The organism is Paracoccus albicereus, from assembly GCF_024359525.1.
In the GTDB taxonomy this organism is placed as follows: Bacteria; Pseudomonadota; Alphaproteobacteria; order Rhodobacterales; family Rhodobacteraceae; genus Paracoccus; species Paracoccus albicereus.
The window spans coordinates 170,548-395,737 of sequence record NZ_JAKZEU010000004.1 but is presented as its reverse complement, the minus strand read 5'-3'; the positions used below and the strand labels follow the sequence as shown (position 1 = coordinate 395,737).

The 225,190-nt window shown below is 65.1% G+C and carries 218 protein-coding genes, 3 tRNA genes, 1 other RNA gene and 1 pseudogene (2 of these 223 running past the window's edge); 109 read left to right on the top strand and 114 right to left on the bottom strand.

What is annotated here, in order from left to right:
* A protein-coding gene (locus MLD63_RS13010) for a hemolysin family protein (protein ID WP_255330332.1) crosses the window boundary here: on the top strand, positions 1–308 show its end. It extends 991 nt beyond the left edge of the window; 308 of the gene's 1,299 nt are visible here — the last part of the coding sequence; its start codon lies off the left edge, out of view; the stop codon is at positions 306–308.
* 75 nt (positions 309–383) lie between these two features.
* Here MLD63_RS13010 and MLD63_RS13005 read toward each other — a convergent pair whose 3' ends face one another.
* From MLD63_RS13005 to MLD63_RS12985, 5 genes are all read right to left on the bottom strand, one after another.
* On the bottom strand, positions 384–1,745 hold the full coding sequence (locus MLD63_RS13005) for a PepSY-associated TM helix domain-containing protein (RefSeq protein ID WP_255330331.1): 1,362 nt from the start codon (positions 1,743–1,745) through the stop codon (positions 384–386).
* Positions 1,746–1,805: 60 nt separating this feature from the next.
* Positions 1,806–2,408 (bottom strand): SCO family protein, encoded by a 603-nt coding sequence (locus MLD63_RS13000; RefSeq protein WP_255330330.1) that lies wholly within the window; start codon positions 2,406–2,408, stop codon positions 1,806–1,808.
* 1 nt (position 2,409) lies between these two features.
* The gene (locus MLD63_RS12995; protein ID WP_255330329.1) at positions 2,410–3,003 is read right to left on the bottom strand and encodes a copper chaperone PCu(A)C; all 594 of its coding nucleotides are present in this window, start codon (positions 3,001–3,003) and stop codon (positions 2,410–2,412) included.
* A gap of 92 nt (positions 3,004–3,095) precedes the next feature.
* Positions 3,096–3,521, bottom strand: a complete 426-nt coding sequence (locus tag MLD63_RS12990) for a DUF2946 family protein (RefSeq protein WP_255330328.1) — start codon at positions 3,519–3,521, stop codon at positions 3,096–3,098.
* A 70-nt stretch (positions 3,522–3,591) separates the two neighbouring features.
* A tRNA-Arg gene (locus MLD63_RS12985) sits at positions 3,592–3,668 on the bottom strand.
* A gap of 92 nt (positions 3,669–3,760) precedes the next feature.
* Here MLD63_RS12985 and MLD63_RS12980 point away from each other — a divergent pair.
* The 13 genes from MLD63_RS12980 (at position 3,761) to MLD63_RS12920 (ending at position 14,494) form a co-directional block, all read left to right on the top strand.
* The gene (locus MLD63_RS12980; protein ID WP_255330327.1) at positions 3,761–4,783 is read left to right on the top strand and encodes a LacI family DNA-binding transcriptional regulator; all 1,023 of its coding nucleotides are present in this window, start codon (positions 3,761–3,763) and stop codon (positions 4,781–4,783) included.
* A 53-nt stretch (positions 4,784–4,836) separates the two neighbouring features.
* On the top strand, positions 4,837–5,643 hold the full coding sequence (locus MLD63_RS12975) for a S49 family peptidase (protein ID WP_255330326.1): 807 nt from the start codon (positions 4,837–4,839) through the stop codon (positions 5,641–5,643).
* A gap of 102 nt (positions 5,644–5,745) precedes the next feature.
* The gene (locus MLD63_RS12970) at positions 5,746–6,672 is read left to right on the top strand and encodes a calcium/sodium antiporter (RefSeq protein ID WP_255330325.1); all 927 of its coding nucleotides are present in this window, start codon (positions 5,746–5,748) and stop codon (positions 6,670–6,672) included.
* Positions 6,669–7,442, top strand: coding sequence for an SDR family oxidoreductase (locus tag MLD63_RS12965; RefSeq protein ID WP_255330324.1), 774 nt, complete (start codon positions 6,669–6,671; stop codon positions 7,440–7,442). Before MLD63_RS12970 ends, MLD63_RS12965 begins: the two co-directional genes overlap by 4 nt.
* 299 nt (positions 7,443–7,741) lie before the next feature.
* Complete coding sequence (uvrC, locus tag MLD63_RS12960) at positions 7,742–9,613, top strand: excinuclease ABC subunit UvrC (RefSeq protein WP_255330323.1); 1,872 nt, start codon at positions 7,742–7,744, stop codon at positions 9,611–9,613.
* A 4-nt stretch (positions 9,614–9,617) separates the two neighbouring features.
* Positions 9,618–10,373: a DUF429 domain-containing protein gene (locus MLD63_RS12955; protein WP_255330322.1), complete on the top strand. Its 756-nt coding sequence runs from the start codon at positions 9,618–9,620 to the stop codon at positions 10,371–10,373.
* A 95-nt stretch (positions 10,374–10,468) separates the two neighbouring features.
* Positions 10,469–10,849, top strand: coding sequence for a hypothetical protein (locus tag MLD63_RS12950; protein ID WP_255330321.1), 381 nt, complete (start codon positions 10,469–10,471; stop codon positions 10,847–10,849).
* 65 nt (positions 10,850–10,914) lie between these two features.
* On the top strand, positions 10,915–11,547 hold the full coding sequence (gene pgsA, locus MLD63_RS12945; protein ID WP_255330320.1) for a CDP-diacylglycerol--glycerol-3-phosphate 3-phosphatidyltransferase: 633 nt from the start codon (positions 10,915–10,917) through the stop codon (positions 11,545–11,547).
* Entirely contained in the window at positions 11,537–11,788 is a 252-nt protein-coding gene (moaD, locus tag MLD63_RS12940; RefSeq protein ID WP_255330319.1) for a molybdopterin converting factor subunit 1, read from the top strand. The genes pgsA and moaD overlap by 11 nt, the downstream gene beginning before the upstream one ends.
* A 1-nt stretch (position 11,789) precedes the next feature.
* Entirely contained in the window at positions 11,790–12,224 is a 435-nt protein-coding gene (locus MLD63_RS12935; RefSeq protein ID WP_255330318.1) for a molybdenum cofactor biosynthesis protein MoaE, read from the top strand.
* 7 nt (positions 12,225–12,231) lie between these two features.
* On the top strand, positions 12,232–12,753 hold the full coding sequence (locus tag MLD63_RS12930; protein ID WP_255330317.1) for a hypothetical protein: 522 nt from the start codon (positions 12,232–12,234) through the stop codon (positions 12,751–12,753).
* Positions 12,754–12,806: 53 nt separating this feature from the next.
* The gene (locus MLD63_RS12925; protein WP_255330316.1) at positions 12,807–14,177 is read left to right on the top strand and encodes a glutamate--cysteine ligase; all 1,371 of its coding nucleotides are present in this window, start codon (positions 12,807–12,809) and stop codon (positions 14,175–14,177) included.
* A 62-nt stretch (positions 14,178–14,239) separates the two neighbouring features.
* Complete coding sequence (locus tag MLD63_RS12920; RefSeq protein WP_255330315.1) at positions 14,240–14,494, top strand: hypothetical protein; 255 nt, start codon at positions 14,240–14,242, stop codon at positions 14,492–14,494.
* A gap of 48 nt (positions 14,495–14,542) precedes the next feature.
* Here the strand turns inward: MLD63_RS12920 and MLD63_RS12915 are convergent, their stop codons facing one another.
* The 5 genes from MLD63_RS12915 to MLD63_RS12895 form a co-directional block, all read right to left on the bottom strand.
* Positions 14,543–15,601, bottom strand: a complete 1,059-nt coding sequence (locus MLD63_RS12915; RefSeq protein ID WP_255330314.1) for a glycerophosphodiester phosphodiesterase family protein — start codon at positions 15,599–15,601, stop codon at positions 14,543–14,545.
* Between the two features lie 111 nt (positions 15,602–15,712).
* Entirely contained in the window at positions 15,713–16,297 is a 585-nt protein-coding gene (plsY, locus tag MLD63_RS12910) for a glycerol-3-phosphate 1-O-acyltransferase PlsY (RefSeq protein ID WP_255330313.1), read from the bottom strand.
* Complete coding sequence (pyrC, locus tag MLD63_RS12905) at positions 16,294–17,556, bottom strand: dihydroorotase (protein WP_255330312.1); 1,263 nt, start codon at positions 17,554–17,556, stop codon at positions 16,294–16,296. Before pyrC ends, plsY begins: the two co-directional genes overlap by 4 nt.
* Positions 17,553–17,990: a hypothetical protein gene (locus MLD63_RS12900; RefSeq protein WP_255330311.1), complete on the bottom strand. Its 438-nt coding sequence runs from the start codon at positions 17,988–17,990 to the stop codon at positions 17,553–17,555. The genes pyrC and MLD63_RS12900 overlap by 4 nt, the downstream gene beginning before the upstream one ends.
* The gene (locus tag MLD63_RS12895) at positions 17,983–18,954 is read right to left on the bottom strand and encodes an aspartate carbamoyltransferase catalytic subunit (protein WP_255330310.1); all 972 of its coding nucleotides are present in this window, start codon (positions 18,952–18,954) and stop codon (positions 17,983–17,985) included. The genes MLD63_RS12900 and MLD63_RS12895 overlap by 8 nt, the downstream gene beginning before the upstream one ends.
* Before the next feature lie 145 nt (positions 18,955–19,099).
* On the opposite strand from MLD63_RS12895, the gene MLD63_RS12890 reads away from it, so the two are divergent.
* The 3 genes from MLD63_RS12890 to MLD63_RS12880 are packed head-to-tail and all read left to right on the top strand — an operon-like array spanning position 19,100 to position 21,473.
* Complete coding sequence (locus MLD63_RS12890) at positions 19,100–20,476, top strand: MATE family efflux transporter (RefSeq protein WP_255330309.1); 1,377 nt, start codon at positions 19,100–19,102, stop codon at positions 20,474–20,476.
* A gap of 30 nt (positions 20,477–20,506) precedes the next feature.
* The gene (locus MLD63_RS12885; RefSeq protein ID WP_255330308.1) at positions 20,507–20,743 is read left to right on the top strand and encodes an Lrp/AsnC ligand binding domain-containing protein; all 237 of its coding nucleotides are present in this window, start codon (positions 20,507–20,509) and stop codon (positions 20,741–20,743) included.
* 16 nt (positions 20,744–20,759) lie between these two features.
* Entirely contained in the window at positions 20,760–21,473 is a 714-nt protein-coding gene (locus MLD63_RS12880; protein ID WP_255330307.1) for an SDR family oxidoreductase, read from the top strand.
* Positions 21,474–21,515: 42 nt separating this feature from the next.
* Here MLD63_RS12880 and MLD63_RS12875 read toward each other — a convergent pair whose 3' ends face one another.
* Together MLD63_RS12875 and MLD63_RS12870 are read right to left on the bottom strand one after the other, a co-directional pair.
* Positions 21,516–21,959 carry an META domain-containing protein gene (locus MLD63_RS12875; protein ID WP_255330306.1) on the bottom strand — a complete coding sequence of 148 codons (444 nt, stop codon included), beginning with the start codon at positions 21,957–21,959 and terminating at the stop codon, positions 21,516–21,518.
* 70 nt (positions 21,960–22,029) lie between these two features.
* Positions 22,030–23,637: an acyl-CoA dehydrogenase family protein gene (locus MLD63_RS12870; protein ID WP_439957664.1), complete on the bottom strand. Its 1,608-nt coding sequence runs from the start codon at positions 23,635–23,637 to the stop codon at positions 22,030–22,032.
* 315 nt (positions 23,638–23,952) lie between these two features.
* Between MLD63_RS12870 and MLD63_RS12865 the strand changes: the two genes are divergently transcribed.
* From MLD63_RS12865 to MLD63_RS12820, 10 genes are all read left to right on the top strand, one after another.
* Positions 23,953–24,900, top strand: a complete 948-nt coding sequence (locus tag MLD63_RS12865; RefSeq protein WP_255330305.1) for an alpha/beta hydrolase — start codon at positions 23,953–23,955, stop codon at positions 24,898–24,900.
* 30 nt (positions 24,901–24,930) lie between these two features.
* Positions 24,931–25,695, top strand: a complete 765-nt coding sequence (locus tag MLD63_RS12860) for a sulfite exporter TauE/SafE family protein (protein ID WP_255330304.1) — start codon at positions 24,931–24,933, stop codon at positions 25,693–25,695.
* Position 25,696: 1 nt separating this feature from the next.
* Complete coding sequence (dapE, locus tag MLD63_RS12855) at positions 25,697–26,839, top strand: succinyl-diaminopimelate desuccinylase (protein WP_255330303.1); 1,143 nt, start codon at positions 25,697–25,699, stop codon at positions 26,837–26,839.
* Entirely contained in the window at positions 26,836–27,252 is a 417-nt protein-coding gene (locus MLD63_RS12850; RefSeq protein ID WP_255330302.1) for a GNAT family N-acetyltransferase, read from the top strand. Before dapE ends, MLD63_RS12850 begins: the two co-directional genes overlap by 4 nt.
* Before the next feature lie 615 nt (positions 27,253–27,867).
* Positions 27,868–30,111, top strand: coding sequence for a ribonuclease R (rnr, locus tag MLD63_RS12845; RefSeq protein WP_255330301.1), 2,244 nt, complete (start codon positions 27,868–27,870; stop codon positions 30,109–30,111).
* 174 nt (positions 30,112–30,285) lie between these two features.
* Positions 30,286–30,477, top strand: coding sequence for a hypothetical protein (locus MLD63_RS12840; protein WP_255330300.1), 192 nt, complete (start codon positions 30,286–30,288; stop codon positions 30,475–30,477).
* Between the two features lie 39 nt (positions 30,478–30,516).
* A complete protein-coding gene (locus MLD63_RS12835; RefSeq protein ID WP_255330299.1) occupies positions 30,517–31,749 on the top strand; it encodes a mandelate racemase/muconate lactonizing enzyme family protein in 1,233 nt (410 codons plus the stop codon).
* Entirely contained in the window at positions 31,749–32,054 is a 306-nt protein-coding gene (locus tag MLD63_RS12830; protein WP_255330298.1) for a putative quinol monooxygenase, read from the top strand. The genes MLD63_RS12835 and MLD63_RS12830 overlap by 1 nt, the downstream gene beginning before the upstream one ends.
* Complete coding sequence (locus MLD63_RS12825; RefSeq protein ID WP_255330297.1) at positions 32,051–32,449, top strand: cupin domain-containing protein; 399 nt, start codon at positions 32,051–32,053, stop codon at positions 32,447–32,449. The genes MLD63_RS12830 and MLD63_RS12825 overlap by 4 nt, the downstream gene beginning before the upstream one ends.
* Positions 32,449–33,498: an Ldh family oxidoreductase gene (locus tag MLD63_RS12820; RefSeq protein WP_255330296.1), complete on the top strand. Its 1,050-nt coding sequence runs from the start codon at positions 32,449–32,451 to the stop codon at positions 33,496–33,498. The genes MLD63_RS12825 and MLD63_RS12820 overlap by 1 nt, the downstream gene beginning before the upstream one ends.
* A 9-nt stretch (positions 33,499–33,507) precedes the next feature.
* Here the strand turns inward: MLD63_RS12820 and MLD63_RS12815 are convergent, their stop codons facing one another.
* Entirely contained in the window at positions 33,508–33,822 is a 315-nt protein-coding gene (locus MLD63_RS12815) for a nuclear transport factor 2 family protein (RefSeq protein ID WP_255330295.1), read from the bottom strand.
* A 100-nt stretch (positions 33,823–33,922) separates the two neighbouring features.
* Here MLD63_RS12815 and MLD63_RS12810 point away from each other — a divergent pair, with 100 nt between their 5' ends.
* On the top strand, positions 33,923–34,270 hold the full coding sequence (locus MLD63_RS12810) for a winged helix-turn-helix transcriptional regulator (RefSeq protein ID WP_255330294.1): 348 nt from the start codon (positions 33,923–33,925) through the stop codon (positions 34,268–34,270).
* Here the strand turns inward: MLD63_RS12810 and MLD63_RS12805 are convergent.
* The 5 genes from MLD63_RS12805 to argH form a co-directional block, all read right to left on the bottom strand.
* Positions 34,255–34,926, bottom strand: a complete 672-nt coding sequence (locus MLD63_RS12805; protein ID WP_255330293.1) for a LysE family translocator — start codon at positions 34,924–34,926, stop codon at positions 34,255–34,257. The genes MLD63_RS12810 and MLD63_RS12805 overlap by 16 nt on opposite strands.
* A gap of 399 nt (positions 34,927–35,325) precedes the next feature.
* On the bottom strand, positions 35,326–37,872 hold the full coding sequence (locus tag MLD63_RS12800; protein ID WP_255330292.1) for a DUF4175 domain-containing protein: 2,547 nt from the start codon (positions 37,870–37,872) through the stop codon (positions 35,326–35,328).
* On the bottom strand, positions 37,863–39,128 hold the full coding sequence (lysA, locus tag MLD63_RS12795) for a diaminopimelate decarboxylase (protein ID WP_255330291.1): 1,266 nt from the start codon (positions 39,126–39,128) through the stop codon (positions 37,863–37,865). The genes MLD63_RS12800 and lysA overlap by 10 nt, the downstream gene beginning before the upstream one ends.
* Positions 39,129–39,371, bottom strand: a complete 243-nt coding sequence (locus MLD63_RS12790; RefSeq protein ID WP_255330290.1) for a hypothetical protein — start codon at positions 39,369–39,371, stop codon at positions 39,129–39,131.
* On the bottom strand, positions 39,368–40,765 hold the full coding sequence (gene argH / locus MLD63_RS12785) for an argininosuccinate lyase (RefSeq protein ID WP_255330289.1): 1,398 nt from the start codon (positions 40,763–40,765) through the stop codon (positions 39,368–39,370). Before argH ends, MLD63_RS12790 begins: the two co-directional genes overlap by 4 nt.
* A 21-nt stretch (positions 40,766–40,786) precedes the next feature.
* Between argH and MLD63_RS12780 the strand changes: the two genes are divergently transcribed.
* Positions 40,787–41,356, top strand: a complete 570-nt coding sequence (locus MLD63_RS12780; protein WP_255330288.1) for a TlpA disulfide reductase family protein — start codon at positions 40,787–40,789, stop codon at positions 41,354–41,356.
* Here the strand turns inward: MLD63_RS12780 and MLD63_RS12775 are convergent.
* Positions 41,342–41,920 (bottom strand): DNA-3-methyladenine glycosylase I, encoded by a 579-nt coding sequence (locus tag MLD63_RS12775; RefSeq protein ID WP_255330287.1) that lies wholly within the window; start codon positions 41,918–41,920, stop codon positions 41,342–41,344. The genes MLD63_RS12780 and MLD63_RS12775 overlap by 15 nt on opposite strands.
* 91 nt (positions 41,921–42,011) lie before the next feature.
* On the opposite strand from MLD63_RS12775, the gene MLD63_RS12770 reads away from it, so the two are divergent.
* The 3 genes from MLD63_RS12770 (at position 42,012) to phbB (ending at position 44,966) form a co-directional block, all read left to right on the top strand.
* Positions 42,012–42,845: an EAL domain-containing protein gene (locus MLD63_RS12770; RefSeq protein ID WP_255330286.1), complete on the top strand. Its 834-nt coding sequence runs from the start codon at positions 42,012–42,014 to the stop codon at positions 42,843–42,845.
* A gap of 129 nt (positions 42,846–42,974) precedes the next feature.
* Positions 42,975–44,150 (top strand): acetyl-CoA C-acetyltransferase, encoded by a 1,176-nt coding sequence (locus MLD63_RS12765; protein ID WP_255330285.1) that lies wholly within the window; start codon positions 42,975–42,977, stop codon positions 44,148–44,150.
* Between the two features lie 90 nt (positions 44,151–44,240).
* The gene (phbB, locus tag MLD63_RS12760) at positions 44,241–44,966 is read left to right on the top strand and encodes an acetoacetyl-CoA reductase (RefSeq protein WP_255330284.1); all 726 of its coding nucleotides are present in this window, start codon (positions 44,241–44,243) and stop codon (positions 44,964–44,966) included.
* A 79-nt stretch (positions 44,967–45,045) separates the two neighbouring features.
* Here phbB and MLD63_RS12755 read toward each other — a convergent pair whose 3' ends face one another.
* The 3 genes from MLD63_RS12755 to MLD63_RS12745 form a co-directional block, all read right to left on the bottom strand.
* Positions 45,046–45,210, bottom strand: a complete 165-nt coding sequence (locus MLD63_RS12755) for a YdcH family protein (RefSeq protein WP_255330478.1) — start codon at positions 45,208–45,210, stop codon at positions 45,046–45,048.
* 74 nt (positions 45,211–45,284) lie between these two features.
* Complete coding sequence (locus MLD63_RS12750) at positions 45,285–46,028, bottom strand: tRNA1(Val) (adenine(37)-N6)-methyltransferase (RefSeq protein WP_255330283.1); 744 nt, start codon at positions 46,026–46,028, stop codon at positions 45,285–45,287.
* A gap of 4 nt (positions 46,029–46,032) precedes the next feature.
* Positions 46,033–46,245 carry a putative signal transducing protein gene (locus tag MLD63_RS12745; RefSeq protein ID WP_255330282.1) on the bottom strand — a complete coding sequence of 71 codons (213 nt, stop codon included), beginning with the start codon at positions 46,243–46,245 and terminating at the stop codon, positions 46,033–46,035.
* A 133-nt stretch (positions 46,246–46,378) separates the two neighbouring features.
* Between MLD63_RS12745 and MLD63_RS12740 the strand changes: the two genes are divergently transcribed.
* Positions 46,379–47,317: a polyprenyl synthetase family protein gene (locus tag MLD63_RS12740; RefSeq protein ID WP_439957668.1), complete on the top strand. Its 939-nt coding sequence runs from the start codon at positions 46,379–46,381 to the stop codon at positions 47,315–47,317.
* Positions 47,318–47,386: 69 nt separating this feature from the next.
* On the opposite strand, the gene amtB is transcribed toward MLD63_RS12740, so the two are convergent.
* Entirely contained in the window at positions 47,387–48,718 is a 1,332-nt protein-coding gene (gene amtB, locus MLD63_RS12735; protein WP_255330281.1) for an ammonium transporter AmtB, read from the bottom strand.
* Between the two features lie 275 nt (positions 48,719–48,993).
* Between amtB and MLD63_RS12730 the strand changes: the two genes are divergently transcribed.
* The 4 genes from MLD63_RS12730 to MLD63_RS12715 all read left to right on the top strand — a co-directional run bounded on the left by MLD63_RS12730 (position 48,994) and on the right by MLD63_RS12715 (position 56,252).
* Entirely contained in the window at positions 48,994–50,388 is a 1,395-nt protein-coding gene (locus tag MLD63_RS12730) for an ammonium transporter (protein WP_255330280.1), read from the top strand.
* Between the two features lie 130 nt (positions 50,389–50,518).
* Positions 50,519–52,843 (top strand): transglycosylase domain-containing protein, encoded by a 2,325-nt coding sequence (locus MLD63_RS12725; protein ID WP_255330279.1) that lies wholly within the window; start codon positions 50,519–50,521, stop codon positions 52,841–52,843.
* Positions 52,844–52,977: 134 nt separating this feature from the next.
* Complete coding sequence (locus MLD63_RS12720; RefSeq protein ID WP_255330278.1) at positions 52,978–54,726, top strand: type I secretion system permease/ATPase; 1,749 nt, start codon at positions 52,978–52,980, stop codon at positions 54,724–54,726.
* A 266-nt stretch (positions 54,727–54,992) separates the two neighbouring features.
* A complete protein-coding gene (locus MLD63_RS12715) occupies positions 54,993–56,252 on the top strand; it encodes an HlyD family type I secretion periplasmic adaptor subunit (protein ID WP_255330476.1) in 1,260 nt (419 codons plus the stop codon).
* 26 nt (positions 56,253–56,278) lie between these two features.
* On the opposite strand, the gene MLD63_RS12710 is transcribed toward MLD63_RS12715, so the two are convergent.
* From MLD63_RS12710 to MLD63_RS12675, 8 genes are all read right to left on the bottom strand, one after another.
* Positions 56,279–58,576 (bottom strand): ABC transporter ATP-binding protein, encoded by a 2,298-nt coding sequence (locus MLD63_RS12710; protein ID WP_255330277.1) that lies wholly within the window; start codon positions 58,574–58,576, stop codon positions 56,279–56,281.
* A 4-nt stretch (positions 58,577–58,580) separates the two neighbouring features.
* Positions 58,581–59,747, bottom strand: coding sequence for an ABC transporter permease (locus tag MLD63_RS12705; RefSeq protein ID WP_439957663.1), 1,167 nt, complete (start codon positions 59,745–59,747; stop codon positions 58,581–58,583).
* On the bottom strand, positions 59,744–60,832 hold the full coding sequence (locus MLD63_RS12700) for an ABC transporter permease (RefSeq protein ID WP_255330276.1): 1,089 nt from the start codon (positions 60,830–60,832) through the stop codon (positions 59,744–59,746). The genes MLD63_RS12705 and MLD63_RS12700 overlap by 4 nt, the downstream gene beginning before the upstream one ends.
* A 63-nt stretch (positions 60,833–60,895) precedes the next feature.
* On the bottom strand, positions 60,896–62,542 hold the full coding sequence (locus MLD63_RS12695) for an ABC transporter substrate-binding protein (protein ID WP_255330275.1): 1,647 nt from the start codon (positions 62,540–62,542) through the stop codon (positions 60,896–60,898).
* A 115-nt stretch (positions 62,543–62,657) separates the two neighbouring features.
* The gene (locus MLD63_RS12690) at positions 62,658–65,204 is read right to left on the bottom strand and encodes a GcvT family protein (protein WP_255330274.1); all 2,547 of its coding nucleotides are present in this window, start codon (positions 65,202–65,204) and stop codon (positions 62,658–62,660) included.
* Positions 65,201–66,508 (bottom strand): NAD(P)/FAD-dependent oxidoreductase, encoded by a 1,308-nt coding sequence (locus MLD63_RS12685; protein ID WP_255330273.1) that lies wholly within the window; start codon positions 66,506–66,508, stop codon positions 65,201–65,203. Before MLD63_RS12685 ends, MLD63_RS12690 begins: the two co-directional genes overlap by 4 nt.
* Positions 66,501–67,190: a phosphate/phosphite/phosphonate ABC transporter substrate-binding protein gene (locus MLD63_RS12680; RefSeq protein WP_255330272.1), complete on the bottom strand. Its 690-nt coding sequence runs from the start codon at positions 67,188–67,190 to the stop codon at positions 66,501–66,503. Before MLD63_RS12680 ends, MLD63_RS12685 begins: the two co-directional genes overlap by 8 nt.
* The gene (locus MLD63_RS12675; protein WP_255330271.1) at positions 67,190–68,074 is read right to left on the bottom strand and encodes a fatty acid desaturase; all 885 of its coding nucleotides are present in this window, start codon (positions 68,072–68,074) and stop codon (positions 67,190–67,192) included. Before MLD63_RS12675 ends, MLD63_RS12680 begins: the two co-directional genes overlap by 1 nt.
* Before the next feature lie 110 nt (positions 68,075–68,184).
* On the opposite strand from MLD63_RS12675, the gene MLD63_RS12670 reads away from it, so the two are divergent.
* The 3 genes from MLD63_RS12670 to MLD63_RS12660 all read left to right on the top strand — a co-directional run bounded on the left by MLD63_RS12670 (position 68,185) and on the right by MLD63_RS12660 (position 72,265).
* The gene (locus MLD63_RS12670) at positions 68,185–69,027 is read left to right on the top strand and encodes a helix-turn-helix domain-containing protein (RefSeq protein ID WP_255330270.1); all 843 of its coding nucleotides are present in this window, start codon (positions 68,185–68,187) and stop codon (positions 69,025–69,027) included.
* 89 nt (positions 69,028–69,116) lie between these two features.
* Positions 69,117–70,655, top strand: coding sequence for a trimethylamine methyltransferase family protein (locus MLD63_RS12665; RefSeq protein WP_255330269.1), 1,539 nt, complete (start codon positions 69,117–69,119; stop codon positions 70,653–70,655).
* Positions 70,655–72,265: a GMC family oxidoreductase gene (locus MLD63_RS12660; protein WP_255330268.1), complete on the top strand. Its 1,611-nt coding sequence runs from the start codon at positions 70,655–70,657 to the stop codon at positions 72,263–72,265. The genes MLD63_RS12665 and MLD63_RS12660 overlap by 1 nt, the downstream gene beginning before the upstream one ends.
* Here the strand turns inward: MLD63_RS12660 and MLD63_RS12655 are convergent.
* Positions 72,262–73,062, bottom strand: coding sequence for a zinc-ribbon domain-containing protein (locus MLD63_RS12655; protein WP_255330267.1), 801 nt, complete (start codon positions 73,060–73,062; stop codon positions 72,262–72,264). The two genes, MLD63_RS12660 and MLD63_RS12655, sit on opposite strands and share 4 nt — an antisense overlap.
* 80 nt (positions 73,063–73,142) lie before the next feature.
* Here MLD63_RS12655 and MLD63_RS12650 point away from each other — a divergent pair, with 80 nt between their 5' ends.
* The 5 genes from MLD63_RS12650 to MLD63_RS12630 all read left to right on the top strand — a co-directional run bounded on the left by MLD63_RS12650 (position 73,143) and on the right by MLD63_RS12630 (position 76,580).
* On the top strand, positions 73,143–73,817 hold the full coding sequence (locus MLD63_RS12650) for a cell division ATP-binding protein FtsE (protein ID WP_255330266.1): 675 nt from the start codon (positions 73,143–73,145) through the stop codon (positions 73,815–73,817).
* An 8-nt stretch (positions 73,818–73,825) separates the two neighbouring features.
* A complete protein-coding gene (locus tag MLD63_RS12645) occupies positions 73,826–74,770 on the top strand; it encodes a cell division protein FtsX (RefSeq protein ID WP_439957662.1) in 945 nt (314 codons plus the stop codon).
* A complete protein-coding gene (locus MLD63_RS12640; RefSeq protein ID WP_255330265.1) occupies positions 74,767–75,534 on the top strand; it encodes a lysophospholipid acyltransferase family protein in 768 nt (255 codons plus the stop codon). Before MLD63_RS12645 ends, MLD63_RS12640 begins: the two co-directional genes overlap by 4 nt.
* Entirely contained in the window at positions 75,531–76,133 is a 603-nt protein-coding gene (locus MLD63_RS12635; RefSeq protein ID WP_255330264.1) for a pyridoxamine 5'-phosphate oxidase family protein, read from the top strand. Before MLD63_RS12640 ends, MLD63_RS12635 begins: the two co-directional genes overlap by 4 nt.
* A gap of 126 nt (positions 76,134–76,259) precedes the next feature.
* On the top strand, positions 76,260–76,580 hold the full coding sequence (locus MLD63_RS12630) for a DMT family transporter (RefSeq protein WP_255330263.1): 321 nt from the start codon (positions 76,260–76,262) through the stop codon (positions 76,578–76,580).
* A 10-nt stretch (positions 76,581–76,590) separates the two neighbouring features.
* Here the strand turns inward: MLD63_RS12630 and MLD63_RS12625 are convergent, their stop codons facing one another.
* From MLD63_RS12625 to MLD63_RS12615, 3 genes are all read right to left on the bottom strand, one after another.
* Positions 76,591–77,553: an acetyl-CoA carboxylase carboxyltransferase subunit alpha gene (locus MLD63_RS12625; protein ID WP_255330262.1), complete on the bottom strand. Its 963-nt coding sequence runs from the start codon at positions 77,551–77,553 to the stop codon at positions 76,591–76,593.
* Positions 77,554–77,632: 79 nt separating this feature from the next.
* Positions 77,633–78,205, bottom strand: coding sequence for a L,D-transpeptidase family protein (locus MLD63_RS12620; RefSeq protein ID WP_255330261.1), 573 nt, complete (start codon positions 78,203–78,205; stop codon positions 77,633–77,635).
* Entirely contained in the window at positions 78,202–79,386 is a 1,185-nt protein-coding gene (locus tag MLD63_RS12615; protein ID WP_255330473.1) for a MalY/PatB family protein, read from the bottom strand. The genes MLD63_RS12620 and MLD63_RS12615 overlap by 4 nt, the downstream gene beginning before the upstream one ends.
* A gap of 74 nt (positions 79,387–79,460) precedes the next feature.
* Between MLD63_RS12615 and def (MLD63_RS12610) the strand changes: the two genes are divergently transcribed.
* From def (MLD63_RS12610) to fmt, 4 genes are read left to right on the top strand one after another with little or no spacing between them, the layout of a single operon-like run.
* A complete protein-coding gene (def, locus tag MLD63_RS12610) occupies positions 79,461–79,982 on the top strand; it encodes a peptide deformylase (RefSeq protein WP_255330260.1) in 522 nt (173 codons plus the stop codon).
* Positions 79,975–80,469 (top strand): peptide deformylase, encoded by a 495-nt coding sequence (def, locus tag MLD63_RS12605; protein WP_255330259.1) that lies wholly within the window; start codon positions 79,975–79,977, stop codon positions 80,467–80,469. The genes def (MLD63_RS12610) and def (MLD63_RS12605) overlap by 8 nt, the downstream gene beginning before the upstream one ends.
* A 1-nt stretch (position 80,470) precedes the next feature.
* Complete coding sequence (gene def / locus MLD63_RS12600) at positions 80,471–80,968, top strand: peptide deformylase (RefSeq protein ID WP_255330258.1); 498 nt, start codon at positions 80,471–80,473, stop codon at positions 80,966–80,968.
* A 48-nt stretch (positions 80,969–81,016) separates the two neighbouring features.
* Entirely contained in the window at positions 81,017–81,910 is an 894-nt protein-coding gene (fmt, locus tag MLD63_RS12595; protein ID WP_255330257.1) for a methionyl-tRNA formyltransferase, read from the top strand.
* Positions 81,911–81,931: 21 nt separating this feature from the next.
* Here the strand turns inward: fmt and secA are convergent, their stop codons facing one another.
* Entirely contained in the window at positions 81,932–84,625 is a 2,694-nt protein-coding gene (gene secA / locus MLD63_RS12590; RefSeq protein WP_255330256.1) for a preprotein translocase subunit SecA, read from the bottom strand.
* Positions 84,626–84,839: 214 nt separating this feature from the next.
* Here secA and MLD63_RS12585 point away from each other — a divergent pair, with 214 nt between their 5' ends.
* From MLD63_RS12585 to MLD63_RS12540, 10 genes are all read left to right on the top strand, one after another.
* On the top strand, positions 84,840–85,832 hold the full coding sequence (locus MLD63_RS12585; RefSeq protein WP_255330255.1) for a peptidylprolyl isomerase: 993 nt from the start codon (positions 84,840–84,842) through the stop codon (positions 85,830–85,832).
* A gap of 19 nt (positions 85,833–85,851) precedes the next feature.
* A complete protein-coding gene (gene argJ / locus MLD63_RS12580; protein WP_255330254.1) occupies positions 85,852–87,177 on the top strand; it encodes a bifunctional glutamate N-acetyltransferase/amino-acid acetyltransferase ArgJ in 1,326 nt (441 codons plus the stop codon).
* A 17-nt stretch (positions 87,178–87,194) separates the two neighbouring features.
* Positions 87,195–87,593, top strand: a complete 399-nt coding sequence (gene mutT / locus MLD63_RS12575) for an 8-oxo-dGTP diphosphatase MutT (RefSeq protein WP_255330472.1) — start codon at positions 87,195–87,197, stop codon at positions 87,591–87,593.
* Positions 87,594–87,714: 121 nt separating this feature from the next.
* Complete coding sequence (locus MLD63_RS12570) at positions 87,715–87,843, top strand: hypothetical protein (protein ID WP_255330253.1); 129 nt, start codon at positions 87,715–87,717, stop codon at positions 87,841–87,843.
* A gap of 155 nt (positions 87,844–87,998) precedes the next feature.
* Positions 87,999–88,781 (top strand): histidinol-phosphatase, encoded by a 783-nt coding sequence (gene hisN / locus MLD63_RS12565; RefSeq protein ID WP_255330252.1) that lies wholly within the window; start codon positions 87,999–88,001, stop codon positions 88,779–88,781.
* A 45-nt stretch (positions 88,782–88,826) separates the two neighbouring features.
* Complete coding sequence (gene mgtE / locus MLD63_RS12560) at positions 88,827–90,260, top strand: magnesium transporter (RefSeq protein WP_255330251.1); 1,434 nt, start codon at positions 88,827–88,829, stop codon at positions 90,258–90,260.
* A complete protein-coding gene (locus MLD63_RS12555; RefSeq protein WP_255330250.1) occupies positions 90,257–90,811 on the top strand; it encodes a 5-formyltetrahydrofolate cyclo-ligase in 555 nt (184 codons plus the stop codon). Before mgtE ends, MLD63_RS12555 begins: the two co-directional genes overlap by 4 nt.
* A gap of 472 nt (positions 90,812–91,283) precedes the next feature.
* Entirely contained in the window at positions 91,284–94,922 is a 3,639-nt protein-coding gene (locus MLD63_RS12550) for a vitamin B12-dependent ribonucleotide reductase (protein WP_255330249.1), read from the top strand.
* A gap of 14 nt (positions 94,923–94,936) precedes the next feature.
* Positions 94,937–95,173, top strand: coding sequence for a hypothetical protein (locus MLD63_RS12545; protein WP_255330248.1), 237 nt, complete (start codon positions 94,937–94,939; stop codon positions 95,171–95,173).
* 210 nt (positions 95,174–95,383) lie between these two features.
* Positions 95,384–95,731: a VOC family protein gene (locus MLD63_RS12540; protein WP_255330247.1), complete on the top strand. Its 348-nt coding sequence runs from the start codon at positions 95,384–95,386 to the stop codon at positions 95,729–95,731.
* A gap of 267 nt (positions 95,732–95,998) precedes the next feature.
* Here the strand turns inward: MLD63_RS12540 and MLD63_RS12535 are convergent, their stop codons facing one another.
* A complete protein-coding gene (locus MLD63_RS12535; RefSeq protein ID WP_255330246.1) occupies positions 95,999–96,613 on the bottom strand; it encodes a sulfotransferase family 2 domain-containing protein in 615 nt (204 codons plus the stop codon).
* A gap of 108 nt (positions 96,614–96,721) precedes the next feature.
* Here MLD63_RS12535 and MLD63_RS12530 point away from each other — a divergent pair, with 108 nt between their 5' ends.
* Entirely contained in the window at positions 96,722–98,572 is a 1,851-nt protein-coding gene (locus tag MLD63_RS12530) for an ABC-F family ATP-binding cassette domain-containing protein (RefSeq protein ID WP_255330245.1), read from the top strand.
* Here MLD63_RS12530 and MLD63_RS12525 read toward each other — a convergent pair.
* The 7 genes from MLD63_RS12525 to MLD63_RS12495 form a co-directional block, all read right to left on the bottom strand.
* A complete protein-coding gene (locus MLD63_RS12525; RefSeq protein ID WP_255330244.1) occupies positions 98,569–99,528 on the bottom strand; it encodes an NAD-dependent epimerase/dehydratase family protein in 960 nt (319 codons plus the stop codon). The two genes, MLD63_RS12530 and MLD63_RS12525, sit on opposite strands and share 4 nt — an antisense overlap.
* Positions 99,486–100,244, bottom strand: coding sequence for a phosphoadenylyl-sulfate reductase (locus MLD63_RS12520; protein WP_255330243.1), 759 nt, complete (start codon positions 100,242–100,244; stop codon positions 99,486–99,488). The genes MLD63_RS12525 and MLD63_RS12520 overlap by 43 nt, the downstream gene beginning before the upstream one ends.
* Before the next feature lie 13 nt (positions 100,245–100,257).
* Positions 100,258–101,418, bottom strand: a complete 1,161-nt coding sequence (locus MLD63_RS12515; protein WP_255330242.1) for an NAD-dependent epimerase/dehydratase family protein — start codon at positions 101,416–101,418, stop codon at positions 100,258–100,260.
* 21 nt (positions 101,419–101,439) lie between these two features.
* Positions 101,440–102,180 carry a glycosyltransferase family A protein gene (locus tag MLD63_RS12510; RefSeq protein ID WP_255330241.1) on the bottom strand — a complete coding sequence of 247 codons (741 nt, stop codon included), beginning with the start codon at positions 102,178–102,180 and terminating at the stop codon, positions 101,440–101,442.
* Positions 102,167–104,098: a glycosyltransferase family 4 protein gene (locus MLD63_RS12505; RefSeq protein WP_255330240.1), complete on the bottom strand. Its 1,932-nt coding sequence runs from the start codon at positions 104,096–104,098 to the stop codon at positions 102,167–102,169. The genes MLD63_RS12510 and MLD63_RS12505 overlap by 14 nt, the downstream gene beginning before the upstream one ends.
* Before the next feature lie 132 nt (positions 104,099–104,230).
* Positions 104,231–104,893 (bottom strand): ABC transporter ATP-binding protein, encoded by a 663-nt coding sequence (locus MLD63_RS12500; protein ID WP_255330239.1) that lies wholly within the window; start codon positions 104,891–104,893, stop codon positions 104,231–104,233.
* On the bottom strand, positions 104,890–106,365 hold the full coding sequence (locus MLD63_RS12495) for a KpsE/RkpR family capsule polysaccharide export protein (RefSeq protein WP_255330238.1): 1,476 nt from the start codon (positions 106,363–106,365) through the stop codon (positions 104,890–104,892). The genes MLD63_RS12500 and MLD63_RS12495 overlap by 4 nt, the downstream gene beginning before the upstream one ends.
* A 96-nt stretch (positions 106,366–106,461) precedes the next feature.
* On the opposite strand from MLD63_RS12495, the gene MLD63_RS12490 reads away from it, so the two are divergent.
* Positions 106,462–107,337: an ABC transporter permease gene (locus MLD63_RS12490; RefSeq protein WP_439957661.1), complete on the top strand. Its 876-nt coding sequence runs from the start codon at positions 106,462–106,464 to the stop codon at positions 107,335–107,337.
* A 4-nt stretch (positions 107,338–107,341) separates the two neighbouring features.
* Here the strand turns inward: MLD63_RS12490 and choV are convergent, their stop codons facing one another.
* The 3 genes from choV to choX form a co-directional block, all read right to left on the bottom strand.
* Complete coding sequence (choV, locus tag MLD63_RS12485; RefSeq protein ID WP_255330236.1) at positions 107,342–108,370, bottom strand: choline ABC transporter ATP-binding protein; 1,029 nt, start codon at positions 108,368–108,370, stop codon at positions 107,342–107,344.
* Positions 108,367–109,215 (bottom strand): choline ABC transporter permease subunit, encoded by an 849-nt coding sequence (gene choW / locus MLD63_RS12480; protein ID WP_255330235.1) that lies wholly within the window; start codon positions 109,213–109,215, stop codon positions 108,367–108,369. Before choW ends, choV begins: the two co-directional genes overlap by 4 nt.
* 76 nt (positions 109,216–109,291) lie before the next feature.
* Entirely contained in the window at positions 109,292–110,233 is a 942-nt protein-coding gene (choX, locus tag MLD63_RS12475) for a choline ABC transporter substrate-binding protein (protein ID WP_255330234.1), read from the bottom strand.
* Positions 110,234–110,316: 83 nt separating this feature from the next.
* Between choX and betI the strand changes: the two genes are divergently transcribed.
* From betI to betA, 4 genes are read left to right on the top strand one after another with little or no spacing between them, the layout of a single operon-like run.
* Entirely contained in the window at positions 110,317–110,883 is a 567-nt protein-coding gene (gene betI / locus MLD63_RS12470; protein ID WP_255330233.1) for a transcriptional regulator BetI, read from the top strand.
* Positions 110,884–110,891: 8 nt separating this feature from the next.
* A complete protein-coding gene (gene betB / locus MLD63_RS12465) occupies positions 110,892–112,331 on the top strand; it encodes a betaine-aldehyde dehydrogenase (RefSeq protein WP_255330471.1) in 1,440 nt (479 codons plus the stop codon).
* A complete protein-coding gene (locus MLD63_RS12460; RefSeq protein WP_255330232.1) occupies positions 112,318–112,971 on the top strand; it encodes a glutathione S-transferase family protein in 654 nt (217 codons plus the stop codon). The genes betB and MLD63_RS12460 overlap by 14 nt, the downstream gene beginning before the upstream one ends.
* Positions 112,968–114,608 carry a choline dehydrogenase gene (gene betA / locus MLD63_RS12455; protein ID WP_255330231.1) on the top strand — a complete coding sequence of 547 codons (1,641 nt, stop codon included), beginning with the start codon at positions 112,968–112,970 and terminating at the stop codon, positions 114,606–114,608. Before MLD63_RS12460 ends, betA begins: the two co-directional genes overlap by 4 nt.
* Before the next feature lie 188 nt (positions 114,609–114,796).
* Here the strand turns inward: betA and moaA are convergent, their stop codons facing one another.
* Positions 114,797–115,804, bottom strand: a complete 1,008-nt coding sequence (gene moaA / locus MLD63_RS12450; RefSeq protein ID WP_255330230.1) for a GTP 3',8-cyclase MoaA — start codon at positions 115,802–115,804, stop codon at positions 114,797–114,799.
* Between the two features lie 117 nt (positions 115,805–115,921).
* On the opposite strand from moaA, the gene MLD63_RS12445 reads away from it, so the two are divergent.
* On the top strand, positions 115,922–116,449 hold the full coding sequence (locus MLD63_RS12445; protein WP_255330229.1) for a hypothetical protein: 528 nt from the start codon (positions 115,922–115,924) through the stop codon (positions 116,447–116,449).
* A gap of 29 nt (positions 116,450–116,478) precedes the next feature.
* Here MLD63_RS12445 and MLD63_RS12440 read toward each other — a convergent pair whose 3' ends face one another.
* From MLD63_RS12440 to thpD, 5 genes are all read right to left on the bottom strand, one after another.
* Positions 116,479–117,012 carry a hypothetical protein gene (locus MLD63_RS12440; protein WP_255330228.1) on the bottom strand — a complete coding sequence of 178 codons (534 nt, stop codon included), beginning with the start codon at positions 117,010–117,012 and terminating at the stop codon, positions 116,479–116,481.
* Positions 117,013–117,180: 168 nt separating this feature from the next.
* Complete coding sequence (gene tig / locus MLD63_RS12435; RefSeq protein WP_255330470.1) at positions 117,181–118,515, bottom strand: trigger factor; 1,335 nt, start codon at positions 118,513–118,515, stop codon at positions 117,181–117,183.
* A 23-nt stretch (positions 118,516–118,538) separates the two neighbouring features.
* Positions 118,539–118,623 (bottom strand) — tRNA-Leu (locus MLD63_RS12430).
* 296 nt (positions 118,624–118,919) lie between these two features.
* Complete coding sequence (locus tag MLD63_RS12425; protein ID WP_255330227.1) at positions 118,920–119,774, bottom strand: NAD(P)H-hydrate dehydratase; 855 nt, start codon at positions 119,772–119,774, stop codon at positions 118,920–118,922.
* A 43-nt stretch (positions 119,775–119,817) separates the two neighbouring features.
* Positions 119,818–120,762, bottom strand: coding sequence for an ectoine hydroxylase (thpD, locus tag MLD63_RS12420; protein ID WP_255330226.1), 945 nt, complete (start codon positions 120,760–120,762; stop codon positions 119,818–119,820).
* A gap of 493 nt (positions 120,763–121,255) precedes the next feature.
* Between thpD and MLD63_RS12415 the strand changes: the two genes are divergently transcribed.
* The 4 genes from MLD63_RS12415 (at position 121,256) to MLD63_RS12400 (ending at position 124,292) form a co-directional block, all read left to right on the top strand.
* Complete coding sequence (locus MLD63_RS12415) at positions 121,256–121,594, top strand: P-II family nitrogen regulator (RefSeq protein WP_255330225.1); 339 nt, start codon at positions 121,256–121,258, stop codon at positions 121,592–121,594.
* 78 nt (positions 121,595–121,672) lie between these two features.
* Positions 121,673–123,079: a type I glutamate--ammonia ligase gene (gene glnA / locus MLD63_RS12410; protein WP_255330224.1), complete on the top strand. Its 1,407-nt coding sequence runs from the start codon at positions 121,673–121,675 to the stop codon at positions 123,077–123,079.
* A gap of 139 nt (positions 123,080–123,218) precedes the next feature.
* Positions 123,219–123,704, top strand: coding sequence for a peptidase associated/transthyretin-like domain-containing protein (locus MLD63_RS12405; RefSeq protein WP_255330223.1), 486 nt, complete (start codon positions 123,219–123,221; stop codon positions 123,702–123,704).
* A 12-nt stretch (positions 123,705–123,716) separates the two neighbouring features.
* Positions 123,717–124,292: a ferric reductase-like transmembrane domain-containing protein gene (locus tag MLD63_RS12400; RefSeq protein ID WP_255330222.1), complete on the top strand. Its 576-nt coding sequence runs from the start codon at positions 123,717–123,719 to the stop codon at positions 124,290–124,292.
* Between the two features lie 35 nt (positions 124,293–124,327).
* On the opposite strand, the gene MLD63_RS12395 is transcribed toward MLD63_RS12400, so the two are convergent.
* Entirely contained in the window at positions 124,328–125,395 is a 1,068-nt protein-coding gene (locus MLD63_RS12395; RefSeq protein WP_255330221.1) for an alkene reductase, read from the bottom strand.
* Between the two features lie 101 nt (positions 125,396–125,496).
* Positions 125,497–126,531, bottom strand: coding sequence for a tryptophan--tRNA ligase (trpS, locus tag MLD63_RS12390; RefSeq protein WP_255330220.1), 1,035 nt, complete (start codon positions 126,529–126,531; stop codon positions 125,497–125,499).
* A gap of 74 nt (positions 126,532–126,605) precedes the next feature.
* On the opposite strand from trpS, the gene MLD63_RS12385 reads away from it, so the two are divergent.
* The 8 genes from MLD63_RS12385 to MLD63_RS12350 all read left to right on the top strand — a co-directional run bounded on the left by MLD63_RS12385 (position 126,606) and on the right by MLD63_RS12350 (position 132,651).
* Positions 126,606–127,307 (top strand): rhomboid family intramembrane serine protease, encoded by a 702-nt coding sequence (locus MLD63_RS12385; RefSeq protein ID WP_255330219.1) that lies wholly within the window; start codon positions 126,606–126,608, stop codon positions 127,305–127,307.
* A gap of 176 nt (positions 127,308–127,483) precedes the next feature.
* On the top strand, positions 127,484–127,987 hold the full coding sequence (locus MLD63_RS12380; protein WP_255330218.1) for a type III secretion system chaperone family protein: 504 nt from the start codon (positions 127,484–127,486) through the stop codon (positions 127,985–127,987).
* Positions 127,988–128,022: 35 nt separating this feature from the next.
* Entirely contained in the window at positions 128,023–128,829 is an 807-nt protein-coding gene (gene proC / locus MLD63_RS12375; RefSeq protein WP_255330217.1) for a pyrroline-5-carboxylate reductase, read from the top strand.
* A complete protein-coding gene (locus MLD63_RS12370) occupies positions 128,826–129,158 on the top strand; it encodes a tRNA-binding protein (protein ID WP_255330216.1) in 333 nt (110 codons plus the stop codon). Before proC ends, MLD63_RS12370 begins: the two co-directional genes overlap by 4 nt.
* Complete coding sequence (locus MLD63_RS12365) at positions 129,158–130,108, top strand: 2-hydroxyacid dehydrogenase (protein ID WP_255330215.1); 951 nt, start codon at positions 129,158–129,160, stop codon at positions 130,106–130,108. Before MLD63_RS12370 ends, MLD63_RS12365 begins: the two co-directional genes overlap by 1 nt.
* An 81-nt stretch (positions 130,109–130,189) precedes the next feature.
* Complete coding sequence (locus MLD63_RS12360; RefSeq protein ID WP_255330214.1) at positions 130,190–130,396, top strand: CsbD family protein; 207 nt, start codon at positions 130,190–130,192, stop codon at positions 130,394–130,396.
* 102 nt (positions 130,397–130,498) lie between these two features.
* Entirely contained in the window at positions 130,499–131,707 is a 1,209-nt protein-coding gene (locus MLD63_RS12355; protein ID WP_255330213.1) for a glycerate kinase type-2 family protein, read from the top strand.
* Complete coding sequence (locus tag MLD63_RS12350; protein WP_255330212.1) at positions 131,701–132,651, top strand: magnesium transporter CorA family protein; 951 nt, start codon at positions 131,701–131,703, stop codon at positions 132,649–132,651. Before MLD63_RS12355 ends, MLD63_RS12350 begins: the two co-directional genes overlap by 7 nt.
* A gap of 7 nt (positions 132,652–132,658) precedes the next feature.
* On the opposite strand, the gene MLD63_RS12345 is transcribed toward MLD63_RS12350, so the two are convergent.
* The 10 genes from MLD63_RS12345 to MLD63_RS12300 all read right to left on the bottom strand — a co-directional run bounded on the left by MLD63_RS12345 (position 132,659) and on the right by MLD63_RS12300 (position 141,605).
* Complete coding sequence (locus tag MLD63_RS12345) at positions 132,659–132,955, bottom strand: protealysin inhibitor emfourin (RefSeq protein WP_255330211.1); 297 nt, start codon at positions 132,953–132,955, stop codon at positions 132,659–132,661.
* 101 nt (positions 132,956–133,056) lie between these two features.
* Complete coding sequence (locus tag MLD63_RS12340) at positions 133,057–134,154, bottom strand: M4 family metallopeptidase (RefSeq protein WP_255330210.1); 1,098 nt, start codon at positions 134,152–134,154, stop codon at positions 133,057–133,059.
* A gap of 105 nt (positions 134,155–134,259) precedes the next feature.
* Entirely contained in the window at positions 134,260–135,267 is a 1,008-nt protein-coding gene (locus MLD63_RS12335; protein ID WP_255330209.1) for a sn-glycerol-3-phosphate import ATP-binding protein UgpC, read from the bottom strand.
* Between the two features lies 1 nt (position 135,268).
* Positions 135,269–136,117, bottom strand: a complete 849-nt coding sequence (ugpE, locus tag MLD63_RS12330) for a sn-glycerol-3-phosphate ABC transporter permease UgpE (protein ID WP_255330208.1) — start codon at positions 136,115–136,117, stop codon at positions 135,269–135,271.
* 1 nt (position 136,118) lies between these two features.
* Positions 136,119–136,997, bottom strand: coding sequence for a sn-glycerol-3-phosphate ABC transporter permease UgpA (ugpA, locus tag MLD63_RS12325; protein WP_255330207.1), 879 nt, complete (start codon positions 136,995–136,997; stop codon positions 136,119–136,121).
* A gap of 57 nt (positions 136,998–137,054) precedes the next feature.
* A complete protein-coding gene (ugpB, locus tag MLD63_RS12320) occupies positions 137,055–138,368 on the bottom strand; it encodes a sn-glycerol-3-phosphate ABC transporter substrate-binding protein UgpB (protein WP_255330206.1) in 1,314 nt (437 codons plus the stop codon).
* Between the two features lie 147 nt (positions 138,369–138,515).
* Positions 138,516–139,523: a DUF808 domain-containing protein gene (locus tag MLD63_RS12315; protein ID WP_255330205.1), complete on the bottom strand. Its 1,008-nt coding sequence runs from the start codon at positions 139,521–139,523 to the stop codon at positions 138,516–138,518.
* Between the two features lie 141 nt (positions 139,524–139,664).
* Entirely contained in the window at positions 139,665–140,231 is a 567-nt protein-coding gene (locus MLD63_RS12310) for a fasciclin domain-containing protein (protein WP_255330204.1), read from the bottom strand.
* A gap of 85 nt (positions 140,232–140,316) precedes the next feature.
* Entirely contained in the window at positions 140,317–141,054 is a 738-nt protein-coding gene (locus tag MLD63_RS12305) for an anti-sigma factor (RefSeq protein WP_255330203.1), read from the bottom strand.
* Positions 141,051–141,605 (bottom strand): sigma-70 family RNA polymerase sigma factor, encoded by a 555-nt coding sequence (locus tag MLD63_RS12300; protein WP_369697004.1) that lies wholly within the window; start codon positions 141,603–141,605, stop codon positions 141,051–141,053. Before MLD63_RS12300 ends, MLD63_RS12305 begins: the two co-directional genes overlap by 4 nt.
* A gap of 135 nt (positions 141,606–141,740) precedes the next feature.
* Here MLD63_RS12300 and cobS point away from each other — a divergent pair, with 135 nt between their 5' ends.
* Positions 141,741–142,721: a cobaltochelatase subunit CobS gene (gene cobS, locus MLD63_RS12295; RefSeq protein WP_255330202.1), complete on the top strand. Its 981-nt coding sequence runs from the start codon at positions 141,741–141,743 to the stop codon at positions 142,719–142,721.
* Positions 142,722–142,739: 18 nt separating this feature from the next.
* On the opposite strand, the gene MLD63_RS12290 is transcribed toward cobS, so the two are convergent.
* Positions 142,740–143,651, bottom strand: coding sequence for an SDR family oxidoreductase (locus tag MLD63_RS12290; RefSeq protein ID WP_255330201.1), 912 nt, complete (start codon positions 143,649–143,651; stop codon positions 142,740–142,742).
* Positions 143,652–143,785: 134 nt separating this feature from the next.
* On the opposite strand from MLD63_RS12290, the gene cobT reads away from it, so the two are divergent.
* The gene (gene cobT, locus MLD63_RS12285; RefSeq protein WP_255330200.1) at positions 143,786–145,657 is read left to right on the top strand and encodes a cobaltochelatase subunit CobT; all 1,872 of its coding nucleotides are present in this window, start codon (positions 143,786–143,788) and stop codon (positions 145,655–145,657) included.
* A gap of 287 nt (positions 145,658–145,944) precedes the next feature.
* Here the strand turns inward: cobT and MLD63_RS12280 are convergent, their stop codons facing one another.
* Genes MLD63_RS12280 through MLD63_RS12270 form a run of 3 tightly spaced genes read right to left on the bottom strand, consistent with a single transcriptional unit; the run spans position 145,945 to position 149,380 of the window.
* Entirely contained in the window at positions 145,945–147,642 is a 1,698-nt protein-coding gene (locus MLD63_RS12280) for a chloride channel protein (RefSeq protein ID WP_439957660.1), read from the bottom strand.
* Positions 147,643–147,669: 27 nt separating this feature from the next.
* Entirely contained in the window at positions 147,670–148,482 is an 813-nt protein-coding gene (locus MLD63_RS12275; RefSeq protein ID WP_255330199.1) for an NAD-dependent epimerase/dehydratase family protein, read from the bottom strand.
* A gap of 4 nt (positions 148,483–148,486) precedes the next feature.
* Complete coding sequence (locus MLD63_RS12270) at positions 148,487–149,380, bottom strand: glycosyltransferase (protein WP_255330198.1); 894 nt, start codon at positions 149,378–149,380, stop codon at positions 148,487–148,489.
* Between the two features lie 158 nt (positions 149,381–149,538).
* Between MLD63_RS12270 and MLD63_RS12265 the strand changes: the two are divergent.
* The 8 genes and pseudogenes from MLD63_RS12265 to MLD63_RS12230 all read left to right on the top strand — a co-directional run bounded on the left by MLD63_RS12265 (position 149,539) and on the right by MLD63_RS12230 (position 157,834).
* Positions 149,539–150,918 (top strand): annotated as a pseudogene (locus MLD63_RS12265) (FAD-binding oxidoreductase).
* A 49-nt stretch (positions 150,919–150,967) separates the two neighbouring features.
* The gene (locus MLD63_RS12260) at positions 150,968–151,201 is read left to right on the top strand and encodes a hypothetical protein (protein ID WP_255330197.1); all 234 of its coding nucleotides are present in this window, start codon (positions 150,968–150,970) and stop codon (positions 151,199–151,201) included.
* 94 nt (positions 151,202–151,295) lie between these two features.
* Complete coding sequence (locus MLD63_RS12255) at positions 151,296–152,090, top strand: glycoside hydrolase family 25 protein (RefSeq protein ID WP_255330196.1); 795 nt, start codon at positions 151,296–151,298, stop codon at positions 152,088–152,090.
* Positions 152,063–152,725 carry a CPBP family glutamic-type intramembrane protease gene (locus MLD63_RS12250; RefSeq protein ID WP_255330195.1) on the top strand — a complete coding sequence of 221 codons (663 nt, stop codon included), beginning with the start codon at positions 152,063–152,065 and terminating at the stop codon, positions 152,723–152,725. The genes MLD63_RS12255 and MLD63_RS12250 overlap by 28 nt, the downstream gene beginning before the upstream one ends.
* 59 nt (positions 152,726–152,784) lie before the next feature.
* Positions 152,785–154,560 carry an aspartate--tRNA ligase gene (gene aspS / locus MLD63_RS12245; protein ID WP_255330194.1) on the top strand — a complete coding sequence of 592 codons (1,776 nt, stop codon included), beginning with the start codon at positions 152,785–152,787 and terminating at the stop codon, positions 154,558–154,560.
* Between the two features lie 48 nt (positions 154,561–154,608).
* Complete coding sequence (locus MLD63_RS12240) at positions 154,609–155,982, top strand: DUF1800 domain-containing protein (protein ID WP_255330193.1); 1,374 nt, start codon at positions 154,609–154,611, stop codon at positions 155,980–155,982.
* A gap of 2 nt (positions 155,983–155,984) precedes the next feature.
* On the top strand, positions 155,985–157,142 hold the full coding sequence (locus tag MLD63_RS12235) for a DUF1501 domain-containing protein (protein ID WP_255330192.1): 1,158 nt from the start codon (positions 155,985–155,987) through the stop codon (positions 157,140–157,142).
* Positions 157,139–157,834 carry a GNAT family N-acetyltransferase gene (locus tag MLD63_RS12230; protein WP_255330191.1) on the top strand — a complete coding sequence of 232 codons (696 nt, stop codon included), beginning with the start codon at positions 157,139–157,141 and terminating at the stop codon, positions 157,832–157,834. Before MLD63_RS12235 ends, MLD63_RS12230 begins: the two co-directional genes overlap by 4 nt.
* On the opposite strand, the gene MLD63_RS12225 is transcribed toward MLD63_RS12230, so the two are convergent.
* Positions 157,831–158,565 (bottom strand): response regulator, encoded by a 735-nt coding sequence (locus MLD63_RS12225; RefSeq protein ID WP_439957659.1) that lies wholly within the window; start codon positions 158,563–158,565, stop codon positions 157,831–157,833. The two genes, MLD63_RS12230 and MLD63_RS12225, sit on opposite strands and share 4 nt — an antisense overlap.
* Before the next feature lie 130 nt (positions 158,566–158,695).
* Between MLD63_RS12225 and mce the strand changes: the two genes are divergently transcribed.
* Positions 158,696–159,100: a methylmalonyl-CoA epimerase gene (gene mce, locus MLD63_RS12220; RefSeq protein ID WP_255330190.1), complete on the top strand. Its 405-nt coding sequence runs from the start codon at positions 158,696–158,698 to the stop codon at positions 159,098–159,100.
* The gene (locus MLD63_RS12215) at positions 159,100–159,372 is read left to right on the top strand and encodes a DUF1467 family protein (protein ID WP_255330189.1); all 273 of its coding nucleotides are present in this window, start codon (positions 159,100–159,102) and stop codon (positions 159,370–159,372) included. Before mce ends, MLD63_RS12215 begins: the two co-directional genes overlap by 1 nt.
* Here the strand turns inward: MLD63_RS12215 and MLD63_RS12210 are convergent.
* From MLD63_RS12210 to MLD63_RS12200, 3 genes are read right to left on the bottom strand one after another with little or no spacing between them, the layout of a single operon-like run.
* Complete coding sequence (locus MLD63_RS12210; protein ID WP_255330188.1) at positions 159,326–160,042, bottom strand: EI24 domain-containing protein; 717 nt, start codon at positions 160,040–160,042, stop codon at positions 159,326–159,328. The genes MLD63_RS12215 and MLD63_RS12210 overlap by 47 nt on opposite strands.
* On the bottom strand, positions 160,039–160,641 hold the full coding sequence (locus MLD63_RS12205; RefSeq protein ID WP_255330187.1) for a nitroreductase family protein: 603 nt from the start codon (positions 160,639–160,641) through the stop codon (positions 160,039–160,041). The genes MLD63_RS12210 and MLD63_RS12205 overlap by 4 nt, the downstream gene beginning before the upstream one ends.
* Positions 160,638–160,883, bottom strand: coding sequence for a DUF8831 family protein (locus tag MLD63_RS12200; protein WP_255330186.1), 246 nt, complete (start codon positions 160,881–160,883; stop codon positions 160,638–160,640). The genes MLD63_RS12205 and MLD63_RS12200 overlap by 4 nt, the downstream gene beginning before the upstream one ends.
* 129 nt (positions 160,884–161,012) lie before the next feature.
* Here MLD63_RS12200 and MLD63_RS12195 point away from each other — a divergent pair, with 129 nt between their 5' ends.
* Together MLD63_RS12195 and MLD63_RS12190 are read left to right on the top strand one after the other, a co-directional pair.
* Positions 161,013–161,798 (top strand): M48 family metalloprotease, encoded by a 786-nt coding sequence (locus MLD63_RS12195; RefSeq protein WP_255330185.1) that lies wholly within the window; start codon positions 161,013–161,015, stop codon positions 161,796–161,798.
* A gap of 355 nt (positions 161,799–162,153) precedes the next feature.
* Positions 162,154–162,495 (top strand): hypothetical protein, encoded by a 342-nt coding sequence (locus tag MLD63_RS12190; RefSeq protein ID WP_255330184.1) that lies wholly within the window; start codon positions 162,154–162,156, stop codon positions 162,493–162,495.
* On the opposite strand, the gene ilvN is transcribed toward MLD63_RS12190, so the two are convergent.
* From ilvN to MLD63_RS12175, 3 genes are all read right to left on the bottom strand, one after another.
* Positions 162,492–163,079, bottom strand: a complete 588-nt coding sequence (ilvN, locus tag MLD63_RS12185; protein WP_255330183.1) for an acetolactate synthase small subunit — start codon at positions 163,077–163,079, stop codon at positions 162,492–162,494. The genes MLD63_RS12190 and ilvN overlap by 4 nt on opposite strands.
* 60 nt (positions 163,080–163,139) lie before the next feature.
* Positions 163,140–164,891 carry an acetolactate synthase 3 large subunit gene (locus MLD63_RS12180; RefSeq protein ID WP_255330182.1) on the bottom strand — a complete coding sequence of 584 codons (1,752 nt, stop codon included), beginning with the start codon at positions 164,889–164,891 and terminating at the stop codon, positions 163,140–163,142.
* Between the two features lie 149 nt (positions 164,892–165,040).
* Positions 165,041–165,868 carry an arginyltransferase gene (locus tag MLD63_RS12175; protein ID WP_255330181.1) on the bottom strand — a complete coding sequence of 276 codons (828 nt, stop codon included), beginning with the start codon at positions 165,866–165,868 and terminating at the stop codon, positions 165,041–165,043.
* 188 nt (positions 165,869–166,056) lie between these two features.
* Between MLD63_RS12175 and MLD63_RS12170 the strand changes: the two genes are divergently transcribed.
* The gene (locus tag MLD63_RS12170) at positions 166,057–168,870 is read left to right on the top strand and encodes a [protein-PII] uridylyltransferase family protein (protein ID WP_255330180.1); all 2,814 of its coding nucleotides are present in this window, start codon (positions 166,057–166,059) and stop codon (positions 168,868–168,870) included.
* A 4-nt stretch (positions 168,871–168,874) separates the two neighbouring features.
* On the opposite strand, the gene MLD63_RS12165 is transcribed toward MLD63_RS12170, so the two are convergent.
* Both MLD63_RS12165 and carA read right to left on the bottom strand, forming a co-directional pair.
* Positions 168,875–171,037 carry a glycosyltransferase gene (locus MLD63_RS12165; RefSeq protein ID WP_255330179.1) on the bottom strand — a complete coding sequence of 721 codons (2,163 nt, stop codon included), beginning with the start codon at positions 171,035–171,037 and terminating at the stop codon, positions 168,875–168,877.
* Positions 171,038–171,128: 91 nt separating this feature from the next.
* Positions 171,129–172,298 carry a glutamine-hydrolyzing carbamoyl-phosphate synthase small subunit gene (gene carA, locus MLD63_RS12160; protein ID WP_255330178.1) on the bottom strand — a complete coding sequence of 390 codons (1,170 nt, stop codon included), beginning with the start codon at positions 172,296–172,298 and terminating at the stop codon, positions 171,129–171,131.
* A gap of 136 nt (positions 172,299–172,434) precedes the next feature.
* Here carA and MLD63_RS12155 point away from each other — a divergent pair, with 136 nt between their 5' ends.
* Positions 172,435–172,896 (top strand): GatB/YqeY domain-containing protein, encoded by a 462-nt coding sequence (locus MLD63_RS12155; RefSeq protein ID WP_255330177.1) that lies wholly within the window; start codon positions 172,435–172,437, stop codon positions 172,894–172,896.
* A 65-nt stretch (positions 172,897–172,961) separates the two neighbouring features.
* Complete coding sequence (locus MLD63_RS12150) at positions 172,962–173,153, top strand: DUF3008 family protein (RefSeq protein WP_255330176.1); 192 nt, start codon at positions 172,962–172,964, stop codon at positions 173,151–173,153.
* A 6-nt stretch (positions 173,154–173,159) separates the two neighbouring features.
* Here the strand turns inward: MLD63_RS12150 and MLD63_RS12145 are convergent, their stop codons facing one another.
* From MLD63_RS12145 to lipB, 4 genes are all read right to left on the bottom strand, one after another.
* Complete coding sequence (locus tag MLD63_RS12145) at positions 173,160–173,636, bottom strand: DUF2244 domain-containing protein (RefSeq protein ID WP_255330175.1); 477 nt, start codon at positions 173,634–173,636, stop codon at positions 173,160–173,162.
* Between the two features lie 78 nt (positions 173,637–173,714).
* The gene (gene ctaD / locus MLD63_RS12140) at positions 173,715–175,391 is read right to left on the bottom strand and encodes a cytochrome c oxidase subunit I (protein ID WP_255330174.1); all 1,677 of its coding nucleotides are present in this window, start codon (positions 175,389–175,391) and stop codon (positions 173,715–173,717) included.
* 205 nt (positions 175,392–175,596) lie between these two features.
* Complete coding sequence (locus MLD63_RS12135) at positions 175,597–176,067, bottom strand: c-type cytochrome (RefSeq protein WP_255330173.1); 471 nt, start codon at positions 176,065–176,067, stop codon at positions 175,597–175,599.
* 104 nt (positions 176,068–176,171) lie between these two features.
* The gene (lipB, locus tag MLD63_RS12130; protein WP_255330172.1) at positions 176,172–176,882 is read right to left on the bottom strand and encodes a lipoyl(octanoyl) transferase LipB; all 711 of its coding nucleotides are present in this window, start codon (positions 176,880–176,882) and stop codon (positions 176,172–176,174) included.
* Positions 176,883–176,969: 87 nt separating this feature from the next.
* Here lipB and MLD63_RS12125 point away from each other — a divergent pair.
* A tRNA-Leu gene (locus MLD63_RS12125) sits at positions 176,970–177,056 on the top strand.
* 62 nt (positions 177,057–177,118) lie between these two features.
* Here the strand turns inward: MLD63_RS12125 and MLD63_RS12120 are convergent.
* The 16 genes from MLD63_RS12120 to MLD63_RS12045 form a co-directional block, all read right to left on the bottom strand.
* Positions 177,119–177,778 carry a hypothetical protein gene (locus MLD63_RS12120; protein ID WP_255330171.1) on the bottom strand — a complete coding sequence of 220 codons (660 nt, stop codon included), beginning with the start codon at positions 177,776–177,778 and terminating at the stop codon, positions 177,119–177,121.
* Between the two features lie 89 nt (positions 177,779–177,867).
* Positions 177,868–179,226, bottom strand: a complete 1,359-nt coding sequence (locus MLD63_RS12115; RefSeq protein WP_255330170.1) for a rhamnan synthesis F family protein — start codon at positions 179,224–179,226, stop codon at positions 177,868–177,870.
* 68 nt (positions 179,227–179,294) lie between these two features.
* Positions 179,295–179,558: a ribbon-helix-helix domain-containing protein gene (locus MLD63_RS12110; protein WP_255330169.1), complete on the bottom strand. Its 264-nt coding sequence runs from the start codon at positions 179,556–179,558 to the stop codon at positions 179,295–179,297.
* Positions 179,551–179,754: a DUF4169 family protein gene (locus MLD63_RS12105; RefSeq protein WP_255330168.1), complete on the bottom strand. Its 204-nt coding sequence runs from the start codon at positions 179,752–179,754 to the stop codon at positions 179,551–179,553. The genes MLD63_RS12110 and MLD63_RS12105 overlap by 8 nt, the downstream gene beginning before the upstream one ends.
* A gap of 59 nt (positions 179,755–179,813) precedes the next feature.
* Complete coding sequence (gene fumC / locus MLD63_RS12100; protein WP_255330167.1) at positions 179,814–181,208, bottom strand: class II fumarate hydratase; 1,395 nt, start codon at positions 181,206–181,208, stop codon at positions 179,814–179,816.
* Between the two features lie 57 nt (positions 181,209–181,265).
* A complete protein-coding gene (locus MLD63_RS12095) occupies positions 181,266–181,766 on the bottom strand; it encodes an isoprenylcysteine carboxyl methyltransferase family protein (protein WP_255330166.1) in 501 nt (166 codons plus the stop codon).
* Entirely contained in the window at positions 181,763–182,866 is a 1,104-nt protein-coding gene (locus tag MLD63_RS12090; protein WP_255330165.1) for a type III polyketide synthase, read from the bottom strand. The genes MLD63_RS12095 and MLD63_RS12090 overlap by 4 nt, the downstream gene beginning before the upstream one ends.
* A gap of 138 nt (positions 182,867–183,004) precedes the next feature.
* Positions 183,005–183,469: an SspB family protein gene (locus MLD63_RS12085; RefSeq protein ID WP_255330164.1), complete on the bottom strand. Its 465-nt coding sequence runs from the start codon at positions 183,467–183,469 to the stop codon at positions 183,005–183,007.
* A 163-nt stretch (positions 183,470–183,632) separates the two neighbouring features.
* Positions 183,633–183,986: a transfer-messenger RNA gene (ssrA, locus tag MLD63_RS12080) on the bottom strand.
* The gene (locus MLD63_RS12075) at positions 183,986–184,459 is read right to left on the bottom strand and encodes a DsrE family protein (protein ID WP_255330163.1); all 474 of its coding nucleotides are present in this window, start codon (positions 184,457–184,459) and stop codon (positions 183,986–183,988) included. The genes ssrA and MLD63_RS12075 overlap by 1 nt, the downstream gene beginning before the upstream one ends.
* Before the next feature lie 145 nt (positions 184,460–184,604).
* Positions 184,605–185,657 (bottom strand): ABC transporter substrate-binding protein, encoded by a 1,053-nt coding sequence (locus MLD63_RS12070; protein ID WP_255330162.1) that lies wholly within the window; start codon positions 185,655–185,657, stop codon positions 184,605–184,607.
* A 112-nt stretch (positions 185,658–185,769) separates the two neighbouring features.
* Positions 185,770–186,639, bottom strand: coding sequence for a TPM domain-containing protein (locus MLD63_RS12065; protein WP_255330161.1), 870 nt, complete (start codon positions 186,637–186,639; stop codon positions 185,770–185,772).
* Positions 186,636–187,538: a polyphosphate kinase 2 gene (gene ppk2, locus MLD63_RS12060; RefSeq protein WP_255330160.1), complete on the bottom strand. Its 903-nt coding sequence runs from the start codon at positions 187,536–187,538 to the stop codon at positions 186,636–186,638. Before ppk2 ends, MLD63_RS12065 begins: the two co-directional genes overlap by 4 nt.
* A 62-nt stretch (positions 187,539–187,600) precedes the next feature.
* Complete coding sequence (locus tag MLD63_RS12055) at positions 187,601–188,527, bottom strand: homoserine O-succinyltransferase (protein ID WP_255330159.1); 927 nt, start codon at positions 188,525–188,527, stop codon at positions 187,601–187,603.
* Entirely contained in the window at positions 188,527–189,381 is an 855-nt protein-coding gene (locus tag MLD63_RS12050) for an ATPase (protein WP_255330158.1), read from the bottom strand. The genes MLD63_RS12055 and MLD63_RS12050 overlap by 1 nt, the downstream gene beginning before the upstream one ends.
* A gap of 104 nt (positions 189,382–189,485) precedes the next feature.
* Positions 189,486–190,658, bottom strand: a complete 1,173-nt coding sequence (locus MLD63_RS12045; RefSeq protein WP_255330157.1) for an OmpP1/FadL family transporter — start codon at positions 190,656–190,658, stop codon at positions 189,486–189,488.
* A gap of 222 nt (positions 190,659–190,880) precedes the next feature.
* Here MLD63_RS12045 and guaB point away from each other — a divergent pair, with 222 nt between their 5' ends.
* Positions 190,881–192,329, top strand: coding sequence for an IMP dehydrogenase (guaB, locus tag MLD63_RS12040; protein ID WP_255330156.1), 1,449 nt, complete (start codon positions 190,881–190,883; stop codon positions 192,327–192,329).
* Between the two features lie 28 nt (positions 192,330–192,357).
* Here guaB and MLD63_RS12035 read toward each other — a convergent pair whose 3' ends face one another.
* From MLD63_RS12035 to MLD63_RS12010, 6 genes are read right to left on the bottom strand one after another with little or no spacing between them, the layout of a single operon-like run.
* Complete coding sequence (locus MLD63_RS12035) at positions 192,358–193,026, bottom strand: RraA family protein (protein ID WP_255330155.1); 669 nt, start codon at positions 193,024–193,026, stop codon at positions 192,358–192,360.
* Complete coding sequence (locus MLD63_RS12030; RefSeq protein ID WP_255330154.1) at positions 193,026–194,651, bottom strand: ABC transporter ATP-binding protein; 1,626 nt, start codon at positions 194,649–194,651, stop codon at positions 193,026–193,028. The genes MLD63_RS12035 and MLD63_RS12030 overlap by 1 nt, the downstream gene beginning before the upstream one ends.
* A complete protein-coding gene (locus MLD63_RS12025; RefSeq protein WP_255330153.1) occupies positions 194,648–195,433 on the bottom strand; it encodes a creatininase family protein in 786 nt (261 codons plus the stop codon). Before MLD63_RS12025 ends, MLD63_RS12030 begins: the two co-directional genes overlap by 4 nt.
* Positions 195,434–195,450: 17 nt before the next feature.
* Entirely contained in the window at positions 195,451–197,034 is a 1,584-nt protein-coding gene (locus MLD63_RS12020) for an ABC transporter substrate-binding protein (protein WP_255330152.1), read from the bottom strand.
* A 22-nt stretch (positions 197,035–197,056) separates the two neighbouring features.
* Positions 197,057–197,902: an ABC transporter permease gene (locus tag MLD63_RS12015; protein ID WP_255330151.1), complete on the bottom strand. Its 846-nt coding sequence runs from the start codon at positions 197,900–197,902 to the stop codon at positions 197,057–197,059.
* Positions 197,899–198,822, bottom strand: a complete 924-nt coding sequence (locus MLD63_RS12010) for an ABC transporter permease (RefSeq protein ID WP_255330150.1) — start codon at positions 198,820–198,822, stop codon at positions 197,899–197,901. The genes MLD63_RS12015 and MLD63_RS12010 overlap by 4 nt, the downstream gene beginning before the upstream one ends.
* A 96-nt stretch (positions 198,823–198,918) precedes the next feature.
* Here MLD63_RS12010 and MLD63_RS12005 point away from each other — a divergent pair, with 96 nt between their 5' ends.
* Positions 198,919–199,848 carry a LysR substrate-binding domain-containing protein gene (locus MLD63_RS12005; RefSeq protein WP_255330149.1) on the top strand — a complete coding sequence of 310 codons (930 nt, stop codon included), beginning with the start codon at positions 198,919–198,921 and terminating at the stop codon, positions 199,846–199,848.
* Here the strand turns inward: MLD63_RS12005 and MLD63_RS12000 are convergent, their stop codons facing one another.
* The 3 genes from MLD63_RS12000 to MLD63_RS11990 form a co-directional block, all read right to left on the bottom strand.
* Positions 199,849–200,811, bottom strand: a complete 963-nt coding sequence (locus tag MLD63_RS12000; protein ID WP_255330148.1) for a 2-hydroxyacid dehydrogenase — start codon at positions 200,809–200,811, stop codon at positions 199,849–199,851.
* Positions 200,812–200,834: 23 nt separating this feature from the next.
* Positions 200,835–202,499 (bottom strand): gamma-glutamyltransferase, encoded by a 1,665-nt coding sequence (gene ggt / locus MLD63_RS11995; RefSeq protein WP_255330147.1) that lies wholly within the window; start codon positions 202,497–202,499, stop codon positions 200,835–200,837.
* 145 nt (positions 202,500–202,644) lie between these two features.
* Positions 202,645–203,652 carry a LacI family DNA-binding transcriptional regulator gene (locus tag MLD63_RS11990; RefSeq protein WP_255330146.1) on the bottom strand — a complete coding sequence of 336 codons (1,008 nt, stop codon included), beginning with the start codon at positions 203,650–203,652 and terminating at the stop codon, positions 202,645–202,647.
* A gap of 238 nt (positions 203,653–203,890) precedes the next feature.
* Here MLD63_RS11990 and MLD63_RS11985 point away from each other — a divergent pair, with 238 nt between their 5' ends.
* The 5 genes from MLD63_RS11985 (at position 203,891) to MLD63_RS11965 (ending at position 209,381) form a co-directional block, all read left to right on the top strand.
* On the top strand, positions 203,891–204,925 hold the full coding sequence (locus MLD63_RS11985; RefSeq protein ID WP_255330145.1) for an ABC transporter substrate-binding protein: 1,035 nt from the start codon (positions 203,891–203,893) through the stop codon (positions 204,923–204,925).
* A 70-nt stretch (positions 204,926–204,995) separates the two neighbouring features.
* The gene (locus MLD63_RS11980) at positions 204,996–205,805 is read left to right on the top strand and encodes an ATP-binding cassette domain-containing protein (RefSeq protein WP_255330144.1); all 810 of its coding nucleotides are present in this window, start codon (positions 204,996–204,998) and stop codon (positions 205,803–205,805) included.
* Complete coding sequence (locus MLD63_RS11975) at positions 205,802–207,049, top strand: sugar ABC transporter permease (RefSeq protein ID WP_255330143.1); 1,248 nt, start codon at positions 205,802–205,804, stop codon at positions 207,047–207,049. The genes MLD63_RS11980 and MLD63_RS11975 overlap by 4 nt, the downstream gene beginning before the upstream one ends.
* Positions 207,050–207,059: 10 nt before the next feature.
* Positions 207,060–207,788: an SDR family oxidoreductase gene (locus MLD63_RS11970; protein WP_255330142.1), complete on the top strand. Its 729-nt coding sequence runs from the start codon at positions 207,060–207,062 to the stop codon at positions 207,786–207,788.
* Positions 207,789–207,791: 3 nt separating this feature from the next.
* Positions 207,792–209,381, top strand: coding sequence for an FGGY-family carbohydrate kinase (locus tag MLD63_RS11965; protein ID WP_255330141.1), 1,590 nt, complete (start codon positions 207,792–207,794; stop codon positions 209,379–209,381).
* Positions 209,382–209,412: 31 nt separating this feature from the next.
* Here MLD63_RS11965 and MLD63_RS11960 read toward each other — a convergent pair whose 3' ends face one another.
* Positions 209,413–210,441, bottom strand: coding sequence for a siderophore-interacting protein (locus MLD63_RS11960; RefSeq protein WP_255330140.1), 1,029 nt, complete (start codon positions 210,439–210,441; stop codon positions 209,413–209,415).
* A 117-nt stretch (positions 210,442–210,558) separates the two neighbouring features.
* Here MLD63_RS11960 and MLD63_RS11955 point away from each other — a divergent pair, with 117 nt between their 5' ends.
* Genes MLD63_RS11955 through MLD63_RS11930 form a run of 6 tightly spaced genes read left to right on the top strand, consistent with a single transcriptional unit; the run spans position 210,559 to position 219,156 of the window.
* Complete coding sequence (locus tag MLD63_RS11955; protein ID WP_255330139.1) at positions 210,559–212,643, top strand: TonB-dependent siderophore receptor; 2,085 nt, start codon at positions 210,559–210,561, stop codon at positions 212,641–212,643.
* Complete coding sequence (locus MLD63_RS11950) at positions 212,637–213,545, top strand: ABC transporter substrate-binding protein (protein ID WP_255330138.1); 909 nt, start codon at positions 212,637–212,639, stop codon at positions 213,543–213,545. The genes MLD63_RS11955 and MLD63_RS11950 overlap by 7 nt, the downstream gene beginning before the upstream one ends.
* Positions 213,542–215,515: a Fe(3+)-hydroxamate ABC transporter permease FhuB gene (gene fhuB / locus MLD63_RS11945; RefSeq protein WP_255330137.1), complete on the top strand. Its 1,974-nt coding sequence runs from the start codon at positions 213,542–213,544 to the stop codon at positions 215,513–215,515. Before MLD63_RS11950 ends, fhuB begins: the two co-directional genes overlap by 4 nt.
* Complete coding sequence (locus tag MLD63_RS11940; protein WP_255330466.1) at positions 215,512–216,279, top strand: ABC transporter ATP-binding protein; 768 nt, start codon at positions 215,512–215,514, stop codon at positions 216,277–216,279. Before fhuB ends, MLD63_RS11940 begins: the two co-directional genes overlap by 4 nt.
* Positions 216,280–216,318: 39 nt before the next feature.
* Positions 216,319–218,019 carry an ABC transporter ATP-binding protein gene (locus MLD63_RS11935; protein ID WP_255330136.1) on the top strand — a complete coding sequence of 567 codons (1,701 nt, stop codon included), beginning with the start codon at positions 216,319–216,321 and terminating at the stop codon, positions 218,017–218,019.
* A 57-nt stretch (positions 218,020–218,076) separates the two neighbouring features.
* Positions 218,077–219,156: a tartrate dehydrogenase gene (locus MLD63_RS11930; protein ID WP_255330135.1), complete on the top strand. Its 1,080-nt coding sequence runs from the start codon at positions 218,077–218,079 to the stop codon at positions 219,154–219,156.
* Here the strand turns inward: MLD63_RS11930 and chrA are convergent.
* The 6 genes from chrA to MLD63_RS11900 all read right to left on the bottom strand — a co-directional run.
* Positions 219,153–220,541, bottom strand: a complete 1,389-nt coding sequence (gene chrA, locus MLD63_RS11925) for a chromate efflux transporter (RefSeq protein WP_255330134.1) — start codon at positions 220,539–220,541, stop codon at positions 219,153–219,155. The two genes, MLD63_RS11930 and chrA, sit on opposite strands and share 4 nt — an antisense overlap.
* Before the next feature lie 65 nt (positions 220,542–220,606).
* Positions 220,607–221,341 carry a DUF1028 domain-containing protein gene (locus MLD63_RS11920; RefSeq protein WP_255330133.1) on the bottom strand — a complete coding sequence of 245 codons (735 nt, stop codon included), beginning with the start codon at positions 221,339–221,341 and terminating at the stop codon, positions 220,607–220,609.
* Positions 221,342–221,344: 3 nt separating this feature from the next.
* Positions 221,345–223,174, bottom strand: a complete 1,830-nt coding sequence (locus MLD63_RS11915) for a gamma-glutamyltransferase family protein (RefSeq protein ID WP_255330132.1) — start codon at positions 223,172–223,174, stop codon at positions 221,345–221,347.
* Positions 223,175–223,182: 8 nt separating this feature from the next.
* A complete protein-coding gene (locus tag MLD63_RS11910) occupies positions 223,183–224,061 on the bottom strand; it encodes an ABC transporter permease (RefSeq protein ID WP_255330131.1) in 879 nt (292 codons plus the stop codon).
* A 1-nt stretch (position 224,062) separates the two neighbouring features.
* Positions 224,063–225,007 carry an ABC transporter permease gene (locus tag MLD63_RS11905; protein WP_255330130.1) on the bottom strand — a complete coding sequence of 315 codons (945 nt, stop codon included), beginning with the start codon at positions 225,005–225,007 and terminating at the stop codon, positions 224,063–224,065.
* A gap of 54 nt (positions 225,008–225,061) precedes the next feature.
* On the bottom strand, positions 225,062–225,190 hold the final stretch of the coding sequence (locus MLD63_RS11900) for an ABC transporter substrate-binding protein (protein WP_255330129.1). Its footprint extends 1,374 nt past the window's final position; 129 of the gene's 1,503 nt are visible here — the last part of the coding sequence; its start codon lies beyond the right edge, outside the window; it ends in the stop codon at positions 225,062–225,064.

Genomic DNA, 225,190 nt, shown 5'->3' with positions numbered 1-225,190 from the left:
TCACGGGCGATTTTATCGAAGAAGAGCAGGACGAACCTCGCATCGTCGAGCGGCAGGATGGAAGTCTGCTGGTCGCCGGTTGGATGGCCGTGGACGAGTTTGCAGAACGCATGGGCATCACTTTGGCGACCGACCGCGAGTTCGACACGGTGGCCGGGCTGGTGATCGACCGCATGGGACGGCTGCCCGAGGTCGGAGAAACGGTCAGCGTCGGCCAGTGGCGGATCGAGGTGGTGGACCTCGACGGACGCCGGATCGACAAGGTGCTGCTGACGCGGGACGGCGCGCATGATGGCCTTTCAGGGTAACCCTGTGAAGCGCGTCCGGCTGTCTGATTAAGAGCGATGGGGCGGCCCGCCATGTTGGGCGGACCGCCATCGCGTTCACGCCAAGGAAGGCTTCCTCAGCCGACGCAGGCCCATATCCAGAGCCAGCATCACCAGAAGCGAGGCGCCGGTCAGCGGAAACAGGATGCCGCCGACGATCAGGATCGCCAGAAGACCGCGGAAAACGCGAGGGTCCTGGGGCATCGGGGGCACGCCGAGCGAACGGCTCGGACGTCGTTTCCACCACATCAAGGCGGCCGATACCGCCAATAGGATCGTGCCGGCGCAGACGGCCAGCAGCAGGATCTGGTTCGCCAGCCCGAATTGCTGGCCCATATGGGTGTTGATCCCGAATTCCAGCCAGCGTCCGCCCGGGCCGTAATCGGCGTAGCTCATGTCGACCAGCGGCTTGCCGTCATACTGATCCAGATGCACGACGCGCTGCTGGCTCAGATCGTCGGGATAGACCGAACCGCTATAGACCCCGGTCGGTGACGACGGCAGCACGACCGCGTAGCCCGGATGCAGACCCAGCCCTTCCAACCGCGCGACCGCGGCATCAAGACCGATGGGCGTGGCTTCGGGCGCGGGTGGCGTCGTCTCAGGGATCTGCGCCTGCTCCAGCGACCATGACGTCTGCGCCTGATCTGTCAGCTTCTGGCCGGACATCGGCACATCGACGCGCACGCCGGATGGATAGCCGAAGTTGCTGCCATTGGCCCATTCGTTGACCTTTCCGCCCCAGACCTGTGACCAGGGCAGCCCGGTGATCGCCAGAAACACGATGAAGCTGCCGACGAAGATCCCGGGCACGGCATGGGTGTCGCGCCAGAAGATGCGACGGCGCGGCTGACCCCGGACCGAAACGACGCCGCCCTGCTGACCCCGTGGCCACCACAGAAAGATGCCGGTGCCGACCAGCAGGATGGTCCAGCCACCGACGATTTCGATGATCCCGCGCGCGACGGGGCCGAAATAGCGCAGGCTGTGCAGATAGCGCACGGTCCACATCACCGTGCTGCGGTCGGGTCGGGCGCCCAGAACGTTGCCTTCGTAAGGGTTCACGTAGACCGCCATGCGCTGCCCGCTATCGGACGCGACCGTCACCTCGGCCGAGAGATCGGCGGCAGGCGGATCGGTGTACTTGACCGCCCGTCCCGGCACCGATGTCAGGGCCGAGGCGACCAGTTGCTCGGGGCGCAGCGTCTCGCCCTCCTGCACGGCGACGCGCTTGATGTCTGCGTGGACGATGGCGTCGATTTCGTCACGGAACAGATAGGCCGCCCCGGTCAGGGACAGGGTGATGAGAAAGGGAAGGACCAGCAATCCCGCATAGAAGTGCCAGCGCCACACGGCGCGGTAAAGATCGGACGCGGCCGCACGCGGGCGGCTTGTGGCGTCCATCGTCGCATCGGACATGGAATGAGCCTGTCGATTGAAGATGTCGGGGCGACGGCGCGTATTGCGCCGCCTGAATCGTCAGCTGGCCATCAGGTCGCGCAGCGTTTGCATCGAACGCTCGTGATCCTGCTGATAGCCGATCGGGGCGAAGAACTGGCCCTGATCGTCGAACAGCAGCACCTGGGACGAGTGGTTCATCGTGTATTCGCCACCGTCCTGTTCAACCTTCTGGGCGAAGACGCGGAAGGCCTTGATCGCCTTCTGCACTTCCTCCGGTTCGCCGGTCACCCCCGTCACACCGGGCACCCACGAGACGTAGTCACCCAGAACGTCCCGTGTGTCGCGCTCGGGATCGACGGTGATGAAGAACGTTCGCAGCGTTTCGCCCTCGGCCTCCAGATCCTCTTGCCAGGCCATGATCTCGCCCAGCGTTGTCGGACAGACGTCGGGACAATGCGTGAAGCCGAAGAAGACCGCCGAGGGTGCGCCGACCAGGTCGGCCTGCGTGAAAGGCTGCCCGTCCGCCGTGACAAGGCTGTATTCGCCCTGTCCCAGCGTGCTGAACATCTCGCGCTGATCCATCGGCTGCGGCCGAAGACCAATCCAGACAAAGCCTAGGGCCGCCAGCGCGACCAGCGACCACAGGCCGATGCGCAGCATCCGTATGCTGTTTCGCGTCATCTCAATGCCCCGCATGCGGATCGGCCTGGTGATCATCGTCACCGGCAGCGCGTGCGTTGAAGGCCTGGACTGACAGGGGAACGGTGACGTCGCCTGCCTTCTCGAAGGTCAGGGTGACGTCGACGCTTTCGCCTTCAACCAGCGGCCCCGCTAGACGCATGAACATGAGGTGGTAGCCGCCCGGTTCCAGCATGACCGTCTCGCCGGCGGGGATCGGCAATCCATCCTCGAGCTTGCGCATCGTCATGACGTCGCCGTCCATCGCCATCTCATGGATTTCCATCACGCCGGCGACGGGCGAGGCTGCGGCGATCAGGCGATCGTCCGTCGTGCCGTCGTTGGTTACGGTCAGAAAGCCGCCCGCGACCGGCGCGTTGGGAAGCGTGGCGCGGGTATAGGCAGCGCCAAGGGTCAGGTCGCCCGCCTGCACCTTTGCATTGGCGTCGGGCATTGCCACCGTGGCGGCCGTCTCTGCCGCTGATTCCGAATGTTCGTGGTCGTGATTGTGGTCTTCGCTACCATGAGCCAGGGCGGTGGCGACCGGATTGGCAAGCGTGAATGCGGCAGAGGCCGCGAGGATGGTGAAACGGTTCATGATGGAACTCTCGTCTTGAATAGGGTCCGAGCGGCCGCACGACATGATCTGCGCGCGCCACATTTGATGGCCTTGTCGGCCAGCGAACGATGTCAGACGAGAGCGGGAGGGCCGCGGGCTGCCGGTGTCAGAACCTCGGCGCGACGTGCGGAGAAAGGAACGTCGATCGAGTAGGCGGTACGCAGGGCCAGCATCGGCGCGGCGATGAGGGCAGGGCCGCCATCCGACATCGACGGCTGCGCGTGCAGCGCCCAGTCACAGGTCGAGGTCTGCGGATGATCGGCTGGTGCGTTGTCGTCGATCCTGTGGACCTGACCGTCGGGCGCCATGATCGCCTCGACGACACCGTCCCCGGTGCACAGGACGATCCGGACACCCGCCGGTCCGGCTTGAAGCATCGTGCCTTGGCTGATCGTCGCGAAGAGCAGGAAGGGCAACAGCAACAACCAACCGAACGCCCTCAGGCCCGGCAGGCCGGGTAAGAGCGGTATTGCAAGCTGTGCGTCACGACGGATCAAGGTCGGTCCTTGGCGTAATGACGCCGATTTACCGGATACCGGGTCGTTTGGGAAGGTCGGCAGATGAAGCTGGTGACCCCGACAGGATTCGAACCTGTAACCTGCCCCTTAGGAGGGGGCTGCTCTATCCAGTTGAGCCACGGGGCCATGCCCGTCTTTTGACTGGCCGGACTGCGCTTGGCAAGCTGGACGCTGGTCCTGTCGTCCGCTAACATCCCGCGCACGCCAAAAGGTCCTTCATGAACCCGCCCCCCGCCAGACGACCCCTGACGCTGCGCGACGTCTCCGAGGCATCGGGCGTCAGCGAGATGACGGTCAGCCGCGTCCTGCGCAATCGCGGCGACGTTTCGGCCGCGACGCGCGAGAAGGTGCTGACGGCCGCGAAGTCGCTGGGTTACGTCCCGAACAAGATCGCGGGCGGTCTTGCCAGTCAGCGGGTCAATCTGGTCGCTGTCGTGATCCCGTCGCTGTCCAACCTTGTCTTCCCGGACGTCCTCGGCGGCATTTCCGCCGAACTGGACGATACCGGGCTGCAGCCGGTCGTCGGCGTCAGCAACTATTCTCCGGCGCGTGAAGAAACCGTGCTTTACGACATGCTGTCCTGGCGTCCTTCGGGCGTGATCCTGGCCGGGCTGGAACACAGCGCCGCCTCGCGCGCGATGTTGCAGAATGCGGGGATCCCGATCGTGGAGATCATGGATACGGACGGGCAGGGGATCGACACGTTGGTCGGCATCTCGCATATCCGCGCGGGACGCGAAATGGCCGACCGGATCGTCGCCAGCGGCTATCGCAGGATTGGGTTCGTCGGCACCCACATGCCCGAGGATCATCGCGCCCGCAAACGCCTTGCCGGCTTCGAAGAGGCTTTGTCTGGGCACGGTCTGCAACTGGAAGCGCGCGAGTATTACCAGGGCGGCTCATCCCTGCTGAAGGGGCGTGAGCTGACCGAACGCATTTTGGCGCGCGCGCCGGATCTGGATTTCCTGTATTATTCCAACGACATGATCGGCGCGGGTGGCTTGCTCTACTGTCTCGACCGCGGCTTCGACATTCCCGGACAGATCGGGCTGGCCGGTTTCAACGGGGTGGATATGCTGGACGGGTTGCCGGTCCAGTTGGCCACCACGGACGCGCGACGGGTGGAGATCGGACGCCGTGCGGCGCGGATCGTCGCCGGAAAGGATGTCCCGCCGCCCGATCGCGTCGTCGCGTTGACGCCGACCTTTAGCCCCGGTGACACGATCCGACAGGCTGGCTGACGCCACGCCGTCGACTGCTTGCCGCGGGGCGTCGCGCCCCCTATGTCGGGACGATGCGAATTCCGTTTCTTTCCCCGCGTTTGCCGCGCATCGCTGTGATCCGTCTGCACGGCGTGATCGGCGTGCCTGTTCGCAATGGTGCCGCCGGATTGTCCGACGCGGGCCTCGCCCCGATCCTCGAACGTGCATTCCGGCGCGGCAAGCCCGCTGCGGTTGCCCTGTCGATCAACTCGCCCGGGGGATCGCCCGTGCAGTCGTCGCTGATCGCCGCGCGGATCCGTCGGCTGGCGGAACGCCACAAGCTGCCGGTGCATGTCTTCGTCGAGGATGTCGCGGCGTCGGGCGGCTATTGGCTGGCCTGCGCGGGAGACGAGATCTGGGCTGATGAATCCTCGATCCTCGGCTCGATCGGGGTGATTTCGGCGGGATTCGGCTTTCATGAACTGATTGCGCGGTGGGGGATCGAGCGGCGCGTCCATACCGCAGGACGATCAAAGTCGACGCTGGACCCGTTCCGCCCTGAGAAACCCGAGGACGTGGAGCGGCTGCAAGGCATCCTCGATCCCATCCATGAGGCGTTCAAGGCGCATGTCCGCGCGCGGCGCGGCGCGAAGCTTGCGGCGGACACCGACCTCTTCACCGGGGAATTCTGGCCCGGACGGCGTGCGATAGAGCTGGGTCTGGCCGATGCGATCGGCCATCTGGAGCCTGTCATGCGCGAACGCTACGGCGACAAGGTCAAGTTTCTGACCTACGGTCTTCGCGTGCCGTGGTTCCGCCGCATCGGTTTGTCGGCGGACGCGCTTCTGGACACCGGCGAGGAACGCGCGGCATTCGCGCGGTTCGGGATCGGCGGATGATCAAGATCGTCCTGGCATTTCTTATCGTCGTCGTCGGCCTGGCAATCGTTGCGGGGCCTGGCTTCCGTCGCATTATGGCAAAACTTCTGGGGATATCGCGTCGTGATCGTTGATCTGCTTTTCGTGTTGGCCGGGATCGGGTTGCTGGTTGTAGGCGGCGACCGGTTGATCCGCGGTGCAGTGAACCTGTCCCTGCGGCTGGGGATCGCACCCGCAATCGTCGGCCTGACGGTCGTTGCCTTCGGCACCTCGGCCCCCGAATTGCTGGTTTCCGTTTCTGCCGCGCTGAACGGGACCACGGACATCGCGCTTGGCAACGTCGTCGGATCGAATATCGCGAACGTGCTGATCATCCTCGGCTTCTGTGCGGCGGTGACCGGCATTCCCACGCGCGGCCTGGATCTTCGCGAAAGCTGGGTGATGATGATGGCCGCATCGGCGGCCTTGGTGCTTCTTGCGCTGCTGGCTCCCATCGGGCGGCTGGACGGCCTTCTGCTGCTTGTGATGCTCGGACTGGTCCTGTGGCGGCAATTGTCCACGGCCGAGCCTGCGGCCGAAACCGAACTGGAAGGCGCCGACGCCAAGGCCAGCCGCCGGATGATTGCGGTGTGGCTGGCCATGGGTCTTGTCGCATTGCCCCTGGGGGCACAGCTGCTGGTCACGGGTGCGGCCGATATCGCGCGTCTTTTCGGCGTCAGCGAGGCAGTGATAGGGCTGACCCTGGTCGCTGTCGGAACCTCGCTGCCCGAGCTTGCCGCATCGCTCGCCTCGGCGCGGGCCGGGCGCGCCGACATGGCGTTGGGCAATGTCGTCGGATCGAACCTGTTCAACATCCTGGCGATCCTGGGCATCACCGCGGTGATCGCACCGTTGCCGGTCCCGCGTGAAATGATCCGTCTCGATATCTGGGTGATGCTGGCCAGTTCCGCGCTGCTGTACCCGTTCCTTTTCCGTGGCCTGCGAATGGGCAAGCGGGTGGGGCTCGCGTTGATCGCGCTTTATGCCGCCTATCTGATGGTGCTGCTGTGAGTGTCGCGCTGGTCACCGGTGCCGGCAAGCGCATAGGTCGAGCAATAGCGCTGTCGTTGGCAGGGCGCGGATACGACGTGGCGATCCATTATCAGTCGTCGGCCGACGAGGCCGAGGCGACCGCCGAGGAGGCCCGCGCGATGGGCGTCGTGGCGCGGACCTTCCAGGCCGACCTGCTGGACGTCGCGGCGACGCGGGCGCTGATCCCCGATATCGCCGCCGCGATGGGTCAGCTGTCGGTCCTGGTCAACAACGCCTCGATTTTCGAATACGACAATCTTGCCAGCGCCACGCCGGAAAGCTGGGAGCGTCATATCGGCTCGAACCTGCGGGCCCCGTTCTGGCTGATCCAGGCCTTTGCCGAACAAGCGCCCAAGGCCGACCGTTCGGGTACCGAACCGGTGGCGCAATCCATGATCGTCAACATGCTGGACCAGCGAGTCTTGAAGCCTACGCCGGAGTTCATGACCTACTCGCTGGCCAAGGCAGGTCTGTGGGCACTGACGCGGACCAGCGCGCAGGCGCTGGCGCCGGACATCAGGGTGAACGGGATCGGCCCCGGTCCGACCGTACAGGGCATCAGGCAAAGCGATGAGCATTTCGCCGGACAACGCGCGGCCACGATTCTAGAGCGTGGCGCCGACGCAGGCGACGTGACCGCGGCGCTGTCCTACCTGCTGGAGGCAAAGGCGGTCACGGGTCAGTTGATCTGCGTCGATGGCGGCCAGCACCTGGGATGGCGGACGCCCGATATACGGGGCATCTCGTAGGTTGTCGCGGCCGCGAACGCGCAACTTGTGCACCGTCACGAACGGCTTCACGAAAGCTTCATGAATCTGGTTTGAAAATCAGTGCCTTGCCAAGATCACATAAAATATCGTTCCAGATCAATGCATTGTATTATTGCCTAATCATTGGGCAAACCTCGATACAACCTCTAATTGCTGGTGTTTCGGATACCAGACCAACCCTCACCCACAGACTTATCCACAGATTCCGTGGACAGGTTTGTCCTTGATCCGACCGCCGGAAACTTGCAGTCGAAGGCGGGAATCACTTTCTTGATGACATGACAGACGCCCAGACCGGCAAGCCGCCCCGAACGGGTCAGGCCGCCATCCAACGCTATCTGCGCAATCTCGAATCCAGCCCCGGTGTCTATCGGATGCTGGATGCTCAGGGTGCGGTTCTCTATGTCGGCAAGGCCCGCGATCTGAAGGCGCGGGTGTCGAATTATGCGCGCGTCTCGGGCCATTCAGCGCGCATCACGCGGATGATCCGCGAGACCCATTCGATGATGTTTCTGACGACGCGCACCGAGACCGAGGCGCTGCTGCTGGAACAGAACCTCATCAAGCAGCTGAAGCCGCGCTACAACGTGCTGTTGCGCGACGACAAGTCGTTCCCGAACATCCTGGTCGCCAAGTCGCACGCTTTTCCACAGATTAAGAAGCACCGCGGCGCCAAGTCCGAGAAGGGCGATTACTACGGTCCCTTCGCCAGCGCCGGCGCCGTCAATCGGACCCTGACGCAACTGCAGCGGGTCTTTTTACTGCGCAATTGCTCGGACAGCACCTTCGAGACGCGGACCCGCCCGTGTCTTCTGTTCCAGATCAAGCGTTGTAGCGCGCCCTGCGTCGGCCGGATCTCGGCCGAGGATTACGGCGCGCTGGTCGGTGACGCGGAACGCTTCCTGCAGGGTAAGTCCACCGCGATCCAGGCGCAGCTTGGCCGCGATATGGCCGAGGCGGCGCAGTCGATGGAGTATGAGCGTGCAGCCGCCCTGCGTGACCGGATCCGGGCGCTGACGGCGGTCCAGTCGGTGCAGGCGATCAACCCCAAGGGCGTGGCCGAAGCCGACATCGTCGCGCTGCACATGGAAAATGGGCAGGCCTGCGTGCAGGTCTTCTTCATCCGCGGCAACCAGAGCTGGGGCAATCGCGACTTCTACCCGCGTCTCGGCGGGGCAGAGAGCGCGGATGAGGTCATGCAGGCCTTCCTGCTGCAATTCTACGATGACAAGCCGCCGCCGCGGCTGATCCTGCTGTCGCACGGCGCCGAAGACCCGGAACTGACGGCCGAGGTTCTGGCCGAACGCGCCGGACGGAAGGTGGAACTGGCCGTCCCGCAGCGTGGCGAAAAGCAGGAACTGGTCAACAACGCTCTGCGCAACGCCGCTGAAAGCCTTGCACGGCGGATGTCGGAAAGCGCCGCGCAGGCGCGGCTTCTGGAAGGCGTGGCCGAGGCGTTCGAACTGCCCGCCGCGCCCCGCCGGATCGAGATCTACGACAACAGCCATATCCAGGGCGCGGCTGCCGTCGGTGGCATGATCGTCGCGGGGCCGGAGGGCTTCATCAAGAGCCAGTACCGCAAGTTCAATATCAAGGGCACCGAGATCACGCCCGGCGACGACTTCGGCATGATGCGAGAGGTGCTGACCCGTCGTTTTCAGCGTCTGCTGAAGGAGGACCCGGATCGGCAGACCGAAGCCTGGCCGGACCTTCTGCTGATCGATGGCGGCGCGGGCCAGGTTTCGGCGGTCGAGGGTATTCTTGGCGATCTGGGGGTCGAGGACATACCGATCATCGGCGTCGCAAAGGGCATCGACCGCGACCAGGGCAAGGAAGAATTCCACCGCCCGGGCGCCCGGCCGATGGCCCTGCGGATGAACGATCCGGTTCTGTATTTCATCCAGCGTCTCAGGGACGAGGCTCACCGCTGGGCGATCGGCACCCACCGCGCGCGGCGCGCGAAACAGGCCTTGGCCAATCCGCTTGATGACGTTCCGGGCGTCGGCGCGGCCCGCAAGCGTGCGTTGCTGGCGCATTTCGGCAGCGCCAAGGCTGTGCGCGGGGCGGCGATGGCCGATCTGCAGGCTGTCGACGGAATCAGCGCGGCGATGGCCAAGACGATCTACGACCATTTCCACGCGCAAGGCTGATCCATTGCGTGTCGTTCTGGGGATCGACGCCGCCTGGACCCTGCATCATCCCAGCGGTGTCGCACTGGCAGTGGAGGAGGGCGCCTGGCGGCTCGCCGGGGTCTGGCCCAGCTACGCCGCCTTCCTCAACAGCGATGTCCTGCCAACGACCGCGTTGCTGATTGCGCGGTGCGTCGAACTGGTCGGCGCACCGCCCGATCTGGTGACGGTCGACATGCCGCTGTCGCTGGACCCGATCACCGGGCGGCGGGCATCGGACACCGGCGTCAGCCGCGCCTTCGCGGCGCGGGGTGCCGCAACCCATTCGCCAACTGCGCTGAGGCCGGGGCCCGTCGCGGACCGCCTGCGCGCGGACTTCGCGGCGGCCGGCTACCCGCTGCTGACCAAGGGGCAACCTGGCCGCCTTGCCGAGGTCTATCCCCATCCCGCGCTGATCCACCTGATGGGCGCCGACCGGCGCCTGCCTTACAAGGTCGCGCGCGCGGCGAAATATCGACCCTTGCTGCCACCCCAACCGCGCAAGCAGCGCCTGGTGGAGCAGTGGCGCGCGATCCTCGACCGGCTTGACTGCGTTTTACCGGGCAGTTCGACGATGCTGGCGCTGCCCGATCCTCAGGATCGGTTGGCTGCGCTGAAGGCTTTCGAGGATCAGTTCGACGGCATCATCTGTGCCTGGGTCGCAACCGAAATCCTCGATGGGCGGGCGACCGCCTATGGCGACGACAGATCGGCGATCTGGGTGCCTGAACCGCCGCGCTAAGGGGTTGGTAAGGCAGTACCTCACGGCGGGAACAAAATCGCGTTATGATTGTTCCCTGCTCAGACATCCGCACAATCTGACCGAAGGAAGCGATCATGCCCCTCACTGCCATGATGCCCGACCGCGCCCTCTTCGTCCTGCGTGCCCCTGACGACGGCATCGGCCGCGCGGATTGGGGAGATTTCGACGCCGAACCGTTGACGATGGCCGCGCGGGTCACCGACGTGAACGTGACCGGCAGCGACCCCACGATCCAGGTCCGCGCCGAAGACGGCCTGAACTGGACCATCGACCTTACCGGGCGCAGCCGCATTCGCGACGCGGGGCTGACCCCGCGCGACATCGGTCCGGGCGACGATATCGTGGTGCTTGGCCATCGCAGCCACCATTTCGGTGAAAGCCGGATCAGGGCGTTGCGCCTTTCGACCGGCGGCCGGGACTTCGACCTGCACCCCGAGGCGTTGGCCGAAGCCTGATCGGTTGGGCCGTCGTCCTACCGGCGGCCCTTCCCCCCGGCGCGCGGGTTGCCTAGATTGGCGCCATGCGCTGGACCGTTCCGAACATCCTGACCCTGTTCCGCCTGATCGCCGCGCCGCTGGTGCCGGTCATGTTCCTTTATTTCGCGCGGCCATGGGCGGACTGGGCGGCTTTGGCACTGTTCGTCCTCGCCGCCGTGACGGATTGGATCGATGGGCATCTGGCGCGAAGCTGGGAACAGGAAAGCCGCTTTGGCGCCGCGATGGACCCGATTGCCGACAAGGCGATGGTGGTGATCGCCTTGGTCGTAATCACGGGCTATTCCGGCATGAACCCATGGCTGATCCTACCTGTCGCCGTGATCCTGTTCCGCGAGGTCTTTGTGTCTGGCCTGCGCGAGTTCCTGGGTGACGATGCGCGCGCGCTGAAGGTGACCAAGGTCGCCAAGTGGAAGACGACAGCGCAGATGGTCGCGATCTCGGTCCTGTTCCTCGGCACCGGGCTCGCCTTCGTCGAACGGGGGCAGCCGCCGCGTGTGGGCGAAACCGGGCTGCCCTGGTCGGACAGCTGGTCCGATCTCGCAACGCAGGTCGGTCTGGCGCTGATCTGGGTGGCGGCGGCGCTGACCGCCTGGACCGGGTGGGACTATTTCACGAAGGCGCTGCCCTGGCTGAAGGAGCCGAAGGGTGAAGCTTGACGTCCTTTACTTTGCATGGCTGCGCGAACGCGTGGGCCAACCGCGCGAGCGGGTCGAGACGAAGGCCGCGACGGTGCGCGATCTGGTCGTCGAATTGCGTGCGATCGACGATTATCACGACGCCGCGCTGTCCGATCTGACGGCGGTCAGGGTCGCCGTGGACCAGCAGCTGTCCGATCTCGACACGCCACTTGCGGATGCCCGCGAGGTTGCGTTCTTCCCGCCGATGACCGGTGGCTGAGATGGCCATCCGCGTTCAGTCCGAACCGTTCGACCTGTCCGCCGAACTGGCCGATTTCGGCGCGGGGGCCGGCGCGATCGTGACCTTTTCGGGCATCGTGCGCGATGACACCGGCGCGATGGTGGCGCTGGAGCTGGAACATTATCCAGGCATGACCGAATCCGCGTTGACCGACATCGCCGACCGCGCCGCGGAGCGCTGGAACCTCACGGACTGCCTTGTCATCCATCGACACGGTCGGCTGGCGGTGGGCGAGGCGATCATGATGGTCGCCACCGCCGCCCGCCACCGGGCCGAAGCGTTTCAGGCCGCCGAATACCTGATGGACTACCTCAAATCCCGCGCGCCGTTCTGGAAGCGCGAGATCGGCCGCGACGGCGCAGGTTCCTGGGTCGAGGCGAAGGGCAGCGACGAAGACGCGCTGACGCGATGGTAGATCGCGCATGATCCGACCGGGCGTGCAGCGCCTTGCGCGGGATTGGGCCGAAGTCGGGGCGGCCATTGTAATCGGGCTCTTTTCGCTTTGGATGACGTTCTGGGGCGGATGGTTCTTCGCGGCGCTCGGCCTGTTCGGCGTCGGCGTTTCGCTGGTCTGGACGCTGGGCGCAATCCGCAGGCGCCGCTTCCACCACGACATCGCCGCGCCCGGCATGGTCGAGATCGACGAAGGCGCGGTGCGCTATTACGGCGCCCAATTGTTGGGCGGGCAGCTGGCGCTGCGCGACTTGACGGAGATTCGGCTGTTGCGGCTGAACGGCCATCTGCACTGGCGTCTGAAAAGCGATGACGGGCAGGCGCTGCTGGTGCCTCTGGAAGCGGCAGGGGCAGAAAGCCTTGCCCACGGGTTCGCCGCACTGCCCGGAATGGACATGGGGGCGATCAGCAACGCGCTTCGCCGCGGTGCCGGGCCGGACGCGCCCTCTGCGACCACTGTATGGAGCCGGCGGGATCGCGGCTTGACTTGACCCCGGCCTGTTGCCACCTGTGGCCGACTGGCAAACCGTGAAAGGCCCGTCCCATGTCGATACCCCAGCAGGGCGGTGGCCCCATCGAAAGCCGCGACCAGCTGGCCGCCTATGTCGCCTCGGGCGAGAAGCCGAAGGCCGACTGGCGGATCGGGACCGAGCACGAGAAGTTCGGCTATCGCAAGAACGATCACCTGCCGCTGCCCTACGAGGGTGATTGTTCGATCAAGGCGATGTTGACCGGTCTGCAGGAACGCTTCGGCTGGGAACCGATCCTGGAACAGGACAACATCATCGGGCTGCAGCGCGACGGCGCCAATGTCAGCCTCGAACCCGGCGGTCAGCTTGAACTGTCCGGCGCGCCGCTTGAGACGATCCACCAGACCTGCGACGAGGTGAACCAGCATCTGGCCGAGGTGAAGGCCGTCGCCGATGACCTTGGCGCCGGTTTCATCGGTCTCGGCGCGGCACCGATCTGGTCGCAGGACCAGATGCCGATGATGCCCAAGGGGCGCTACCGGCTGATGACCGATTACATGGGGCGCGTGGGCGAGCTTGGCACGCAGATGATGTACCGCACCTGCACCGTTCAGGTGAATCTGGATTACGCATCGGAAGCCGACATGGTGCAGAAGCTGCGCGTCGCGCTGGCGCTGCAGCCGGTGGCGACCGCGCTTTTCGCCAACTCTCCCTTCCTCGACGGCAAACCCAACGGGATGAAAAGCTGGCGCGCCCATATCTGGCAGAACCTGGACGAGGCGCGTACCGGGATGCTGCCCTTCGTGTTCGAGGACGGTTTCGGTTATGAGGCGTGGGTGGATTACGTCCTGAACGTGCCGATGTATTTCGTGTATCGCGACGGCAAGTATATCGACGCGCTGGGGCAAAGCTTCCGCGACTTCCTGAAAGGCGAACTTCCCGCGCTGCCGGGCGAAATCCCGACCTTGTCCGACTGGGCCGACCACATGACGACCGTCTTCCCCGAGGCCCGGGTGAAGAAGTTCATCGAGATGCGCGGCGCCGATGGGGGACCGTGGCGCAGGCTCTGTGCACTGCCGGCGCTGTGGGTCGGGTTGCTTTACGACCAGTCCGCACTGGATGCGGCAAGCGATCTGATCAAGGGCTGGGACCACGACACCCGCGAAGGCCTGCGCCGCGCGGCGGGGAAAGAGGCGTTGGCGGGTGAATATAACGGCGTCAAGCTGCACGACCTGTCACGGCAGGTGCTGGAAATTGCCGAGGCCGGGCTGAAATCTCGCGCGCGCCCGGGCGCGGGCGGTCTGATCCCGGACGAGACGCATTTCCTGAACGCGCTGCGCGAAAGTGTCGACAGCGGCATCGTTCCCTCGGACGAGCTTCTCGCGAAGTATCACGGCGAATGGCAGGGCGATCTGTCGCGGATCTACGCCGAATATTCCTATTGAGCTTGCCCGACCTCCGTTCGGGTGCGACCGTCACCCGGACGCATTTTCGGAAGGGAAGCTTCATGCGCGACTTTTTCATCCTGTGGATGGAGCGGATCATCAATGTGGTGATCGTGCTCGGCGCGATCGCGGTTCTGATCGGTGGCGGCGCCGCGTTGTTCGGGCCGCAGGGCGGCATCCTGCAGGCGTTGGCGATCTGGATCGGCGGCGCGCTTTACCTGATCATCATGGGCGGATTCGTCTATCTTGGCCTGGGCATCTACAACAACACCCGGCGGACCGCCGAGGCTGTCGAGCGGATGGCGAACCGGCCGTAAGAAAAGCCCGGCGCGCCGTAGCGCGCCGGGCCCAAGCTCGCAGCGATGTCAGGCGGCCTTGCGGCGCAGCCACGCGAATCCGCCAAGACTGGCCAGCAGCAGCGGCATTCCCGCCGGCAGCGGCACCGGTGCGGGCGATTGCGCATCCACCACAGCGCGACCGAAATCGGTGTAGTCGGTGAAGAAGCCGTCCAGACCCCAGTCGAGATAAGGGTTGATCAGCGCGAAGGCCTCATCCTCGGACAGGGGCCGGAACGTGTAGGCATGCACCTTCAGACCAAGGGCGTGGGCGTCGCGGATGAACGCCTCGGTGATGCCGCCGAAGCTGACGCCGACGCCGGTCGCGAATTTCGCGATATCGGCCAGCGAGTTCGTTCCGTCCGATCCGCGCACGCCGTAAATGCCACCCGACAGCACGACAGAGCCCAACTGTGCGAGTTCGGCTTCCATGCCGTTCTCGGCCAGCAGCGCATTCAGGTCGACGACGCTTTCATTGGCGAAGGTCTGCAGGATCACGCGATCTTCGGCGCTGGTGTATCCCTTGTCCTTCAGCACCTCGATGATCCGGCGGTTCTTGACCGGATCGTGCGGCGCTTTCGATTCGGGATAGATGCCGATCTTGGTGCCGTTCGCCGCGTTGTAGGCCGTCAGCGTGTCCAGCACTTCGCCAAAGGTGGGCACCTTGTAGGGATCGGCCATGCTGGGCGTGAAGCCCGGATAGGTCGAGTCGGGTTCCGACAAGGCACCGGTCGGTTTGACCGTCAGCGTCTTGATCTCGGCCAGTGTGAAGTCGCTGACCCGGTAGCTGCCATTCCTTGCGGCGAAGAGCGACGAGACATTGGTGGTCCGCGTCAGCGTCGTGTCGTGCATCGCGACCAGATGGCCGTCGCTGGTCAGTTGCAGGTCGGGCTCGATGTAATCGGCCCCCATCTGCATCGCCAGCTCATAGCTGCCCAGCGTTTCTTCCGGCAGGTAGCCGCTGGCGCCGCGATGGGCGACCACGATCGGCGCGGTGCCGTCCAGCGTGTCGTAGGTGGCGGCATGTACCGGGGCGGCGACAAGCGGCATGGCCAGCAGCGCGGCCAGGGTCAGAAATCGTATGGGCATCGGGTCCTCGTCAATCAGAGCGGGTAAAGGTTAACCCGCTCCTCCTAATCGGCCGATCTGACAGAATGGCGACAGTTCGAACTCATCTTCGTGACGGTTCGCGGGCGCCTCTTAACCCTTGCCGCCGATCTTCGGTTCGGTCCCTGCGCGCAGGCGGGCGATGTTGGTGCGGTGACGCACGAAAATCAGGATCGCCATGAAGGCGACGGTCAAGGCCAGCGCGGGCCGCCCCATCGCGAGTGCCACCAGCGGGCTCGACGCCGCCGCGATCAGCGCCGACAGCGACGAGATACGCAGGATCACCGCGACCGCGAGCCAGGTCGCACAGGCTACCAGGCCCAGCGGCCAGTAAAGCGCCAGCACCGTGCCCAGGAAGGTCGCGACGCCCTTTCCGCCACGAAAGCCCAGCCAGACCGGGAAGCAATGGCCCAGGAACGCCGCCGCGCCCGCGATCATCGCGGCACCCTCGCCGCCGAAATGGCGCGCCAGCAGTACCGCGATGGCGCCCTTGCCGCTGTCCAGAAGCAGCGTCGCCAGCGCCGCAGGCTTGTTGCCGGTGCGCAGAACGTTGGTCGCGCCGATATTGCCCGACCCGATGGCGCGCAGGTCACCCAGACCAAGCGCGCGCGTGATGACCAGACCGAAGGGGATCGCGCCAAGAAGGTAGCCGATCACCGCCCACAGGATTGCGATCATCCGAACACCCTTTCGCCCGCGACCCAGGTCCCCAGCACCTTGCCCTGCATCCGGGCGCCGTCAAAGGGCGTGTTCTTCGATTTCGATTTCAGTGTGAAGCGGTCCAGCACGAAGGGCGCGTCGGGGTCGAACAGAACCAGATCGGCGGGGGCGCCCTTGGACAGCCGTCCCGCGTCCAGCCCAAGCCGCTTTGCCGGGTTCAGTGCCATCGCGCGCCACAATTGCGGCAGGCTGAGCGCGCCCGAGTGGTAAAGCCGCATCGCCGCCGGCAGCAGCGTTTGCAGGCCGACCGCGCCGGGGGCCGCCGCTTCGAACGGCAGGCGTTTGCTCTCTTCGTCCTGCGGTGTGTGAAAGGACGCGATCACGTCGATCTCGCCATCCGCGACCGCCTGCACCATCGCCAGCCGATCATCTTCCGACCGCAGCGGCGGGGTGAAGCGGAAGAAGGTGCGGTAATCGCCCACGTCGAATTCGTTCAGCGTCAGGTGATGGATCGAGGTGCCAGCGCTGACGTCCAGCCCCGCCTTGCGCGCCCGGCGCAGCGCGGGCAGGGCGTCCGCCACGGTGATCTGGTCCGCGTGCCACCGGCAGCCCGACATCGCGACCAGCGACAGGTCGCGGTCCAGCCCGATCACCTCGGCCATGGGCGAGACGGCGGGGATGCCATAGAGGCTCGCGAACTTGCCCGATGTCGCCGCCGCGCCCTTCGACAGCCCCGCATCCTGCGGATGGCCCACGATCAATGCGCCGATGCCTTTCGCATAGGCCATCGCCCGCGACAGCACCTTGGTGTCGGTGACGACCCGCACCCCGTCGGTGAAGGCCACCGCGCCCAGGTCGTACAGAAACCCGATCTCGACCATCTCGCGCCCTTCGCGCGCCTTGGTCAGCGCGGCCATGTGGCGGATATGGACCGGCGCGTCGGCAGCACGGCGGGCGACGAATTCCAGCGCCTCGGGCGTGTCGATCGGCGGCACCGTGTCGGGGCGCACGATCATCGTGGTGACACCACCGGCGGCAGCGGCAAGGCCCGCCGAACGGAAGCTTTCCTTGTGCCGCTCCCCCGGCTCGCCGATCTTCACGCCCCAATCGACGATCCCAGGTGCGAGCGCCCGCCCGTTGCAATCGATGACCGTCGCGCCCTCCGGCGCATCCGTGCCGAGGGCGGCAATACGCCCGTTCTCGACCGTCAGGCTGCCCGGCTCGTCCGACAGGCCCTCGGGATCGATCAGCCGGGCGTTCTGGAAATGCATGATCATGGACGGCCCCCGGTCGAGTTTCTCAGGCAGATTTCGGTGATCTGCCGCGACACGGCGCCGAGCCCCGACACCCCGCGAATGGTGATCGGCATGTGGCCCCGCTGGCTCAGCTTCAGCGCGTAGATCAGGCGGCGGATGCGGAGATTGGCATCCAGATCGAGGCTGCGCCCGCCCGGTGCGATGATGCGGCGGTCTGTCAGCACCCATTCCCGGCCGCGATCCATCAGCCAGCCAGCAGACAGGATCACCGCCCCGAACAGCGCCACCGCGATCACGAAGCGCCCGCCGTCGAAACCTTGTTCGCCCCAGGCGATCAGCCCCAGGATGATGCCTGCGATCAACGTCGCCACACCGGCGGAGCGCAGGATGGCGCGGTCCTCGGCCCGGATTACGCGCTCCACCGTCTCGCCCGGCTGAAGGTCCGGCTCAGCCATCCCACAGCCCCGGCCCGGCCAGTGCGCGCCCGCGTTCGGCGCGTAGATTCCTGGCCAACAGGTCCATCGCCGCCATGCGCACGGCGACGCCCATTTCCACCTGATCCTGGATCACGCTGCGGTTGATGTCATCGGCCAGCGTTCCGTCGATCTCCACCCCGCGGTTCATCGGGCCGGGATGCATCACGATCGCGTCCGGCGCGGCCAGAGCCAGCTTTTCGGCGTCCAGCCCCCAGCGATGGAAATACTCCCGCTCGGACGGGATGAAGCCGCCGTCCATCCGCTCGCGCTGAAGCCGCAGCATCATCACCACGTCGGCGCCTTTCAGGCCCTCGCGCATGTCGTCATAGACCTCGCAGCCCAGATCGGCGACGCCCGCGGGCATTAGCGTCCGCGGACCGATCAGTCGCAGCCGGTTTTCCATCTTGCCCAGCAGGATCAGGTTCGACCGGGCGACGCGGCTATGCGCGATGTCGCCGCAGATCGCGATGGTCAGCCGGTGCAACCGCCCCTTGGCACGGCGGATCGTCAGCGCGTCCAGAAGCGCCTGCGTGGGATGTTCGTGCCGCCCGTCGCCGGCGTTGATGACTGCGCAATTCACCTTTTCCGCCAGCAGGTTCACGGCCCCCGATTGCGGATGGCGCACGACCAGAATGTCGGGATGCATCGCGTTCAGCGTCAGCGCCGTGTCGATCAGCGTCTCGCCCTTCTTGACCGACGAATGGGCGACCGACATCGACATCACGTCGGCGCCAAGACGCTTTCCGGCCAGCTCGAAGCTGGCCTGCGTGCGGGTCGAGTTCTCGAAGAACATGTTGATCTGGGTCATGCCGGCCAGCGCGTCGGAATGCTTCACCGTGCGCTTGTTCAGATCCACATAGGTTTCGGCCAGATCCAAGAGCGTCACGATCTCGGGCGGGCCGAGATGGTCGATGCCAAGCAGGTGGCGGGCGCGGAAAGTCATGGGCGCTCCTTCGGGATTGGCCCGGGGGACAAGGCCCCAGAACTGACCCGTCTATTGCAGAAGCGCCGGGTCCGGGCAAGCGTGCGGCGTGGCCCTAGGCGGGCAGGGACTTGCCGGTTTCATGGGCACGGGATAATGGCGGATCATGCCCCTCGCGAAACTTCGCCCCGACCTGATCGCCACGCTGGCGCTTGGCCTGCCGTTGATCGGCAGCCATGTCGCGCGCATGGCAATCGGCGTCGCCGATACAGTGATGGTCGGCTGGTACGGTGTCGAGGCGCTGGCGGCGCTGGTCCTGGCCTCGGCGATGTTCCTGCTGCTGTTCCTGCTGGGCTCCGGCTATGCCCTTGGCGGGTCCGGGCTGATCGCGGGCGCGCGCGGGCGCGCCGATGATGTCGAGGTCCGCCGGGTCACCCGCATGGCGCTGTGGCTGTCCGTGCTGCATGCCGTGGCGATGGCCCCGCTGCTGTGGTGGTCGGGGCCGATCCTGATCGCGCTGGGGCAGGTGCCCGCCGTCGCGATGCTGGCGCAGGACTACCTTCGTATCATGATCCCCGCGATGCCGCTGGTGCTGGCGGGGATGGTGCTGAATTCCTATCTGTCCGCGCTGGGACGTCCATCGCCCGTGATGTGGATCACGCTGGCGGGCCTGCCGCTGAACGTGGCGCTGAACTGGGCCTTCATCTTTGGCGAGTGGGGCGCGCCGGAACTGGGCGTCGCGGGTGCCGCCGTCGCCAGCCTCACGGTCAATGCCGCGCAGCTTGCGGGCCTTCTGGCCTATGCGCTGTGGCTGCCCGAGGCGCGCCGCTACACGCTGATGCGGCGGTTCTGGCGGCCCGACTGGCCGGCCTTCTTCCGCCTGTTCCGTCTGGGTCTGCCGATCGGCGCGGCCGTGGTGGCCGAGGTCGCGCTGTTTGCTGGCACCAACATCATGATGGGCTGGATCGGGACCACGGAACTGGCCGCGCACGGCATCGCGCTGCAGATCGCCTCGCTGGCCTTCATGGTCCATCTGGGGCTGTCGAACGCCGCCACGATCCGCGCGGGAGAGGCGTTCGGTCGCGGCGATTTCGACGCATTGCGCCGGGTCGGCGCGGCGGTGCTTGTCCTCTCGCTGGCCTTCGCGCTGGTGGTTGTCGGCATCTTCCTGACCTGGCCCGAGGATCTGGTGCGGCTTTATCTCGACCGCGCCAACCCGGCCAGCGGGCAAATCCTGCTGGTGGCCGTGGGGCTGATGTTCTGGGCGGCGGTGTTCCAGATCGCGGATGCGGCGCAGGTGATCCTGCAGGGCCTTTTGCGCGGCGTGCAGGACACGCGCGTGCCGCTGGTCCTTGCCATCATCGGCTATTGGGGCTTCGGGCTGACCGGAAGCTATCTCTTCGCCTTCACGCTGGGCCTTGGTCCGGCGGGGCTGTGGATGGGACTGCTGACCGGTCTTTCCGTCTCGGCCTTGCTTCTCTGGCTGCGCTTCCATCGCGGACTGGGCCGCGGGGGCTGGACCGTGCCGCAGCGGGCGGGCTAGCATCGCCGCGACGCCCAAGGAGAGCAAATCATGCGCCCCGTCTTCGTCCAGTTCCGCTGCGCGCCCGGCAAGACCTACGAGGTCGCCGATGCGATCTACGACCGCGAGGTGGTCAGCGAGCTGTTCTCGACCAGCGGCGAATACGACCTGATCGCCAAGGTCTACATCCCCGAGGATCAGGACGTCGGCCGCTATCTGGCCGAGAACCTGTTCGACATACCCGACATCCACCGCACCCTGACCACGATGACGTTCAAGGCGTTCTGATGGGCAAGGCGTTCTGATGCCGGTGATGGTCATCACCGGTGCATCTGCCGGGATCGGCCGCGCCGTGGCCGAACGTGCGTTGGCGGCGGGCTGGCAGGTCGCCGGCCTCTCGCGCCGTGAAAAAGCGCCCGATGGTGCCCTGGCGATCGCCTGCGACGTGACCGATCCCCGCGCGGTCGAGACTGCCTTCGACCAGGTCGTGACCGAACTGGGGCGCATCGACGTGCTGTTCGCCAATGCCGGCGTGTTTCCGAAATCCGGCCTGATCGATGAGATCGCGGACGACGACTGGCGACAGGCGGTAGCGGTGAACCTGGACGGAATGTTCTTCGCCTGCCGTGCGGCCTTCGCACGAATGCGGGCACAGGACCCACAGGGCGGACGGATCATCCTGAACGGATCGGTCAGCGCGCAGGCGCCGCGTCCACGGGCGGCGGGTTATACGGTGCCGAAACATGCGCTGTCGGGACTGACAAAGCAGATCGCGCTTGACGGACGCGCCTTCAACATCGCCGCAGGCCAGATCGACATCGGCAACGCGCAGACGGAGCTGGCGGATCAGATCGGGAAGGGCGTGCCTCAGGCCGACGGCTCGGTCCGGGCAGAACCGATGATGCCCGTGGCAGAGGCAGCGGAAGCGGTGCTGCGCATGGCGGACCTTCCGGCCGGCACGAACGTGCTGCAGATGACTATCATGGCCAGCGCGATGCCACTGGTTGGCCGCGGCTGACGGCAGGGGAAAGGGCGCGGTCCTACCGCGCCCATCCGTGAGTTACCGGCCCAGACGCGACAGCGGACCGCCGGGGATGCCCGGTTCCAGCTGCATGTAGGTCGCGCCGCGGATCTGCAGGACGCCGCCCTCCCACACCACATCCGTTGCCTGCGTCAGCGCCTGGAAGTAGCGGCTTTCGAAGTCGCTGCCCGGGCAGGCGAGATCGGTCCAGGTCATCTCGGCAACGCGGAAGCTCGGGTATTCACCCTGAACGTTGCCGCTGAACGTGTTGCAGGGGCCGCGTCCCGAGAAGCCAGCCGACGTCAGCACCAGCGTCGCGTCGCGTTGCGGCACGGCTTCGGCGCCGAGGCTGACAAGGTAGTACGGTCCCAGCGGAATGCCGTTGACGCTGCCCGTCGTCTGGGCGGGGCCGGCGGGCGTCATCGGTTGACAGGCGGCAACCAGCGCAAGCGAAGACAGGGCAAGGGCGGCGGAACGGATCATGAGGGGCAGCTCCTTCAAGAATATTCTTGTGACGCAACACTTTATCCAGCCCGTTCGTTCCCGGCAACAATCAGCCCAGCAAACGCCTTGCGATCACCTGCGCCTGGATTTCGGCGGCCCCCTCGAAGATGTTCAGAATCCGTGCGTCGCACAGCACGCGGCTGATCTGATATTCCAGCGCGAAACCGTTTCCGCCGTGGATTTGCAAGGCGTTATCCGCTGCCGCCCACGCGACCCGCGCGCCCAGCAGCTTGGCCATCCCCGCTTCCAGATCGCAGCGATGACCGTGATCTTTTTCCCACGCCGCGAAATAAGTCAGCTGTCGCGCGATCATGATTTCGACAGCCATCATCGCGAGCTTGTCAGCGACGCGCGGAAAATGGATCAGCGCGCGGCCGAATTGCTTGCGGTCCAGCGCGTATTGCAGGCCCAGTTCCAACGCGTTCTGCGCCACACCGATGGCGCGGGCGGCAGTCTGGATGCGTGCGCTTTCGAAGGTCTGCATCAGCTGCTTGAAGCCCTGTCCGGTGACGCCGCCCAGCAGATTCTTCCCGCTGACGGGGAAGCCGTCGAAGCCCAGCTCGTATTCCTTCATGCCGCGGTAGCCCAGAACCTCGATCTCGCCGCCGGTCATGCCCTCGGTCGGGAACGGGTCGTCGTCAGTGCCGGGCGTCTTCTCGGCGATGAACATCGACAGGCCGCGATAATCGTCCGTGTCAGGCTCGGTGCGGGCCAGCAGCGTCATGATATGGGTGCGCGCGGCATGGGTGATCCAGGTCTTGTTGCCGGTGATCCGCCAATCCTCGCCATCCCGCACCGCCCGCGTGCGCAGGCTGCCCAGATCCGACCCGGTGTTCGGCTCGGTAAAGACCGCGGTGGGCAGGATCTCTCCGCTGGCCAGGCGCGGCAGCCAGTGCTCCTTCTGTTCATCCGTGCCGCCGCCCAGGATCAGCTCGGCCGCGATCTCGCTGCGCGTCCCAAGGCTGCCCACGCCGATATAGCCGCGCGACAGCTCTTCCGAGACGACGACCATCGCGGCTTTCGACATGCCCAACCCACCCAGATTCTCGGGAATGGTCAGCCCGAAGACGCCCAGCTCGGCCAACTCCTCGATGATCTCCAACGGGATCAGCTGGTCCTTCAGGTGCCAGTCATGGGCGTGGGGCACGACCTTGTCCTCGGTCCAGCGGCGGAACTGGTCGCGGATCATCTCCAGATCCTCGTCGAGGCCCGCCGCCCCGAAGGTCGCCGCACCGCGCCGGTCGGCCAGTTGCGCGGCCAGGTCGGCGCGCGCTTCGGGGCTGTTGCCGGCCATCATCGCCCGGGCGGCATCGCTGGGTTGCCAGTCGATGCCCAGATCGCTCAGCCTTGCGAATTCATTCTGGCTCATCGGGATGCCGCCGGCGATCTGGCTCAGATATTCGCCGAAGCCGATCTTCAGGATCAGCGTCTCGACCGGTCCATCCACCCGCGCCGACCACGCCGCAAGCTGGCGCAGCGCCTCGACGTAGGTCGCCAACCAGGACAGGGCATGCGCCGCGTGCTGGTGCCGGTCCAGCAGGGTGGGATCGACCTTGGCGTCGGGTGCGACCCGCTCTCGCAGCGATGCCTTGGCGCGGTCCAGCAGGTCGTCCAACTCGGCCAGCACCGGCTCGGTCTGCAGCGGCATGTCCTTCATCGATCCAACCCTTCGCAAGCGATGCGGCAATGCGGCATGACTAGACACTTCGCAGCCGCAGCGCAATGATAATGCGCAGATCAGCGTTCTGTCGACCGAATATGTCGCGACCGATCCGGCTTGTGCCTTCCGCTACGTTACCTATAACGAGATCCGCGTCGCATCGCAGCACCTGCTGCATTGCTGCCGATGAAAGCCCGTCCGTATCTCGTCTGACGCCCCTTGCCAGACATGAGCCTCGCAGCCCGCTGCGCGCCAGACGGGCTTCGCTTTCGGCACAGCCGCGACGCGACAGATCAGGGAGGATACCGCATCATGAAACCGTTTCTGCTGGGCGCTGCAGGCGCGCTTGTCGCCACCTTCACCACGATCGGTGCCGCCGCCGCGCAGTCCGCGGACCGTGGCACCGTACTGTTCGACCAGACGGTCGAGACGGAAACCGTCAGCTGGGAGCCGCAATATTCCGTCTATCTGCCAGCCGGCTACGATCAGGGAGAGCGGAATTATCCCATCGTCTACCTGCTGCCGGGCGGCGCGGGCCAGACGCATCGCGACTGGTTTCTTGCTGGTGGCGCGGCCGAGACGCTGGACCGGATGATCGCAGATGGCGAGATCCCTCCGATCGTGGTCATCAGCCCCGATCCGCGGCGTACCAACCGGCCGGAATTCAACACCTACTACCTTGACGATTCCGATGGCAGCGAACGGTGGGAGACGATGTTCTTCGAGGATTTCGTCCCGCAGGTGGAAGAGCGTTACAACGTGCTGGCCGAACAGCAGTTTCGCGCGGCCGTGGGCATCTCGATGGGCGGGTATGGCGGCTTGATATACGCCTTCCGCCATCCCGATTTCCTGCAGGCCGTTGCGGCGATCGCGCCCGCGATCCGCACGGATGAACAGATCCTCGCCATGGACCAGCCCGGCTGGGACCGCCGCTACGGCCAGACCTGGGGTGTGGGGCTTGAGGGCGAGGCACGGCTCAGCGACCGCTACTACGCCGACAGCGTGTTCCGGCAGATGGAGACCGCGCAACAGGGCGGTACCATGCCTGAAACGAAGCTGATGATCGACACCGGGGCCAACGACATCTTCTTCGATGGCAGCGTGGTCCTGCACAAGATGCTGCTGACCGAAGGCGAAACCGAACGCACCCGCACCAGCGACCACCGGTTCATGATCCGCGAGGGGGGTCACGACTGGGCCTATTTCAGCTCGGGCCTGCCCGAGGCGCTGCGCTTCGTCACCGACGCGATGATGGAGTGATCGTGGCGACGCGAATGACAGGATCGGCCCATGTTCGGGCTTGAGATGTGGCAGGTCGTGGCCGCGATTGCGGTCACGGTCTTCGCGGGCTTCGTGAAGGGCGCCATCGGCTTTGCGATGCCGATGATCATGCTGTCGTCCTTCGGCTCGTTCCTGCCGCCCACGACCGCGCTGGCTGCGCTGATCCTGCCCACGCTTCTGACCAACATCCTGCAGGCGTTCCGGCAGGGCCGGGCCGAAGCCTGGCGCTCGACCATGGCCTTCCGCTGGCACATCGCGATGGTGCTGGTCTTCATCGCGATTTCAGCCGCCTTCGTCCGCGATATCCCGCAGGGGCTGATGTACGCGCTGTTGGGCATCCCCATCGTCGCCTTCGCACTGTGGCAATTGTCGGGTCGGCCGATCAACCTTCCCGTCCGCCATCGCCGCCGCGCCCAGATCGCGACGGGCGTCATCGGCGGGCTCTACGGCGGCATCTCGGGCATCTGGGGACCGCCGCTCATCGTGCTGCTGCTGGCGACCGGCACCGAAAAGCGCGACCAGATCCGCGTGCAGGGCGTCGTGTTCCTGGTCGGCGCGGTGATGCTGACCGTGGCGCATCTGTTCTCGGGCGTGCTGAATCCGCAGACGATTCCGCTGTCGGCGATGCTGTGCATTCCGGGGCTGATCGGCCTCTATCTGGGCTTTGCCTTGCAGGACCGGATGGATGTGGGGCAGTTTCGGCGCTGGACGCTGGCGCTGCTGGTCCTGACCGGCCTGAACCTGATCCGCCGCGCCTTCGAGATAGGATTCTGACATGACCGACGCCGCCGACCTGACCGCCCGCCTGATCCGCTGCCCCTCGGTCACGCCCGAAGAAGGCGGCGCGCTCGTCCTGCTGGGTGACATGCTGAACGACGCGGGTTTCGAGGTGCATCGCTGCGACAGGAACGGGACGCCGAACCTGTTTGCCCGCTGGGGCGCGAAAGGCGCGAACACCCGTGCCATCGGCTTCAACGGCCATACAGACGTCGTCCCGCCCGGCGATCCGGCATCCTGGACGCACCCGCCGTTTTCTGGTCATGTCGAGGACGGCGTGATCTGGGGAAGGGGCGCGACGGACATGAAATCCGGCGTTGCGGCCTTTGTCGCCGCCGCCATCGACTTCACACGCGAAACCCCGCCCGACGGCGCCGTCATCGTAACCGTGACCGGCGACGAGGAAGGCCCCGGCCGCGACGGCACCATCGCCATTCTCGACTGGATGGAGGCGAACGGCGAGCGCATGGACGTCTGCATCGTGGGCGAGCCCTCGAACCCCGAGACCTTCGGCGAGATGATCAAGATCGGCCGCCGCGGCAGCATGAACTTCCACATCACCGCGAAGGGCGTGCAGGGCCATTCCGCCTATCCGCACCGCGCGAAGAACCCTGTCCACGCGCTGACCCGCTTCCTCTCGGACCTGATCGCCGAACCGCTGGATCAGGGGACCGAGCATTTCGACCCGACCGGGTTGCAGATCGTCACCGTTGATTGCGGCAATCCGGCCAGCAACGTGATCCCCGAAAAGGTCACGGCCACCGTCAACATCCGCTTCAACGACAGCCATTCCTCGGACAGCCTGACGCGCGATCTGACCGCGCGCGCGAAGGCGGTCAGCGAGGAAACCGGCGTCGCGATCACGTTCGACACCCATGTCTCGGGCGAAAGCTTCCTGACCGCGCCGGGTCCCTGGGTCGATCTTGTGCGCGGCGTCGTCCGCGCGGAAACGGGCATCGACCCGGTCCTGTCCACCACCGGCGGCACCTCCGACGCGCGCTTCGTCAAGGACCATTGCCCGGTGGTCGAGTTCGGCCTTGTCGGCAAGCACATGCACGAGGTGAACGAGCGCGTCCCCGAAGCCCAGGTCCGCGACCTGCAGCGCGTCTACCGCCGCATTCTGGAAGGCTTCTTCGCGTGAGGATCGAACAGACCCGCGATCTGGACACCTGCCGCGCCCTGCGCCGCACGGTCTTCATTGAGGAGCAGAACGTCCCCGAGGCCGAAGAATGGGACGGCCGCGACGGCGAGGCGCTGCACCTGCTGGCCTGGGACGGCGAGCGCCCCGTCGGCACCGCCCGCATCCTGCTGCTGGGCGAGACCGGCAAGATCGGCCGCGTCTGCGTGTTGCAAGAGGCGCGCGGGACCGGCGTCGGCGTGGCGCTGATCCGCGCCGCGCTGGACGTGCTGCGCGGTCAGTCGGGCGTGACGCAGGCCAAGCTCGGCTCGCAGACCCATGCGATCGGGTTCTACGCGAAGTTGGGGTTCACGGTCGTGGGCGAGGAATACGACGACGCGGGGATCCCGCACCGGGATATGGTGCGCGGGGTATAGACCGCTGATCTATATCTGTGCGGCGTTCTGCTTTGCGGACGAAGCGGTCGTCCAAGCAGACGGGCTGTGCCGATGAAAAGGTTTCACCTACGGTGTCTTAGCAGCTTTATCCCCTGGACTAAGAGAAAAAATATTCCAGCAAAAATAGCAAAAATGGCAGTCAATCCAATGGATAAGTACGCGGCCCCACCAACTGCTAGCCCAAACGCATTAATCCAACTGGGTGTAGCTGGTTCCCACCCCTGCCGCAGAGCGAATTCTATGCTGAGCAAGACAAGCATCTGAATAGAAAAAACCCAAAACAAAACAGAAAATAGGCCCCATCTTCTTCCAGAGAAGCGCCACTCTAATATATATGCTATTGCTAAAGCCGTGAGAGAGAAAAAAAGAAACGTCACTCCAACCGGCCCTCGCGATGTTTCTTATGGCCATGTATGGCTTACGTCACAGGATACCAGACATGTTTGACGTAGCGATAGCTTACATGGGTAAACGACAGCTATGGGCTCGAAGCCGACCTTTAACAACTACTGAACTCGCTGATGGCCGGCGGCGTCCTAATCCCCCCACTTTCCCCCCTGCACCCTCCCTCTCCCCCATGCTAAACCGCTCCGCATGGCACAGATCCCCTCCAAGCAGCAGATCCTCGACTGGGTGGCCGACCACCCCGAGGCGAACTCCAAGCGTGACATCGCCAAGGCCTTCGGCATCAAGGGCGCCGAGCGGATCGAGCTGAAGCGGGTGCTGAAGGACCTCGAGGCCGAGGGGATGCTGGAACGCCGCCGCAAGCATTACCGCGATGCCGAGACGCTGCCGCCGGTCAGCGTGCTGCGGCTCGGCTCGCCCGACGCGGACGGTGATCTCTGGGCGCATCCGCTGGAATGGACGGGCGAGGGGCCCGAGCCGCGCATCCTCTTCGTCCCGCGGGCCGAGGAACCTGCGCTGGCGCCGGGCGACCGCATCCTTGCGCGGCTGGCTGAAACGCCGGGCGAGGATCACCAGTACCAGGCCCGCTTGATCCGCCGAATCGCCGCCGCGCCACAAAAGATCGTCGGCATCTTCCGCAAGGAGACAGAGGGCGGGCGGATCGTCCCCATCGACAAGGGCCAGGATCGCGAATGGCGCGTCCGCGCCGATGCAACCCACGGCGCCCAGCCGGGCGAACTGGTCGAGGCGGAACAGATCGGCCCCAAGGGCCGCATGGGCCTGCCGCAGGCGCGCGTGACCGAACGGCTGGGCGATCCGTCTGCCCCGCGCGCGGTCAGCCTGATCGCCATCCACCAGCACGGCATCCCCGACGAATTCCCCGAAGTCGTGATTGCCGAGGCCGAGGCCGCGAAACCCGCGACGATGAAGGGCCGCGACGACCTGCGCGACCTGCCGCTGGTCACCATCGACCCCGCCGATGCGCGCGACCACGACGACGCGGTCGCCGCGATCATCGAACCCGACGGCGGCGCCACGCTCTGGGTCGCCATCGCCGACGTGGCCTTCTATGTCCGCCCCGGCTCGCGGCTGGACCGCGAGGCATGGAAACGCGGCAATTCCACCTATTTTCCCGACCGCGTCGTGCCGATGCTGCCCGATGCGCTGTCGGGCGATCTGTGTTCACTGCACGAAGGCGTCGACCGCCCGGTCATCGCGGTGCGGATGCGGCTGGACGCGCAAGGCATCAAGATCAGCCACAGCTTTCATCGCGGCATGATGCGCAGCCCGGCGAGCCTGGCCTACGAACAGGCGCAGGCCGCCGCCGACGGCGATCCCGACGATCAGACCGAACCGCTGGTGGAGTCTGCGATCAAGCCGCTCTGGCATGCTTACAGCCTGCTGAAACAGGCCCGCGCCGCGCGCCAGCCGCTGGACCTGGACCTGCCCGAGCGTCGGATCGAACTGACCGCCGATGGTCGCGTCAAATCGGTGAACTTCCGCGAACGCTTCGACGCCCACCGGCTGATCGAGGAATTCATGGTGCTGGCCAATGTCGCCGCCGCCGAGGAACTGACCAGGCGTCAGCGCCCGCTGCTGTTCCGCGTCCACGAGGAACCCAGCGTCGCCAAGATGGAGGCGCTGCGCGAGGTCGCGCAGGCCTCTGGCTTCACGCTGGCCAAGGGACAGGTCCTGCACACCAGCCACCTCAACCGCCTGCTGGCGCAGGCCGAGGGCAGCGATTTCGACGAACTGATCAACATCTCGACCCTGCGATCGATGACGCAGGCCTACTATCACCCCGAGAATTACGGCCATTTCGGCCTCGCGCTGCAAAGCTACGCGCATTTCACCTCGCCCATCCGGCGCTATTCCGATCTGGTCGTGCATCGCGCACTGATCAGTGCGCACGGCTGGGGCAAGGACGGGCTTGCCGAGGGCGACATCGAGCGCCTGTCGGAAACCGCGATCCATATCAGCGAGACCGAGCGCCGCTCGATGGCGGCCGAGCGCGACACCACCGACCGCTACCTTGCCGCCTACCTCGCCGACCGGGTCGGCACCGAGATGACTGGCCGGATCAGCGGCATTCAGCGCTTCGGCGCCTTCGTGAAGTTGGACGAAACCGGCGCCGACGGCCTGCTGCCGATTCGGGAGATCGGGCGCGAATACTTCCACTTCGACCCGGACGCGCAGACCCTGATGGGCTCTGACACCGGTCTCGTCATCGGCATCGGCCAGCGCGTCACCGTGCGCCTGACCGAAGCCGTACCGGTCACCGGTGGGCTGCTGCTGGAGCTGATCGAGCTTGACGGCGCGGCGTTGCCCCAGGGCCCCCGGAAGGCCCGGGGCCGCCCAATGAAGAAAAAGCCGACGCAGGCCCGCCTGGCCGAGGTCAAGCGCGCTGCCAAGCGCCGCCGCAAGCGCCACTGATCGCAGACATATCGTGCAAGAATGTCATTCGTCCGACATCGGTGATCTGCTACCATAGTCGTAGGCATCGCACTGATTCTACGAGGAGGCAGGCGATGCCCATGGCCGGAGTGATTTCGCCCAGCCTGAGTGCGGGGACGAGGACCCCGGCCGATCACGACCTGGGAGGCTGCCATGGAAACCGCCGATCTCGACCACAGGCTGTCCGAACTGGAACGCCATTACGCGTCCGCCAGCGCGGATCATCGGCGTCGCGTCGCCGCCCGCCTGCGGGCGATCCTGTCGCTCGAGGATGCCTCGTCGCGTCGTTCCCTTCAGCGAACCGAAACGACCGAGGTCGATCTCTTCGACAACATGCCCGTCTGAGCGCTCGACAACCTTCCGCGCATCGCGCAGGTTGCCGCCATGCGCCTTGACCATGTCGAGATCTTCACCGTCGGTACCCCGCCCCCGGGCTGGGGCGGGCGCTACTTCATCCTCGTCCGCGTGAGCACCGACACCGGCCTTCACGGCTGGGGAGAGGTCTATGCCGCTTCGGTCGGCCCGAAGGCGATGCGCGCGGTGATCGACGACGTCTTCGCCCGCCATATGAGGGGCGAAAACCCCGAACACATCGAACTGATGTTCCGCCGCGCCTATTCCTCGGGCTTCACCCAGCGGCCCGACCTGACAGTGATGGGCGCGTTCTCCGGGCTTGAGATCGCCTGCTGGGACATCCTCGGCAAGGCGCGTGGCCGCCCGGTCCACGCGCTTCTGGGCGGCAAGGTCAACGACCGGCTGCGCAGCTATTCCTATCTCTACCCCGGCCCGGGCGACAGGACGCCCGCCTTCTGGGGTGACGCCGCGGCGAACGCGCGCGTCGCGGGCGACATGGCCGACCAGGGCTTCACCGCGATCAAGGTCGATCCCGCCGGCCCCTACACGATTCGCGGCGGGCATCAACCAGCCTTGGCCGACATCGAGCAATGCGTGACCTTCTGCGACGCGATCCGTCAGGCGGTCGGCACCCGCGCCGACATCCTCTTCGGCACCCACGGCCAGTTCACCCCCTCGGGCGCGATCCGGCTGGGCCGCGCGATCGAGCGCTTCGACCCGCTGTGGTTCGAGGAACCGGTGCCGCCCGACGACATCCCCGCTTTGGCGCAGGTCGCGCGTGCCACCACCATCCCCGTCGCCACGGGCGAGCGGCTGACGACGCGCGCCGAATTCCTCGCCGTCCTGCGCGCAGGCGCGGCGGGTATCCTGCAACCCGCGATCGGGCGCGCGGGCGGCATCTGGGAAACCCGCAAGATCGCCGCGATGGCCGAATCCTTCGGCGTCCAGATCGCCCCGCATCTTTATTGCGGCCCGGTCGAATGGGCGGCGAGCGTGCATCTGGGCGCGTCCATCCCGAACCTCCTGATGATCGAGACGATCCAGCAGGGCGGCACCTTCCATCGCCAATTGATCGGCGAGGCGCTGCCCTGGCGCGACGGCTTCATCGAGGTGCCGGACACGCCGGGCCTGGGGATCGAGATCGACATGGGCGTGGTCGCGGCCCATCCCTACGACGAAGATGCGCTTCACCTGCAGATGCAGGAAGCGCCGCCCGATCCGCGCGGGGCCGGACCCTTCGGCGGCGGCGCGCCGCGCGACTGATGCACGTCGTCACCGTCACCTTCACGCTGCATCCCGGCGCGCGCACCGGCTTCCTGTCGCTGATGCTGGACAACGCGCGCCAGTCGATGGCGCTCGAACCCGGCTGCCGCCGCTTCGACGTGTGCGAGGACCCGGCCGATCCCGACCGGATCTTCCTGTACGAACTCTACGACGATGCGGCGGCTTTTGCCGACCACAAGACCCGTCCGCATTACCGCGACTTCACCGAAGCGACCGCCACGATGATCGCTGACAAGCGCGTCGCGACCCTGACCCTGATCGACCCCGACGGAGAGCCCGCATGACCGCCACCCACGCCATCCTGACCGAAGCGCAGCGCCCTCGGATCAGCCGTGGCGGTGGTGCCTCGACGGTGCAGATGGTCACGCCCGATGCCGGGTCGGGGGCGTTTCTCAACGGCTTCACCGACATCCCCGCCGGCGCCTCGATTCCGCTGCACCTCCACGATTGCGAGGAAAGCGTGCTGATCGTCCACGGCAGCGCCGTGGTCGAGATCGACGGCACCCGCCACGATGCCAAGGCCGGCGATGTCACTTGGCTCGCCGCGAACGTCCCGCACCGCTTCATCAACACGTCCGACCAGCCGCTGCGCATCTTCTGGACCTACGCCTCGACCGCCGCGACAAGGACCCTGGTCGAGACCGGTGAGACCGCGCCGATCCTGGCCGAGGCGCGCTGATGGCCGAGACAGCCCCCATCGACCATGCCGCCCTGCGCCACTTTGCCGCCGATTGCTACCGCGCCATGGGCGTCCGTGATGAGGCGGCGGACCTGATCGCCGACACGCTGGTTCAGGCGGACCTGTGGGGCCACCAGTCGCACGGCGTGATGCGGATCTTCTGGTATGCGGCGCGGCTGAAAAGCGGCGCGATGGATGGCAATGCCATTCCACGGATCGACGGTGGCCTCGGCGCGCTTGCCACGATGGATGGCGGTGGCGGTCCGGGCCAGGTGGTTGCGAAAGCCGCGATGGAAGAGGCGATCACACGGGCGAAGCAGCACGGGATCGGCGCCGTGTCCGTCCACAATTCCGGCCATTTCGGCACCGCGATGTATTTCACCCGGATGGCCGCGCAGGCGGGCTGCGTGGGGTTCCTGTCCACCAATGCCAGCCCCGCGATGGCGCCTTGGGGTGGGGCGGAAAAGCGTGTCGGCAACAATCCGTGGTCCTGGTCCGCGCCCGCCGGATCGCATCCGCCGATGATGCTCGACGTCGCCAACACCGCCGTCGCGCGCGGCAAGCTGTATCTTGCCCGCCAGCGCGGCGAGGCGATCCCCGAGACATGGGCGATGGGCGCGGACGGTGCCGCCACGACCGACCCGGCGGCGGGCATCGCGGGGACGATCCTGCCGATGGCGGGGCACAAGGGCTATGCGATCTCGACCCTGATGGACGTGCTGTCGGGCGTGCTCAGCGGCAGCGGTTTCGGCCGGGCCATCATCGGTCCCTACGTGCCCGAAGGGGTCAGCGGTGTCGGTCATCTGGCGATTGCCATCGACATCGCCGCCACGCGTCCACTGCCGGAATTTCAGGCCGACATGGACCGTATGATCGCCGACCTGAAATCGACCCCGCGCCGTCCCGGCGTGGACGAGATCTTCTACCCTGGCGAGATCGAGGCGCGGTCCGACGCCCGCCTGCGCGACGAAGGCATCCGCCTGCCACAGGATACCGCCGACGAGTTGCGCGCCGATGCGCGCGCGATGGGAATCGAGGCGCCGTTCTAACCGGACGCCTCAGCGGATCTCCAGCCGTGCGATCAGGTCGCCTTTCAGTTCGAACGTGTAGTCGAGCGCGACCGGGCTGCCGGGAAACGATCCCGAGATGCGGCAAGTGACGGTCGCGCGATCGTCCTCGTGCTGCGCGGACAGGATCTCCTGCCGATAGGGGACTGACGCGACCTGACGGCGCCATTCAAGAATGGCCTCGCGACCTTTATGGGTCTGCCGCTCGTCCATCGCCACGCCGTCTTCGGCAAAGCAATCTGCGATCTCTTCCGGCGTCTTCGCCGCAAGATAACGGGCGACGGGCAGGGGAACGGTGTCGGTCATGGTCTGGCTCCATTTCGATTGCGATGCGCCCTGACTGCGATCAGGCTGTGGCCAGCGCAAGAACGCACGTTTTGGTCAGCAACGAACCCCAAGGTAAGCCATGGATGCGACAGACCCCGCGCCGCACGACTTCACCCGCGAAACCGCGACGGAAGGGGTCGAGGGCGCGCTGCGCCTGATCGGCGGGCGCTGGAAGCTGGCGATCCTGTTCCACCTGTTCGGCGGTCGGGTTCTGCGCTTTTCCGAACTGGAACGCGCCATTCCCCAGATCTCGCAAAAGATGCTGATGCAGCAATTGCGGCAGATGGAAGCCGACGGGATCGTCTGGCGCAAGGTCCACCCCGAGGTGCCGCCGCGGGTCGAATACGGTCTGACACCGTGGGGCCAATCCCTGTGTCCGGCGCTGGACGCGGTGCTGTCCTGGGTGTCCGCTCAGCCCGGCCGATAGCTGGCCAGCTTCGCGCCGAAACCGATGAAGACGATACCGGTCACGCCCTTCAGCCAGCGCTGGACGCGCTCGCCGCGCGTGACCGCGCCCAAGCGTGACAGCAGAAGCACCATGGCGCTGAACCAGATGACGTTGATCATGGAATGCACGAAGACCAGTTCGAACGCCACCGCGACGGGATGCGCGCCCTGCGGGATGAATTGCGGAAACACCGCCAGATAGAACATCGAGACCTTGGGGTTCAGGCCGTTCGTCAGCAACCCTTCCAGATAGGCCCGGCGCAGCGAACGCGGACGGCGTGCTGCGGCGATCTTGGGCGCGCGCTCGCCCCGGAACGCCGCGGTCAGCGATTTCAGCCCGACCCAGATCAGATAGGCGGCGCCGGCGAGCTTGAGGATGGTGAAGGCCGTCGCCGACTGCATCAGGATGACCGAGATCCCCAGGATCGACAGCGTGCCATGAATGTAGAAGGCGGTGAAGAACCCGGCGATCGTGGCGAACCCCGCCGCGCGCCCGGAAACCGGCACCGTCCGCGCGATCAGCACCCCGTTCGGCCCCGGCGAGGTCACCAGGAACGTCGTTGCGACCACGAAGGTCAGAAGTTCCGGCCAGCCCATCGCGCAGCTTCCCTGATGATCCTTCGCGTCATATTCCATCGCGACATCAAGCGGTCAATCCGCCTCGTCTCTCCCCCAGATCCGGCAATTTTTCGGCGATGCCTGCGCCGAGCCGGCGCGGCGCCAAGGTCGCGTGTCGCCCTTTCGCCTTCCGCCGCTGCGCAACACCGCGGCAACGTTTCCATCACCCAAGTCCTTGTCGTCGTTGCACAAGCACCTGTGCCATCGACGTTCCGCCGCGGCCGGAAACCTTAACGATCTCCGAACCGCACGTCCGCAGCCTGTGTACAGGTTGTGTACAGCCTGTGTACGCGGGGTGTACGGATTGTGACGCGTCAGACCCAGCAAATGCTGGCCGAAATAGGGCACAGAGTGTTGCGCTGTTGCGCCCCACCGCACGCTGGTGTTGCCGTTCAGATTGGTTAAGGAAATGGCCGCCTAGAAGCGGTCGAGCAAGCGGCCCAGATAGTCGCGCTCGTCCTCGGGCCGGCTTCGCTCGCCGCTGCGCCGGCGGATCTCGTCCAGCAGATCGCGCGCCCGCGCAGCTGGGTCCACGCCCTCGGCCAGCGGGTCGCCGGTGGTGATGCGGTTGCCGTTGCCGGACAGCTCGCGGCCCAGCGGGTCCAGCATCGCGCGGCCCTGCGATTGCTGGCCCTGGCCCTGTGCCTGACCCTGCTGGCCGGGCTGTCCCTGCTGACCTTGCTGACCCTGTTGCTGGCCGTCCTGGGCCTGCTGCTCGCCCTCGCCCATCATCTCGCCCATCGCGCGCATGCCCTCGCGCATCGACTCGATCGCGTCGGCCTGCCGCTCCATCGCGCCGGCCATGTCGCCCTCGCGCAGCGCCTGCTCGGCATCTTCCATCGCGCGACCCGCCTCGTCCAACTGCCGGCGCGCCGCGTCGCCCTGTTCCGAGCCCTGTCCCGGCATCAGACCGCGCTGCTGGCCCAGCTGCTGACGCAACTCCTGCTGGCGATCCCCCATCTCGCCCCGCTGCTGCTCGCCCCCCTGGCCGCCCTCGCGGAACTGGCGCTGCATCTCGCCGAACGCCTCGTCCGACAATTCCTGCTGCTCGCGCAGCGTGTCGGCCAACTCGTTCATCGAGCGGTTCATCGGCGATCCCTGGCCGTCACCCTCTCCGGGCTGGCCCTGCCGGACCTCCAGATTTTCCATCATGCGGTTGAACTGCTCCAGCAATTGCTGGGCCTCGGCCATCCGCCCCTCGTTCATCAGGCGCTGGATTTCGTCCATCATCTGCTGAATCTGGTCGCCGGTGATTGACTGGCCCTGCGGCGGGTTCTGGGCGAAGCGGTCGGCCGGGTCTTGCTGTTCACCCTGTTCGGCCAGCATCTGCGTATAGGCGTCCGTCGCCTCGCGCAGCTCGTCCATCAGGCGCTGGATCTCGTCCTCGCTGGCGCCGTTGCGGATCGCTTCGGACAGCTTTTCCTGCGCCTCGCGCATCCGGGCCAGGGCGTCGGCCAGTCCGCCATCCTCCAGCTTCAGCGCCGCTTGCCACAGCGCCTCCGCCAGATCGTCGCGCGGTTCTTCGGCCAGCGGCCCGCTTTCCAGCAACGTCACGCCGCCGCGCAGTTCCTGGTACAGGACGGGATCGATGAAGCCTTCGGGCTGCCAGGTCAGCGCACGCAGGATCTCGGCGCTGCGCCGCGCATTGTCGCGCGACCACAGCAGATCCCGCCGGATCTCTACCAGCGCCGATGCGACGGGATTGAAGAAGCGTCGGCCGGGGAGGATCGTCTGCATCGGCGCGGCTTCGCCCTGCTGCTCGATGCCGTCCTGAACCCGAAGGCTGACCGTGACCGGCAGGTTGGCGAACGGGTGGCGCGACAGATCCTCGACCAGCTGGCCCGCAATGTCCTTGCGCTGCCCGCGCGGCATCGGCAGGTCCAGAACCAGCGCCTCGCGTGGCTCGGGATCGACTGCCAGACCGAATTCACGTGTGACGGAAGCGAGATCGAGATCGATGGCCGCCTCGCCCGACACGACGCCATGATCGTCCTGGGCGGTAAAATCCTGCACCAGCCGCCCATCCGCGCGGCGCTCTGGCGCATTCCCCGCAGCAACTGTGGGCGCGTTGTCGGGCAGGACGGTGATGGGAAAGCTGCGGCCCGCGACCTCGATCGTGCCGGTCATTTCGGCAGTGAAGGCAGGGGCCAGCGGATCCTCGTCGACAGACGTTCCGATGTCCTGGGTGACGCCGATACCTTCGCCATAAAGCCTGAACGTCACTTCGCTGCCTTTGGGCAGTTCCAGGTCCTGACCCTCGGCCAGCGCGTTGAGGTAGACGGTCGGACGGCCCGTATAGGCGGGCGGCTGCGCCCATCCCTCCCAGCTGGGTCCGGTCGCGACATCCTCGCCGCGCTCCGGGGCCGGACGAAACGTCGCGGCAATCGCCTCCATTCCCTGACCCAACTGGCCCGCGCCACCGAAGATCAGCGCCATCGCAAGCGCGACCATGCCGGCCAGGCGCAGGGCATAGGGATCGCGACGGGTCAGTTCGGCATCGGGGCGAACGGCGCGGGCGCCGTCTGCCTGGGCCCGCATCTGCGCCAGATGTGCCTGCCACAGCGCGCCTTCGCCACCGATGGCGGCGTGGTCCGACAGCGCGGTCAGCGGTCGGCCCGGCAGGGTCGCATCGACCCGTGCCTCTGCCGCGTCCTCGCTGACGCGGGCGTAGCGAAGCCCACCCCAGACACTTGCGGCGATCAGGGCAAGGACGGCCAACCCTGCAAGCCACGGAAGCACCACCGGCGGCGCAGCCTCGACACCGCCAAGCGACAGCAGCGCGAATATCAGCGAGGTCAGCGTGACCAGCGGCCAGAAGGCGCGCGCGGCCTGTTCCCAGACCATGCCCCAGCGGGTCAGACGGACGGCGCGATGCGCGGCCTGCGAGCCATGGATATCAGGCTCCGGCGACGCGTCAGCGCGCCCCGGCCGGGGTCGCGCGCTGCGGAACCGCCTCAAAGCCATGCGGGCATGGTATCGCGGCTCAGGATTTCATCAATGGTCGGTCTGGCGCGTATGACGGCGAATTGATCGCCCGACACCAGTACCTCGGGGACAAGTGGGCGCGTGTTGTATTCCGAAGCCATCACCGCGCCGTAGGCCCCGGCGGACCGGAAGGCGATCAGGTCACCCGCGGCCAGTGCGGGCAACGAGGCGCCTTTCTGGAACGTGTCGCCGGTCTCGCAGACGGGGCCGACGACGTCGTAGGGTCGGAATTCGGCGCCTACCGAGGGTTCGGCCAGCGGGACGATGTCGTGATGCGCGCCGTACATCGCCGGGCGGAGCAGGTCGTTCATTGCCGAATCGAGGATCAGGAAATCCCGGCCTTCGCCTTCCTTGACGTAGATCACCTGCGAGACCAGCAGGCCCGCATTGCCGACGATGTTCCGGCCCGGCTCGATCTCTATCTCGCAGCCCAGATCGCCGACCGTCTCGCGAATGACCTCACCGTACTCGATGGGCAGCGGTGGCGCGCTGTTGTCGCGGCGATAGGGGATGCCCAGCCCGCCGCCCATATCCAGCCGCGTGATCGTGTGTCCTTCTGTGCGAAGCGTGCAGACCAACCCGGCCATCTTGGTATAGGCCTGACGGAAGGGGTCGAGATCGGTCAGCTGGCTGCCGATATGCATGTCCACGCCGACGACACGGATGCCGGGCAGGGCTGCCGCCTGTGCATAGACTTCGCGCGCCCGGGCGATGGGGATGCCGAACTTGTTCTCGGACTTGCCGGTCGCGATCTTCTCGTGCGTCTTGGCGTCCACGTCCGGGTTCACGCGGATGGCGATCGGGGCCTCGAGGCCCATGCCCGCAGCGATCTCCGACAACACCGCCAGCTCTGGCTCGCTCTCGACGTTGAACTGGCGGATGCCGCCTTCCAGCGCTTGCCGCATCTCGGCCGGGGTCTTGCCGACCCCGGAAAAGACGATCCGCTCGCCCGGCACACCCGCCGCCTTGGCGCGCGCATATTCGCCGCCCGAGACCACATCCATCCCTGCGCCCAGATCGCCCAGCAGCTTCAGCACGGCGAGGTTGGAATTGGCCTTCACCGCGAAGCAGACGAGGTGATCGGTCCAGGCCAGTGCCTGACGGAACAGGCCGAAATGGCGAGTCAGCGTCGCGGCGGAATAGATATAGACCGGCGTACCGACCTCGGTCGCGATGCGCGCCAGCGGCACGTCCTCGGCATGAAGCCTTCCATCGCGGTAATTGAAATGGTCCATCTACAGATCGGCGGGCACGGGCGTCGCGTCCCCGCTGCTGACAGAGGTGCTCTTCGCCTGCGTGCGCATCACGCCGTTCTCGTCGGTGTAGGTCGGCGAGTTGCCGTAAAGCGGCCCCACCGGCTCGGTCGAAAGCACCGTCGGTCCCGACAGGCCGTAGACGGGCGTCGCGGGACGTTCGGGCGGCCCGTCCACGCCGCAGGCGGTCAGGGCAAGCAGAGAAAGCGGCAGCAGGGTCTTCATCCGAGGATCTCCTTCCAGCGTGCGATCTGGGCGCGCACCTGGTCGGGGGCCGTGCCGCCATAGCTGGTGCGCGAGGCGACCGAATTGTGGACGCCCAGCACCGAATACACCGACTGGTTTATCGCGGGGTTAACGGATTGCATCTCTGTCAGCGACAGATCGTCCAGATCGCAGCCCTTCTTCTCTGCCAGCGCGACCAGCGAACCGGTCGCGTGATGCGCGTCGCGGAACGGCAGCCCCGCCTCGCGCACCAGCCAGTCGGCGAGGTCGGTCGCGGTCGAGAACCCGGCCGAGGCGGCCGCCTCCATGTTGCCACGGTTTGCAGTCAGGTCGCCCAGCATCCCCGCCATCGCCGCCAGCGCCAGCATCAGGTGGTCGGCTGCATCGAAGACCTGCTCTTTGTCCTCCTGCATGTCCTTGGAATAGGCCAAGGGAAGACCTTTCATCACCGTGAACAGCGCGACCGTCGCACCAAGGATGCGGCCGATCTTGGCCCGGATCAGTTCGGCGGCGTCGGGGTTGCGCTTTTGCGGCATGATGCTGGACCCGGTCGACCATTTGTCCGACATCGACACGAAGCGGAACTGGGCCGAGGACCAGATAACCAGCTCTTCGGACAACCGCGACAGGTGAACAGCGCAGATCGAGGCAGCGGACAGGAATTCCAGCGCGAAGTCGCGATCGCTGACCGCATCGAGCGAGTTGGCCATCGGCCGGTCGAACTCCAGCGCCTTGGCGGTCGCCTCGCGATCCAGCGGATAGCCCGTTCCGGCGAGCGCAGCGGCGCCCAGTGGCGATTCGTTCATGCGCTTGCGGGCGTCCTGAAAGCGCGAAAGATCGCGGCCGAACATCTCGACATAGGCCATCATGTGATGGCCCCAGGTCACCGGCTGCGCGGTCTGCAGGTGGGTGAAACCCGGCATTACCCAATCGGCGCCGGCTTCGGCCTGGGTCAGCGCCGCTTGGATCAGCGCCTGAAGCCCGCCGATCGCCGCGTCGCACTGGTCGCGCACCCAAAGCCGGAAGTCGGTCGCGACCTGATCGTTGCGCGAACGCCCGGTGTGAAGCCGGCCGGCAGGCTCTCCGATGAGGTCCTTCAGCCGCGCCTCGACATTCATGTGAATGTCCTCAAGTGCCGGCAAGAACGGGAAATTTCCGCCCTCTATCTCTGACAAGACCGTGAGAAGCCCTTCCCGGATAGCCGTCGCATCGCTATCGCTGATGATGCCCTGCGCTGCGAGCATCGTGGCATGGGCCCGGCTGCCCCGGATATCCTGGGCGTAGAGTCGCTGGTCGAACCCGATCGAGGCGTTGATCGCCTCCATGATCGCGTCCGGCCCGGCGGCAAAGCGCCCGCCCCACATCGCGTTGGCGGTCTTGGGCTGGTCGGTCATCGGCAATCCTTCGGAGGTCTCATGCGTTTGAACCTGCTTTATACGGCGCTCTTTTGCGGTGCAATTGCTGCGCCAGCGCTTGCAGAGGACGGCAATCCTGTCGTCGTGCAGGCGGCGCATGATGCCGGCATGACGAAGCTGGTGGACAGTTTTCCGGGCGACATCCCCGATGAGCCCTTCGGCGATCTTGATGGCGGCGAGCATCGACTGGCGGATTACGCAGGCAAGCCTCTGCTGGTGAACTTCTGGGCGACGTGGTGTGCGCCCTGCCGCGAAGAGATGCCGTCGCTCGACGCGCTTCAGGCCGAAATGGGCGGCGAGGATTTCGAGGTTCTGACCATCGCCGCAGGCCCGAATTCACCCAACGCCATCCGCACGTTCTTCGAGGAAGAGGGGATAGGATCGCTTCCGACGCTGACCGATCCGCGAATGCAGCTTGCGCGCTCGCTGGGGATCGTCGGGCTGCCGGTGACGCTGCTGATCGATGCCGAAGGGCGCGAAGTCGCGCGCCTGCCGGGAGAGGCGGACTGGATGTCCGAGCCCGCGCTGCACCTGATCGAGCAGCTGAAAGACGCCTCAGCCGCCGACTGACATCGCCCGGACAGGCTGATGCCGCGGGCAACTGGTCAAGTGGTCATTGACCAGACCACAGGCCTGCATGAACGCGTAGGTGATGACCGGTCCGCAGAAATTGAAGCCGCGCTTCTTCAGCGACTTTGACATCGCCGTCGAAGCGTCCGTCGCGGTCGGTACGTCGGCGGGCGTTTCCGGTCGGTTCTGGATCGCGTCGCCGCCGGTGAAGGACCAGATGTAGGGCGAGAATCCTTCGCCTTCCTCGATCTCAAGAAACAGGCGCGCGCCTCGGATCGTCGCCTCGATCTTGCCGCGGTGACGGATGATCCCCGGATTCGCCAAGGCTTTCTCTCTCCGTTTTTCGTCCCATCGGGCGACGCGTTCGGGATCGAAACCGTCAAATTCCGCGCGAAACGCGTCGCGTTTGCGCAGGATCGTGATCCATGACAGGCCGGCCTGAAATCCGTCGAGCACAAGCTTTTCCCACAACGCACGCGGGTCGCGTTCGGGAACGCCCCATTCATTGTCGTGATACGCGACGTAGAGCGGATCGGTCCCGCACCACGGGCATCGTTCGTTCATGTCGCATTAACCCAATGTTTCGAAACCGTTCCTCGTTCATCGGAAGTTAGGGAATAATGCCCAGACTGCAAGAAATCTGAAGACGACATCCGTGAAGGAGGGTCTCGTGACCGCCGGACAATCCAGCCCATCAGGCTCGCCCCTCGATTACGCCATCGACCATCAGAGCCGCGTGACCATGCCGGCCGTGCGGCTGGCCGTGGAACGCGGCAATGGCTGTCTGGCCTTCCAGCCGGTGATCCAGTCCGGCCAGACCCGGCGCCCCGCCTTCTACGAAGGCCTGATCCGCATCATCGACGAAACCGGCAGGATGGTCCCGCTGAAGGATTTCATGCCAGCGGCCGAAACGACCGAACTGGGGCGGCAGATCGATGTGATGTCGCTGACGCTGGGGTTGCGGACGCTGTCGGAAGATCCGTCGCTCAGGCTGTCGATCAACATGTCGGCCCGCTCGATCGGTTATCCCGACTGGATTCAGACGCTTCGCAACGGGATCGCGTCCGATCCCCATGTCGCCGAACGGCTGATCCTGGAGATCACCGAAAGCTCGGCCATCGAGATGCCCGATACGGTTCAGCAATTCATGCTGGAAGTTCAGCGTCACGGTGTCAGCTTTGCGCTCGACGATTTCGGCGCGGGCTACACCTCGTTCCGCTATCTGCGCGATTTCTGCTTCGACATGATCAAGATCGATGGCCAGTTCATTCGCAACATCGCGTCGCACCCGGACAATCAGGTTCTGACACGCGCGCTGCAATCGATCGCGCACCATTTCGACATGTTCACCGTGGCCGAACAGGTGGAAACGGCCGACGATGCGGCGTTCCTGATCGAAATGGGCGTCGATTGCATGCAGGGCTACTACTTCGGCGCACCGACCATCGCGCCGCCGTGGAAATCCCCGCCCAGTGCCGCGACGATGTAGGGGCTTAGCTAAGCCCAAACCACATTCTCCGCGTGCGCTTTGCGGCACGTGGCCTTGATCCCGTCACAGGCTGTTGGCATGGTTGGCCCCGACGCGCCGGACCTTCGGCGCCGGAGGAAGGATCAAGCCATGACCAACGCCGTTATCGTGTCCGCCGCCCGCACGCCGGTCGGCAGTTTCCTGGGCGCCTTCGCCAACACACCCGCCCATGATCTGGGCGCCGTTGTCCTGAAGGCGGTGGTGGAACGTGCCGGGATCGACCCCGCCGAGGTGAACGAGACGATCCTCGGTCAGGTGCTGACCGCCGCACAGGGCCAGAACCCCGCGCGGCAGGCGCATATCAATGCAGGATTGCCGCAGGAATCGGCCGCATGGTTGATCAACCAGGTCTGCGGCTCGGGGCTGCGCACCGTCGCGCTGGCAGCCCAGCAGGTCATCCTAGGGGACGCGCAGGTCGTGCTCGCAGGAGGGCAGGAATCCATGTCGCTCGCCCCGCATGCCGCCTATCTTCGTGCGGGCCAGAAGATGAGTGACATGAAGATGGTCGACACGATGATCCGCGATGGTCTGTGGGACGCGTTCAACAACTATCACATGGGCCAGACGGCCGAGAACGTGGCCGAGAAATGGCAGATCAGCCGCGACAAACAGGACCAGTTCGCGGTCGCCAGCCAGAACAAGGCCGAAGCCGCGCAGAAGGCCGGCCGGTTCAAGGACGAGATCGTTCCCTTCACCGTCAAGACCCGTAAGGGCGATGTGGTGGTCGAGGATGACGAGTATATCCGCCACGGTGCGACGATCGATGCGATGCAGAAATTGCGCCCGGCCTTCACCAAGGATGGTTCGGTCACGGCCGGCAACGCGTCGGGCCTGAACGACGGTGCCGCGGCGGTCATGGTGATGACCGAGGAAGAAGCCAGTCGTCGCGGTCTGACACCGCTGGTGCGCATCGCGTCCTACGCGACAGCCGGTCTCGATCCCGCGATCATGGGCACCGGACCGATCCCGGCCAGCCGCAAGGCGCTGGAGAAGGCAGGCTGGAAAGCACAGGACCTCGATCTGGTCGAAGCGAACGAGGCGTTCGCGGCCCAGGCATGTGCGGTCAACAAGGACATGGGCTGGGACCCCGAAAAGGTGAACGTGAACGGCGGCGCCATCGCCATCGGTCACCCGATCGGCGCCTCGGGCGCGCGGGTCCTGAACACGCTGATCCACGAGATGGGGCGCCGCGACGCGAAGAAGGGTCTGGCAACGCTGTGCATCGGCGGCGGCATGGGCGTCGCGATGTGCGTCGAGCGCGCCTGATCCAAACCAAAGCCTGCGCGCAACGATCTTGCGTGCAGGTGACACATTCGGTAGCAAGATTTCGCAAGCAACGATGTCAGGGGGGACGTCATGTCGAAAGTCGCTGTTGTGACAGGCGGAACGCGCGGGATTGGTGAAGCCATCTCGAAGGCGCTGAAGGATGAAGGCTACACCGTCGCTGCAAACTACGCGGGCAACGACGATGCCGCCAAGGCCTTCACCGACGCCACCGGGATCAAGGCCTACAAGTGGTCGGTCGCCGATTACGATGCCTGCGCCGCGGGCGTGCGCCAGATCGAGGAAGAGCTTGGTCCGGTCGCCGTGCTGGTCAACAACGCTGGCATCACCCGCGACGCGATGTTCCACAAGATGACCCCTCAGCAATGGCGCGAGGTGATCGACACGAACCTGACCGGGCTGTTCAACATGACCCATGCGGTCTGGGGTGGCATGCGCGACCGCAAGTTCGGCCGCATCGTCAACATCAGTTCAGTGAACGGACAGAAGGGGCAGGCGGGGCAGGCCAACTATTCCGCCGCGAAGGCTGGTGACATCGGCTTCACGCGGGCGCTCGCGCAGGAAGGCGCGCGGGCCAACATCACCGTCAACGCGATCGCGCCGGGTTATATCGGGACCGAGATGGTCCGCGCCATCGACGAAAAGGTGCTGAACGAACGGATCATCCCGCAGATCCCCGTCGGCCGCCTGGGCGAGCCGGAAGAGATCGCGCGCGCGGTGGTCTTCCTGGCGTCGGACGGTGCGGGCTTCGTGACCGGCTCGACCCTGTCGGCGAACGGTGGCCAGTTCTTCAGCTGAAACCCGCCACCTGAAGCAGAAGGCCCGCAGATGACTGCGGGCCTTTGTCGTTCAAATCGTCTCTATCCAAGCCGTTCGATCAATGTGTCAGCCGCTGGATCTCTTCCTTCAGGCGCAACTTCTCGCGCTTCATCGCGGTAATCTGGAGATCATCCATCCCCGGACTTTTTTGCGCCTTTTCAACGGCGTCCGAAAGGTGTTGGTGTCTTACGCGCAGCTTTTCCACATGGGAAGCAACTGACATCACGTCCTCCTTCATCGGTTGTCGAACCTCTCAAGTGGACCATAAGTCCGCGATTCTGTCACGATGCTTTCACATTACCTCAGGTTGATTGCCGCACCTTCGCGCAGAACCGCCGATGCGGCCGGTGACAGGTCCTCCCTGTCGCCGGAATGGGCGGATGCGGCATGCATAACGAAAGGCGCAAGCAGGCGCAGAGCGCCCTTGGCCTCTTTGCGCGCGCTCAGCAGGATTCGTCCCGCCTCCCGCCCCTCACGCGCCGCAATGGGCATGATCGCGATCGCACCCGCGCGGCCTGCCAGCGCGGCGAGCAGTTCATTCAGACGCTCGGGCCTGTGGATCATCAGCAGATGGCCGCCGGGCCGCAAACGACGCAATCCGGCATCCACCCAGGCCCGCAGGGGCGTGTCCTCGTGCCGCGCCTCGGCGCGCAAGGCGTCGGGTGCAGGTGTCGCATCACGGAAATAGGGCGGATTGGCGATGACGTGGTCGAAGGAGGCGGCCTTCAGGGTGTCCGGCATCCGGCTGAGATCGCCGGTCACGACAGAGAGGGGCAGATCGTTGCGCTTTGCATTACGGTCCGCCATCGCGGCGTAATCGGGCTGCCGCTCCAATCCCGTCAGTGTGACACCCGGCACGCGCCAGCCGAGACAAATTGACGCGGTTCCCACGCCGCATCCCAGCTCCACAACCGTCTCGCCCGGTCGTGCGGGACAGGCTGCGGCCAGCATAACCGCATCCGCGCCCGCCCTGTAGCCGTCGATGGGCTGCTCGATCTGCAGACGACCGTTCAGAAACCCATCGATGCGGGTGCCACCCACCACGTCAGTCCTCGACAAGCCCCGCCTCTCGCATCAGCGCGAGTGCCGTGAAATGGTCGCGATCAGCGACCATCAGCCGTCGCGGCAGGATTCCGATCGACCCTTCGAGGACGCTCATATGACGATCCATCTCGAAGCTTGCGATGCCTTCGTCCTGCAGGATGGCTTGCGCGCGCGACAGGCTCACGGGGTCGGTGGTGCGAAGAAGTTCCTTCATGGTCAAGTCCTAGGCGGCGGTTGCGAATTTGTCGATGGCATGGCAATGGGTTCCCGCACGAGTAAGGGGCATCGGCGTGAACCATAGCCTGTCTGAGCCGCTGGATCGGCTGAGCGACGCGGTCGCAGACGAAATGGCGCGGGTCAACGCCTTGATTCGCGACAGGATGTCCAGCCGACATGCGCCGCGTATCCCTGAAGTCACCGCCCACCTGGTCGAGGCGGGCGGCAAGCGCATGCGCCCGATGCTGACCCTCGCCGCAGCGAAGATGCTGGGCTATTCCGGCGAGTATCACATCAATCTCGCGGCGGCGGTCGAGTTCATCCATACCGCTACGCTGCTTCATGACGACGTCGTGGACGAAAGCCGCCAGCGCCGCGGTCGGCCGACCGCGAACCTTTTGTGGGACAATAAGTCCAGCGTGCTTGTCGGTGATTTCCTGTTTGCGCGCAGTTTCCTTTTGATGGTCGAGACCGGCAGCCTGCGCGTGCTCGACATCCTGGCGAATGCCAGCGCCACGATTTCGGAAGGCGAGGTGCTGCAGCTGACCGCCTCGCAGGACCTGAAGACGGATGAGGACATCTATCGTCAAATCGTTCGCGGCAAGACGGCCGCCCTGTTTTCTGCAGCGACGGAATCGGGAGGAGTGATCGCGGGCGCGTCCGAGGCGCAGGTTCGCGCGCTCCACGATTATGGCGATGCCTTGGGTATCGCGTTCCAGATCGTCGACGACGTGCTGGATTTTGGCGGGGTCGCCGCGGTGATCGGCAAGAACACTGGCGACGATTTCCGTGAACGCAAGCTGACGTTGCCCGTCATCAAGGCCGTGGCGCAGGCGGATGCTCGGGAACGGGCCTTCTGGGTCCGTACGATCGAGAAAGGTCAGCAGGGCCCCGAGGATCTCGCCGAAGCCATGACGATCCTGCAGCGCCACGGTGCGTTGGAAGCGGCGCGGGAAGATGCGCTGGCCTGGGCCGCACGGGCGCGCAACGCCCTCAAGGTGCTGCCGGATCACCCGGTGCGCGCCATGCTGGCCGATCTGTCGGATTTCGTGGTCAGCCGCGTCGCCTGACAGGCGGAACGTGAAAGGGGCGGACCGCTTGCGCGCCCCGCCCCGTTCCTGGACTGCTCGAGATTTCGTTTATTTGGCCTGCACGAAATCGGGGTAGGCTTCCATCCCCAGTTCGGACACGTCGAGACCGTTAATTTCGGTCTCCTGATCGACGCGGATGCCCATTGTGGCCTTCAGCACCATCCAGATGACCATGCTGACCACGAAGGTGAAGGCACCGATGGCGGCCACGCCTATGATCTGAGTGATGAAGCTGGTGTCGGGGTTGGTGGCCGGAACGATGATCGTGCCCCAGATGCCCGCGACCAGGTGAACCGGGATCGCACCGACGACGTCGTCGATCTTCATCTTGTCCAGCATCGGAACCACGACGACCGCGATGGCACCGCCAACACCGCCGATCAGGATCGCGGCGAAGACCGAAGGCGTCAGCGGCTCGGCGGTGATCGACACAAGGCCCGCCAGCGCGCCGTTCAGCACCATCGTGAGGTCGATCTTCCCGAACATCAGCTGCGAGGTGATGATCGCCGCCACCGCACCGGCCGAGGCCGCCATGTTGGTGTTGACGAAGATGCGGCTGACATCGGCGGCGTCGTTGACGGAGCCAAGGGCGAGTTGCGAGGCGCCGTTGAAACCGAACCAGCCCAGCCACAGGATGAACGTGCCGAGTGTCGCCAGCGCGAGGTTCGAACCCGGCATCGGGTGCTGTCGTCCGTCGGGACGATACTTGCCATAACGGGCGCCCAGGACGATGGCGCCGGCCAGCGCGGCGAAGCCGCCGGTGGCATGAACCAGGGTCGAGCCTGCGAAGTCGGAGAAGCCCATCTCCGACAGGAAGCCGCCGCCCCACTGCCAGCTTGCCTCGATCGGGTAAATGAAGCCGGTCAGGATGACCGTGAAGATCATAAACGGCCAGAGCTTGATACGCTCGGCCAGCGTTCCCGACACGATCGAGGCGGTGGTGGCGCAGAACATCAGCTGGAAGAAGAAGTCCGATCCTGCCGAATAACCGGCGGTTACGTCTCCCGCTCCGACCGGGTCCATGGCCTTGGGGCTGAACAGCTGACCGATCACGCCGGGCACCGTCCAGCCATCGCCCGGATACATCAGGTTGTAGCCGACGATCCAGTACATGATGCCTGCGATCGCGAAGAGCGACACGTTCTTGAAGAGCTGCGTGGTCACGTTCTTCGAGCGGACCAGCCCGGCCTCGAGCATGGCAAACCCCGCGGCCATCCACATCACCAGGAAGCCGCCGATCAGGAACAGCAGCGTGTTGAAGATATAGACGACATCGGCGCTGACCGCGTCGGCCGCCTCCGCGGGTGCCGCGTCCTGTGCCATGGCGGGCAGGGCTGCCAGCGACACGAGCGACGCGATAAGCGGGAGGGTCTTTTTCATCAGGTACCTCATCTGCATGGGTCAGCCGCCGGACCGGCTGCGATCGGTCTTTCATCGAAAGTCAGGGCTTTCCGCACAAGGAAGGGGGCCGGAACGGTCGGTCGGAAATGGACGCTGCCCGAAACTTCATCCCAGCCACTCCAGGGCGATCAAAAAACAGGCAATGCGCGTCTGACACTGTTTGCAGGGTGCCTGCGTGGTGGGCAAAAAGCCTGCTGGTGAGCATGAGGGTGCGAAAGCGGCCCCAGCGGCTCGCGCGATGAAGGATGACGACGATGAAATTGACCCGCACCCTCGGCCTGGCGGCACTTGCGCTGCTGGCTGCGCTGCCGTCAGCGGCCCAAGACGCCGCGGCAACGCCCGTTCCCGACAAGGGAGACACGACCTGGATGCTGATTGCCTCGATCCTGGTCATCATGATGTCGGTGCCGGGGCTGGCGCTTTTCTATGGCGGGCTGGTCCGCGCCAAAAACATGCTGTCGGTCCTGATGCAGGTGCTGACGATCTTCTGCGTGATCGCGATCCTGTGGGTGCTGTTCGGCTATTCACTGGCGTTTACGGGCGCGGGGGATGCGGCCTCTGCCGGCCCGCTGACGCCGTTCATCGGCGGGCTGTCGAAGATGTTCCTTGCCGGTGTCGGGCCTGACGCAGTGGTCGAGTCGTTCTCGGCCGGCGTCGTGATCCCGGAACTTAGCTTCGTGATCTTCCAGATGGCCTTCGCCTGCATCGCGGCCGCGCTGATCGTCGGCGCCACGGCCGAGCGCCTGAAATTCGCCGCCATCCTGATGTTCACGGTGATCTGGTTCTTCTTCTCGTACCTCCCCATGGCGCACATGGTCTGGTGGTGGGGCGGGCCCAGCGCCTATGACGCGCCGTCGGGCTATCTGTTCGGCCATGGCGCGCTGGACTTCGCGGGCGGCACCGTCATCCACATCAACGCGGGCATCGCAGGGCTGGTCGCGGCGATGGTTGCGGGCCCTCGCCTCGGCTATCGGCGCGAGCTGCTGGCACCCCACAACCTGACCTTCACCCTCATCGGCGGCTGTATGCTGTGGGTGGGCTGGTTCGGCTTCAACGCCGGCTCGAATCTTGAAGCCAACGGGGTGACTGCACTGGCTGCGGTGAACACGGCCGTCGCGACCGCCGCGGCGGTGCTGGCGTGGAGCTGGGGCGAATGGGCGACGCGCGGCCATCCCAGCCTTCTGGGTGGCGTGTCTGGCGCCATCGCCGGACTTGTCGGCGTGACACCGGCCGCAGGCTTCGTCGGTCCGGTCGGCGCAATCGCGATCGGGATCATCGCGGGGCTGGTCTGCCTGTGGTTCGTCAACGCGATGAAGCCGAAGCTGGGTGTCGATGATAGCCTCGACGTGTTCGGCATCCACGGCGTCGGCGGCATCGTCGGCGCGTTGCTGACGGGCGTCTTCGCAGCGCCGTCGCTGGGCGGCACCGGCGTCTTCGACTATGCGACGGGTGAGGTCGCCGCATTCTCGATGGGTGCGCAGGTCTGGTCGCAGGCTCTGGGTGTCATCATCGCCGTGCTGTGGTCGGGCGTCGTGTCCTTCGTAGCGATCCACATCGTCAAGGCGACGATCGGTCTGCGCGTCAGCGAAAGCGATGAGCGTCAGGGTCTCGATACCACCACCCACGGCGAAAGCGCCTATAACAGCTGACATGATCAGGGCCGGCGAAGGCGCCGGCCCATCACCTTTGGGTCAGCGGAATTCCCAAGCCCTTCCAGTTCCTGTATGATCGCGTAAAGAGCCGGAGAAACCGGCACCCCGCTGATACAGGCTTGCAGGAATGAGACGACCGACCGGCACCCCCACGCGGCGGGGCAAGAGCCCCGTTGCCGACAAGCGCAGTCCCGCCGCGCAGGCCAAGCCCAAGCGTCACGCCGCGGCCAAGGCCAAGCCTCGCCGCGGAAATGTCGTCACGCGCGGCGTCGCGGGCGCGGTCTCGCTTGTCTGGCGGGTGATCTGGGGCAGCTTCTGGCGCCTCGCGCTGACCGTCGCGCTGATTCTGTTCGGCGCCAGCGCCTATTACTACAGCAGTCTCCCCGAAGCCTCGGCCCTGTTCGACGGCCGTGCACGCGGATCGGTCACCATGCTCGACCGCGACGGCCGTGTCTTCGCCTGGCGGGGTGAGACATTCGGTATGGTCTCCTCCGACAAGATCGCGCCGGTCCTGAAACAGGCGGTGATCGCGACAGAGGACCGCCGGTTCTACAGCCATCTCGGCGTCGACCCGCGCGGCATCGCCAGCGCCATCCGCATCAACCTCGCCGAGGGACGCGGCGCGCTGGAAGGCAACGGGGGCTCGACCATCACGCAGCAGGTGGCGAAGCTTCTGTGTCTTGGTGAAAGCTTCGATCCCACCCAGTGGAAGGACGAGGCTGAGTACGAGGCCGAGTGTCGCCGCACGACATTGTGGCGCAAGGTCAAGGAAGTGCCGTTCGCCCTGGCGCTGGAAGCCAAGTACGGCAAGGACGATATTCTCAACATCTACATGAACCGCAGCTATCTGGGCGCGGGCGCCCGCGGGTTCGAGGCGGCGAGCCAGCGCTACTTCAACAAGCCTGCGGTGGACGTGAACGCGGCAGAGGCTGCGATGCTGGCGGGCCTGCTGAAAGCGCCCAGCTATTACGCGCCGACGTCCAACCTCGCCCGCGCGCAGGATCGCGCGAACATCATCCTGGGGTTGATGCGGCGCGAAGGCTACATCGACGACGCGCAGCTTGCCGCCGCAGAGGCAGAGCCGGCGCGCCTGTCCCGCGCAGCGGCGGCGCGCGCCGGCGGATACTTCGCCGACTGGGTGATGGAATCGGGACCGGGTTTCCTAACCACGGAAACGACCGAGGACGTGACGATCAAGACCACGTTCGACCAGCGCGTTCAGCGCGCCGCAGAACGGGCGCTGGCTCAGACATTCGAGGAAAAGGTCAAGGCAGGCTCGAAAGCCGAGGCTGCAGTCGTGGTGATGAGCGCTGACGGTGCCGTCCGTGCCATGATCGGCGGTCGTGACAGCACCGTGAACGGTGCCTTCAACCGGGCCACGCAGGCCAAGCGTCAGACAGGGTCCAGCTTCAAGCCGTTCGTCTATGCTGCCGCGCTTGAACAGGGCTATTCGCCTGACAGCCGCGTTCTGGATGCGCCGTTGACGATCAACATCCCGGGTTCCGGGCCTTGGTCTCCCAAGAACTACACCCGCAACTATCGTGGTGAGATCACGCTGACCACGGCACTGGCGAACTCGATCAACACCTCGACGATCCGTCTGCAGGAGGCGGTCGGTCGTGACGCCGTGCGCCGTGTGGCGCAGGGCTTCGGCTTTGCCCACGACCTGACGACCAGCCCGTCGCTGGGTCTGGGCGTGTCGGAATCCACGCTGCTGGAAATGACGGGCGCCTATGCGGGCATCCGTAACGGCGGACGCTCGGTTCGACCCTACGGCCTTGTCGAGTTGCGGATCGATGGCGACGACCAGCCGCTGATGGGCCAGTCGGGCGGGATGGGCGAGCAGGTCGTCTCGGCCCGCGCGGCGGGGCAACTGATCTTCATGATGGAGCAGGTGATCGCGCACGGTACCGGCGGTCGCGCGAAGCTGCCCGGCGATCGTCCGGTCGCCGGCAAGACCGGCACGACGTCCAGCTATCGCGACGCATGGTTCATCGGCTTCACCGGGCAGTACGTCACCGGGGTCTGGATGGGCTATGACGATAACACCCCACTGAACGACGTCACCGGCGGTGGTCTGCCGGCCGAGATCTGGCAGGCGGTGATGGCGGAAATCCACGACGGCCTGCCAGTCGAGCCGTTGCTGACCGTCACGCCTGACGGCAGCGGCGTCGTGATCGCGACGGGCGAGGGTATGCCCAAGGTCGTCACCGCAGGCAGCGCCAACGATCCGCTCGCGGCCGCTCTGGCTTCGGCCATCCGGCAGCAGCAGGGTGGCGGCGCGCCGCAGCCGGTTCCGGGCGGTCCGGCGCCGCAGGTGCCCGCCGTCCCGCCGGGGACCGTTCCGCGGACGCCAGGCGCTTCGACCTCTGCCGGCGGGCAGGCGGTGCCGGCAGCGGTCCCGCAGGGCGATGCGTTGTCAGAGGCGCTGCGCAATATCGGCATCAACTAACCTCGGATCGCTGCGCATCCCGTTCAGGGCGCAGCGATTCGTCAATGATTTGCCAAAGATTTCAGGCTATCCAGTGAGCGGCCCTGATTCGGCTCGCCGAAAAGGGCTGCGAGAATGAAACGGAATCAGGTGGCATGGCAGCCCCGTCCCCTTTGAACGATGGCAACGCGGAACTGCGTCGGGTCCGGGCGCAGGCCTGGCCCCTTCTGATTTTCGTGGGCATCTTTTCGGCCGCGGTCAATCTGCTGATGCTGACCGGACCGCTCTTCATGCTGCAGGTCTACGATCGGGTCCTTGCCTCGCAATCGGTCGAGACGCTGACCGCCCTGTCCATACTTGTTCTGTTCCTGTTCATCCTGATGGGCGTCATCGACGTCGCGCGAAACCGGGTGATGAACCGGGTCGCCGCGCGGTTTCAGGACCGGTTGGAAGCGCGCGTCTTCGATGCGTCGCTGAAAGAGGGCGCATTGACGGGTAGCGAAGCGGTCGCCAAGGGCGGCCTCCGTGATCTCGAAGCGGTGCAGCGATTTCTGGCCTCTCCCGTCCTGCTGGCATTGTTCGACCTGCCTTGGGCGCCCTTGTTTCTGGCGGCGGTCTACATCTTCCATCCTCTTCTTGGCGTGGTCGCGACCGCAGGTGGCGCGATCCTGGTGTTCACGACTTTCCTGAACCAGTGGATGAACCGCTCGCCGCTGCAGCAATCCGCGATGGCGGGGCAGGCGGCCGACCGGATGTCTGACATGTACCGCGATGAAGGCGAGTTGATCGGCTCGCTGGGAATGCGCGGCGCGACCTTTGCCCGTTGGCGTCAGGCGCGCGACAAGGCCACGCGCGAGGCGCTGACGGGCACCGACCGCGCGTCGGCCTTCACCGTCTTCTCGCGCACCTTCCGGCTGTTTCTGCAAAGCGCGATGCTAGCTGCGGGCGCGTGGCTGGTGCTGCAGCAAGAACTGACGCCGGGTGCGATGATTGCAAGCTCGATCCTGATGGGCCGCGCACTGGCGCCCGTGGAACAGGTCGTCGGTGGCTGGGCGCTGGCGCAGCGGGCCCAGGACGGATGGACGCGGATGGCGGGCCTTCTGTCGCGCCGCCTGCCGGAGCCGCCGCGCACGCCGCTGCCGCGACCGGCGGCAGACCTCGACGTGCGACAATGCTCGATCGTGCCGCCGGGACAGAACCAGCCGACGGTCCGCGGAGTCAGCTTCAACCTCGCGCCGGGACAGGCGCTTGGCATCATCGGGCCATCGGGCGCGGGAAAAAGCACGATCGCGCGCGCGCTGATCGGCGCATGGCCCGTGGCCGCAGGCTCGATCCGTCTGGGCGGGGCGACGCTGGATCAGTACGATCCCGATGTGCTGGGCAACCTGATCGGCTATCTGCCGCAGAAGGTGACGCTGTTCGACGGTACCATCGCCGAGAACATCGCCCGGCTCGATCCCAATCCCGACCCCGAGCGGATCGTCCGCGCGGCGCAGGCCGCGGCGGCCCATCAGATGGTGCTGGACCTGCCGCAAGGCTACGACACGCCGATCAGCCAGGCCGGTAATCGCCTGTCGGGCGGACAGGTGCAGCGGATCGGTCTGGCGCGCGCGCTCTATCCCGACCCGGTGCTGTTCGTTCTGGATGAGCCGAACTCGAACCTCGACAACCAGGGGTCGGAGGCGCTGAATCAGGCCATCCGCGCGATCAAGGCACGGGGCGGCGGCGTCATCATCATGGCCCACCGGCCTGCCGCGATCAGCGAATGCGAATTGCTTCTGGTCATGGATCAGGGCATCCGGCGCGCCTTCGGACCGCGGGATGAGGTTCTGCGCTCGATGGTCAAGAACGCCGACCAGATCCGCGCGGCGCAAGAGGTCGGCAGCGGCGGGGGCGTGACATGAGCGACAGCGACAAGAACCAGCCGCCGCGCTATTCGCTGAACGCGATCTTCCCCGAAGCAGCTGCGCCTGCGGACAAGGCCGCGCCGTCCAGTGCGGCACAGCCGCGTCCGCGCCCGTCGGTCGTGACCTCGCGCGACGGCACCGTGTCCGCACCCGCGACCGCTGCAAGCGGGCAGGGCGCGGGTCCGCCGGCACCGCCCCGTCCGTTCGGACCGCCAAGCGCGGGCGAATCCGCCGCACGCTGGCCCGCGCGCGGCGCTCTGGTGATGGGGCTGATCTGTATCTTTCTGCTGGTCGGCGGCTTCGGGGCCTGGGCCTATTCGTCGCGTATCGCCGGCGCCGTCGTCGCCTCGGGCCAGGTCGAGGTGCAGAGCCAGCGCCAGATCGTGCAGCATCCCGATGGCGGCGTGGTGCAGGAAATCCTCGTGAAGGAAGGCGACACCGTCGAGGCAGGTCAGCCGCTGTTGCGGCTGGACGGCGCGCTGCTACGCACCGAACTTGCCATCGTCGAGGGCCAGTATTTCGAGATCCTTGCCCGTCGCGGTCGGCTGGAGGCAGAACGCGCCGACACCGAAGACGTCACCTTCCCCGAAGATCTGGTCGCGAATGCGTCCGAACGCGCCGATCTCGCGGCGCTGATGGACGGTCAGCGCAGTCTGTTCATCGCCCGGCGCGACACGCTGCGCCAGTCGTTGGACCGGCTGGCCCAGCAAACCGAACAGGTCGGAGCACAGGTCCGGGGCATCGATGCCCAAAGCGCGGCACTGGAACAGCAGCAGGGCTTTCTCGACGAGGAACTGACCGATCAGCGATCGCTGCTGGAACGCGGCTTGGCGCAGGCACCCCGCGTCCTCGCGTTGGAGCGGGAGGCCGCCCGCCTGGCGGGCCAACTGGGCGAGATGGAGGCATCCCGTGCCGAGGCCGAAACGCGCCGGACCGAGATCGGGATCGAGCGGCTGCGGCTGGAGGCAGAGCGCCGGGAGACGGCAGAGGCAGAGTTGCGCGATCTCGCCTATCGTGAACTTGAGTTGGCCGAGCGGCGCCGCTCACTGACCGAACAGATCTCGCGGCTGGAAATACGCGCGCCGGTGTCAGGCGTCGTGTTGGACCTTCAGGTAACGACGCTGCGGTCGGTCATCCGACCTGCCGATCCGATCCTGTACCTGATTCCGCAGGATCGCCCGCTTCTGGTCGGTGTCCGCATCGCCACGATCAATATCGACGAGATCGAGATCGGTCAGCCCGTTCGGCTGCGCTTTTCGGCCTTTTCCTCACGGACCACGCCGGAGATCGAGGGCGTGCTGAGCCGGATTGCGGCCGATGCCTCGGTCGACGAACGGACCCAGGCGGCGTTTTACCGCGCCGATGTGACCATTCCACCCGCCGAGATCGAGAAACTGGGCGAACAGGCGCTGGTGCCCGGGATGCCTGCCGAAGTCTTCATCCAGACCGGTGAACGCAGCCCGATGACCTATCTGTTGAAGCCGCTCGCCGATTACTTCAACCGCGCATTCCGCGAGACCTGATCCGTCTACCGACAGCGATGGCGGTTCTATTCCGCCGCCTCGGGCGCCCGCGAAAAGACCGGGCGCATGGATGCGAACTCCTCGTCCGACAGGTGGCACTTGATCTCGTGCCCACCTGCCATCCGCCGCATCGGTGGCATCTGGGTTTCGCAGCGATTGCCCGGAACGCGATCTTTCCACGGGCAGCGGGTCTGGAACGGGCAGCCCGGCGGCGGGTTCATAGCCGACGGAATGTCACCCTCCAGCACGATCTTGCGCTTCTCGACCGCAGTGTCCGCGATCGGAACGGCCGACAGCAGCGCCTCGGTATAGGGGTGATAGGGCGGCGCGAAGACCTGTTCGGTCGATCCGATTTCGACGACATGACCCAGATACATCACCAGAACCCGATCGGCGAGATAGCGGACGACCGACAGGTCGTGGCTGATGAACAAAAGCGTGGTGCCGTGCTCGCGCTGAATGTCCATGAGCAGTTGCGTCACCGCCGCCTGAACCGACACATCCAGCGCCGAAACCGGCTCGTCCGCGACCACGACCTTGGCCCCACCGGCAAAGGCGCGCGCGATGCCCACCCGTTGCTTCTGTCCGCCCGACAATTGACGCGGCATCCGCTCCGCGAAGGCGCGCGGCAGCTTGACCAGATCCAGCAGTTCCAGCATCCGCTGGTGCCTTTCGGCATCGGTCCTGGCCGTGCCGAAGATTTCCAGCGCGCGAACGATCTGACGACCGACACTCATTGACGGGTTCAGCGTGTCGAACGGGTTCTGAAACACCATCTGGACCGAGGACACCGTATCGGTCCCGCGCTTCTCGATCGGTGTGTTCTGGATCGACTGGTCGTAAAGCATGATGTTGCCGGATGTCGCGGTCTCCAGCCCCATCAGCACCTTGGCCAAGGTCGACTTGCCGCAGCCCGACTCTCCCACGATAGCCAATGTCTCGCCCGACCGCGCATCGAAGGACAGCGCCTCGTTGGCCTTGACGACCTGTCCGTCACCGCCGCTGAACATGCCGGGCGACACGTGGTAGTATTTCTTCACATCCTCAAGCCGCAGCACCACGTTGCCGATCGGCGTCTCTTCGGTCGCGGCCTGGTGTGCAGGCGGCGCATCCCAGTCGATTTCGTCAAAGCGGATGCAACGGGTGTTGTGGCGGTCATCGCCGGGCACCGGTTCCATCGGGATGTCGGTCACATTGCAGACGCCGTCGACGAAATGATCGCAGCGCGGGCCGAAGTTGCAGCCTTGGGGACGTTCGTGTGGCAGCGGAAAGTTGCCGCGGATCGGCACCAGCGGTCGGCTGTTCTTGTTGGCGCCTGGCAACGGGATCGAGCGGAACAGTGCCTGCGTGTAGGGGTGGCGCATCCGGTCGAAGACATCGTCCACGCTGCCTGTTTCCACGGCCTCGCCCGAATACATCACGCAGATGCGGTCGCAGGTTTCCAGGATCAGGCCCAGATTGTGGCTGATGAACAGCATCGAGGTGCCGTATTTGCGGCCCAGGTCCTTGACCAGGTCGACGATGCCTGCCTCGACCGTGACGTCAAGCGCGGTCGTCGGCTCGTCCAGGATCAGAAGCGCCGGCTTCGACATCAGCGCCATAGCGATCACGATCCGCTGCTGCTGGCCGCCCGACAGCTGGTGGGGATAGGCCCGCAGGATGCGGTCGGGATCGGGCAGGCGCACGTCGGCAACGACCTGACGTGCCATCGCCAGAGCCTCCTTGCGGGCCATGCCTTCGTGGATCATCGGCACTTCGGCCAACTGATCGCCGACACGCATCGCCGGGTTCAGGCTCGCCATCGGCTCCTGATAGATCATCGCGATCTGGCTGCCCCGGATTTGGCGCAGTTCTGATTGCGACATCGACCCCATGTCGCGGCCCTTGAAGCGCACGCTGCCGCCGACGATCCGGCCGTTGACGCCTAGGTCCTGCATCACGCCAAGCGCCACGGTCGACTTGCCGCAGCCGGACTCCCCGACAAGACCGACGGCTTCGCCCGGCATCACCTTGACCGAAAAGTCCATCACCGCCGGTATCTCGCGCAGGCGGGTGAAGAAGCTGATCGAGAGGTTTTCGATCTCGAGAACCGGATCGTCACCGTTACCTGCACCGGCCGGCGCTGCGCGATCATCGCGGGCCGGGGGCGTTTCTGCCGCACTGCTGCGCGCCGCTTCTGCCTCGTCAGCTCGATCGGGCCCGATCCCCGCGCCAAGGGCCGGGCCAGGCTCTGCGCTCGGGCCAAGGGACGGTTCCTGCGATGCACCCCACCGCGGGTCGAACGCGTCGGGCTCGGTCGCTGTCGGGTCCCGTGGATCAACCATGGCGTCAGTCCTTCAGGCTTTCTTCGCGCAATCCGTCGGCCAGCAGGTTCAGGCCAAGGACCAGCATCATCAGCGCCAGCGCCGGCGCCAGCGCGGCATGGGGATAGGCGGTCAGCAGACGTCTGCCCTGGTTGATGGTGGATCCCCAGTCGGGGCTTTCCGGTGAGACGCCAAGCCCGAAAAAGCCGAGCGTGCCCAGTAGGATCGTCGTGTAGCCGATGCGCAGGCAGAAATCGACGATCAGCGGGCCGCGCGCGTTGGGCATGATTTCCCACAGCATGATGTAGGCGCCGCTTTCGCCGCGCGTCTGGGCAGCGGCGACATAATCACGGTTCTTGATGTCCATGGTGATGCCGCGGACGATCCGGAACACGGTGGGCGCGTTCACGAACACCACCGCGATGAACACGTTCAGCAGGTTCGGAGGCATGCGCCAGACACCCAGCGGGTCGGCGTCGAAGACCAGTCCCGCATAGGCCCAGATCCCCACGATCGCGAGGATGGCAAGCCACAGGTTGCGCCGTGCGGGCTGGGTGACGAAGCGCGAATGGATCATCAGCGCCATCAGAACCAGCGGGATGGCGAACAGGATCGCGGCCATGCCGTTCGGGATGCCGGTCTGCTGGATCTCGGGCGTGACCAGCAGGAAGAACAGCAGGATCACCGGGAAAGCCAGAACCAGGTTCGCAATGAAGGACAGCACGTCGTCCCACCAGCCGCCCAGATAGCCCGCGGGCAGGCCCAGACAGATGCCGACGGCATAGGCGACCAGCGCAGCGGCCGGTGCGATCTTCAGCACTTCGCGCGCGCCCATCACCATGCGCGAGAAGACGTCGCGCGCCAGCGCGTCGCCGCCCAGCAGATAGTAGGGATAGCCGTCCTCCAGCCCCGTCGGACTGCCCGGGGCGGCGTTCTTCATGATCGCGACCTGTGCCAACGGATCATGGGTGATGATCAGCGATGCGAAGACCGCAACCAGCACCCAGAACAGCACGATCGCGTAACCGATCATGCCCACCGTGGAATCGAACAGCTTGCCGTAAAGTCCCAGCCTGCGTTTGAACCGGATCGACAGGCCGAAGATCACCGCCATGCCCAGCCAGACGGGCCAGACCTGCATCGCCATCCGGCCGATGGTCGCGAACCATCCGAGTGCCTGATCCTCCATCATGCGAGCCTGATCCGGGGATTGAGCCAGACATAGCCGATGTCGGAAATCAGCTGCGTCGCAAGCACCAGCACCACCGCGACCACCGACGAGGCCAGCAGCAGTTCGATGTCGTTGTTGCCCGCCGCCTCGACCAGCGTCCAGCCGAAGCCGGGATAGGAAAACAGCACCTCGGTGATGACGACGCCGTTCAGCAGCCACGGAAATTGCAGCATGATGACGGTGAAGGGCGCGATCAGCGCGTTCCGCAGCGCATGCTTCATGACCACATCGCGAAACGGGACACCCTTCAGCCTTGCGGTGCGGATATATTGCTGGGTCATCACCTCGGTCATCGAGGCGCGCGTCATCCGCGCGATATAGCCCATGCCGTACAGCGCGACCGTCATCACCGGCAGGGTGAAGTTCCAGAAGTTCGCGTCCCCCACCGCAGACCGCGCATTGCCCTGGAACAGCACCGGCGCGTCAAGCAGCCCCCACTCCTTCAGCATCGGCGACAGCCCCGCCTGCGACGACGCGAGCAGTGCGATCAGCAGAACGCCCATGACGTATTCAGGCGTCGAGGTCGAGGCGATGGCGACAGTCGACAAGGTCCGGTCGGTGCGAGAGCCTTCGCGCATTCCGGCCAGCACGCCGAGCAGCAGGGCCGACGGCACCATGACGACCATCACCCAGAACATCAGCTTGCCGGTCGCCGCCAGACGGTCTGCCAGAATTTCGCCCACCGGGGCGCGGAACCGCGTGGACCAACCCCAGTCACCCTGCATCACGCCGCAAAATCGAGGCCGAATCTCGCGATCGGCCGCATTGTCGATGCACCGCCCCCGCACGACCGTGCCGTCCTCTCCCTCGGCGGTCCAGCCCGGCAGAACGCCCAACCATTCGCCGTAGCGGGTCAGCATCGGCCGGTCGTACCCGTTGCCGGCAAGCCAGCTTTCGACCTCGGCATCCGACATCCGCGCAGAACCCTGGCCCTTGGCGAGCTTTTCGAGGTTCGGGTCAAGATTGGTCAACGCGAAGACGACGAATGTCAGGACCAGTGCCGATGCGGCGATGGCGGCCAGTCGTCGGGCGAGAAATGTCAGCAACAGCGGTTCCCCTGATCGCTGGACGACGGCCCCGAACGGGGCCGTCACCTTGCCTGGCGCCGCTTACTCGGGCGCAACCCAGTAATACTGGTAGCGCACCTCGAATGTGGGGTGGATCGCGGCGCCGCCGATCGTCGGCTTGGCGTGGCGATAGGTGTTGCGCCAATAGGGCAGGATCACCACGCCGTCTTCGCGCATCATCTCTTCGGCCTTGGCCATAATCTCTCTGCGGGCCTCGACGTCCGGGGTGCCCATTGCCTGATCCAGCAACGCATCGAATTCGGGCTTGCGATAGGCGGCCTCGTTCCAGGCAGCGGTCGAATAATAGGCCAACTTCATCACCTGAACGCCCAGCGGGCGCATGTTCCACTCGGTCGCGCTGAAGGGGAACTTCAGCCAGTCGTTCCAGTAGGTCGCACCGGGCAGGATCTGGCGGTCGATGGTAAAGCCCGCATCGCGAAGTTGTGCGGCGATCGCATCGCAGGTCGCGGCCTGATAGGCTTCGTCCAGCGAAACAAGTTCGATCGCCGGGGCGCCCGCCGCGTCATACATTTCCTTGGCAGCGGCCGGATCGTGTTCCGCCGGACCGATATCGGCATATTCCGGGTGGATCGGGCAGACATGGTGGTTTTCGCCCACCTTGCCCTGATCGTTATAACCCAGGGTCAGAACCGTGTTGTTGTCGACCGCCATCTGCACGGCCTTGCGGACGTCGACATTGGTGAACGGCTCCTGCTCCTGGTTGAAGCGGACGGCGAGCGTGTTCGCGGTCAGCGCTTCTGATTTGACCCAGCCGATCGCGTCGAACAGGTCCACGAATTCGCCGATCGTGTTGTAATCCAGATCGATCTCGCCACCCTCGGCCGCGGCAAGCCAGGCCGCCGGGTCGGTTCCCAGGTCCACGAATTCGATCTGGTCCAGATAGGCACCGTTGCCTTCGTTCCACCACGAGTGATCGGGATTCTTCTCGATCACCGCACCGACGCCGGCTTCATGGCTGACAGGCCGATAGGGACCGGTGCCGATCGGATTGGCGACCGGGTCGCTGCCGTCGAAGGACGGGTGGACCACGGCTGCCGGATAATCGGCGCAGCCCACGATGATGGTGATGTCGGGCGCGGAAAGCTTCAGCGTCAGGGTATGGTCATCCACGACCTCGACCGCGTCGGGACGCAACTGGTTCGTTTCCGGGTCCATCAGCGTCGAGAAGCGCGACGCCATCGAATTACCCTCGACCGTGCCGTCGCACCACCGCTCGATGTTGTGGCGAACATGTTCGGCCACGAAATCGTCGCCGTTGTTCCATTTCACGCCCTGGCGAAGATGCAGCGTGTATTCAGTCGCGTCGTCGTTGACGTCCCAGCTTTCCAGCAGCACTGGCTGGACCGAGCCGTCGTTTTCGTAGCTCGCCAGATATTCCAGCCAGCCGCGGCAGACATTGGCCAGTTCCGACCAGTCCCAGGTGCGGGGGTCTTTCTGCGCCTTGATGTACATCTGCATCTTGATGCTGCCGCCCATCACCGGGTCGCCGGCGGGCTGCGCGCGCAGGGGTGCGTTCAGGCCGATCAGGCCATAGGCTGCGGTGGCGCTGACACCAAGCGCGGTGGCGCGGGTGAGGAACTCACGACGGCTCAGATCGCCGGCCTTGGCCTCGGCGGCGTACATGCGCGCCTTGGGATGAATCCTTGGAAAACGGAAATGGTTCGTCATGGGACAGCCTTCCTGTGGGATACCGGGCGGCTTTGGCGCCGCCGCCTGTGATTGCCCCCAGCCTAGCGATGTATCGCTTTGACGAAAGATAAAAATCCGTCTCGGGATACGTCGTTTACGACTTCATCCGTTCGCCGGACGGGTCGAACGGAGGTTCGTGCACGATCCGGGCAGCATGGCGACGACCCAGAATCTCGACCTGCAGCGCCACGTCCGCGTCAGGTGAAGCAAGATCGCGCGGCAGATATCCCTGCGCCATCGACGCCTGGATGCCATGCGCATACCCGCCGGACGTCACCCAACCGGCGACTGCCCAATCCCCGTCTCGCTGGATCTCGGGCGCCGCGATCTCGCGTCCGTCAGCATCAAAACGCACGGCGCCGAACGCATGGGGTGCGGTGATCGCCTCGGACGGGGCGGGGACCCGTGCCCAAATCGGCTCGTCGCCCATCACGTCGGCATTGTCCGCCTCGACGATCAGCGACACACGGCGCAGCGAACCGCCGCTCTCTGTCTCCCGACGAGCCGCGTCGCAGCCGATGAAATCTTTTTCCAGTTTGACGAAACGCTCCATCCCGGCCTCGAGCGGGCCATAGATCGGGCGCAGTTCGGCGAACCAGGTCGGAAAGTTCTTTTCAAGCCGCATCGATAGCAGCGCGCGCATGCCGAAATCGCGCAGGCCCAGATCGCCCCCGGCCTCGTGCATCGCCAGATAGACCCGGCGCTGGAAGGCCGGGCGCATCCAGATCTCGTAGCCCAGATCGCCGGTATAGCTGATCCGGTTGACCAGACAGGGCGCGCCGGCGACGTCCATCTCGCAGAAGTCCATGAAACGGAACGCGTCGTTGCCGACGTCCTGATCGACCAATCGCGCCAGCAGATCGCGCGATCGCGGCCCGGCAATCGACAGGCCCACCAGATCCGTGCCGAACCGGTGCAGGCGCACGTCACCATCAGCCGGCAGATGGCGTTCGAACCAGCGCATGTGGTATTTGCTGGCGGCAATGCTGCCCCAGATCAGGAAGCGATCCTCGGCGGCGCGGGCGATGGTGAAGTCGCCGATCAGCTTGCCCGCCTCGTTCAGCATCGGCGACAGGACCAGCCGCCCCAGCTTTGGCATGTGGTTTGTCATCAGCCGGTCGAGGAACGCTTCGGCGCCCTGTCCCGAGACCTCGTATTTGGCGAAGTTCGCGATCTCCGTGACGCCGACCCCGTCGCGGACCGCCCGGACCTCGGCACCGACATGCTGGAAATCGGTCGAGCGGTGGAAGGTCGGCACGTCGTGGGCGTCCTCGGCCGAGGGCGCGAACCACAAGGGCGCCTCCAGCCCCCAGGAATTGCCCATCACCGCGTGGCGGTCGCGGGTCAGGATATCGTAGATCGGCGTCGTTTCCTGCGGGCGTGCGGCGGGCAGTTCCTCGTTCGGGAAGCGGATGCTGAACCGGCGCGAGTAGTTCTCGCGCACCTTGGCGTTGGTGTAGCGCAAGGTCGCCCATTCGCCGTAGCGCGCGACATCCATGGCGAAGACGTCGAAACCCGGATCGCCCGTCGTCATCCAGTTCGCCAGCGCGAGGCCCACTCCGCCGCCCTGCGAAAAGCCCGCCATCACCGCACAGGCGGACCAGAAATTCGTCAGCCCCGGCACCGGACCGACAAGCGGGTTGCCGTCGGGGGCGAAGGTGAAGGGTCCGTTGATGATCGTCTTGATCCCCGCGCGTTCATAGGGCGGGAAATGCCGGAAGCCGACCTCCAGCGAGGGCGCGATTCGGTCCAGGTCGGGTTCCAGCAGTTCGTGCCCGAAATCCCAGGGCGTGGTGATCGGCGACCATGGCTTTGCCGCCTTCTCGTAGGTGCCCAGCAGGATGCCGTTGCGTTCCTGCCGCGTGTAGATCTCGCCCTTGAAGTCGATCACGCCGACCAGCTCGCGACCCGTCCTGGCGTTGAACTCCATGACCTCGGGCATGTCCTCGGTCAGGAGATACATGTGCTCCATCGCCAGCAGAGGCAGCTCGAGGCCGACCATCCGTCCGATCTCTCGCGCCCAGAGGCCGCCCGCATTCACCACATGCTCGGCCCGGGTCGTGCCGTTCCGCGTGACGACGTTCCACGTCCCATCCGCGTCCTGCGTCAGGTCCGTGACCGGGTTGCGCAATTCGATCTTCGCGCCCAGCGTGCGCGCGGCCTTCGCATAGGCGTGGGTCGTGCCCGACGGATCCAGATGCCCTTCCACCGGGTCCCACAATGCGCCGACGAAATTCGTCTCGTCCATCAGCGGAAACATCGCCTTGGCCTCGGACGGGGTAATCAGCTCGGTCTGCATCCCCAGCGTGCGGCCGCGCGCATGGGTGAGGCGCAGCCAATCCATCCGTTCCGGGCTGTCGGCCAGCATGATGCCGCCGGTCAGGTGCAACCCGCAGGCCTGGCCGGAAATCCGTTCCAGCTCGTCGTAAAGCCCGACCGTGTAGGCCTGAAGTTTGGCGACGTTGGGGTCGCCGTTCAGCGTGTGAAACCCGCCCGCCGCATGCCAGCTGGAGCCCGACGTCAGTTCCGACCTTTCGATCAACAGGCAGTCGGTCCAGCCGGCCTTGGCCAGATGGAACAGCACCGAACATCCGACGACGCCGCCGCCGATCACCACCACGCGCGCGTGCCTGTCGCTCATCCGATCACCGAAAAGCTGGAATTTGGGTTCACCACGCGCTTGCGCGAATAGGTGGAAAGGTCGATCGACCGGTCGATCCGGTCGAGATGGAAGCTGAGCGGATCGGCATCGTGGTCGTGTCCGTCTTCGCAGGCGGTGACGATCCGTGCCATGATCTTGCCGGCGACCGGGGCATTCTTGAACTGGTTCCCGCTGGTCCCGCAGGCCATGTAGAAGCCGGGCAGGTCGGAACAATCATAGATCGGCAACCAGTCGTCGCTGACATCGTACATCGCGACCACCCCCTTGGCCTGTCCGGGGATCGGCTGGTTCGGGAACCGCTGCGCAAAGCGCATCACGTTGGTGGTCCACTGATCGGTGAAGTTCGTGTCGAGCGCGTCGGGGTCATCGACCCATTCGCGCGGGTCGCATTGCGGATCGCCCGAGCCGATGACGATCACACCCGGCGCTTCGGGCCTTGCATAAGTCTCGGTATCGCCGTCGGAATAGACGTAGCCCTTGGCGCCGAAGTCGAAATCGCGCGGGCCGGGGATATAGGCGACCTCCTGCCGGTTGGCGCGGGTTGCGATGTTCATCCCCCGCGTCACGCCCGCCAGATCGTTCAGCTTCGATGACCACGGCCCGCCCGCATTGATGACGACGGGCGCGTCGATCTGCCGCCCGTCGGCCAGCGTCACGCCGGCGGTTCGACCGTCAGCCTGTCGCATCTCGGCCACCGCGGCGCGGAACAGGAACCGCGCACCATGCGCCTCGGCCGCTTGCTTCAGGTTCTCGGCCGCAAGCTTGGGATCGTTCACGTATCCGCCCTGCGGAAAGAACACCGCGCCCGCAATTTCCCGGCCGGTCGGCACGCAAAAGCCGTCATCCTCGGGGCGTTTGGGCGGGTAGTAGGCCTGCAGGTCGACACCGGGCAGATAATCCGCGATACGCTCGGCCGGAACGTCCTGCCAGGGGCAGCCGATCCGGTCCATCATCGCGCAGACATTCACCAGGTTCTTGTTGGCCGGACCCTTGACGACAAGGCAGCCGGTCTCGTTGTAGCGGATCAGCGGCGTACCCTCGGGCAGGTTCACATGTGCGGCCCAGTCACGCCAGTAATGCCAGCCCTCGTAGGCCAGCGCACAGGATGCCTCGACCGAGTAATAGGTGCGGATGATTGCGCTTGATGACGAGGTCGAGCCCGACCCTGCGTCCGGCCCCTTGTCGAGGCTCAGCGTCTGCCAGCCCAGCTTGGCCAGTTCGAAGGCGATGGCGTTACCGATCACCCCCGCGCCGATGATGATCGCGTCGGCGCTGTCACGCATCTTCCGTCTCCGGTGCATATTGGCCGGCTTCGACCAATCGGCGCGACAGCGCGTCGGCGACGGGGTCGGCGGTCTCTGTGCCGGTCATGAAGAAATGGCCGGGACGGGGTGCGGTCCAGCCGATCACCGTCAGGCCGCGCGCCGCGGGTTCGTGGTCCAGTGCCAGCTGCCAGCTGCGGCAATCGATCGCCGCGACGTCAGCACGGCCATCCGCCACCGCGCGGATCGAGGCGCGATGCGCACCGGTCCACAGCACATCCGTATCATCCAACTGCGCATCCTCGGCGATGGACAGCCAGCCCGACCGGGAATCGACCGAGTTCGCGGCCAGCCGCATCCGATCCAGCCCGGCAGGCAGCACCGCGCTCGCGCCGGGCTTCGCCGTTTGGCCCTCACGTGCCACGAGGGCCGAACGATAGGTCGTGCCTTCACCGCCAGGCACGCCATCGTAACTGCGCCGTCCGATGATCCGCTGGGTGCCGATCAGGTCCAGGTCGACGGTCCCCCGGCAGGCATCGGCGATCAGGGTTTCAGGATCACGCCAGATTGCCAGCAGGTCATCCATCTCGACCGGGTGGGTCAGCGCAGGCAGGTCCAGCCCCGCGCGCAGCCGGTTCCAGAAGGCTTCGGTCTGGTGCCGGATCTCGGGCCAGTCGTACATCGGAAGGGCGGCGCGTCTCATCAAACCTCACGGTACAGCGCGGGATGCTCCACCGGTTCTTTCGCATGCACGGCGTGGGCACGCCAGAGCGCGAAATAGTTGGGATAGACGTAGCCGTCGTTCATCGCCTGCCATTCCTGCTTCCGCTCGCGATAGAGGCGCGGAAGGCGATACCAGGGCGCGGCGGGCATCTTGTGGTGCACGATATGCAGATTGTTGTTCAGAAACAGCAGCGACAGGGGCGAGCGTTCGACGATCACCGTGCGACCGTCGGGCCGTTCGTGCCATTGATGCTCGGCATAGGTACGGATCGCGATCAGCGACAGCGCGCCCCACACGACGGTCAGAAGATAAAGCCACAGCGGTATCCCGAAGGCGTTCAGCGCGACCAGGATCGGCACAATGCCGATGAGGTTCAGAAGCCACGCCTTGCGTGCGCCGCGTTCTTCCCGCACCAGCGCGGCCGCTTCCTGCGCGAAGAACCCGGCTGCACCCAGCCAAGGGCCGATCACGACGCGGCCGAGCATCGTCGCGTTTGCAGCCAGCAGCAGTCGCAGCCACCGCGGCATCGCGCGATGGCGCAGCGCGGCCTGATAATAGCTCTCGGGGTCTTCGAAGGGATCGGTCAGCCGGATGTCGTTATGGTGGCGCAGATGCGTCTCACGGTAACGGCGATAGGGATAGAGCAGACCGGGATTGATCGCCACCAGCGCCTCGTTCAGGCGACGCGAGCGCGTCGGGTGGCCGTGCAGACATTCGTGGACCAGCGACGAATGCATGGCGGTCACCACGGTCATCACCAGCAGGGCGGGGACGGGCGCGATCGGATAGAGCCATGCCCCGGCCACAGCCCAAACCCCATACGTCGCGGCGGCCAGCGCCACGGTAGGCCATTCTACTCGCATCCAGAAACCTCGAAACGGTCGGCGCATCCTGTGCCGTGACAGATTGTGCCGCAAGAATACAATCGTCACAGTAAGTCGTTAGTGTTTTGGAATGGAACGGATTGTTGCCTATGGTCACGACGACGTTGGACAAGCGCGACACGGCCGATGTCTTTCGCCAGCGCCTGCAGCAGCTTCACGGCCAAAGCGGCTTGTCGCAATCTGGCTTCGCGCAGCGGATCGGGATCGACCGTTCGGCGCTGTCGCAGCTCTTGTCCGGGCGCGACGTGCGCTTGCCGCGATCCGAAACGCTGGTCGCGCTTTCGCTTGCCTTCGGTGTCTCGACCGATTGGCTTCTGGGTCTGGCTGCCGAGCCCGCGATCGGCACCGAGACCGCAGACCGGACCGAAATCCAGCCGAGCGATGGCCATTCCGACCCGACGCTGATGGCGCAGTGGTATCAGGAAACCGCGGGCCAGAAGATCCGATCGGTCCCGTCGCGTCTGCCGGCAATGCTGCGCAACGCCGAGGTGATCGCCTTCGAGACGCGCGGCCGACCCGAAGCGGCCGAGCGCGCGTTGGCCCTGACCGCATTTCAGATGGAAAACGCGCAGGCGCCGGAATCGGATATCGAGATCTGCATGCCGATGCAGCGCATGCAGGAATTCGCCTCGGGCACCGGTTTGTGGACCGGACTTCCCGATGCCATCCGCCGCGACCAATTGGTCCAGATGGCCGATCTGGTCGAGGCGATGTATCCCAGCTTCCGGCTGCACCTTTACGACGGCCTCAAGGGTTACCTGCTGCCGCAGCTTGTCTTCGGATATCAGCGTGCTGCAATATTCGCTGGCGATATGTATCTGGTCATTCGGGCGCGACAGACGATCCGTGACCTCGTGCGCGGTTTCGATGGTCAGGTGCGCGCCGCGACCGTCCACGCGCACGAGGCAGGGGCCTGGTTGCGCGCACTGTGACTTCTGTCACCGCTGACGGGGGCAAGATACCGGATTGCACCCGCAGGGCAGCGGCCCGACACTCCGCCGCACTCACAGGGACGCCCGCGATGAATGATCTGCCACATGGCCGCCGCAGCCGCCGACCGCACCGTCAGGCCGGGGCGTTCGCGCAGATGCCTTGGCGTATTCCGGTCAACACCGACCGCCCGACCGAGCCCCTGCCGCCTGAAGGTGTCGCGGCGATCCACGACGGCGCGATGGCGATCCTGCGCGACATCGGGATCGAGTTCCTGAACGACGAGGCGCTGGCGATCTTCCGGCAGGCCGGCTGCCGGGTCGAGGGCGCGAATGTCCGCATGGACGCGGATTTCGTGACCGAAATGGTCGCCCGCGCGCCCGCGTCCTTCCCGATCACACCGCGCAATCCCGACCGGCGGGTCGAGGTCGGCGGGCGACACATCGTCTTCGTCAATGTCAGTTCACCGCCAAACAGCTGGGACATGGTGCGCGGCAAGCGGTCGGGCGACTTTTCGACCTTCCAGGACTTCATGAAGCTGACGCAGGTCTTTAACTGCATCCACGTTGCAGGCGGCTACCCGGTCGAGCCGATCGACATCCACCCCGCCATCCGCCATCTGGATTGCATCGCGGCGAAGCTCACCCTGACGGACAAGGTGGTCCACGCCTATTCGCTGGGCCGCGAGCGGGTCGAGGACGCGATGGAAATGGTTCGCATCGCCGGTGGCCTGACCGATGCGCAATTCCGCGAAACGCCGCGGATGTACACCAACATCAACTCGGTCAGCCCGTTGAAGCACGATTTCCCGATGATCGACGGCGCGCTGCGCTGTGCGCGGGCGGGGCAGGGGGTCATCGTCACGCCCTTCACACTGGCGGGCGCCATGGCACCTGTGACGCTGGCCGGCGCGGTTGCGCTGTCGCTGGCCGAAGCGCTGTCGGCCATCGCCCTGCTGCAATTCGCAGCGCCCGGCTGCCCGGTGGGCCTCGGCACCTTTACCAGCAACGTCGACATGAAGTCGGGCGCGCCGGCTTTCGGAACGCCCGAATACATGCGCGCGACGCAGATGACCGGGCAGATGGCCCGGTTCTACGGGCTGCCGCTGCGGTCGTCCGGCGTCTGTACCGCGAACATCCCGGATGCGCAGGCGATGTGGGAAACGTCGAATTCGCTCTGGGCTGCGGTGCAGTCGGGCAGCAATCTAGTCTATCACGCCGCCGGCTGGCTGGAGGGCGGGCTGATCGCGTCGCCCGAGAAATTCGTGCTGGATTGCGAGGTGCTGCAGATGATCCAGCGCTACATGGAGCCTTCGCTGACCGCGACCGGTCCGGACGAGATCGCACTGGATGCCATCGCCGAGGTGGGGTCCGGCGGGCATTACTTTGGCTGCGCGCACACGCAGGTGCGCTATGAACAGGCATTCTACGCGCCCATTGCGTCCGACTGGCGCAACTTCGAGGCTTGGGAGGCGGCGGGGGCCGAGGACAGCATCGCCCGCGCCCACCGCATCGCTAACGCGCTGATCGAGGGGTTCGAGCCACCGCCCATGGATCCGGCCATCGCCGAGGAACTCGCCGCCTTCGTCGCGCGCCGCAAGGCCGAGGGCGGGGCGCCGACCGACTTCTGATGCAGGGCGACTGGGATCACATCATCGTCGGCGCCGGATCGTCCGGCTGCGTGCTGGCGGCGCGGCTGGCCGAGGCAGGGCGGCGTGTGCTGTTGCTGGAAGCCGGCGGCAGCGACCGGCGATTGTTCGTGCAGATGCCCTTGGGCTACGGCAAGCTCTATCACGACCCACGGGTGAACTGGAATTTCGCGACCGAGCCTGATCCCGGCCTGCTGGGTGCGCGCGATCACTGGCCGCGCGGAAAGGTGCTGGGCGGGTCCTCCAGCATTAACGCGATGGTCTGGATCCGGGGTCATCCGGGTGATTACGACGACTGGGCAGCGGCCGGGGCGACCGGCTGGGCCTGGTCCGACGTGCTGCCGGCCTTCCGGGCGCTGGAACATTACGCACCGGGAGAGCCGGATTTCCGCGGGCAGGGCGGACCGCTGCATATCGATCCCGGCGCAGACCGAATCCATCCGCTGACGGCGGCCTTCCTCAAGGCTGCCGAGGCGACCGGCCTGCCTGCGAACGCCGACTTCAACGGTCGCGCGATGGAGGGTGTGGGGACCTATCAGCTGACGGTCCGCAATGGGCGGCGCAACTCGGCCGCGAGGGCCTTTCTGCGCCCGGCGATGCGCTGCGCGAACCTGAAGGTCATGACCCGCGCTCAGGTGACCCGGATCGTGGTCCGAAATGGGCGTGCCACCGGCGTCGAGTATCGCCGCGACGGGCGGCCCGGCGTCGCAGAGGGGGGCGAGGTGATCCTGTCGGCCGGCGCGATCGGGTCGCCGCAGATCCTGATGCTGTCGGGGATCGGGCCCGGCGCGAACCTGCAGAAGGCTGGCGTCACCACGACATTGGACCAGCCCAATGTCGGGGCGAACCTGAATGACCATCAGGGCATCAACTATACATGGCGCGCGCACATCCCCAGCCTCAACGACGCCTTGCGGCCGTGGTGGGGGAAGGCGCGGCTTGGGGCGCAGTGGCTTGCCACACGGACGGGTCCGCTGGCGCGGTCGGTGAATGCGGCTGGCGGTTTCTTTCGGACCGACCCCTTGCTAGATCGGCCGAACATGCAGCTTTACTTTCAGGCTTTCTCGACGCTGCTGCCCCGTGCGGGCGAACGACCGATCCTGACGCCCGATCCGTTTTCGGGCCTGTCGATCGGATTGTCGAACTGTCGGCCGCGTTCGCGCGGGCGGATCGAACTGGCCGGGCCGGATCCCTTTGCTGCGCCGCGCATCTTCGCCAACGCGCTGAGCGATCCGGCGGATGCGGCGGAACTGCTGGAAGGCTGCAGGATGTTGCGCCGTATCGCCGCCGCCGCACCCCTATCGGAGCTGCTGGCCGAAGAGCTGCGTCCCGGCGCGGCCATCGTCGATGACGACGCGATAGAGCGTGACATGCGCGCCCGCTCGGGCACCGTCTTCCACCCAAGCTGCACCTGCCGGATGGGGGGCGATCCAGCGACCTCGGTCCTTGATCCGCAGATGCGGGTCCGCGGCATCGACGGTCTTCGGGTCTGCGACGCCTCGGCCTTTCCAACCCTGCCGGGCGGGAACACCAACGCGCCGGCGATCATGATGGGTTGGCGGGGTGCGGACGTGATCCTGGGTCGGGTCTAACGCAACGCGGCCAGCACCCCGTCGACCAGCGCTGCGGCGTGCTCGTACAACCAGATGCGGCCGTGATCGACCTGCGCGCGGGCTTCGACCAGCGGCTCGATCCCGTCCAGATGCGGTGCTGCGTGATAAAGGATCAGCGCCGCCAGACACAGCCCGATGCCCCAGCCAAAGCCGCGTGCTCCAGCCTCGGCGCGATGATCGACCCTGACCGAAGGCACCGCAGTAGCCACCGCGGCGGTCGCATGGACCGGCCGGCTGGGCGTTGTCCGGGTCACCGTCGCCTCAAGATCCGCGGGCGCCGCATGGCGCGGCGCAGGTTGCGGGGCGCGGTGGATATGACCCGCGGGATCGGCCGGCTGACTAGGCGGCAGAACGGGCGGTTCTCCGATCGCCGCGCCTCCGGGGAGGGTCCGGCTTCCAGCCTCGCGCAGGCTGGCAGAACGCTCGGCCACCTTGCGCCGCGCGTCGGCCTGTCGCGCGACCCGCTCGCGCCGCGCCTCGTCCACCAGAATGCTCAGCACGTCGCGGGGCAGGGGCCTGTTCAATCGCGGCGCATCGGCATCGACGGACAGAGCTTCGTCCGGATCGTCTTCCACATGGAGCGGCTGGTCGTGCGGAACCTCGCGCGGTCGCCCGTCGGTGACCAGCAGGGGCGGCAGCGGCTCGGCCTCGCCCGGCTGGAACCAGACCCGCCCGCAGGACGAACATTCGACCTGCCGTCCGGCCGCGGGAATCAGCGTCGCGTCCAGCCGGTACTCGGCTCCGCAGCCGGGACAGATCAGCCGTGTTTCCTCCATCCCCGCCCTCGCAATCGCCTTTGGGCTGTTCTATCAAGCGCGGGCCCGGCTTGCAAAGCCAAGGCCGAAGGAGGTGTCGCTTGATCGAAATGCATGATGTCGGCTTCGGCTATCGCAATGGGGCCGAACTGCTTTCAGGCGTCTCGCTGAGCATTCAGCCCGGGTCGTTCCACTTTCTGACCGGACCTTCGGGCTCGGGCAAGACCACGGTGCTGCGACTTTTTTTTGGCGATCTTCTGCCCACGACGGGGCGGATCAGTGCCTATGGCCAGGATGTTGCGGGACTGTCGCGCGACGGAACCGCCGCGCTGCGCCGCAAGGTCGGCATGGTCCATCAGGACCCGCAATTCCTGGATCACCTCCCCCTGGCCGAAAACGTGGCGCTGCCGCTGACCGTGGCCGGTCGTCAGGTGGACATGGCCGCGCTGAAGGATCTTCTGGGTTGGGTGCAACTCGCGCCGCAGGCCCGCGCGATGCCCCCCTCGCTGTCGGGGGGCGAGCGTCAGCGCGCCGCGCTGGCCCGCGCCGTCATCACCGCGCCCGACATGGTGCTGGCCGATGAGCCGACGGGAAATCTGGATTGGGATATGTCGATGCGCCTGCTGCAATTGCTGATCGAGCTGAACAAGTCCGGGAAGGCGGTTCTGGTCGCGACCCATGACATGAACCTGATCCGGGCGGCCAAGGCTCAGGTCTCGGCACGCGTTCTGCGCATCTCGGGCGGCAATCTGCAACTGGCGGGGGCAGACCTGTGATGGCGCGGTTGAAGCGACCCGATTTCAAGGGTGCGACTTTCAAGGGACTGGACATCAGGGCGCTGGCACAGGGCGTTTTACGTCGCGATGGCGGCATCGCCGCGCGGATCGTCCCGCCGACCGGCTTCACCGCGCAGCTGACCCTGTTTTCGGCCGGGGCGCTTGCCTTCCTCGCCGTCTTCGCGCTGGCCCTGTCGCTGGCAGCGGGCCGCATGGCTGACCGCTGGTCCGAGTCGCTGGCCGGTCAGATCACCCTTCGCGTCTCGGCCCCGACCGGCCAGGCCGAAGCCCAGACCGCCGCCGCGCTGGAGATCCTGCGCACCACGCCGGGACTGGGTGAAGCGCACGTCGTGCCCGATGCCGAAGTCGCCGCTTTGCTTGAGCCGTGGTTCGGACCCGATGTGCCGGTCGATGCCCTGCCCGTGCCACGGCTGATCGAGGTTCCGATCGCGTCGTCCGAATTCGACGCCGAAGGGCTGCGGATGCGGCTTGAAGGAGAACAGCCGAACACCGTTCTGGACGATCACGGCGAATGGCGCCGGCCCCTGGTCAGCGCCGCCAACCGGCTGCGCGGGCTGGGGATGCTGTCGCTGGTTCTGATCGCGGCCTCGTCCGGAGCGATGCTGACGCTGGCCGCGAAAGCCGCGTTGGCGGCAAACGGGCAGGTCATCCGCGTGCTTCGGCTGGTCGGCGCACGTGACATCACCATCGCCGGCGCGTTCGTCCGCCGCTTTACCGGTCGCGCGGCGCTTGGCGCGGCGGTGGGTGCGATCCTGGGGATGATCGCCATCGCGATCCTGCCAGACATGGACAGCGCCGGCACGTTCCTGACCGGCCTAGGTTTTCAGGGCTGGGGCTGGTTCGCCCCGCTGCTGATCCCGCTCATCGCCGCGATTATCGGCTTTGCAGCCACACGATGGGCGGCGCTACGAATGCTGCGCGAGGTGCGATGAGGGCAATCGACTCACCCGTTCCCGGCAGGATGACGCCCTGGCAATGGGTGCAGAACGTGCTGTTCTACATTCACATCGCGCTGGCGACGATCCTGATCGGGGCGTGGGGATTGGTGATCCTGCTGATCGATCGCCAGAACGGTGGGCAGCGTGTCCCCGATGTCTGGCTGGCCCATCTTCTGCGCGCGGCGCGCTGGCACCTGCGCCTGAAGGTCGAGGTGCGGGGCACGCCGCCGCGCCACGATTGCCTGGTGGCGGCAAAGCACCAGTGCTTTCTGGACATCATCGCCATCGCCGAGGCGGTACCGCGGCGCAGCTTCATCATGAAGCGCGAGGTGATGCGGATTCCGATCATGGGCTGGTTCGCCGTTCGCGCCGGCTGCATCCCGATCGACCGCACAAAGGGCAAGGATGCGATGAAGGCGATCGCCGCCCAGATCGCCCGCCGGATGGAGGCGGGTCGCCTGGGCCAACTGATCATCTATCCCGAAGGGACGCGCACCCGCCCGGGCGAGCGGCGGCCCTACAAGCACGGGGTCGGCACGTTCCGCAACGCGACGGGCCTCGACGTGGTGCCGGTCGCGGTCAACACCGGCATGTTCTGGCCGCGCAAGGGTTGGGGCATCCGCCCCGGCCGTGCCGTGATCGAGTTTCTGCCGGCAATCGGACCCGGCGCAGACCACGATGCCTTCATGATCGAACTGGCCACCACGATCGAAGACAATTCGGACCGCCTGATGGCAGAGGCGGGGCTTAGCCGATGAACTGGCTCGACGCAAAGGATCTGGCGGCGATCTACGGCACGCCGAAGCCGACAGCCCTGCGCAAGGTCGCCCGACATCTGACCGACGATTACCGTGCCTTTCTGGACGCTGCCCGGTTCTGCGTCCTGACCACGGTCGGCCCTGAAGGGACCGATGCAAGCCCACGGGGCGACGACGGCCCGGTGGTGCGGGTGCTGGACGACAGTCATCTGGCGATGCCTGATTGGCGCGGCAATGACCGCATCGACTCGCTCGCCAACATCGTGCGCGATCCGCGGGTCAGCCTGATGTTCATGATCCGGGGTTCGCAGACCGTGATCCGCGTGAACGGGACCGCGCGCCTGACGGACGACGCCGAACTGTGCCAGTCCTTCGCGAAGGAGGTTCATGTGCCGCGCTGTGTGATCGTGGTGCAGATGGATGAAATCTATTTCCAGTGTTCCCGCGCGGTGATGCGCGCGGGCCTGTGGACCGGCGCTGACGACAGTGCCGGATTGCCGACGGCAGGGCAGATCCTGGCGGGGATGACCGATGGCGAGGTCGGCGGTCCGACCTACGACGCGGAATGGCCCGAGCGTGCCGTCCGTTCAATGTGGTAGCCGCACGTCGCGGCGGGCTTGACCCGGACCGCGGATGTCCTAGATCGGGATGGCGAGGCAACGTCCCGCCCCTCTCCGCAGGGTTCATGTCCGGGACGGCCCGGCGCGATTGCGGGAGTGCGCGTCATGCCTTGGGTCTTTCTTGTCATTGCCGGTCTGCTGGAGGTCGTCTGGGCCTCGCTCATGAAGGAATCGCACGGCTTCACGCGGTTCTGGCCCAGTCTCGGGACGCTCGTCTTCATGGCAGGCAGCTTCGGACTGCTCGCCGTCGCCATGCGGACGCTGCCCCTGGGCACCGCCTACACGATCTGGACGGGGATTGGCGCCGTCGGCGCCTTCCTGGTGGGTATCTTGTGGCTTGGTGAGCCTGCGGGCGCGCTGCGGCTACTTGCGGCCCTGCTGATCGTCAGCGGGTTGGTGCTGATGAAGCTGACCTCCGGGCATTGAGCCCGGCTGTTCAGGCGGCGAGGCCCTTGCTGCCCATGGCGAGGAACTTCTGACGACGGTCAGCAATCAGATCGGCGGGCTTCTGGCCCTTCATGTCCTTCAGCATCGCGGCGATTTCCTTGCCGACCGCCTTGATCGTGTCGGGTGCGCGCCGATGCGCGCCACCCAGCGGCTCCGCAATCACCCGGTCGATCACGCCCAGCTTCAGCAGGTCCTGCGCTGTCAGCCGCAGCGCCTGCGCGGCTTCGCGCATCTTGTCGCTGTCCTTCCACAGGATGCTGGCGCAGCCCTCGGGCGAGATCACCGAATAGATCGAGTGTTCCAGCATTGCGATCCGGTTCGCGGTCGCGAAGGCCACCGCTCCGCCCGATCCGCCTTCGCCGATCACGACCGAGACCATCGGCACGCCGATCTCAAGGCATTTCATCGTGCAGCGGGCGATCGCCTCACTTTGCCCACGTTCCTCGGCGCCCTTGCCGGGATAGGCGCCGGGCGTGTCGACCAGCGTGATGACCGGCAGGCCGAAACGATGCGCCATGTCCATCAGACGGATCGCCTTGCGATAGCCTTCTGGCCGGGCCATGCCGAAATTGTGGTGCAGCCGCGACTTGGTGTCGTTGCCCTTTTCCTGCCCGATCACGACGCAGGCCGCGTCATTGAACCGCGCAAGCCCGCCCATCACCGCATGATCGTCACCAAAGGTCCGGTCACCCGCCAGCGGCGTGTATTCGGTGAACAGCGCGCTGATGTAATCGCTGCAATGCGGCCGGTCGGGATGGCGCGCGACCAGCGTTTTCCGCCACGGATCGAGGTTCTGGTAAAGATCCTTCAGAAGGTCGTTCGCCTTCTTGTCCAGCGCCGCAGCCTCTTTCTCGACATCGACGGCACCTTCGCCCTTGCGCGCGAGGTTGCGCAATTCCTCGGCCTTGCCCTCGACATCGGCCAGCGGTTTCTCGAAATCCAGATAGGTCATGGGCGACGCCCCCCGTCAGTGATGCGCGCCGTTATGAGGCCCCGCGACGCCGATTGCAACGCGGGCGAGCCAGCGGGGGTCACGGTAGGATCTCGACCGGGGTACCGTCGGGCGTCGCATCCCACAACTCGCGGATTTCGGCGTCGCTCAGCGCGATGCAGCCGGCCGTCCAGTCGCCCGCAAGCACTTCGCCGTCGGGGCGCTGGTTCGGCTGGCCGTGGATGAAGATATCACCGCCCGGATCGACGCCGGCCGCCCGTGCCGCGGCGCGGTCGTCGGCTTGCGGATAGTCGATCCCCAGCGACAGATGATAGGCCGACGACGGATTGCGGCGATCGACGCGGAAGACGCCCTCGGGCGTCCGACCGTCGCCCTGCCGCGTCTTGTCGCCTTCGGGCGAAAACCCAAGCGCGACCCGGTAGGTCTTGAGGCGCCGCCCGTCGCGAAACACGTCCAGCCGACGATCACCCTTGTCGATGACGATCCGATCGATCGGACCAGTCAGGGGCGCCTCGATCTGCGGCAGCGGGCGCACGATCGGCGGCAAGGGGATCGGGACGGGTGGGATCACCATCGGCTGGATCAGGATCCAGCCGCCAGTCAGCGCCGCCGCGATGGACAAGGCCGAGAACGCCCCTGCCGCTCGCCTCACTGAAGATCGCCGAACGCTTTCTGAAGCCGTACCACCGCTTCCTCGACGCGTGCGCGGGGCGTGGCGAGGTTGAAGCGCATGAAACTGTCGCCGCCGGTACCGAAGGTGGTGCCGTGGTTGGCGGCGATCTTCGCGTCCTGCTCGACCCGTCTGGTGAATTCCTCGCGCGTCATGCCGGTCCCGGCGAAATCGACCCATGCCAGATAGGTCGCTTCCAAGGGCATCGAAGCAAGGCCCGGTATCGCGGCCACGCCATCATCGAAGATTCGCCGGTTGCCGTCGATGTAACGCACCAGCGCGTCCACCCATTCCGCCCCTTCGGGCGAGTAGGCAGCCGCGACCATGTCCATTCCGAAAAGGCCCGGCGACAGGCCCATCGCCATCTGGCGCGCTTTGTAGGCATTGCGCAGCCCATCGTCCGATATGATCGCGTTGCCGATATGCGCGCCCGCGATGTTGAAGGTCTTGGTCGCAGCCGTCAGCGTGATCAGGCGGTTCGCGATCCCCGGCGCGACCTTGGCCATCACATGGTGACGTGGTCCGTCCGGCATCACGAGATCGTGGTGGATCTCGTCGCTGACGAGGATCAGGTCGTGCGTTTCGCAGAACTCGGCGACCTGACGCAGCTCGTCCTCGGACCAGACCCGGCCTCCAGGATTGTGGGGCGAGCACAGGATCAACATCCGTTCTTGCCCGGTCAGCAGTCCTGCCCATGTCTCCCAGTCCATGACATAGCGACCGCCATCCTGCGCCAGCGGAAACTCGGCCACGTCGCGACCGGCCGCGCGGATCACGCGGGCGAAGGCGTGATAGACCGGCGTCATCAGGATCACCCGGTCGCCCGGTTCGGTGAACGCATCGACCGCCAGCGCGGTGCCGTTGACCAGCCCGGCGGCGGTCACGATCCAGTCCGGCTCCACCTGCCAGCCGTGCCGTGTGTCCATCCACCAGCGGATCGCGTCCAGATACGGCCGGTTCACGCCCGGATAGCCGTAGACGCCATGCGCGGCCTGCGCCTCGACCGCGCGCTGGACAGATGCCGGCGGACGAAAATCCATGTCGGCGACCCACATGCTGATCCCATCGTCGGGCGAGACCCCGTAATGCGTCTGCATGTCGTCCCATTTCGAACAATGCGTGCCGGTGCGGTCGATGATCTGGTCGAAATCGGGCTGAGACATGCGCTTCTCCATGCTTTGGTCCTGCTTAAGGGGAATGTTGCGCATGGTGAAGGCTTGACCTAGATCACGGGATCATGAGCCTGCGCCCGATCCTGATCCATCCCGACCCACGCCTGAAGAAGGTGTGCGAGCCGATCGCCCGCATCACGCCCGAGATCGAGGCGCTTGCGGACGACATGCTGGCGACGATGTACGACGCCCCCGGTATCGGGCTGGCCGCGCCGCAGGTCGGCGTGTTGAAGCGGATGTTTGTCGTCGATGCCAGCCGCGAACCCGACGAGGCGCCGCGCGCCATCGTGATGGTCAACCCCGAACTCGACTGGTCCTCGGAAGAGACCAATGGCTATGAGGAAGGCTGCCTGTCGGTTCCCGATCAATATGCCGAGGTGACGCGACCCGCGCAGGTGCGGATGCGCTGGACCGGGCTGGACGGCAAGGATCACAGCGAGGAATTCGACGGGCTCTGGGCCACCTGCGTGCAGCACGAGCTGGATCACCTGAACGGGGTGATGTTCCTTGACCACATCTCGGCCATCAAGCGGCAGATGATCACGCGCCGGATGGTCAAGCTGAAGCGCGAGATGGCCCGTGGCTGAGGCGCCGGCCACGCCCGCGGGCGCGGACGGCACGGTCCTGCCGATCGTGCTTTATCCCGACCCGATCCTGTCGGCGCGCTGCGAACCCGCGGCCGAAGTCTCGGGACCCGAACTTCAGCGGCTGGCCGCGGACATGCTGGCCACCATGTATGCCGCACCTGGACGGGGTCTCGCCGGACCGCAGGTCGGTGTCCTGCGCCGGATCTTCGTCATGGATGCCGGCTGGAAGGACGGTGCCCCGTCGCCGCTGGTCCTGCTGGACCCCGAGATCCTGTGGGTCAGCGACGAGACGGCCAGCGCCGAAGAAGGCTGCCTTTCGATCCCCGGCCGTCCCGTCATGGTCACCCGCCCTGAAGCGATCGAGATTGCCTGGTTCGATCTGGACGGAAGCCACAAGCGGCGTCGCATGTCAGGCGTCGAAGCTCGCATCGCGCAGCACGAAGCCGATCATCTGGACGGGCGACTGATCCTCGACGGGCAGGACTGAGATGCGCGACTTCCTGCCCTATGCCGATCCGCGCCTGCATCGGCCTGCCGCTCCGGTCGAGGCGGTGACGGAAACGGTCCGGATGATCTGGGACGAGATGGTCGCGGTGATGGATGCGATGCCGGGCGTCGGCCTTGCCGCGCCGCAGATCGGCATCCTCCAACGGCTGGCGGTCGTTGATGCCTCGGACAAGCGGGGGCAAGCCGTGCGCATGGCCAACCCCGAGGTTCTCCACGCTTCGGTCAAGATGCGCGCGCATGAAGAGGCAAGCCCGAACCTGCCCGGCGTCTCGGCCAAGATCGAGCGCCCGCGCGCGGTCACGGTACGATTCCTGAACGAACAGGGCGAGATCGAGGAGCGTGATTTCGTCGGCCTGTGGGCGACCAGTGTGCAGCATCAGATCGATCACCTGGACGGTCGGGTCTATGTCGATCACCTGTCGCCGCTGCGCCGCAAGATGCTGGTCCAGAAATCGGCAAAGCTGGCGCGCGGGCGCTGACATCCGGGACGCGATCCCGGGAAACTTGGACGAAAAAGAGGCTGGGCAATGCGCGTGATCTTCATGGGGACGCCCGATTTCTCGGTTCCGGCCTTGCAGGCGATCGCGACGGACCATGACGTCGTTGCGGTCTATTCGCAGCCCCCGCGTGCCGCAGGGCGGGGTCAGAAACCGCGGCCCACTCCGGTCGCACAGGCGGCCGAGGGATTGGGGATCGTGGTGCGGACACCCGAGCGGCTGCGCGATGCTGCGGCGCAGGCCGAATTCGCGGCACTGGATGCCGATGTCGCGGTCGTCGTGGCTTACGGGCTGATCCTGCCGCAGCCGATCCTGGATGCACCGCGACTTGGCTGTCTGAACATCCATGCCAGCCTGCTGCCGCGCTGGCGGGGTGCGGCGCCGATCCAGCGGGCGATCATGGCCGGCGATGCAGAGACCGGCGTCGCGATCATGCAGATGGCGGCGGGGCTGGACACCGGCGACGTGCTGGCAGAGACGCGCACCCTGATCGGTCCGCAGGATACCGCGGGCGATCTGCATGACCGTCTGTCGGCCTTGGGCGCGGATCTGATAGTGAAGGTGCTAGCTCGCCTGCCACTGAAAGGGACAGCGCAGCCTGCCGATGGTGTGACCTATGCCGAGAAGATCGACAAGGCCGAGGCGCGGGTGGACTGGTCCAGGCCGGCGGGTGAGGTGGACCGGCTGATCCGCGGCCTCTCCCCCTTCCCGGGCGCCTGGTGCGACATCGCGGAAGAGCGGGTGAAGCTTCTGCGCTCCCGCGTTGTGGACGGGCAGGGCGCGCCGGGCGAGGTCCTGGATGGTTTCACAATCGCTTGCGGCGCGGGTGCCGTCGAGATCCTGACGGCCCAGCGGTCGGGCAAACGCCCGATGCAGGCAGGCGATCTGCTGCGCGGCTGGTCGCTGCCCGCCCTGCTGGAATAGGCGGGCGCGTCCAGGGGCGACCTAGATCGCCCCGTGGCAGTGCTTGAACTTCTTGCCCGATCCGCAGGGGCAGGGATCGTTGCGCGACGGATTGCCCCAGGTCGCCGGATCGCTCTCGTCGAAGCCCGGCGCTTCGGCCGTCACCTCGCCGCCCGGTGTCGCCTCGGCTTCGGGCTTCGCCTCGGCCGGTGCCTGCTGCTGTTTCGTCACCTTGGCCATCATCTCGGCGCGTTCGGCCTCGGTCAGCGGCCGGATCCGTGCGAGCTGCTGCGTCACGTCGCCCCGCAGCCCGTCCAGCAGCGATTCGAACAGCTGGAAGCTTTCGGTCTTGTACTCCGACAGCGGATCGCGCTGCGCGTAGCCGCGGAACCCCACAACCGAGCGTAGATGTTCCAGCGTCACCAGATGGTCGCGCCATTTCTGGTCGATCATCTGCAGCAGGACCTGCTTTTCGATCTGGCTCATCGTCTCGGCGCCGAAACCCTGCGCCTTTTCGGCCATGTAATCGTCCGACGCCTTTTCGATCCGTTCGGCCATCAGTTCCTGATCGACGCCTTCCTCTTCGGCCCAATCGGCCAGCGGCAGATCCATGTTCAGGCGTTCGCGAACGGCCTCGCGCAGCCCCTCGATATCCCACTGCTCGGGATAGGAACGGGGCGGCATGTGCGTGTCGATCAGGTCGTCGATCAGCTGATGGCGCATGTCGGCGGCGACTTCGCCGACTTCGTTCGTCTCCATGATCTCGCGGCGCTGGCTGAAGATGGCCTTGCGCTGGTCGTTCATCACATCGTCGAATTTCAGCAATTGCTTGCGGATGTCGAAGTTGCGCGCCTCGACCTTGGACTGCGCGCGCTCAAGCGACTTGTTCACCCAGGGGTGAACGATCGCCTCGCCTTCCTTCATGCCCAGCGTGGACAGGACCTTGTCCAACCGTTCGGACCCGAAGATGCGCATCAGATCGTCATCGAGCGACAGGAAGAACAGCGACCGGCCCGGATCGCCCTGCCGGCCCGAGCGGCCGCGCAGCTGGTTGTCGATCCGACGGCTTTCGTGACGCTCGGTCGCCAGCACGTAAAGGCCACCGGCCTCCAGCACCTTGCGCTTGTCCTCGGCATGCTCCGCCTCGATCCGGGCGCGCAACTCGTCGGGATTGGCCTCGGGGTCCGCCTTCAGCGCCTCCATCACCTTCATCTCGACATTGCCGCCCAACTGGATGTCGGTGCCGCGACCGGCCATGTTGGTGGCGATCGTGACCATGCCGGGCTTGCCCGCATCGGCGACGATCTGGGCTTCGGCCTCGTGCTGGCGGGCGTTCAGGACGTTGTGCGCGATCCCGGCCTTCTTCAGCATCTCCGACAGCATCTCGGATTTTTCGATGCTGGTGGTGCCGACCAGCATCGGCTGGCCCTTGGCGTTCGCTTCCTTGATGGCCTCGATCACGGCGGCGTATTTCTCGGCCCCCGTGCGATAGACGCGATCATGTTCGTCCTGGCGCGCGATCGGACGGTTGGTCGGCACTTCGACCACGCCGAGCTTGTAGATCTCGGCGAATTCCTCGGCCTCGGTCGCGGCGGTGCCGGTCATCCCGGCAAGCTTGTCGTAGAGCCGGAAGTAGTTCTGGAAGGTCACCGATGCCAGCGTCACGTTCTCAGGCTGGATCTTCACGCCTTCCTTGGCTTCGATCGCCTGATGCAGGCCGTCCGACAGGCGGCGGCCCTTCATCATCCGGCCGGTGAATTCGTCGATCAGCACGATTTCGTCATCGCGCACGATGTAATGCTGGTCGCGCAGGAACAGCTTGTGCGCGCGCAGCGCCTGGTTGGCGTGATGGACGATCGTGGTCGATTCCGGATCGTAAAGCGTCTGGCCTTCGGGCAGCACGCCCGCATCCGACAACAGTCGCTCCAGAACGTCGTTGCCTTCTTCGGTGAAGGTCGCGTTGCGCGATTTCTCGTCCAGCTTGAAGGCTTCTTCAGCAAGCTGCGGGATGAACTGGTTCAGCGTCACGTAAAGCTCGCTGCGGTCCTGCGACGGACCCGAGATGATCAGCGGCGTCCGTGCCTCGTCGATCAGGATCGAGTCGACTTCGTCGACGATCGCGAAATTGTGGCCGCGCTGGACCATTTCCTCGATCGAGCCCTTCATGTTGTCGCGAAGGTAGTCGAAGCCCAGCTCGTTGTTGGTGGCGTAGGTCACGTCTGCGGCATAGGCCGTGCGTTTTTCAGCCTCGGGCTGGAACGGATAGACGACGCCAGTGGTCAGGCCGAGCTGCGAAAAGACCTTGCTCATCCATTCCGCGTCGCGCTTGGCCAGGTAGTCGTTGACCGTCACGACATGGACGCCCTTGCCCGACAGCGCGTTCAGGTAGGCCGGGAAGGTCGCGACCAGCGTCTTGCCTTCACCCGTCTTCATCTCGGCGATGTTGCCCTGATGCAGGAAGATCCCGCCCAGCAACTGCACGTCGAAGGCACGCAGGCCAAGCGCACGCCGCGCGGCCTCGCGGCAATTGGCGAAGGCTTCGGGAAGCAGTGCATCAAGGCTTTCACCGCCCTGGGCACGCTTCTGGAACTCGCGCGTCTTCTCGACCAGCGCCTCGTCGGACAATCCGCTGAACTGGTCCTCAAGGGCGTTGATCTGCGCGACCAGAGGGCGGGTCGTCTTCACCTTGCGGTCGTTCGGCGTGCCAAAGACCTTGCGTGCCAATGCTCCGAGCATCTTACCTTCACATCATTGCGAAAAGGCGGTGGCCCTCGGACCACTTGTCCGTCCCCTCGGTCCACCGTATCAGGGTCGGGATCGAAAAGCGGCGGGTGCGCCTTGATTTCGGTTGCGCCGGATGTATGCGCGCCCCGTCAGACTGTCAACGCTCGGGCCCTTGCGGAGAACGCCGCGGAACCGCCCCGAGCCACGGACAAGACAAGGATCTTCCATGCTGAAACGCTTCCCCCTCGCCGCCTGCCTGATGGCGGGCACCGCGCTGATCGTGCCGGCCCTGCCGGCCGCCGCACAGGATGCCGGAACCGTCGTCGCGACCGTGGACGGCACGCCGATCACGCTGGGACAGATGATCGCCATGAAGCGGGGCCTTCACGATCAGGCAGCCGCCGAACTGCCCGACCGGGCGCTGTGGGACCTGATGCTGGATCAGATGGTTCGCCAGACCGCCGTCGCCAATGTGGGCGAGAATGAGATCGACGCAGGCGACGTCGCCGCACTGGAGATCGAGCGTCGCGCCTATCTCGCCTCGGCCGCGCTCGAACGGCTGGCCTCGGAAGAGCCGACCGACGAAGAAGTGAACGCCGCGTACGAAGCCGCCTTCGGCGAGGCTGCCCCGCAGATGCAGTATTCTGCTGCTCATATCCTGGTCGACAGCGAAGAGAAGGCCAAGGAACTGAAGGCGGAACTGGACGGTGGCGCGGATTTCGCGACGCTGGCCCAGGAAAATTCGTCAGACAGCAGCGCGCAGAACGGCGGCGATCTGGGGTGGTTTTCGCCCGAACAGATGGTGCAGCCCTTTGCCGACGCCGTCGTCGCGCTGGACAAGGGCGCGGTATCGGAGCCCGTGCAAAGCGATTTCGGGTGGCATATCATCAAGTTGAACGATTCGCGGCAGATGGAGGCCCCGAAGCTTGAAGAGATCCGTCCGCAGTTGATCCAGCAGATCCGCCGCGAAAAGGTCGATGCCGAAATCCAGAGCCTCGTGACGGCAGCCAGTGTCGATCGCGTCGAGGGGCTGGACCCGTCGCTTTTGACCCGTGTCGAGCTTCTGGACGCCCCTGCGGGTGACGCCCAGCCTGCGGCCGAGGATGAGGCCGCGGCATCGGCAGAAGAAACGGCGCAGCCCGAGGGCGAGGCCGAAGCAGCGCCCGCGACCGACGCCGAGATGGCGCCGGCCGAAGGCGAAACCGAACAGGACGGCTGACAGGGGAACCCGCACGGCGATGGCGAAGGACGTCAAGAAGAAGAAGGGCAAGGCCAAGCTCAAGGCCATACGCACCGAGATGAAGGCAGCTTCGGTTCCGAAGAAGCCTCACGTCTCTCCGCTTGCGCCCGAGGCATTTCCCGACCTGCCGGTGATCGGCGGTCTGTCCTTCGCCAGCGCTGCCGCCGGGATCAAATATGCCGGGCGCACCGACGTCACGCTGATGAGCGTGGCGCCCGGCGCATCGGTCGCGGGGGTCTTCACCCGCTCCGCCACGCGCGCGGCCTGTATTCTCGACAACCAGGCCAAGCTGCGCGGTGCGCAGGATGCCAGCGCCGGGGCCGCGATCATCGTGAACTCGGGCAATGCGAACGCCTTCACGGGCGCGCGCGGGCTGGAATCGGTGCGCGCCGTCACCGGCGCGGTGGCCGAGGCGATGGGGCTGCCGGAAACGCGAGTCTTTTCCTGCTCGACCGGCGTGATCGGCGAGCCGCTGCCGCATGACAAGATCGTGCGCGCGGTCGACAAGCTGGTGGGCGGCCAGGACGGGGCCGGCATCGCCGCCGCCGCCAAGGCGATCATGACCACCGATACCTTCCCCAAGGGCGCATCGGCCGAGATCGCGGGCGATGGTGGTCAGGTCCGCATCGCCGGGATCGCCAAGGGATCGGGGATGGTGGCGCCGGATCTTGCGACGATGCTGGTCTACATCTTCACCGATGCCGCGATCGCGCCCGATCTGCTGCAGCGCCTGCTGTCCAAACTGGTCGGCGACACGTTCAACGCGATCACCGTTGACAGTGACACCTCGACCTCGGACGCGCTGTTCCTGGTGGCGACGGGTGCTTCGGACGCGGCACCGATCACGGATCTGCGCAGCAAGGCGGGCCGTGCCTTCAACGATGCGCTGCGCGGCGTGATGATGGAGTTGGCGCATCAGGTCGTTCGCGACGGCGAGGGCGCGACGAAATTCGTCGAGGTGCGCGTGACCGGGGCCGCGAGCGCCGCCGACGCGCGCCGCGTCGCCTCGGCCATCGCCAACTCGCCGCTGGTCAAGACCGCCATCGCGGGCGAGGACGCAAATTGGGGCCGCATCGTCATGGCCGTCGGCAAGTCCGGCGCCAAGGCAGATCGCGACCGGCTGACGATCCGCTTCGGCGACATCGTGGTGGCGGAAAAGGGCTGGCGCTCACCCGGCTACGACGAGGCGGTGACCAGCGCCTACATGAAGCGCGACGAATTGATCATCGCCGTCGATCTGGGGCTGGGCAAGGCCGCCCGCACGATGTGGACCTGTGACCTGACCCACGGCTACATCGACATCAACGCCGATTACCGCTCCTGATGGCGGACGTCCCGTCGCTGAAGACCGTGCTCGTCGCGGCGGTCGCGCTGATCGACCGCGACGGACGCGTCCTGCTGGCGCAGCGTCCCCCCGGCAAGCAGATGGCGGGCCTGTGGGAGTTTCCGGGCGGCAAGGTCGAACCCGGAGAGACGCCCGAGGCCGCCCTGATCCGCGAGTTGCACGAGGAACTGGGGATCGAGACCTGGCGCTCCTGCTTTGCGCCGCTGACCTTCGCCAGCCACGCCTATGCCGACTTTCACCTGCTGATGCCGCTCTTTGCCTGCCGCAAGTGGGAGGGGATCGTTCAGCCGCGCGAAGGCCAGACGCTCAGATGGGTGCCGCCAAGCGAATTGAGCGCGTATCCCATGCCCGACGCAGATGTGCCTTTAATTCCGGCACTTCGGTTGTGGCTCTGATGTCACAAAAATTAATCAATTGGGCGGGAACCTGCCGAAATGAACAGTTCAGACTTTAATCTAGATGCTTGCATCACCGTTTCGTGTGCATTCTGACCCTACAGGTAGAAGGTGATCGATCATGATTCGCACAATTGTCATCGGAAGCTGCGTTTTTGTTCAGGGCCTGTTCGAAAGGCAGATTGCGAACGGCGATATCGTCGTGCGGGTCGGCTCGCAGACCTTTACCGGTCGGCCCGTCAACGGCTGACTCGACTTTAACGCCTCACAGACCCAACCCACACACCCAGACCAACAGGGGACGCTGTCGTGGCGTCCCCTTTTCGCATCGGGCGGCATGCGTCCTTCGCTGGCCTGTCGCGTGCCGCCGCGCTAAGGACGCCGCAACCGACAGGGGGACGCTGGATGCAGGACCGGACCGCGATCATCGACACCGCCCACGCGCTGGCCGACGCCGCACGCGACGCGATCCTGCCGCATTTCCGTACCCGGCTCGGCACCGATAACAAGCTTGCCGGGGGCTTCGATCCTGTGACCGAAGCCGACCGCGCGGCAGAGCGTGCGATGCGCGACATCCTTGGCCAGCGCCGCCCCGACGATGCGATCCTGGGCGAGGAATACGGAACGCAGCCCGGCACCAGCGGGCTGACCTGGGTCCTCGATCCGATCGACGGGACCCGCGGTTTCATCTCTGGCACGCCGACCTGGGGCGTCCTGATCGGGGTCGCCGATCACAGCGGTCCGGTCTATGGCCTGATCGACCAGCCTTACATCGGCGAGCGTTTCGAAGGTGGCTGGCGCCGCGCCTCTCTGACCGGCCCGCGGGGCGTGAAGCCGCTCGCCGTGCGCGACACGGGCGATCTGGCGCAGGCGACGCTGATGACGACGTTCCCCGAGGTCGGCACGACCGACGATGCCGCCGCGTTCCGACGCGTCGCCGCGCGCGTCCGGCTGACCCGCTACGGGATGGATTGCTACGCCTACGCGCTTCTTGCCCTGGGCCATGTCGATCTTGTGATCGAGGCGGGGCTGCAGCCCTACGACATCGCGGCCCCGCTGGCCGTGGTGCAGGCTGCGGGCGGTATCGTGACCGACTGGCAAGGCGGCAGCGCCGCTTCGGGCGGGCGCGTCATCGCCGCCGCGACCCCGGCGTTGCACCGCGCCGCGCTGGACCTGTTGAACGGCTGAACGCTCTCGCCTATGGGGGTCTGGACCCCAGCCCCCGAGGTGCGCATGACCGACGATCCCCGCCAGCCAGACGCTGATCCGGTCGAAAGCGCCACGCCCGTCCCCCAACCCGAGCCGGAGGACGACGAGGACGACGAGTTCCTGCCGCGACCGGAACTGCTGGACCGCATCCACGCCGCCATCGAGGCCGAAGACGCCGAGACGCTGGAACAGCTTCTCGAGCCGATGCATGCGGCCGACATCGCCGACGTCATCGAGCGTCTCGCCCCGGCCGAGCGTCAGACCTTCCTGCGCCTCTACTCGATCGAGATGGACGGCGAGATCCTGTCCGAGATCGACGAGGCGATCCGCGACGAGGTGATCGAGGCGCTGCCGCGCGAAGTGGTGGCCGAGGCCGTCCGCGAGATGGACAGCGACGATGTCGTCGATCTGGTCGAGGACATGGACGACGAGGATCGGGCCGAGATCCTGTCCGCTCTGGATGCCGAAGATCGCGCCGCAGTTGAACAGTCGCTGACCTGGCCCGAATATTCCGCCGGCCGCCTGATGCAGTCCGAGGTGGTGACCGCGCCCGAACACTGGACCGTGGGCGAGACGATCGACTTCCTGCGGGCAGAGGAATGGCTGCCGGAACAGTTCTATCACATCATCCTGGTCGATCCCCGCCGCCACCCGCTGGGCTACGTCGCGCTCGGCCGCCTTCTGTCGTCGCCGCGCACGACGAAGCTCGCCGACCTGACAGAGGACAGCTTCCGCACCATCTCGGCCGATTCGGACGAAGGCGATGTGGCCTACGCTTTCAACCAGTATCACCTGATCTCGGCGCCGGTGGTTGACGACGACGACCGGTTGGTCGGCGTCATCACCATCGACGACGCGATGTCGGTGCTGGACGAGGAACACGAGGAAGACATCCTGCGCCTCGCCGGCGTCGGCGAGGAATCGGCGATCACCGACACCGTCATGGAAACGCTGTGGCAGCGGCTGCCCTGGCTTGCCGTGAACCTTGCGACGGCAATCATCGCATCGCTGGTGATCGCCTTGTTCGAGGATACGATCGGCGCGGTGGTCGCGCTGGCGGTCCTGATGCCGATTGTCGCCTCGATGGGCGGCAATGCCGGCACCCAGACCCTGACCGTTGCGGTTCGGGCGCTCGCCACCAAAAGCCTCAGCGGCAAGAACGTCTGGCGGGTTGTCCGGCGCGAGGCGATCGTGGGCCTGATGAACGGCCTCGCCTTCGCCGTCGTCATGGGGCTGGTGGCATGGATCTGGTTCGGCGGCGTGTCGCTGGGGGCGGTGATCGCCATCGCCATGGTGGTGAACCTGGCGATCGCGGCCCTGGCGGGCATCCTGATTCCCCTGGGTCTGGAAAAGGTCGGTGCCGATCCCGCGCTCGCGTCGGGCACGTTCGTCACAACCGTGACCGATGTTGTCGGCTTCTTCGCCTTCCTGGGTCTCGCATCGGCGGTGCTGCTATGAGCGGCGCTGCGCCGGACAAGGCCGCCCTTCGCGCGCAGGCATTGGCCGCACGCGGCCAAGGCGGCGACCAAGAGGCGATCGACCGTCGCCTGATCGAGGTGCTGACGCCGTTCGCCGGCCAGATTCTCGCCGGCTACTGGCCGATCAGGGACGAGGCGGACCCGCGCCCCGCCATGCGCGCGCATGACGGTCCGGTCTGCCTGCCCGTCGTGCCGGGGCGTGACGTTCCGCTGATCTTCCGGGCCTGGGATGGCGGCGAGCTGGAACGCGGTTCGCTCGGCACCGCGCACCCGCCCGAATCGTGCGAAGAGATGACACCACGCGTGTTGATCGTGCCGATGGCCGGCTTCGATCGCGCGGGCCAGCGGATCGGCTACGGTGGCGGCTATTACGACCGAACCCTGTCGCTTTTGCGCGGCATGGGCCCGGTCGCCGCGATCGGTTGCGCCTTCGCGGTGCAAGAGTTGCCGCACATCCCCGCCGGCCCCTATGACCAGCCGCTGGACATGATCGTGACGGATCGGGGCGTTATCCGCGTTGGTCGGGACTAAATCACCTCCACCAGATCTTGTGTCGTGCAGGTCACAGCCGCGCAACCACGGCGTGATTGCGTGCCCCGGTGCTACAATCCGGGGGATAACTCTGTGGACGGCGCCAGACGCCGGCCGCTAAGTGCAGACAAAACATCAAGATAACTGTTTCTTAACGAAAAATTAACGTCTCTTAACCAGCTATGGCGGCGCGGTCAGGGTAGGCTCGATGCCCTCCTGTCAAGCTGGAATTTGAGCCGGCTTGGTTAAAAAATTGCTTGCACGGTGGATCACGACGCGTCAGGTTGTGTGACACGGCACAGGCGCACACTATATCTGGTGTCACCCAGATCGCGCGGCAGAGCCACGGTATCAATCTCCCGATCGGATCAGGCAGCGCCTGAAACGACCCCGTCTGTGCGGGCCTGATCGGGACGTGTGTGCGACAGCAAACACCCGGGCAACGGGAACAGGGACAGAAGGGGCAGCGACCATGAAGATCGAACGGCGTTTCACCACCGACGCAACCGGCGCGTATGGCGAGATCGAGTTCCGCACCACCACCAGCGAGATCCGCAACCCCGACGGCAAGCTCGTCTTCCAGAACGAGAACGTCGAGGTCCCGAAGGGCTGGAGCCAGGTCGCCTCGGACGTCATCGCGCAAAAGTACTTCCGCAAGGCCGGCGTTCCCACGGCGCTGAAGCGCGTGCGTGAAAAGGGCGTGCCCGAATTCCTGTGGCGCTCGGTCCCCGACGAAGCCGCGCTGGCCAAGCTGCCCGAGGCAGAGCGCTACGTCGGCGAATCGAGCGCGCGTCAGGTCTTCGACCGGCTGGCCGGCGCCTGGGCCTATTGGGGCTGGAAGGGCGGCTATTTCTCGACCGAGGCCGATGCAAGCGCCTATTACGACGAGATGCGCCACATGCTGGCGCGCCAGATGGCCGCGCCGAACTCCCCCCAATGGTTCAACACCGGCCTGCACTGGGCCTATGGCATCGACGGCCCGTCGCAGGGTCACTTCTACGTCGATTTTCAGACCGGCAAGCTGGTCAAGTCCGACAGCGCCTACGAACACCCCCAACCCCATGCCTGCTTCATCCAATCCGTCAGCGACGATCTGGTGAACGAGGGCGGAATCATGGACCTGTGGGTCCGCGAAGCGCGCCTGTTCAAATACGGCTCGGGCACCGGGACCAACTTCTCCAGCCTCCGCGCCGAGGGTGAGAACCTGTCGGGCGGCGGCAAATCGTCAGGGCTGATGGGCTTCCTGAAGATCGGTGACCGCGCGGCGGGCGCGATCAAGTCGGGCGGCACCACGCGCCGCGCGGCCAAGATGGTGATCTGCGACATGGATCACCCCGACATCGAAAGCTTCATCAACTGGAAGGTCATCGAGGAGCAGAAGGTGGCATCGCTCGTCGCCGGCTCGAAGGCGCATGAGCGCGGGCTGAACGACATCTTCGCCGCCATCAAGGCATGGGACGGGTCAATCGAAGACGCCACCGATCCCGCCAGAAACGAGGCGCTGAAAGGCGCCATCCGCGCCGCCAAGCGCGCGATGATCCCGGAAACCTACGTCAATCGCGTGCTGCAATACGCCCGCCAGGGCTTCGACAGCATCGAATTCCCGACCTACGACACCGACTGGGACAGCGAAGCCTATGTCACCGTCTCGGGCCAGAACTCCAACAACTCGGTCCGCGTGACCGACAGCTTCCTGTCGGCCGTGCGCGACGACGAGCCGTGGGAACTGGTGCGCCGCACCGACGGCAAGATCGCCCGCACCGTCAGCGCCCGCGAACTGTGGGACCAGATCGGCCATGCCGCCTGGGCCTGTGCCGATCCCGGCATCCAGTTCCACGACACCGTCAACGCCTGGCACACCTGCCCGGAAGACGGCGCGATCCGCGGCAGCAACCCGTGCAGCGAATACATGTTCCTCGACGACACGGCCTGCAACCTCGCCTCGATGAACCTGCTGACCTTCTACGCGGACGGCAAGTTCGACGCCGACGCCTATGTCCACGCCACCCGCCTGTGGACCGTGACGCTGGAGATCAGCGTCCTGATGGCGCAGTTCCCGTCCAAGGAGATCGCGCAGCGCAGCTACGATTACCGCACGCTGGGACTGGGCTACGCCAATATCGGCGGCCTGCTGATGAATATGGGCCTCGGCTACGACAGCGCCGAAGGCCGCGCGCTCTGCGGTGCTTTGTCGGCGATCATGACCGGCGTCGCCTATGCCACCTCGGCCGAGATGGCGTCCGAACTCGGCGCCTTCCCCGGCTACAAGCGCAACGCTGCCCACATGCTGCGCGTGATCCGCAACCACCGCGCCGCCGCCCATGCCACCGGCAGCTATGAGGCCGTGAACGTGAACCCGGTCGCGCTGGACGCCGCGAACTGCGCTGACAAGCGCCTGGTCGCGATGGCGCGCGAGGCCTGGGACGAGGCGTTGCGCCTTGGCGAACAGCACGGCTTCCGCAACGCGCAGGCCACCGTGATCGCCCCCACCGGCACGATCGGTCTAGTCATGGATTGCGACACGACCGGGATCGAGCCGGACTTCGCCCTGGTCAAGTTCAAGAAGCTCGCCGGCGGCGGCTATTTCAAGATCATCAACCAGTCGGTTCCTGCCGCGCTCGACACGCTGGGCTACGGCTCGGCCCAGATCGAGGAAATCGTGGCCTATGCCGTCGGCCACGCCTCGCTCGGCAACTGCCCCGGCATCAACCGGACCGCACTGGCCGGCCACGGCTTCGGCGCCCGCGAGATCGAAAAGGTCGAGGCGGCGCTTGCCACCGCCTTCGACATCCGCTTCGTCTTCAACCAGTGGACGCTGGGCGAGGAATTCTGCCGCCAGACGCTCGGTATCCCCGAGGCGAAGCTGAACGATCCGACCTTCGACCTGCTGCGCCATCTCGGCTTCACCAAGGCGCAGATCGACGCGGCCAACGACCATGTCTGCGGCACGATGACGCTGGAAGGCGCCCCGCATCTTCGCGAGGAGCATTACCCGGTCTTCGACTGCGCGAACCAGTGCGGCAAGCGCGGCCGTCGCTACCTGTCGGTCGACAGCCACATCCACATGATGGCCGCGGCGCAATCCTTCATCTCGGGCGCGATCAGCAAGACGATCAACATGCCGAACTCGGCCAGCATCGCCGATGCGCTGGCAGCCTATGAGCTGTCGCACAGCCTCGGCATCAAGGCCAACGCGCTCTATCGCGACGGCTCGAAACTGTCGCAGCCGCTCGCCTCGGCGCTGATCGAGGACGATGAGGAAGCCGAGGAAACGCTCGCCACCGGCAGCCCGCAGGAGAAAGCTGCCGTCATCGCCGAGAAGATCGTCGAACGGATCATCGTCAAGGAGATGGTGCGCCACCACCGCGAAAAGCTGCCGCAGCGCCGCAAGGGCTATACCCAGAAGGCGATCGTCGGCGGTCACAAAGTCTATCTGCGCACCGGCGAATACGACGACGGCAAGCTGGGCGAGATCTTCATCGACATGCACAAGGAAGGCGCGGGCTTCCGGGCGATGATGAACAACTTCGCCATCGCGGTCTCGGTCGGCCTGCAATACGGCGTGCCGCTGGAGGAGTTCGTGGACGCCTTCACCTTCACCCGGTTCGAGCCGGCGGGGATGGTGCAGGGCAACGACAGCATCAAGAACGCGACCTCGATCCTGGATTACGTGTTCCGCGAACTGGCCGTCTCCTATCTCGACCGCACCGACCTGGCGCATGTGAAGCCCGAAGGCGCGAGCTTCGACGAGCTGGGCGAGGGAGAAGGCGAAGGCCGCCCGAACGTCACCCCCGTGACCGAACAGGCCGAGTTGAAATCGCTGACCATGCTGAAGCAGATCAGCAGCGCCGGCTACCTGCGCAAGCGTCTGCCGCAGGAACTGATGGTCCTGCAGGGCGGCGCCTCGGGCACGGCGATGGCCACCGGCATGGCGGAAAGCGCGGCGAGCTTCGAAAGCGCCGTCGTCGCCACCGTGATCGACCCCCGCGCGAAAGCCAAGATGCAGGGCTACGAAGGCGATCCCTGCGGCGAATGTGGCAACTACACTCTGGTCCGCAACGGCACCTGCATGAAGTGCAACACCTGCGGCGGGACGTCCGGGTGTAGCTGAGGATAGGAGCTGGTATGAGTATTGGAGTGCTGATCGAGGGCAGCAGCGACGTCAGCTTCACGGACTGCGATATAATGGCGGAACAGCCGATGGTTGTTAGAAACTCGACGCGCATAACCTCCATAAGAACGAAGCTGCATCAGGCTCCTGCGCCAAGCAGAAGCTCTGTATCGATCGCCAAAGGCGCTCTTAAGGGGTCGGTGTCAGCGGTGGCGGTCGCTTCGGGTATCAAGAATATTTTGTTCGGTTGAAGCTCAATCTGCAGTTTGTCAGGCCCAAGTCGCGTGGGCGTTCCTCCTCCGGTCCGCGCGCCTATCGCAGCAGCAGCGAACGCCCGCCAGAAGGCGAATGCCTGACACCGACCCCCGCCATGTGGCAGCATGGCGGGGGCGCCTTCGTTCGGACGGGTCGTGGAACCGACCGGCGTCGCCCACGGTTTGATCCGAAACGGAGACGCTGGCATGCGAATCGAGACCGTCTTCATCAACTTGAACGCCAACGACTTCAACGGCCTCTCAGGCTGGTGGGCGAGGCTCTTGGATCGGCATTGGGATCGAGAGCCGATGCCCACTTGCCGCGAATGGGATCTGCGCGAAGGGGTTCTGTTTCAGGTCCTCGACAACCCCGGGCAGACCGCGCCGGGAACGGTCACCCTGCGGATCGCGAACCTCGATCACAGGATCGCGGTCCTGCGGGATGCCGGACTGACGATCCCCGACCCCGTCGCGGTCGAGGGGTTCGACACCCTGCGCTTCTGCCAGTTCCAGGACCCCGAGGGCAATGTGGTCGGTCTGCTCGAAGGGGAGTGACGCGTCCGCCCGCCCCACAGGTCGATCTCATCCGTCCCGAAATATCCCCGCCGGAGGCTCCCGCCCCGCCGCACCGTGCAACGACGGTTAAGGAAGCCCGAACCGCACGTTCGCAGCCTGTGTACAGGTTGTGTACAGCCTGTATACGCGCGGTGTACGGGTTGTGACGCGTCAGACCCAGCAAACGCTGGCTTGGATGGCGGTCCGGCTGTTGCGCTGTTGCGCCCCACCGCACGCTGCCGTTGCGGCGAAAATCTTCACGCTTTCTTAACGCCTCTTCTCATAGCCGAACTCGGCGAAGTCCCTCGCATAGACCTCCTCGACCCGCAGGCGGTCGCTCAGATCCCACTCGACCGTCACATCACCGCCACCGGTCTTCAGGTCGTGCGGCACGCTTTCCGGCGCAGGAAGACCCAGCCGTCCCGCGACCGTTGCCAGCGCCGTGTCCAGCCCGTCCTCCAGCCGGAATACCTCGACGCGGCCGCCATGAAACTCCCATTGCGGACGCAGATGGTTGTCCAGAATCCAGCGATTGCCGGCCATCTGATCCAGCTGCGCCTCCAGCCAGTGCGAGAAGCTGGGCCACATCCGCACGAAGCTTGCGGCGTGAATGGCCGCGCGCATCCGGTATTCGCTGGCGATCCGATCATAGGGATTGCGCACGATCATGAAGGCATGATCGAAATAACCTCGCCCGAACAGGATGTTGAAATCCGACATCCGAAGATGCTGGGGCGTGCATTTCATCGCCTTGGGGATCTGCACCTCATGGAACCGCAGCGGCGCGAGCGTGCGCATCCACCCCTCGACGCTGGTGCCGCCGGTCTTCGGCACGTGGATGAACAACAGGCGGCGTTTGTCTTCCAGCTCGACAAAGGGCATCGGGTTCCGATCGGGAAAAGGGCGTCTTGTCCGGTCTAGCCGCTGCCAGCGCCGCTGATCAAGCGCCTGCCATTGACGCCACACGCCCTTTCAGCCATCCACCCGCGCATGCTGCGCATCGATGACATATCCTTCTCGATCCAGGGCCGGCCGCTTTTCGAACAGGCGCAGGCCACGATTCCCACCGGCCACAAGGTCGGTCTCGTCGGCCCGAACGGCGCCGGCAAGACGACGCTGTTCCGGCTGATCCGGGGCGAGCTTGCGCTCGACGGTGGCAGCATCGGTCTGCCGGCCCGCGCCCGCGTCGGCGGCGTCGCGCAGGAAGCGCCGGGCACCGACGTCAGCGTTCTGGATACGGTTCTGGCCGCCGATACCGAACGTGCGGACCTGCTGGCGGAATCCGAGACCGCCACCGATCCGCACCGCATCGCCGAGATCCAGACCCGCCTCGCCGATATCGACGCCTGGTCGGCCGAGGCGCGGGCGGCCTCGATCCTCGTGGGTCTGGGCTTCTCACCCGAGGATCAGGCGCGGCCAAGCCGGGACTTCTCGGGCGGCTGGCGGATGCGCGTCGCGCTGGCTGGCGTTCTGTTCGCGCAGCCGGACCTGCTGCTGCTGGACGAACCGACCAACTATCTGGACCTCGAAGGCGCGTTGTGGCTGGAAACCTATCTGTCGCGCTACCCGCATACCGTCATCGTGATCAGCCACGATCGCGGCCTTCTGAACCGTGCCGTCGGTCACATCCTGCACCTCGAGGATCGCAAGCTGACGCTCTATACCGGCGGCTACGACGGCTTTGCCAAGCTGCGGGCCGAGCGTCGCGCCCTGCAAGCGTCCGAGGCAAAGAAACAGCAGGCCCGGCGCGACCATCTGCAAAGCTTCGTCGACCGCTTCCGCGCCAAGGCCAGCAAGGCCCGGCAGGCGCAGGCGCGCGTGAAGATGCTGGAAAAGATGACCCCGATCACTGCTCCGGAAGAGGCGAAGTTCCATCGGTTCAGCTTCCCCCAGCCCGAAGAGCTGTCGCCGCCGATCATCGCGATGGATGACGTGTCCGTCGGCTACGGCGACCGCGCTGTGCTGCGCAAGCTCGACCTGCGAATCGATCAGGATGACCGTATCGCGCTGCTGGGGCGGAACGGGCAGGGCAAATCGACGCTGTCGAAGCTGCTGGCGGAACGCCTGACGCCGATGGGCGGAAACGTCACTCGCGCCAACAAGCTGCGCGTGGGCTACTTCGCCCAGCACCAGGTTGACGAGCTGCATCTGGACGAGACGCCCTTGGACCACATCCGAAGCCTGCGTCCGAACGAGGCGCCAGCGCGGCTGCGTGCGCGGCTCGCCGGTTTCGGCCTGATGGAGGCGCAGGCCGAAACCAAGGTCGGCCAGCTTTCCGGCGGCCAGAAGGCACGGCTGTCGCTGCTGATCGCGACCATCGACGCGCCGCATCTTCTGGTGCTGGACGAGCCGACGAACCACCTCGACATCGAAAGCCGCGAGGCGCTGACCGAGGCGCTGAACGACTACACCGGCGCGATCGTGCTGGTCAGCCACGACATGCATCTGCTGGGGTTGGTCGCCGACCGTCTGTGGCTGGTCAGCGAGGGAAACGTCGCCCCGTGGGAGGGCGATCTGGACGATTATCGCCGCTTCCTGCTGCAAGGCGACGGTGCGGAGAAGCCGCGCGCGCAGACACCCTCTGCACCCGCGAAGCGACCGTCCCGCGATGCTCTGCTCGCGCTGCGGGCCGAAGTGCGCAAGGCGGAGGACCGGGTCCATAAGCTGGATGAGATGCTAGGCAAGCTGGCTGCGAAGCTTGCCGACCCGAAGGTCTATTCCGACCCGGCCGAAGCCGAACGTTGGGGCAAGAAGAACATCGAAGCGCGCGAGGCGATGGCCCGCGCTGAAAACATCTGGGTGAAGGCGCTGGAAAATCTGGAAATGGCGGAGCGCGCCTAGTCCAAACCGGCGTCGTGGTCCCAGACCGCTTGCATCGCCTGTTTAAGTCCCGTCGTGGCGCGCCAACCCAAGTCGCGCTCGATCCGGGTCGTATCCAACACGACATAGGACGGATCGGCGGGACGCGCCGGGCGGCGGTCGACCGGAATGTCATGCCCGGTGATCCGTTCCGCGATGGCATGAACCTCGGCAATCGAGTGACCCTGACCCGACCCGACGTTCCAGACCTTGCCCAGGCTCGCCAACGGGTCGTCCAGCGTCATTCGGATGGCGCGGCTCAGATCCTCCACCGGCAGAAAGTCACGCACGACCGAGCCGTCGCCCAGCATGGGGAAAGGCTGTCGCGCGCGCGCCGCGCGAAACAGCGCGCCGACGACGCCTTGCGCCCTGTTCGACTGCCAGCGCCCGATCGGGTTGGATGGCCGCAGGATTGTCGCGCGCAGGCCACGTGCGCGGGCCAGGAACTCGATGCCTGCCTCTGCCATCTGCTTGCCCATGCCGTAGGGCGATAGCGGGCGCAACGGCTGATCCTCACGGATGCGACCTGTCGCGGGAAGCTGTCCGTAGACCGAACCGCCCGAGGACAGATAGACAAGATGTGCGCCAGCGCTTGCCGCATGGTCTGCCGCCCAGATCAGCGGTTCCAAGTTCAACGCGGGTTCATCCCAGGGCCGCCCGGGATTCGAAGCCGGCGTGGTCTGTCCCGCCGCCCAGATCACGGCCCTGGCCTGCGAGAAGATCGGATCCGGCTCGGCCATCAGGTCTTCCAGCCGGATCGCCGGAGCGTCGGGTGCGTGGCGTTCCAAAAAGCCCATCTCGGGGCTGCGCGAGATCACCGTGGCGGTGTGCCCGGCGCGACGCAGATCCAGCAGGATGTGCTTTCCGATGAAGCCGGTGCCGCCAAAGATCAGGATCATCGCCGCACCATCCTGCCGTTCTGGAAATGGATGCCGCATTCGGTCTTGTCGCTGTCCTTCCAGCGGCCAGCGCGCGCATCCTCGCCTGCTGCGACCGGTGCGGTGCAGGTCTGGCAGCCGATCGACGGGTAGCCCTGCGCCACAAGCGGATGCGGGGGAAGGTCATGCGTTCGGGCGTGGTCGGCCAGCCGCGCGGCGTCCCAGTCCCACAGCGGATTGAATTTCAGCTTGCCGTCCTGCGCCTCGAACATCGACAGGCTGGCGCGGCTTGCTGCCTGGTGCCGCTTGCGACCCGTCGCCCAGGCATTGAAATCGCGCAGAGCGTACAGCATCGGCAACGTCTTGCGAACATGGCAGCACAGATCGGGGTTGCGCGACCACAGGTCGCCGGTCGGATCGTCGGCGCGGATTGCCGCCGGTGCCGGTGTGATCGACCGGACATCCGTCAGGCCAAGCCGAGCCGCCAGCGCGTCGCGGTAGGCGAGGGTTTCTGCAAAGTGACGCCCGGTATCGAGGAAGATCACCGGCACGCTGGGGACCACCTCGGCGAACAGGTGCAGCAGCACCGCCGAGTCCGCGCCGAAGGACGACACGACCGCCAAATCGCCCAGCAAGTGCTCGGTCATGACGGTCGCGATCGCCGCTGGTGCAGCGATACCATCAAAACGAGCGTTTAGCGCGGCGACGCGGTCCTGGTCCTCCAGCGAGCGGCTCGTGCGGACCGCACCGTCGCCGCCGGTCGTGCCTCCGTTCACCGCCGCGCGCGCCTCAGCTTCGCCAGTTCGAGACGCAGGGGATTTTCTCGCGGTCGCAACGGTCGGCGTATTTTGCCGCGATCTCGCGCACTTCGCCCATCAGCCCCTCTTCCAGCGTGATCGGCTTCAGACCCAGCCCAAGGAAACGGTCGTTCGCGACATGGAGGTCGTTCTCGTCCGCCTCGTTGCGCGGGTTGTCGAGGAAGGCGATCTCGGCCCCGGTCTGGTCGGCGATCATTTTGGCCAGATCGCGGACGCGGTGGGTTTCGGTCATCTGATTGAGGATCGACACCCGTTCGCCCTTCTTGGGCGGGTTCATCACCGCCAGTTCGACACAACGGCACGTGTCCTGGATGTGGATGAAGGCGCGTGTCTGCCCCCCGGTCCCGTGCACGGTTAGCGGATATTCCACCGCCGCCTGCATCAGGAAGCGATTCAGCACGGTGCCGTAATCGCCGTCATAGTCGAAGCGATTGATCAGCCGCTCGTCCTTGCGCGTCTCTTCGGTCTGGGTGCCCCAGACGATGCCTTGGTGCAGGTCGGTGATCCGGACCTTGTCGTTCTTGTTGTAGTAATGGAAGAACAGCTGATCCTGCGTCTTGGTCATGTGGTAGATCGAGCCGGGATTGGCGGGATAGAGGATTTCCTGCTCGCTTTCGCCGTGCTCCGTGTCGACCTTTACCTTCAGGTAGCCTTCCGGGATCTTCATCCCTGCGGTGCCGTATCCGTACACGCCCATCGTGCCGAGATGGATCAGGTGGATGTCCTGCTTGCTCTCGACGATAGCGGCCAGCACGTTGTTGGTGGCGTTCAGGTTGTTGTCCACCGTGTACCGCTTGTGCCAGCTCGACTTCATCGAATAGGGCGCGGCCCGCTGTTCGGCGAAGTGGATCACCGCGTCGGGCCGTTCCTCGGTGAACATCGTCAGCAGCCGATGGTAGTTTTCTGCGACATTCAGGTCTTCGAACCGGATCTCGTTACCCGAGACTTCCTTCCAAGCACGCAGGCGCTCACCCATGGGGCGGATCGGGGTCAGGCTGGAGACTTCCAGTTCGACGTCGATCTTCCGGCGCGACAGGTTGTCGACGATGATGACGTCATGGCCGCGGGCCGACAGATGGAGTGCCGTGGGCCAGCCGCAAAAGCCGTCGCCGCCGAGAACGATGATCTTCATGGAGGGTCGATCCTTCTGGATTCAGGTGAAGTGCTTGTAGATGGGGTGCGAATAGGACGCCATAGGCGTGCGCCGGAAGCGCGAACGGTTGCCGGTCGCCCGGAGCGTCTGGCTATCTTTTTGACGTCGCTTGAAGATGACGGTGTCGGGAACGACCTTGTGGCGGATGCCGTTTCCCAGCGTTACGACGTTGAAGTGCCAGTCCTCGAACGCCCAGCCGTTCTGGATGTCGCGCAGGGCGTAGGGATGCGCCTCGTGAATACTCCGGTCGCACATCGCCAGCGCGTCCCAGTAATTGTGCAGGCGGATATGATCGATATCGAAATCCGGACTGTCCTGATCGATCTGACGAAAGATCGTCGCCTGACCTTCGAAGAAATAGTTGAATTCGGGATGCGCGATCACGCCGGCATCTCCGATCTCGTCCAGAAACCGGCTTGCGCGGACCAGCCAGCTTTCCTGGAACAGGTCGTCTGCATCCAGCATCGCGATCCATCGTCCATCTGATTGCGCGACCGCTGCGTTGCGCGCGACGCCCTGATCGCCTGCATCAACCTCGACCTCGATGGTCGCGCCATCCGCATGCGCCTTGAACACGCGACGGGTCAGGTCATCCGGGCGGTCCAACACCAGGATAGGTTGAACCGAGATCCCCGCAGATGTCGCCGCGGCAACCGCCGCCTGCATGCTGCGGAGAGAGGCGACGGCCAACCGCCCTTCGCGATGGCCAGAGACGATGACGCTCAGATCAGGTCCGGCCATCTGCAGCCTCATCGATTTCGTCCATGAATTGCGCTACAGCCGCGTCGTAGGCGTCGCGTGCAAACATCTCCTGTGCCTTGTCAAAGGCGGCGCTGGCACGCAGGCGCGCAGCATCAGGGTTGGAAAGAGCTTCGGCGACCGCGGCGACGTAGCCTTCGACGTCATCAGGGCTCTCGATCAGCCAGCCGGTATCACTTGCGATGACTTCGGACAGACCGCCAACATCGGGCGCGATGACCGGCAGTCCTGAGCGGATCGCATCCAGCACGATTGTCGGCATGCCGTCCCATTGTGCCGTGTAAAGGAACAACCCGTATCCTTTGCCAGCAACATCATCGAAGCGGTCGAATTCACCCTGCAGGGTAAGGTTCGGGATGCCGCGCAACTGCTTTTCCAGACCTGCATCAAGCACAGCGCGCCCATACACGTCGAATTCGACATCGGGGCAGGCAAGCGCTACCGCGCGCAGGACATCGGGACGCTTTTGCCGGTCGAAGCGTCCCGCCCAAAGAACCCGACGCCGACCGCATTCCGCACGCGGCCTGAACGCGCCCCCGGCACCGTCCATCGGCGTGCGCAGGGTATGAACACTTCCCAGGTCACCGCCGGTCAGGCCGAAGCGGGTCGAGACATCCTTTGCCAGGTGCCCGGCATCGCAAGCGATGGCATCCATCCAGCCGACACAGTCACGCAACCACTGGATCGGGTAGCCGACTCGGTTTCCTGCCAGCGTCTCTTCCCAAGTGAACAGATATGTTCCGATCGCAAGTTCCTGCCGCAATTGCCGGCCGTAGGTCGTCAATGCATTCCAGAACAGGCGGCTGTTGACGTTGACGACCGCCTTCGCTTCGACTTCGTAAATCAGATCGAGCAGCACCGCGATCCTGGCCGGTTCGGCAACCGGTCCTGTCCAGAACTCTGCCAACCTGACGAATTCGCATTCTTCCGGAAACCATTCGGGATGTTCGAGATCGTTCAGGTCGGTGAGCACGACCAACACACGCTTGCCAGTCCGTGTGCGCGACAGTGCAGACACGAACTCACCCGCGACGCGTGCCGCGCCTGACATTCGAACATGCGGAATAACCACGACATAGTCGAAGCGCTGCCCGGCAAAGCGTTGACGCAGCGTGCGAACTGCCGCGCGTGCATCTGCTGAGTGGATCAGCGGCGAGTTCGCGACCCGACGACCTTCGGGCAAGGCCACAAGCGGGTCGAGCGCTATCGCGCGACGCAGATCGCCGGTCAGGGCGCCATCGCGAAACCGCTCCACAGCTTCCGCGCTGACGACATCGGCCCAGACCCGCGATGGCTCGTTCTTCCCGTGACGCAGGTAGTGAACAAAGGGGTTGAGGTCGGGATATTTCCGCAGGTCCGCATTGCCCTGCAGATAATAGCTGGTCGAGAAGCGCGGCGAAGGGTCGAAACCCAATTTCCAGCCGACGGTCAGGTAATGCGTCGTCGGTGACAAGCCGCTGGTTGCAACTGCAGGATATCGCTCGAGGTACCATGATTCATCCATCGCTTGGCGGACGAGTTCGACATCCGCGTCGCTGGGCATTTTGTTCGTCGAGGCGTCTTTGCCGCGGTTTGCGGAACCTTCTTCACGGATCGCGGGGACCGGAAGAGGCTGCAACTCTGTCCTGTGCAGCACACCTGACGTGATCGCATGTGTCAGCGGGTTGCCTCGCAACGGATCGTAATGAGGCGTTTGTCTGCGATAGTCCTCGAGTGAGAAGTTGGGACTTGGATCGCGACCTTCCATCCATCCCCAGCGAAGGAAATGGTGCAGCGGGTCTGCCCCGCTGCGGGCAACATCCGCGTTCTGTTGCAGGTAATAAACACGATCGAAGTAAGGGGCGCAGATTTGAGCCTCGCGCCACTCGCGCAGCCGGTTCAGGACCCGCAAAATCGACATGGCTCGAGTTGGTTCCGCTTCAGTTCACTGCGAAGCTTGGTCGAGCCCGCGTAAGTTCGATGGCGGTTTGTTCCAGCCGTCGGATCTTGTCAAGCATCGCGCCCAAGCGGTGGCGGAAGCTGGCTCGTCGCGTCAACCTGCCTTGCGCATGTTGACCATATGATGGTCAATTGCCTCTTCAATATCATGGAAATAGGTTAGTTTGCCCTTTTCGAGCACCGCACCGGCCTGGCATGTCTCGCGCAACATGCCAACGCTGTGAGACACCACGATTGCCCCGGCATGTTCCATGCGTGCGTAGAAGACGCGGTTCGACTTCTCGCGGAATGCCGCGTCGCCGACCGCCGTCACCTCGTCCACGAGATAGGTGTCGAAAGGCACGGCCATCGACACGCCGAAAGCCAGTCGTGCCCGCATCCCGGACGAGTAGGTGCGGAAAGGCAGATAGAAATGCTGTCCGAGTTCGGCGAAACCTTTCACGAAGTCCGACATCTCCTTGGTGTCGACCCCGTAGATGCGTGCAACGAATCGTGTGTTCTGCTCGCCCGTCAGTTCAGCGTTGAACGAACCCGCAAATCCCACTGGCCAGCTGATCGTCCCCGTAGACAGGATCCGACCCGACGTCGGCAGCATCGTGCCCGCGATCATCTTCAGAAGCGACGATTTGCCCGCGCCGTTCCGACCCAGCAAAGCCACTGATACATTGGTGGGGAAGACCGCGTTGATATCGTCCGCGACCGTCTTGCGGCGACCGTTCAGCACATAGGTCTTCGTCAGTCGATCGAGTCTGATCATCGCCGGTCGCGCATGCTGTAGTAGGTCAGCACTGCGATGATCCAGATGAGCATCAGGAAGCCGCCGAGAATCCCGATCAGCTTGGCTTTTTGTGGGTATTCCGGGCGGTCTGCCAATGTTGGACGCACGTAGGCCGCCAGATAGCGAGATTGCCGCTGCGCTTCGGCCAGCGCACTGTCGTAACTTGCCCGCGCTGCGAGATAGGCACGTTCCGCGAATTCACGATCGACAACCAGCCCTTCGTATTCGCCAACCAACTCGGACAGCTGCTCGCCTTCGGTTGTCTCGGAGCCGAATTTGAGGCGCTCTTCGTCGATCTGCTGGCGGATCACATCGACCCGCAGCTGGCTCTGTTCGATGCGCGGATCGTTCGGCTGCGCATTCGACCGCAGCACGCCCAGTTGGATGAGCGCTTCGGCAAGCTGTTGTTGGAGCCCTGCCAGCACACCCGCCTGACCGGCCACGTCGGCCGTCGGATCGACGATCTGATGGGCATTGCGGAAGGCGGTCATCGCCGAGCGTGCCTGCCGTAGTCTTTCTTCGGCGACGTCCAGTTCCTCGCGCGAATAGCGGATCGTATCCTCGCGCGCGACGTCGTTGATCGCGTTGATCATCGCCGAGCTTTCGCTGAGGATCGCTTCGCCGATCTTCTGCGAATCGGCCGGATCGAAGGCGAGAATGCGCAGGTCGATCATGCCGTTATCGTAATAGACGCGGACCTTGTCTTCCCACGCGTCAATCAAATCTTCGAGTGAGGAGTCACCGCGATAAGAGAAGATCGGATCGTTTTTCGGCTTTGACCAGATGGCGCGCAGATCAAGTTGCTGATCAATGCGCTGCACCAGCTCATGGCTCTGAATGTACTTGTAGAGAATGTCCGTGTCGCTGCCTGAACTGTTGCCAAGCCCGGCCATTTCTCCAAGCCCGCCTAGCAGTTCGGCCGCTGCAGGAGCGGACTCGCTGCGCACCGAGAAGCCTAGATAGGAGGCATATTGATCCGCCGCACGTTGGTAGAGGTACCACGCGGCAACCAGAACAGGGATCAAGACGAGGATCAGGAACGACAGTGCGACGCCGATATGGCGCAGCCCGAGCCTGGCGCGTGATGCGGGCGGTGCGACGGGGGCATGCGCGACCTGCGCGGCGCCTGGCGGGCGCGGCTTAGCAGGCGCACCCGGCCTTCCCGGCTGAGCGGGCGCAGGACGGTTTGCGACTCCCGGCTGAGCGGCGCGGGCCGCCTGTGCGGCGGGTCCCGCCTGGCGCGGCGCGACGTTTGACGAAGCCGCTTGTGCGGGGGTGGCGCGCGTGCGTCCTGCCGCGCCCTCGGATTCGGACGTCGCCGCGATCCGCGGCTTGTTCAGAAACGCCGGTCGCTGGTTTTCGGCTGGTGTTGCTCCGCCGTTGTCCCGATCTTGTTGCGGTTGGACATCACGGGGCGATGCGGCATTCGGGGTGGGCGTGGGGCCGGCCATGCGTGCCGCCTGTCTGTTGATCTCTAAGCCGCACTCATACATAAGATGGCGCACCATTGCCAGCGTGTCCGCGCAGGCCCTGCTTCACGATCGGTCATGTCCACAACCGAGACACCACCCCCATCAATTGCGGCGATTCCGCCCTTTCCAAGGGTCGCTGCCAGCAAGAATAGGGCCACGCCGACACTGCGTCCGGTGACGCGTCGGCGCAGCTGGGGCAGTGGCCGGGCTATCGGCGCCCTTGTCCTGCGGGAAATGTCGACGAGCTACGGACGGGTATCCGGCGGCTATTTGTGGGCCATCGCCGAGCCGGTGGGCGGGATCATGATCCTTGCCATCATCTTTTCGCTCGGTTTCCGCAATCCGCCGATCGGGACCAACTTCGCGATCTTCTATGCAACGGGGCTGGTTCCGTTCCTGTTCTATTCGGACATCTCTCAGAAGCTGTCCCAGGCGATTCAGTTCTCTCGTTCGCTACTGGCCTACCCAGCCGTCACTTTCATGGACGCCATACTTGGCCGGCTGTTCACAAACGTCGTGACTCAACTTCTGGTGGCATACATCGTTTTCGCCGGCATCACGCTGACGATGGAAACCCGGACCGATCCGCAACTGCCCGAAATCGCCCTAAGTCTGGCGATGGCCGGAGTGTTGGGGCTGGGGATCGGGGTTCTGAACTGCTTCCTGTTCACCGGTTTTCCGTGGTGGCAGAAGGTGTGGATGATCCTCAACCGGCCATTGATGATCGCGTCCTGCGTCATCTTCATGTTTGATACAGTCCCGCAACCGTGGCGTGACTGGCTTTGGTGGAACCCACTTGTTCATGTGGTGGGGCAGATGCGAAAGGCGTTCTATCCCAGCTATTCTGGCGACTATGTCAGCCCTGCCTACGTTTTCGGGGTCGGATTGATCTGCCTGACGTTGGGTTTGACGCTGCTGTTGCGCTATCACCGGGACCTGCTGAACGGCTGACCGTTTAGCCTACGCTGCCATTCCCCGACAGCGTCGCCAGCGCGCGGGCGCGAGACACGCAGCCTCCGCCTTCAAGTGCCACGCGATCAGCGTCGCACAGTCGTTCCATCACAGCGCGCAAGGGCGTATCGCGCGGGATGGGCTGTCCGGCGACATGGTCACCATCCTCGGCAAGGTCTTCTGCGGTCAGCACGTTCAGCGGATTCATGTGGGCCACGAAGTCCGCGACGTACTCGCTGGCCGGATTGGCGATGATCTGCCGCGCCGTACCGGTCTGGACGATTCGCCCGCCCTCCATCAGCGCGATCCGGTTTCCCAGCTTGAACGCTTCGTCCAGATCATGGCTGACGAAGACGATGGTCCGGCGTGTCCGACGCTGCAGGTCCAGCAATTCGTCCTGCAGACGGGTGCGGATCAGCGGATCGAGCGCGCTGAATGGTTCGTCCATCAACAGGATCGGCGCGTCGGTCGCGAAGGCCCGGGCCAGCCCCACGCGTTGCTGCATCCCGCCCGACAGATCGCCGACCTTGCGGTCGGCCCATTCCGAAAGGCCCACGATATCGAGCTGACGTTCGACAGCCTGTCTGCGCACAGAGGCGTCCTGCCCAGCAAGCTCCAGTCCAAGACCGACATTGTCCCGGACAGTCCGCCACGGGAGCAGACCGAATTGCTGGAAGACCATCGCCACCGTCTTCAACCGCAGATCACGCAACCCGCGCTGACCCGATCCGGTGACCGAGACCATCTTGCTGCCGTCCCAGACCCGAACTTCTCCGCGGCAGACGCGGTTCAGGGCGTTGACCCCCCGCAGAAGCGTCGACTTGCCGGAACCCGAAAGACCCATCAGTACGACGATCTCTCCCTGCGCGACGCTCAGCGAACAATCGTGAACGCCCAGGACCTGACCCGTCTTTGCCTTGATTTCGCCCCGGCTCAGCCCCTGATCCATCAGGGGCAGGGCGGATCGAGGCTTGTCGCCGAAGACGATGCTGACCCGGTCGAACTCGACGGCATTCGGTGCAGTTTCGCTCATTTGCGTCCCTCCAGCCGCAGCATCCGGTCAAGCATGATCGCGACGATGACGATCACGAAACCTGATTCGAAACCGAGTGCCGTGTTCACGCTGTTCAGCGCGCGGACCACGGGGACGCCGAGGCCCGATGCCCCGACGAGCGCCGCGATCACGACCATCGACAGCGACAGCATGATTGTCTGGTTCAGACCGGCCATGATCTGCGGCAGCGCGCTTGGCAGTTCGACCTTCCACAGAAGCTGGCGCGGCGTGGCGCCGAAGGCCGTCGCGGCCTCGATCAGCGGTTGCGGGGTCGAACTGATCCCGAGTTGCGTCAGCCGGATCGGCGCGGGTAGCACGAAGATCACGGTTGCCAGCAGCCCCGGAACCATGCCGATGCCGAAGAAAACGATCGCCGGGATCAGGTAGACGAAGGTCGGCAGCGTCTGCATGAGGTCCAGAACAGGTCGCATCCAGGCATAAAGCCGGGGTCGGTGGGCGACGGCGATTCCGATCGGAACGCCCACGGCCATGCAGACGACACAGGCCGACAGCACGAGCGTCAGCGATTCGAGCGTCTCGGTCCAATATCCCTGGTTCAGAACGAACAGCAGTCCAAGCGCGACGAGCAGGCAGGTTGTCCAGCGTCGCTGCAGAAACCAGGTCAGCGCCACAGCGCCGACGATGAAAACAAAGGGATGAGGTGCTTCAAGCAATGACAGCACGGTGCCGATCAGCGCCTCCATCGCGGTGGAAAGCGCATTGAAGATCCAGGCGGCATTCGAATTCAGCCAGTCGAACGCCGATTTTGCGACTCGCCCGACCGGGATCTTGTTATCGGTGACAAGCGCGGTCAGTTGCTCCATGCGTGATCCGTTTTCCTGTCGTCGTTCAAATTCTTGGTCGGGCAGGACACCAGCGGCGCCCCGCCCGCATTTTCGATCAGCTTGCCAGCGCTTCGTCCAGCGCAGCCTGCGCATCGCCGCCATCGACGGTGGTGACGCCGTCCAGCCAGCCTGCTGCGGCATCGGGATTGGCTTTCAGCCATTCGGTCGCGGCGGCGTCGGGTGCTTGGCCGTCGTCCAGGATCGCGCCCATCACCTCGTTCTCCATCGGCAGGGTGAATTGCAGGTTTGTGAGGAACTTGCCGATATTCGGGCAATCTTCCGAAAGTCCGGCGCGCGTCACGGTATGAACCTCCGCCCCGCCAAGATTGGGGCCGAAGACGTCGTCGCCGCCTTCAAGATAGGTCAGCTCGAAATTGGCGTTCATCGGATGAGGCTCCCATCCCAGGAAGACAACCGGCTCGCCCGCACCGTCGGCACGGGCGACCTGCGCCAGCATGCCCTGTTCGCTGGATTCGATCACCTCGAACGTGCCCAGCCCGAACTTGTCCTCGGCCACCATCTCCAGCAGCAGGCGGTTTCCATCGTTGCCGGGCTCGATCCCGTAGATCTTGCCGTCCAGCGCATCCTTCTGCGCGGCAATGGCGTCAAAGGTCGTGATCCCTGCGTCCGCACCCGCCTTGTTCGTCGCTAGCGTATATTTGGCGCCGGTCAGGTTCACGCGCACGTCCTCAACCGTGCCGGCCTCTCGATAGGGAGCGATATCGGCCTCCATCGTCGGCATCCAGGTGCCGAGGAAGATATCGATGTCGTCGGTCGACAGCCCGGTGAAGGTCACCGGCACGGACAGCACCTTGATCTCCGTCTCGTAGCTAAGGGCATCCAGCACCGTCGTCGCCAGCGCCGTGGTCGCGGTGATGTCGGTCCAGCCGACATCCGAAAAGACCAGGCTACGGCACTCTTCGGATTCCTGAGCGGAAGCGGGTGCGACGAGGCCGGCACTCAGCGCCAGCACCACTGCGATGCGCGATACGGTCATTTCTGTCTCCCGGTTTGTTGATTGAGTGGTCAATTAAAGATATCGTCGATGCAAAGTTCGACATGTCAACACAGGGTGCCGCGATGCCGAAACTTGGCGCAGAGCCTATCCGAAAAGCCGCGTTAATCAACGCCGCCATCGATCAGGTCGGCAGCGCGGGCACCCTTGACGTCACGGTGGCCCAGATAGCACGCGCTGCGGGGGTCTCTCCGGCACTGGCGCATCATTATTTCGGGTCGAAGGATCAGATCTTTCTGGCCGCAATGCGTCATATCATGTCGAATTTTGGTGAATCGGTGCTGCTGGGATTGCCCGGTACCAGCGGACGGCGGCGACTGGCCGTCATCGTCTCGGCCAGTTTCGGGGCGCCGAACTTTCGGCATGAGGTGGTGAGTGCCTGGTTGAACTTCTACGCGCTTTCTTTGGTCAACGATGAAGCTGCGCGGCTGCTGAAGGTCTATCATCGACGCCTTCGGTCGAACCTCATCGTGGCCCTGCGGCCTGTCTCGGACCGGCCCGAGGCGGTGGCCGAAACGCTCGGGGCGCTGATCGATGGCGTTTATCTGCGCGCCGCGCTCAGCCATGCCCCGACCAACGGCTTTGCCGCCGTGCGAATGGTCAACGACTATCTGGACGAGGTATTGACGTGACCCGCGGCCTGATCGCGCAGCCCACGGCGAGCCTTTGGATCGGTGGCAAGCCGGTCGAGGGACAGGGCGCAGAACTTCCCGTCCTCTATCCGTTCACCGGCGAGCCCGTCGCGATGCTGGCCGAGGCGAGCGCCGCGCAAGTGGCCGAGGCTTGTGCGACGGCCGCGAAGGCGCAGGGCGAATGGGCCGCGCTTCCTCCGGTCGAGCGCGGGCGGGTGCTGATCCGCGCGGCGCAGATCATCCGCGAGCGGAACGACGATCTCGCGCGGATCGAGACGCTGGATACGGGCAAGCCTATCCAGGAAACGCTGGTGGCCGACTGGCCGTCGGGCGCGGACGCGCTGGAATTCTTCGGTGGCCTCGCGGCGAGCGTGACCGGACAGCACATCCCGCTTGGCGCGGATTGGGCCTACACGATGCGCGTTCCCCTGGGCGTCTGCGCCGGTATCGGCGCCTGGAACTACCCCAGCCAGATCGCTTGCTGGAAGTCTGCGCCGGCGCTGGCGATGGGCAACGCCATGGTCTTCAAGCCCAGCGAGGAAACGCCGCTTGGTGCGTTGAAACTGGCCGAAATCCTGGCCGAGGCCGGTCTTCCCGACGACGTCTTCAACGTGGTTCAGGGACGCGCGGACGTCGGAGGCGCGCTGGTGGGTGATCCCAACGTGGCCAAGGTCTCCCTGACCGGATCGGTTCCGACCGGACGCAAGGTCTATGCGGCCGCGGCGGAGGGGATGCGCCACGTCACGATGGAACTGGGCGGCAAGTCGCCGCTGATCGTCTTCGACGATGCCAGCCTGGAAGATGCTGTCGGCGCCGCGATCCTCGCCAACTTCTATTCGTCAGGACAGATCTGCTCCAACGGCACCCGAGTCTTCGTCCAGCGTGGTCTGGTCGAAGCTTTTCTGGCCCGGTTGACGGAACGTGTCGAAGGAGTGCGCATGGGCGATCCAATGGACCCCGAGACGCAGCTGGGCCCGATCATCAATCCGGCGCAGGCCGCAAAGATTCGCGCTGCAATTCATGCAGGAACCGAGAGCGGCGCACGGCTGGTCTGCGGCGGAGAGGGCGAGGGCGCGTTCATCCCGCCGACCGTCTTTGCGGATGCCACGGACGACATGACCATCAGCCGCGATGAAATTTTCGGCCCGGTGATGACCGTCCTGTCCTTCGACGATGAGGATGAGGCAATCCGCCGCGCCAATGACACGGGCTTTGGACTGGCCGCGGGCGTCTTTACCCGTGATCTCGCCCGCGCGCATCGCGTCGTGGGTAGGCTTGAGGCGGGGACCTGCTGGATCAACGCCTATAACCTGACGCCGGTGCAGATGCCCTTCGGTGGCGTGAAGATGTCCGGGATCGGACGCGAGAACGCAGCCGCGGCGATCGAGCATTATTCGCAGTTGAAGTCGGTCTATGTCGGAATGGGGGTGGTCGATGCGCCCTACTGAGCCGGTCACGATCTGGGGTCGCGCCGACAGCTCCAACGTGCAGTTGGTCATGTGGGGCGCGGCCGAACTGGGCGTGCCGGTGCGCCGCATCGACGCCGGCCATCGTTTCGGGGGCACCGATACGGCGGAATACCGCGCCATGAACCCATACGGGCGCGTGCCGACCATGCGTGACGGCGATCTGGTGATGTGGGAAAGCGCCGCAATCCTGCGCTATCTTGCCGGCCGCTACGGCGACGGTGGTGCCCTTTGGCCCGCGGATCCGGTCCGGCGCGCACCGGTCGACATGTGGTCCGAATGGGCCAAGCAGACCGGCCCCAGTCTGTTCACCTATCCGATCTTCTGGCAAAGCATCCGAACGCCCGAGGCGCAGCGTGATCACGACAGGATCGCTGCCGATCTGGCGACGTGGGAAGCCGCGCTCGATCCGCTGGCAGAGGCGCTTGAACGTCACCACTACGTTGCAGGCGATGCCTTTTCGCTGGCCGATGTTGCGGTCGGCCATCTGATGTATCGCTGGTTCACGCTGAACATTGCGCGCCAACCGCGCCCCTCGATCGAGGCTTGGTACGACCGTCTCTGCGACCGTCCCGCATATCGTGAGCATGTGATGGTCTCTTACGAGGCGCTGCGCGCATGAACGACGACTCGCACTATGTCATCGTCGGCGCCGGCTCAGCCGGATGCGCATTGGCCTACCGTCTGGTTCAGGCCGGACGGACGGTCACGATGATCGAGTTTGGCGGCACCGATTTCGGGCCGTTCATCCAGATGCCCGGCGCGCTGTCCTATCCGATGAACATGCCGCGCTACGACTGGGGTTATCGCAGCCAGCCCGAGCCGCATCTGGGTGGGCGCAGTCTGGCCACACCACGGGGCAAGGTGCTGGGCGGGTCGTCCAGCATCAACGGCATGGTCTTCGTGCGCGGCCATGCCAGTGATTTCGATCACTGGGCTTCGATTGGCGCTGCCGGATGGTCCTATGCCGACGTCCTGCCGTATTTCCGGCGAATGGAGACCTGGCATGGCGGTACTTCGCCCTGGCGTGGCGACAGTGGTCCCCTGCACATCACGCGCGGCTCGCGCTTGAACCCCCTGTTCGACGCGTTCATCGCCGCTGGTCAGCAGGCCGGCTGGCCGGCGACGAGCGACTATAACGGTGAGCAGCAGGAAGGCTTCGGCCCGATGGAGGCGACGATCTGGCAGGGTCGCCGCTGGTCCGCCGCAAACGCCTACCTGCGCCCCGCGATGGCGACCGGACGGCTGCGGCTGATCCGCGGTCTTGCACAACGGGTCGTTTTCGATGGCGATCGGGCTGTTGGTGTCGAGATCCAACGAGGCCGGGCGACCAAGGTCGTTCGCGCGCGGTCAGAAGTGATCCTGTCGGCCAGTTCGATCAACACGCCGAAACTGCTGATGCTGTCGGGGATCGGGCCTGCCGATCATCTGCGCGATCAGGGTATCGCCGTCCGCGCCGACCGGCCGGGTGTCGGCGCCAATCTGCAGGATCATCTGGAGGTCTATATCCAGTATCGCGCCTCGCAGCCGATCACGCTTTATTCCTATTACAACATGTGGGGCAAAGGCCGCGTCGGTGCTGAATGGCTTCTGCGGCGCACCGGACTGGGCGCTTCGAACCAGTTCGAAAGCTGCGGTTTCATTCGCTCGTCCGATAAGGTGGACTACCCGGACATTCAGTATCACTTCCTGCCCCTTGCGGTCCGCTATGACGGCAAGTCCGCGGTCAAGGGACATGGCTTCCAGGCCCATGTTGGACCGATGCGGTCGAAATCGCGCGGACATGTCCGGCTGGCGTCGGCCGATCCTGCAGCGGCACCAGAGATCCGGTTCGACTACATGTCGCATCCCGACGACTGGGCAGAGTTTCGGGCCTGCATCCGCCTGACGCGGAAAATTTTCGACCAGCCTGCCTTCGATCCTTATCGCGAGGCGGAAATCCAACCCGGCCCGGACGTCCAGTCCGACGCCGAAATCGACGCGTTCATCCGCGAGCACGCCGAATCGGCCTATCATCCCTGCGGCACCGCGCGGATCGGTGCGACCGATGACGAGGCGGCCGTCGTCGATCCCGAACTGCGCGTGATCGGTGTCAGCGGATTGCGTGTGGCAGACAGTTCAGTCTTTCCGCGAATCACGAACGGCAACCTGAATGCGCCGTCGATCATGGTCGGCGAGAAGGCTGCGGATCACGTTCTGGGGCAGGGGATGCTAGAATCGGGCCTGCCGGCAGCAGGGACTTCGGAGGCTGCGGAATAGAGGTTTCGCCCCATTGTCGCGACGCGGATTGACCGCAAGACAATTGCATCGATGCGTGGAATGATTTCCCATCGCGGGCGGGCGAACTGCCGACTAGAGGCTTTGCCTTTGCGGTGATGAGCGTCTTCGCCTTAAGCACCGGCTCACATACGCGCTGATCCGAAAATCGGATCAACGGGCTTCGCGTATCAGCCGCCGGTATGGCTCATGTGACGGGTCATCTGGCCGCCGACCTTCTGACGGGAATAATCGAAGTCGTGGCCTTTGGGCTTGCGCGCGATGGCCGCACGGATCGCATCGCGTACGGGCGCGTCGTCCTCGCTCGCGCGCAGGGGTGCACGCAGGTCAGCCATGTCTTCCTGCCCCAGGCACATGTAGAGCTCGCCTGTGCAGGTCAGCCGAACGCGATTGCAGCTTTCGCAGAAATTGTGCGTCAGCGGCGTGATGAACCCGATCTTCTGCCCGGTTTCCTGCAGGCGGACATAGCGTGCGGGTCCGCCCGTCCGTTCAGCAAGATCGATCAGCGTGAAACGTTCAGCCAGACGTGCACGAAGATCGCTGAGCGGCCAATACTGATCCAACCGGTCCTCTTCGCCCAGATCACCCATCGGCATGACTTCGATGAAGGTCAGATCGTGCCCTTCGGCCTCGCACCAGGCGACCAGATCAAAAAGCTCGGCTTCGTTGAAACCTTTCAACGCGACGGTGTTGATCTTGATCCGCATTCCGGCGCGCTTGGCGGCTTCGATCCCTTTCAGAACTTGCGGCAGCCGTCCCCAGCGGGTGATCGACGCGAACTTGTCGGGATCGAGCGTATCGAGCGACACGTTGATCCTGCGCACACCACAATCGGCCAACTCGTCAGCAAACCGCGAAAGCTGGCTGCCATTGGTGGTCAGCGTCAGTTCGTCCAGTCCGTTGCCAAGATGGCGCGACATCTGACGGAAAAAGCCCATGATGCCGCGACGGACCAGCGGCTCGCCGCCGGTAATCCGCAGCTTGCGGACGCCTAGGCCGACGAAAGCCGAACACATCCGGTCAAGCTCTTCCAGCGTCAGCAGATCGGCTTTGGGCAGGAACTGCATGTGCTCGGCCATGCAATAGGTGCAGCGGAAATCGCAACGGTCAGTGACCGACACCCGCAAGTAGGTGATCGGGCGCGCGAATGGATCGATCAGGGGCGCGGTGTCCAGCATGTCAGGAATGTAGGGGCGTGTCGGGCGGGGCACAAGCCGCAGCTGATCACGCAACCGTCCATGGACCGGGGGAAAACCCGCCGCTAGCCTTCGCGCAACCAGACCAAGGAGCGTTCCATGAATGCCAATCGCCTCGTCCCGATCCTCGCCGCCTCGCTCGCGCTCGGCGCGTGCAGCCAGATGATGCAGCAGGGGACCAGCGCAGCCCGCAACGGCGCCCCGTTGGGAACCACCGCGCCGGAGGTCACGGAAGATACGCCAGAGGCGATTCGCGCCGCCGCCGCCGTCACGCGCGCGCCGGCACCGCGGCCATCTGCGCGTGCGACGGCAGCGCAGCTTGATACCACCACGGCAGAGCAGAGACAGGCCGCTGCAACCCCGGCTACGGCGGCCGAGACGCGGCTCGGCACCACCGTCGCCTCGCTGGGCGACGCGACCCAGCCCGGATTCTGGATTAAGACGCCCTTGGTCAACGAAGCGGGGGTCGGGCGCATCGTCAATCCCGCGAACGGCAGGTCGGCCCAGGTCGATCTGCTTCCGCTGGGGGGGGCGGCCAGCGCTGGCAGCCAGGTGTCGCTTCCGGCGCTGCAATTGCTCGGGATCTCGCTGACTGACCTGCCCACGATCGAGGTCTATCGCTTGTAATTCAGGCGATTCACAGACAGCGGGCGGGGTCAGTCGAAAGCCACCGCCTTGTTCGGTCCAAGCCCGCTCGTGCGGCCTATTTCCCTTAGCGCTTGCGCGACCGGAACATTCAGACGGGGCGGCAACTGGCGCGGCAGCGCGGTCATGCCCGCAAGTCCAAGGACATCGCCGTCATAGATTTCGTCAGCCTGCGGCAAAAGCCGGTCGACGGACGCACAATTCCACTCGCGATGGGCGTCGTCGGCGATCAGAGGTTCGCGCGCACCGGGGATGAACAGGCATAGTTGCGCACCGAAACTGTTAGAGGGACGGATGATCCAACGGCCCCGCATCGCGCGGTCCCGCCGTGGCTGGGCAAGGACGACTCGGCCGTCCGGCGCCAGATAGTAATATTCCGTGCCGACCGGCGGGCTGAACAGTTTCAGCGTTGTGCCAGTCAGAAAGGCCGCGGTCAGCGCCGGATGTGCCGCGAGCGTTGCGGCGCGCTTGTCACCCTCGCCCGGCGGGGCGCCGCAGGCGGACAGGGCGCACAACATGACGGCGATCGTTGCGAAACGAAACATGGGTCGGCCAATTCCTTCGAGGGGCGCGGTACCGCGTGTTCGCAAGCGATATGAGGCCGCCTGTCACGCGTCAAGGACAGGCGGCAGTCCGGACTGCCGGACGACCCAAACAGAAAGGCCGCATCAGCAGGATGCGGCCCTCTTCCATGCGTGTCGCAGGACGCCCGATCAGAGCGTGTCGAGTGCCTCGACCGCCTTTTCCAGATCTTCCTTGCTCACCGTCTTGTCCTCGACCTTCGCGGTTTCGGCGATGTGATCGACGACCTTGTCCTCGAAGATCGGGGCGCGCAGCTGCTGCTGGATCTGCGGGTTCTTCTGGACATAGTCGAAGAACTCACGCTCCTGACCCGGATATTGACGGGCCTGCGTCAGCACGGCCTGGGTCATTTCCTGATCGGTGACCTTCACCTCGGCCTTCTGGCCGATGTCGGCCAGCAGCAGGCCAAGCCGCACGCGGCGCTCGGCCAGCGACTTGTGCTCGTCGGTCGGCTCGATGCTGCCGTGGTTGTGGCCGTGCTCTTCGGGGTGCTCTTCGTGCCACAGCTGATGCGCGATCTGATGCGCCTCGGCCTCGACCAGCGATTCCGGCAGGTCGAATTTCACCTGATCGTCCAGCTGGTCCAGAAGCGCGCGCTTCATCACCGCGCGGCTGGCACCGGCATATTCGGCCTCGAGCCGTTCCGAGATCTGCTCTTTCAGCTTGTCGAGGCTTTCAGCGCCGAATTTCTTCGCCAGCTCGTCGTCGATCTCGGCGGGTTTCGGCTCCTGTACCGCTTTCACCTTGGTCTCGAAAACGGCATCCTTGCCCTTCAGAACCGGGTGACCGTAATCCTCGGGGAAGGTGACCTTCACCTCGATGTCGTCACCGGCCTTGGCGCCCAGAAGCTGATCCTCGAAGCCGGGGATGAAGCTTTTCGACCCCAGCACCAGCGGGTAATCCTCGGCGGTGCCGCCTTCAAACGCTTCGCCGTCGACCATGCCCTTGAAGTCGATGACAACGCGGTCGCCGTCTTTCGCCTTCGAGCCTTTCTTGCGGTCCTCGAAGTTCTGGGCGTTCTTGGCCAGGTTCTCCAGCGCCTCGGTCACGGCCGCGTCCTCGGCCGTCACCGTCAGGCGTTCCAGCTTGATCTTGGTCAGGTCGAATTCCGGGATCTCGGGCAGCGCCTCGTACTCGACGTTGACGACGACGTCGTCGCCTTCCTTCCAGGATTCACCACCCTGCATCTCGACCTTGGGCTGGGTCGCCGGGCGGTCGCCCGAGCTTTCAAGATGGTTACGCAGCGCATTGTCGATCGCCTGCTGCATCGCATCGCCCAGCACGCGCGGGCCGAACTGCTTTTTCAGCATCGCCATCGGGACCTTGCCCTTGCGGAAGCCCTTCATCTCGACCTCGGGCTGAGCCTCGCGCAGCTTCTGATCGACCTCGGCTGCCAGATCGGCGGCGGGCAGGGTGAAGCGGTAGCCGCGCTTCAGACCTTCGTTCTGCGTTTCTTCGACCTGCATCGTCATCCCTTCATCTCGTCATCTGGTGCGGGTGGAGGGACTTGAACCCCCACGCCTTGCGGCGCCAGAACCTAAATCTGGTGCGTCTGCCAATTTCGCCACACCCGCAATATCAAACGGGCGGACCGGGAGGCCCGCCGCGCAAATTCCGCGCCGTCTTAGCAAAGGCCGAAGTCGGGTGCGAGGGGATTCTTGGCACGCGTTCCAGACGGATCGGGCCAGCGCAACGGCAGCGCGCGTTGCGCGGCAATGCTTCGCAACACGCAATTTCCCGTGAGTACGTTTGGGCCAGCAAATGCTGCGTACGACGTGTCACAGCCCGTACACCGGGCGTACACAGCCTGTACACAACCTGTACACAGCTCACGCGCGGTGCTCGCGGCGATTGCGCAACGAAACGGGGTTCAGAGGCCAAGATCGCGGAACAGAGCGGGAATCTGCTCGGGCAGGTCGTCGGCGATCAGGCCGGGACCGAAGCGGCGCGCTGCGGCCGCGTGAAGCCACGCGCCTGTGGCCGCGGCGTCCAGTGGCGGCAGGCCGCGGGCGAGAAGGCCGGTGATGATCCCCGCCAGAACGTCGCCCGATCCTGCGGCGGCGAGCCAGGGGACGTCGAAGGCGGAATGGCGGCGGACGCGGCCATCGGGGTGGGCGATGATGGTCAACGGACCTTTCAGCAGAACCGTCGCGCCGGTGCGCAGTGAAGCGTCCCTGACCCGCGCGATCCGGTCGTCCTGTTCGATTCGTGCGAGGCCGTCGCCCAGGTCAGGGAAGAGGCGGCGGAATTCCCCTTCGTGCGGCGTCAGGACGCAAAGTTCATGGAGACCGTCGAAACCCGCCCGGCTCAGGGCCGAGAGGGCGTCGGCGTCCAGAAGCGTGGTGAGACCCGCATCCAGCACGACAGGAAGCAGGTCGGCCGCACGCTTTATTCCGCAACCGGGGCCGAGGCAAAGCGCGTCGATGCGCGCATCCCGCAGCAGGTCGATCACTCCGGACGCGTCGTCTACGCCGCGTCGCATCAGCGCATCTGGCGGACCGGCATGTTCGATCAGCGAGGATCCCGGCGGGCCGAGCGTGACCAGCCCGGCGCCGACGCGCAGCGCTGCCCGGGCGGAAAGCCGGGCGGCGCCGCCATGGCCGACGCCGCCCGCGATCACCAGCGCATGGCCATGATCGTATTTGTGTCCCTGACCCTTGGTCAGAGCGGCGATGGCGGTCGCGTGGTCGACCCCGTCTGTCGCCGCGTCGCTGTTGCCGGACACCGGCGTTCTCCCTTGGCTGGTTCTGCCCGGTTCTGGGCTGCGGTCAGTCCATTCTGACCCGATCGTGGTGAACGGCAAGCGGTTCGGTCGCGGTTCGGTTCGACAGGAAATCGGGTCGAGGCTTCGACGCCGCGAAAGGCGCCTGCGCCGCGTTCGACACCGCGTTATAGACGAAGAACGCGTTTGAACGCGGGAACGGCGTCACATTCCCGTTCGAGGCGTGGAGCGTGTTGCATTCGAAGAAAATCACCGTGCCTGCCGGTCCGGTCGCCGCATCCAGCCCGGCCTCGGCGACCAGCCGTTCCAGCATGTCGGTCGAGGGAACGCCGGTCTGCTGCTTCTTCAGGCTGGTTTCATGGTTGTCGTCGGGCGTCTCGCCCTGACAGGCGATGAACTGACGGTGCGATCCGGGGATCAGCATCAGCGGACCGTTCAGCGCGGAATTGTCGGTCAAGAGGACCGAGGCCGAGACGGCGCGCATCCGCGGCAGCCCATCTTTCGCATGCCAGGTCTCGAAATCGGAATGCCAGTAGAACTCCTTGCCGGTGAAGCCGGGTTTGTAGTTCAGCCGGCTCTGATGCAGGTAGACCTCGTCGCCAAGCAGGAAGCGTGCCGTATCGGCGAGGCGCGCATCGCGTGCCAGCCGCGAGAAGACCGGGCTGTGATCGTCCAGCCGGAACAGCGTCCGCACCTCGTCTGTGCCGGGCTCGGTGACCAGATCCTCGGGGCGGATTCCCGCGGCGTTGTTGCGGATCCGGGTCGAGGCGGCGATCAGGGTCTCGACCTCTTCAGGGGTGAAGAGATCGTTCCGGATCAGGTAGCCTTTCTGGTCGTAATGATCGGCCTCGGCACGCGAGATCGGTGCATCGGGGGACCAATCGGACCAGATCACAGGGTCGCGGCGCGGCATGGTGTGTTCCGCATCGCGCAATCGGGTGGGGTAATCGTCTTGTGGCGCGACAAGCCTTTCCTCATCGATGAGAGTCATGGTGTTGCTCCGTTTTACTAATGGTTTGCAGTCGCGATGGACCGCGCTGCGATGCCACCGTTCAGGTCTTGGACCAGACGGTGGCGATGGATCCAGGCAAGCCTGCGAGGTTTATGAAAACCGAACCTTATCAAAGGTATTGTGCGCAGAACCTGTTCCAGCGTGCCCCCTACCTCGTGAAGGCGGGGTTCGAATACAACCCTTGCGGGGCGAGGATTAACGAAGATCAGATGGGTGGGCCGTCAAGGGTGCCACCAGATCCGTCCGGCGATTCCGCGTGGCGCGTTGCGGGTCGCCGTCAGACCGTCGATGATGAGATGCGCGCTGAATGCCCGGGTCACGCTTGCATAATAAACGGGCAGAAAGCCGAAAAGTTAGTCATAATTTGCGCGCGAACCGCTTCTATGCTTATCAGCAAGGCGCCTTCCATTGTCCACCGTCCCCAAACCCGCCAATCAGGCTGCAGACAAGCCGCGAGGAAGGATCAGACGCGATGAAGAAGATCGAGGCGATCATCAAGCCGTTCAAGCTGGACGATGTGAAGGAGGCCTTGCAGGAGGTCGGCGTTCAGGGTCTGTCGGTCACCGAGGTCAAAGGGTTCGGTCGCCAGAAGGGGCACACGGAACTTTACCGCGGCGCCGAATACATCGTCGATTTCCTGCCCAAGGTGAAGATCGAGATGGTGCTGCCCGACGATCAGGTCGAGGCCGCGATCGAGGCGATCGTCGGCGCTGCGCGCACCGAAAAGATCGGCGACGGCAAGATCTTCGTCCTGCCCGTCGAGCAGGCGATCCGCATTCGCACTGGCGAAACGGGCGACGACGCGGTCTAAACGTCGCCAGAGTTACGCTTCACGTTTCAGGTCCGGGCCCCTGCGGTCCCGGGCCGCTCTTACGAAGAAAGGGAAGAGATGAAAGTCAAGGATGTCATGGACCTGATGAAGTCGGAGGAAGTCGAATATGTCGACGTCCGCTTCACCGATCCCAAGGGCAAGCTGCAGCACGTCACGCTGATCGTGGACGAGGTCGACGAGGACTTCTTCGAGGAAGGCTTCATGTTCGACGGCAGCTCGATCGCCGGCTGGAAGTCGATCGATCAGTCCGACATGAAGCTGATCCCCGATCCGGCCAGCGCCTATATCGACCCGTTCTACGCCGAAAAGACGCTGTGCGTGCATTGCAACGTGGTCGAGCCCGACACGGGCGAGCCCTATGCCCGCGACCCGCGCGGCACCGCGGTCAAGGCGGAAGCCTATCTGAAGTCCTCGGGCATCGGCGATGCGGCCTATTTCGGCCCCGAGGCCGAGTTCTTCCTGTTCGACGACGTGAAATATGCGGTCACGCCGCAGAAGGTCGGTTTCGAGATCGACGCCGCCGCCGCCGCCTGGAACACCGATTCCGAATACGAGATGGGCAACCAGGGACACCGTGCCGGCCACAAGGGCGGCTATTTCCCGGTCAACCCGGTCGATGAGGCGCAGGACATCCGCGGCGAGATGCTGTCCACGATGAAGCGGATGGGCATCAAGGTCGACAAGCACCACCACGAGGTCGCGACCTGCCAGCACGAGCTGGGGATGATCTTTGGCGGCATGGTCGAACAGGCCGACAACATCCAGAAATACAAGTACGTGATCCACAACGTGGCCCACGCCTACGGCAAGTCGGCGACCTTCATGCCGAAGCCGATGAAGGGCGACAACGGTTCGGGGATGCACGTCAACATGTCGATCTGGAAGGACGGCAAGCCGCTGTTCGCGGGCGACAAGTATGCCGATCTGAGCCAGGAAGCCCTGTGGTTCATCGGTGGCGTCCTGAAGCACGCCAAGGCGCTGAACGCGCTGACCAACCCCGCGACCAACAGCTACAAGCGCCTGATCCCGGGCTTCGAGGCCCCCGTTCTGCGCGCCTATTCGGCCCGCAACCGGTCGGGCTGCGTGCGGATTCCGTGGACCGAAAGCCCGAAGGCCAAGCGCGTCGAGGCCCGCTTCCCCGATCCCTCGGCCAACCCGTATCTGTGCTTTGCGGCGCTGCTGATGGCCGGTCTGGACGGGATCAAGAACAAGATCGATCCGGGCCCCGCATCGGACAAGGACCTCTACGATCTGCCGCCGGAAGAACTGGCGGAAATCCCGACCGTCTGCGGCAGCCTGCGCGAAGCGCTGGAAGAGCTGGAGAAGGACATGGACTTCCTGCTGGCGGGCGACGTGTTCACCCGCGACCAGCTGGAAGGCTACATGGCGCTGAAATGGGAAGAGGTCTATGCCTACGAGCACACGCCTCACCCGATCGAATACCAGATGTATTACAGCGTCTGAGAAGACCGGGACAGGATCAGGGAAAGGGCGCCGCAATGGCGCCCTTTTTCGTACGGGCCGGCGGCTCACGATGTTGTGCCCGCGATCGGGGGCGACCTGCGTTAAGGTTGAGCCTCCCACGCCAGAAGGAGATCGCGCCATGCGCCTGCCATTCCACGATCGCCGCAGCTTCATCCTCGCCACGGGGGTGACGGGCCTTGGTCTCGCTTTGGGCTCCGGACCGGCCCTCGCCGCGCAGGGGCTGCCGCCGACCGAAAGCATGCGTGGCGGGTCGAACAATTATCGTCCGAATGCCCCGCTGGTGGACAGGCTGGGGTCGGGCTTCGTCATGTCAGGCACGGTGCGTCGCGCCGGCGACGGTGCGCCGCTGGAGGGCGTTCGCATCCAGATCTGGGCCGCGACGACGCTGGGCGGCGAGCGCGAGCCGCGCAACCATGGCAGCGTCCTGACCCGCGCCGATGGCAGTTTCCGTCTGGAGATGGAGCAGATCGTGCCAAATTTCGGCCAGCCGCACGCGCATCTGGCCTATGACGACGGCGCCTTCGAAACCGTCTTCCTGCGCCCGGTGATGCCAAGCGCTTCTGACACGTCGCTGTCGGCCGATTTCGTGCTGCAGCCGGTCTGAGCCCGAAACGTCATGGACCGCAGGCTGATCGTCGTTGCGGCGTTCACGCTGATCGCCGTTGCGGTGGCGTTGGCGGCGCGCAGTCCGTATCTGGCCTATCGCGATCCGATCTATATCATCGCCGGGTTCGCGGGGATTATCGGTCTGGGGATCATGGTGATCCAGCCGCTGATGGCCTACAGGCTGGGGATCACGCGGCGGCTGGCCTGGCATCGATGGTTGGGCGCCGCGATTCTTGTCTGCATTGGCGTCCATATCGGCGGGCTTTTCATCACCAGCCCCTACGACACGCTCGACGCACTAACGCTTGCCTCACCCACGCCTTTTTCGGTCTACGGGGTCATCGCCACGGCCGCGGCCATCGCCACGGCCTTGCTGATGCTTGCGCGGCGCAGCCTCGCCTATTCGCGGTGGCGTCTTGTCCATAATGCGTTGGCCGTGGTGATCGTCCTGTCCACGATCATTCACGCGGTCCAGATCGAAGGCGCGATGGAGGTGGCTTCGAAATGGCTGCTGTCAGCCGCCGCGTTGGCTGCGACGGGATACGCGATCTGGCGCGTCCATCTGAGCCGCCGTCGCGCGGGATGAGAGGGTAGGGCGGCGCCAGGCCGCCCCACCGAATATCAGGCTGCGTCGGCGTCCGCGAGGCTCGGGTAATCCGTGTAGCCCTTGGCGCCGCCGCCGTAGAAGGTCTCGGGGTGCTGTTCGTTCAGCGGCTTGCCCTCGCGCAGGCGGGCGGGAAGGTCCGGCGTCGCGATGAAGTCGCGGCCGAAGCCCACCGCGTCGGCGCGGCCTTCCTCGACGATGCGGGCGGCGCTTTCGGGGGTGAATCCTTCGTTTGCGATGACCGGGCCGCCGAAAGCCTCGCGGATGGCGGGCAGCAGGCTGTCTTCGCCTTCATGTTCGCGCAGCATCAGGAAGGCGACGCCGCGGTCGCGCATCGCGCGGGCCACGTAGGTGAACAAGGCGTGCGGATCGCTGTCGCCCATGTCGTGACTGTCGCCGCGCGGGGCAAGGTGCAGCCCGACGCGGTCAGCGCCCCAGACCTCGATCAGGGCATCGATTACTTCGATCAGCAGGCGCGCGCGATTTTCGATCGAGCCGCCATAGCGGTCCTCACGCCGGTTCACGCTGTCCTGCAGGAACTGGTCGATCAGGTAGCCATTGGCGCCGTGCAGCTCGACCCCGTCGAAGCCGGCGGCCTTGGCGCGTTCTGCACCCGCCCGATAAGCCGCGACGATGCCCGGGATTTCCGCCGTCTCGAGCGCACGCGGGGTCACATAGGCTTTCTTGGGCCGAACGAGGCTGACATGCCCCTCGGGTTGAAGCGCACTGGGCGCGACGGGCGTTTCGCCATCGAGGAACATCGGGTCGGAGATGCGACCGACATGCCAGAGTTGAAGGACGATCCGTCCGTCGTTGGCGTGAACGGCATCGGTGATCGTGCGCCAGCCCTCGACCTGATCGTCGTTCCAGATGCCGGGCGTGTCGGCATAGCCGACGCCTTGCGGCATGACACTGGTCGCCTCGGTCAGGATCAGGCCGGCACCGGCCCGCTGAGCGTAATATTCCGCCATCATGGCGTTCGGGACGCGCGTGGCGCCGGCGCGGCTGCGGGTCAGCGGCGCCATCACGACGCGGTTCGGCAGCGTCAGCGCGCCAAGGGTCAGGGGCGTGAAAAGCGTTGGCATGGCATTGTCCTAGTCTGCTTACCCGATCGACCTAAGCCGCCCGGGCGCCCAGACAATTGCGTCGCGCGCATGGCCATCATGCGCCTGCCGCAAGACCGGCGTCAGCGTCGGGTGCTGAGAAGCCCCATCACATCCTTGGTTTCTTCCAGGATCGGACGTGCGATGGCTTCGGCCCGGTCGGCGCCATCACCCAGGATGCGGTCGATTTCGGCCGGGTCCGACATCAGCTCGGACATCTTCGCGGTGATCGGCGACAAAGCCGCGACCGCCACCTCGGCCAGCGCGGGCTTGAAGGCGCCGAAGCCCTGACCCTCGAACCGCGAAAGGATCTGGTCGGGCGTCTCATCGCTGAGCGCGGCATAGATGTTGACGAGGTTCTTCGCCTCTGGCCGGTCTTTCAGCCCGTCCATGCTGCCGGGCAGTGGATCGGCATCGGTGCGCGCCTTGCGGATCTTCTGCGCGATCGTGTCGGCGTCATCGGTCAGGTTGATGCGGCTGGCATCCGACGGGTCGGATTTCGACATCTTCTTGCTGCCGTCGCGCAGGGACATGACGCGGGTCGCGACACCCTCGATCAGCGGCTGCGTGATCGGAAAATGCTCGACGCCGTAATCGTGGTTGAACTTCGCCGCGATGTCGCGGGTCAGTTCCAGATGCTGCTTCTGGTCCTCGCCCACCGGCACCGCCGTCGCGCGATAGGCCAGAATGTCCGCCGCCATCAGCGCCGGATAGGCCAGCAGCCCGAGGCTGGCATTCTCGCTGTTCTTGCCCGCCTTGTCCTTGAATTGCGTCATTCGGTACATCCAGCCGACGCGCGCGACCGTGTTGAACAGCCACGCCAGTTCGGCATGGGCGCTGACCTGGCTCTGGTTGAACAGGACGGAACGCGCCGGATCCACGCCCGCGGCCATGAACGCCGCCGCGGCTTCGCGGATGCGGGCGCGCAGAACCTCGGGATCCTGCCAGACGGTGATCGCGTGCAGGTCCACGATGCAATAGATCGTCTCGGCCTCGCCGCCCTGCAGTTCGGCGAACCGTTTCAGCGCGCCGAGGTAATTGCCCAGCGTCAGGCCGCCCGAAGGCTGGATCCCCGAAAAGATGCGCGGGGTGAAGCGCGAAGTCTGGGTCTCGGTCATCTCTCGCCTGCTTGGAAACGCGGTCGATTTCGCTTATCCGCTGGCCCGGACAGACGCAACCTTGGGGCCGCGCCATGCGTGAAGGCATGCACGAATCGCCGTTCAACAGCCTGCCCGCCGTGGTCTGGTTGCTGGCCTTGCCGGTGATCGCGTCCGAGGCGCTGTTCGCGTTGGGCAGCATTGGCCTGATCGGCGGCGCCGAGGGCGTGGGTCTGCGGCTAAGCGCGATCCAAGCCGCGGCCTTCGCGCCCCAGCAGATCGCCTATCTGTGGTCCACGGGCCAGTTCGAGCCTGCCATCGCCTATCGCCTTCTGACCTATCCGTTCATCCACGGCTCGCCCATTCAGGCGGTGTTCGTCGTCGTCTTCACGCTGGCCCTTGGCAACATGGTGGCGACGCGGCTGCGCCCCTGGTCGATCGTCGCGCTGTATCTCGGCTCGGCCGTCGGCGGGGCGCTGGTCCATACCATCGTCGCGGGTGCGATCGGTGCAGGGCCGCAACTGCTGATCGGCGGCTATCCGGCGGTCTATGGATTGGTCGGCGGCTTCACCTTCCTGCTGTGGACCCGTCTGGCGGCGGAAAACGCCAACCGGTTCCGCGCCTTCACGCTGATCGGCGCATTGCTGGCGTTTCAGCTGATCTTCGCGGTCGTGGCGCGCGACGCGAGCTTGTCCTGGGTGGCCGAGATCGCGGGGTTCGCGACCGGCTTCCTGCTGAGCTTCGTGCTGGTCGATGGCGGCTTTGCGCGTGTCCTGCAACAGTTTCGTCAGCGCTGAGGCACCCGCGGAACGCACCGGAGTGTCACGGAGTTTTCGCTTTACATAAGCCGGTATAGCCCACAGGATGTTGTATAGGGGCCGGTGAGCAACGCCGGGTCTAGAGGCAGCGTCAAGACAAGACATCGGGGGCAACCCGATCACCAAGGCAACGAGGCAGCGCGCAGGAGAGAGCCATGGCTCAGACCGACCATTTCATCCCCAGCGACGAGATTCATCCGATCGACATCGCCGAATCCGTCGCTCATCACCATGCCTGGGATTTCGATCGTCTGGCCGATGACCAGATCGCCGTGGTGATCGAGGGGCAATGGCGCAGCTATTCCCTGACGCTGGCCTGGTCTGCGCGCGAAGAGGTGCTGCGTTTGATCTGCACCTTCGACATGGACCCGCCCGAAGGCCGCATGGCCGAGCTTTACGAGACACTGAACCTTGCCAACGATCAGGTCTGGGACGGCGGCTTCACCTATTGGCCGGCGCAGAAACTCATGGTCTGGCGCTATGGTCTGGTTCTCGCAGGCGATGCCATCGCCTCGATCGAGCAGATCGACGCGATGATCGGCAACGCGCTGGACGGATGCGAGCGGTTCTACCCCAGCTTCCAGATGGCTGCCTGGGGCAATGCCACCCCCGAGGCCGCGCTGGACATCGCTTTGGGCGAGGCCTACGGACGAGCCTGAGGGCGCGTGCGCCCGGCCGGGGAGGGCGCAGATCCATGAATGATTTCGCGAGCTTGAACGAGCGCGGCCTGGTCTTGGTCGGCTGCGGGCGCATGGGCGGCGCGATGCTGAAGGGCTGGCTGGCCCGCGGACTAGGGCCCGAGGCGGTCACCGTGATCGATCCCAACATTGCGGATGAATGGCAGGGCAGGGGCTTGCGGCTGAACACGGCCCTGCCCGACGACCCGGCGGTGATGGTGATCGCGGTCAAGCCGCAGATGATGGCCGATGCGCTTGGCGCGATGCCGAAGCTGGATGGAGCGCTGATCGTCTCGGTCGCGGCCGGGACGCTGATCGCCGCGTTGGAGGCCGCGTTTCCGGGCGCGCCCGTGGTCCGTGTGATGCCGAACACGCCGGCGGCGATCGGGCAGGGGATCTCGGCCCTGGTCGGCAATGCGCAGGCAACCGACGACGATCTGGCGCTGGCCGAAACGCTGATGGCCGCCGTCGGTCGTGTCGTCCGGCTGGAGGGCGAGGATCAGATGGATGCCGTCACCGCGCTGTCGGGCAGCGGCCCGGCTTACGTCTTTCACATGATCGAGGCGATGGCCGCAGCGGGTGAAGCCGAAGGATTGCCACCGGCCTTGGCGCTGGATCTTGCGCGGGCGACTGTCGCGGGCGCAGGCGCGCTGGCGGTCCATGCGGACGAGGACCCGGCCGTGCTGCGTGCCAACGTCACGTCGCCGGGCGGCACCACCGCAGCGGGGCTGGAGCAGTTGATGAACGCCGAGAACGGACTGCCGCCGCTGATGAGGCGCACCGTCGCCGCAGCCGCTGCGCGTGGACGGGAACTGGGCCGATGACCATTCCTTTCGAGGATTTCCAGAAAGTCGATGTCCGCGTGGGCACGATCACCCGCGCTGAGCCGTTCCCCGAGGCGAAGAAGCCCGCGATCAAGCTGTGGATCGATCTGGGTGAATTGGGTGAGCGCAAGTCCTCGGCGCAGATCACCCGGCATTATGACCCGGCCACGCTGGTCGGACGTCAGGTGCTGTGCGTCGTGAACTTTGCCCCGCGCCAGATCGGCCCGTTCATGTCCGAGGTTCTGGTGCTGGGCCTGCCCGATGCTCAAGGCGAGGTGGTGCTGGTCGGGCCCGATCAGAATGTCCCCGATGGTGGAAGGATGCATTGATGAAAGTACTGGTGACCCGGCCGATGACCGAAGCCGTGACGCAGGCTCTGCAATCGCGTTTCGAGGCGACGTTCCGCGACAACACGCCGCTGAGCGTGGATGAAGCCCGTCAGGCGCTGGCCGAGTATGACGTCATCATGCCGACGCTGGGGGACGCCTTTTCAGCTGCGGCGTTCGAGGGCGGCGAGCCCCGGTGCAAGCTGCTGGCGAATTTCGGGGCGGGCTACAACCATATCGACGTCAAGGCGGCACGCGACGCAGGCGTCGCGGTCACGAATACCCCGGGTGTGGTCACGGATGCGACGGCAGATATCGCGATGACACTGCTTCTGATGACCGCCCGCCGGGCGTCGGAAGGCGAGCATATTCTTCGCGCAGGCGAATGGAGCGGCTGGAACCCGACGCAATTGCTGGGCAGCCACGTCACCGGCAAGACGGTCGGGATTATCGGCATGGGCCGGATCGGCAAGGCGATCGCACGGCGCTGTCACTACGGTTTCGGCATGGACGTGGTGTTCTTCAACCGCTCGAAAGTCTCGTCGCTTGACCTGCCGGCGCGCCAGATGCCGGAGCTGCTGGATATGCTGCAGGCGGCCGATTTCGCCGTCGTCTCGGTTCCCGGCGGCGCGGGCACCCATCGCCTGATCGGCGCGCAGGAACTGGAGGCCCTTGGCCCCAGATCGCACCTGATCAACATTGCGCGGGGTGACGTCGTGGACGAGGCTGCCCTGATTCATGCCTTGGAGACCGGCGTGATCGCGGGCGCGGGTCTTGATGTCTATGAGCGAGAGCCGGTCGTGCCCGAGGCGCTTCGCGCGCTTTGGAACGTCAGTCTGCTGCCGCATCTGGGGACCGCCGCCGAAGAGGTTCGGAGCGCGATGGGCATGCGTGCGATGGGCAATATCGTCGCGCTGGACGAGGGCACGCCACTGCCCGACGCGGTCAACTGAAATCCGCTCGCGGCCCGCGCTTCGCGGGAACCGCTTCCGGCGTCTGATCGTTATCCTGTCATAGCAGAAAGGAGACTGCACATGAACTGGGATATCGTTCAAGGCAAGTGGAAGCAGCTCAAGGGCGCCGCACAGGACAAGTGGGGCGATCTGACCGACGACGAGTTCGACAAGGTCGAAGGCAACCGTGAGCGTCTGGCCGGTAAGCTCCAGGAAAAGTATGGCTGGAGCAAGGACGAAGCGGAAAAGCAGATCGACGATTTCGCGCGCGATTCCGAGCGTTACTGATCTGGATCGATACGACTTGTGGCAAGGGGGCTTTCGAGCCCCCTTTTCATTTGCGCCCTTTGCGGCTTGTTTGATGATATGAACGATCTGGAACAACGCGCCATGGCGATGATTGAAGCGGGGATCGCGGCCGCCGATCCCGAAGACTGTGTCGCGCGGCATCTGCCCGCCGTTGTCGAAGGCACCGACGCCGGTGATTGGCATATCATCGCGATCGGCAAGGCAGCGCGTGCCATGTCGCATGCGGCGCTGAAGATCCTTCCCGTCGCCGAAACGCTGATCGTGACAAACAGCGGGAATGACGCTCCGCTCGACGGCGCGCGCATCATGGTGGCGGGGCATCCCGTTCCGGACGCTGACGGCGAGGCGGCCGCACTGGCGGTCGAGACGATGCTGGCCGGCGTCGGTCAGGGCGAGTGCGTGCTCGCGCTGATCTCGGGCGGCGGCTCTGCGATGTTGCCCGCGCCTGTCGCCGGATTGGACCTGTCAGACAAGCAGGCGGTCAACCGCCTGCTTCTGGCATCGGGGGCCGACATCACGACCACGAACCTGATCCGACAGTCCCTGTCGCGGCTGAAGGGCGGCGGTTGGCTGCGTCTTTCGAAAGCGCCAATCACCAGCCTGATCCTCTCTGATGTGCCCGGCGACGATCTGCGCGTGATCGCCTCGGGTGGGACGGTCGCACCGATCGGGACCATCGCCGAGGCAAAGGAAGCGGCGAAGGCGCTTGGCATCTGGGACGATCTGCCATCCGCTGCGCGGGATGCATTGTCGCGCGAGGAAGATCGCGGGGCGCTGCCCCCGACCAAGACCATTCTGGTAGGCTCCAACGCGCAGAGCGTCGCGGCCATGGTGGCCGCCGGCGCGACCGAGGCTGCGATGCCACTGACTGGCGACGTGGCCGATTGCGCGGCGGCGATGCTGGACGCAGTCGGCGATGTGCCGCCGGGCGGGGCACTGGCCTTCGGCGGGGAAACGACTGTGCGACTGACTGGCGACGGGATGGGCGGTCGAAACCAGGAACTGGCGCTGCGCTTTGCGCTTCTGGCTGAAGGGCGACTGGACGGCGACTGGCGGCTTGCCTGTGTGGGCAGCGACGGGCGCGACGGGCCGGGTGAAGCTGCGGGAGGGCTGGTCGGCCCGGACACGCCGGCGCAAATCCGTGCTGCCGGGATCGATCCCGACGATGCGCTGCGCCGCAACGATTCCACACCGGCGCTGCGGGCGGGAGACGCGCTGGTCACCATCGGGGCCACCGGAACCAACGTCGCCGATCTGGCAGTCTTCGTGCGGGCGGCGGCGCCGTGCTGATCGCCTATATCCAGAAGGGCAATCGCCTGCAGCCTGTCCCGCTTTCCGCGCTGGAACAGGCAGAGTGGATCGACCTGATGGCACCGACGGCCGAGGAAATCCGGCAGGTCGAGGCTTTGGGATTCGAGATCCCGTCGCTGGGCGACATGGAAGAGATCGAGTTGTCGAACCGCATCTACCACGAGGGGGCGACCGACTACATGACCGTCGTCTTGCCGGGCGAGACGGCGGGGGGTGCGCGTGCGGCGATGCCCGTCGCCTTCATCCTTGCGCCGGATCGGCTGCTGACGGTGCGCCACCACGCGCCGCGACCCTTCGCGACTTTTCCCGAACGGGCCGATCGCGCGATCCTTGGCTGTTCAAGCCCGGACCGTCTGTTCGTCGGCCTGATCGAGGAAGTGGTGGGCCGTCTCGCCGATCTTCTCGAAGGTTCACAGAACAAGCTCGAGACGATTTCGGACGTGATCTTTGCCAGCAATGGCGACACGCCCGACATGCGCGAGACACTTGTCGTGATCGGACGAGAATCGGCCATGATGTCTATGGTTCGGATCGGTCTGGTGTCGATCAGCCGCGCACTGGCTTTCTACACCGCCCGGTTGGAAGACAATCCCGATGCGCAGAAGCTGAAGGCGGCGGTCAAGGCGCAGCTGCGCGACATCCAGTCTGTCGAACTGCACGCAGACTTCCTGTCGGGTCGGGTCAGTCTGACGCTGGATGCGACCTTGGGGCTGATCAATCTGGAACAGAACGCGACGGTCCGCATCCTGTCCGTCGTCGCGGCCTTGTTCCTGCCGCCGACCTTGATCGCAAGCATCTACGGGATGAACTTCACCAACATGCCGGAACTGGATCAGCCTTGGGGCTACCCGATGTCGCTGGGCCTGATGGCAGGATCGGCGCTGCTGACCTTCCTGTTCCTGAAATGGAAAAAATGGATCTGAACGCGGCCTAGCCGTCGCGCAGAGAATCCAGCAGATCCAGCATTTCGGGCGGAATCTGATCTTCGCGCAGGCGATAGACATGCTGCCCGGACTGACGGTCGATCACCCGGATTTCGTAGGTCATCATGTCGGCGCCCCGCGCAGGTGCCTTGGCGCGGGCGAGACGGTCGAGATCCTGCGGTTCGAAATACTCGCAGATTTCCTTCTGCATCGAGGCGCTTTGCCGGTCCACGTCGATCCGCGTGTTCATCGCAGGCACGGCGATCCCGCCGAAGCCGCCGCTGGACGAGATTTCAATGATCATGGCAATGCATCCGGCCGCTGCGCAACTCATCGCGCAAAAGATAGGGCCGGACGCCGATCCGGGCAAGATCGCCGTTTGGACAGGTTTCGTTCGTCGAGGCCTCAGGCGGGCAGGCCGACCAGCTTCCAGGCGCGCCGAAGCATCGTCACCTCGTGGCTGCCTAGACCATAAAGCTCGATTGCGGCGGTCGCTGTCGCTTCGGACCATTCGGCGAAGGTGGCAAGCGGATTGTTCAGTTCCTGCAGCGCGCGGTACCAGATCTGACCGGGCTTTTCCCAGGCCGGACTGCCCAGATACTGGCAGTACAGATAGAAGGCATGGTTCGGGATGCCCGAATTGATGTGAACCCCGCCGTGATCGTCGGGCGTCGAAAGGTAGAAATCCATGTGATAGGGCTGCGGGTCCTGACCCAGCAGATCGTCGCGATAGGCTGTCCCGGGCGCCTTCATGCTGCGCAAACCGACGCCGTTGATGCCGGGCGCCAGGATGCCGCCGCCGATGATCCAGTCAGCCTCTGCCGGGCTCTGACCCAGGTGGCGCTGAACGGTGATCGCGGCGAAGACGTCCGACATGCTTTCGTTCAGCGCGCCTGACTGGCCTTCGTAGATCAGCCCGCCGGAATGCTGGGTCACGCCATGCGCCATTTCGTGGGCGATGACCGACAGGTCGATGAAGCTGCGGAAAAGCTTGCCGTCGCCGTTACCGTAGGCCATCTGGCTGCCGTCCCAGAAGGCGTTGTTGTAGTTCCGGCGGTGGTTCACCGTCGCGATCAGCGGCAAGCCGTTCCCGTCGAGCGAGTTGCGCTGGAAGCAATCGGCGTAAAGCGAGAACACGACTCCGGCGGCGTCGTAGGCCAGATCGGCCTCGGCATCACCGGTCTCGGGATCACCCTCGGCACGGACGAGCTTGCCCGGCAGGGTGGCCCGATGTTCACCGTCATGGATCCGGCGGTCGGGCGAAAAGGGCGAACGCTCACGCGTTCCTGACGATCGCCGCGTCAACGCCGCGACCTCACCCCGCGCCGGCGGTTCGACGGGGGGCGTCGCATGGTCCGAGCGGTCGTCGCGCAGCTTTTCGGATTGCTTCAGCAGGGTTCGGGCCATGTCGGCCATCTTGTCGTCGCCGCGCAGCGCCAGCACGCGCAGCATGTGCGGCGGCACGATGCAGTTCAGCGGATGAGGGCAGCCGGAAAGACACATGGTTCGAATCCTCTCGCTTGCGGAGGCTCACCCTAGCACAACCGAGCATTTGAACAAAAGGGGAACATTTGCCGTCAGTTCAAAGTCGGCGTTCGGTCAGCACCGTCAGTCGAGCCGTCGTCCGGACTTTTCGTCGAATCGGTGGAGGGCCTGCGCAGGCAGGGACATGTGAACCATGTCGGACAGTTCCGCCTGCGGTGACATGGTCACGGTCATCGGCTCACCGCCGACCTCGCCATGCACCAGACGCTGGGCGCCCAGCTCCTCGACCGCAGTGATTTTCATCGCGATGGGGCCGTCAGGCTCGATCACCAGATCCTCGGGGCGGAACCCCAGAAGACCTGCATGGGCGCTGCCCGGCAGCCGCGGAACCGCGCGGGCGGGGACGAGATTCATCGCGGGGCTGCCGATGAAGCCCGCGACAAAGGCAGAGGCCGGCTTGCGATAAACATCAAGCGGGGTGCCGATCTGTTCCACCTTGCCCATGTTGAGCACCACCAGCCGGTCAGCCAGCGTCATCGCCTCGAGCTGGTCGTGAGTGACGTAAAGGCTGGTCGTGGACAGCCGGCGCTGCAATTCCTTGATCTCCAGCCGCATTGCGACGCGCAGCTTGGCGTCGAGGTTCGACAGTGGCTCGTCGAACAGGAAGGCCGCTGGTTCGCGCACGATGGCGCGGCCCATCGCCACGCGTTGGCGCTGACCGCCGGACAGGGCGCGGGGCTTGCGATCCAGATAGGGCGCCAATTGCAGGATGCCCGCAGCTTCCTCGACCCGGCGGTTGATCTCGGCCTTGGGCGTGCGACGGTTCTTCAGCCCGTATTCCAGGTTCTGGCGCACCGACATGTGCGGGTAGAGCGCGTAGTTCTGGAACACCATCGCAATGTCGCGATCGGCCGGCTCGATCTCGTTGACGACGCGGTCACCGATACGGACTTCGCCTTCGGTGATCGATTCCAGCCCGGCAACCATGCGCAGCAGCGTGGATTTGCCGCAGCCCGACGGGCCGACGAGGACGATGAACTCGCCGTCCGCGATGTCTAGGCTGACGTCGCCGATCGCGCGGGTGCCGCCCGGATAGACCTTGCCGACGTTATCGAGGGTGATCGATGCCAATTTACTTCTCCGTCTCGACGAGGCCTTTGACGAACAGCCTCTGCATTCCGATCACCACCGCGACGGGCGGGATCATCGCCAGTACCGCAGTCGCCATCACAAGATGCCATTGCGGCAGGCCGTCCACCGCGTCGGCCATGCGCTTGATGCCCGCGACGATGGTGTAATAGCTGGAATCCGTCGTCACCAGCAGCGGCCACAGATACTGGTTCCAGCCATAGATGAAGAGGATGACGAACAGGGCCGCCATGTTTGTGCGCGACAGCGGCAGCAGGATGTCGCGGAAGAATTTCATGGGCCCCGCACCGTCGATCCGCGCCGCTTCCACCAGTTCGTCCGGCATCGTCAGGAACACCTGCCGGAACAGGAACGTCGCGGTTGCCGACGCGATGAGCGGGATCGACAGGCCCGCATAGCTGTTCAGCAGGCCCAGCCCGGCGACGACCTGGAAGGTCGGCACGATACGCACCTCGACCGGCAGCATCAGCGTCACGAAGATGCACCAGAAGGCGAGACCGCGCAGCGGGAAGCGGAAATAGACGATCGCAAAGGCCGACAGGATCGAGATCGCGATCTTGCCGATCGCGATCGCCAGCGCCATCACCAGCGAGTTGAACATCATCCGCGCAACGGGCGGCGTGCCAGAGGTCGAGACGCCAGCATCCAGCATCCTGGAATAGTTTTCCACCAGATGCGGTCCGGGCCACATCGGGACGGTGCCGGACATGAAATCGGTTGCGGTGTGGGTCGAGGCGACGAAGGCGACCCAGACGGGCAGGGCCACGACGACGACGCCGATGATCAGGACCAGATGGGCAAGTGCGTTCAGGCCGGGGCGGTTCTCGATCATCTCAATACTCCACCCGCTTCTCGACATAGCGGAACTGGATCACGGTCAGCGCGATCACGATCAGCATCAACACGACCGACTGCGCGGCGGACGAGCCGATATTCTGGCCCACGAAGCCGTCGAAATAGACCTTGTAGACCATGATGTTGGTCGCTTGCGCGGGGCCGCCTTCGGTCGTGGCGTCGATGACCGCAAAGGTCTCGAACATCGAATAGACGATGTTGACGACCAGCAGGAAGAAGGTTGTCGGCGACAGAAGCGGCAGGGTGATGTCGAAGAAGCGCCGCACGGGGCCGGCGCCGTCGATGGCGGCCGCTTCCCGCATGGATGCCGGGATTGCCTGCAGCCCGGCCACGAAGAACAGGAAATTGTAGCTGATCTGCTTCCAGGCGCTGGCGATCACGACCAGGGTCATCGCCTGTCCAGGGTTCGAGACGTGGTTCCAGTCATAGCCGAACCTGTCCATCACGTAGGGCAGCACACCGATGGTCGGGTTGAAGATGAACCACCACAGGATCCCTGCGACCGCTGGCGCAACCGCATAAGGCCAGACCAGCAGTGTGGTGTAGGGGCGGGTCGATTTCATCATCCGGTCGACGGCGATGGCCAGCAGCAACGCGGCACCCATCGACAGTACGGTGACGGAAACGGCGAAGATCGCGGTGACCTTCAGCGAATTGAGGTATTGGGACGAATTCCACAACGCCTCGAAATTCGCGAGACCGACGAAGCTTGTGTTGATGCCGAACGCATCCTCTCGCAGAAAGCTTTGCCGGATCGCCTGGGCCGCGGGCCACAGGAAGAAGATGAAGGTGATGGCCAGCTGCGGTGCCAGCAGAAGCCAGGGCAGCAGTTGGTTGCTGAAGATGGTGCGCTTCATCGGATGTCCGGTCGTGTGTGAAAAGGGGCCGCGCAGGTGACGCGGCCCCGGTTCATGTCACTGGGATTGAGCTTCGAATTCTTCCAGCAGCTGATTGCCGCGTTCGACGACGCTGTCCAGCGCGCCCTGCGCGTCTTTCGAGCCTGCCAGCATCTGTTCGAACTCTTCGTCGATGATGCCGCGGATCTGGACATAGTTGCCAAAGCGCAGACCTTTGGAGTTCTCGGTCGGCTCGTTCAGCGTGATCTGGCGCAGGCCGGTATCGGCACCCGGATTTTCCTCGAAGTAGCTGGCCATCTGGTCACCCGCGGCCTGCGTGATCGGCAGGTAGCCCGAGAAGGACGCCCAGTCCGCCTGAACCTCGGGGGACGACAGGTATTCGAAGAACTTTGCGGCGCCCGCATATTCCTCGTCCGACTTGCCCGACAGGACCCACAGCGTGGCGCCCCCGATGATCGAGTTCTGCGGCGCGCCCTCGACATCGTCGTAATAGGGCAGCATGCCGAAGCCGACCTCGAATTCCTGTGCGTTCGCCAGAATACCCGCGCGGCTGGCCGACGATGCCATGACCATCGCGCATTCCTGCGTGTAGAACATCGGCCGCGCGTTGTCGCCGCCGACCGGGCCGCCATATTTGAAGATGCCTTCGTCAGCCCAGCGTTTCAAGTTTTCCCAATGCTTGACCTGAACCGGACCGTTGACGGTCAGGCGCACGCTCGGCCCGCCGAAGCCGTTTTCTTCGGTGCCGATCGGCTGGTTGTGCCACGCGCTGAGGTTTTCGGTCTGGATCCAGCTGATCCAGTCCGAGGTGAAGCCACAGGTCGCCGCGCCCGAATCCATGATGGTTTTCGAGAACTCTTCAACCTGCGCCCAGGTCTCCGGCGGCTGTTCGGGATCGAGGCCCGCCGCTTCGAACACGTTCTTGTTGTAGTAGAAGATCGGGGTCGAGCTGTTGAACGGCATCGACAGCATGTTGCCGTCGGTGTCGGTGTAGTAACCCACGACCTGCGGCAGGAAAGCCTGCGGATCGAAGGCGACATCGTTGTCTTCCATCAGTTGGTAGACCGGGACGATCGCGCCCTCGGCGGCCATCATCGTGCCGGTGCCGACTTCGAACACCTGCACGATGGCGGGCTGTTCGTTCGCGCGGAAGGCGGCGATCGCGGCCGTCATCGTCTCGGGGTAGGTGCCCTTGTAGGACGGCACCACGGTGTATTCTTCCTGGCTGTCGTTGAAGCCCTGAACGATTTCTTCAAGCTTCGTACCCAGTTCGCCGCCCATGGCGTGCCACCACTGGATCTCGGTCTGGGCCTGCGCGGATGCGGCCGAAAGGGCCAGCGCGATCGTCGCGCCGGTTGCGATGTGGTTCATGTTATGACGTCCTCCCCTATGAGGTTGCAGGTGACGACGCGGGTCTAGCGTGGCCCGGTGACAGAACTGCGACCTTCTCGTGAAGGAAATGTGACAGGCTTTGACCGAACGGTCAACGCGGCCGAGGATCGCGCTGACGTCGGGTTTTCACGCCTTCTCGCGCTTTCCGAAAAGCCCTTTCACGGAGTCGATCAGGGGCAGGATCGTTGCACCCAGCAGCGGGTTCACGATCCGCGCGACGATGGGGATCAGGATCAGCCCAAGGATCAGCCCAAGGATTCCATCGAAAAAGGCAGTCGTGGCCCAGGCGGCCAGACCGGCGACCTGTGGCAGCGCGTGGGCTGCCGCCTCTGCCTGATGGTGAACCCACTCGTAGGGCTGGTGCTGACCCAACTCGTGCAGACCGTGGACGATGATCTGACCGCCAACCCAGATCATCGCGGCGGTGCCGACGATGGTCAGCGTCTTCATGAAGCCGGGCATTACCTTGACGATGCCCCGGCCGAGCGCCGCCAGCGCGCCGCTGCGTTCCGTCGCGAGATGCACGCCAACGTCGTCCGCCTTTACGATCAGCGCGACCGAACCGTAGACGACCACGGTGATCCCGATCGCGACCACGGCCAGGATGACGGCCTTCATGACCAGTGTATCCTCCAGCGGGATCGTCGACAGCGCGATGGTCATGATCTCGGCCGAGAGGATGAAGTCGGTCTTGATCGCACCGGCAACGCGTTGTTCTTCAAGGGCCGCGCCTTCGCCCACCGGATCGGTATGCTTCTCGCTGGAATGGGCGTCAGATCCCCAGCCAAAGGCATGTGCGACTTTCTCAGCGCCCTCGTAGCAAAGGTAGGCCCCGCCCAGCATCAGAAGGGGCGGGATCAGCCACGGTGCGAAGGCGGACAGCAGCAGCGCGACCGGCAAGAGGATCACGAGCTTGTTGAAGATCGAGCCTCGCGCGATCTTCCAGACAATCGGGATCTCGCGGCTGGCATCGAAGCCGTGGACGTATTTGGGCGTGACCGCCGCGTCGTCGATCAACGCGCCCGCAGCCTTCGCGCCCGCCTTGGCAGCCTGCCCCGCAACATCGTCGATCGAGGCCGCAGCAACCTTCGAGATCGAGGCCACGTCATCCAGTAGCGCGATCAGTCCGCTCATCCACCCGCTCCAAGCTCATGTTTTCCGACCCTGACCGCCGAACGCCGGTCAGGCAAGTCCGGTTCAGCGAAATGCGGTATGACATGAAAAAACGCCCGTGCCGGAAGCACGGGCGTCAATCTGGCTAAGGTCGCGTCGCGATCACATCGCGGGCAGCATCACCGTGTCGATCACGTGGACGACGCCGTTCGACTGATCGACGTCCGGGATCGTCACCGTAGCGACGTTGCCGTTTTCGTCGGTCAGCTGCAGGGCGTTGTCGGATTCGCGGATCGAGGCGGTCAGGATGCAGCCGCCCAGCGTTTCGACCGGGTGCGCACCGCCATCATCGGCGATCATCTGACCGATGGCCGGCGACATCGCGTCCGCCGCGACGACATGGCAGGTCAGAACCTTGGTCAGCTGATCCTTGTTTTCCGGCTTCAGCAGGTCTTCGACGGTGCCTTCCGGCAGCTTCTCGAACGCTGCGTTGGTGGGCGCGAAGACGGTGAAGGGACCTTCACCCGAAAGCGTTTCAACCAAGCCGGCAGCTTTGACGGCAGCCACGAGCGTGGTGTGGTCGGCCGAGTTCGACGCGTTTTCCACGATGGTCATGCTGGGCATCATCTCGGCGCCGCCGACCATGGTGTTCTGGGCAAATGCAGCCGGCGCAACGATGGCGGTGGCTGCAACGGTTGCGAGGGCTTTCGCGAGGGTACGGAATTGCATTGAGTGTCCTCCTGTTAAGGACGAAGGCTCGGTTCGGCCTTCGCTGAGCCTAACAACGCAAGCGATGCGAGTAAGTTGCGTTAAATCAACTCACGGGGACGAGAGCAGCGGAACCGATGACCGGACCGGTCGGAAGTCCGGTGGGTGAGCCGCCCTCGGGTTCGTCCGTCAGCGCGATCACAGGGCCGGCCTGAGGTTCGGTCCCCGTCGGCATCGGGAAGCTGATCGTACCGCTGCGGGGCAGCAGCCCCAGCGAGACCGGCTCTGCCGTTTCGGATTCCAGCCACCAGATCTCGTAGTCGCGGCCTTCCGGGATGCTGCCCTCTTCCAGAACCACGACCATCGTGCGGTCGTCCGCATCGATCCCGGCATGGACCTGCAGGCCGACATCGCCCGCGACGATGTCCGTCGCGAATTCGGGCTGGAAGCCTGCCGGAATGTCGTCGCGCAGCATCGGTGGGACCACGATGATGGTGGCGACGACGGCGGCCGCCGCGATCGCGCCCCAGAACCAGCGCATCAGGCCCCCCGGGCTGCGCGGTTCGGATTGCAATTCGGGGATCTGCGTGTGCCCAAGCGCGCGGTCGATCATCACCTTGGCCCGGGCCGGGGCCATCACAAGGGTCAGTTCGTCCGCCAGCGAGGCCAGACGTTCATGCCATTCGCGTACCATCGCGGCAAAGTCCGGATCGGTGGCGACACGGGCCTGAGCCGCTTCAAGCTCGGCATCCTCCAGCAGGCCGAGCGCGTATTCGGCGGCGAGGGCCTGGGATTCCTCCTCGGGCGTCAGCGGGATCGGTGGGGAAGCGGGTGCATCGGTCATCGGCTGACGCACTCCTTCAGTTTCAGCAGGCTGCGGCGCAGCCAGCTGCGGACGGTGTTCAAGGGCGCGCCTTCACGCTCGGCGATCTCGGCATAGGCGGCGCCTTCCAGATAGACCGCGCGCACCGCGTCGGCCTGACGGTCTTCCAGCTGCGCCAGACAATCGGCCAGAAGCGCGCGCTGCTGGGCGCGCAGCGCCAGGGCTTCGGGACCGGGCGCCTGCGAGGGGATCGTTTCGGCGGCATCGACCGGCGCTGCCTGCGGCCGGTTCTGACGCTTGCGCAGCCTGTCTATCGAGCGGTTGCGCGCGATGGTGATGAGCCACGTCATCGGCGAATATCCGTTCGAGGCGTAGCTGCCAGCCGAATTCCAGATCCGGATATAGACTTCCTGCAGCGTCTCTTCCGCCTCGGGCCGGTCCTTCAGCACCGACAGGCAGACCGCATGCAGCTTGGCAGAGGTCGCATCGTACAGCCGGTCGAAGGCCGCGCGGTCGCGAAGCGCGATGCGCCCGATCATCGCCTCCAATTCGCTATGCGTCCGGTGGGCCACTCGGTTCCTCGTTCGATCTTGCGCGTACCCTATTCCCGGCTTGTGCGGCAGGTCAATCCGGCGCCAGGGCCACCCGCCTTGCAGTCGCCGGGCGAATGCGCGATTGAAGCCACTGACACGAGGAAAGGAACCATGATGGCCGATCTCGACCCGACTGCGAAACCGACCGAAGAGATCGATCTGGGCGAAGTCTTCGGCCTCGACAGCGACATGAAGGTGAAGGGCTTCGCCGAGCGGACCGACCGCGTGCCCGACATCGACAGCACCTACAAGTTCGATGCCGACACCACGCTCGCCATCCTCGCGGGCTTTGCCTACAACCGGCGCGTCATGATCCAAGGCTATCATGGCACAGGGAAATCCACCCATATCGAACAGGTCGCGGCACGGCTGAACTGGCCCTGCGTGCGGGTGAACCTCGACAGTCATGTCAGCCGGATCGACCTGATCGGCAAGGACGCGATCAAGCTGGTCGACGGCAAGCAGGTCACGGTGTTCCATGAAGGCATCCTGCCCTGGGCGCTGCGCAACCAGACCGCCATCGTGTTCGATGAGTATGATGCCGGTCGCGCAGACGTGATGTTCGTGATCCAGCGTGTCCTGGAAACCGACGGCAAGCTGACGCTGCTGGACCAGAACGAGGTCATCACGCCGAACCCCTATTTCCGGCTGTTCGCGACGGCGAACACTGTGGGTCTGGGCGACACGACCGGCCTGTACCACGGCACCCAGCAGATCAACCAGGGACAGATGGACCGCTGGTCGCTGGTGACGACGCTGAACTATCTGAGCCACGACGCAGAGGCCGCGATCGTTCTCGCCAAGAACCCGACCTACAACACCGAAAAGGGCCGCAAGACGATCAACCAGATGGTGACGCTTGCCGACCTGACGCGGACCGCCTTCATGCAAGGCGATCTGTCGACGGTCATGTCGCCGCGGACGGTCATCACCTGGGCGCAAAACGCGCGGATCTTCGACAACAACCTGGGCTATGCATTCCGGCTGACGTTCCTGAACAAGTGCGACGAGCTGGAACGCGAGACGGTCGCGGAATTCTATCAGCGGCTGTTCGACGAGGAACTGCCGGAGAGCGCCGCGGTGCTGGCGGGGTAAGCCGCCAGCACGCGAGGTTCACAGCCCCTTGCCACCTGTCGAGCCGAAATACTCGCCGGTGATGTAGCTCGCCTCGTCCGAGGCGAGAAGCACGTAGATCGGGGCGATCTCGACCGGCTGACCGGGGCGACCGAGGGGCGCCTTCTTGCCATGGGTCTGCACAGCGTCGGTGGGCTGACCACCCGAAACCTGCAATGGCGTCCAGTAGGGGCCCGGACAGACCGCATTGGCGCGGATGCCCTTGGGCGCAAGCTGTTTCGCCATGGAACGCGCGAAGGCGACGTTGGCCGCCTTGGTCAGCGCGTAATCGACCAGAATCTCGGACGGCGAGAAGGCTTGAACCGAGGCCGTCATGATGATCGAGGCGCCGTTTTCCATATGCGGCAAAGCAGCCTTCGTGATCCAGAAGGGCGCGTAGATGTTGGTCTTGATGGTCGCATCGAAGGATTCGGTGCTGAGATCGGTCAGATCCTCACAGAATTGCTGATGGCCTGCGTTGTTGACCAGCACATCCAGGCCGCCCAGCCCCTCGACAGCCTGCCGCACCAGCGATTTGCAGAAGTCCTCGTCGCGGATATCCCCGGGGATGGCGACGGCCGTGCGGCCTTCGGCCTTGATCAGGTCGATGATCGTGTCGGCGTCCTTCTGCTCGTCCGGAAGATAGTTGATGGCGACGTCGGCGCCCTCGCGCGCATAGGCGATGGCAACTGCCGCTCCGATGCCGCTGTCGCCGCCGGTGATCAGCGCGCGCTTGCCGGCCAGACGCCCAGTCCCGCGGTAGCTTTTCTCACCGTGGTCGGGACGGGGCTGCATGTCGGCGGCAAGACCGGGCCAAGCTTGCTCCTGCGCAGGAAACTCGGGTCGCGGCAGATCGGGATCGTGGAGCGCTCCGCTGCGGAAAATCGGATCGGGCGTGGTTTCGTCGGTCATGAATCACCTCTTTCAGGAAAGGTAACGGCCGCCACTGCCGGGGGTTTCGCTGCTTCGGAAATATCAACGGGACCACGGGGCGGGGCGGGATGGCGCCCCTTGTCTCACCCGGGCGTTGATGGTCTATGAAAGGCATGAAAACCACCGACAACCCCGCCGATCCGTTCAAGAAGGCATTGACCGAGGCAACTCGTGCGTTGGCCGAGGATCACGATCTGAACGTGACCTTTTCGGCCGATCCGTCGGGGGTTTCCGGCGACCAGATGCGCCTGCCGCAGGTGAGCCGCCGGATGACGCGGGACGAGGTGCTGCTGGCGCGGGGAACCGCCGACGCGCTGGCGATGAAGCTGCGCCACAACGACCCCTCGACACATGCGCGCTATGCCCCGACCGGACCGATGGCGCGCGAGCTTTACGAGGCGATGGAAACGGCGCGCTGCGAGGCCTTGGGTGCGCGCGACATGCCCGGTGCGCTGTCCAACATCGACGCGCGGATCGGGGCAGAGGCTGAGAAGAAGGGCTACAGTCAGATCAAGGCGGCGTCCGACGCACCATTGGCGGTGGCGGCGGGGCTGATCGTCCGGCAGGCGGCGACGGGGCGCGCGCTGCCGCCCGGCGCGCAGCATGTGGCCGATCTTTGGCGACCGTTCGTCGAACAGCAGGCCAGCGGCACGCTGGAGCGGATCGACGACGTGCTGGCCGACCAGAGCGCCTTCGCGCGGATGGCGCGGCAGGTGATCGACGATCTGGGCTACGGCGACCAGCTGGGCGAGGATCCCGACCAGCCCGAGGATGACGACGCGGACGAAAGCGCCGAGCAGGACGAGGAAGCCGGCGACAACCAGTCCCGCGAGCAGAACGAGGAAGAAGACGCCGAGGCCAGCCCCGAGCAGAGCCAGGAGCAGGAGCAGGACGAGAAGCAGGCGCAGGTCTCGATGGACGACATGTCCGACGAGGAAATGGCGGACGAGGCCGAGATGCCCGAAGCCGACACCCCGCCTGAAACGCCGCCGCCGGTCAGCGAGGCGAGCGCCGATTACAAGGTCTTCAGCCAGCAATGGGACGAGGAGATCCGTGCCGAGGATCTGGCCGAACCGGCCGAGCTGGAGCGGCTGCGCGCCTATCTGGACAAGCAGCTCGATCCGTTGCGGGGCGCGGTCAGCCGGCTGGCCAACAAGCTGCAGCGGCGGCTTCAGGCGCAGCAGAACCGCAGTTGGGAATTCGACAAGGAAGAGGGTGTTCTGGACGCCGGACGGCTGGCGCGCGTGGTCGCGAACCCGACGACGCCACTGAGCTTCAAGGTTGAAAAGGATACGGAATTTCGCGACACGGTGGTGACGCTGCTGATCGACAATTCCGGTTCGATGCGGGGGCGGCCGATTTCCATCGCGGCGATCTGCGCGGACGTTCTGGCTCGGACGCTGGAACGCTGCTCGGTCAAGGTCGAGATCCTGGGCTTCACCACGCGGGCGTGGAAAGGCGGGCAGGCGCGCGAGGAATGGCTGAAGGAAGGCCGTCCGGCGCAACCGGGGCGGCTGAACGACCTGCGCCACATCATCTACAAGGGGGCCGACGCGCCGTGGCGGCGGGTCAGGCCGAACCTTGGGCTGATGATGAAGGAAGGCCTGCTGAAGGAAAACATCGACGGCGAGGCGCTGGAATGGGCGCATCGGCGGCTGGCGCGCCGGTCAGAGGTGCGCAAGATCCTGATGGTGATTTCGGACGGGGCGCCCGTCGATGACAGCACGTTGTCGGTCAACCCCGCGAATTATCTGGAAAAACACCTGCGTGACGTGATCGCGATGGTCGAGCGCAAGAAGCAGGTCGAGCTTCTGGCGATCGGGATCGGGCATGACGTGACGCGCTATTACCAGCGCGCGGTCACGATCACCGATGTCGAGCAGCTGGCCGGCGCGATGACCGAACAGCTGGCCGCGCTGTTCGATCCCGATCCCAAGAAGCGGGCGCGGATCTTCGGGATGAACAATGTCCGCCGCACCGGCTGAGGCGGGGCGTTCTTAACCTTCGTGAACGGCAACACCAGCGTGCGGTGATGCGCAACAGCGCAACACCTGCTGCCCCATTTTGGCCAGCATTTGCTGGGTTTGGCATGTCACAGCCCGTACACCGCGCGTACACAGGCTGTACACAACCTGTACACAGGCTGCGGACGTGCGGTTAGGGGATCGTTAACGGATCGCGGCCTGCGCCCGGATGTCTTCGACGGTGATAAGTCGTTCGATTTGAAGGGTTTGGCAGATCGCGGACCTCTCGCGGGGTGTCGCGCAGGGCGTCAGCCGTGTTCCTCGGCCGCGGTTTCGGCCAACGCCTGATTGAGCGCCCGCAACGCATCGACATGGTAGACGATCGCGGTGAGTTCCGGCTCGGTCTTGTCGGTCTCTTCGGTATCGGGCGGACGGATCACCGGCAAAAAGGCCGCGCCGGTGCGCTCGAACTCCGCCAGCGCTTCGTGCAGTCGCATCCCGTCGGTCAGCGCGCGGCCCTTGCGCACCATCTCGACCAGCACCGCCTGCGGGGGTGCGCCGTCGTCTTCGAGGCCGCGGCTGACGGCTGTGATCCGCATCTTCTGCGGCAGCCAGACCTGCGGCCCTTCGGCGACATGAACGTCGCGGTTCTCAAGCTGGGTCAGGAAGAACGACCGGTGGACCAGGCGCGAGGCCAGCGCGGACGACAGCGACACCGCGGTCATCACGGCGATCCCGGTCTGCCAGTCGCCCGTCATCTCGAACACGATCATCGCGGTCGAGATCGGCGCGCCCAGAACCGCCGCGCCGACCGCGCCCATCCCCGCCAGCGCGTAAAGGTTCACGTTGCCCGACACGTCCGGCAGCAGGCCCGTCGCCACGATCCCGAAGGCGAGGCCGGTCAGCGAGCCCATGACGAGGGCGGGCGAGAAGATGCCGCCACCCATCCGGCCGCCCAGCGTGATCGCGACGGCGAGCGCCTTGACCCCGGCAAAGATCACCGCCCCCCAGAAGCCGATCTGACCGGACAGCGCCGCCGCCGTCGTTTCATAGCCGACGCCGATGATATGCGGAAACTGCGTCGCGATCAGACCCAGAAGCGCACCGGCGATGGCGGGGCGCAGCCAGCGGGGCAGACCGGTGCGCGACATCACGTGGCTGGCGGCCTGATCGGCCCGGAACACCGCGCTCATCATTGCGGCGGCGACCAGAGCGCAGAGAAGGCCGAGGATCATGAAGGCGGGCAATTCGACATAGAAGGCGAGGTCCGTGCCCTGCGACAGGTCGAACTCGGTAATGCCGCCGAACTGGCTGCGGTTGATGACGGTGCCCGCGACCGCCGCGATGGCGATGGGGGCGAAGGCGTGAATGGCGAAATGGCGCAGCACGACTTCGTGCGCAAAAAGCGCGCCTGCGATGGGCGCGTTGAAGCTGGCGGCGACCGCGCCCGCCACCGCGCAGCCCAGAAGGTCGCGCCCGGTGATCGGGCTGGCCTTGATGCGGCGTGCGACCGCGGTCGAGATAACGCCCGCGAGATGGACGACCGGGCCCTCGCGTCCCGATGAGCCGCCGGTGCCGAGCGTGATCAGCGAGGCGACAGCGGAGGCAAGACCGGCGCGGATTTCCACCCGGCCGCCTTCCAGCGCCGCGCCTTCGATGACGTCGCTGACGCCGCGCACGCGGCCGTCCGCGGTGAAATGGTGCAGGATCAACCCGACCGCAAGGCCGCCGAGGATCGGGCTGAGGATCACGATCCAGGCCGGCAACGACACGGCGGTCGAGGCCATGGTCAGGTCGTCGGCGCCGTAGATCGCGCGCTGGATCCAGCCGATCCCCAGTCTGAAGCCGACCGCGGCAAAGCCAGCGCCGATCCCGATCAGCAGTGCCAGCAGCCAGAACTGGACCTGGCTGGGGCCGCGGTCCCGCATGACCGCCAGCGCGCGTGCGCTGCGGGCGTTGAGATAACGCCATCCATCTCGGTGCCAGCCTTGCCCGCGCGTGTCCATGTCTGCCCCTGTCTTGGGGCGACGGAATCACGAATCGATGCTGGGGTCCAGCATCGCGGGCAGCGTCGCGCGCAGCAGGTCGATGCCGCCGGGGCACCATCCAAGGGCGCGCAGACCGGCGCAGTCGAGGATGCGAAGGCCGCTTGCATCGGCGCGCGGCGGCGGCCGATGAGGGCAGCCGGTCAGACGCGCGACATCCGCCAGCAGGTCGTGGCGGTCCAGCGTGAGGTCGCTAGCGTTCAGCGTCGCGGGCGGGGCGGGCGCGGCGAGGATCGACAGGATCGCGGCGGCGAGGTCATCGGCGTGGATTTCGGTGGCGACACGGGGGGTGACCGGGCGGCCGGCAAGGAAGTCGGCGAAGAGGCCGCGCCACTTGTTCGCGGCGCCCGGCCCGTAGATGCCGGTAGCGCGCAGCGCGGTGGCACCGGGGCCGAGGCTTGCCAGATGCGCCTCGGCCAGCGCCTTGACCTCGCCGTAGAGCGTGGTCGGGGCAGGGGGCAGGTCGTCGGGCAGCAGGCCGGGCGGGTGGCCGTCATGGACCGCGCGCGACGACAGGAAGACGATGCGCGAGACGCCCGTGCGGCGCGCGGCGTCGAACAGCCGGATCGTGCCATCCAGATTGGCCGCGCGGAAGGCTGCGGGATCGTCACCTTCGCCACCGCGATAGCGGCCGGGGGCGTGGGCGAAGGCGGCGTGGATCAGCGCGTCGTGACCTGACAGGTCTGGCGTGTCGCCGAGGCGATAACCCGGCAGCGGATCGACGTCGTGGCCCGTGGCACGGGCCGCGCGGTGGACGATGCCGCCGACGATGCCGGTGGCGCCGGTCAGGGCGATGCGCATGCGCCTAGGCGGCAGGGCGCGCCTGCGCGCCGAGATCGGGGATCGGTCCGCCTGCGGCAATGGTGCGCCAGAGGTCGATCAGCGGCGCCAGCGCCTGCGCCTTGGCATGGTCGGACCACGGCTTTTCGTACTGGTAGTGCAGGATGTGGATGTCGTCCCAATTCCACAGGTCGGGCATGTTCATCCACACATATTGCAGCATGTTCATCTGGATCGGCAGGCCATGCCAGTCTGGGAAGAAGTCCTGCAGGAAGGTCTGGTCGGTGCGCCGCCAGAACACGCCCGGCCGGTCCAGCCGGTCCAGCATCGCGGCGAAGGTCGCCGGATCGGGGCGCGCGGTGAAGACGCCCGAATTCATACGGTGAAAGCCGTCCAGCCCGTCATAGACGTTGGGCGCGGCGCAGAATTCGGGGAAATCGAACAGCTTGTCCACATTGCGCAGTACCAGCGCGTCGGCATCGATGAAGATGCAGCGGGCGTAGTCGAGCTGCCACAGGCGCAGTTTGACGAAATTGTCGAGCGGGGTGTGGAAGGCGGGCTTTTCGCCCCGCGTGAAGGCGGCACGACCGTGCAGCGCGTCGCGGGCATGGGTGCGGTCGAAGCCGGTCGAGGTCGGCAGCAGGTCGCAGGCGATCAGCCGCGCGCCGAGACTGCGCAAGCGGGTCAGGCCGGCGGCTCCGACATGGCGGTGCAGCACGACGAGATCGCCCGACGCCCCGGTCAGGCGCAGCGAGCGCAGCAGTGCCTCGGCCCCGGGAAGGTAGTCCTCGTTCGTGACCAGCGTGACGTAAGCGCGGTCGGACAGGGCGGCCGACTCGGCGCGAAGGCCGGGTGCAATCGTGTAGCAATTCGTCGTGGCGAGTTGCTGGACCTCGGGTCCGATCACGTCTTTTGCCATTGAAAATAAGGCCCTTGTCTTCAATTTCCGGTCTCGTCGCCGCGCGATCCTATGCGCCTCAAGTGTATGAATTATGACATGCGCAATCGGCGATGGACAGTCGTCCCGTGCGCTGCGAGTTTGCGCGCCAGCGACATTCCGCCGCACAAAGGTGCCCGATGCCCCTTCCCGACGCGCTTCACGCCCAGCTTTCGGCGCTGCTGGGTGAGCGATTCTCGACCGCGCAGGCGGAACGGGACCTGCATGCCGGGTCCGAGACGTTTCATCGCGCCCCGCCGCCTGATGCGGTCGCCTGGCCGGAAACGACGGCCGAGGTGTCGGCCATCCTGGCAGCCTGCAACGACGCGCGGGTGCCGGTGATCGGCTGGGGGACGGGGACATCGCTGGAAGGCCATGCGCTGGCGGTCCATGGCGGGATCACGCTGGACATGAGCCGGATGGACCGCGTGCTGGCGGTGCGGGCCGAAGACATGCAGGCGGTGGTCCAGCCGGGCGTCACGCGCGAGGCGCTGAACACGGAACTGCGCGCGACGGGGCTGTTCTTTCCCGTCGATCCCGGCGCGAATGCCAGCCTGGGCGGGATGGCCTCGACTCGGGCTAGCGGCACGACGGCGGTGCGCTATGGCACGATGCGCAGCAACGTGCTGGCGCTGGAGGTGGTGCTGGCCGACGGGCGGGTTATCCGGACCGGGGCGCGGACGGCGAAATCGAGCGCGGGCTATGACCTGACCGGGCTGATGGTCGGTTCCGAAGGCACGCTGGGGATCATCACCGAACTGACCCTGCGCCTGCATGGTCAGCCCGAGGAGACGGCGGCGGCGGTCTGCGCCTTTCCCGATCTGGAAAGCGCGGTCGCCTGCGTGCAGATGACGATGCAGGCCGGCGTGCCGATGGCGCGGATCGAGTTCATGGACGGCGTCGCGATGCGGGCGGTCAACCAGGACATCGGCTCGACCTATGCCGAGATGCCGCATCTGATGATCGAGTTCCACGGCTCGCCCGACGCGGTCAAGGCCGATGCCGCGACCTTCGGCGAGCTGGCGGGCGAATGCGGCGGGCAGGGGTTCGACTGGGCGACGACGCCCGAGGATCGGACCCGGCTGTGGAAGGCGCGGCACAATTCCTACTAGTCCACGCTGAAGCTGCGGCCGGGTGCGACGGGCGTCGTCACCGATGTCTGCGTCCCGATGTCGGCGCTGGCCGAGCAGGTGACGGCGGCCGCGGAAGACATGAAGGCGGCGGGGATCCTGGGCGATATCGTGGGCCATGTCGGCGACGGCAATTTCCACACGCTGCTGCTGGTCGATCCCGAAAACGCCGACGAGATCGCGCAGGCCAAGGAGGTCGCGCGACGCATGGCCGAACGTGCGCTGGCGGTCGGCGGCACGATCAGTGGGGAACACGGCATCGGCATCGGCAAGCGCGGGCTGATGGAGGCCGAGCATGGCGAGGCGTGGCAGGTGATGGGTGCGATCAAGACCGCGCTCGATCCGCATAACATTCTTAACCCGGGCAAGATGGTTCCCGACCGGAACTGACCGAAACGGCCCCGCGTTTCGTCCTTTGAACCCAAACGCGGAGTGACCCATGTCCCACAGACCCGACCTTCCCGTCGAAAAGGAAGCCAAGCGCCACAAGCCGGCCATCATCGCGATCATCGTCGCGCTGGCGGCAGCAGTCATCGCCTTCCTCGTCTTCGGTGCCGACACCAGCGACGTGGACATGGAGCCGGCCCCGGCCGACAGCGCTGCGACGCCCGATGTCTCGCAGGATACGCCGGCTGAAACCGCACCCGACGCGGAACCCGCCCCCGCGAACTGACGCTTTCGTGACCGCCCCCGCCCGGTGACTTCCGCTCACGCGTTTGCGATAACGAGCAAAACGATAACGGGCAGGCCATACAGGCGGGGACGGCATGAAATTTCTGAACGGTTTGATTCTGGCCATCGCGCTTGTCGCGGTGGCTGCAAGTTGTGGACGTAATCCGCCGCGGGGCGGCGGGCCTGCCGTCTATGTCGGTGGCACCGTGCCCCAACTTGGCGATCGCAAGCCGCATGTCTGGCGCAGCGGTCACCCCTATGGCCATCAGGTCCACGGCATCGACATCTCGCGCTACCAGGGTGACATCGATTGGGCGCGCGTCCGCAATTCCGGCGTCAGCTTCGCCTTCATCAAGGCGACCGAGGGCGGCGATCATTCCGACCCCAGTTTCCAGCGCTACTGGCGTGAGGCGGGCGCGGCCCGCATTCCGCGGGGCGCCTATCATTACTATTACTTCTGCCGTTCCGGCGCCGAGCAGGCGGCGTGGTTCATCCGCAACGTGCCCCGTGAACGGGGTGCGCTGCCGCCAGTCCTAGACCTTGAATGGACCAACTCGCGGACCTGTCCGCGTCGCCCGTCCTCGGTCGAGATCAAGGAGCAGGCCGAGGTCTTCATGCGGCTTCTGACCCAGCATTACGGTCAGCGCCCGATCATCTACACGACCGTGGACTTCTACGCCGACAACCAGCTTGGCACGATGAATGCCGAATTCTGGCTGCGTTCGGTCGCCGACCATCCTTCGGCCCGCTATCCGGGTCAGCGCTGGACGTTCTGGCAATACACGGGCACCGGTATCGTGCCGGGCATCAGCGGAGACGTCGATATCAACGCCTTTGCCGGCTCCAGCGCGGATTGGGCGCGATGGTTGCAAGCCCGGCTGTCCCGCTAACCCGCCGGCGACGGCTTTGGGCCGAGTTCGCGGCGCTCTATATCGGGGCGCCGCTGGCCATTGCGCTGTTTCTTCCGCCGCGCCAGATGTTCACCGCGCTGATCCTGTTCTCGCTTGCCGGGTTGGTGCTGCTGTGGCGCACCGGCGGGTTCGAATGGCGCAGTCTGTTTCGCGGCTGGCGGCGCATTCCGTGGGGCGAGGTCGCGCTGATCGCCGTGCTGACGCTGGTCACCGGGGTCGCGATCCTGTGGCTGACCCGGCCCGGTGCGCTGTTCGGCATCCTGCGGACCCGGCCCGAATTCATGCTGGTGATCTGGTCGCTTTATCCGCTGCTGTCGGCCCTGCCGCAGGAGCTGATCTTCCGCCCGCTGTTCTTCCATCGCTTCGGCAGTCTGTTTCCCGACATGCGGGTCGCGCTGCTGGTCAACGCGGCGATCTTCAGCTTCGCGCATCTGATGTACTGGAGCGTGATCGTCACCATCCTGACCTTCGCCGGCGGGCTGGTCTTTGCCCGTGCCTATGTCCAGCGCGGCTTTCCCGCAGCCTGGGTCCTGCACGCGGTTGCGGGGAACGTGATCTTCGCGGTCGGCATGGGCTATTATTTCTACACCGGCAACGTGGTGCGCCCTTTCTGAGCGGTTGACTTCGACCTTGCGGCGCTGTTCATGCGGGGGTCGAACGAAAGAGGTCCGCCATGAACGCCTATCGCAGCCATACCTGCGCCGATCTGACCGCCGCCGACGCGGGCGCCGAGGTCCGCCTGTCGGGCTGGGTCCATCGGGTCCGCGACCATGGCGGCGTGCTGTTCGTCGATCTGCGCGACCATTATGGCATGACCCAGGTGATCGCCGACAGCGACAGTGCGGCCTTTGCCGCGATGGAACGTCTGCGGGCCGAGACCGTGATCCGCATCGACGGCCGGGTGAAGAAGCGCGACGACGCGCTGGTGAACCCCAAGCTGCCGACGGGCGAGATCGAGGTCTATGCGACGGGACTTGAGGTTCTGGGGCCGGCGGACGAATTGCCGCTGCCGGTCTTCGGCGATCAGGATTACCCGGAAGAGACCCGGCTGGCTTACCGCTTTCTGGACCTGAGGCGCGAAAGCCTGCACCGCAACATCATGCTGCGGTCCAAGGTGATCCGCTCGATCCGCAACCGCATGTGGGACAGCGGCTTCACCGAATTCCAGACGCCGATCATCACCGCGTCCAGCCCCGAAGGCGCGCGCGACTTCCTGGTGCCGTCGCGGTTGCACCCGGGCAAGTTCTACGCGCTGCCGCAGGCGCCGCAGCAGTTCAAGCAGCTGATCATGGTCGCGGGCTTCGACCGCTATTTCCAGATCGCGCCCTGTTTCCGCGACGAGGACCCGCGCGCCGACCGCTCGCCCACCGATTTCTACCAGCTCGACGTCGAGATGAGCTTTGTCGAGCAGGAGGACGTGTTCGCGGCGATCCAGCCGGTCGTGCAGGGTCTGTTCGAGGAGTTCGGCAGCGGACGCCGCGTTGACACGGATTGGCCGCGCATCCCCTATGCGGATGCGATGCTGAAATACGGCAGTGACAAGCCGGACCTGCGCAACCCGATCGAGATGCAGGTGGTGAGCGAGCATTTCCGCGGCTCGGGCTTTGCGATCTTCGCGAAACTGCTCGAGCAGGACGGGACCGAAGTGCGCGCGATCCCCGCGCCCACGGGCGGCTCGCGCAAGTTCGCCGACCGGATGAACGCCTTCGCCCAGCAGCAGGGTCTGCCGGGGATGGGGTATATCTTCTGGCGCAAGGGTGAAGACGGCCAGACCGAGGCAGCCGGTCCGATCGCGAAGAACATCGGACCCGAGCGGACCGAGGCGATCCGCGAGCAGCTTGGCCTGGGCGAGGGCGACGCCACCTTCTTCCTTGGCGGCAAGCCCGAGAGCTTCGAAGCGGTCGCGGGGCGGGCGCGGAACGAGATCGGGCGCGAATTGGGTCTGACCGACGAGAACCAGTTCAAGTTCGCCTGGATCGTCGATTTCCCGATGTACGAGAAGGACGACGAGGGGAAGATCGATTTTTCCCACAACCCGTTTTCCATGCCGCAGGGTGGGCTGGATGCGCTGTCGGGCGATCCGCTGGCGGTGAAGGGCTACCAGTACGATCTGGCCTGCAACGGCTATGAGCTGATTTCGGGCGCGATCCGGAACCACCAGCCCGAGATCATGTTCAAGGCGTTCGAACTGGCCGGTTATGGTCGCGACGAGGTCGAGAAGCGCTTTGGCGGCATGGTCAAGGCGTTCCGCTATGGCGCGCCGCCTCACGGCGGCTGCGCGGCGGGGATCGACCGGATCGTCATGCTGCTGGCGGATGAAAGCAACATCCGCGAGGTCATCATGTTCCCGATGAACCAGCGGGCCGAGGACCTGATGATGGGCGCGCCCAGCGAGCCTACGAACGAACAGCTCCGCGACCTGCGACTGCGGGTCTTGCCGAAAGAGTGATCTGACCCCGGCCCGCGCCTCATGCGATAAACGCGTCGAGAGGTGATGATGGCGATCGACTTTCCCGAACTGGCGGCGATCCGGCTGGGCTATGGGCTGTCGCCGAACCAGCCGCCGCCTGCCGACGCGGCGGCGGTGCTGGCCTCGGTCCCGCGCGCGCAGTCGATGGCGATGCCCACCACGATGGCCGATTATCGCCGCGATTTCGAGCGTTGGCAGGTGATCCGCAAGGCGCAGGAAAAGGCCGACACCGCGCCGAATCGAGCCGCGTTTCAGCGGATCAGGCAGGGCATGGCGCAGAAGCCCGAAATCGACCTGATGCGGCGCATCGCGCGCGCGGCCATCGATCCGGCCGGCTTCGGCGAGCGGCTGGTCCAGTTCTGGGCCGATCACTTCACCGTCCGGTCCAAGAACTTCGTCTCGCATGTGCTTGTCTCGGCCTTCGTGGACGAAGCGATCCGGCCGAACCTGTCTGGCAGCTTTGCCGACATGCTGAAGGCGGCGACGACACATCCGGCGATGCTGCTGTATCTGGATCATAACGGATCGACCGGGCCGAATTCCGTCTTCGCCCGGCGCCGGCCGGAACGGCGGCTGGGCCTGAACGAGAACCTCGCCCGTGAACTGGTCGAGCTGCATACGCTGGGGGTCGGTGCCGATTACAGCCAGACCGATGTACGCGAACTGGCCGAATTGATGACGGGCATGGGCTTTCAACCGACGGGCGACCGGATCTATCGCCCGGATCGGGCGGAGCCTGGGGCCGAGCAGCTGCTTGGCCGCAGCTATGGCGGGCGCGGCACCGACGGGATGGGCGAGATCCGGCGGATGCTGGACGATCTGGCACGCCATCCGGCGACGGCGTCCCATCTGTCCCGCAAGCTGGCCGTCCATTTCCTGAGCGACGATCCGTCGCCGGACGCGGTGGCGGTGTTGGAAACCGCATGGCGCGACAGCGACGGCAATCTGCCCACAATCTATCGTGCCTTGGTCGAGCATCCGGAGCTGGAGGCGACGTTCCGCCAGAAGGCGCGCCAGCCCTTCGATTTCATCGTTGCCGCGGTGCGTGCGCTGGGGCTGGACCCCTTGCGGGTGCAACGGATGGAGCAGAAGCCGCGGCGTCGCGACTTCGTCAACCCGATGCGGCGGATGGGGCAGGCCTGGCAGCAACCCGTGGGACCGGACGGGTGGGCGGAACGCGCGGACGACTGGATTTCGCCCCAAGGGCTCGCCGCGCGGATCGACTGGGCACTGGACCTGCCGGGGCGATTCCTCGATCCGCTTCCCGACCCCCGCATCCTGCTGAAACAGGCCCTGGGCAGCACCGTATCGCCGGCGCTGGCCGCAGCGGTCCCACGTGCGGAATCCGAGGCCGAGGGGATCGCCCTGATCCTTGCATCCGCCGATTTCAACCGGAGGTGACGATGGCGACCCGACGTTTCGTGCTGAAATCGGGGCTCGCCGCCGCCTGTTCGGTCGCGGCGCATCCGCTGATGTCGACGGTCACCTTCGCCGCGGCGCCGGGTGACCATCGGCTGGTCGTGATCATCCTGCGCGGTGCGATGGACGGGCTCGACGTGCTGCAGCCCTACGGCGACCCGGCTTTGGCCGCCCTCCGCCCGTCGCTGTCGCCGGGGCCGGATGGCGGGGCGCTGGATCTGGACGGGTTCTTTGCCTTGCACGCAAGCCTTGGCGACCTGATGCCGCTTTGGGCCGCAGGCGAGCTGGCCTTCGTGCCTGCCGTCTCGACCCCCTATCGCGACAAGCGGAGCCATTTCGACGGTCAGGACCTGCTGGAGGCGGGCACGGGCGAAGACGTGCCCCTGGCGATGCAGCGCAGCGGCTGGCTGAACCGCGCGTTGCAGGGCATGCCAGGCGCGCGGGCCGAAACCGCATACGCGATCGGGACCGGCGACATGCTGCTGCTGTCGGGGCCTGCGCCCGCGATGAGTTGGTCGCCGGACGCGCGCCTGCGTCTGAGCCCGCAGGCCGAGCGGCTGCTGGGCGACATCTATCACGACGATCCGCTGTTCCGGAACGCGGCAGGCAGTGCGATCGAGATCGTTTCGGGCGGCGGATCGGATGCGCGGGGGCCCACGGCCGTCGCGGATTTCGCCGCCTCGCGGCTGAACGGCGAGGCGCGGATCGCGGCCTTCTCGCTGACCGGGTGGGACACCCACGCCCGGCAGGCGCAGGTGCTGCGCCCGGCGCTGTCGCGGCTGTCCGCCTCGATCCTCGCGTTGAGGTCGGGACTGGGGCCCAACTGGTCGAAGACGACGGTGCTGGCGATGACGGAATTCGGGCGCACCGCGCGCGAGAACGGCTCTGGCGGGACCGATCACGGGACGGGCGGGGCGCTGCTAATGGCCGGGGGTGCGATCCGCGGTGGTCGGGTGATCGGAAACTGGCCGGGTCTGGGCGAGGGCCAGCTTTACGCCGACCGCGACCTGATGCCCGTGCGCGACGTGCGCGCCTACGCAGCCTGGGCCTTGGCCGGGCTCTTCGGACAGGACCGGGGCAGGCTTGAGGCCGAGGTCTTTCCGGGCCTCGATATGGGCGCCGATCCGGGGATGCTGTCATGAACGACGCGCGACATCGGGGTGCGCTGGTCGAAGGCTTCACGCCGCCACCCGCGCCTGGACCCGCGGTGATCGAGGGTCGGTTCATGCGGCTGGAAAGGCTGGATGCGGTTCGCCATGCGACAGAGCTTCATCGCGCCAATGGCGGTGCCGACGAGGTGTGGGATTATATGGGTTACGGGGCCTTCGACACGCTCGACGCCTATCGCGACTGGCAAACGACGATGGCGCAGCTGTCCGATCCGTTCTTCTACGCCATCCGGGATGCCGCGAGCGGAAAGGTCGCCGGACTTGCCGCCTATCTACGCATCGAACCCGCCCACGGTGTGATCGAGATCGGGCATATCCAGCTTTCTCCGGCATTGCAGCGCACCGCCGCGGCCAGCGAGGCGCTGATGGCGATGATCCGCTGGGCGTTCGAGACGGGCTATCGTCGGGTCGAGTGGAAATGCGATGCGCTGAACGCGCCCTCGCGCCGGGCCGCGTTGCGCTTGGGCTTTGTCTTCGAAGGCGTCTTTCGCAAGCATATGGTCGTGAAGGGCCGCAATCGCGACACGGCCTGGTTCGCGATCACCGATACCGAATGGCCGGCGTTGCGCACCGCCTACGATCGCTGGTTGTCACCCGATAATTTCGACGGTGCCAGCCGTCAGCGCGAAAGCCTGTCCGCACTGACGAAAGGCGATGGACGTTAGATTTCGCCTACCGCGGCAAGGCGGTCCTGGACCATGCCGCTGATCCGCGCGAGATCGGTCGCAAGCGCGTTTCCTGCCTCGTGATCGCGGGCGAGGGCGGCGGCCGCATCCTCCAGCGGCGCATCATGCGCCGAACGTGCGACTCCGGCGAGGAAGCGCGCGATATAGTCGATGGCGGCGGTGTTTTCGGCCGTGGCGAGGATTTCCGCCACATGGGCGAGATCGTCGCGCAGGGCCGACGTGTCGGGGGCGATCACATCGTCGGGCAGGGCGCGGGGAAAGCTGGGCTGCGATTCGGGCGGCAGCGCGCCGAGGATCAGCTGCTGGAACATGGCCAGGCTTTCGACGGGCTTGCCGAGGAAGCCGTCCGCACCGGCGTCCAGCGCCGAGGATTCCTTATCGGGATCACCCGACATGCCGAGGATCACAGGAACCCGCGGCTCCGTCCGCGCAATCTGGCGGATCAGTTCGGCGCCGTCGCCGTCAGGCAGGCCCAGATCAACGATCACGACGGCCGGGCGATAGGTCTGCAGATGCCGCGCCGCCGAGCGCAGACAGTCGGCGCGACGGATGCGCGCGCCCGACCGCAGGCACAGAAGCCGCACCGCTTCGCTGGCAAAGCGCGAATCTTCGACCACCAGCACCGTCAGCCCGGTGAGCGGCCGTCCGGGCATCGACATCCGCCACACGGGCAGCGTTTCGACCCCGATCTTGCTGATTTCCGTCTGCATGGTTCCCGATCCTTCTGGAATCACCGATGTCCTCAGCAATACGGGCGCAATGGCTAACATCCGGTTAACGGCCCCCGGACTTTCCCTTGCCGGCCCGAGCGCCTAGATAGACGGGCAAACGGAGGTCAGCATGATCGGACGCCTGAACCACGTCGCCATCGCGGTGCCGGACCTGAAGGCCGCGTCGGCGCAATACGAGCAGATCCTGGGCGCCAAGGTCGGCGCGCCGCAGGATGAGCCGGACCACGGTGTGACCGTCGTCTTCATCGAATTGCCGAACACCAAGGTGGAACTGCTTTATCCGCTGGGCGAGGACAGCCCTATTCAGGGCTTTCTGGACAAGAACCCGTCGGGTGGCATCCATCATCTGTGTTTCGAGGTCGAGGACATTCATGCCGCGCGTGACCGGCTGACGGCCGAGGGTGCGCGTGTGCTGGGTTCGGGAGAGCCGAAGATCGGGGCGCACGGCAAGCCGGTCCTGTTCCTTCACCCCAAGGATTTCAACGGAACGCTGATCGAACTGGAGCAGGTCTGATGAATTTGACCGGTGGCATCGTCCTTTACGCCGTCCTGTGGTTTCTGGCGCTGTTCCTGCTGCTGCCCTTCGGCGTGCGCAGTCAGGCCGACGAGGGAGAGGTGGTGCCCGGCACGCATGCCGGCGCGCCCGCGCATCCGGTGCTGCGGCGAAAGATGATCTGGGCCACGCTTCTGGCGGCCGCGATCTGGGCATTCTGCGCTTGGATCATCCTTGGCGGCGTGATCACTCGCGCGGATATCGAGGCGTGGAGCGGGATCTACGCGCCGTGAGATGAAAGAGGTGCGTGAACGTCGCCGCCGCGAGAGCGGGGATCGCCACGTTCACCACCGGCACGGTCAACAGGAATGCGATCATCACGCCGGTCCAGGTGACGGTCGTCGCATTGGCCTTGCGCAGTGCGGTCGCTTGGGGCTCGGCCAGGTGTCGACGCGCTGCCATCTGAAAGAATTCGCGCCCCAGAAGCCAGCCATTAACGCCGTAGAAGAACACCGGCGCGAAGGGGCCCAGCACGGGCATCAGGATCAGCGAGACGATGGCGACGCCCAGCACCGCAGCGCCGACCGCGAGAGATTCGAGAAGCCCGTCGGCGAAATCCAGCGACTGCCCACGCGTCTCGGGATAATGCTGCGCCTCGACCGCGTCGGCGACACGCTCTGCAAAGAGGCCGCAGAAGGCGGCCGCGACCGGTGCCATCAAGAAGAAGCCCATGACCGGGAACAGCGCGAGCGAACCCCAGCCCAGCGTGTCGCCCAGATCGACGCTTCCGAGGAAGGGGACAGAGATCGACCCGGGAACGAAGGCGCGCAGCAGGAACACGATGCCCGCCTGGAAAGCCACGAACAGCACCAGCGTCAGCACCATGCTGAGCAGGACCAGCCCGAGAATGCGCGGGCGCAGCAGATCACCCCAACCGCTGAGGATCGCGCGGGTCGCGTTCATTCAAGCCACGTCGTGAGGGCTGCGACGTCGGGACGCGGCCGGTCCGGCGGCGTCGCGCCCCTTGTGCCCAGATGGATCAGCCCGGCGACACGCTCGCCCTTGGCCAGACCCAGATGCGCGGCACCGAAGTCCGCATTCAATGCCGCGTAGCCGGTCAGCCAGGCGGCACCCCAGCCCGAGGCGAGCGCGGCATTCACCAGCCCGAGGCACAGGGCCCCGGCCGACAGTTCCTGTTCCCACGGCGGTACTTTCGGGCTCTCGACCGGCTTGTGGATCACCGCGACGATGACCGGAGAAGCGAGAGCCGAGGCTGCCTTGTCCGCCGCCGCCTGATCCTGTCCGGCATCCAGCACCGCCTGATGCAGGATCGGCGCCATCCGATCCAGCGCGGCACGTTCGAGCACCACGAAGCGCCAAGGTTCAAGCTTTCCGTGGTCCGGCACCCGCGCGGCCAAGGTCAGAAGCCGCAGGATCTCGTCGCGGTCCGGCCCCGGCTCGCGCAGCATCTTGGGCGGATGCGAACGACGGGTTTCCAGAAACCGCAGCGCCGCTTCGTCGCGATGGTCCATGGTGCTTTCCTGCTGCTGCGTATCGGTCATGCCGGGGTCTCCAGTCGGTAATTGCCCTCGGGGAGGTTCAGGGCGGCGCGCAGCTCGGCCAGTTGATGCAGGCTCAGCACGATGCGGACAACCTCGTCGCTGTCTGGCACCATCTGTTCGACGATCACGCGGTCGTCGAAGGTCTGGATGACCACGTCCTCGTTCAGCGGCCGGTTGCCTTCGGGGGCTTCGTCGATCAGCGTGACGACCGTCGCGTCGAATTCGTGCTCGATGGTGAACATGCGCTTTCTCCTCGATTGAGATGCAACATTCGCGTGAAGCTGAAGCAGGGGCAAGCCGCCGGTCTGGCGTGAGGCACGAGGCCGCGATAGGCTGCGGGAAAGTCAGGCAAGGGACAGCGGGGAACGGGCATGGCAGCTTGGGGCGGAAAGGCGATTCTGGCGGCGGTTCTGGCGCTTTCTGGCTGCGTCGCCGTGCCACAGGATGGAACGACGACCGCCCCCGGCCGGACCGACACGTCAACGGATTCGCCCTATTCGACGCCAGCGGCCGCATCCGGCCCGACCGTCACCGGTCCGCTCAGCGCGCGGGCGGCCGCGCGCAACTTCGTCAGCGTGATGCAGCGAATGGAGCCTGCCATCGAGCGGGAGTGCCAGGAACGGCGCACCCAATCGATCAATTGCGACTTCCAGTTCGTCGTCGATGATCGGGCCGGGCAGGATATCAACGCGTTCCAGACCGTCGATCCGCAGGGGCGGCCGATCATCGGCTTCACGCTGCCGCTTATCGCCGAGGCACGGAATGCCGACGAGATGGCCTTCGTGGTGGGTCACGAAGCCAGCCATCACATCCTGAACCACCTTTCGCAGAAATCCGGCGCGGCGACTGCTGGTGCGATCATTCTGGGGGGGCTCGCCGGCGTCTATTCGGGCAACCCGGCCGCCGTCGCATCCGCCCAGCGGATTGGGGCCTCGGTCGGATCACGCTATTATTCGCGGGAATGGGAATTGCAGGCGGACTATCTGGGCGCGATCATCACGTTGAACGCCGGCCTGGACCCGCGCAACGGCGCGCGCTTCTTCGAGCGGATCCCGGACCCCGGCAACCGCGTTCTGGGGTCGCACCCGTCGCGCGCCGCGCGGATCGCGCAAGTCGAGCGGGCGGTGGAGGATTACCGGTCGGGACGCGCCCGCTAACGCTCGCAATTCGAGAAGATGTGCAGGGTCCGGAATTTTTCCGAACGCTGTTGCGATCAGGCATCAGGACGGGATGCGCAAAGGATAATCCGACTATCAATTATATCGTGCGCGAGTTGATCGCTCGGCGGCATTTCGCCTGATTTGCCTGCTATCAGCGGAATATCGCGGCGCGTCGCATGGCATGTGCCAAGGGCCACGGTGTCGAAAGGTTCCCGCTTGGGACGCAGCGTCAGCGCCAATTTCCTGTCCACGCAGCGAAATTCTCTTCTCCCGTTTATTGCGCGTACATATAATCGGGGTTGAGAGCGTTGAGTACGGGTACTGACCCGGACATGGGGAGGTTGCCCTGAGAATGATCGGCGTCGTGCTGTGGAGCAATGAGGAGCGGCAGAAAGCCGTCATCTGGTGCGAAGATCACCAGGCGCTGGCTTATCTGGATGGAACCGACGATCTGACCGAAGGGACCGTCTGGCCCACGATAGGCGACATTCTGGAACTGGAGAGCGAGACGATCGGCAATCTGCGCCGCGCCAGACGGGTTTCGCGCCTAGAAGATTGCACCTGTCCGCAGATCCCCGCGATCCTGCGCGGCGAATGCAGCGCGCCACATCTTCGCCTTGTGTCTTCGCGAAGCGCCGTCCGCCGGGATCAGGCGGAAGCCGACATCCCGGAACGGATCAGCGCGACGCGTTAGCCACCCGCGACCGGTGCAGCCGCCAGATCCCCGCGCGCCAGCGCAGCGACGCCGGTGCGCGCAAGATCCGACAAGCCCAAGGGTCGCATCAGGTCAGCGAAGGCGTCCAGCTTCTCAGGGGCCCCGGTGATCTCGAAAACGAAGCTCGTCAGCGTCGAGTCAACCACGTTGGCCCGGAAGATTTCGGCGATGCGCAGCGCCTCGACCCGCTTGTCGCCCTTGCCCGACACCTTGAACAAACCAAGCTCACGCTCGACCGATGGTCCCTCGACGGTCAGGTCGTGAACTTCGTGGACGGGGACGATGCGGCCAAGCTGTGCCTTGATCTGCTCGATCACCGCGGGCGTACCGCGGGTGACCACCGTGATGCGCGAGGTGTGGCCGCTGTGATCGACCTCGGCCACGGTCAGGCTGTCGATGTTGTAGCCGCGCCCTGAAAACAGGCCGATCACACGCGCCAGGACGCCGGGCTCGTTTTCGACCAGCACCGCCAGCGTGTGACGCTCTTCGACATCCGCGTTGGGGTTGCGCAGATCGTAGGCCGAGTGGCTGGAGGCGCCGCGTTCAAGTTTCAATGCCGACATGGGTCCGGCTCCATCTTCTGTCCAGAAATATCCGCAAGTCCGGGGCAGCGCCCCGGAAGCTCAGACCAGTACCGCGCCGCCGGTCTCGATCACGCCCAGTTCGGCGGCCTCGCCCAGAAGCATTTCGTTATGCGGCTTGCCCGACGGGATCATCGGGAAGCAATTCTCATGCTTCTCGATCAGCACGTCGAGGATGAACGGACCGTCATAGTCGATCATCTGCTGGATCGCGTCGTCCAGATCCTTGGGATCCTTCACCTGCGCGCCCTTGCAGCCGAAGGCCTCGGCCAGCTTGACGAAATCGGGCAGGCTGTCGGACCAGGACTGGCTGTAGCGCTCGCCATGCAGCAACTGCTGCCACTGGCGCACCATGCCGAGACGTTCGTTGTTCAGGATGAATTGCTTGACCGGCAGCCGGAACTGGATCGCGGTCCCCATCTCCTGCATGTTCATCAGCCAGCTTGCGTCACCGGCCACGTTGATGACCAGCGCTTCGGGATGCGCCATCTGCACGCCGATGCTGGCCGGCAGACCGTAGCCCATCGTCCCGAGACCGCCAGAGGTCATCCAGCGGTTCGGCTCGTCGAAGCCCAGATATTGCGCGGCCCACATCTGGTGCTGGCCGACCTCGGTCGTGATGTAGCGGTCGCGGCCCTTGGTCAGCGCCTCGAGCCGCTGCATCGCGTGCTGCGGCTTGATGATCTGGTCGCTGTTGCGGAAGTTCAGGCAGTTCTTGGCCTTCCAGCCCTCGATCTGCTCCCACCACTTGCCAAGTGCCGCGCGATTGGTCTGACGGCCGCGCGAGGACCACAGATCGACGATCTGGCGCAGCACGGCACCGACATCGCCGACGATCGGCAGATCGACATGGATCACTTTGTTGATCGAGCTGGGATCGACATCGACATGTGCCTTGATCGATCCGGGGCTGAAATCCGCGACGCGCCCGGTGATCCGGTCGTCGAACCGCGCGCCCAGGTTGATCATCAGGTCGCAGCCGTGCATCGCGAGGTTCGCTTCGTAAAGCCCGTGCATCCCCAGCATGCCCAGCCAGTTCTTGCCCGAGGCGGGATAGGCGCCGAGCCCCATCAGAGTCGAAGTGACGGGAATGCCCGCACCATCGGCCAGTTCGCGCAGGAGGCGGCTGGCTTCGGGGCCAGCATTGATCACGCCGCCACCGGTATAGAGGATCGGGCGCTCGGCCTTTTCCAGCAATTCGACCAGTTGCAGCACCGCATCCGACGCGACGGCATCGCGCCGAGGATTGCGCGGGGCGGCGGCCTTGGGGGGCTGATAGGTGCCGCTCGCGAACTGAACGTCCTTGGGAATGTCGACCAGCACCGGACCCGGACGGCCCGAGGTCGCGACATCGAAGGCGCGGTGCAGCGTATCGGCCAGCTTGTCGGTGTCCTTCACCAACCAGTTGTGCTTGGTGCAGGGCCGGGTGATGCCGACGGTATCCGCCTCCTGAAAGCCGTCGGTGCCGATCAGGAACGTCGGGACCTGGCCCGACAGCACGACGAGCGGGATCGAGTCGAGCAGCGCGTCGGTCAGGCCCGTGACCGCGTTGGTCGCGCCCGGGCCCGACGTAACCAGCACGACGCCGGGCTTGCCCGTCGATCGGGCATAGCCTTCCGCCATGTGGACCGCGCCCTGTTCGTGGCGGACGAGGACATGTGTGATGTCGTTCTGCTGGAAGATTTCGTCATAGATGGGCAGCACGGCCCCGCCGGGATAGCCGAATACGGTATCGACGCCCTGATCGCGCAGCGCTTCGACAACCATCCTCGCACCCGTCATCTCTCGGGACATCTTCTCGCTCCATCATTTCGACATGCGGCTGCATACCGCGTCGCCGATACCTATGGGCGTGTCCGGGCGGGGTCAATGCGATTCGGTGAAATTCATGACGCAGACGGCCGCAGAATTGTAATTTTATTTCGCAGTCGGAGCGTTGCTGATTACCGAGTGGTTTGCGGCAGCGCAATCCGCGCGACCTGCTCGACGATGGGATCGACCGACAGGGGATGGATGTCGCTGCTGTGGTCCGCAGGTTCTCCGATCGATTGCCATACGCCGCCCTTGTAGATCTCCAGCGCGGAAAAGCGCGCCTTGTAGTCCATCTTCCGGCTGCCGGGGACCCAGTAGCCGAGATAGACATAGGGGAGACCGGCGCCCCGCGCGATCTCGACATGATCGAGGATCACATGCGTGCCAAGACTGCGGGCGGCATGATCAGGATGATAGAAACTGTAGACGAGGCTTAACCCGTCATCGAGCACGTCGGTCAGGCAGACCGCGGTCAGTTCATCGCGCGCATCGCCGCCAGCCTCGGTGTTGCGATACTCGATCACGCGGGTCTTGACCGGCGTTTCCTCGATCATCGCCGCGAATTCGAAGATGTCCATGTCGGCCATGCCGCCGTCGGCGTGGCGATGATCCAGATAGGTACGGAAGAGGTCGTACTGTTCCTCTGTCGCCCAGGCACTGGTCGCCAGCCGTTTCAGACCCGTATTGCGCCGAAGGACGCGGCGCTGGGTCCGCGAGGGCTGAAAGTCCGCGACCCTGATCCGCGCCGACATGCAGGCCACGCAGCTTTCGCAGCTGGGGCGGTACAACACGTTCTGCGACCGACGGAATCCCTGTCGCGACAACGCATTGTTCAGCTCACCCGCACCGTCCCCCTGAAGCGCGGTGAACAGCTTGCGTTCGGCGCGACCGTGCAGATAGGGGCAGGGCTGGGGTGCGGTGACGTAGAATTGCGGCGCTTGAGGCAGGGTATGCCGCATCAGGTGCAGACCTCGCGCAAGGTAGACGGGGACGATCGGGTCATGTGTCGGATATCGCTGACTTGAGGATAAGACTCCGCAGGATGCGTGGTGCCGCGTCAGCCTAGCAACGATTCCATGATACGCCAAGCGCAGACCGCCCGGTCGCGGTGCGTTGACGTCGATGCCGGCGTCACTATCGTCGGCGCATGGATTTTGCCGCCGCGATCACCCGAACCATAGCGCCGCGCGACAGGACGCGGGCCGATTCTGTCCGCGACCTCTACCCTGACGTCGCCGATTCCGTCCGTGACCTCATCGCCGGTGTCGCAGGATGCAGCCCCTACCTTGCCGGCCTTCTGGAGCGCGAGGCAGAGTGGCTGCCGAACGCGCTTAATCATCCCGACGTCGTGGTGCGAGAGACAGAAGGGTTCGAGGACCTCGACGCCGCTTCACTGGGACCAGCCCTGCGGCGAGCCAAGCGGCGCGTGGCACTTTATGCGGCGCTTGCGGATCTGGGCGGCGTCTGGTCGCTTGAGCAGGTGACAGGGGCGCTGAGCGATCTTGCCGACCGCGCCGCCGATCTGGCCTTTCGCGTCCACATCGCGGCCGAGGCGGCGCGCGGTAAGCTGCCCCCTGCGATCGATGACGCCGATGCGGGCGGCCTGTTCGTGCTGGCGATGGGCAAGGGGGGTGCGGGCGAGCTGAACTATTCGTCGGACATCGACCTGATCGTGCTTTACGACGATGCGGTCTATGCCGCCGATGACCAGCACGAGGCGCGGGCGGCGCTGATTCGTGCGACCCGCAAGGCGGCTGCGACCCTGTCCGACGTGACCGAGCATGGCTATGTCTTCCGCACCGACCTGCGGCTGCGGCCCGACGCGTCGGTCACGCCGGTCTGCCTGTCTGCCTCGGCCGCGTTGGCCTATTACGAGGCGGAAGGTCGTACGTGGGAGCGGGCGGCGTTCATCAAGGCGCGCGCCGCCGCCGGTGATATCGCCGCCGGCAAGCGCTTTCTGACCGAATTGCGCCCCTTCGTCTGGCGCAAGCACCTGGATTTCGCGGCGATCCAGGATGCCCACGACATGCGGCTGCGGATCCGGGATCACAAGGGTCTGGGCGGGCGCGTGGAGGTTGCCGGCCACAACATCAAGCTCGGCCGTGGCGGTATCCGCGAGATCGAGTTCTTCACCCAGACCCGGCAGTTGATCGCCGGCGGGCGCGACCCCGGCCTGCGCCAGCGCGACACGCTGGGCGGCTTGGCGGCGCTGGCAGAGAAGGGCTGGATCCCGGCGGACGTGGCAAGCGAACTGGCCGCGCATTATCGCGAGCATCGCGAGATCGAGCATCGCATCCAGATGCTGAACGACAGTCAGACCCACGATCTTCCCAAGGATCGCGAGGCGCTAGCTGCAATCGCCGCGATGACGGGCGAGGGTGACGTGGATGCCTTCAAGGTCCGGCTGAAGCAGCGGCTGGAACGGGTCCACGACTTGACCGAGGCCTTCTTCGCGCCGGGCGAGGCGCAGGCCGAGACGCCCACGCTGTCCGACGAATCGCGCGCGATCGTGGACCGCTGGCGCGGCTATCCGGCGCTGCGCAGCGAACGCGCCTTGCAGATCTTCCGCCGGATCGAGCCCGAACTGCTGTCCCGGATGGCGCGCGCCGCGCATCCCGATGAGGCGCTGGCGCGGTTCGACAGTTTTCTGGCCGGTCTGCCCGCAGGGGTACAGCTCTTCTCGCTGTTTGATGCCAATGCGCCGCTGATCGACCTGATCGTCGACATCTGCGGCACGGCCCCGGCGCTCGCGGCCTATCTGGCGCGCCATTCGGCGGTGCTGGACGCGGTTCTGGGCGGCAGTTTCTTTTCGGCCTGGCCAGGTGTCGTCAAGCTGGGCGAACAACTGGCCGAGATCCTGGCGCAGGCGTCGCAGGATCGCGACGGCGGCTATGAACGCGCGCTGGATGCGGCGCGGCGATGGGCGCATGAATGGCATTTCCGCATTGGGGTGCATCACCTGCGCGGCTTGATCGATGCAGAGGAAGCGGCGGTCCAGTATGCCGATCTGGCGGATGCCTGCCTTGCCGCGCTGATCCCGGTGACTGCTGCGGAGTTCGCGACGAACCACGGACCGCCCCCGGGCAGGGGCGCCGCGGTGCTCGCGATGGGGTCGCTGGGTGCGCGGTCGCTGCACGCGGCCTCGGATCTGGACCTGATCGTGATCTACGACGCAGACGGTGCCGAGACATCGGATGGACGGCGACCGTTGGCGGCGCGTGCCTATTACGCGCGGCTGACGCAGGCGATGATCACCGCAATCTCGGCTCCGACCGCAGAGGGGCGGCTTTACGAGGTGGACATGCGCCTGCGCCCGTCGGGACGGCAGGGACCGGTCGCGACCTCGCTGCAAAGCTTCGAAAGCTATCAGCTGACCGAAGCCTGGACCTGGGAGCACCTGGCGTTGACCCGGGCCCGCGCCGTCGCCTGGTGCGGGCAAGGCGGGGCGGGCTTGGCCGACGATGTCGAGGCGCTGCGCCTGCGTGTTCTGGCAGAGCGAGGCAGCGAGGGTCGCGTCCGCCCGGACCTGGCAGAAATGCGGGCTAGGATCTTTGCGGCCAAGGCCACCGATGGCGACTGGGATGCGAAGATAGGGCCCGGCCGATTGCAGGACATCGATCTTCTGGCGCAGAGCTTCGCGCTTCGCGCGGGCGACGCCGCGCGAAGGTCTGCCGCGCAGATCCGCGCGGGTTCGCGGGCGGGGCTGATCGGAAAGGACGACGCCGAAACGCTGGCTTCGGCGCGACGCTTCCTGTGGCGGCTGCACGCCTCGGCGCGGCTTCTGACCGACCGACCGCTCGACATGGCGCGGATCGGGCTGGGCGGTCAGGAGTTTCTCCTGCGCGAGACGGGAGCCGACACGCTTGCGGCCATGGAAGAAGCGTTGGAGACGCGCGTCCAGGACAGCGCCGCGATCATCGATGCCGAGATCGGAGAGCCGGCAGGATTGGCGCGAGACTGAGGGTTCAGACCGCCGTCGCGATGGGCAGTGATGCGTCTTCGATTGCCGCATTCGCCGCCGGCCTTTGCGGCTCTCCACGATCCGCTGCCACGTCGTCGAGCGACCGTCCCCCGATCGGCCCGAGCATCGGGATCTGCACCGTCCCGGCCTCGGCTTGCGCCGCATCGGCGGTTGCGTCTTTCAGGCTCGCCTCGAACACACCATGGGTGGTCTTGTCCCAATAGAACGGCCGCGTCACCACCTCGTAGATCGCCTTCCATGCTGCGAAACAGGCGAGGACATTGTAGAAATGCATCAGCGGCACGAACAGTCGCAGATGGCGGTGTTTCGCCCCGCGCACGGCCCAGAGGCTGGCGACGATGCTGATCGCCTCGGCCGCGATGAAGATGCCGACCAGCGTCATCACGCCGTAGCCCCCAAGCATCGTGGAGAGGCTAGTGGCCAGCGGATGCGGCAGCCCGAACGCGAGCAACCAGAAGCTCCATAGCAATGGTGCAAGCAATTGCTGCGAGACGGAACCGAACAGCTGCACCTGCATACCGATGAAGCGCGCTGGTCCAAGCTCGCGCCACAGCCGCCGCGGGTCGCGCATATGGACGGCCCAGGTCAGCGCGAAGCCCTTGATCCAGCGTGAGCGCTGCTTGATCCAGGGCAGGGGACGGCAATTCGCCTCTTCATCGGTGGTGGTCGGGATGATTTCTGTTCGCCAGCCGTGCCTGACCAGACGCACGCCCAGATCGGCGTCTTCGGTCACGTTCCAGGCGTCCCAACCGCCAACCTGATCCAGTGCGTCGCGGCGGAAGAACAGGGTCGTACCACCCAGCGGTACAATCAGACGCATCCGGGCGAGGCCAGGAAGATAGGCGCGGAACCAAGTGGCGTATTCGATGGTGAAGCAGCGCGCCATCAGGTTGGTGCGCGGGTTGTAGAAATCCAGCGCGCCCTGAAGGCAAGCGACGTCCGGGTCTGCAGCATGAAAACCGCGAGCGACCCGGTGAAGCTGGTCGCGTTCGGGGCGATCCTCGGCGTCCCATACCCCGATTATCGATCCGCGACAGAAGTTCAGCGCGAAGTTCATCGCCCGCGGCTTCGTCTGGATCGGTCCCTCTGGCACCACGACGACGCGCATCCAGCGCGGCAATGCCGCACCCCGCAGCGCATCGCGCGTCGTGTCGTCGCGTTCTTCAACGACCAGCAGGATGTCGGTCAGTTCACGCGGATAATCCAGGCGCGACAGTCGTTCCACCAGTCGGCCGGCGATGTCGCTTTCGCGAAACAGCGGCACCATGACCGAGATCACCGGCAGCGGCCCGGTGAATTCCGGCACGGCCGTGCGCGCCTTGCCGTAGCGGCTCTCCTCAAGCTCCTGGGCGTGGGCGCCGCGGACCGCGGCGACCAGCGTAGAAATCTTGACCATCGTCGACGCGAGCATTGCGGCGATCGCCCAGATCGTCAGCAGCGCAACGGTAACGATCGGCATCAGCGTGAATGCCAGCGCGGCGGTCGCGATCGCGGCGATGGCGATGCGCGTCGTGCGTTTCGAATCCTGACTGCGACAACTCTGGTCTGCAGGCACACGCATTTCCGCCTGGCGGATCAGTTGACCGCGGCGCGTGGCGAGGATCGCTTCCTGCCCCTGGACAGCCTCGCAGATCAGCATCCGCACGGTGCCGAAGGCGCGTGGCAGGGACGGGATCAGCGCGTCGAATTCGTCGGGTCGCGAGGTCGCGACCCAGGTTACGCCACCCAGCCTGCGCCACGGAACGATTCCGCGGTTCAGGCAGAATTGCGCACCTGCCGCGTCGATCAGCCGCGGGTCGGGTGGTGTCGCCAGAAGATCGATGACCGAAGTGCGCCATTGCCGGGACAGTGCCTTACCAAGTGCCGCCTCCGTCACCCAGCCATGCGCCAGAAGGATCTCGCCAAGGCGCGCGTCCTGACGGCGTCGCAGCACGGTCGCCTTCAGCAGGTCGCCTTCGCGGACCGCACCTTCTTCCAGCAGGATCTGGCCCAGCGGCCGCAGGTTTCGCGGAGCGAGCGTCGCGCCGTTCTGATCGATGGGCGGCGGCGCATCGCCATCTGGCGCCGTCAGGTTTCGGGGCGTCAGGTTCGGCTGCAGCGGCACGACATTCTGCCGGCGGCCGTTTCGGGCGAAGACATTCATCATGCGATTCCCCTTCTGGTCGCCCCGTGGTGACACGAAAGCCGTTAAGAAGGGGTTAAGCGCCTGTTCGCCGCGTGGACGGCCCCAAGGGGCTTCAGCCTGCCTGAGCGTCCCGCCGTACCTGCATCGCATCGGCAAAGCGACGGAACAGATAGAGGCTGTCCTGCGGACCGGGCGAGGCCTCGGGGTGATGCTGGACCGAAAACACCGGCTTGCCGTCGACCCGGATGCCGCAATTGCTGCCGTCGAAAAGGCTGACATGCGTTTCGACCACGCCCACGGGCAGCGACTGGCTGTCGACCGCGAAGCCATGGTTCATCGAGGTGATCATCACGCGGCCGCTTTCGACATCCTTGACCGGATGGTTCGCGCCGTGGTGACCGTGGTTCATCTTGACCGTCTTTGCACCAAGCGCGAGGGCCAGCATCTGGTGCCCTAGGCAGATTCCGAAGATCGGCATGTCGCGGTCCAGCAATTCGCGAATCATCGGCACCGCGTATGCGCCGGTGGCCGCCGGATCGCCGGGTCCGTTGGACAGGAACACGCCGTCGGGCTGATGCGCCAGAACCTCTTCGGCGGTTGCGCTGGCCGGCAGGACCGTGACATCCGCCCCTTGCTCGGCCAGCGAGCGCAGGATGTTGCGCTTGGCGCCGTAATCGAGCGCCACCACCTTGAAGGGGGCATGACCATGTTCGTCCGCGGTCTCGCCGAAGCCTTCGCCCCATTCCCAGGTGCCCTGACGCCACTGATAGCTTTGCCGGCAGCTCACATCCTTTGCGAGATCGAGGCCGACAAGCCCTTTCCAGTCGCGTGCACGCGCAACCATGCCCGCTACGTCGAAATTGCCGTCAGGATCATGGGCGAGGACCACGTGGGGCGCGCCCTGCAGCCGGATCGCACGCGTGAGGCGGCGACTGTCCACGCCGCCCATGCCGATGCGCCCGCCCTTGGCCAGCCAATCGGGCAGATCGCCCATCGCGCGCCAGTTCGACGGCTCGGTCGGGTCCCATTTCACGATCATTCCGGCGGCGACGGGCTCGGGCGCCTCGTCATCCTCGGTGGTGATGCCGGTATTGCCGATGTGGGGGAAGGTGAACGTCACGACCTGGCTAGCGTACGAGGGATCGGTCATGATCTCCTGGTAGCCGGTCATTGCGGTGTTGAAGACAAGCTCGGCCACCACCTCACCGGTGGCGCCGAAACCCTTGCCGTAGAAGATCGTGCCATCGGCGAGCACGAGGCAGGCGGTGGGGCGGTCGGCCATGGCGGCACCTCGGGGCTGTTCTGAAATCTGCCGGTGAATAGGGGCCTCGCGCCGTGCGGTCAAGGTGGACACCGGCTTGAATAAGCGCGCTCCTAGCATTAGTTGGCGAGCTTTGGCTGCCAGAGGACCATCGCACATGGAACTGCGAGCAAGGCTGCAACACGCCACCAAGGAGGCGATGAAGGCGAAGGACGCGACGCGGCTGTCCACGCTGCGCCTGATCGGCGCTGCGGTGAAGGACCGGGAGATCGCTGCACGAAGCGAGGTGGGCGAGGAACAGGCGCTGACCGATGCCGATCTGGTCGCGATCATGTCCAAGATGGTGAAGCAGCGCCAGGAATCCGCCAAGGCTTACGAAGAAGGCGGGCGGCTGGAGTTGGCCGAGAAGGAACTGGACGAGATCAAGATCATCCAGGAATACCTGCCGCGGCAACTGGATGAGACGGAGATCGAGACCGCCATCGACAAGGCGATCGCCGACCTGGGAGCGACGTCGCTGCGCGACTTGGGCCGCGTCATGGGCGAACTGCGCACGCGCCATGCCGGCCAGATGGATTTTGGCGCCGTCGGCCCGATGGTCAAGCAGCGGTTGATGTGAGCGAGGCCTTTTCGAACCTTTGAGCGATCGTTGCGTTGAGGCTGGGTGAATCAAGGAGGATCACCATGCCCGCAAAATCCAAGGCACAGCAACGCGCCGCCGGTGCGGCTCTGTCCGCGAAACGCGGTGACACGAAGGTCAGCGAGCTTCAGGGCGCATCAAAGGACATGTACGATTCGATGAGCGAGGATGAGCTCGAGGATTTCGCCTCGACCGATCTCAACGATCTGCCCGACAAGGTAGAAGACGACGATTGATCCCGCTCAGCGAAGGTCGGCCAAGCGGCGTAGCAGGTCATCGTGAAGGCTGCGCCGTTCGTCGGGCGTGAGGAACGAGCCGAGTTCGAGTTCCCTTTGGCCGTCCGTCAGCGTCAGGTAGCTTTCGACCGGGCCGCGCCGCAGGATCGCGCGCACCCAATACGGATTTGCGTGCCAGATCCGGTCGTCACGTCCCGCATCGCTTCTTCGCAGATCAAGGCTGTCTCTCGTCAAGTGTAGGATCTCGGTGGTTCGCCCTGTGCGATAGGTCCGCTCCAGTCCGATCCAGACACCTGCGACGGCGATGACGATGAAGGGCAGAAGACCCCACAGAACGACGGTCCCGACGACTGCCATGAGCGGCAGAAGAAACAGGACCGCTGTGATGCCGATGAACCAGACGAAGCCCTTGCGGGGCAGGGATCGGTGCGGCCTCGCCCGCAGAACCTGCGCCCCATTCTCGATCGACCAGCTATAGGGCATCTGGCGCCCCCAATTCCCTCGATGCTACGCAAAACGGCCCCGGATCGCTCCGGGGCCGTGATTTGATCACCCGCACGCTCAATGGGCGTGCTTGTGGTCCCATTCTTCCTGCTTCGGCAGCTGCTCGAACGTGTGTTCGGGCGGGGGCGAGGGCAGGGTCCACTCCAGCGTGTCGGCGTATTCGTTCCAGTAGTTGTTCTGGGTCACGCGCTCACCGCGGAAGAGGGTGTAGAACACAACGCCGATGAAGAAGATGAAGCTGGCGAAGGACAGATAGGCGCCAAGCGAGCTGATGTTGTTCCAGTAGGCGAACTCCACGGGGTAGTCGATGTAACGACGCGGCATACCCTGACGACCCAGGAAGTGCTGCGGGAAGAAGGTCAGGTTCGCGCCGATGAACATCGCCCAGAAGTGGACCTTGCCAGCCCATTCCGGATACTGGCGGCCCGACATCTTGCCGATCCAGTAATAGACACCCGCAAAGATCGCGAAGACGGCGCCAAGGCTCATCACGTAGTGGAAGTGCGCCACGACATAGTAGGTGTCATGATACACGCGATCCAGCGGCGCCTGCGACAGGACCACGCCGGTCACGCCGCCGACGGTGAACAGGAACAGGAAGCCGAACGCCCAGAGCATCGGCGTCTTGAACTCGACCGAGCCGCCCCACATCGTCGCGATCCACGAGAAGACCTTGATGCCCGTGGGCACCGCGATCGTCATGGTGGCCAGCATGAAGTAGCTCTGCTGGGTCAGCGACATGCCGACGGTATACATATGGTGTGCCCAGACGACGAAGCCCAGCACGCCGATTGCGATCAGCGCCAGAACCATCGGCAGGTAGCCGAAGATCGGCTTCTTCGAGAAGGTCGCGATGACGTGGCTGATGATGCCGAAGCCCGGCAGCACGATGATGTAGACCTCGGGGTGACCGAAGAACCACAGAATGTGCTGATACAGGATCGGGTCGCCGCCGCCGGCCGGGTTGAAGAAGTTGGTCCCGAAGTTGCGGTCCATCAGCAGCATGGTGATGGCGCCGGCCAGAACCGGAAGGGCCAGCAGGATCAGCCATGCGGTCACGAAGACTGACCAGGCGAACAGCGGCACCTTGAAGAGCGTCATGCCCGGTGCGCGCATGTTGAGGAAGGTGGTGATGATGTTGATCGCGCCGAGAATCGAAGACGCGCCCGAGACGTGGACCGCGAAGATCGCCAGATCCATCGAATAGCCGCCCTCGGTCGTCGACAGCGGGGGATACAGAACCCAGCCGACGCCCGAACCGGGCTGCTGGTTGCCGCCCGGCGCCAGCAGGGAAGCCACGCCCAGCGCGACGCCGGCCACATACATCCAGTAGGACAGGTTGTTCAGACGCGGGAAGCTCATGTCCGGCGCGCCCAATTGCAGCGGCATGAAATAGTTGCCGAAGCCGCCGAACAGCGCGGGAATTACCACGAAGAACATCATCAGAACACCGTGATAGGTGATCATCACGTTCCACAGATGGCCGTTCGGGGTACATTCCTGGGTTGCGTCAGCGATGAAGCGCGCACCCTCGAGGCACATGTACTGCACGCCCGGATGCTGCAGTTCCATCCGCATATAGATGGTAAAACTGACGGAGATCAGACCGACCAGACCTGCCGTAAACAGGTACAGGATGCCGATATCCTTGTGGTTGGTTGACATGAACCAGCGGGTAAAGAACCCGCGCTCGTCATGATGCGCGTCGTGGGCATGGGCGGCAGCGTCTGCCATGGGCGGTCTCCCTCTGGGTCGTCGCGCCGGCCGCAGGGGCCGACGAATGCGGCATCTTTCTAGCCGACAGTGCATGGCGCAGCAATAAGCTGTCGCCCTAAAACACATCGCCCCGACAGAATATGAAAATCCGTCGGAGCGCACCAGTCTTGATCCGCATTGGAACCGTCCTCAGACGCTTGTGGCGCTGCGGTTCCGTGCGGGATCAGTTGCTTGCGGGGGCTTCCGCCTCGGCGCCATCGGCCGCCGCATCGCCACCTGCAGCCGCATCAGGCGAATTCGCGGCGAGGAACGCCACGACGTCGGCCTGATTCTTGCGCATCTTGAACGTCATCTTGGTCTTGAGCGAGTCGTCCCCGGTCTTTTCCTGCACGAAAGCGTTCGGGTCGGTGATGTAGGCTGCAAGATCTTCTTCGGTCCAGACTTCACCTGCCTCGCCCAAGGCGATCAGCGCGTCGGAATAGTTGAAGCCTTCCTGGGACCCTGCCGCGCGGCCGACGACGCCATAAAGGTTGGGTCCGGTCTTGCCGCCCTTGACGATGTCGGTCCCGGCATCGTCCTGGATCATGTGGCAAGCCTTGCACTTGCGGAATTCCTGTTCGCCGACGCTGGCGTCCTGGGCAAAGGCGGGGGCCGCGAATGCGACGCCGGCCAGCGCGATCATAGTGAGTTTCATGATGTCCTTCCTTGGATTGGCTCGCGGGCTGTATCCATCTCCCTCAAGACTTGGGTAGCATGGCCCATCGTGTCAGAAAAACCGTAAAAACGTCGCACATGGGGCTATGATCCGAAGTTTCGCGTGAACGTGTTCCGCAGCGACAGATCAAGGTCGTCCATCGTCACCGGCAGGCCCAGATCGACAAGACTGGTCACGCCATGGCCCGAGATGCCGCAAGGCACGATGCCGTCGTAATGGCCGAGGTTCGGTTCGACATTGATCGAAATCCCGTGGAAGCTGACCCAGCGACGCAACTTGACGCCGATGGCCGCGATCTTGTCCTCGCGCACAGTGCCGTCGACCAGAGGCGGTTTCTGGGGGCGTTGCACCCACACACCGACGCGGCCGGGACGAACCTCGCCCGTCACGCCGAATTCGGCCAGCGCGTCGATGACCCAACCCTCGAGGGCCGCCACGAAAGCGCGAACGTCCCGGCCGCGCCTGTTCAGGTCGAGCATGACGTAAACGACCCGCTGTCCAGGCCCGTGATAGGTGTATTGTCCGCCGCGGCCCGCGGTGTGAACGGGAAAGCGCGCGTCGAGAAGGTCGGCGTCGCGCGCGCTGGTTCCCGCCGTGTAAAGGGGCGGATGTTCGACGAACCAGACCAGTTCGGGCGCCGTTCCCGCGCCGATCCGGGCGACCCGCGCTTCCATGAAGGCAACGGCCTCGTCATAGTCGGTCAGCCCCGGAGCAACGGTCCATTCGACGTCCAGCGAGCCTGATCGCTCGTTCGCGACTGTCGCGCCGTCGCTTTCGCGGCCCACTCCGTCCATGTCATCGCTCCTTCCGCGTCGAAATGACAAAAGTCCTCTTTTCAAGCGCCGCGCAAGTCGCTATCACCCCGCGCGATGCCCGAACGTGCGGTCGTGGCGGAATTGGTAGACGCGCAGCGTTGAGGTCGCTGTTCCTTAACCGGAGTGGAAGTTCGAGTCTTCTCGACCGCACCATCATCCTTATTTCAGCCTGACGCCAAGCGCCAAGGCGCTCGCCAGTCGCGTCAAGCCCGCGATTACTTCTGCGGCGCGATGCGCGTACCTGAGGCCTCTGCCTCGGCCACGATCCTATAGAGCTGATCGTCACGCGCGTTGCGCTTTTCCAAGAAAGCCAGAATCTCCGGCGAATCGAAGACTGCTGGATCGAAGTGATAGGATGAACTGTTGACCCTCGTCCCTTCGAGGAAATCCTCGCCGGTCATTTTGCGAACCAGTTGCGGAAGGCCGTCCTGCGTAGCGATGTGGACGTAGGGCCGCAAAAGGTGTCGTAGCTCGTCGTCAGACAGGTCCCGCCGCGGACCCGGCACGACGTAATTCGACTGCACGTTCAGAAAAAGACCGGCGTGCTGCTTCAGAAGGGCGATCACCGTTGCGGGATCGCTGTTGTCAGCGTTGCGGATCGATTCCGACATCGCCTTTATCTCGGGCGGATGGCCGTCATAGAAGGCCGGCGAACGGTGAAAGATCTCGATCAGCCAGTTATAGTGCGACATCACCTGACGGTTCGGCCGTCGGATCAACGTATAGAAGCGTCGGGGACGGTCGGTCGCATCGTGTACCGCCTTGCGGAACCTGCGAAAGGTGAGGTGGGCCGAGAGGTAATCGACCTCCTCTATCTTTTCGACCAGCTTGTCATGGTCGGTCAGCAGCGACTGCGCATGCGCCAAGCCGTTCATCCGATCCTTCAACAGCTTGTTGACGGTTGAGCCGGCCGTTTTGGGGACATGAATAAAACAGACCAGCGGTCGACCATTTTCGGCAGGCATCATAGATAGCCCAGCCGGTAGGCCATCTTGCGCCAGCCGTAATAGGTGTCGCCGCCATAGGGGCGCTCAAGCAGCAGCCCTTCAAGTTCCGCTGCCTCATCCTCGGGTAGCTGCGACGATATCCGATGCATGTCGACGACGTTGAAGATGCCGCGATATAGGCCGTCGAGCTTCACGATCGGCAACCCCATCTTCAACAGGACGATCGCGTTCTGGTGGATCTGGCTGCCATGCAGAAATACCTCGCTCAGCGCGCCGATGACGTAGTCGTGCAGAAGACGGTCAGCGCGGGGGTCGTCGTCGGCCATCTCGCGGCGCAGAAGCTGACGCATATCCGCGATCGTTCCGATGATCATCTGGCTGTCGGATCCTCCGGGTCCCACCGGCTGAACGTCAAGGCTCGGGTCAGAGCCTGCTCCGCCGGTCGCGATGACCCGGCTAGAGGGGCTTTCGGCAAGGTTCGCAGAAGCGATGCGGGCCCGGCGCATGAGATCGCTTTGCTGCGCAAGGCTCGGTACGCTGGCAAAGTGATTGACCAGCAGACTCGCGATCGTCGATTGCGGCGACACCCTTCGCCAGGGGTTGCGTGGCGATACGAGATGGTTTGTCAGCGTAAAATCGACCAGTTCGTCGTCCTTGCTGATCGTCTTGATGTAGCGCGATGCACCGAACAGGGCGCTGATCTGTGTCGGTGATGCGGCGCAGGCCTTGAGCACGCGGCTGAAGGCCAACTCGCCAGTCTGGATGACCGTGGGACGGATGTCCGAAAGCGTGTAGTCGTTCCAGTATTTTCTGAAGCGCGGATCGCGCAGGACCCTGCCTGACATCGAGATGCAGAAAGAGCCTAGATGATACTCATGCTCGAAATTCTCCGTGCTTCCCAGCACGTCCTGTTCAGAACCGAACATCGCGTCGAGAAACGCGTCCAACCCCTGGCTGGTGTAGAAGATGCTGTCGTTCAGCATCAGGAGGCGGGGGCAGTCCTGATGCCAGCCTTGTTCGAACAGATGCGTGAATGCCGTCTTGTAGCTGCCGAAGTCGCGGCCGAAGTTGGGGCGCTCGATATAACAGTCGACCAGGCCATCGAGCTGCGTTAGATCCGCGATCCGCATCGTGTTCGATACGAGGACGTAGGCACCGCGCTCGCGTGCGGCTTCGATCAGACGCCTCGTGTCGGGACGCAGCACGCCCTTTTCGTAAAGCGCAGCCAAAAGGATGGGCTGACCTGGTTGTCGCGCGGTCTGGAAATGCACGACCGGTTTCTGCTTGCGCGTTTTCCACCAGGCCAACGCCGCCAAGACGTTGATACGAAATCGTGCATAATATCCGTACAAGCGGAGCAGAATGGATTTGATCAAGGTCAGGTCCGCGGGTCGGTTGTCAGAACGCGCCGAGCGCTAACACTGCCCTGTAAGGGCGACAACAGTTAATTTGGGCGCTCCGCCTTCTCGCGCACAGCGGAGTCCCCAGCCTCGGCCAGTACGAAAAGCCTCAACGCCGTGGCCAATCCGACATCCGGCGGACGCCGGTGATCGATCTGCGAGACGAGCGCTGCGCGCGTGATCTGGTGTCGGTCGGCCGCGCGTTTGAGGGCGGTCCAGAAAGCATCTTCCAGCGAGACGCTGGTTCGGTGACCGTTGATCGTCACCGAACGCTTTACCGGCGCCGAGATGGGCGGCAGGTCAATCATCGCCGGATCCGTCCTGCGCCGCGTCCTCGCGCGCGTGACCGTCAAAAACGCGTGCCATCCGCTGTTCCTCGGCCTGTCGTGCTTCGCGGACGGCCCTGGTCTCGCCATGTCGAGCCGCTTTCGCATCGGCGTCCGTTCGCTTGCGATCACGAGCCTGCTGCTTGCGGGCCTGTCTGAGATTGATGATCCGCGCCATGGCGCCAGCTTACCCCGCGCAGACCAGCAATGCAGCAAAGGAAAGAGCAGTCTAGTGATTCAGCCTTTAGGGCCGATCATGTCCTCGGGGCGCACGATGCGGTCGAAATCCTCTTCGCTGACGAAGCCGAGATTGACCGCTTCCTCGCGCAGCGTGGTGCCGTTCTTGTGCGCGGTCTTGGCGACCTTGGTGGCATTGTCATAGCCGATCGTCGGCGCCAGCGCGGTCACCAGCATCAGCGATTCCTTCATCAGCTTCTCGATCCGGGCGGTGTTGGCTTCGGTGCCGACAACCATGTTGTCGGTGAAGCTGCCTGCCGCATCACCCAGAAGCTGCATGCTCTGCAACACGTTGTAGGACATCATCGGATTGTAGACGTTCAGCTCGAAATGCCCTTGGCTGCCGGCGATGGTGACCGCGGCGTCATTGCCCATCACGTGCGCGCAGACCATCGTCAGCGCCTCGGCCTGAGTGGGATTGACCTTTCCGGGCATGATCGAACTGCCCGGCTCATTCTCCGGCAGGATCAACTCACCCAGACCCGAGCGGGGACCCGATCCCAGCAGCCGCAGGTCGTTCGCGATCTTGAACAGGCTCACGGCGATCGTCTTGAGCGCGCCCGAGAAGAAGACCATCGCGTCATGGGCCGCCAGCGCCTCGAACTTGTTAGGCGCGGTAACGAAAGGCAGACCGGTGATCGTTGCGATCTCGGCCGCGATGTCGGTGTCCCAACCCTTGCGGGTGTTCAGGCCGGTGCCGACCGCCGTGCCGCCCTGCGCCAGCTCGTAGATCTGCGGCAGGCACAGATTCACCCGCTCGATGCCCATGCGGACCTGGTGGGCATAGCCGGAAAACTCCTGCCCCAAGGTCAGCGGCGTCGCGTCCTGCGTGTGGGTGCGGCCGATCTTGATGATGTCCTTGAACGCATCGCGCTTGGCTTCCAGCGCGGCGGCCAGTTTTTCCAGTCCCGGCAGCAGCACGTCGCGCGCCTGCATGGCGATAGCCACGTGCATCGCGGTCGGGAAGGTGTCGTTGCTCGACTGGCCCATGTTGCAGTGATCGTTCGGATGGACCGGCTTTTTCGAACCCATCTCGCCGCCGAGGATCTCGATCGCTCGGTTCGAGATGACCTCGTTTGCGTTCATGTTCGACTGCGTGCCCGACCCGGTCTGCCAGACGACCAGCGGGAAGTTGTCGTCGAACTTGCCTTCGAAGACTTCTGTCGCAGCCTGTTCCATCGCCTTCGCGATCTCATCAGACAGGTTGCCGTCGCGGTGGTTGATCCGGGCCGCCGCCAGCTTGATCGCGCCAAGCGCGCGGATGATCGGTACAGGCTGGCGTTCCCAGCCGATCGGGAAGTTCATGATCGACCGCTGGGTCTGCGCGCCCCAGTATTTGCTGGAATCGACTTCCAGAGGTCCGAAGCTGTCGGTTTCGGTGCGGGTCTGGGTCATGATCGCGGCTCCCTTGGCTGTGGCCCGTTTCTTAGGGCCGGGATGAGCGATTGACAATCAGTCCGCGCGCCGCAGCGGACGCAGCGCGCCTTCTTCGACCCGCAGCCGAATGGTGAGGACTGCGGCATTGAGAACCGAGAAGACAATGGCAACCCAGAAGAGGCCGAGGACCATCGGCGCGACAAAGATTTCACAGACGACGACAGTGTAGTTGGGGTGACGCAGGAAACGAAAGGGTCCGCCAAGGACCAGCGGCTCGTCCAGGACGATCACGCGCGTCGTCCAGCGAGAGCCGAGGGTCATCAGCACCCAGACCCGCAGGGCTTGCAGCACGATGAACAGGATCAGCCAGAACGGCTGGATCGCCTCGTCCACTCCGAAGATCGCGATCGCTGCAAGCCAAGCCGTGTGAAGCGCAACAATAAGAGGATAGTGCCCGGTGCCATGCTCGACTGCGCCGCGCGCCAAAAGCCGCGCGGTGTTGCGCCTGGCAATGACGAGTTCGGCCAGTCGCTGGACGATCAGAAACGCGATGAACGCGAGTGCGGCAGTGTTCATGTCCGAAGCGGCAGCGCGGAAAGCGTGAACCCAGGTCCCAAGGCCAGCAGAACCAGTTGCCCGGATGCGTCCCGTTGAAGCGCCTCCTCCAGAACAAACAGGACCGTCGGCGCCGACATGTTGCCGGTGCGTGATAACACGCGGCGCTCGGCATCCAACATGCCCGTCGGCAGCGCGAGCGAGGTCTCGATCGCCTCGATCACCTTCGCCCCGCCGGGGTGGCACACGAAACGATCCGCTCGTGTCAGACCCATGCCGCCCATGACGCTGTCGACTGCGTCCGCCAGTTCTGCCTCGGCGAAGGAAGGGATCGAGCGGTCGAAGATAACGCCAAGACCCGTTTCCTCGACCGACCATCCCATGATGTTCAGGCTGTCCGGCCACATGTGTTGCGCGCCGCGGCCCAGCGTGCCCAGCGATCGGCCACCCCCCGTGCCACGGTCGCCGCCGCGCAAGATCGCCGCCGCCGCGCCGTCGCCGAACAGCGCGGTCGCGATGATGTCCGCCTTGGCCAATCGGTCCTGCCGGAACAGCAGCGTGCAGGTCTCCACCGTGACCATCAGCACGTTCTGGCCCGGTCGTGACGCGGCGAGATCACGCGCGATCGCAAGGCCCGAGACACCGCCCGCGCAGCCCAGTCCAAACACCGGCACGCGCATCGCGTCCGGCCTGAAACCCAGACGAGCAGCGGCCCGTGCTTCCAGAGTCGGCGTCGCGATCCCGGTCGAGGAAACGGTGACGATCACATCGATCTGGTCCGCACCCAGTCCGGCCTGTGTCAACGCGGCCTCGGTTGCTTCGATGAAGAGTTCGGTCGCACCCGCGACGTAGGCCTCCGTCCGCTCGACCCAACCATGAGGCTCGGTGAACCAGTCGATCGGCACGACCGAATGTCGCGTCTCGATCCCAGCGTTGAGGAAGGCGGGCGCGAGCCGGTCGAATTGGGCGAACCGCTGCCCCAACAGCGCGCGAGAGCGCTCCAGAACTTCTGCCTGATGCAGGACATTGGGTGGCAGCGCCGTGGACAGCGCGATCAGCGCAACACCAGAGTTGCTGGCGTCCGAGACGGCTGGGACCGGATGGCTTTGGAATATCGTCAATGAAGGACCTCGCGCAGCGGTGCGGCGCAACCGACCCTTGCCGCGCGCAACGCGCCAACGTCCGAAACGCCGTGCGGGCTGTCAATGTTGCGGGGGTGGCGCCGCCTACACTTCACCGTGACGGGTGTCGCGGCCAGGTTACTTGCGCCACTTGTCGAGGCTGACGACCTCGCCGCTGCCTTTCGGGGCCTCGGGCTCTTCCACGGCATCGGAGCCGTCGTCGTCTTCCTCGTCGTCCTCGTCATGTTCTTGCGTTTCGAAGCGCAGGCCGAACTCGACCGACGGGTCGACGAAGGTCCGCAGCGAATCGAAAGGGATCCGCAAAGGCTCGGGTGAATTGCCGAAGTTCAGCGTGATGGTAAAACCTTGATCGTCGACGGTGAGATTGTCGAACCAGTGCTGGATGACGATCGTCATTTCCTCGGGGTAGCGTTCGTGCAGCCAATCCGCCATCTCGACCCCTTCGTCACGGGTGTCGAACGTGATGAAAAAATGGTGCTCGCCGGGCAATCCTTGGCTTGCGACATCGCGCAGCACGCCTGCGATCAGGCCCTGCATCGCGCGATGCATCATTCCGCCGTAATCAATCTCCGACCGCGCCATCGTGCCATCCCTCTAGAATGAAGTCAGCATAGGCATATGGCGCTGGTTGAAAAGGGGGCGTCGAAACGCGTGCGATGAGATCGGAACCGCCAGCGGCAGCACGAGCGCCAACGTGATGCGTACCTCACTTGGCGCCGTCGATCTACAGTCTTAAAAAAAGGAAGGTGCAGGATTCTGTTGCCAGGTTCCTGCGGACCCCGCCTTGGGCTGCTAGGCACAAGGACTTAAGTTTCGGTTACCCGAGCTGCTTACGCAGCCAGAGCGACCGGAGCACGGTTGTCGTTGGCAACTGTACATTTTGCACCGATAACGGTGGTGGCTCACCGGGACAAAGCAACCCCTTTAGACGTTCGTCGATCCTGTTTCGGCCCCATGATCCCCCAACGAAGGTGATTTGGTGGAGCCGCCGGGTACCGCCCCCGGGTCCGATCCGCTTATGACGAGCGCGTTTATGTCCATAGTCCGGGCGAACCCGAACACGACAGATATAGGGGCGGCGCTTCGGCGCCGCAACCGTCACGGCTTGATGTAGACGAAGCCCTCGGTCTGCAGCTTGGCCAGTTCGGCCACCCCCGATGGCACGATATCCTCGGGCCAGACGTCGAAAAGGTCGGCCTCGGCATCGATCTCTCGACCGACCAGCGTGTTGTTGCACACAAGGAACCTGACGCCTTCTGTCTTCAGGCCAGAGATCAGGCCCTGAAGCTGCTGGTTGTCCTTTGCCGCCTGAAGAAGGCCCACACCGTCACCATGCATGACGACACGCAGATCCAGGTTATCCGCGCCGACAGCGTTGATGTGGTTTTGGATGTTGTTCAGCGCGGGCTTGTAGCCGGCACCATCGTCGCCGCCCGCCTCGTTGAGGTGATAGACGACCTTCTGGGGCGCATAGGCCTCGGCCGCTTCGGATGCATCCTGAGCCTTGAGGGGCGCGGCCAGCGCGAGCGCGGTGGCGATGGCAAGCGCAATGCTCGACAGAAGTCGGGTCATGATCTTTCCTCCCTGATTGATCCTGTCCATGCATACTGCGCAGCAAGCGCGGACAGACAAGCGTTCTATTCAAACATTTGAAGATGACGACGCCGCGCCCGGTGACCGGACGCGGCGCTGAATTGGGCTCGGTCGACGAAAAGCGTCAGAAGCCTGCCTTGATCTTCTCGAATTCGGCCAGCTGTTTTTCACGCTGGGCAGGATCGTTCGGGACCTGTGCCAGGATCGGGACATCGACCGGAGATAGGCCTTCTGCGACAGCCGGGTCGTCGGCGATCGTTTCCATTCCCTTGAGGTTGGTCTGGCCGTAGCCGATCGTATCCAGAAGCCCACGAGCCGACGACGGGTCCATCCAGGCGTTGATGAAATCGTAGGCCTTGTCCTCGGAGCCCGGACCGTCCTTGAGGTTCACGAAGCCGCAGAACCATGTGCTGCTGCCTTCCTCGGCCTCGCGCTGGAAGCCGACGTCATAGCCGTCGTCGCGCAGATAGACGACTCCATCGTTCCACGACCACGCGACATCGACCGTGCCGGATGCCATCAGCTGCGCCTGTTCAGAAGGGTCGGCCCAGTAGGCGGCGACATTCTGATGTGCCTGCCGGAGCCAGTCCGCGGCGGCCTGAAACTGCTCGTCGGTGACGTCGGTCCAGTCGGTCACGCCTGTCGCCAGATAGGCCAGCGCCCAGACGTCGTCCGAACTGTCGGGCAGCGAGGTACGCCCGGCGTAATCGGGATTGACGAAGACCTGCAGGGTCGAGACGTCTTCTTCCGGGACGTTCTCCTTCGAATAGGCGATTGCGGTCACGCCCCAGTCGGCGGGGATGTACCACACGCCCTCGTCATCGACGAAGGTTTCGGAATCCAGAAAGCGCTTGTCGATGTTCTCGAATTCCGGGATGCGGGACGTGTCCCAGGGTTCGATCAGGTTTGCATCGCGATACTTGCTGACCATCTGGCTGCAGGGATGCGCCACATCGGCCTTGAAGCCCGAAGCGAGTTTCTGGAACGCTTCGTCGTCATCGCCGTAGAAGGCGAAGGTCGGGTTGTCGCCATACTGGTCCACATAGCCCTGAAAGATGCTCGGCTCCTCGAAACCGGCCCAGTCGAAGACGGTCAATTCGGGGTCGGCGGCGAGGGCGGGTGTCGCGACGGGCGCGGCAAGGGCGAGCAGGATCGCGGTGGTGGAAAGATGGCGCATTGATTACCTCGGATGTTGGCGCTTTTTTCCGACGCTAGCCCGCGAGGACGGCGAGTCAAGGTCGCGCCGGATGTGGGCCCGTTCACTTCACGGTTTGCCCTGCGGCTTGCCGTTACCAGCGCCCAGACGCGCCACCGCCCGATGATCGGCCACCACCGAACCCGCCGCCGCGACCGCTGCGACGTCCGCTGCCGCGCAATCCGCCGCGGGCGAAGCCGCCCCGACCCCGTGCGGCGGGAAGCGACCTTTCGGGGCCGGTCCATCCGCATGAAGGGCAGCGGCGCCACGTGATCCGGGCGCCCTCGCGCGTTTCGGTCATGTCCATCAGTTCGCGACTGCCGCATTTCGGGCAGACTTCGCGCGCGCGTCGCCATCGGGCCAGATGACGGCCGAAGATGCGGAACAGAACGAAACCGATGAACCCGATCGGCAGCAGGTGTGAAAGACTTCCCGTGATCCTATCGGCCCAATTGTGCGGCGCACCCGGCAAATCACCCGCCGCGACGGGACGCGCGATGGATTGGATCACGTCCAGCGTGCCGTCGCGGATGCCGCGCGACATGTGATCTGCGCGGATTTCGGGGATGATGCGATCGTCGATGATCCGCTGCGCAGCCTGATCTGCCGAGGCCGGATAGCCTGCACCCAGCTCGATCCGAACCTCGCGGTCGCCCTGCGATACCAGCACCATGAAGCCATCATCGCGTCTTGCGTCACCGACACCCCAATCGTTGAAGAGCCGTGTCGCGAAAGGCTCGAGTCCGTCTGCGCCGCCGTAGCGGGCGCGATCCTCGATCGTGACGACGGTGCCCTCGACTCCCGTTTCATCATGCAGGGCGATCAATGCCCGATCCAGGACCTGGATGTCTTCGTTGGTCAGAAGTCCCGCGAAATCGTTGATCGAGGTATAGTCCCAGTCAGGCAGTTCCTGCGCTGCCGCAGGCAACGCAAGACACAGCCACACCAGAGCTACGCGGATCATGCCAGCAGCAATTCCGGGCCGCCTGCGATCGTCGGATCAACGCGACCGATCGCGTCTGTGTCCTTACCGGCGTAATCGACCGTGTTCAGGATCGTCTGGATCGCGGCGATCCGTGCGCGCCGCTTGTCGTCCGAGCGGATCACGGTCCAGGGTGCGGTCGGGGAATGCGACAGCGAGAGCGTCTGCCGGATCGCATCGGTATACTCGTCCCATTTCGCCAGGCCTTCGACATCGATCCAGCTGAGCTTCCATTGCTTCAGCGGGTCCTTCTCGCGAGCAAGGAAGCGGCGCAGTTGCTCGGCCCGGCCAACATTCAGCCACAGCTTCACCAGGATCACACCGTCATCGACCAGCATCCGCTCGAAATCGGGAAGCTGACGGAAGAACTGATCACGTTGCGCGTCGGTCGCAAATCCGAAAACCTTTTCCACCACGCCGCGATTGTACCAGCTGCGGTCAAACAGGGCGATTTCGCCGCGCGCGGGCAGATAATCAACATAGCGCTGGAAGTACCACTGACCCGCTTCGCGCTCGGTCGGCTTTGGCAGCGCGACGATATAGGCGGAACGCGGATTCAGGTTTTCGCGAACACGCTCGATCGTGCCGCCCTTGCCAGCGGCGTCACGGCCCTCGAACAGGACCACCAGCCGTTTGCCTGTGGCGATGACGTCGTGCATCATCCGGACGAGCTGCAACTGCAGCGCCTCCATCCGGGCATCGTAATCCTTGCCCGACATCTCTTCAGGGTAGGGGAAGCCCGCGTCGAGGATGTCGTCCTTGCCCCCATCCTCGATGGCCTTGCGGATCTGCTTGGGCGCTCCGTCCTTGAGATAGGCGGTGATGTCGCCGACCAGCGGCAGGTCGGGAAGCCTGGTGTCATTCTTGGACGATTTAGCCATGGCGCTCTCCTTTACCGTGAAATGCAGCGTAGGAACGAAGCGCGCCTTTGCGCAACGGCTCTCTAGCGTGTGCCGATCAGCGCCATGTCGTATTCGGTCGTCTGATAGATCTCGTTGACCCAGTTGCCGTAAAGCAGATGCGCATGGCTGCGCCACCGGTTCAGCGGCGCGCGCGACGGGTCGTCGTCAGGGTAATAGTTTGCCGGCACCGCGATGGGTTTGTCGGCGGCAACGTCGCGGTCGTATTCGTCCTTGAGCGTGGTGCTGTCGTATTCGAGGTGATTGAAGACGTAGACGGCGCGATGGGCCGGGTCTTCGACCAGACAGGGTCCGACCTCGTCGCTGGCCAGCAGCGTGGTCAGACCCGGCATGGCCTCGATCTCGGATTGACGTACTTCGGTCCAACGGCTGACGGGCAGCAGGACATCATCCGAAAACCCGCGCAGATAGGGGCTGGCGGGGGCCAGATTTCGGTGGCGGAAACAGCCGAAGGCCTTCTGCTCCAGCAAATGCTTTTCCAACCCGTGGAAATGCCAGGCCATCGCCATCCCGCCCCAGCAGACGCCCATCGTCGAATGGACGTGGCTCTGCGTCCAGGCGAATACCCGGGTCAGTTCGTCCCAGTAGGTCACGTCCTCGAACGGCAGATGCTCGATCGGCGCGCCGGTGATGATCAGCCCGTCGAACTTCTCGCCCGAGGCTTCGACCTCGCGGAAGGGGCGGTAGAAGCTTTCCAGATGGTCGGCGGCGGTGTTGCGGCTTTCGTGGTCCGACATGCGGATCAGCTGAAAGTCGATCTGCAGCGGCGTCGCGCCGATCAGTCGGGCGAACTGGTTTTCCGTCTGGATCTTCTTCGGCATCAGGTTCAGCAACCCGATGCGGATGGGCCTGATGTCCTGCGTGGCTGCCCGACCCGGCGACATGACCATGACGCCTTCTTCCGACAGGATGCGGTAGGCGGGTAGATCGGGGACAAGCGTGATTGGCATCAGTCGGGCTTTCGGTCGATGGCGCGGGCGATCAGGTCGATGAATTGGGTGTCCGAGGCGACTTGCGCAACCTCGGAAGCGGTGACGGTGACGCCGCGCTGCGCCATGGCGGCGTAACGCGGCTGGCGGTGCGCCAGCGCGCGGGCATAGGTCCAGCGAATGAAGGCATCGGGATCGACCTGGCCAAGATGGGCCTTGGTGTAATCCGCCCAAGCCTCGGCCAGGAAGTCGGGCTGGTAGTACATGGGTTTCGGCGCGCGATCGAAGCGGCGGACCAGTTCTTCGGTATGCGCTTCAGACCCTTCGATCCAGACCAGCAGAACCGCATCCTCCAGCGCAGACAGAACCGGGTCTGCGGAATTCGACGGGTCCACGACCTCGCAGATCGAGCCGGATGTATCGCAGACAAAATGATCATAACCATAGAGCGATTGCGCCCGATCGATGAAATGCGCGGTGTCCAGCATCGCCGCGATCTCGGCCGTGCGGTGCTGGTTCTGGCGTTTGCGGTATTCCTCGAACGCCAAGCCGCCCTTTGCCGGATCGCCCGGCTTGCCCAGATAGGTCGACAGCGGCGCAAGGTTGTCGAAGGTGATGTTGCTGGCGATATAGACGCTGTCGCCCATCAGCAGATCGCGCAGGAAGGGAACCTGCATGGCGTGGCGCTTGAATTCGTCGGCGATCAACTCGCCCATGTAGCGGGTGCCGATGCGGTAATCGACCGAGTAGTGAAACCAGTCGCCCGTCTCGCGCAGCGTGTTCGAAACGTGGGTCTTGCCAAGGCCGGACATGCCGAACAATGCGACCCGCTTGTGGGGCGCATCCCGCCATTCCTGTCCGCTGCGATAGATCATGTCGTGTCCCCGGCCGGTCCCGCGTCTTCGTAGTGCGCAGCAGCGCAAAGGAAAAGGCCCCGCCCGGTGGGCGAGGCCTTGGGTCTTCAGCCCGAAGGCTCAGGTCAGAAGCTGTAGCCCACCCGCACGCCGATGCCGAAGAAGTCGCTGTCTTCCATCTGGGCGCGCTCGACATCCGGGGTGCCGGTCTCGGGCCTCGCGTCACCAAGCTTGGTGTAGTTGACGCCGGTCGTCACCCGAAGCGGACCCTGGTTGTAGATCGCGGCCAGCGTGATGCCCTTGCGGCCGTTGGTCGGCGCCAGTGGCGAAACCAGATCGTCGCCTTCCTTCTCGAAGGTGAACGATGCAGAGCCCGACCAGTTTTCGGTGAACTTGCGCCCCACGCCCAGCGTATAGGTGGTCGTATCCTCCAGTTCGACCAGACCGCCTCCGGTGACGGTCACGAAGTTTTCGGGATCGACGCGGAATTCGGACCAGTTGACCCAGCGGATCGAGCCGAAGACCAGCGTATCTGCCGCGACGCCCGTCTGGAATTCGAGGTTCCAGCTTTCCGGCGTCTTGACCGTGGTGGTGGAAGAGCCGTTCAGGATCGGAACCGGCGGTATCGGGCCGGGGCCATCGGGATCGACCAGCGGACCGGTCTCGGACGTGTCGAAATCGTGCTCGATCTCAGAGTTGTAGGTCAGCGAGACGCGTGCCGCGATCTCGGGGCGTTCCCACGCCGCGCCGATGACGTAGCCGATTGCCGTTTCGGTATCGAGTTCGACGCGGTAGCCCGCGACAGGGCCATAGGCCGCGCCGTTCAATTCGACCGTGCCGTCCGCACGCGAGCCGCGGATGCCGCCATGAACCGAGAAGTTGTTGAACTTGTAACGGCCGAGCGCGGTGAATGTCGTCGAATCGACCTGCGCCAGCGTTCCGCCCAGCAGGATAGAGCCTTCCGCCGCCGGGTTCGGCACCGGTCCGGGTTGCGTCGGATAGCGGATATCGGCGCCGAACGGCTGTTCGATGATGATCGCGCCCGAGAACTGGTCAGTGAACTGGCGCTTGTAGCTGAGGCCGGTAAATCCATACCCTTGCGCGACATCGCCGGTGTCGAAGCCAAGGCTGTCGGTACCGTCGACCGTCGGATCGACGCCGCCGAAGCTCAGTTCGACATAGTTTTCACCGGGTTCGAACAGTGCGTTCAGCGATTGCGGTGCGCGTTCGATCCCGCCGGCCAAAACCGGAGCCGCGGTCATCAGCAGCGCAGCCACGCCAGTCAGTGCAAGTTTCATGAAATCCTCCCTCTCGGGTTCCTACGACCCGTCCGCGGCAACACTATCCCCGAGTGTCGTTCAATCAATCGTGTGAGGCAAATGACGCCGCGTTTGACGCAACCTGTCGTTGCGTCAGCGTTGCCCTGGCGCAACGGCGGGGCGCGACCCTCCGCCACTGGACAATCCCTGCGCGCCATGAAAGGGGAAACTGCCAAACGATCCAGCGCGAGGAAACGCCCGATGCAGATTCGTGAGGCTCTCACCTTTGATGATGTCCTTCTGGTTCCCGCGGCTTCGACGGTGCTGCCCTCGACCGCGGATGTGCGCACGCGGTTGACGCGTGCGATCGCGATGAACATTCCACTTCTTTCCTCCGCGATGGACACGGTGACGGAAGGGCGGATGGCAATCGCGATGGCGCAGGCAGGCGGGATCGGTGTCGTTCACCGAAATCTCGGCATCGCAGAGCAGGCGGACGAGGTGCGCCGGGTGAAGCGCTTTGAATCCGGCATCGTCTACAACCCGGTCACCCTGCGTGCGGACCAGACCATCGGAGATGCCCGCGCTTTGCAGGAGCGCTACAACGTCACCGGCTTTCCGGTGGTCGACGAACAGGGGCGGGTCGTCGGGATCGTGACCAACCGCGACATGCGCTTTGCCAGCAGCGACCGGACGCCGATCCGTGCGGTGATGACCTCGGACAACCTTGCCATGCTGACCGAGCCTGCGGATCGCGCCCAGGCAATCGACCTGATGAAGGAGCGTCGGATCGAGAAGCTTCTGGTGACCGACGGACAGGGTAAGCTGACTGGACTGCTGACGCTGAAGGATACCGAAAAGGCGGTGCTGAACCCGCTCGCCTGCAAGGACGATCTGGGGCGGCTGCGGGTCGCCGCCGCTTCGACCGTCGGTGACGAAGGGTTCGAGCGCAGCCAGGCGCTGATCGACGCTGGTGTGGATGTCGTCGTGATCGACACCGCGCATGGCCATTCCGAAGGGGTGGGGCGTGCGGTCAACCGGATCAAGAATTTCTCGAACGAGGTGCAGGTCGTCGCTGGCAACGTCGCGACGGCATCGGCGGCGCGGGCGCTGATCGAGGCGGGGGCGGACGCGATCAAGGTCGGCATCGGTCCGGGCAGCATCTGCACCACGCGTGTTGTTGCGGGTGTGGGTGTCCCCCAGCTGACCGCGATCATGGACACGGCAGGCGAAGCGGGCGAGACGCCGGTCATTGCGGACGGCGGGATCAAGTTTTCCGGCGATTTCGCCAAGGCGATCGCAGCCGGCGCATCCTGCGCCATGGTGGGCAGCGCCATCGCCGGCACCGACGAAAGCCCGGGCGAGGTGATCCTGTATCAGGGCCGCAGCTTCAAATCCTACCGCGGCATGGGCAGCCTGGGCGCGATGGCCCGCGGCTCGGCCGACCGCTATTTCCAGAAGGACGCGGCCAGCGACAAGCTGGTTCCCGAAGGGATCGAGGGCCAGGTGCCCTACAAGGGCCCGGCCGGCGCGGTCATTCACCAATTGGTCGGCGGTCTGCGTGCAGCGATGGGCTACACCGGCTGCGCCACGATCGAGGAGATGCGCAGCCGCTGCGAATTCGTCCGGATCACCGGCGCGGGGCTGAAGGAAAGCCACGTCCACGACGTGCAGATCACGCGCGAGAGCCCGAACTACCGTCTGGGGTGACGCGCGCCTGCACCATGGTTTCGCGCGTTTAGCCTGCTGCGTTGACCATCTTGCTTGCCCCGCTCAGATCGCCCAGCTTTTCGCCGGCGGCGATGCGGTCGTGGTTGCGGCCGGCCCGGGCCTGCCGGGCTTGGGCTTCGGTCAGCAGGTCGTTTACCTCGTCGGGCGGGACGATCAGTGCTCCGCATGCATCCATCAGCACCAGATCGCCGGGCATCACCGGTACGCCGCCGCAGGATACGGGCAGGTTCATCGCGCCGCCGAGATCGTTCAGGCGCGTGGTGATGGGCGAGATGCCCGTGCAGAAGACGGGCAGTCCCACCTCAATGATCTCATCGGCATCGGTGCAGGGTCCGTCGAGGATCACCGCGACCGCACCCGCCGTCTTGGCCGCGAATGCGACGCCGCCGCCCAGGCAGGCATGACGCGTGTCGCCAAGACGGTCGATTACCAGCACGTCGCCGGGGCGGACGCTGGAGATTGCGTGGTGCAGAAGCGTCGAGTCGGTCGCCGGAATGGCGACGGTAAAGGCGGTTCCGACGATCAGGTCCGGCACGGGCGCGATTGGCCGCAAACGATGAGAGACGAAGCCGCGATGGCGGAAGTGACCGATCGTGGCGATCTCGATGCCGTCGAAACCTTGTGCCAATGCTGGATCGACTTGGTCGGGCACCGGACCGATCTGGTATTTCGACATCATTCTGCTCCGTTCATGATAGGTCCGTCCTGCCAGTCCCTGCCAGGAACGGCGGCCAGCAATTGTCGTGTGTAATCCTGCGCCGGCTTGGTGAAGAGGCGTTGCGGTGTGTCTTCCTCGACGATCCTGCCGCGCTGCATGACGGCGATGCGGTCACAGATCCGCGCCGCCACACGCAGGTCGTGGGTGATGAACAACATGCCGAATTGCAGCCGTTTCTGCATTCGGGCCAGCAGGTCCAGTACCTGAGCCTGAACCGACACGTCCAATGCCGAGACGCTTTCGTCCGCGATCAGCAAATCAGGCTCCACCGCTAGTGCCCGCGCGATACAGATGCGTTGGCGCTGACCGCCGCTGAATTCATGCGGAAAGCGCGCTGCGGCAGAGCGATCCAGCCCGACCGCCTCGATCAGTTCCAGCGCGCGCTCGCGGGCCTTTTCCCGCGACAGGCCGTGGATGATGGGACCTTCGGCGATCGCCGCGCCCGCCGATTGTCGCGGGTCGAGTGCGGTATAGGGATCCTGAAACACGATCTGCACGCGCTGGCGTGCGTCGCGAAGCCTGCTGCCAGTCAGGCCGGTGAAGTCGGATCCGTCGATCACCACATCGCCATGATCGGGTTCGACCAGGCGTATCACGCACTGCGCCAGCGTCGACTTGCCGCTGCCGCTCTCACCCACCAGCCCCAGCGTCTCGCCCCGTCGGATCGAGACTGTCGCATCCTTCAGCGCATCGACGCGGCGCGTCTGTCCGAACATGGTGCGGGTGCGATAAGTCTTTCCGATTTCACTGGCCCGCAGAACCGGTTCCCCAAGATCATCGGCCGGAGCTTTCGGCGTCAGCCGGGGGACGGCGGCGATCAGGCGCCTGGTATAATCTTCCTGAGGGTCGCGCAGGATCTGGTCGGTCGTGCCGATCTCGACCAGTTCGCCATGCCGCATGACGGCCACGCGGTCCGCGATCTCGGCGACCACCCCGAAATCGTGGGTGATGAACAGGATACCGGTGCCGTGCTTCTGTCGCAGGTCCAGCATCAGCTTGAGTATTTGAGCCTGCGTCGTCACGTCCAGTGCGGTCGTCGGCTCATCCGCGATCAGCAGCGCAGGGTCCAGAGACAGGGCGTTGGCGATCATCACGCGCTGGCACTGTCCACCCGACAATTGATGCGGATAGGCGCGCAGCATCGCCTCGGGATCGGGCAACCTGACTTCCGAAAACAGTTCGATCACACGCTCTTGAATCTGCTTGCGGCTTAGGTCGGTGTGCAGGCGGATCGTTTCGGCCACCTGATCGCCGACCCGATAGATCGGGTTCAGCACGGCGGAGGGTTCCTGAAACACCATCGCCAGTCGGTTCCCAGCCAGGCGGCGGCGTTCCTTGGGGCGCAGGCTGAGCAGATTGCGTCCCTCGAAGGACATTTCGCCCGAGGCGGCGGGCAGGTTCGGCGGAAGCAATCCCATCGCTGCCAGCGCCGTCAGCGACTTGCCCGATCCGGTCTCGCCGACGATGCAGAGGATCTCGCCCTTCATCAGCGTCATCGAAAGATCGCGCACCGCGTATGGACGGTCGGCACCCGGCGGCAAAGGAACGGAAAGATTGCGGATGTCCAGAAGTGGCTGGGTCATGCGGCGGGCCCCGCCTTCAGATCGCAGGGGTCGCTGCGACGCAGATGCTCGACGAACCTGGCGCAGTGGTTTGACAGATGATCGAAAACCGCACAGCCGAATTCGGCCGACGCAAGTGCGGGATCGCCACCCAACATGCCGTTGGGCGCAAGTTCATGTGCGTCCAGCGGCAGGGCGATGTCCACGCCGTCAAAACGGACCCCGCGCGTGCCTGTGGCGGGCAGGCCCATCGCCTGCGCACCATTGGCCGCAACGGCCAGATCCATCCGCATCTGATCGGCGCGCAGGTAGAGCGCCATCGAGGTGATGGGGTCCCCGCCGTGTCCACGGGCGCGGCCCGAGTTCTCGCCGTGATGATCGCGCCACAGCGCGTCGGGGATCGCGCGCCACAGATCGATGGAACAGACGGCCGCACCGCGGTGGCGTCTGGTGTCGCGCAGAACCTCGTCGATCAGTGCGGCGTTGGTCGAGTGGCCGTTCAGGATGACGATCCGCGTCAAGCCGTGATCCAGAAACGAATCCACCATGTCGGTCAGAACGGCGCGAAAGGTCGGCCCGCGCAGCTGCATCCCGCCGGGGAAGCCGCGAAAGAAATCGGCATAGCCGAAGGGCAGACAAGGTGCCGCGATGGCGCCCGACAGTTCCGCCGTTCGCAAGGCCACCGCCTCGGCCAGAAGATAGTCGCCCATTGGGGTATGGGGGCCCTGTTCCTCCTGACTGCCCAGCGGCAGCAGGATCACGGGACCGTCCGCAAGACGGTCGCGAAATTCCGCGACCGTCATATCTTTCAACGCGTGCTTCACGAAGGCAACGACATGTAGTCGCCGAACATGCGCATCTCGCCGTCGGGCCGGGGCACGAAATCGATGTTCGAACGGTGCGCCCAGTTATAGACGCTCTTCCACAGGTAGTAGCCGGGTGTCACGTCCTGCCAGGCCTGCGACAGCTTCAGATAAGCCTCCTTGCGCGCCTCGAACGTTGTTGCCGCCTCGAACTCACGCCCGGCTTCCAGGTATTCCTCGGTCGGGTCCCAGGTCTTCCAGGTCGCGGTTGCCCGGCTGGAGGTCGGGCCCCAGTCGAGCCACAGCGGCTGGTAGGGATCGCCCGGGATGAAGTCCGTCGACATCGACATGTTCATCATGTGGTAGGGGCGCGCGTAGACCAGCTCAAAATTGTCCAGGATTTCTGCCCGGACATTGACGCCGACCTGACGCCACATCTCGACCATGATCTGCGCAGCCGCCTCGTAGTTCGGATAAAAATCGCGGGTGATGTGCCAGTCGAGCGTCTGCCCGTCATAGCCCGACTGCTCGATCTTCGCGCGCGCGGCTTCGGGATCGTAGGGCAGGGGATTGACCATGTCGGGGTCATAGAAGTCGCCGTATTCGGGGAAGTTGAACGGCACCGCGGGATGGAAGGTCGTGTCGCCGAACAGCGCCTGCACGATGCTGTCCATGTCGATGGCCTGAACCATCCCCTTGCGCAGGTTCGCATCGACCAGTGGGTTGTCCTCGGGGTCGGGGCGGCAGTTGAACGCGAAAGCCGGGTAGTTGCCCGCCAGTGCGCGGGCCAGCGTCACGTCATCGTAGCTTTGAAGCTGCGGTTCCTGATCGGTCGGAATGTTGACGATGAAGTCGAACTCGCCCGAGACGAGCCCGGCCATGCGCCCGGCAAATTCCGGCACGATGCGCCAGCTGATCTTGGACGCCGGCGGCGGGCCTTCCCAGTAATCGTCGAACGCCTCCATCTCCAGCACTTCGCCCGAGCGGAACAGTGTCACGCGGTAGGGGCCAGTGCCGATGGGGGCCTGGCCGAAGGCATCGACGCCCATGTCCAGATAGGCAGCCTTTGGCACGACGAAGCCGATATAGCCGGTCAGCTTGCCGGGGATATAGGGGTCTTCCGTCTCGGTCTCGATCTCGACGGTCAGATCGTCCACCGCTTCGACACGGGTGAAGCCTGCGGTGAAGGTCTTGCCGCGCGGCTCGAACGGCTCTTCGCCCCACAGGCGTTCCGGGCCAAGCGTGAAGGCCACGTCCTCGGCGGTCATCGTCTCGCCGTTGTGGAACTTGACTCCCTCGCGCAGTTTCAGCGTCCAGACCTTGCCGTCACGGTTCCATTCGGTGGCCAGACCGGGGCGCAGGGTCAGGCCCTGTTCGTCGGCCAGATAGTCGCGCTCGACCAGATGCGAGTAGATGTTCGGAAAGAAGCGTCGCGTCGTCGTCGAGATGCCGTTGATCGTGTTGATGTTGGCCCACAGATTGTCGACCGCCACGGTCAGTTCCGGGCGCGTGCCCTGCGCCCTTGCCCAGCCCTTCGGCAGGATCAGCGTGGTCGCGCCCGCACTGAGGGAATATTGTCCGAACCGTCTTCTGGTGATCATGACGTCTCTCCTTGTGGGTTGATCAGGTTGTTCTGGTTTTCAGCATCGGGTCGAGCCGGTCGCGCAGTGCGTCGCCCAAGATCGACATGGACAGGGTGATCAGGAAGATCGCGAGACCCGGCCAGACCGAGATCCACCACGCGGTCGACAGGTAGTCGCGCCCGTCGCCAAGGATCTGGCCAAGGCTGGTGTTGGGGGGCTGGATGCCCAGCCCCAGGAAGGACAGCGATGTTTCCAGCAGGATGATCTGCGGGAAGGTCAGCGTGACCTGCACGATCAGCGCCGACGCGACATTCGGCAGGACATGGCGCAGGTACAGGCGCCCCGGATTCGCCCCAAGCGCGACGATCGCGCGGGCATAGGGCTGGGCACGGGCCGACAGCACCACGCCGCGGGCCAGACGGGCATAGGTTTCCCATCCGAACATGCCCATCAGGATGATGAACAGCACCATCGAATTGCCGAAGAACGCCAGCAGCGTCAGTGCGATCAGGATGAAGGGCAGCGAAGCCTGGAAATCCACGACCATCATCAGGATTTCCTCGACCCAGCCTCGGAAATGGGCGGCGATGAAGCCGATCGTCGTGCCGAAGACCGCACCGATCAGCGTTCCCAGCAATGCGACGGACAGCGACATCTGCAGACCAGCGACCAGCCGCGCCACCATGTCGCGGCCGATGCGATCGGTGCCCAGCGGGAACGCAGCCTCTCCGCCCTCCATCCAGGATGGGGGCTTCAGGCGGCTCAGCAGGGCCTGATCGGTCACGGCATGCGGGGTGAAGACGTTGCCGATCAGCGCGACGCCCACCGCGACAGCCAGAATGATCGAGGCGAGGACGACGATGATGTTCGGACGCTGGCGGATCATGTCGACGCCTCGCGGATGCGCGGATCGAGAAGGCCGTAGAGAAGATCGACCAGCAGGTTCGCCATCACCATCGTTGCTGCGATCACCAGAACCAGACCCTGCACCACCGCCAGATCGCGCTGCGACACGGCGACCACCAGCAACCTGCCGATACCGGGCCAGGCGAAGACGGTCTCGACCACGATCGCGCCTGCGACAAGCTGCCCGAGATTGAGGCCGATCACGGTGACGATGGGGATCGCCGCGTTCGGGAATGCATGGAACAGAACCCGCCTGCTGAATGAAGCACCCTTGGCTGCAGCGGCGCGCATGTAGGGTTTCTCCAGCACCTCCAGCATCGAAGAGCGGGTAAACCGCGCCAGCGATCCTGCGGTAAAGGTGGCCAGGGTGATCGACGGCATCACCAGATGCTGCCAGGTGCCCGTTCCCGACGAGGGCAGGATGCGCAGCGTCAGCGAGAACAGCAGGATCATCAGGATGCCCAGAAAGAAATTAGGCAGGGCAAAGCCGAAGACGGCAATCGTCATGATCAGCCTGTCCAGCACACCGCCCCTGCGCAGGGCCGCGATGATCCCTGCCGGAATCCCTATGATGGCGGCGATGGCGAATGCGGTCAGGCCCAGCTCAACGGTTGCGGGCAGACGCTCTGCAATGATGTCGATCACCGCTCGATGATCGCGCAGCGACATGCCGAACTGGCCTGTGGCCATCTGAACGATGTAGTTCAGATACTGGACGATCAGCGGTTGATCGAGACCCCAGAGCCTGCGGAAATACTCGACCTCATCGGGCCGGGCATCCGCGCCGAGCAGCGCCACGACAGGATCGCCCGACGTGCGAAGCACGATAAAGGCGAACGTCACCACCAGCCACAGCGTGACCACGGTCCGAAGAAGCTTTATCAGCCAGAAACGTAGCATCAAAGAGGTGCACCATCCGCTTGGAGAATCGAACCGAAGCATGGGCATCTATTCGGATCAATTCCCAAATCTGAGATGATTTAATATGCTGAGCGTATGAATACCGGTCTCGACCTGCGCCAACTGCGCTACTTCGTCTGTCTTGCCGAGGAATTGCATTTCGGCCGGGCTGCCGAGCGTTTGGGCATTGCCCAAGCGCCACTCAGTCAGCAGATCAAGGCGATGGAGGAACGGCTGGGGGTCGCGCTGTTTCACCGCACGACCCGGAGGACGCGACTGACGGCAGCGGGGGAAACGCTGCTGTCACATGCGCGCAATCTTCTGGACGGGATGGATCGTGCAGTGTCCCACACCCGCGCGATGGCAGGCCAAAGCAGTGGTCGCCTGACGATCGCCGGCGTCAACATGGCGATGACCCATGTCATCCCGCCGATCTTGGCAGAATTTCGCAAGCAATGGCCGGCCGTCATCGTCGACATCCGCCATCTGGGAACCACCGAACAGCTGCGCGTTCTGGGCACGGGCGAGGTCGACGTCGCCCTTATACGCCCGACCGATCAGGCAGCCTTCATGCAGGTCGAGGCGCTGCTGTTGGAAGGCTTTGTCGCGGCCCTGCCGAAGGGCCATCCGTTGGCCGCGAAAAACGAACTGACGCTGAGCGAGATCCTGGAAGAGCCGATCATCGGATACGCACCCGTTCTGGGTACGCATTACGCGATCCTGCTGCGAGAGGCGTTCAGGCGGGCGGGTCTCACGCCGCGCGTCGTGCAGGAATGTACCCACACCACGTCGGTCGCGTCGCAAGTCGCCTCCGGGCTGGGGCTTGCGGTGATGCCGTCGTGGATCCGCAACATCCACTCTCCCTACCTCGAATTCCGCCCGGTGCCCGAACTGCCCTGCGCAATCGAACTGGCCATGGCGTGGCCACGGGGTGAGGCATCGCCCATGCTGCGGGATTTTCTCGACACAACCCGCCGCATCGTCCGGCAGGTCGCGCATGAGCAGGGCTTCGCGTTGCCCGCCTGATCAGACGAGGACGTCGATCTCGCGCGGGAAGGGACGGTTGTCGATCACTGCCTGGAAGTTCTCGAACATCCGCTTTACCGATGCCGGAAACCCGTCCGCAGAGATTGCGGCGATATGCGGCGTCAGCACGACGCGGTCGAGACCCATCAGCGGGTTGTCTTGCCGGATCGGCTCGATCGAGAAGACATCGATGCCCGCGCCGCGCAGCCGGCCTTCGCGGATCGCGTCGGCCAGGTCGGCCTCGACCAGCACGCCGCCGCGCGCCGCGTTCACCAAGATTGCGTCGGGCTTCATCAGCGCCAGCTTGTCGCGGTCAATCAGGTTGCGCGTGGACTCGTTCAGGTCGCAGTTCAGCGTGATCACGTCCGCCTCTGCCAGCATCGCGTCCAGCGGTCGGAAGGTTGCGCCGATCTCTGCTTCTTCTTCGGCAGCAAGTGGCGTGCGCTTGGAATAAAGCACTTTGCAGCCGAACCCGCGCAGCATCCTGGCCAGCGCCTTGCCGATGTAACCCATGCCGATGATGCCGACCGTTCCGCCCGAAAGCTTCATCGACGTGGCAGCGAGTTCGCCTTTCGGCCACCCGCCCTCGCGAATGCCCACATGGCCGCGCACGATGTTGCGGTTGACGGCGAGGATCAGGCCCAGCGTTGTCTCGGCGACCGTGATCGCATTCGATCCGGTCGTGCGCATGACGCGAACCCCGGCCCTGCGCGCCGCCTCAAGAGCGATGCCGTCGTAGCCGACGCCCCATTTATGGACCGCGCGCAGACCGGGGGTGGTCATCAGATCTTCGCCCATCGGCACATCGCTGACGATCACCAGATCCGCACCCTGAATGGCTTTCAGTTGATCCCCGAGGTCGCGGGTCGGCGTGGCATCGATGGTCCATCCATCGGGAAGAAAGTCTCGCATTCGCGCCAGACGTTCGGGCGTGGCGGGGTCCAGCAGCAGAATTCGGGTCATTCAGGTCCTCGGGGAAGTTCAGATCAAATCTTGAAACGCACGCCGGGTCGCGCCAGGCCGCCGCCCTGTGCTATGACGGTTCCATCGGCGCGCCAGCAGGCGGCGCCCGTCATCATGCCGTCAGGTTCGAAGGCGACGGCGTTCATCCCGCCGCCGATGGTCTTCACGACGCGAACGTCGTGGCCCAAGGCGCGCAGGGCATCCGCCATCGGCGCGTAGGCCGGTTCCAGCTCGACATGCTGCCCCTCGGTCCAGATCCGGGGGGCTTCGACGGCCTCTTGCAGGCTCATGTCATGATCAATCAGATTGACGATGGCCTGCATGGCCGAGGGAAAGATCCGCACCGCGCCGGGCAGTCCCAGGGCGAAGCGCGGCGCCCCGTCCTTCATCACGATCATCGGCGCCATCGAGGTCGGCACCCGCTTGCCCGGCGCGATCGACAGCGCGTGCCCGGGATGCGGATCGTAGTTCAGCATGTAGTTGTTGGGAATGATGCCCGTTCCGGGCACCATGATGCGTGCGCCGAACAGTCCGTTGATCGTATGCGTCGCACAGACGATGTTGCCGTCGCCATCAGCCACGGTCAGGTGCGTCGTATCACGGCTTTCATGCCCTCGTGGCGGGATCTGGCCAGCCGCAGCCGCATCACGCAGGCGTGCCAGGCATTCGCGCGCGTAATCCTTGGACGTGAAGCGCTCGACCGGCACGTCAACGAAGTCGGGATCACCGGAAGCCGCGCGACGATCCTCGAATCCGACCCGGATCACCTCGGCCAGAAGATGCAGGTTTTCGGCTGAGCCAAAGCCCATCGCTGCGACGTCGAACTGCTCAAGCATGTTCAGCATCTGCACGACATGTACGCCAGAGGATGCGGGCGGCGGCGGTCCGGCGACGGTGAAGCCGCGATAGCTGCCCATGATGGCCTCGCGCTCGACCGCGCGATAGGCGCCCAGATCGTCCAGCGTCACGTGTCCCGCGTCCACTTCCCAGGTCGCGAGCCGCGTCACCAGCGCCTTGCCTAATTCACCGCCATGCAACGCCGCATCGCCCTGGGCGGCGATCAGCCGCAGCGCGTCCGCGTAATCGCCCATGATCAGTCGTTCGCCGACCGCGATCGGCGCGCCATCCGGCATCAGCAGGCGCGCGATTTCACGGTCGGCCGACAGATCCTCGGCATGTTCGTGGATGGCGCCGTTGAGATAATGGCTGACAGAAAATCCGCGTGAGGCAGCCTGGATCGCCGGCTCGATCACGTCGGCGAAGGGCAACCGGCCAAATTGTTGGTGCATCTGGCACCAGCCGCGCAGATTGCCAGGCACAGCGACCGCGGACGGACCGACCCTGTTCCGTCGCCCGGCGACTTCCATGTAATTCTCGGGCAGGTCGGAAACCGGATCGAACATCTCGGCACGGGCTTTGGCCCCGGCGCACGACATGGCGTCGATTACGATATGCCGTCCATCCGCCAACCGCAGATGAGAGATACCGCCGCCCGCGATGCCGACCATCATCGGCTCGACCACCGTCAGCGTCAGCAGCGCCGCCACCGCCGCATCGACTGCGTTGCCGCCTGCAGCCAGCATCTGGCTGCCTGCCGCGGATCCCAGCGGAGAGTTCGTGACAACGATGCCGCGCGCGCCAGAGGCAGGCCGCTTCTCGCAGCGAAACAGGGCTGAGATGTCTTGCATGTGGATGTCGGAGACCTGTCAGGGAGGTAGGATGACACTTCCGGTCGCGGGCTAGGCTATGCGGTCCCTGCGGAAACGAAAAGGGGCGCGGCGAAATGTCGCGCGTCGGACCGTGTGGATCGAAGCAAGCTGCGCGATCCGACGGCTAAGCTGCACCGAAGACGTGCAGCCGGCAGGGCACGTGGATGACAGCGTCGGCTTGACCGGTCTCGCCGACCAAGGCAAGGACGCGGGTCATCATTTCGTCCACATCCTGCTCGACCATGCCCACGTTACCGGGCAGGAACCGTCCGAACGGGTCCCAGTCAAAGCAGCCGTAACGGACCTGGGCACCCGCCGCCCCCAGATTTCCGAGCCATTTGACCACGCCTTCCAGCGCGATTGTGGAATTGACGAACAATCCTGTGGGACCCTGCGGTCGGAAATCGGCCAGCGCGGTGGCGGACTTTGTCGCGGAATATCCGGTGGCGAGGATATGGGTTTCGGGCACCTCGATCCCTCGCGCTTGGTGTTCCTGTAGAAAGCCTTTCAGTCGCTGGGCCGTGTTGTGGTCCGACAGTCGACCGCCAACAAAGCGCAGCGGCTGGACGTCGCCGAATTCGGCGTTGCAGCGATCAAGGATCAGCGCCGTCAGCGTGCGGGCGCCGGCGAAGTTGTCCGACACGACGGACGGCGCAGCCTTACCCGGAAGGTCCAGATTCAGGGCCTGCACGCCCGCCGCGGCGCAGAATGCGCTGATCCGGTCCGGATCGGTCGCACCGGTCGAGATCACGCAATCGGCCTGCCATGAAACAAGCTCCTTCGCCGCCTCGAATTCCAGATCGGGGTCGCGCTGGGTACAGGTGACGACGGGGAACAGCCCGCGGTCGCGCGCCATCTCTTCGAACCGCTCGGCGATCTGGCCGAAATAACGGTTGTCGTATTTGGGCACGATCATTCCGATCACGTTCGACTTCTCGCGCCGCAACAGGCTCGCCTGCGCATTGACCGCATAGCCCTGCTTCTCGGCCAGCTTCATCACTCGCTCGGCCAGCTTGGCGCTGATTCGCCGCTTCTTCCAGGTGCCGTTCAGAACGGAACTCACCGCGCTGGGCGACGCCTTCGCCAGCTCTGCGATGTCGTAAATCGTCGTCCGTCGCGATGGTTTTTCCAATGGCAGCTCGTCTATGGAAGTCGGTTTGCGGAAAGCGTCGTCCAAATCATCTTGACATGTTCAATCGATGGAGCAAACATGCGCAATCGATTGTGCAAATGGCTATGTCGATCGCGCACGGGGAGGTGCGTGGGGAGGATACGGGTTCACTTGATCGTCCGCGCCCCAAGCCGGGTGTGCGACAGCGTCAGCCCGCCCCCGCGATTGGTCCCGGCGTCCAACAGTGGAGGAGTGACTCATGACGACTACCCGTACCCTTGCCGCAGCCACCGTCATGGTGACGCTGCTCGGATCTGCCGCCGGCGCGCAGACGGTGGCTTTCCTGATGCCCGACCAGGCTTCGACCCGCTACGAGGAACATGACTGGCCCGGCTTCGAGGCCGCGATGGGCGAGCTTTGCGCCGATTGCACGCTGATCTATCAGAACGGCAACGCCGACGTGGCGCTGCAGCAGCAACAGTTCAATTCGGTGATCGCGCAGGGCGCCAAGGTGATCGTGCTTGACCCCGTGGACAGCGCGGCGGCCGCCGCGATGGTCGAAATCGCGCACAGTCAGGATGTGAAGGTCATTGCCTATGACCGCCCGATCCCGGACACGCCGGCTGATTTCTACGTGTCGTTCGACAACGAGGGCATCGGCTACGCCATTGCGCAAAGCCTGGTTGAGCATCTTCAGGCCGAAAGCGTCCCCGACGGCGCGGGCGTCCTTCAGATCAACGGCTCGCCAACCGATGCGGCCGCCGGTCTGATCCGTGATGGCATCGACCGCGCGCTGGATGCGTCGCCTTATAAGACGCTCAGCGAATTCGACACCCCGGATTGGGCGCCGCCGCGCGCGCAGGAATGGACGGCCGGTCAGATCACCCGCTTCGGTGACGACATCGAGGGCATCGTCGCGGCCAATGACGGCACCGGCGGCGGCGCCATCGCCGCGCTGAAGGCGGCCGGCACCGATCCGTTGCCCCCTGTCACCGGCAACGACGCGACGATCGCGGCGTTGCAACTGATCATCGCGGGCGACCAGTACAACACGATCTCCAAACCGTCCGAGATCGTCGCGGCCGCCGCTGCGGAAGTCGCGGTCCAGCTGCTGAACGGTGAAACGCCCGAGGCCACGACAACGCTTTACGATACACCCAGTCAGCTTTTCGTGCCGGCGGTCGTGACGCAGGAAAACATCAAGGCCGAAATCTTCGACGCGGGAATCCAGTCCGCCGAAGAGGTCTGCACCGGCGAATACGCGGACGCATGCGCCGAACTCGGGATCGAGTGACTCACTAACGGGCGCGGCGCTTCGCAGGGTGCCGCGCTCAGTCTTCACGGGTTGTCGGAGGAGAAGACCCATGACCAGATCGCATCAGCCGGGCGAGCTTCTTCTGCGCTTGCGTGGCGTGACCAAGCAGTTCGGCGCAGTCACCGCGTTGCAAGACATCGAGCTCGACATCCACGCGGGCGAGGTCGTGGCCCTGGTCGGCGACAACGGTGCGGGGAAGTCGACCCTGGTCAAAGTCTTGGCCGGCGTCCATCAGCCGACGACCGGCACCATCGAATATCTGGGCCAGCCAGCCACCTTCGACAGCCCCGGCAAGGCGCTGGAGATGGGGATCGCGACGGTGTTTCAGGATCTTGCGCTGTGCGAGAACCTGGACGTGGTCGCCAACCTTTTCCTGGGCCACGAGGTTAATCCGTGGGCGCTGGACGAGGTGCAGATGGAGGTCCGCGCCTGGACCCTGCTGCGCGAACTTGCGGCGCGGATCCCGTCGGTGCGCGAACCGATCGCTTCGCTTTCGGGCGGGCAACGCCAGACAGTCGCCATCGCTCGGTCCCTACTGCTCGACCCCAAGATCATCATGCTGGATGAGCCGACGGCCGCATTGGGCGTCGCGCAGACCGCAGAGGTGCTGAACCTGATCGAACGTGTGCGCGACCGGGGTCACGGCGTGATCCTGATCAGTCACAACATGGAAGACGTGCGCGCTGTCGCCGACCGGATCGTGGTCCTGCGACTTGGGCGGAACAACGGCACGTTCAACGCCAATATCTCGCATCAGGAATTGGTCGCCGCAATCACCGGCGCCAGTGAGAATTCCGTGTCGCGCCGTGCCGCCCGCAAGCTGGAAACCGCAGATCAAATCGGGGAGGCCTTGCAATGAGTCCGTCCGACAACATCGAGCCGAGGCTCGACCGTGCCGACAGCCGTGTCCGTCACGATGCTGGTCTGGCCGGAGCGCTGCGTGGATTCATCGATCAGGTGCGATCGGGGGACCTTGGCATGCTGCCGGTCTTCGTCGGGCTTCTGTTGATCTCGATCGTTTTCAGCGCGCTGAATCCGGTCTTTCTCGCGCCCAACAATCTCGTCAACCTGCTGTTCGACGCTGCAGCCGTCGGGTTCATCGCGCTTGGCGTCGTCTGCGTGCTGTTGTTGGGTGAGATCGATCTGTCGATCGGCTCGATGTCGGGCCTCGCCTCGGCCATCACCGGGGTCCTGTGGGTCGGTTCGGGCTGGCCGCTGTTGCTGGTCATTCCGGCTGTCATCCTCACCGGCGCGATTGTCGGATTGATCTACGGCTTCCTGCGCAACCAGTTCGAGATGCCGAGCTTCGTTGCCACCCTGTCCGGCCTGCTCGCGCTGTTGGGCCTGCAACTCTATCTGCTGGGGCCGACAGGCTCGATCAACATGCCCTTCAGCTCGGCGCTGGTCCGGTTCGGGCAGATCCTGATCATGCCCGCTTGGCTTTCCTATCTGGTCGCGATCATTCCCGGCACGCTGATCGTCTGGGGGGCCCGTCGCGCCGATGCGCAGCGCGAGGCGGCGAATCTGTCGTCGACAGGCATGAGCGTGCCGATCGCGAAGGCGGGGGTGCTGACGGCGGCGCTGCTGTTTGCGGTCTGGTATCTCGAACAGGGCAGGGGCGTGCCGTGGATGTTCGGCGTCTTCGTGGCCTTCGTGGCTGGCCTCGATTATGCGCTGCGCCGGACCAAATGGGGCCGCTCGATGTTCGCGGTGGGCGGCAATGCCGAGGCCGCTAGACGTTCGGGGATCAATGTGCGCCGCATCCGCATGTCGGCCTTCATCGTCTGTTCGTCCTTCGCGGCGCTCGGCGGTGTCTTTGCCGCCGCGCGGCTTGCCAGCGCCAGCCAGCAGGCCGGCACGGGCGACGTGAACCTGAACGCGATCGCGGCTGCCGTCATCGGCGGCACCTCGCTGTTCGGCGGGCGCGGATCGGCCTGGTCGGCGCTGCTTGGCGTTCTGGTCATCATGGCGATTTCGAACGGCCTGACGTTGCTGAACCTGTCGTCGTCGCTTCGCTACATGATTACCGGCGCGGTCCTGGCCATCGCGGTGATCGTTGACAGCCTCGCCCGGCGCTCTCGCGCCAGCCATGGCCGCGCTTGAGGAGAAGAACATGACCGGAAAACTTGACGGAAAGGCTGCGGCGATCACCGGCGCGGCCTCGGGGATCGGGCTCGAATGTGCGCGCATCCTGATCGAGGAAGGGGCGCAGGTCGTGCTGATCGACCGGGCCGAGGATCGGTTGCGCGCGCTGTGCGACGAGTTGGGCGAACAGGCGCACCCGCTGGTCGTCGATCTGCTGGACGGGCCGCAGGTGGACCGGATCGCCGAGGGCTGCGAGGCGCTGGTCGGTCCGCTCGACATCTTCCACGCCAACGCGGGCGCCTACATCGGCGGTCCAGCGGCAGAGGGCGACCCGGATCAGTGGGACCAGATGCTGAACCTCAACATCAACGCGGCCTTCCGATCGGTCCGGGCGGTCCTGCCCGGCATGGTCGAACGGGGGGCGGGCGACGTCATCTTCACCTCGTCGGTCGCCGGCGTCGTCCCGGTCGTGTGGGAGCCGATCTATACCGCGTCCAAGTTCGCCGTGCAGGCGTTCCTCCACGCCACTCGCCGTCAGGTCGCCCCCGCGGGTGTGCGGATGGGCGCGGTGCTGCCGGGGCCCGTCGTTACCGCGCTGCTGGATGACTGGCCGAAGCAAAAGATGGAGGAGGCGCTGGCCAACGGCTCGCTGATGCAGCCGCGCGAGGTGGCCGAAGCAGTGCTGTTCATGCTGACCCGGCCGAAGGGCGTGGTGATCCGCGACATGGTGATCCTGCCCAACAGCGTGGATCTGTAGAGGATGGCGCTGATCGGCATCGATGTCGGTTCGGGCAGCGCACGCGCTGGCGTTTTCGACGACAGTGGCGTGCTGCTGGGAACCGCAAGCCATCCCATCGCGCTGCATCGCGACGGGCTGCGCGTGGAACAGTCGAGCGACGACATCTGGTCCGCTATCTGCACCTGCGTCCGCGCGGCGATGGGGCAGTCCGGCGTCGCGGCCGAAGACATAGCCGGAATCGGCATCGATGCGACCTGTTCGCTGGTCGTGCTGGGGCCGGGCGGTGCGCCGCTTCCGGTCGGAGACTCGCCCGCCCGCAATATCATGGTCTGGATGGACCACCGCGCTCTGGATCAGGCGGAACGGATCAACGCGATGGGCCATCGCGTGCTGGACTACGTTGGCGGCCGCATCTCGCCCGAGATGGAAACGCCGAAGATGCTGTGGCTCAAGGAGAATGCGCCCGAGATATATGCCGGCGCTTGGCAGTTCATGGATCTCACCGATTTCCTGACCTGGCGGGCAACCGGCGATCTGGCGCGCTCGATCTGCACAGTCACGTGCAAGTGGACATATCTGGGTCATGACGGGGGATGGGATGCCGATTATTTCCGGCGCATCGGTCTGGGTGATCTGGCGGAAGACGGTTTCGCTCGGATCGGGTCCCGCGTCGTCGATGCCGGCGCGCCGCTGGGACAGGGGCTGACTGCGCAGGCGGCAGCGGACCTTGGTCTGCGGCCGGGAACACCCGTCGGCGCGGGGCTGATCGACGCCCATGCAGGTGGTGTCGGCACCGTCGGCGCAAAGGGTGCAGGCGGAGCACAGGCGAACCTTGCGTATGTCTTCGGCACATCGTCCTGCACGATGACATCCACGGCCGAGCCGGTTTTTGTGCCCGGCGTCTGGGGCCCCTACTTCTCGGCGATGGTGCCGGGATTGTGGCTCAACGAGGGTGGCCAGTCCGCCGCTGGGGCCGCGATCGATCAGTTGATCGACTTTCATCCTGCCGCTGCGGATGCACGAGTCGCTGCCGACGCTGATGAATTGTCGCTGCCCGCCTGGTTGGCGAAGCGTGGCGAGCAGATGGCTGCAAAGGAAACCATTGCAGCCTTGGTGCGCGGGCTGCATGTCGTGCCCGAGGTGCTGGGCAATCGCGCGCCGCATGCCGATCCGCATAGCCGCGCCGTGATCGCCGGCCTTGGGATGGAGCGTGACGAGGCCCATCTGGTGCGCCTTTACCTCGCCTGCCTTTGCGGTATCGGCTACGGCCTGCGCCAGATCGTTCTGGCTCAAAAGCAAGCGGGCGCGTCGGTCTCGCGCATCGTTCTCAGCGGTGGCGCGGGGCGTAGTCCGCTGGTAAGGCAGCTTCTGGCCGACGCCGCGGGTCTGCCGCTGGCCGTTCCGGAAACGCCCGAGCCTGTGCTGCTGGGCAGCGCCATCCTTGGTGCCGTTGCGGGCGGTGTCCATCCCAACATTCCGTCAGGCATGGAAGCCATGTCGCGCCTGTCTTCCGTGATCGAGCCGGATCCCGCAGCCCGCGCGGTTCACGAGGAACGCTACGCAATCTTTACCGCATTGCAGTCGACCGCGCGTCTCGCCCCGCGCTGCTGACAGCGTGAATTCTGGGGGTCCCCGAGTAGGTTCAGGCTGCCGGCGCCACAGCCGGATCGGGGGCCAGCCAGTAGGCCGCAGCCTGAAATTCGGTCTTCGATAGGCCCTGCGCGAGCAAGTGGGTCCTAGCCCTGTCGATCTCATGTCGCTCGCCCGCAACGAAGACGTGCCGACAGCCTTGCGGGACCTCCAGCCCCATCACGGCGTCCGAAAGCCCGAGACCCATATCGTGGGTCAGCCACTCGATCTCGACACCGTCCGGATGGTCCAGCGTCTGCCGATCACGGGGATCGGGTACCAGCAATCGGACTGCGCCCCTGGTCTTGGGTGACAGCCGGGTGAGTGCCTGGGCGATGACGGGCATGGCGGTCTCGTCACCGACATAGCCGATCCAGTCGGCGACGCCCGGGGCCTTGCCGCCCGGACCGGTCAGCGCGACCTGTTCGCCAACCTGGCAGGTCGAAAGCCAGTCGGTGACGCGACCACCTTCGTGCAGGACGATATCGACATCGATCCAGCGGCATGAGGTGTCCATCGCGCGGACGGTGTAGGGCGGGCGATGCCACGCCGCCATGCCGCCTGGCCAGAATGTCGTTCCGGTCTCGTCGCAATGCGGCAGGTCAGCGCCGGCAGGACCGAAGTTCAGCCGGAAATGCGGCGCGCCGGTCGCGAAGTGGCTGAAATCGCCGGAGAGGCGAAGCCGACGGAAGGATGGAGAGATCTGACGGTTATCCATGATCCGTGCCAGCATCATGTTGCCGGGCAGCCCGACCGGACGACCTGCCTGCCACGTGATCCGTGCGGCCACGCCTGCTTCCTGCGCATAGTAACCGACCGCCTCGCGAAGATTGGCGAGCTTTGCCTCGCTGGCAGCGCGCAGCGTCATCCGCGATTCCCCTGCTGCGGCAGACAGGGTCACCCGACCATCCGACCATGCGACGCTGGCATCGCCGTCTGCACTACGGTCGAAGCGCGACTCTAGAACCGTCGCCAGTGGCTCGAGCGCGGCAAGAAGCCGGTCGAAGTGAAGCCCGACATGCGCCGCCTGAATTGCTCCCATCGGTCTTTCTCCCCTGTCCCAAGCTGGCGGAAAAGATAGCCGACTTATTCAGTCGGCCAATTGACTTCTCCAAGTGTTTTAGTCAGTTTCTGGCCAACATCAATGGGGACAGTCACCATGCGTTACAATTTCCGGATCACGCTGCTTGCCGGTGCCAGTGCGATCGCCGTTGCCACCGCCACGACCGCGCAAGAGCCTCAAGCCCCGATCGTCCTTGACCCGATCACGCTGACGGCGACGACCGATACCTCGGTCCAGCCAGAGGGTTTCGTCAGCGATTATTCGCAAGCCGCAACGAAATCGGACACGCCCATCGCCGAGATGCAGCAATCCGTATCGGTCGTCACGACCGAGCAGATCGAAGCGCAGGGCAGCGAGAATCTGGGCCAGGCGCTTGGATATACCGCGGGCGTTCTGGCCGAGCCGTTCGGAATCGATCCGCGTTTCGACACGCCCTACATTCGCGGCTTCAAGGCCGACAACGCGCAGTATGTAAACGGACTGCGCCAGGGCCGCTTCTTCGGTGCCATCGCGCAGGAGCTTTACGGCCTTCAGCAGATCGAGGTCTTGCGCGGCCCATCATCTGCGCTTTACGGGGCTGGCTCGCCGCTGGGCGTGATCAACATGGTCCAGAAGCGCGCGCAGGATTACGATTTCGCCGAAGCGGGCGTCGGTTATGACAGCAACGGCAGTGGACAGGTGTTCTTTGACGTCAACCGCGCGGGGACCGACACGCTCTCCTACCGCCTGACCGGGATCGGCCGCGACGAAAGCACGCAGATCGACGATCTGACCAACAAGGGCGGATACCTTGCCGGCGCCCTGCGGTGGCGACCCGACGCCGCAACGACCGTCGACTTCATGGCGAACTATACCAAGGATGCGCCGTCTTCTCCGACGGGCGTGCCCTTCGCGCTGACCCAGATCGAGGATGGCGAATATCTGCGCGAACTTTACACCGGCCAGAAGGACTGGGACGACAGCGACCGGGAGGCAGGTAGTGTCAGCATCGAGCTGAACCACGAACTCGCCAATGGTTGGACGCTGAGCCAGGGCTTCCGCTACGAGACCCTGGACTGGCAGTATCGCAGCACCTACGCCATCGGCGTGACCGGTGCGGATACGTTCAGCCGCGGGTCCAGCCGCCAGAGCGAGGACAGCGACACGATCAGCCTAGACACTCGGCTGTCGGGCGAGGTCACGACGGGTCAAGCCGTCCATCGGCTGCTGTTTGGCGCCGACATCCGCAGCTACGACGCTTTCGAAAGCAGCCAGTTCGGCACCGCAACCGACCTGAACTTCCGCGACCCCAATTACGACGCCGGCGGGCGGACGTTCTTCGGTGAGCCGAATGCCGGCGATTCCACGCTGCGACAGGTCGGTGTCTATGCGCAGGATGAGATCGAGTACGGCAATTGGCGTGGGTCGCTGGGTCTGCGCTATGATTGGGTCGAGCAGTATGGCGAACGCTACGGCTCTGTGTCCGAATACAAGGACAATAAGGTCACGGGCCGCGTCGGCCTGGGTTACGTCATGGACAATGGCGTGAACCCCTATCTCAGCTATGCGACGTCCTTCGATCCGCAGGCAGGGCAGAACATCGAGGGCGACGCCTTGCTGCCGACCGAAGGCGAACAGCTTGAGATCGGCGTGAAGTACGAACCGACCGCATTCGACGGCCTGATCACGGCGGCAATCTACGACCTGCGTCAGACCAACGTGAACCGCACCGTCCTGGAGGGCGGAGTCTCGGGCTTCCGCCAGATCGGAGAGGTCAGATCGCGCGGCTTCGAACTGGAGGCAACAGCCGAACTGGCCGAAGGCTGGAGACTGCGCGGAGGCTACGCCTACAACAAGACCGAGCAGGTCGCGCCGGCGGGCGATCCTCTTGACGGTAACGAATTGCAGGATGCGCCCAACCACCTCGCGAGCCTGTGGCTGGACCGCGAGTTTGACAACGGCCTGCGCGTCGGTGGCGGTGTCCGCTACATCGGTGAACGGTTCATCGACGCCGCGAATTCGGCCGAACTGGACTCGGTTGCGCTGGTTGACCTGGCGGCGGGGTACCAGCGCGGTAACGTCAAGATGTCGCTGAACGTCAATAACCTCACCGACGAGGTCTATGTCAGCGCCTGCGGCTTTTCCTATTGCTCATACGGCGAAGGGCGCAATGTCAGCGCCAAGGTCGCCTATCAATGGTGAGACCAGGGGCCTGCTCCCTCTGGCCCGACCGTCGCACCGTTCTGACCGCCGCCGGCATGTTGCTGGCGGCGGCTTTGCCTGTGCGCGCCGCGCGAACCGGCCCTCGCCTTGCCGCCATCGACTGGGCGATGCTGGAAACAGCCGTCGCCATCGGTCATATGCCCGTCGCCGCCTGCGAACTGATCCGCTTTCGCGAGGATGCTGTCAGTCCCGCGATCCCTGAAGGTGTCGTCGATCTGGGCCTGCGGGGATCGCCGAATTTCGAGCTGCTGCAGCTGACGCGTCCCGACCTGATCCTGACCTCGCCCTATTACACGCAATATGAAAGCCGGCTGCGGACACTGGCCCCGGTTCTGAACCTGCCTTTCTACGCGCCGGGCGAGCCGCCCCTGCCCAAGGCTTTCGTTGCACTGCATACCATGGCGGACGCCGTCGAGGACCCCCACGCAGGTAGACGCGCGATCGAGCGGTCTGAGGAAGAGTTGCGGGAATTGTCCCTCCGCCTTGCGCCCTATGCAGATCGGGCGGTCTGCCTGGTCAATATCGGCGATGCGCGGCATCTGCGCGCCTTCGGCTTCGACAGCCTGTTCGGCGATACGCTGGGGCGGCTGGGTCTGACCAATGCCTGGACGGCGGCGACACGGTTCAGCTTTCTCGCCCCCGTCCCGATCGAGGAATTGGCGGCGATGCCGGACGCGCGTCTGGTCATCGTGGGTCAGATCCCTGTCGAGGCGCGCCGGGGCCTGTCGCGCAGTGTTCTGTGGCAGGCCTTGCCGCCGGTCGCAGAGGGTCGCGTCTATCAACTTGCCGACGTCAATCCCTATGGGGCTGTGCCAGCAGCCCTGCGCTTCGCCCGTCTTATGGCCGACGCGTTCGAGGCGGGACCCACAGGGCTGGCATGACGCATCCTCGCATCCTTTTGCCGGCAGCCGGGCTGGTTGCGCTGACGCTGTGGCTTGCCGCAGCGCTGCAGCTTCTGCCATTGCCGCTGTGGCCCGCGCTGCCTTTTTCGCCCGGCGCGATGGACCTCGACCAGATCCGCCTTGCCTTCGGGCTGATGCCGCGCGGGTTCATCGCCTTGTTGGCGGGAGCCTGTCTAGGTCTGTCAGGCGCGATGCTGCAGGCAGTTCTTCGAAATCCGGTCGCCGATCCGACGACGCTGGGCATCTCGTCGGGCGCGCAGTTGGCGCTGGTGCTGGCGACAATCCATGCACCGGGATTGCTGGCCTACGGGCGATGGCCTTTTGCAATGGCCGGGGCAACTCTGGCGGCGGCCCTCGTTCTGGGCATCGGGGCAAGGCGAGACTTCGCGCCTGTGACGATGGTGATCGCCGGGATGCTGATTGGCCTGACCGCCAGTGCGGTCGCGACAGCGGTGACGTTGGCCGAGGGACAGTATCTGCTGTCGCTGGTGATCTGGAACGGTGGCTCGCTGGTCCAGCAGGATTGGTCCGGTGTGCGTGCGCTGACGACCGTCCTGACGGTCGGCGGTCTGGGTGCTGCGGCACTGGCGCGTCCGCTGCGGGTGCTTTCCCTGGGGTCCGAAGGGGCGCGAGGCATCGGCCTCAACGTCGCGCTGGTGCGCCTTGCTGCTGTCGCGGTTTCGGTCTGGCTTGCGGCCAGCGTCTCGGCCGAACTGGGGCTGATCGCGTTCGTCGGGCTCGCCGCACCGGCCCTTGCGCGCAGCATGGGCGCGCGGACGATCGGCCAGCGGCTGGCGCTATCGCCGCTGATCGGGGCGCTGATCCTGTCGGTCTGCGATGGCGTCGTGCTGGCCGTGGCGGGGCAGAGCGGCGAGATGTTTCCCACAGGCGCGGTCACCGGGCTGATCGGTGGTCCGCTGCTGATCTGGCTGCTGCCGCGCCTGCGCGGCTCGACCCCGCCCGGAACAGAGGCGGCCGAAGGGTCGGCCCCCCGTCTGCGCCGGCCCGGCACGGTTCTTGTGGCGCTGGCCATCGCGCTGGTCCTTCTGGCCATGATCCTCATCTGGATCGGGCGCGTGCCGGGCGGATGGGCGGTGCTCGACTGGCAGAGTTTCCGCGACTTCCTGCCCCTGCGCGCGCCGCGGCTGATCGCCGCCGCCGCAGCCGGCGCCGCGTTGGCGCTTGCCGGGGCGATCCTGCAGCGGCTGACCGCCAACCCGCTTGCCTCACCCGAGGTGCTGGGCGTCTCGGGCGGCGCTTCCCTGGGCTACGCGACCGTCGTCTTTGCGGTCGCCGCGCCGGGTGCCGTCGCGCTCGGCGCAGGCGCGATGATCGGGGCCGCGCTGGCTCTGGCGCTGGTCGCAAGCTTCACCGCCCGTCGCGACATGCCGGCAGAGCGCATCCTGCTGGCCGGGATCGCGGTGTCGGCGCTGTCGGCCGCCGTTCTGTCGGCGATGATGGCGATCGGCGATGCCCGATCCTGGGCGATCCTTGGCTGGCTCAGCGGCTCGTCCTCGGGCGTCGGAATGCCTGCGGCGATGGCGTTGGCATCGGTCGCGCTGATCCTGTGGACGGCATCGCTGGGAATGACCCGTTGGCTCGGCGTCCTGCCCCTGGGGAGCGAGGTCGCTTCAGGGCTGGGACTGCCGCTCGGGCGGGCGCGACTGTCGCTGATCCTGCTGGCCGGCATCGCCACCGGCGCCGCGACGATGCTGGTCGGGCCGTTGTCCTTCGTCGGGCTGATGGCCCCGCACATGGCGCGGCGCATCGGTCTGGCCCGCCCGGTCGATCACGTGACCGGCGCGGCGCTGATCGGCGCGGGCCTGATGCTCGCCGCCGATTTCGGCGCTCGCATGGCCGGATTTCCCTATGAGCTGCCGCTTGGCCTCTTCGCATCACTGATCGGTGCGCCGTGGCTTATATGGCTGATGATGAGGTCGCCGCGATGAGCCTGTTCGCGATCCGCAACCTGTCCGTTGATGTTCCGGGGCGCCGGCTGCTGCACGATCTGACGATGGAGCTTCCGCCGCGGCGGGTGACCGCACTGATCGGCCACAACGGGTCGGGCAAGTCCACGCTGCTAAAGACACTCGCCCGCCAGATCGACGGCACCGGTCATATCGCGTTCGAGGGCCGGGCGCTGATCGACTGGAACGCTCGCGACTACGCGCGGCGGCTGGCATTTCTGCCGCAGACGACGCCGCCTGCCGAAGGGATGATCGTGCGCGAACTTGTCGCGCTTGGTCGCTATCCGTGGCACGGCGCGCTTGGCCGGTTCGGTCCGCGCGATCACGCCGCCGTCGCCGAGGCGCTGGAGGAATGCGCGGTCACCGATTTCGCCGACCGCCTGGTCGACACCTTGTCCGGTGGCGAGCGTCAGCGCGTCTGGCTTGCGATGATGGTGGCCCAGCAGGCCAATACGCTGCTGCTGGACGAGCCGATCTCGGCCCTGGATGTCGCCCACCAGGTCGAGGTGCTGTCACTGGTGCGCCGGATGTGCCAAGACCAGTCCCGCAGCGCGATCATCGTCCTGCACGACGTGAACATGGCCGCGCGGTACTGCGATCACATCGTGGCGCTGAAAGCCGGACGGCTGGCAATGCAGGGAAGCCCGGCCGACCTGATGCGACCCGCCGCCTTGCGGGAAATCTATGGCCTGCCTATGGACGTCCTGATCCGCGATGACGGCCTGCCGGTCGCCGTGCCCGCCTGAAGCAGCCACTTTCCCAACCCGGAGACCCGTCCCAGACCGATGCTGCGCGATTTCTTTTCCTATTACCGTCCCTTCATGGGTCTCTTCTGGCTGGATTTCGGCTGCGCGGTCCTCTCGGGCCTGCTCGAGCTTGCCTTTCCGCTGGCCGTCACCTTCTTCATCGACGACCTGCTGCCACAGGGCGACTGGACGCTGACGATCCTTGCCGCGATCGGTCTGCTGGTCCTTTACGCGATCAATGCGGGTCTGCTGACCGTGGTGACCTACTGGGGCCACATGCTGGGCATCAACATCGAGACCGAGATGCGCGCCCGTGCCTTCGACCATCTGACGCGGCTCTCCTGGCGCTGGTATGATCGTGCCCGTACCGGCAAGCTGGTCGCACGGGTGACACGTGATCTGGAAGAGATCGGCGAGGTGGCCCATCACGGCCCCGAAGACGCCTTCATCGCCATCATGACCTTCGTCGGCGCCTTCGTCCTGATGTTCTGGATCAACCCGCAGCTTGCCTACATCGTCGCCCTGATCGTGCCCGCGATGCTGGCGCTGGTCATCGTTTATGGCGGTCGCATGACCCGGACATGGCGTGCGATCTATTCCCGGGTCGGCGATTTCAACGTGCGCCTGGAAGAGGCCCTGGGCGGCGTCCGCATCGTTCAATCCTTCGCCAACGAAAGCCACGAAAGCCACCTGTTCGCCGGCGACAACAGCCGCTACCGGCAGGCCAAGCTTGACGCCTATCGCGTCATGGCGGTGTCCTCGGCCCTGCAATACATGGGGCTGCGGCTGGTGCAGGTCGTGGTGATGGTCGTCGGCGCCGGCTTCGTCATCACCGGCAACCTGACGACCGGCGGCTTTGTCGGTTTCCTTCTGCTGGTCGCTGTCTTCTACCGCCCGCTGGAAAAGATCGCCGCCGTGATCGAGACCTATCCGCGCGGCATCGCCGGTTTCCGTCGCTATCAGGAACTTCTGTCGACCGAGCCCGAAATCGCCGACAGCCCTGATGCCGTCGAAGCCCCGGCCCTGCGCGGTGATATCCGGTTCGAGCATGTGGGCTTTGCCTACGACGAGGGACGACCGATCCTGCAGGACATCGACATCGACATCCGCGCGGGCGAGACGATCGCTTTTGTCGGCCATTCAGGGGCCGGAAAGACCAGCCTTCTGGCGCTTCTGCCGCGGTTCTACGAGCCGACGCAGGGCCGGATCGTCGTTGATGGGATGGAGCTGCGCGACATCCGGCTGAACAGTCTGCGCCGCCAGATCGGGTTGGTCAGTCAGGACGTGTTCCTGTTCGGCGGCAGCCTTCGCGACAACATCGCCTACGGCAAGCTGGGGGCGAGCGACGACGAGATCCTCGCGGCTGCTTCGCAGGCGCAACTGACCGGCCTGATCGCCTCGCTGCCCGAAGGGCTGGATACCATCGTCGGTGAGCGAGGCGTGATGCTGTCGGGCGGCCAGAAGCAGCGGGTGGCCATCGCTCGGGCCTTTCTGAAGAACCCGCCGATCCTGATCCTGGACGAGGCGACCAGCGCGCTCGACAGCCAGACCGAGCGTGAGATTCAGTCGGCCCTGGACGCCCTGTCGCAAGGGCGGACGACGCTGGTCATCGCGCACCGGCTTGGCACGATCCGCAATGCCGACAGGATCGTGGTGATGCAGCAAGGCCGGATCGTCGAGATCGGCAGCCATGACGAGTTGACCGCGATGGGCGCGGTCTATGCCGCGTTGTCTTCCTGAGACCTCGATGATCCGATATGGGTCCGTCTGGACCCGGCAATGAAGCGGAGCGAGACCATGACAAGCAGCACATACCGGATCGCGGTGATCCCGGGCGACGGCATTGGCAAGGAAACCGTGCCGGAAGGTCTCAAGGTGCTCGACGCTGCGGCGGAGCGTTTCAGCCTGTCACTCGATTACGATCACCACGACTTCGCTTCCGCCGATTACTGGCAGGAACACGGCAAGATGATGCCCGATGATTGGAAGGACCGTGTCGGCGGAACCGATGCGATCTTCTTCGGCGCGGTCGGCTGGCCCGAAACTATCCCGGACCACATCTCGCTCTGGGGGTCGCTGATCAAGTTCCGGCGCGAGTTCGACCAGTACGTGAACCTGCGTCCGGTCCGGCTGATGCCCGGTGTCAAGGCGCCGCTGGCGGGCCGCAAGCCGGGCGACATCGATTTTCTGGTCGTGCGCGAGAACAGCGAGGGCGAATATTCCAGCGTCGGCGGCCGCATGTTCGAGGGCACGGATCGCGAATTCGTCGTGCAGGAAACCTTCATGACCCGCCACGGTGTCGATCGGATTCTGCGCTATGCCTTCGATCTGGCGCAGGGGCGCCCCGCCAGACATCTGACCTCGGCCACCAAGTCGAACGGGATCTCGATCACCATGCCCTATTGGGACGAACGGGTCGAAGCGATGGCCGGGAATTATCCCGATATCCGATGGGACAAGTATCACATCGACATCCTGACCGCGCATTTCGTGCTGAACCCGGACAAGTTCGACGTGGTCGTGGCCTCGAACCTCTTCGGCGATATCCTGTCGGACCTTGGACCCGCCTGCACCGGCACGATCGGCATCGCACCCTCGGGCAACATCAACCCGGAGCGCCGCTTCCCGTCACTCTTCGAGCCGGTCCACGGCTCTGCGCCAGACATCGCGGGCAAGGGGATCGCCAACCCGATCGGGCAGATATGGGCCGGCGCGATGATGCTGGACCATCTGGGCCACGCCGATGCCGCCAAGGCCATTGTCACGGCGATCGAGACCGTGCTGCAGGACGAGGCGACGCGCACCGGCGACTTGGGCGGCACGGCCGACACCGTCACCTGCGGCAACGCCGTGCGTGACGCGCTGTTGGCAGGCTAGACCACCCCGGCGAAATAGGCTGCGATCCCGGCGAGCGCTGCGCCGCCAAGGATCGCGCCGATCCCCAACTTCCAGCGGAAGACCGCAATGACGGCCAGCAGGCTGAGTGTGGCGGCTGCCCAGTCGATGCTTGCAAGCGCGGGAAGCTCCAGCGACAGCGGGCCGGCCTCGACGGTAACGACCTTGCGCCAGACGACATGAGTCGCAAACCAGATGGCGAGGTTCAGGATCACGCCGACGACCGCAGCCGTCACCGCGTTCAGCGCTGCGGACAGCGCCAGGTTGGCGCGCAACCGCTCCATCCACGGCGCGCCGAGGAAGATCCACGCGAAGCAGGGGGCGAAGGTGACCCAGGTTGCCAGCAGCCCACCCAGCGTTCCGGCCAGCAGCGCGCTGTCCCAGCCCGCATCGCGAAAGGCGCCGAGGAAGCCCACAAATTGCAGCACCATGATCAGCGGGCCGGGCGTCGTCTCGGCCATGCCGAGCCCGTCCAGCATCTCGCCCGGTGCGAGCCAGCCATAGGTGCCGACCGCCTCCTGCGCGACATAGGCCAGGACGGCATAGGCGCCGCCGAAGGTCACGACCGCCATCTTCGAGAAGAACAGCGCGATCTCGGCAAAGACGTTCCCCGGTGCGGTGACCAGAAGCAGGACCGCGACAGGCAGAAGCCACAACACCAGCGCGACACCCCCCGCGATCAGCGCCCCGCGCCGCGCGGCGGGCGGCAAGGTCAACTCTTCGCCCAGAAGCGTTCGGGCATCGTCGATGCGGGCACCGCCGACCGCGCTGTGCCCGCCGCCGGGTGCGAAGGCCGGCATCCCGGCGCGCGTGCCGAGATAGCCGATCATAGCGGCGACAAGAACAATCAGCGGAAATGGTGCGTCGAACGCGAAGATCGCGATGAACGACAGCGCGGCGATGGTCCGCATCGCGCCGTTCTTCAGCGCCCGCCCGCTGATGCGGACTACCGCCTGCAGGACGATCGCAAGGACCGCGGCCTTCAACCCGAAGAAAAGCCCCTCGACCACGCCGACCTCGCCGAAAAGGACGTAGATCCAGCTGAGCGCCATGATCGAGATCATGCCGGGCAGCACGAACAGCACACCCGCGATGACCCCGCCCCATGTGCGGTTCAAAAGCCAGCCGATATAGGTCGCAAGCTGCTGCGCCTCGGGGCCGGGCAGAAGCATGCAAAAGTTCAGCGCGTGCAGGAACCGGCCGTCCCCCAGCCAGCGCTTCTCCTCGACCAGGATGCGGTGCATCACCGCGATCTGCCCTGCTGGTCCGCCAAAGGACAGAAGCGCGATGCGCGCCCAGACCCGCGTCGCTTCGGCGAGGGTGGGGTAGCGGTGCGGTGCGGCACCGTCGGGCGGAAGGTCGGTCATATGGACGTCCGGGATCGATTCCCGCGCAGGAATAGCATGCGGGCGGCCCGAAGGATCGGACGGCGTTACTTGTTGCTCGCGCGTGACGCGCTTGCGGTCCGCGCGGCGTCCGCCTCGGCAATGCGGCGGTCGATGTCGCTGCGATCAGGCGTGCCGCTGAAGTTTTCGGCCGTCGGCATGATCTCGGTCACGAACATGTAGCGTTCGTGGGCGACGCTTAGCAGCCGGCGCAGTTCCGACAGCGGATCGGCATCGTCGTCCACGCGCAAGTCCAGCCAGGGGTAGGTCTGCCCGCGATGGATCAGCAGTCCTGCCGCTTGCCGTCCGCGCTTGTCGCCGCCCGCATCCTCGCCGGCCTGCATCGCCGCCAGCATCCGGTCCGGAAAAGCCAGATCGTCGCGTTCCGCGTAGACGCGGGCGGTTTCCTCGACCACTTCCGGGCCTTCCAGCATGTTGCCCGCGACGGAAAAGCCGTCACCCAGCAGATGTCCGGCCCAATCGACGCAATCGGCACCGGTATGGGCGGCAAACCGGCCTTGGGCATCTATTGCATGACCCTGCCGCTGACGCTGACCGCGATCGCGCGCGACCAGATCGTCCAGGACGTCCTGCGCCGATTCACCCGATTGAAGGCGGGCAAGCCCTTCGACCCCCCAGAGCGGATTGACGAAAGCCTGCGTGGCGAAGGCTGCGGTCGCCCCCACATGCGGCACCAGCGAGCCGCAGGCGAAGAAGCGGCTGGCCACCGCGATGCCGACTGCACCGGTATCTGGGTCCTTGGCGATCAGGGAATAGGTCATGGCTCAGCGTCCCACGGCATAGGCTTGCATCAGCCGCGGGGTCGCGGCGGCGGTCAGAATCCCGTCTGGATCACGGCGCGCGGCGGTCAGCCGGCCGATCGCCCAGGGGTCGGACAGGGTCACGATATGCCCGCGCGCGCGCAGATCGGCGATAACGTCTTCGCCAAAGGCCGGCTCGACCATGATCTCGCCGGGCTTGACCTCACGCGGATAGAAGCTCGACTGGAAATGCAGCGAGTGAAACAGCGGCGCGTCCATGCCCTGCTGCATGTCCAGTCCGTGATGGACGTAGCGAAGGAACCAGATCAGCTGCCACTGGTCCTGCTGGTCACCCCCCGGCGTGCCGAAGGCGATGCGGGTCCCGTCCTTTTCGGCCAGCGATGGCGTCAGCGTGGTGCGGGGGCGCGCGCCCGGGCGCAGCGTCAGCGGCAGATCGTCACGCAGCCAGAACATCTGTGCGCGCGTGTTCAGCGCAAACCCTAGGCCGGGAATGACCGGGCTGGATTGCAGCCAACCGCCTGACGGCGTGGCGCTGACCATGTTGCCCCAACGGTCGATCACGTCGAGATGGACGGTATCGCCGCGCTTTTCCGTCAGATGCGCCATTGTCGGCTCGCTTGCGGCTTGCGGCGCCTTCGCGCCGAAATCAGTGGCGGCGCGGACGATGGCGCCGTCGGCGAGATGTTCACGACCGGGCAGGCGGCCGGGGCGCTGTTCCATGCTCGCCGTCGCAGTGATCAGCGCGGCGCGCTCGGCGGCGTAGTCACGCGAGAGCAGATGGTCCAGCGGCACATCGACGAAATCGGGGTCGCCGTAATAGGCCTCGCGGTCGGCATAGGCGAGCTTCATCGCCTCGGTCACGGTGTGAACGAACTCCGCCCCCATCGGGTCCATCGCCGCAAGATCGAAGTTTTCGAGGATGCGCAGGGTCTGCAGCAGCACCGGCCCTTGCGACCACGGCGCCGTCTTGTGGATCGTCCAGCCGTGGTAATCGATGCTGACCGGTGCCTCCCACCTGGCCTGCCAGTTTGCCAGATCCTCGCGGGTGAGCACGGCGGAATGGCTGTCGCCGGTCACGTCGACGACCGATGCGTCCGAAAGGAAGTCACCGATCGTTTCGGCGATGAAGCCGCGCGACCATAGCGTTCGCGCCGCGTCGATCCGCGCCGTGCGCGTGTCGCCCTGCGCGTCGTCCACGATGCGCTGATAGGTCGCCGCCAGATCGGGATTGCGGACCAGCGACCAGGGCGCAGGTGCCTTGCCCTCTGGCGTCCAGACAGCGGCACTGCTGGGCCATTCGGTTGCCAGAAACTCTGCCAGATCGGCGATCGTTGCCGCGACGCGGGGCAGGACCGGATGGCCGTCCTTCGCATAGGCGATGGCCGGGGCGATGACGTCGGCCAGCTCCATGCTGCCATGGTCGCGCAGCATCAGCATCCAGCCGTCGAAGGCACCGGGCACCACGGTGGCCAACAGACCCGATCCGGGGATCAGCCCGTCGCCGAAGAGGCCGCGGTAATGGTCCAGCGTCGCACCTGCCGGGGCAACGCCCTGAGCGCACAGAACCCTCGTCTCGCCCGTCTCGGCCACATGGACGATGGCGGGCAGATCGCCGCCCGGACCGTTCAGGTGAGGCTCGACGATCTGCAAGACCAGACCCGTCGCGACGGCCGCGTCAAACGCATTTCCGCCGCGTTCCAGCATCGCCATTCCTGCGGCCGATGCGATCCAATGCGTCGAGGCGACGCAGCCGAACGTCCCACGGATGTCGGGCCGCGTGGTGAAGGGCGAGGCCGGCGCCGGCGCCGGTGCGAGATTGGGTTTCGCGGTCATGGATGTCCTTAATCTTCGCGGGGGTCGAGCGCGTCGCGCAGGCCGTCGCCCAGCAGGTTGAAGCCCAGCACCACCAGGAAGATCGCGATGCCCGGCCACCACGCCATCCACGGCGCCTGCGTGATGAAGCCCTTGGCGGTGTTCAGCATCGCGCCCCAGCTTGGCGCGGGCGGCTGCTGGCCCAGGCCGAGGAAGGACAGCGACGCCTCGGCGATGATCGCGCTGGCGACGGTCAGTGTGGCCTGTACGAGGATGGGGGGCAGCACGTTGGGTAGGATGTAGCGCCGCAGGATGATGGGGGTCGACAGACCGATCGCGTGGGCGGACTCGACGTAATCCTCGGCCGCGATGTTGATGGCCTGTCCCCGGGTCAGTCGGATGAAGACGGGTGTCGCGGCGATCCCGATGGCGATCATGGCGTTGGTCAGAGACGGGCCGAGGAAGGCCGCCAGCGCGATGGCAAGGATCAGGAACGGGATTGCCAGCAAGGCCTCGGTGCAGCGCGAGATGACGGCATCGGTCCAGCCGCGGAAATAGCCTGCGAGGATGCCCAGCGGCACGCCGATCACGATCGCGATGGCGACCGAGACAACGCCAGCCATCAGCGACGCCCGTCCCCCCCAGATCATCCGCGACAGGATGTCCCGTCCGATCTCGTCCGTGCCCAGCCAATGCGCTGCCGACGGCGGCTGGCGGACCGCACCCCAGTCGGTTGCGGCGGGATCGGGGATCGGAAGCACTGGCGCAAGCGCGGCAAGGATGACGAAGATCGCGACCAGCGCCGCACCGAAAAGCGCGCTGTAGTGGCGAAAGAATTTGCCCCAGACCCGGCTGCGGGCCGGCTTTTCCAGGTCGAGTTCATCGGCGACGGCGGAAGGATCGGTCATCTCAGCCAGCCCTCAGCCGGGGGTTCAACAGGAAATAGGCGGTATCGGCCAGCAGGTTCATCAGGATGAAGCCGAGTGCCGTGACCAGCACCACTGCCTGCACCACCGCGTAATCCCGGTTGAAGACCGCATCCACGATCATCTTGCCGAAGCCGGGGATGGTGAAGATCTGTTCGGTCAGCACCGCGCCCGCAATCAGTTCACCGAAAAGCAGCGCCAACAGTGTCACGACCGGCGTCAGCGCGTTGCGGAAGCCGTGGCGCAGGATCACCTCCCGCTCGGACAGGCCTTTGGCGCGGGCGGTGCGGACGTAATCCTGCCGCAGCACGCCGAGCATCGCGGACCGCGTGTGCCGCATCAGCGACGCGGCGAGCGCTGTCCCGAGGACGAAGGCGGGCATCACCATGGTGCGCAGCGACTGGATCGGATCGTCGAAGAAGGGCACATAGCCCGACGCGGGCAGAAGCTGCCATTTCACCGACACGAGCAGGATCAGCATGATGCCCAGCCAGAAGTTCGGGATCGACAGGCCGGACAGGGCGACGACGTTGGCCACGTAGTCGGTCGCGGTGCCTTTCTTAACGGCCGAAATGATGCCGGCCGGGATGCCGATCACCGCAGCGAAGATCATCGACATGATGGCAAGCTGGATCGTCACCGGCAGCTTCTGGGCGATCATGTCCGACACTGGAATGCCGGTGCGGATCGATCGCCCCAGATCGCCCTGGGCCGCATCGACCAGCCACAGCCAATACTGTTTCCAGATCGGTTCGTTCAGATGATAAAGATCGCGCAGCCGCGCCAGCGTTTCCGGGTCGCGGTCGTCGCCCGCCATCGCCAGAACCGGATCGCCCGGCAGCAGCTTCTGCAGCACGAAGACGAAGATCGTGATCAGGAACACGGTCGGCAGCGACACGATCAGCCTGTGGCCGAGGAAACGCAGCATGTCAGCCTCTTGCAAAGGGGTGGGCCGCCCGGTCGGACGGCCCGCGGTTCAGCGTCACTCGGCGGCGACAGTCACGTTTTCCAGACGCAACATCCCGTCCGGATACAGGGTCAGGTTCTGCACCTTGTCGGAGATGCCGTAGAGCCAGGCCAGGTGGTAGAGATAGATCAGCGGGCGATCCTG

What these genes read in the sequence shown, in the direction of transcription:
- MLD63_RS13005 (WP_255330331.1), bottom strand. Translation starts at nt 1,745, where the DNA reads ATGTCCGATGCGACGATGGACGCCACAAGCCGCCCGCGTGCGGCCGCG.
- MLD63_RS13000 (WP_255330330.1), bottom strand. Translation starts at nt 2,408, where the DNA reads ATGACGCGAAACAGCATACGGATGCTGCGCATCGGCCTGTGGTCGCTG.
- MLD63_RS12995 (WP_255330329.1), bottom strand. Translation starts at nt 3,003, where the DNA reads ATGAACCGTTTCACCATCCTCGCGGCCTCTGCCGCATTCACGCTTGCC.
- MLD63_RS12980 (WP_255330327.1), top strand. Translation starts at nt 3,761, where the DNA reads ATGAACCCGCCCCCCGCCAGACGACCCCTGACGCTGCGCGACGTCTCC.
- MLD63_RS12975 (WP_255330326.1), top strand. Translation starts at nt 4,837, where the DNA reads ATGCGAATTCCGTTTCTTTCCCCGCGTTTGCCGCGCATCGCTGTGATC.
- uvrC (WP_255330323.1), top strand. Translation starts at nt 7,742, where the DNA reads ATGACAGACGCCCAGACCGGCAAGCCGCCCCGAACGGGTCAGGCCGCC.
- MLD63_RS12950 (WP_255330321.1), top strand. Translation starts at nt 10,469, where the DNA reads ATGCCCCTCACTGCCATGATGCCCGACCGCGCCCTCTTCGTCCTGCGT.
- pgsA (WP_255330320.1), top strand. Translation starts at nt 10,915, where the DNA reads ATGCGCTGGACCGTTCCGAACATCCTGACCCTGTTCCGCCTGATCGCC.
- MLD63_RS12935 (WP_255330318.1), top strand. Translation starts at nt 11,790, where the DNA reads ATGGCCATCCGCGTTCAGTCCGAACCGTTCGACCTGTCCGCCGAACTG.
- MLD63_RS12930 (WP_255330317.1), top strand. Translation starts at nt 12,232, where the DNA reads ATGATCCGACCGGGCGTGCAGCGCCTTGCGCGGGATTGGGCCGAAGTC.
- MLD63_RS12925 (WP_255330316.1), top strand. Translation starts at nt 12,807, where the DNA reads ATGTCGATACCCCAGCAGGGCGGTGGCCCCATCGAAAGCCGCGACCAG.
- MLD63_RS12920 (WP_255330315.1), top strand. Translation starts at nt 14,240, where the DNA reads ATGCGCGACTTTTTCATCCTGTGGATGGAGCGGATCATCAATGTGGTG.
- MLD63_RS12915 (WP_255330314.1), bottom strand. Translation starts at nt 15,601, where the DNA reads ATGCCCATACGATTTCTGACCCTGGCCGCGCTGCTGGCCATGCCGCTT.
- plsY (WP_255330313.1), bottom strand. Translation starts at nt 16,297, where the DNA reads ATGATCGCAATCCTGTGGGCGGTGATCGGCTACCTTCTTGGCGCGATC.
- pyrC (WP_255330312.1), bottom strand. Translation starts at nt 17,556, where the DNA reads ATGATCATGCATTTCCAGAACGCCCGGCTGATCGATCCCGAGGGCCTG.
- MLD63_RS12900 (WP_255330311.1), bottom strand. Translation starts at nt 17,990, where the DNA reads ATGGCTGAGCCGGACCTTCAGCCGGGCGAGACGGTGGAGCGCGTAATC.
- MLD63_RS12895 (WP_255330310.1), bottom strand. Translation starts at nt 18,954, where the DNA reads ATGACTTTCCGCGCCCGCCACCTGCTTGGCATCGACCATCTCGGCCCG.
- MLD63_RS12890 (WP_255330309.1), top strand. Translation starts at nt 19,100, where the DNA reads ATGCCCCTCGCGAAACTTCGCCCCGACCTGATCGCCACGCTGGCGCTT.
- MLD63_RS12885 (WP_255330308.1), top strand. Translation starts at nt 20,507, where the DNA reads ATGCGCCCCGTCTTCGTCCAGTTCCGCTGCGCGCCCGGCAAGACCTAC.
- MLD63_RS12880 (WP_255330307.1), top strand. Translation starts at nt 20,760, where the DNA reads ATGCCGGTGATGGTCATCACCGGTGCATCTGCCGGGATCGGCCGCGCC.
- MLD63_RS12875 (WP_255330306.1), bottom strand. Translation starts at nt 21,959, where the DNA reads ATGATCCGTTCCGCCGCCCTTGCCCTGTCTTCGCTTGCGCTGGTTGCC.
- MLD63_RS12870 (WP_439957664.1), bottom strand. Translation starts at nt 23,637, where the DNA reads ATGAAGGACATGCCGCTGCAGACCGAGCCGGTGCTGGCCGAGTTGGAC.
- MLD63_RS12865 (WP_255330305.1), top strand. Translation starts at nt 23,953, where the DNA reads ATGAAACCGTTTCTGCTGGGCGCTGCAGGCGCGCTTGTCGCCACCTTC.
- MLD63_RS12860 (WP_255330304.1), top strand. Translation starts at nt 24,931, where the DNA reads ATGTTCGGGCTTGAGATGTGGCAGGTCGTGGCCGCGATTGCGGTCACG.
- dapE (WP_255330303.1), top strand. Translation starts at nt 25,697, where the DNA reads ATGACCGACGCCGCCGACCTGACCGCCCGCCTGATCCGCTGCCCCTCG.
- rnr (WP_255330301.1), top strand. Translation starts at nt 27,868, where the DNA reads ATGGCACAGATCCCCTCCAAGCAGCAGATCCTCGACTGGGTGGCCGAC.
- MLD63_RS12840 (WP_255330300.1), top strand. Translation starts at nt 30,286, where the DNA reads ATGGAAACCGCCGATCTCGACCACAGGCTGTCCGAACTGGAACGCCAT.
- MLD63_RS12835 (WP_255330299.1), top strand. Translation starts at nt 30,517, where the DNA reads ATGCGCCTTGACCATGTCGAGATCTTCACCGTCGGTACCCCGCCCCCG.
- MLD63_RS12830 (WP_255330298.1), top strand. Translation starts at nt 31,749, where the DNA reads ATGCACGTCGTCACCGTCACCTTCACGCTGCATCCCGGCGCGCGCACC.
- MLD63_RS12825 (WP_255330297.1), top strand. Translation starts at nt 32,051, where the DNA reads ATGACCGCCACCCACGCCATCCTGACCGAAGCGCAGCGCCCTCGGATC.
- MLD63_RS12820 (WP_255330296.1), top strand. Translation starts at nt 32,449, where the DNA reads ATGGCCGAGACAGCCCCCATCGACCATGCCGCCCTGCGCCACTTTGCC.
- MLD63_RS12815 (WP_255330295.1), bottom strand. Translation starts at nt 33,822, where the DNA reads ATGACCGACACCGTTCCCCTGCCCGTCGCCCGTTATCTTGCGGCGAAG.
- MLD63_RS12810 (WP_255330294.1), top strand. Translation starts at nt 33,923, where the DNA reads ATGGATGCGACAGACCCCGCGCCGCACGACTTCACCCGCGAAACCGCG.
- MLD63_RS12805 (WP_255330293.1), bottom strand. Translation starts at nt 34,926, where the DNA reads ATGGAATATGACGCGAAGGATCATCAGGGAAGCTGCGCGATGGGCTGG.
- MLD63_RS12800 (WP_255330292.1), bottom strand. Translation starts at nt 37,872, where the DNA reads ATGGCTTTGAGGCGGTTCCGCAGCGCGCGACCCCGGCCGGGGCGCGCT.
- lysA (WP_255330291.1), bottom strand. Translation starts at nt 39,128, where the DNA reads ATGGACCATTTCAATTACCGCGATGGAAGGCTTCATGCCGAGGACGTG.
- MLD63_RS12790 (WP_255330290.1), bottom strand. Translation starts at nt 39,371, where the DNA reads ATGAAGACCCTGCTGCCGCTTTCTCTGCTTGCCCTGACCGCCTGCGGC.
- argH (WP_255330289.1), bottom strand. Translation starts at nt 40,765, where the DNA reads ATGACCGACCAGCCCAAGACCGCCAACGCGATGTGGGGCGGGCGCTTT.
- MLD63_RS12780 (WP_255330288.1), top strand. Translation starts at nt 40,787, where the DNA reads ATGCGTTTGAACCTGCTTTATACGGCGCTCTTTTGCGGTGCAATTGCT.
- MLD63_RS12775 (WP_255330287.1), bottom strand. Translation starts at nt 41,920, where the DNA reads ATGAACGAACGATGCCCGTGGTGCGGGACCGATCCGCTCTACGTCGCG.
- MLD63_RS12765 (WP_255330285.1), top strand. Translation starts at nt 42,975, where the DNA reads ATGACCAACGCCGTTATCGTGTCCGCCGCCCGCACGCCGGTCGGCAGT.
- phbB (WP_255330284.1), top strand. Translation starts at nt 44,241, where the DNA reads ATGTCGAAAGTCGCTGTTGTGACAGGCGGAACGCGCGGGATTGGTGAA.
- MLD63_RS12755 (WP_255330478.1), bottom strand. Translation starts at nt 45,210, where the DNA reads ATGTCAGTTGCTTCCCATGTGGAAAAGCTGCGCGTAAGACACCAACAC.
- MLD63_RS12745 (WP_255330282.1), bottom strand. Translation starts at nt 46,245, where the DNA reads ATGAAGGAACTTCTTCGCACCACCGACCCCGTGAGCCTGTCGCGCGCG.
- MLD63_RS12740 (WP_439957668.1), top strand. Translation starts at nt 46,379, where the DNA reads ATGGCGCGGGTCAACGCCTTGATTCGCGACAGGATGTCCAGCCGACAT.
- amtB (WP_255330281.1), bottom strand. Translation starts at nt 48,718, where the DNA reads ATGAAAAAGACCCTCCCGCTTATCGCGTCGCTCGTGTCGCTGGCAGCC.
- MLD63_RS12730 (WP_255330280.1), top strand. Translation starts at nt 48,994, where the DNA reads ATGAAATTGACCCGCACCCTCGGCCTGGCGGCACTTGCGCTGCTGGCT.
- MLD63_RS12725 (WP_255330279.1), top strand. Translation starts at nt 50,519, where the DNA reads ATGAGACGACCGACCGGCACCCCCACGCGGCGGGGCAAGAGCCCCGTT.
- MLD63_RS12720 (WP_255330278.1), top strand. Translation starts at nt 52,978, where the DNA reads ATGGCAGCCCCGTCCCCTTTGAACGATGGCAACGCGGAACTGCGTCGG.
- MLD63_RS12715 (WP_255330476.1), top strand. Translation starts at nt 54,993, where the DNA reads ATGGGGCTGATCTGTATCTTTCTGCTGGTCGGCGGCTTCGGGGCCTGG.
- MLD63_RS12710 (WP_255330277.1), bottom strand. Translation starts at nt 58,576, where the DNA reads ATGGTTGATCCACGGGACCCGACAGCGACCGAGCCCGACGCGTTCGAC.
- MLD63_RS12705 (WP_439957663.1), bottom strand. Translation starts at nt 59,747, where the DNA reads ATGATGGAGGATCAGGCACTCGGATGGTTCGCGACCATCGGCCGGATG.
- MLD63_RS12695 (WP_255330275.1), bottom strand. Translation starts at nt 62,542, where the DNA reads ATGACGAACCATTTCCGTTTTCCAAGGATTCATCCCAAGGCGCGCATG.
- MLD63_RS12690 (WP_255330274.1), bottom strand. Translation starts at nt 65,204, where the DNA reads ATGAGCGACAGGCACGCGCGCGTGGTGGTGATCGGCGGCGGCGTCGTC.
- MLD63_RS12685 (WP_255330273.1), bottom strand. Translation starts at nt 66,508, where the DNA reads ATGCGTGACAGCGCCGACGCGATCATCATCGGCGCGGGGGTGATCGGT.
- MLD63_RS12680 (WP_255330272.1), bottom strand. Translation starts at nt 67,190, where the DNA reads ATGAGACGCGCCGCCCTTCCGATGTACGACTGGCCCGAGATCCGGCAC.
- MLD63_RS12675 (WP_255330271.1), bottom strand. Translation starts at nt 68,074, where the DNA reads ATGCGAGTAGAATGGCCTACCGTGGCGCTGGCCGCCGCGACGTATGGG.
- MLD63_RS12670 (WP_255330270.1), top strand. Translation starts at nt 68,185, where the DNA reads ATGGTCACGACGACGTTGGACAAGCGCGACACGGCCGATGTCTTTCGC.
- MLD63_RS12665 (WP_255330269.1), top strand. Translation starts at nt 69,117, where the DNA reads ATGAATGATCTGCCACATGGCCGCCGCAGCCGCCGACCGCACCGTCAG.
- MLD63_RS12660 (WP_255330268.1), top strand. Translation starts at nt 70,655, where the DNA reads ATGCAGGGCGACTGGGATCACATCATCGTCGGCGCCGGATCGTCCGGC.
- MLD63_RS12655 (WP_255330267.1), bottom strand. Translation starts at nt 73,062, where the DNA reads ATGGAGGAAACACGGCTGATCTGTCCCGGCTGCGGAGCCGAGTACCGG.
- MLD63_RS12640 (WP_255330265.1), top strand. Translation starts at nt 74,767, where the DNA reads ATGAGGGCAATCGACTCACCCGTTCCCGGCAGGATGACGCCCTGGCAA.
- MLD63_RS12635 (WP_255330264.1), top strand. Translation starts at nt 75,531, where the DNA reads ATGAACTGGCTCGACGCAAAGGATCTGGCGGCGATCTACGGCACGCCG.
- MLD63_RS12630 (WP_255330263.1), top strand. Translation starts at nt 76,260, where the DNA reads ATGCCTTGGGTCTTTCTTGTCATTGCCGGTCTGCTGGAGGTCGTCTGG.
- MLD63_RS12625 (WP_255330262.1), bottom strand. Translation starts at nt 77,553, where the DNA reads ATGACCTATCTGGATTTCGAGAAACCGCTGGCCGATGTCGAGGGCAAG.
- MLD63_RS12615 (WP_255330473.1), bottom strand. Translation starts at nt 79,386, where the DNA reads ATGTCTCAGCCCGATTTCGACCAGATCATCGACCGCACCGGCACGCAT.
- def (WP_255330260.1), top strand. Translation starts at nt 79,461, where the DNA reads ATGAGCCTGCGCCCGATCCTGATCCATCCCGACCCACGCCTGAAGAAG.
- def (WP_255330258.1), top strand. Translation starts at nt 80,471, where the DNA reads ATGCGCGACTTCCTGCCCTATGCCGATCCGCGCCTGCATCGGCCTGCC.
- fmt (WP_255330257.1), top strand. Translation starts at nt 81,017, where the DNA reads ATGCGCGTGATCTTCATGGGGACGCCCGATTTCTCGGTTCCGGCCTTG.
- secA (WP_255330256.1), bottom strand. Translation starts at nt 84,625, where the DNA reads ATGCTCGGAGCATTGGCACGCAAGGTCTTTGGCACGCCGAACGACCGC.
- MLD63_RS12585 (WP_255330255.1), top strand. Translation starts at nt 84,840, where the DNA reads ATGCTGAAACGCTTCCCCCTCGCCGCCTGCCTGATGGCGGGCACCGCG.
- argJ (WP_255330254.1), top strand. Translation starts at nt 85,852, where the DNA reads ATGGCGAAGGACGTCAAGAAGAAGAAGGGCAAGGCCAAGCTCAAGGCC.
- MLD63_RS12570 (WP_255330253.1), top strand. Translation starts at nt 87,715, where the DNA reads ATGATTCGCACAATTGTCATCGGAAGCTGCGTTTTTGTTCAGGGCCTG.
- hisN (WP_255330252.1), top strand. Translation starts at nt 87,999, where the DNA reads ATGCAGGACCGGACCGCGATCATCGACACCGCCCACGCGCTGGCCGAC.
- mgtE (WP_255330251.1), top strand. Translation starts at nt 88,827, where the DNA reads ATGACCGACGATCCCCGCCAGCCAGACGCTGATCCGGTCGAAAGCGCC.
- MLD63_RS12555 (WP_255330250.1), top strand. Translation starts at nt 90,257, where the DNA reads ATGAGCGGCGCTGCGCCGGACAAGGCCGCCCTTCGCGCGCAGGCATTG.
- MLD63_RS12550 (WP_255330249.1), top strand. Translation starts at nt 91,284, where the DNA reads ATGAAGATCGAACGGCGTTTCACCACCGACGCAACCGGCGCGTATGGC.
- MLD63_RS12545 (WP_255330248.1), top strand. Translation starts at nt 94,937, where the DNA reads ATGAGTATTGGAGTGCTGATCGAGGGCAGCAGCGACGTCAGCTTCACG.
- MLD63_RS12540 (WP_255330247.1), top strand. Translation starts at nt 95,384, where the DNA reads ATGCGAATCGAGACCGTCTTCATCAACTTGAACGCCAACGACTTCAAC.
- MLD63_RS12535 (WP_255330246.1), bottom strand. Translation starts at nt 96,613, where the DNA reads ATGCCCTTTGTCGAGCTGGAAGACAAACGCCGCCTGTTGTTCATCCAC.
- MLD63_RS12530 (WP_255330245.1), top strand. Translation starts at nt 96,722, where the DNA reads ATGCTGCGCATCGATGACATATCCTTCTCGATCCAGGGCCGGCCGCTT.
- MLD63_RS12525 (WP_255330244.1), bottom strand. Translation starts at nt 99,528, where the DNA reads ATGCGGCATCCATTTCCAGAACGGCAGGATGGTGCGGCGATGATCCTG.
- MLD63_RS12515 (WP_255330242.1), bottom strand. Translation starts at nt 101,418, where the DNA reads ATGAAGATCATCGTTCTCGGCGGCGACGGCTTTTGCGGCTGGCCCACG.
- MLD63_RS12510 (WP_255330241.1), bottom strand. Translation starts at nt 102,180, where the DNA reads ATGGCCGGACCTGATCTGAGCGTCATCGTCTCTGGCCATCGCGAAGGG.
- MLD63_RS12505 (WP_255330240.1), bottom strand. Translation starts at nt 104,098, where the DNA reads ATGTCGATTTTGCGGGTCCTGAACCGGCTGCGCGAGTGGCGCGAGGCT.
- MLD63_RS12500 (WP_255330239.1), bottom strand. Translation starts at nt 104,893, where the DNA reads ATGATCAGACTCGATCGACTGACGAAGACCTATGTGCTGAACGGTCGC.
- MLD63_RS12495 (WP_255330238.1), bottom strand. Translation starts at nt 106,365, where the DNA reads ATGGCCGGCCCCACGCCCACCCCGAATGCCGCATCGCCCCGTGATGTC.
- MLD63_RS12490 (WP_439957661.1), top strand. Translation starts at nt 106,462, where the DNA reads ATGTCCACAACCGAGACACCACCCCCATCAATTGCGGCGATTCCGCCC.
- choV (WP_255330236.1), bottom strand. Translation starts at nt 108,370, where the DNA reads ATGAGCGAAACTGCACCGAATGCCGTCGAGTTCGACCGGGTCAGCATC.
- choW (WP_255330235.1), bottom strand. Translation starts at nt 109,215, where the DNA reads ATGGAGCAACTGACCGCGCTTGTCACCGATAACAAGATCCCGGTCGGG.
- choX (WP_255330234.1), bottom strand. Translation starts at nt 110,233, where the DNA reads ATGACCGTATCGCGCATCGCAGTGGTGCTGGCGCTGAGTGCCGGCCTC.
- betI (WP_255330233.1), top strand. Translation starts at nt 110,317, where the DNA reads ATGCCGAAACTTGGCGCAGAGCCTATCCGAAAAGCCGCGTTAATCAAC.
- MLD63_RS12460 (WP_255330232.1), top strand. Translation starts at nt 112,318, where the DNA reads ATGCGCCCTACTGAGCCGGTCACGATCTGGGGTCGCGCCGACAGCTCC.
- betA (WP_255330231.1), top strand. Translation starts at nt 112,968, where the DNA reads ATGAACGACGACTCGCACTATGTCATCGTCGGCGCCGGCTCAGCCGGA.
- moaA (WP_255330230.1), bottom strand. Translation starts at nt 115,804, where the DNA reads ATGCTGGACACCGCGCCCCTGATCGATCCATTCGCGCGCCCGATCACC.
- MLD63_RS12445 (WP_255330229.1), top strand. Translation starts at nt 115,922, where the DNA reads ATGAATGCCAATCGCCTCGTCCCGATCCTCGCCGCCTCGCTCGCGCTC.
- MLD63_RS12440 (WP_255330228.1), bottom strand. Translation starts at nt 117,012, where the DNA reads ATGTTTCGTTTCGCAACGATCGCCGTCATGTTGTGCGCCCTGTCCGCC.
- tig (WP_255330470.1), bottom strand. Translation starts at nt 118,515, where the DNA reads ATGCAGGTCGAAGAAACGCAGAACGAAGGTCTGAAGCGCGGCTACCGC.
- thpD (WP_255330226.1), bottom strand. Translation starts at nt 120,762, where the DNA reads ATGACTCTCATCGATGAGGAAAGGCTTGTCGCGCCACAAGACGATTAC.
- MLD63_RS12415 (WP_255330225.1), top strand. Translation starts at nt 121,256, where the DNA reads ATGAAGAAGATCGAGGCGATCATCAAGCCGTTCAAGCTGGACGATGTG.
- glnA (WP_255330224.1), top strand. Translation starts at nt 121,673, where the DNA reads ATGAAAGTCAAGGATGTCATGGACCTGATGAAGTCGGAGGAAGTCGAA.
- MLD63_RS12405 (WP_255330223.1), top strand. Translation starts at nt 123,219, where the DNA reads ATGCGCCTGCCATTCCACGATCGCCGCAGCTTCATCCTCGCCACGGGG.
- MLD63_RS12400 (WP_255330222.1), top strand. Translation starts at nt 123,717, where the DNA reads ATGGACCGCAGGCTGATCGTCGTTGCGGCGTTCACGCTGATCGCCGTT.
- MLD63_RS12395 (WP_255330221.1), bottom strand. Translation starts at nt 125,395, where the DNA reads ATGCCAACGCTTTTCACGCCCCTGACCCTTGGCGCGCTGACGCTGCCG.
- trpS (WP_255330220.1), bottom strand. Translation starts at nt 126,531, where the DNA reads ATGACCGAGACCCAGACTTCGCGCTTCACCCCGCGCATCTTTTCGGGG.
- MLD63_RS12385 (WP_255330219.1), top strand. Translation starts at nt 126,606, where the DNA reads ATGCGTGAAGGCATGCACGAATCGCCGTTCAACAGCCTGCCCGCCGTG.
- MLD63_RS12380 (WP_255330218.1), top strand. Translation starts at nt 127,484, where the DNA reads ATGGCTCAGACCGACCATTTCATCCCCAGCGACGAGATTCATCCGATC.
- proC (WP_255330217.1), top strand. Translation starts at nt 128,023, where the DNA reads ATGAATGATTTCGCGAGCTTGAACGAGCGCGGCCTGGTCTTGGTCGGC.
- MLD63_RS12370 (WP_255330216.1), top strand. Translation starts at nt 128,826, where the DNA reads ATGACCATTCCTTTCGAGGATTTCCAGAAAGTCGATGTCCGCGTGGGC.
- MLD63_RS12365 (WP_255330215.1), top strand. Translation starts at nt 129,158, where the DNA reads ATGAAAGTACTGGTGACCCGGCCGATGACCGAAGCCGTGACGCAGGCT.
- MLD63_RS12360 (WP_255330214.1), top strand. Translation starts at nt 130,190, where the DNA reads ATGAACTGGGATATCGTTCAAGGCAAGTGGAAGCAGCTCAAGGGCGCC.
- MLD63_RS12355 (WP_255330213.1), top strand. Translation starts at nt 130,499, where the DNA reads ATGGCGATGATTGAAGCGGGGATCGCGGCCGCCGATCCCGAAGACTGT.
- MLD63_RS12345 (WP_255330211.1), bottom strand. Translation starts at nt 132,955, where the DNA reads ATGATCATTGAAATCTCGTCCAGCGGCGGCTTCGGCGGGATCGCCGTG.
- MLD63_RS12340 (WP_255330210.1), bottom strand. Translation starts at nt 134,154, where the DNA reads ATGTGTCTTTCCGGCTGCCCTCATCCGCTGAACTGCATCGTGCCGCCG.
- ugpE (WP_255330208.1), bottom strand. Translation starts at nt 136,117, where the DNA reads ATGATCGAGAACCGCCCCGGCCTGAACGCACTTGCCCATCTGGTCCTG.
- ugpA (WP_255330207.1), bottom strand. Translation starts at nt 136,997, where the DNA reads ATGAAGCGCACCATCTTCAGCAACCAACTGCTGCCCTGGCTTCTGCTG.
- ugpB (WP_255330206.1), bottom strand. Translation starts at nt 138,368, where the DNA reads ATGAACCACATCGCAACCGGCGCGACGATCGCGCTGGCCCTTTCGGCC.
- MLD63_RS12315 (WP_255330205.1), bottom strand. Translation starts at nt 139,523, where the DNA reads ATGAGCGGACTGATCGCGCTACTGGATGACGTGGCCTCGATCTCGAAG.
- MLD63_RS12310 (WP_255330204.1), bottom strand. Translation starts at nt 140,231, where the DNA reads ATGCAATTCCGTACCCTCGCGAAAGCCCTCGCAACCGTTGCAGCCACC.
- MLD63_RS12305 (WP_255330203.1), bottom strand. Translation starts at nt 141,054, where the DNA reads ATGACCGATGCACCCGCTTCCCCACCGATCCCGCTGACGCCCGAGGAG.
- cobS (WP_255330202.1), top strand. Translation starts at nt 141,741, where the DNA reads ATGGCCGATCTCGACCCGACTGCGAAACCGACCGAAGAGATCGATCTG.
- MLD63_RS12290 (WP_255330201.1), bottom strand. Translation starts at nt 143,651, where the DNA reads ATGACCGACGAAACCACGCCCGATCCGATTTTCCGCAGCGGAGCGCTC.
- cobT (WP_255330200.1), top strand. Translation starts at nt 143,786, where the DNA reads ATGAAAACCACCGACAACCCCGCCGATCCGTTCAAGAAGGCATTGACC.
- MLD63_RS12280 (WP_439957660.1), bottom strand. Translation starts at nt 147,642, where the DNA reads ATGGACACGCGCGGGCAAGGCTGGCACCGAGATGGATGGCGTTATCTC.
- MLD63_RS12275 (WP_255330199.1), bottom strand. Translation starts at nt 148,482, where the DNA reads ATGCGCATCGCCCTGACCGGCGCCACCGGCATCGTCGGCGGCATCGTC.
- MLD63_RS12270 (WP_255330198.1), bottom strand. Translation starts at nt 149,380, where the DNA reads ATGGCAAAAGACGTGATCGGACCCGAGGTCCAGCAACTCGCCACGACG.
- MLD63_RS12260 (WP_255330197.1), top strand. Translation starts at nt 150,968, where the DNA reads ATGTCCCACAGACCCGACCTTCCCGTCGAAAAGGAAGCCAAGCGCCAC.
- MLD63_RS12255 (WP_255330196.1), top strand. Translation starts at nt 151,296, where the DNA reads ATGAAATTTCTGAACGGTTTGATTCTGGCCATCGCGCTTGTCGCGGTG.
- MLD63_RS12250 (WP_255330195.1), top strand. Translation starts at nt 152,063, where the DNA reads ATGGTTGCAAGCCCGGCTGTCCCGCTAACCCGCCGGCGACGGCTTTGG.
- aspS (WP_255330194.1), top strand. Translation starts at nt 152,785, where the DNA reads ATGAACGCCTATCGCAGCCATACCTGCGCCGATCTGACCGCCGCCGAC.
- MLD63_RS12240 (WP_255330193.1), top strand. Translation starts at nt 154,609, where the DNA reads ATGGCGATCGACTTTCCCGAACTGGCGGCGATCCGGCTGGGCTATGGG.
- MLD63_RS12235 (WP_255330192.1), top strand. Translation starts at nt 155,985, where the DNA reads ATGGCGACCCGACGTTTCGTGCTGAAATCGGGGCTCGCCGCCGCCTGT.
- MLD63_RS12230 (WP_255330191.1), top strand. Translation starts at nt 157,139, where the DNA reads ATGAACGACGCGCGACATCGGGGTGCGCTGGTCGAAGGCTTCACGCCG.
- MLD63_RS12225 (WP_439957659.1), bottom strand. Translation starts at nt 158,565, where the DNA reads ATGCAGACGGAAATCAGCAAGATCGGGGTCGAAACGCTGCCCGTGTGG.
- mce (WP_255330190.1), top strand. Translation starts at nt 158,696, where the DNA reads ATGATCGGACGCCTGAACCACGTCGCCATCGCGGTGCCGGACCTGAAG.
- MLD63_RS12215 (WP_255330189.1), top strand. Translation starts at nt 159,100, where the DNA reads ATGAATTTGACCGGTGGCATCGTCCTTTACGCCGTCCTGTGGTTTCTG.
- MLD63_RS12210 (WP_255330188.1), bottom strand. Translation starts at nt 160,042, where the DNA reads ATGAACGCGACCCGCGCGATCCTCAGCGGTTGGGGTGATCTGCTGCGC.
- MLD63_RS12205 (WP_255330187.1), bottom strand. Translation starts at nt 160,641, where the DNA reads ATGACCGATACGCAGCAGCAGGAAAGCACCATGGACCATCGCGACGAA.
- MLD63_RS12200 (WP_255330186.1), bottom strand. Translation starts at nt 160,883, where the DNA reads ATGTTCACCATCGAGCACGAATTCGACGCGACGGTCGTCACGCTGATC.
- MLD63_RS12195 (WP_255330185.1), top strand. Translation starts at nt 161,013, where the DNA reads ATGGCAGCTTGGGGCGGAAAGGCGATTCTGGCGGCGGTTCTGGCGCTT.
- MLD63_RS12190 (WP_255330184.1), top strand. Translation starts at nt 162,154, where the DNA reads ATGATCGGCGTCGTGCTGTGGAGCAATGAGGAGCGGCAGAAAGCCGTC.
- ilvN (WP_255330183.1), bottom strand. Translation starts at nt 163,079, where the DNA reads ATGTCGGCATTGAAACTTGAACGCGGCGCCTCCAGCCACTCGGCCTAC.
- MLD63_RS12180 (WP_255330182.1), bottom strand. Translation starts at nt 164,891, where the DNA reads ATGTCCCGAGAGATGACGGGTGCGAGGATGGTTGTCGAAGCGCTGCGC.
- MLD63_RS12175 (WP_255330181.1), bottom strand. Translation starts at nt 165,868, where the DNA reads ATGCGGCATACCCTGCCTCAAGCGCCGCAATTCTACGTCACCGCACCC.
- MLD63_RS12170 (WP_255330180.1), top strand. Translation starts at nt 166,057, where the DNA reads ATGGATTTTGCCGCCGCGATCACCCGAACCATAGCGCCGCGCGACAGG.
- MLD63_RS12165 (WP_255330179.1), bottom strand. Translation starts at nt 171,037, where the DNA reads ATGATGAATGTCTTCGCCCGAAACGGCCGCCGGCAGAATGTCGTGCCG.
- carA (WP_255330178.1), bottom strand. Translation starts at nt 172,298, where the DNA reads ATGGCCGACCGCCCCACCGCCTGCCTCGTGCTCGCCGATGGCACGATC.
- MLD63_RS12155 (WP_255330177.1), top strand. Translation starts at nt 172,435, where the DNA reads ATGGAACTGCGAGCAAGGCTGCAACACGCCACCAAGGAGGCGATGAAG.
- MLD63_RS12150 (WP_255330176.1), top strand. Translation starts at nt 172,962, where the DNA reads ATGCCCGCAAAATCCAAGGCACAGCAACGCGCCGCCGGTGCGGCTCTG.
- MLD63_RS12145 (WP_255330175.1), bottom strand. Translation starts at nt 173,636, where the DNA reads ATGCCCTATAGCTGGTCGATCGAGAATGGGGCGCAGGTTCTGCGGGCG.
- ctaD (WP_255330174.1), bottom strand. Translation starts at nt 175,391, where the DNA reads ATGGCAGACGCTGCCGCCCATGCCCACGACGCGCATCATGACGAGCGC.
- MLD63_RS12135 (WP_255330173.1), bottom strand. Translation starts at nt 176,067, where the DNA reads ATGAAACTCACTATGATCGCGCTGGCCGGCGTCGCATTCGCGGCCCCC.
- lipB (WP_255330172.1), bottom strand. Translation starts at nt 176,882, where the DNA reads ATGGACGGAGTGGGCCGCGAAAGCGACGGCGCGACAGTCGCGAACGAG.
- MLD63_RS12120 (WP_255330171.1), bottom strand. Translation starts at nt 177,778, where the DNA reads ATGAACGGCTTGGCGCATGCGCAGTCGCTGCTGACCGACCATGACAAG.
- MLD63_RS12110 (WP_255330169.1), bottom strand. Translation starts at nt 179,558, where the DNA reads ATGATTGACCTGCCGCCCATCTCGGCGCCGGTAAAGCGTTCGGTGACG.
- MLD63_RS12105 (WP_255330168.1), bottom strand. Translation starts at nt 179,754, where the DNA reads ATGGCGCGGATCATCAATCTCAGACAGGCCCGCAAGCAGCAGGCTCGT.
- fumC (WP_255330167.1), bottom strand. Translation starts at nt 181,208, where the DNA reads ATGACCCAGACCCGCACCGAAACCGACAGCTTCGGACCTCTGGAAGTC.
- MLD63_RS12095 (WP_255330166.1), bottom strand. Translation starts at nt 181,766, where the DNA reads ATGAACACTGCCGCACTCGCGTTCATCGCGTTTCTGATCGTCCAGCGA.
- MLD63_RS12085 (WP_255330164.1), bottom strand. Translation starts at nt 183,469, where the DNA reads ATGGCGCGGTCGGAGATTGATTACGGCGGAATGATGCATCGCGCGATG.
- MLD63_RS12075 (WP_255330163.1), bottom strand. Translation starts at nt 184,459, where the DNA reads ATGACCCGACTTCTGTCGAGCATTGCGCTTGCCATCGCCACCGCGCTC.
- MLD63_RS12070 (WP_255330162.1), bottom strand. Translation starts at nt 185,657, where the DNA reads ATGCGCCATCTTTCCACCACCGCGATCCTGCTCGCCCTTGCCGCGCCC.
- MLD63_RS12065 (WP_255330161.1), bottom strand. Translation starts at nt 186,639, where the DNA reads ATGATCCGCGTAGCTCTGGTGTGGCTGTGTCTTGCGTTGCCTGCGGCA.
- ppk2 (WP_255330160.1), bottom strand. Translation starts at nt 187,538, where the DNA reads ATGGCTAAATCGTCCAAGAATGACACCAGGCTTCCCGACCTGCCGCTG.
- MLD63_RS12055 (WP_255330159.1), bottom strand. Translation starts at nt 188,527, where the DNA reads ATGCCAATCACGCTTGTCCCCGATCTACCCGCCTACCGCATCCTGTCG.
- MLD63_RS12050 (WP_255330158.1), bottom strand. Translation starts at nt 189,381, where the DNA reads ATGATCTATCGCAGCGGACAGGAATGGCGGGATGCGCCCCACAAGCGG.
- MLD63_RS12045 (WP_255330157.1), bottom strand. Translation starts at nt 190,658, where the DNA reads ATGAAACTTGCACTGACTGGCGTGGCTGCGCTGCTGATGACCGCGGCT.
- guaB (WP_255330156.1), top strand. Translation starts at nt 190,881, where the DNA reads ATGCAGATTCGTGAGGCTCTCACCTTTGATGATGTCCTTCTGGTTCCC.
- MLD63_RS12035 (WP_255330155.1), bottom strand. Translation starts at nt 193,026, where the DNA reads ATGTCGAAATACCAGATCGGTCCGGTGCCCGACCAAGTCGATCCAGCA.
- MLD63_RS12030 (WP_255330154.1), bottom strand. Translation starts at nt 194,651, where the DNA reads ATGACCCAGCCACTTCTGGACATCCGCAATCTTTCCGTTCCTTTGCCG.
- MLD63_RS12025 (WP_255330153.1), bottom strand. Translation starts at nt 195,433, where the DNA reads ATGACGGTCGCGGAATTTCGCGACCGTCTTGCGGACGGTCCCGTGATC.
- MLD63_RS12020 (WP_255330152.1), bottom strand. Translation starts at nt 197,034, where the DNA reads ATGATCACCAGAAGACGGTTCGGACAATATTCCCTCAGTGCGGGCGCG.
- MLD63_RS12015 (WP_255330151.1), bottom strand. Translation starts at nt 197,902, where the DNA reads ATGATCCGCCAGCGTCCGAACATCATCGTCGTCCTCGCCTCGATCATT.
- MLD63_RS12010 (WP_255330150.1), bottom strand. Translation starts at nt 198,822, where the DNA reads ATGCTACGTTTCTGGCTGATAAAGCTTCTTCGGACCGTGGTCACGCTG.
- MLD63_RS12005 (WP_255330149.1), top strand. Translation starts at nt 198,919, where the DNA reads ATGAATACCGGTCTCGACCTGCGCCAACTGCGCTACTTCGTCTGTCTT.
- MLD63_RS12000 (WP_255330148.1), bottom strand. Translation starts at nt 200,811, where the DNA reads ATGACCCGAATTCTGCTGCTGGACCCCGCCACGCCCGAACGTCTGGCG.
- ggt (WP_255330147.1), bottom strand. Translation starts at nt 202,499, where the DNA reads ATGCAAGACATCTCAGCCCTGTTTCGCTGCGAGAAGCGGCCTGCCTCT.
- MLD63_RS11985 (WP_255330145.1), top strand. Translation starts at nt 203,891, where the DNA reads ATGACGACTACCCGTACCCTTGCCGCAGCCACCGTCATGGTGACGCTG.
- MLD63_RS11980 (WP_255330144.1), top strand. Translation starts at nt 204,996, where the DNA reads ATGACCAGATCGCATCAGCCGGGCGAGCTTCTTCTGCGCTTGCGTGGC.
- MLD63_RS11975 (WP_255330143.1), top strand. Translation starts at nt 205,802, where the DNA reads ATGAGTCCGTCCGACAACATCGAGCCGAGGCTCGACCGTGCCGACAGC.
- MLD63_RS11970 (WP_255330142.1), top strand. Translation starts at nt 207,060, where the DNA reads ATGACCGGAAAACTTGACGGAAAGGCTGCGGCGATCACCGGCGCGGCC.
- MLD63_RS11965 (WP_255330141.1), top strand. Translation starts at nt 207,792, where the DNA reads ATGGCGCTGATCGGCATCGATGTCGGTTCGGGCAGCGCACGCGCTGGC.
- MLD63_RS11960 (WP_255330140.1), bottom strand. Translation starts at nt 210,441, where the DNA reads ATGGGAGCAATTCAGGCGGCGCATGTCGGGCTTCACTTCGACCGGCTT.
- MLD63_RS11955 (WP_255330139.1), top strand. Translation starts at nt 210,559, where the DNA reads ATGCGTTACAATTTCCGGATCACGCTGCTTGCCGGTGCCAGTGCGATC.
- MLD63_RS11950 (WP_255330138.1), top strand. Translation starts at nt 212,637, where the DNA reads ATGGTGAGACCAGGGGCCTGCTCCCTCTGGCCCGACCGTCGCACCGTT.
- fhuB (WP_255330137.1), top strand. Translation starts at nt 213,542, where the DNA reads ATGACGCATCCTCGCATCCTTTTGCCGGCAGCCGGGCTGGTTGCGCTG.
- MLD63_RS11940 (WP_255330466.1), top strand. Translation starts at nt 215,512, where the DNA reads ATGAGCCTGTTCGCGATCCGCAACCTGTCCGTTGATGTTCCGGGGCGC.
- MLD63_RS11935 (WP_255330136.1), top strand. Translation starts at nt 216,319, where the DNA reads ATGCTGCGCGATTTCTTTTCCTATTACCGTCCCTTCATGGGTCTCTTC.
- MLD63_RS11930 (WP_255330135.1), top strand. Translation starts at nt 218,077, where the DNA reads ATGACAAGCAGCACATACCGGATCGCGGTGATCCCGGGCGACGGCATT.
- chrA (WP_255330134.1), bottom strand. Translation starts at nt 220,541, where the DNA reads ATGACCGACCTTCCGCCCGACGGTGCCGCACCGCACCGCTACCCCACC.
- MLD63_RS11920 (WP_255330133.1), bottom strand. Translation starts at nt 221,341, where the DNA reads ATGACCTATTCCCTGATCGCCAAGGACCCAGATACCGGTGCAGTCGGC.
- MLD63_RS11915 (WP_255330132.1), bottom strand. Translation starts at nt 223,174, where the DNA reads ATGACCGCGAAACCCAATCTCGCACCGGCGCCGGCGCCGGCCTCGCCC.
- MLD63_RS11910 (WP_255330131.1), bottom strand. Translation starts at nt 224,061, where the DNA reads ATGACCGATCCTTCCGCCGTCGCCGATGAACTCGACCTGGAAAAGCCG.
- MLD63_RS11905 (WP_255330130.1), bottom strand. Translation starts at nt 225,007, where the DNA reads ATGCTGCGTTTCCTCGGCCACAGGCTGATCGTGTCGCTGCCGACCGTG.